Raw genomic sequence first — 223,159 nt, forward strand, 5'->3', positions numbered from 1 at the left:
CTCATTATTCCTGATGAGCTACAACACAAATTTGATGAAATACCTGCTTTAAAAACGGCTTTTACTGCATTGACTCCAGGACGGCAAAGAGCATATATTCTTCATTTTTCTGCGGCCAAACAATCTAAGACTCGAGAATCAAGGGTTGAAAAATGCATTCCAAACATTCTTAATGGAAAAGGATTAAATGATTAGTACATTTTATTTAAAACATGGCGAATATAAGTTGTTAATGTATTTGAGTTAAAAATGAAATAAGGTGAAGTGAACTGACTGATGTTCCATTTGTATAAAAGTAGAGTAGATTAAAAAATTTTTTATTCTAGGAGAAAATGCTATGGAAGTTTTTGCAGAATATTTAGCGCGTATAGATAGCCCTGACCACCGTGACCGAACAGAGGAGGTTTTGGCTTGGGTTGCTAATACTTTCCCGAATTTGGAACCACAAATTAAATGGAATACGCCAATGTTTACTGATCATGGAACACTTATCGTTGGTTTTTCTTCAGCGAAACATCATTTGAGCGTTTCACCTGAAGAAACAGGGATGGCGCACTTTAATCATGACATCGCTCAGGCTGGATACAGTGCTACCAAAGGCCTGTTTCGAATTCTATGGACTGAGCCGGTAAACTATGAATTACTAAAAAAAATAATCGAGTTTAATATGTTAGATAAGAAAGACTGTTCAACTTTTTGGCGTAAATAAAAAGCAGATTATGAACGGAGAAGAAGGAGGGTACAGAACGGTGGACTTTGAAATGGTTATGAAAGAACTTGAAGCGCTTGGTACGGAACGAATTAAAAAGACTTACATAAACAATGGTGCACACGATCCACTTTTTGGAGTGGCAACAGGAAAAATGAAGCCGATTGCAAAGAAAATCAAGAAAAATCAGGCTTTGGCCGAGCAACTTTATGCGTCTAGCAATTATGACGCTATGTATTTTGCTGGTATCATTGCAGACCCAACAGAGATGACTGCGGAGGATTTTGAGCGTTGGATCGATAAAGCGTATTTTTACATGCTATCCGATTATGTAGTTGCAGTCACTTTGTCAGAAACCGATTTTGCGCAAGTTGTTGCTGATAGATGGGTGGCAAGCGATGAAGAATTGAAAATGTCAGCAGGTTGGAGTTGCTACTGCTGGCTTTTGGGTAATCGTCCTGACGATGAATTTAGCATAAGCAAGATTGCCGATATGCTTAATCAAGTGGAAAATACGATTCACGATTCTCCAGATCGAACGAAATCGGCTATGAATAATTTTATCTATACAGTCGGTGTTTCATATTTGCCACTTCATGAAAAGGCCCTTGAAACTGCAAAGACAGTAGGTCCAGTCGAAGTTAAGAAGGATAAGAAAAAAAGTAGTATTCTTCTTGCTTCCGAAAACATTCAAAAGGATATAGATAGAGGACGGATTGGTTTCAAACGCAAACATGTAAGGTGTTAGCATGATTTGTAATGTAGCTACACTATCTGAAACGAGACTAACAAGCATTTAATAATAGTTAGCTTACTATACGCATGATGTTTTGTTTCTCCATAAATCATCCATTGAAGAAGTGGCAGGGGATAAAAGCTAAAAAACTCTTGTGAAAAGGAGAGAATAAAAATGAAAATCCAAAAGGGAAATCTAAGAATCTGTCATAAAGGACACAAATATTATAAAAGCAGTAGCTGTCCGACCTGCCCAACTTGTGAGCAAGAACGCAAACCCGACAACGGATTTCTTTCCATGCTATCAGCACCAGCAAGACGAGTATTGGAAAACAACGGGATAACTTCTTTGCAGCAGCTATCAACATTTAGTGAAAAAGAGATATTACAATTTCATGGTATGGGTCCGGCTTCTTTACCTAAACTTAGAGCAGCTTTGCAGACCAATGGGTTAGCCTTTAAAAATTAAATATTAAGGATAGTTAAAACAAGAAATAGATTGGGATAAAGTGTACACATACGCTGAATTTCTGGATATGCAAGGATGTTAAGAGATAAATAGGGGGAAAAAGAAGGGTTGGAGATTTAAGTGATGAATAACAAACTAGATAAAGCATTAGCGTTACGAAAGAATGGAAATCACAAAGAATCTAACGAATTGCTAGGTGAATTAGTTAAGGAATGTCCAGACAATGCTTTATATAACTATCAATGTGCTTGGAGCTTTGACGTATTAGGAGAAGAAGAAAAGGCAGTGCCCTTTTACGAAAATGCCATAAAGATAGGATTACCTCCTAAAGATATGGAAGGTGCAGTATTAGGATTGGGCAGCACATATAGAGCCTTGGGGGAGTATGAAAAGTCAAAAGAGACATTTTTAAAAGGAATAGAATTATTCCCAGATAATCATGTAATTAAAGTGTTTTATTCCATGACCTTATACAATTTAAAAGAACATAGCAAAGCGATGGAACTGTTACTGAAATGCTTAATAAGTACGACAAATGACAATGAAATACTAAGTTATAAAAAAGCCTTACATTTCTATTCAGATAAACTAGATCAGACTTGGAAGTAGCTTATAAAATTCACTGAAATATACGTTCTTTTCCTGAAACGAGGAGAGGACTTTTTTGTAACAATATTGGCAGGCTTCCTTTGATAAAATGACTTTTAAAATGATAGACTGTGAAGAAATACATTTAAACTATAGGAGGCTTTGTTGGGTAAGAAAGCCCTTACATATTATATATGTCTAATATGTAAGGAGCCCTATACGAATTACATTTGAAATAGGAGATTCCTGCTTTGGATCTTGCGCTTCTTTCTTTGTTGAAGCACTTATGTTTGTACAACCCTATCCTTACTAAACTCTTCTTCAATTAGCTTATCCATGAGAAAATGATAAAAAACGTGATAATTTGTTTTAGTTAGTTTGTCCAGTTCCTGGTGAGTGATGATATTATGTTGGATGAGTAAACCTATAGCAGCTGATATACAATTTACTTTTAAATCTTCTTCCCCTAACATATAAATCACCTTCCCTTATTTACTAAGTAACCCATTCTATATAATAGGCATACTTAAGACACGGACTGATATAAGCTCTTTTCTCAAATTATGGATATCGTGCTGATAGAAAATAATCATAAAATATTCTCAACACTTTTTGATGCATACTGTTATCTTTATATACTTTGCTTTTTTTTCCTGCAAAAAAAACAAAATGATTTCAATTTTCCCTTATTTTGGAATGGTGTATTTGTTTTTAACAGTTAGAGAAGCTTTTGAGCGCTCAGTATGTATCTGAATGTCAACAGCAAGAACTTATGAACACCATCGGAGGAAAGTGGAAAAGGGGATTTTAACCATGCTATATAAACCGCCCTGTAGGTAATTATTAAATTATATAGGGGAATTTACAGCTCAATAAAATACTGTTATTACAAGTTAGTGAGGTAGAAGTATGAAAGAAACCAATAGTAAGAATCTAAAATCAGAAATTATAAAAAAGCATGAGGTATTATTTGCAAAGAGATTGGAACTTGAGAGTGAAGCAAGCCGTTTGATGTTAGAAATTAATTTATTGGACGCACAGAATACTCTTAATAAAGTAAGTCAGTTAAACCAAAAAATAGATGAGATAACCTCTGAAATGGATTATTTGAAACAAGCTCTTGAAGCCATTAATTAAGCTATATATCAAAGTGTAACTAATTCTATAAGTATAAGCACGAGCAAATTTAAAAAACGTGATCAACATGGAAGAGAAAGAAGGTATTTCTATGAAATCTATCTTATTAATTGGACAATCAAATATGGCAGGCAGAGGATTTATTGAGGATGTACCGCCGATTTATAATGAGCATATACATATGTTACGAAACGGTAGATGGCAAACGATGGCAGAACCACTTAATTTTGATCGTCACATATCTGGCGTTGGGCCAGCACCTTCTTTTGCTCAAGCTTGGACAGAGGATCATCCGGGCGAGTCCATTGGGTTAATACCATGTGCCGAGAGAGGAAGCTCAATTGATGAGTGGACAATTGACGGGCTATTAACCAGACACGCGATTTCTGAAGCGAAATTCGCAATGGAAACAAGTGAGTTAGTGGGAATTCTATGGCATCAAGGAGAAAGCGACAGTTACGGAGAACGTTATAAGACGTATGAAGATAAATTGCTTTCATTATTTAAACACTTGAGAGAAGAATTGAATGCACCAGATATCCCGATTGTTATCGGTGAGTTGGGACATTACCTTGGAGAAGTCGGATTTGGAAAAAGCGCTGTAGAATATAAACAAATAAACCAGATATTATCTAAAGTTGCCCATGCTGAAAAAAATTGTTATTTTGTAACATCAAAAGGCTTAACAGCAAATCCAGATGGCATTCATATTGACGCCGTTTCCCAAAGAAAGTTTGGATTAAGATACTATGAGGCTTTTTCAAAACAAAAGCATGTGTTAGATGTTTTGGACAGTGAGCATGAATGGATTGAAAAGGAAGCAAAGCGTGAACTAACTAAAAATGAACGTATATTTGTTGAAAGTATGAAGTTTGCCTTGGGACAATTAAGTTTTGAAGAGTTTTCTATTAATGTCTCTACTATTAATGAAAGTAAGTAAAGCAGAATTAAAAGGTTGAGGCAGATTACAGGATAAACCCAACAGAAAGCTTGCAGTATTGCTAAAGAAGGAGAAAAGTAATGAAAAAAGCTCTCATTTTTTATGCAGCTCTTATACTCCTAGTCGTAGGCGCAGGAATGTACATGAACCATTCTAAAGAAAAACAAATGGAGCAAAAACAAAATGATCAAATGTTCCATAAGGCGGAGCAGGCAGCCGTTACATATTTTAAAGAAAAAAGACATAAAGACTTAGTGGTGGAAAAAGCAGATTTTGCGGACCATGGTTTTGATTATATAGAGGTAACGGGGAAGGTGAAAGAAGATAACTCTAAGCAATACTTAGTAAACGTCAGCTACAATGATAACTACCGCGTTACTTCTATTGTAGATATGGATTAAAAACAGATAGAAAATGCTAAAAAAGCACTCACCAACAGTGAGTGCTTTTCCATTAAATAAACAATCCAACCATAATACCTGTTAAAATCGATCCCATTGTCGCTACTAGCAGCATCTTCAATCCGAACTTTGCAACGCGTGAAGCTTGTTCGCCGTTGATTGCTTGGATCGTACCAAGAACGATACCAATTGAGCTGAAGTTTGCAAATGAGATTAAGTAAGCTGATACGATACCGACCGTTTTTTCAGAAAGGTGAGGCATCATTTTTTGGAAGTCAAGCATGGCAACGAATTCGTTTGCTACTACTTTTGTTCCCATTACGCCGCCGGCTCTCATTAGTTCATCTGCCGGGATACCCATGATAAAGGCAATTGGGTAGAAGATATAGCCTAAAATGTCTTGAACCGTTAATCCAATTACGCCGTTTAATACGTAGTTCACTAATGCTAAAAGACCAACATACGTTACAAGCATTGCTGCTACGATTAACGCAACGCGTCCGCCGTCTAGTGCTCCGTCACCGATTGCTTCAAACAGCGTGCCTTGCTTAGCAGGTGCTTTAATATCGACTTCGTTTTCATCTTCTACTTTTACAGGTGCAACGATAGAAGAAACAATTAAACCAGAGAATACGTTTAGCGGAAGGGCAATTAATACGTATTCCGCCGGAATCATCTGCATGTATGCGCCTAGAATTGAACAAGAAACGGATACTAAAGATGTTGTTGTGACGATAAATAAACGGTTTGGTGTTAAACCTCCGATGTGGTTTTTCACCGCAATTAGCGCCGTTGTATCACCAAAGATCATCGCGTTCACGGCTGTGAAGCTTTCAATTTGGGGAAGTCCGGTAATTTTTGAAACAAGTCCTCCAATATATTTGATCCCAAAGGGTAAAATACGAGAGTAGTTTAAAATGCTTAATAATGCTGAAACGAATACAATCATAACTAACGTTTGGATAAAGAAAATGCCTTTTCCTGCAAGATCTCCAAACACGAACGAAATTCCATCGTTACCAAATGATAAGATCTTTGTAAATACACTTGTGATAAAGTCAAGCACCTTGCGACCAATCGATGTATTCATCATAAAAGCAGAGATAGCAAGCTGGATGACAAGCATAACTGCGATGCCTTTATAGTTGATAAGTTTCCTGTCGTTTGACATGAGGAATGCAACTGCTAAGATAATTACAATCCCGATAATTCCCATTAAAATTGACATTTACTTTTCTCCTTACATGTATCCTATATTTATAAAAGAGGGACGTGCATAGAAATGACTATGCAAATCGGCCTCTATTTTATACAAAAACGGAACTTCTACGCCAATTCTGTTAAAAATGGGCAAAATTTTTTAGGCCATTATAAAAAATGACGTAATTGTAAAATAATATTTACTATGTGCTAATATGTAAAAAAACATGCAGAACTGACATAATAACTTATATTTCGACAGCCTCTACTATCTTAAATCATTTTGAACAAAAGAAAAAGGGGAAATGAAGATATTTTTAATATAATTGTGAAATATTTTTAAAAATTTATGATACTTCCGGTTCTTGGAATTACAGCATGAGAAGTAAAAAAGAGACAAAATCACTTATAATACGTCGTTTGAGAGAAATATTTCCTTTTTAATGGTAGAATATTCATGAAGAATGACAAAGCAAAAGTACAAAGGAGTTAACAATGAATACGATTCAAACCTTTTTTTCAAAGCATCCAAAATGGTCGTACACTGGAAATTTTGTGGTAACACTAGCGTGCGTAGCGGTGTTTCCGTCTGTATTTATGCCGACCGTTTCAGGAGTGCTGCTTGGATTTGTCGCAGCTACCGCTATTAATTATACATTAGGACTTAAGTGGAAGCCGCTGAGAGAGCTAACAAGTAAATAAAATGCTCTATAAGTGTGGTAAACTAGTAAAAATGATAAAAGAGGTGTAAACATAATGACAACACCCGAGAGAAAGCTGATTCATTTAGCGACCGGTATGCCTGAACAAATGGCATACGGCCCTGACAAAGAAATGCGTACAGGCATCTGCAAAAAGCAAGTAGACGAAACGTTTTTAGCAAAAGAAGGGTTTCAAGGCGACGGCGTAGCGGACTTAAGGTATCACGGCGGACCCGATCGTGCGGTGTGCGTGTATCCGTATGAGCACTATAAAAAATGGAACGAAGAGTTTGACACGGAGCTGCCGATGTCTGCGTTTGGAGAAAATCTTGTCTTAGCGGGCATGGTTGAAAAAGACGTATGCATTGGAGACGTTTATCAAGTGGGAGACGCCGTTATTCAAGTGACGCAAGGGCGAAACCCATGTGACACGATTACAAAGAGAACGGGCGTTAAAGGGATTTTAAAACGAATGATTGAGACAAGCTATACCGGCTATCTTTGCCGGGTGCTGAAAGAAGGTACGATTACGAAAGATGCGGAAGTGAAATTAATTCAAGCTCATCCGGACCAAGTATCCGTGTGGTTCACGCTTGATTTATATTTCCATCATTCAAAAGATGTAGAAGGAATGCAGCGGGCTTTAGAAGTGGCTGAGCTTGCGGAAGACTGGAAAAATAAATTTCAAACGCGGATTGAAAAGGCGCTTTCTGTCGCGCAGCGATAAAAAGTAAATGCCCTCCAATCGTTAGAACGTATCTAACGATTGGAGGGCATTTTTTCTTAGAAGCGTCCGTATCCTAAGAAATGATTTTGATAGTAAGAAACATCTAGGTCAGCTACAGCTACACCGTGTGAACCAGCATGAATCATTTGGCCGTTTCCGATGTAGATTCCCATGTGAGATGGGCCGCTTGTGTATGTGTTTTGGAAGAATACTAGATCGCCTGGTTGTGGAGACGAAATTTTTGTCGCCATGTTCCAGTAGTTAGCTACGCTTGTACGTGAAATGCTGTGACCGCTATGGTTGAACACGTATGCGATAAAGCCTGAGCAGTCAAATCCGCTTGGTGTGTTTCCTGCCCATTGGTAAGGTGATCCTACTAAACTACGTGCAACATTTACTGTGCTTCCAGAAGCCGTGCTTGTTGTTGGAGCAGGTGCTGGTGTACTAGTTTCTTTTGCTGCTGATGTAGATGCTGTAGAAGTAGAAGGAGTTGATGTGCTTACACCTTTTACTTGGCTTGCGCTTGGTTTACCTGATGCAATTGTTACGTAGCTTGAGCTTTTTGAAATCCATTTGTTTGGTGCAATTTCAACTAAGCCGTTTGCTTCTTTTAAAATAGCAAACTCTTGGCCTTGTGTTGCAGTTCCAACAACTGGAGATGAAAAGCTAGCTCCTTGACGAATATTTAACGCACTCACGTTTACGATGACTTTTTGATTAGTAGTAGTAGTTGCTTGTTGTTGAGGTACGCTTGGCGTTACCTTTTCTTGTACGGGTGCTGGTGCAGCGCCTCCGTCATTTGCACTTGCTGAAGTTGTGCTAAATGTTAGGGCAGCGGGAACAAGTAATGCTGCTAACCCCATATTCATAACTGTACGATTTGCTTTCTTTAGCATGTTCTTTCTCCCTTTCCATAACTTGTTTTATTCACAACTGTGAGTCTATCAATCCTGACAGGAAAAGTAAACATCTAATTCCAAATTACGACATTTTGTAACATAGTTTTAATATTAAAGGGCGATATAAGTAGAATTGTCACCTTCTCTGTAATAATTCTGATAATTTATCTAGGTAGAAATGTTTAGGAGATTCATAGATTTATTAGAAAATATGTAAGCTAAATGAAAAGGGGGAGCAGAAACCCAGCAGCTGAATGGCTTCAAGGCTTTTAGGATGTATAAAAGCTATAGGTGAAAAGTGATATCCTCACTAGCGATGTGCTTTATTTTTTTCTAAATGAGCCACATAGAGAGGAAAGATACGCTGTCATAAAAGAAACTCAGTTACTATAACTGCTATACATAAATTACATCAAAAGCCTCCAGTTGAAGCGAGTGAAAAAGAAGCGTAGTATACAAGGAGGAATGAACGCGTGAATCATTTACATTCATATATGTAGGAGTGGTTGTTGTATGAAACAGTCATCATCTTTTATTAATGGAATTCTTTTAGCTGCTCTTGTACTGATTTGGGGATTAACGTGGCCGATGTCGAAGCTGGCGCTTGGCTATTCATCGCCTATTTTGTTATCTGGACTGCGGTCATTAAGTGCGGGAATCATCTTATTAGCAGTCGCACTGCCAAGAGCTAAACAGCTTCACTGGAAGCAGAACTGGCGTAAATATATGGTGTCAGGTCTATTTAATTCAATCTTATTCTACGGTCTGCAAACGATTGGACTTATGTTTATGCCAGCAGGGGTCTTCAGCGTGATTGTCTACTTGCAGCCGGTGCTCATCGGCATCATTGCATGGATGTGGATTGGAGAAAGCATGAACGCTGTGAAGATAGGTGGCTTGCTTCTTGGTTTTGTAGGTGTAGCTACCATCAGCACGGGAGAATTATCTGCTAATGCTTCAGCCGTTGGAATTATTCTTGCTGTGCTTACGGCACTGAGTTGGGCGATTGGAACTGTCTATATTAAACGTATTAGTGACAGTGTAGATGGCATTTGGCTTATTACCATTCAAAGTCTTGTCGGCGGAGTGGTTATGACAGCGGCTGGCAGCGGAGTGGAAGGGTGGTCTCATATGGTATGGAATCCATCATCTGTGCTGCTGCTTTTATTTTTAGCACTGTTTTCCGTTGCCATTGCATGGCTTATTTACTTTTATTTAATCAGTAAAGGCGAGGCCAGCAAAGTGGCGTCCTTTAATTTTCTTGTTCCCATTATTTCAATTGTCATTGGCACGCTCTTTTTAGACGAACCGTTTACGTCGTCACTTCTTGTAGGGCTGGTGCTTATTATTATCAGTATTTATTTAGTGAATAAAAAAGCGAAGAATCAAAAGTTAAAGCCCTCTGATGGAGGAGACCAGGCAGCTTGAAATCACCCATAGAAAAACCGTATTCGCAACTCGAATACGGTTTTTCTTCTATTCAGCAACTTCTGTTTCATTTGCTTTTAGCTTTTCATAAAAGACGCCAAGCGAAGTCGTTACGTACGGAACAAGCCATAATAACCCGATACCAAGCGTGATCATACTTAAAATGCCCCAGCCGATAAAGCTTAAAACGAGTAAAAAGTAGGTCCACTTGTAGCCGTTCATTAACCGTCTGCTTTCAGTAATAGACTGGTTCACCGAATAATCTGGGTTATCGCGGAATACGTAGTAAGCCTGTGAATAGGCAAGGCTTTTGATGATGCCGGGAATGATTAGTAAAATACTCCACAGCACGGTATAAATAATCGTTAGCAAGTAAAGTCCGAGTGTTCTAAAGTATAATCCCGCAGATGAAAACGAATCAAACACGTTTCCTACACGTACACTTTCTCCTCGCACCAGACGCAATAGTACCCAGTAGTAAGAAAAAAAGAGCGGTACGAGCAGCAGGGATACAATATTAGCTAAGGTAGACTGTGAGTATTCGGTTTCAGACCCACTTGGAAATCCGTTAACAAGAAAGTCAATAAGTCCTGGAATACCGGCAGCAATTAGATACGTAACGAACGTAAGCAGTACGGCGAATCCCCAGCGGTTTTTCAGCGCTGTGAGTGCACCTTGCTTCACTTCTTTTATTCTCATAACTTGATGTCCCCCTCTAGGTGAGTTTATACAGAGAATTTAACCTGTACATTAGTCAATATATTAGCGATTTTTAAATATATGAATGCTTGCACTAATAAGTTGGATAAAGTTTTTTAGAGACTTGAAATTTATGGAAAGTCCTTTAAAATGGAAGTATAAGGATATTTTAAGTCGGAAGGAGGGACGGAAATGACGCTTGTGTATTTGCTGATTCTGGCAGTCGTTTATATCTTTCTGGATCTTGCCATGCGAAAGAAGCTGAATACAAAGATGAAAAAAAGCTATTGGAGAAGCTTTAAGGGAAGGCGTCCGCTGTTTATCACACTTGAAATGGTGATGCTTGCTGCGTTTTTAGTGCTGATCTTTGTTATACCTCCAGCCTATACCTCCGTTTTTATGTTTCTTTTCTTTTTTTTCCTGTACGTAATTCGAGGATTTGAAGAATGGAAGTTTGAAAGAAAACAAAAAGAGCACTATCATTCGTGGTTTGGTGCAACTTTTTTCTTATTTGGGACGTTTGTATTACTGATGACAGATATGTAAAACAAAATTGTGAAACGACGAAATGAACCGCGGTTGATTTCCGTGCAAGACTGCGCTTTCCGCGGGCGGCCGGTGAGCCTCCTCGTCGCGAACGCTCCTGCGGGGTCTCACTTGTTCCGCTTTTCCCGCAGGAGTCTTCGTCTTGCCCTCCAATCAACCATTAGAAGCACCTACATATATGAAACAAACCTACATGCACCATACCCATAAAAAAATCCGAACGAATTGAATTCTGCATCAAGAATCAAGTTCGTTCGAATTTTTCTTCAATTAAATAAACTACTTATATACAAGCCTCTTTTTTTACGTAAAGCATTGAACAACTGTGCCTTTATTCTTCTCTACGTTAACACGAGCATACGCGCCGTTAATAAGCGTGAGCTGAGGAGGAAGGTGGCCGCAGTCGATGTCATAGATAACTGGAATATGTAAGTCAGAGGCGAGGTCATGATACACGTCTTCAGCCGTGTAGAAATCAACGGGTTCATTAGCTATGCTTCTGCCAAATAAAATACCCGAGCAGTTATCAAACCAGCCCGCTAGCTTAAGCTGAAGAAGCGAACGGCGAAGGTCTACAGTCGTCAGTTCACAGTTGTCAAAGTACCAAATGACCGGTTCTGAAGGAATATGTTTTTCTCGAAAAGCTTTGACGTCTCCAAAAGAAGTGCCGGCTAAGTGTCTGATCACGTCGATACATCCTCCAAGCAAGCGCCCTTCGAGGTGAACGTCACGTGACTCTGTATGTTTCCAAGCCGTTTGCTCGGTTAAATGAAACACGCATGGTGACGGGTTATCGTGCTGCCATTCTGTTTGATAGGAATCAGAAGAAACTTGAGCTACGCTTTCGCCTTCTTTGGTTGTTAATACCTGCTGCCACATCGCAGTCGTTGGATCCCAGTACTCTCCGCGTAAATCCACAAAGTTCGTTCCATGAGCCGTTGCGATTCCCGTATTAAGTGTAATAGCCAGCAGAAGAACGCTGGTGTCAGAGTAACCAAGCACCCATTTTGTTTTCCATTTTGTAAAGTCAAGATGTTCAAGAATTTCAATGAGCAGCTCGCCTCCCCAAGGCGGGATAAGGATATCAATGTTTTCATCAGCAATCATGGCTTGAAGCTCATTTGCACGTTTTTTAGGAGAAGCAGATTTTGCTTTGTGCTGCGTCCATACGGTTGCACCCGGTATAACAGAAAAACCTTTTTCCTTCATTCGTTCACACGATAAAGAAAACATGGAATGAAGAGGCTTCGGTACACCGGAAGACGGTGCGGTTACGCCGATGGTTGGGTTAGATGTAAGAAAAGGATAGGTAATCATAGCGGCCTCCTTCAAAGGTTTTAGCTTATTTTACCAGCGAGAGAAATACGGAACAAGCTTATTTTTTATTTAATTTAGGAAGATTGATAGGTTTTGTAAAAAGAATCCGTATTAATAGATGTAAAAGCAAGGGGAAAGGAGCAATGTCATGGAAGATGACTGGATTGTTGGGTGTATAAGACGGAAAAAAGAAAAAGGATTAGAGCTGTTAATCGATCAGTACGGAGGGTTGATTACGGCCATTGTACGTAAGCATCTAGGCACGCTGAAAGGTTATGAAGAAGAGTGTGTAAACGACGTATTGTTAGCCGTGTGGCATCATATTCACCGCTTTGATTCGGAAAAAAATACGTTTAAAAACTGGGTTGCGGCTGTTGCGAAGTATAAAGCCATTGACTATCAGCGCAAATACATAAAAACGCAGCACGAATCGCTTAGCGAAGCGGAGTTTGGTGAAACACCAGGAGTTCATAACGTTCAAAGGGACGACGTGGAAGAACTTTTAGGTCACTTAAGTGAAGGAGACCGCGAGCTGTTTAAAGCGTATTACTTACAGGAAGTCGAGCTAAAGCAAATTGCTGAAAAGCAGCAGACCACTATCAGCAATTTATACAACCGGCTGTCGCGCGGACGAAAAAAGTTAAAAGCGATTTTTAAATAAGAAATAAGGAGGGGCAGATATGAAAAATCAATATGACTTATTAAACGGATCTTCTGTAGACTTTGATGAATATGAAGAAATCGACCTAACGGCAAGCGAGAAAAAACGAATGAAAAAGCGCTTAAAACGTGAAATAAAGCCGGCGCGGAAAAAAGCGCGTCCGCTGATTGCCGCTGCGGTGCTGCTGCTTGCTGTGACGCCTGTGATGATGCAAAACGAAACGGTATGGGCATCGGCTGTGCGAATCAGTCAGCAAATTGGCCAGCAAATTGAGCTGCTTATGAACAAGCCTGAAGGCAGCTTGAGCAGCTATAAAAAAACGGTAAATGAAACGGCAACGGACCAAGGCATTCAAGTAAAAGTAAATGAGCTGATGCTTGATGACGGCCAGGTGCTGCTTGGGTTAACGATTAGCGCAGATGAGTTTAGAAGAACTGCACTAGGGCTTAACCGAGACGCGCCAATTCGACCGGGAAAGCTGCGCGTGAAAATTGGCAATATGTCGTTTTTTGATTCCGCTTCAAGTATTAGAGAGGAACCAATCAAAAATAAAGACGGAAGCTGGGACTACTTGTATGCTTTAAAATTAACACAAACGGACACGGACGGAGACGGGGAAATTGATGTTGAAGGCTACAGCGTGCTAGATCACATTGATCCAAGCAAAAACTATCAAATCAGCGCGCAGTTCACAAGCCTTGAGTTTGAAAAGAATCCTGCTCAGACGAAAAGCGGTGACCACCGAGATTTTTATGGAGAAATTAAAGGGAATTGGACTGTACACACCAGCGTAAATGGCTCAAAAATTATTGCTGATACTAAAGTGTATCCGTTAAACAAAGAAATTCCGATTAGCGAAAAAGGAATAGAAGGCGTATTGTCTATCAAAGAAGTTCGCGTATCGCCTGTTTCAATTAAAATGCACTATACGTTTACATCATCAAATGGAAGCATCCGAGGCGGAACGGATGTTGGTGTAGACATAAAAGACCAAAACGGAAGAAATCTTTCTGAAAGCGGCAGTGGAGGAGGAACAGACACCGTCATAGAGATGGACGGAGAGTACCGAAATGATAAGGACGTCACTATGCTTCGATTTATTCCGTATGTAAGTGATCACGAAACAGACTGGTCAAAAGACTTAACCTCGGACGCCTTTAATTTGAAGGTAAATGACAACTAACACAAATAAAAACCAGATGCCTGCTTAGCGGGCATCTGGTTTTGTATTAGATATCCATTTTATTTAACAAGCGAAGAAACGTTTGTAATTCTTCATCCGTAAAATGGCTAAGCTTTTCACCGTATTCTTTAGTGAGCACTTTTTCCATTTCTTCTGCAAACGCTTTTCCTTTATCCGTAATCGATAAGTAGACAACGCGGCGGTCTTTTTGACTGCGTACGCGCGTGACAAATTCTCTTTCCATGAGACGGTCGCTGACGCACGTCATGCTGCTGTTTGAGATATGCATATGCTCGGCAATCTCAGAAACGATATGATTGCCTTCTTTATACAGCAGGCGAAGCGCTAAAAATTCATTTAAAGGAATATATGATTTTAAAGTGGGGATAACCGACAGCTGCATTTTTTTCGTTTGGTTTCGCATCGTGGAAACCACATTTTGGATAAGTTGATCTCGTGTATTCATAGAGGTTGTATGCTCCTTTTTCCGTTCAAACAATTCTTTTTCTTTTCTATTGTACCATATTGTACATAAAGAGAAGCGGCAGGTTTTTTAGAGGGAAAAAGAGAAGTAGTAGGTATCTGTTGCGATAGAAAGGGGCTTGAGTGATGGGAAAGGTAATTGAATTTAAAACGACGCTGCTTCCTTTTGATGGAGCAAAAAAGCTTGTGAACGCAAATAATTCGGAAAGTGACTTACTATACAAAGAATATTATGACCTTGGAGACGGCAAGCAGCTGTGCACACTTGTGTTTGAACGCTATTTTTTCCGCACCGGCGGCAGAGGATCACTAACCATTATTCTAGAAAATGTGTCGGGTCCAAACAAAGTTAAGTGTATTCCTTCAGGAAGCGCAGAAGGGGTATTAAATATTGACTGGGGAGCAAGCAAAGATTTTGTACGATGGGTCGAAAACGCACTGTCTGCTTATACGCTAGAAGAACCGCAGAGATAAAGGTAAAGCTGGAGAAGGCAATACGCTTCTTCAGCTTTTTTTGTGAAGCGAAGGACGATTAGAGAAATGAAAAGATGTAAAAGCTACTGTAGAAATAAGAACTTTATGTGGACAATAAGCAATTTTTCTCTTTTTACCGGATAAATGAGTATAATATGAAATTGCAGGAAGACTTCACATTTACATAACAAAGGAGAACAACATAATGAAAAAACTCAGCATCGTATTATTCGTTTTAATGATAGCTATAGTAGGCTGTTCAAAGGCAAATGATTCACGTTCAAAAGAAGTAAAAGGAACGATTGAAGTACCGGAATCAATTCAAGCAAATGAACAAGTTAAGCTTAAAGTCCTTGTGACGCAAGGAGATAAAAAAGTAGAAAACGCAGATGACGTACAGTTCCAAGTTGAAAAAGAAGGCTACATCAATCAAGAAATGACAAAAGCACCGCACGAAGGAAAAGGTGTATACAGCACGGACTATACGTTTAAAGAAGACGGCGAATATATGATTACCGCTCATGTTACGGTAGACGGTGACATGAAAATGTTTACGAAAAAAGTAGAGATAGGTAAGTCTACAGAGTAGTACCTTATATAGCCATTTAAAAAGAGAATGCCTTGTGCATTCTCTTTTTTTTCATAAGAACACTTTAATCTACGTAGTTCGACAGCTCAATCAAATTGTAATCAGGATCTCTTATGTAGACAGAAACGATCGGACCTAAAGCACCTGTTCGTTTGACCGGTCCTTCTTCAATTTCTACATTATGTTTTTGTAAGTGACTAATGACGTTTTCAATTTTTTCCTCCGTAATAAAACATAAATCAGCGGAACCCGGAAGAGGGTGATTTGCTTTAGGCTCAAATTCATGCCCTGCTTGATGTAAGTTTATTTTTTGTTCACCAAAACGAAGTGCTACTCTTCCTTCTCCGAACGTTTCTTTTTGCATGCCTAAGATAACCGTATAAAAGTGAATGGTTTTTTCAACGTCTTTTACTGTTAACACAAAATGGTCTAGTTTTTTAATCATTTCGTTTCCTCCTAACAAGGTACACTTTTTTCCTCTGACGGTAGGGTAAGTACTGGGTGAGATCTGAGAGGATTTTCTATAAATAAGTATATCATTTGTAAAGTGGAGAATAGCCAGAGACAGCTTTATGTTCATTTTTAGTTCAAATGAGCGTTTTATAAATAGCCTGTTTTAAAATATTATGGTTTTACACAATTAAAGGTTTGTGGAATTTTATGTTAATATTGGATGGAGAGTAGCATTTATTTTAGTAACTTATTCCGGAAAGTTTGTTGATTAGATGTGTTAAAAATTTAAATACATATATGAATGGAGATGCTCGTATGTCTATGGGGATACTTTCTTTCATCACTTTTGTTATCTGGTTTGTAGCCATTCAAGAGTTTTTAAAACCTGAAAAGAATCAGAGTAACCGAAAAATAATGATGTTAACATCCGCAGGCTCCTTGCTGACGTTGGCTCTGACCATTTCACTTTTTCAAACGCTATAAAAATACCTTGAAAAGCGGTTTTTCGTCTGCTACAAGAAGCGTAATACATGCGGCCCTGAGTTCTTTCGTGGTTGTATTGTATGATTTGGTTTTCGGAAAATGATGGGGAAGGGGAGAGTAGAGATTGTGAAGAGGAACTACACATTACTGTTTTATTTTCTGTTTGTATTGTCAATGATAGGCGGCCTAGCGTTAAGAGATACGTTTTCCTATTCAATGATGGTTGGAGGCGGAATAGGGCTCACCTTTCTTTTTTGCTCCGCTTATTCTGCAGAAAAAAAAGAAAAAGAAGCATGTGAACTGATGGTTCGCATGCTTCTTTTTTTATGTTTTTTTGTACGACTATCTTATTTATAAATGGTGGACGGAATTTTAAACGTATGAATGCCGTTAGAATACGGGCCGTACTCATACTCACCAAATATAATAGCAATGCCGCTACTTGTATAGTAAAACTGATCGTCTTTTAAATTTACAGACTTAAATTCATTAACCCAGAACTGAGCACCTTTTTTATTACGCGCAATCATTTCATTCCGGATATAGTTATTAACCTTGTTTAACTTAGTGTTGGTGTTAATAATATCTTTTAAGCTAATTTGTCGAGCTTTTAACAAATCGTAATTGTAAGTATCAATCCAAGCGTTGCCGTGAACGCCACCAGCGTACGCATCATTCGTAACAGCAACACTTAAAATATTATCTTGGTTGTAAGGTACAGAGTATGTCATATTACGAGAATAAGGACCTGGCGCCCAGCCGTTTTTGCGGTCTTCCTTCTCTTGTTCTTTTAGCTCGTTATGTTCTTTTTGTGCTTCTTTCGCAATATTTAAGAACTTTCGATTATAGCTAGCCTCAAATGGTTTATTGATAAGACCGGATACCTGAGGGTAACTAATGTTGCTTGCTAAAGATTTCTTCGTAACTGTTACCCCTAAGGCTTGAATTTTGTCACTAGGGGCTTTTTCATACTTAATGCTTGATGACTTTTGAGCATAGGTACCCTTTGATACCCCATAAAGACCACCAAATTTACTAGATTCAGAATACACGCGGAATACTTGCCCTTTTGTCACTTTTCTAGCCGCTGCTAACTTGTTGTTTTTTATGTTGTAAAGATTCGTGTTCTTTAAAACGGTAACGCGTCCTATTTGCCCTTTAACCAGTTCCTGATTCCCCCACACGACTTTTGCTTCTGCAACTGTTTGCGGAGCAAGCGGTGAAAATAACAAAGCAAAACCTAAAACAACTGCGCTAGCCCTTTTGAACCTTTTCATAAAAGCCCCCTAAAATGATTTTTGTAGGTTTTAAAACTAATACATACTTTATTTTCCAAAAAAAGCTCATTCACTAGTATAGCACAACTTTACATTTTTTTACTTTTATTAATTCCTTTTTACGTAATTATTTTTCGACTTACTTTTATTAGAAAAAATAGACCAGCACTTACCACTTTATGCCTTCAGTAGAAAGAAGAAAAAAGTCAGTTATTTACCCTGTACTAAAAAAGTTTCCTGTGGTAAACTTTCGGTATTATTATAAGTGAAAACTAAAATTTTTAAATAATTGATGCAGACAGGTTCACTTTTCTGCTTAAGCAGAATAGCCTATTACAAATCAACGAGTATATTTTTTTACCTTAAAAGTTGGTCTAACGAAAAAAATATAACCTTGTATAAAAAACAAGAAGGGGTGAAAAATAGATGGCTAGTGTAAAAAATTCTCCGCTGTCTACATTTACGACAGGTGAAACGGTGCAGCTAGAGCGAATTGAAATCGAAGGTGCCTTAAAGCGCCGCTTGTTAGATTTAGGGTTTATTCCAGGAGCCATCATCAAAGTGCTTCAAAAAAGCCCGTTAGGAGATCCTGTTGCTTATCAAGTCAGTCATACAACGATTGGTCTCAGAAAAGAAGAAAGCTCAAAAATTTTTGTAAAAAAAGTAGGTGACGACGTTGAGTGAGTATCGCATTGCATTAGCAGGAAATCCGAACACGGGAAAGAGTACGTTATTTAACGGATTAACCGGTCTTAAGCAGCACACGGGAAACTGGACGGGAAAAACTGTAGCCAAAGCAGAAGGGACGTTTGAACATCACGAGCAGCTCTACACAATCGTCGATCTGCCTGGAACGTATTCACTTTATTCAAACTCGGCGGACGAAGAAGTAGCGCGCGATTATATTTTATTTGAAAGACCTGACGTGACGGTTGTTGTGGTCGATGCAACGGCGATGGAACGAAATCTTAATCTAGCTCTGCAGGTAATGGAAATGACGGAAAACGTCGTGATTTGCGTGAACTTAATGGATGAAGCAAAGAAAAAAGGAATTGTGATTAACGAAAAAAAGCTCGCTGAATCGTTAGGGGTACCGGTTGTGCCTATATCAGCTCGCAATAAAAAAGGCATTACGAATTTGCTGGATGCGATTGAAGGAGTCGTGCGCGGGGAAGTAAAGCTTACTCCTTATCAGGTGCAGTACACAAAAGAAATTGAAGCATCGCTAAAAGAGCTAGAACCTCAAGTTGCTTCTATTGTGGGAAATCAATTTCCTCTCCGCTGGATTGCTTTACGAGTTCTTGATGGAGATACGTCGTTTTTAGAGACGATTCAGCAACGTCAACAAAAAGATATCAGCCACACAGAAAGGAGGAACAGCGCATATGGGAAATCCGTTAACTCCTGAAAACTCATTAGCGATGGAACAGCTAACGCGCTATGCGCAGCAGGCAAAAGAAAAAGACCATCGTTCAAATATGGTCGCAAGCATTTATCAGTCGTCACAGCAAATATGTAAAAAAGCCGTTGTATACGAAGACCGCTCAAAGCTTCAGCGCACGGAGAAATTGGATAAAGTCTTCACTTCGCCAATCTGGGGATTTCCGATTATGCTTGGTATTTTATCGGTCATCTTTTATATCACTATAGCAGGGGCAAACGTTCCTTCTGGATTAATTGCAGATGGGTTTAGCTGGGCGGAAGGATATTTAACAGCTTTCTTTCAAGCGATTCATGCACCAGAATGGCTGCACGGAATTCTTGTATTAGGACTGTTTCGCGGTACGGGTTGGGTCATTAGCGTGATGCTGCCTCCGATGGCCATCTTTTTCCCGGTGTTCGCGCTTTTAGAAAACTACGGCTACTTGCCTCGCGTCGCGTTTAACATGGATCGTTTGTTCAAACGAGCAGGGGCACACGGTAAGCAGTCGCTGACGATGGCGATGGGGTTTGGATGTAACGCCGCAGCGATTATGTCAACGCGTATTATTGAATCGCCGCGTGAACGTATGATGGCAATTTTAACAAATAACTTTGTTCCATGTAACGGCAGATGGCCTACGCTGATTTTGTTAGCTTCTTTATTTATGGCAACAGGCTTTACAGGAAGCGCTAAAACATTCGTAACGGCGCTTGTTGTAGTCGGAACGGTGTTATTTGGAATTGTTGTGACGCTGTTCGTATCATGGGCACTGTCTAAAACGGCGCTGCGCGGAGTACCCACACACTATACGCTAGAGCTTCCGCCTTACCGTAAGCCGAAATTTGTAGATACAATTGTGCGCGCGACGCTGGATAAATCGCTGTTCGTGTTAAAACGCGCGATTATTGTTGCAGCACCCGCGGCGGTGTTAACGTGGGTATTGGCTAATATCTATATCGGTGACACAAGTATTTTAATGCACTTCGTTCAGTTTCTTGATCCATTTGCCAAGACGCTAGGGCTAGACGGGTATATATTAGCTGCTTTTATTATTGGCTTGCCCGCTAATGAAATTGTTGTACCGGTTCTACTGATGGCGTATTTATCAACGGGCTCATTAATTGAAATTGAAGATGCAACAAGACTCAAACAAATTTTCCTTGATCACCACTGGACGTGGCTAACGGCTCTTAATATGATGCTGTTTTCGCTTCTGCATTTTCCGTGCGGAACAACGCTTGTGAACATTTATAAAGAAACCAAAAATGTTAAGTGGACGTTTCTTGCTTTTGCGATTCCAACAGTGATTGCGATTGGTGTTACGTTTGCGGTTGCTCAAGTCGTAAAAATGTTTAACCTTATTTAAATATGAAATAAACGTGCAGGGCTTTGCGAAAAGTCCTGTATTTTTTATGAGCTGCTGTTTTAATAGATTTTTAGTTTCCCCACGGATGATTAATTGATATTTTTTAGATGAAATGGTAATTTATATGGTGTGTATTTCTTTTATAATATGCACAGATTTAACTTCTGGGGGAGAACAACTATGGCAAAAAACAAGGCAGCAGAAACCATCTGCTGGCTGGCAATCCTTGCTCTCCTTATTCTCAGTATCGTAAATGTCGTTTATAAAGGTACAAAACAAACGCTTCTATTTACGAGAGATGAGCTGAAGTCTGGAGAAGTAAGCAAAAGCTGGGAATCGTTTCGAAAAGAGCAGCAGCTGTCACAGCACAAAGCAAAAATAGAAAATTTTCGTTTAACGCTAGATAGAGATCAAAACATATCTTCTATGCGGTTTACAGTGATAGATCCTTCTGATCATAACTCCTATAAAATGCTGGGTTACAGCTCTTGTTTTTCATGTGAAGATCAAGGAGAGGATCGGTTAGCGGTTACGAGTGAAAAAGTTGATGGAAAGCCTGCTCAATACGACCGATTAATGACCGCAGATGAGTTCTTTTCGAAGGTAGAAATTCTTAACAACCAGCATTTCTTTACAACTAGTCACTATGCGTACACGCACCTTTATTCTACCGGTGAGTACGAGAATACGAGCTATGACGGTCCTTACTTTGTTCTAGAGGGAACGGAGTTAAAACAGCTACAAACCTCTCATTCTTCGGACAAGGATTATCGTGATTACGGCAGTATACAAGTGATTGGCAGCAACAGTTCGGGAAGCTATGGGACAAGCGAGGGTACGACCAAAATCGTCATCATCAGGTAAAAAGAAGCGGCGGTTTGCATCACGAGAGATTAATAGAAAAAAGCGCCAATGAAATGCTAAAAGGAGGCTGACGGTGGGGATATTTTTTAGTAAAATAGATTCAAACAAGAGGAGTAAGTATCAAACAAGGCTGTATTCTTGCTTCACTGTTCTCATCATAATCAATGTAATTAACAGCTGGTTTCTCGATTGGCTGTGGCTTTATATCACCACAAGTAGCGTTCTTGTTATACTAGTGGTATTCCTGCTCAAAACACCTAAACGTGATTTAGAGAAAGAGTGGAAGCAGCTAGAAATAGACAAAGACGAGGCTTTTGAAAACAGAGTCAATTTGATGATGATGAATGGCCGAAGTGACGTTCAGGCTATTAAATACATACGAAAAGAAAAAAATCTCGGTTTGCTTCATGCGAAGCAGTATCTTGACCGTATTAAAGAATCCAAGGAATAATAAAAACGACTTCTGGCAAGCAGAGGTCGTTTTTTAATAGGCAGTTTACTTTTTCTCGCCAACCGTCACTTTTTTCGTAAACATTTTCATGTCGCCTTTTATCGTCACATGAGCGGTAATCGTATATTCACCGTCTTCTTTAAACGTATAGTCGGTGCTGTATGCACCGTTATCCTGATGTTTTGCATCGATCATTTCTTGATTAATGTAGCCTTCTTTTTCAACTTGAATTTGTACGGCATCTGCATTTTTTATCTTTTTGTCTCCTTGTGTAACGAGCACGTTAATAGCTGTTTTTTCGTTTGCTTTAATGGTTTGAGGCACTTCAATTGTTCCTTTAACTTCCTGTGACTTTTGCTCATTTCCTTTCGAACAGCCGACTACGGCAATGACTAAAATGAGCAGCAGCATACTAAGCTTTTTCATAAATATCTCCTTTTTATCTTACTTTCTACTAGTAAATAAATTTCTCCATAAAACTTTATCACTTAAGTTATAAAATAAAATCATCCCAATGAGTGATTTTTTATGAGTGTGACGGCAAGAAAATTGAACATTTTGTTACAAAAAATAGGTTACTATCGCAACGAGGCTTTACAGCATTGTGTCTTGACCTTAGGATTAAACCTAATAAGCTAGGAAAGGGAGAGAAGGATATGCTTACACTTTATGATGAACTGTACGGCAATTTTGAAGCAGAAGGCGTTCTTTTAGAACTGATTCAAAGTGACCCCGTACAGCGTTTAAAAGGAATTTACCAAGGCGGAGCGAGCCGGTTTGTAAATGAAAAATGGAATACTACTCGATATGATCATTCCGTTGGTGCGATGATGCTTGTACATAGGCTAGGAGGCTCTTTGGAAGAGCAAATAGCGGCTTTATTACATGACGTTTCACATACGGCATTTTCTCATGTGATTGACTATGTTTTGGAACAAAAAGAAGAAAATTATCATGAAATGATTTACGAACAAATTGTGACCGGGTCGTCTATTCCTCATATTTTAACGAGCGCCGGTTTAAACTGGCGAGATATCTTACTTGATGAAAGCCAGTGGACGCTGCTTGAACAGAACGCTCCGCGCTTATGTGCTGATCGCGTGGATTATACGCTGCGGGATTTGTACGTATGCGGCGAGATTACTTTACAAGAAGTGCATGCGTTTTTGGATCAGCTTGTCGGATTTAATGGACAAATGGCGTGCAGGAATTTATCAGCGGCAGAGTGGTTTGTGGATGCTTACTACAAAGAAGTCATTGGCTTTTTTATGAATCCGCTTAATATGTTTGGAAACTATCAGCTGACGGAAATTATCAAGCTTGCTTTGCAGAAAGATATAGTGTCTATGGAAGATTTTTTAAAGCAGGATGACGATGTGATCCGGTTGCTGAAAAACGCTGGAGATAGCAGCATTGAAGGGATGTTGTCTGCTCTTTTTAACAGCAAAGCAGAAACAGGAACGGCGTCTTGTTATGATGTTTACCAAACGACAAAAATGCGCTGGGTTGATCCTCTTGTTATTGGTTCAGATGGGGCGGCTCCTGTATCTCAGTTATCACTTACCGCTAAAAGAGCAATAGAGCAAGCGAAACAAAGGATAGAAAAAGGAGTATATATCATCGTTCAGGCTCCGTTATAAAATGAATCGTTACATAAAGAAGGGGATGCAATAATGTGCATCCCCTTATCTTATAAGAAGTTTTATAGACCTCTAAGAAAGCCTTCTCTTAACGAACTTCATCACGCTTCGCAGTTAATTCTTTAATCGTTTCTCCTTCAACTAACACAGGCTGATAGTAAGTTTCGTTTGGCAAATCTTTTTTGCCCTGCAGCTTTTTAATGATCCAATCAGCCGCATCGCGTCCCATTTGTTCCTGAGGATGGGTTAACGTTGTTAAATTAATCGTCGCATTTTTAGCGATGTACGAATTGTCTTGACCAATAATTGACAACTTGTCCGGAATGGAAATGCCAAGCTGTCTGCATACATTTACGACTTCTAACCCTACTTCATCGTTATAGCAGACAAGAGCGGTCATTTCGTCTTGATTTTCAGTAAGAAACTCTTTTAAATTAGCGTACAAATCGAGCTTTGTTTCGGTGTTAAAAGACAAAATATGCTCAGGCTGAAAGCGGAGTTTTGCATCACCAAGCGCTTTTATGTAGCCTTTCATTCGGTACTTTCCTTGCAAGTCATCCATTTTTGCAATGAGCCCAATTTGTGTATGTCCTTTTGAAATTAATTCATTTGTGGCAAGGTAGCTTGACTGAACGTCATCTAAACAAAAAAACGGAACCTCTAATTCTTCGTAGTAGGCGTTAATCATCGTAAATGGAACGTCTTGTTCTTTGAATGATAAATAATACGAGATGTTTGGATTGTACAAATTACTTTTTGTAGGCTCAACAATTAAGCCGTCTACTCCGTAGGAAAGCATCATTTCCAGCGCTTTTTTTTCTTGTTCCACATCATTATTCGTGCTCGCCAGCAGCAGCGAATAATTATCTTTATTTAATCTGCTTTCAATTCCACGAATGATCGAAGGGAAAATATAGTCGGAAATATACGTGGTAATAACGCCGATCGTTTTGTTGGCAGAAGCCCCGCTCGCTTTGGATTGATACTGATTGCTTACATAGGTGCCAGACCCTTTTTCGCTTCTTAAAAATCCTTCATTCGACAGCTCTAAAATCGCTTTTCGAACCGTATGTCTGCTGACACCATACGTTTCTTGCATGACCGATTCAGTCGGGATTTGCTCGCCAATGCTGTAATCGCCTGAAAGAATTTTGCTTTTTATATCCTCAATAATCACCTGATATTTTGGCTTCATGTTTTCACTTCTTTCGTAGTTGTATACATTCAACTTTTTTTATGTGTAAAATTTGTATGGACATATTTTATCATGAACGTGAATAAATGAAAAGATTTCCTTGATTTTTAATCGAAAGGAGAATGATTTAAGGGAGAGATACCGATTTTTTAAAAGTTTAAGAAGGGAAGAGTAGGATGTTTTGAGTATTTGTGTGCATATATAATTTTATTATTGACAAATGTACGTACAAATAAATATACTTAGGTTGTTAACAAATTCAAACAGCGTTACATAAAACGGAAAGCGCTTCCTTACTGCTATAGGTATCTTTATAGCTATCAGAAAGGAGATTAAACGTGAAAACAACTCAAGAAACCATAAAACAAGCAATTGCTAAAGGAAAAACGTCCCTTGGAATTGAACTTGGATCTACTCGTATTAAAGCGGTGCTGATTGACGAAAATTTTGAAACGATCGCATCAGGCAGTTATGAATGGGAAAATCTCTTGGAAGACGGTTTTTGGACGTACAACTTACTTGATATTATTACAGGTTTGCAAAGTGCTTACCGTGAAATGAAGCAAGAAGTGGAACGAAGCTACGGAATCACCATTCGAACAGTTGGCTCTATCGGCGTTTCAGCTATGATGCACGGATATATGGCGTTTGATAAAACGGGTGAGCTGCTTGTTCCGTTTCGAACGTGGCGTAATGCAACAACAAGCGAAGCAGCAAAAGAATTAACTGAACATTTTAACTTTAATATTCCTGAACGATGGAGCATTGCGCATCTGTATCAGGCCATCATCAATCAAGAAAAACACCTGCCGCGCATCCATTACATAACAACGCTAGCCGGCTATATTCACTGGCTGCTGACAGGCAGTAAGGCGCTTGGCATTGGAGATGCTTCAGGGATGTTTCCAATTGATGAACGCACAAAAAATTACAGTGAAGATATGATGAAGCAGTTTGATGAGCTTATTTCTTACAAAGGATATCCGTGGCAACTAACAGATATTCTGCCTGCAGTTCAGACTTCAGGCGAGCAAGCAGGTACGTTAACAGCGATAGGAGCTAGTATTTTAGATCAATCAAAAAATTTGCAGCCGGGCATTCCGTTTTGTCCTCCAGAAGGAGATGCAGGAACGGGAATGGTGGCGACAAACAGCGTAAGAAAACGCACGGGAAATGTTTCAGTAGGAACGTCCGTTTTTGCGATGATTGTACTAGATAAAAAGCTTTCAAAAGTCTATCCGGAAATTGATTTGGTTACCACGCCAAACGGCAGTCCAGTTGCCATGGTTCATGCGAATAACTGTTCAAGCGACTTGAACGCTTGGCTCGGATTGTTTCGTGAATTTTCGGAGGCGATGGGGCAAAGAGTAGAGTCGGATAAATTATTCCAAGTGATGTTAAATAAAGCGCTAGAAGCTGATCCTGATGGAGGGGGCTTGCTTAGCTACGGCTATTTCTCAGGTGAAAATATTACCGGAGTAGAAAGTGGACGTCCGCTATTTGTCCGGTCAGCAAAAAGTAATTTTAATCTAGCAAACTTTATGCGAACGCATCTTTTTACAGCTTTTGGCGCTCTAAAAATAGGAATGGATCTTTTAGTAAAAGAAGAAAACGTAAAGATTCACAGCATTTTAGCGCACGGAGGATTATTTAAAACGCCGGTAGTCGGTCAAAAAATGATGGCAGCGGCAATTAATACCCCGGTTTCCGTCATGGACACAGCAGGGGAAGGCGGCGCGTGGGGCATGGCTATTCTTTCTTCTTATATGCTCAATAAAAGTGAGAATGAAAGTTTAGAAGATTTCTTGGATGATAAAGTTTTTAAAGAAGTGACCGCACAGGAAATCTACCCTGACGAACTCGATGTAAAAGGGTTTGAAGCATTTATTAAAAGATATAAAAAAGGGCTAGTCATTGAAAAAACAGCTGCCGAGCATCACAGCGAAGAACGGGAGGAGTTACTGTGCTAGATAAATTAAAAGAAGAAGTATTTCAAGCAAACCTCGATTTGCCAAAACACGGACTGGTCAAGTACACGTGGGGAAATGTAAGTGCAGTTGACCGAGACAGCGGTTTGGTTGTGATTAAACCAAGCGGCGTGACGTATGAAAAAATGACAGCCAAAGATATGGTCGTCGTAGACTTAGATGGCCGCGTGGTAGAAGGTGAGCTTAACCCGTCGTCTGATACGCTGACACATGCCGTACTATATAAACACTATCCCGAAATTGGCGGTATTGCTCATACGCATTCAACGTGGGCGACCATTTGGGCTCAAGCAGGGCTCGATGTACAGGCAATGGGAACGACTCATGCCGATACCTTTTATGGTTCCGTACCGTGCGCGCGCTTTTTGACAGAAAAAGAAGTGAATGACGGATATGAAGTGGAAACGGGCAAGGTGATTATTGAAACGTTTGAAAAGCGCGGCTTAGATGTGCTAGCGGTTCCTGGAATTTTACTTCAAGGACACGGGCCGTTTACGTGGGGAAAAGACGCCAAAACGGCGGTAATGAACAGCGTCGTATTAGACGAAGTATCCAAAATGAATTTCTTTACCCAAAAATTAAACGGACTGGCTGAAGAGCTGCCGCAGCGTATATTAGACAAACATTATTTACGAAAACACGGACAAAATGCGTATTACGGGCAAGGACAGTAAAAGACTTACATACAGAAAAGGGGATTATCATGTTAAAAACGACTCAAAAAGAATTTTGGTTTATTGTTGGTTCACAGCATCTTTACGGAAAAGAAGCGCTAGCAGAAGTAAAAGCACACGCTCAAACAATGACTGATGCTTTAAATGAAAGCGGTGTCTTACCTTATCCGCTTGTGCTGCAAGATTTAGCTGTGAACGCTGATACGATTACAAGCATGATGAAAGAAGTGAATTACCGAGATGAAGTTGCCGGTGTAATCACGTGGATGCATACGTTCTCGCCTGCAAAAATGTGGATTCGTGGCACCAAGTTACTGCAAAAACCGCTGCTTCATTTGGCAACACAATTTAACGAAAGCATTCCTTGGGAAACGATTGATATGGATTTTATGAACTTGAATCAGTCCGCTCACGGTGATCGTGAATACGGCTTTATCAACGCGCGTTTGAACAAGCAAAATAAAATTGTAGTAGGCTACTGGGAGCGCCCCGACGTACAGCAGCAAATTGCACAGTGGATGGACGTAGCCGCTGCTTATAACGAAAGCTTCAACATTAAAGTTGCGCGTTTCGGCGACAATATGCGCAACGTGGGAGTGACAGAAGGAGACAAAATTGAAGCGCAAATTCAATTTGGCTGGACGGTTGACTACTTTGGAATTGGCGACCTTGTTCAATATGTCAACGCCGTTACGGAAGAAGAAATCAATGATTTGTTTGCTGAATATGCCGACGCGTATGAGTTTGTCTACGGCGATTATTCTGCAGAAGACTGGGAATCTAGCGTAAAAGTACAGGCAAGCTATGAAATTGCGATTAAACGTTTTCTAGACGAAGGCGGCTACAGCGCTTTTACGACTAACTTTGAAGATTTGTACGGTATGAAACAACTTCCTGGTCTAGCGGTACAGCGCTTGATGGCAAAGGGATACGGATTTGCTGGTGAAGGAGACTGGAAAACAGCCGCGCTTGACCGTTTGCTTAAAGTAATGAGCCATAATCAGTCAACGGGCTTTATGGAAGACTACACGTATGAATTGGCTCCCGGACGTGAGTCAGTACTTCAATCACACATGCTTGAAGTAGACCCAACGCTAGCGGTAAACAAGCCAAAACTAATCGTTTCTCCGCTAGGTATCGGTAACCGCGAAGATCCGGCCCGCTTAGTGTTTGACGGTAAACAAGGAGAAGGCGTAGTCGTTTCTATGGCTGACTTCGGCACGCATTACAAGCTGTTAATTAACGAAGTATCGGCATTTGAGCCGGAAGTTCCAGCTCCAAATCTTCCTGTGGCGCGTGTGCTTTGGAACATTAAGCCGAACTTCCAAGACGGCGTTAAAGCGTGGATTGAAAACGGAGGAGGACATCATACAGTTCTTTCATTAAATTTAACGACGGATCAAATTGTGAGCTATGCAAAGCTTGTGAATTTAGAGTACGTCATTATTAAGTAAGCATCATTACTTCCAAGGGAGCGCTGCTTCCTTGGAAGTGAAAATATAGCGTCAGTAAAAGAACGCCGTTTTTAGAAATAAATGAAAGCGTTTTAAATAAGTGTGGCAGGAAGAAAAACTAAGACAATACAAAGGGGATATAATCATGAGTAAAGTATCAAGTAAGTTTATCTTCTTCTTCGGCTCATTTGCCGGTATTTTATTCGGTTATGATATTGGGATTATTGCTGGTGCAGAAGGTCATATCCGTGAAGCGTTTCATTTAAGTCCGCTCTGGCTGGGGATTGTGGTTTCATCGTTAATGGGCGGAGCCATTATCGGTTCTATTTTAAGCGGATTATTAGGTGATAAGTTTGGACGAAGAAAGTTAATTTTAATTTCGTCTATCATTTTTCTGTTAGGCTCCATAGGTTCAGCGATTGCACCAGAGGAAATTACGTTAACGATTGCGCGCGTCTTTTTAGGTACAGCAGTGGGAACGGCTTCTTCGCTAGTTCCTGCTTATATGTCAGAAATCGCACCTGCTCATATTCGCGGGAAGCTTTCAGGTTTAAATCAGCTAATGATTGTAATTGGGTTATTGTTAAGCTATATCGTAGCCTTTATTTTTGAGCCGGTTCCAAACAGCTGGCGATTAATGCTTGGCAGCGCCGGTATTTTTGCAATTGTCTTATGCATCGGTATGATCAAGCTTCCGGAGTCACCTCGCTACTTAATTAAAAACGGAATGCCAGATAAAGCGCGTGAAGTACTGCGCACGCTTCGTTCCTCAGCAGCTGAAGTCGAAGCGGAAGTATCTGAAATTCAAAGCGTAGCTGTGCATGAACAATCAGGCATTAAACAGCTGTTTCAGAAAAAATTTCGTTTAGCTTTAATTATCGGTGTCGGAATGGCAACTTTTCAGCAAATTCAAGGCTCAAACTCAATTGTTTATTATGCAACAAGCATTGCCCGTCAAGTTGGTTTAGCGCCGCAGGTAGCTGCTGGTTTTACGGTTATTGTTGGGGTAATCTTCGTTGTGACAACACTTATTTTTCTACAGTTTGTTGATAAATTCAACCGCCGTACCATTCTTACGGTTGGCGGAGCGGGAATGGCTCTTTCCTTTTTTACACCGGCTATTCTTGGAGCAGTAGGCGTTAATGAATCCGTCGTGAACTGGGTTACGTTAATTGCACTGTGCTGCTTTATCCTTTGCTATGCGTTTTCTTGGGCGCCGCTTACGTGGATCATTGTAGGAGAAATTTTCCCGCTTTCTGTGCGCGGAATCGGTGCTGGTATTTCATCTGCCTTTAACTGGACAGGATCGCTGGCAGTAGGGCTTGTGTTTCCTATTTTAGCCGATCAGTTTAGCTTAGGCGTGATCTTTTCCACATTTGGGATCATTTGTATTCTCGGATTATTCTTCATACGTTTTGTAGTTGTCGAAACAAAAGGGCGCAGCCTAGAGCAAATTGAAACAGACATGGCAGCTCGTTCTGAAAGAAATTCGTTAAGTCCCGTTGAGCGTAATAAATATGTTTAATTGTCGTAAATGTTTTAAATGTAAGGTGCTGAGATAAAACTATTTTAGCTGAAGTGAAAAACGAACCACTAATCAAACACTTTGATTAGTGGTTCGTTTTTTATGGTGAACGCAGGTTTCAGCTGTTTCATTTCTTCTAGCAGTTGATTGGAGAGCAAGGCGAAGACTCCTGCGGGGAAAGCGGAACAGATGAGACCCCGCAGGCGCACAAGCGACGAGGAGGCTCATCGGCCGCCCGCGGAAAGCGAAGCCTTGCACGGAAATCAACTGCGGGGCAACAAGCGGTTCAGCTCATGTCGGCCTTTGTTCGTTCCCAGCCTCTTTCTTATTAGTAGATACAGAGATTTCAGCTTTTACCCTGTCATATTAGTGCCTAATAAAATGGAAAGATAGGTTAGCTTATCATAGCGTGGACTTTAATAGATATTCATAACTAGCAATTTCTAAAACGAAAGCTAAATGTGCGTTCTGCTTACAAGAAGGTAGTGACCTTCATCAGCAAATTCTCATATAAATAAGTAAGCTTGTTTACTTTTAACTAAATTTATTTAGTAATAGGGGGATTAACTAGTTGATGAATTTGACGCTTCATGAACGTTCTGAAAAGTTATTAAAGCAAAGAATTAAACAATTAAATCCGAGAGAGCCATTCAACTTTGTTTTTATGGGCGACAGCAGAGGTGACGGACCAAACGATAATTGTTTCACAATGAGCGGTGAATTTGAGCTTGTGTTAAAAAAGGCGGTGGAATTGAATCCGCTGTTTATTATTCATGGGGGAGACACCGTCTATACAGGGAAAAAAGAGTATTTGGAGCACTTTGTTAAGGTTGTTGAAAAAATCGCACCAAACATTCCTATGTTTGTATGCGTAGGGAATCATGATGAACTATACCTTGATGAAAGCAATCTTGAAAACTTCAGAGCCACTATCGGAAAAGTACACTGGGTCATTGATATTCCTGTCTTTAACTTCCGGTGCATCGCATTAAATAATATCATCAGTCCCAAGAATAAAATATATGGATTTACAGATAGAGAGCTGAATTATTTAGAGCAGCAGCTAGAGGATGCTCCTCGTAATACCGTTGTAGCCATGCATGCGCAGCCAAATATTGGCCGGTGGTCAGACCTGGGAGGTTTTCCTGTAACGACTCCTCAGAGTCAAGAATTTTTTGATTTAATTCAAGAACATCGCGTGAAAAAAGTGTTAGTCAGCCACGTGCATGCGTATGACGAGCAGTTTATTAGAAAAAACAGAAACGGGTCGTTTACGCTTGGAAGAGGTACTGATTTTGTATTATCAGGAGGCGCGGGTGCTCCCCTTGATTTTGAACCGCCTTTAATTTTAAATAATTATAATTTTACGGAGTTTTTTGTTAGCCGGTACGACATTTTAGGACCTCTTCTTTGGAAGGATTTTGGACGACCTCGAAGAAGTTGTTTGTAAAAACAAGAAAGTAGAAAGCTAGGTTCAAAAAAAGAGGCTGGGAAAAAAGGGTTTTAGGCGAAATGAAAAATGAACCACTAATCAAGCATCTTGATTAGTGGTTCATTTTTTTATTAGGGTAAACGTAGATTTCATGTGTATAGGTCTTTCTAGCAGGTGATTGGAGGACAAGACGAAGACTCCTGCGGGAAAAGCGGAACAGGTGAGACCCCACAGGAGCGTATGCGACGAGGAGGCTCAGCGACCGCCCGCGGAAAGCGAAGTCTTGTACGAAAATCAACTGCGGTGTCACAAGCGATTCAGCTCATGTATCCCATTTGCCTTTAGATTGGATTCACTTCGTTGTGTCTCAGCCTCTTTTAGAAAACCGTACGAAACCTTGTAGCAGAAGGCTAAGCCAAGCGTTATAATAGATAATGAATGATGATATATTCTCTATATTTGTCATATATTTGTATTACATATGTAATTGAAGAAAAACATTCACTTGATATACTGTTTAATGACTTAACTTTATCTTAACATTCACAGTGAAATGCCTGTTTATAGAAACTTAGAACATACACAGCAAATGGAGGAGCTATCATGGCAAACGAAAAGATGCAAGAAGGACTCAATCGTTTTATTAAGGAAGATTTAAATGACCTTTTAGGTAGACTGTTCCCCCTAATGGACCGAGAATGTGCGGAAGAAAAGAGATTGCTTATCGAAACGGCGGTAGAGTACATTTATTCTTCAGGGTATCATCAAGGAGCAAAAGACTTGATCGAAACACATCGAAAAGATGATTACAAATTATTAAGGCAAAAATTAGCGTCAACGCCTCCTGAAAACTAATTTTTTTGAAATTTCTTTTGACAACATAAATGTAAGGTGTTAAGATGACTCTACATTCAAAATATTATAAACAATTAAAACTCTTATTGAGAGAGGCGGAGGGACTGGCCCTGTGAAGCCCGGCAACCATTTAACAATCTTGTTAAAAAGGTGCTACATCCTGCAAAGCGTACAGCTTTGAAAAATAAGAGAGGATTTCATAGATACTATGCCTCTCTATTCATGATAGAGAGGCTTTTTATTTTATGTAAAGGTATTTTGAATGAACAATTTCATAGAAATGCATCAGGTGCTGTGTAACGAATGTACGCAGCTTAAAAGGGAAGACCGGTGAAAAGCCGGCGCGGTCCCGCCACTGTAATGGGGAGTAACTTATTAACCACTGTTTCATGCTGAAATGGGAAGGGATAGGAAGCGATGAACCTAAGTCAGGAGACCTGCCTGTTGTATGCACTTAAGCTCTACGGGATATAGAGAGGAGTGAGGAATACGTGTTGAGAAAAACAGACTATCTCAACTTTAGTTAAGTATGCGTATCATCTCTCTTTTCATTTCGAAAAGAGAGATTTTTTAGTTTAGCGGAAAAAAAGAAATATACAGGGAGTGGAAAAAATGAGCAGTGTAAAAAGTTCAAATGTAGGTTATCCAAGAATTGGTGAAAAACGAGAATGGAAAAAAGCGCTTGAGCAGTTTTGGGCAGGAAAGCTAGAGAAAGATATCTTTCTTCAGGAAATTGAAGCTCTTCGTCTAGGACATCTAAAAAAACAGCGTGACGCAGGAATTGAATTAATTCCAGTCGGCGATTTTAGCTTATACGATCACGTGTTAGATACAGCCGCTATGTTTGGTTTGGTGCCAAAGCGCTTTGAATATAACGGAGGCCCGGTATCCCTTGAAACGTACTTTGACATCGCGCGAGGAACAAAAGGTGCGGTAGCCTCTACGATGACAAAATGGTTTAACACAAATTATCACTATATCGTACCCGAGCTTGAGGAATGTACGCCGGCACTTGTAGAAAATCGCCCGCTTCAATTTTACAAAGAAGCAAAGCAAAAGCTGAATATCAAAGGCAAACCCGTTATTTTAGGTCCAGTAACATTTGTGAAGCTGTCAAAAGGATATAAAAAAAGTGAGTTTAAAAAAGTAGTTGAACAGTTTGTTCCTCTTTATGCAACAATCTTAGCGGAGCTGGAGGCAGAAGGGGTCGAGTGGGTACAAATAGATGAGCCAATTTTAGCTACAACGCTATCGAAAGAAGACCTGGCACTGTATAAAGAAGTCTATGAAGCTTTGAAAAAAGCGGCACCGAATGTAAAAGTCATTTTGCAGACGTACTTTGACAGCGTAGATTACTATAAAGAAGTAGTTGCTCTTCCTGTTCATGGTATTGGCTTAGATTTTGTACATGACCGAGGCGAAAATCTCACGGCGCTTAATAAATATGGTTTTCCAACTGATAAAGTGCTGGCAGCAGGAGTGATTGACGGACGAAACATTTGGCGTGAAAACTTGGACGAACAGCTTTTAACAATCAGTGAAATTGAAGAAGCCGTATCAAAAGACCGTTTGATTCTGCAGCCTTCATCAAGTTTATTACATGTTCCTGTCACGGTGAAAAGCGAAAAAACCATTGAGCCAATTCTAAAAAACGCGCTGTCTTTTGCAGATGAAAAGCTGAAGGAAATCTCGCTGTTAACAAAAGCGGTGCAGCAAGGAAAAGAAGCAATAGAAAAAGAAATAAGTGTAAGCAAACAAGCGATTCAAGCATTAAATGGATCATCTGTTCGAAATCATCAAGACGTGCAAAAAGAGCTGAAGCAGCTGCACAGCTATAAAGCAGAGCGCCAAGCGCCGTTTGACGTACGTCAACGCGTTCAACAAGAAGCGTTTCAACTGCCGCTTCTTCCAACGACAACAATTGGAAGCTTTCCGCAAACAAAAGAAGTGAGAAAAGAGCGTCTAAAGTGGCGTAAAGGAGAATTAAGCGACAAAGCGTATGAAGCGTACATTAACGCTGAAATCAAAAAATGGATTGAAATTCAAGAAGACATCGGCTTAGATGTCCTTGTGCACGGAGAGTTTGAGCGTACGGACATGGTTGAATACTTCGGTGAAAAATTAGGAGGCTTTCAGTTTACGAAGTTTGGCTGGGTGCAATCATACGGTTCTCGCTGCGTCAAGCCGCCGCTTATTTACGGAGATGTCTCGTACGAGCAGGCGATGACGATCAAAGAAACGGTCTACGCACAGTCTCTAACCAATAAGCCTGTTAAAGGAATGCTGACGGGGCCAATTACAATTTTAAACTGGTCGTTTGTGCGTGATGATATCCCGCGCTACGACGTGGCAAATCAAATTGCGCTTGCTCTTAGAAAAGAAGTGGAAGCACTTGAAAGTCAGGGCATCTCAATGATTCAAGTAGATGAACCGGCGCTGCGTGAAGGACTGCCGTTAAAACGAGAAAACTGGGAAAGCTACTTGAACGCCGCGGTGTACGCGTTCAAATTAGCCACGGTATCGGTGCAAAACGAGACGCAAATTCACACGCATATGTGCTATTCGGAATTCGAAGAGATTATTGATGCGATCAAAGCGCTTGATGCCGACGTGATTTCCATTGAAACGTCCAAAAGCCACGGTGAATTAATTTATGCGTTTGAAAAACATACGTATAACCAGGGAATTGGACTTGGCGTATATGATATCCACAGCCCGCGCGTACCGAAGCTTGAAGAGCTGACACGAAACATTGACCGCGCTCTAAAAGTGCTTGATCCTGCATTGTTTTGGATTAATCCCGACTGCGGTCTTAAAACAAGAGGAATCAGCGAGACGGTGGAAGCTTTAAAAGTGATGGTTGAGTCTGCAAAACAAACAAGAAAAAATTTATTACAAAACGCTTAATAACAAGAAAGTCAAGACCAAGCAGTGTAAACGCTACACTGCTTGGTCTTATGGGTTTTTTAAAGGCCAAAAATATCCATTGACACTTCCCGTAGATTTTTGTATCTTTTTAAAGGTGTTTTTAAAATCAGGGAGGTACAACATGAGTAACAACAGCACGCAGCACGTTAAAATTGTAACAGCGGATCCATCAGCGCTAGGCCTATTCGGACTTGCCATGGTGACACTTGTTGCATCGTTTCAAAAGCTTGGGGTAACCGATGGTGTTTCATTGGTATTGCCATGGGCAATTTTTTTAGGCGGAATAGGGCAGCTAATTGCGTCTATGCAAGATTTCAAACATAATAATACCTTCGGCGCAACTGCTTTTGGTGCCTTCGGTTTATTTTGGCTAGGTGTAGCGATGACATGGCTTATTCAGCTTGGCGCATTTGGAGAAGCGCTCGCAAAAGAAGCGGATCCGAAGCAGCTAGCATTTGCTTTTGTCGGCTACTTAATTTTCAGCGTTTTTATGACGGTTGGAGCAATGGGCACTCATAAAGTATTATTTATTATTTTTGTATTAATTGATTTCTTATTTATTGGATTATCGCTAAGTACATTTGGTGTGGCCTATGAATACACGCATTTACTAGCAGCAGTCTCAGAGCTATTAATTGCTCTGTTTTCATTCTATGGATCTGCAGCGGCTGTATTAAATACTCACTACGGTCGAGTTGTGCTTCCGGTGGGCAAGCCATTTGGTGCATTTATTAAATAATCAAGACGTTCATTAAACAGCGAAGTAGGGTTGAATTCTGTATGATGCAGAGGTCAATCCTTTTTTGTTTGTGCGTTTTTATATATAGTAGAAAGAGATAGTTATATATAATAGAAGCTTTTAGAGAAAAAAGAGAAATACATAATGAAAGGAATCGTTTCAATGATTATAAGACAAGTGGATGAAAAAGATTTAAACCAATTAATTACGTTAGAAAACAAAGGGTTTACACCTGAAGAAGCTGCCTCAAAAGATGCGTTTATCACGCGAATTAAAACCATTCCTGATACGTTTATCATCGCCGAAGAAAATGAAGAAATAATCGGATATGTGAACGGACCCGTCATTTCAGCTCCGTTTATTACGGATGATTTGTTTGAAAAAACGATTTCGAACCCTGAGACAGGCGGTTATCAAAGTATTTTGGGTATCGTTGTAAATCTCAAGCATCATCACAAAGGAATTGCCAGTATGCTGCTAAAAGAGTTTGAAAAACAAGCACGGAACAAACAGCGCGTAACGGTGACTTTAACGTGTAAAGAAGAATTGATTCCGTTTTACGAAAAAAACGGATATGTGAATCGAGGAGTTGCGCAGTCCCAGCATGCAGGCGTGCAGTGGTTTAATATGAGTAAGGAGCTTTAATGTTAACAAGGAAATAATGAAATAGAAAAGCACCAGCTTCCTTTAAGGAGCTTGTGCTTTTTTCATTGTAATGGTGAACATGTGCTTAATCTATTTCGTTGCTTCTAGCGGTTGATTGGAGGGCAAGGCGAAGACTCCTGCGGAAAGCGAAGTCTTGCACGGAAAGCAACAGCGGGATTCATCCTCAATCATTTATCCCGTTTGCTCGTCTTTAGATTGAATTAATTTTGTTATATCTCAATCTCTTTTTTAGGTAGGTAAGAGACATTAATTTGTCAAACATATTTGACAGTAACAAGGAAGATAATATAAGATATGGGTGTAAAAAGTTTTTTACATTTTAGAGATGAGTGATGAATGGTGGAAAACCGAATTAAAGAACTGCGTAAAGTCAAGCAGATGTCTCAAGATGAATTGGCGAAAGTATGCGGCGTATCGAGACAAACGATTAATGCAATTGAAAACAATAAGTATGATCCAAGCTTAGCGCTGGCTTTCCAGCTGGCCCAAGAACTGGGAGCAACAGTAGATGAGCTGTTTTTATTTCATAAATCATGAGTTAGTTAAAAAGGAGAAGGTAATGTGAAAGTAAAAAAAGCGGACGAAATGGAAAAGTTTGAAATCAAGCAAGCGGCGCGAAACGGCTTTTTATTTTATACAGTAGCGCTGTTAATTTGGTCTTCCTATGATTTTATTAAAACCGGTGAAAGAGGCTGGGAAGCCACAATCTTACTAGTAGGAATATGCGTATATTTTTGGACACTCGTTTATTATAAACGAAAAGTACATAGCTAACAGGTGAACAGGAAATCGAATTTACCAAGCAACGGTGGTGAAATGAATGAAAAATCGAGCTGCCGGAGTAGTCCTTACAAGTACGGGCATGTTACTGTTGATGATAACGTTAATACTTCCTGTTCCGGGATTAATCTACAGTCTGCTTGTAGGAAGCAGCATTGTACTAAAAGGATGCGGAACAGGAGGAATAAAAAGGTTTATCACCTGAATGCAGCGTGATGTAGAAAAGGAGGTTCCTTTTGAAAAAAAGAACGATTATTATAGCTGCACTTCTATTTATCGTCGTATTTTATTTTACATATACCGGGAAAGCCTATCAGTTAAAAGACGTCATAAAAGTAGAGGAAGCAAACGTTACGCGTATTGAAATAGATACGGACGAAGGAAAACGTGTAGTAGATGACAAAGAAGAGATAAAGCAAATCGTACATTCTTTAGCAAAAGTAGAAGTGAAAAAAAGCAAGGAACTCGATCCAAAGTTTGACCAGTCTTACTGGGTAAAAATCGTTGAAAACGGAAAAGATGCGTACGGATTAACGATTTACGATGACGATTACATAAAAGCGTTTAACTTTGAAGATAAAAAACAGGCGACGTATACGATTGTTAAAGATCAAAAAGTAGATGTTAAAAAGCAGTTTTCAACTAAATAAAAAACCTACTAAAAAAGACAGCCTGAGCTGTCTTTTTTATAAAAATAATAGATTGAAAATTTTGACTATTAAAAGTAGAATTAGTCCTTGCCTATATAATTAATAAATGATTGAATTAGGTCAATATCAGGGTTAACTAACAGTGCTGGAAGAAGGCCAAATGTTAATAATACAAGGACGTTTGATCCAATAAAGATGCGAAGTGCTTTTTTGATTTTCATGATATTTCCTCCCTTTTTTATATTTTCGTATAAAAAGAGAAAAAAATCAATAGAAATGTGACGAAATTGTGAACTTTTTGTCTAATAGTCCCTGATAGATTATAAAAATTCCCTCTCTATACTAGATAAAGAGGGGATATAGTAAGTCATAAAATATGTAGAAAAATTAAAGGTACATGCGCAGATTCCCGATAAATCGGTAGAGAAAATAGCATGAAAAGCCAATTAAGATACATCCAGCTGCAATAGAAACCCATTTGATATAAAGCTGATTCAGCACTTTTCTAGTTCCAGAGACAATTGTCATTAAGCCCAGGTCATGAATTAAAATTCCCGTTAATATTCCGGCAGCAATCACTAGGAAATGAAACGAGTGAGAGGCTTGAAGCGAATTTGTCAGCACCGTTCCAAATACGCTCAGCCAAAAAATGAGATTGCTCGGAGAAATCGCAACAAAGATTCCGTTCACATAAGAAGAGGCAAACGCCTTTTTTACGTGTTCTCCAGGAGCCGTTATATCATGATCCGCGTGTCTAATGCTGTCATAGCCAATATAAAGTAAAAAAAGTGCCCCTACAAGCCACATAACAAGCCGGATAAAAGGAGCAGACAAAAAAGAAGCCAGTCCAGAGTAAAGAAGCACAATTAGCAACAAATCAACCGTCATGCCTCCAAGTCCCACAACCCAGCCGTGAAGAAAACCATTTTTTAAACCTTGCTTCGTCATTTCAATCGTTACCGTACCAACGGGAAGGGCAATCGAAAGACCGAGCAGCACATTTGTTAAAAATAACGTCACCAAAAACAAAACCTCTTTCAATTTCGTATCTACTATCGTTTTCCGTTTAAGTGGTCTTTCATTATATAAAAATATGTAGTGAAATTTGATGTTATGTATAAAAAAACATGTAGTGAATATAAAGGAGGAAAAAAGTAAATGAAATTGATTTGTGAATCGTTGGAAAAAGAAGACTACACGCAAGAACTTCCTGAAGTGAATTTTACACATTCTTTGATTCAACAAAAGGTACGTGAACTCAAAAGCGGTTCTCCTTATTCTCCAATAGCGTACATAAAAAAAGCGTATGAGTTTGTGAGAGATGAAGTTTCTCATTCATGGGATATTCAAAGCAGAATCATCACGAAAACGGCTTCAGAGGCTTTAAAAGAAAAGGAAGGAATTTGTTACAGCAAATCTAATCTACTAGCCGCTTTGCTGCGTGCAGAAGGGATTCCGACAGGCTTTTGTTATCAAAGATTAATCCTTGGGGATACGATAGACACAGGCTACTGTATTCATGCGTTAAATGCTGTCTACATCAAAAGTGAAGAGAAATGGATTCGATTAGACGCGAGAGGAAATAAAGAAGAAGTGCAAGCCGACTTTTCGCTAAAAAAAGAAAAACTGGCTTTTCCAGTAAATCCTACACAGGGTGAAGTAGACTATGCGACTATTTATACAAAACCTCGCAAAGAAACAATGGACGTGTTGTCTCAGCAAGAAGACTGCTTGGATATGTATTTGCACTACTTGCCTACCGAGCTATAAAAAGAGGCTGGGACAAACGTATTTTAGTTGAAGGAAGATCCGAACGATGAATGGAGAACCTTAATAGAGAATGAAATTCGTTCGGATTTTTTATTGATAGTTTCATGTATGTGGCTGCTTCTAGCTGGTGATTGGAGGGCAAGACGAAGACTCCTGCGGGAAAAGCGGAACAGGTGAGACCCCGCAGGAGCGTACGCGACGAGGAGGCTCACCGGCCGCCCGCGGAAAGCGAAGTCTTGCAAGGAAATCAACAGCGGTGTAACAAGCGGTTCAGCTCATCTCTCCATTTTATTCGTCTTTAACTGAAAAATTAGTATGCCATCTCTTTACCATTTTAAACGCTTTCCTGCACGGTGGTTGACGGTCTTTTAAACGCAGCAACAAACCACACAATATTCGTAATCAGTAAGCCTAAGCAAGAAATCATTACACCTATGATGGAAGCTAAGCTTCCTGAGAAATCTTCCAGTCCAAATAAAAACAGAGCCGGCATTAGTAATAGAGTACTAGCAGCGATTAAAAGTCCAATGCTGCAAAAAGCAGCCATCACAAATTTTAAGAAATGCATTCCCAACATATAAAATGCTAAAGGCAACAGATATAAAAATAGAATCATGCCAAGAGATAACCACATCCCAACTGAACCGATCGTGTTAACATTGGGACCAGAATCTGCTAAAGGAGAAAGCGAAGCAAGAACTATGATAGAGCAGAAAAATAGGGCGGAAAGCAAAGTGGTGATCGCCACACTATTTTTTGCTGTAGAATTATGCACTGTTTGTTAACCTCCTTTCCAAATTAAAAGTATATGGATTAATTTTACAATATAAAAGTCTCGAAATCACCCAATTTTTTACAAAAATGTTCGATAGGCTGAATAATAATGAAGAGAAGATGGGTTGAGATAATACACGTGAACATATTTTTTGTGTGGGCCTGGATAGTGGGTTTCGTGCCAGTATTGCGTCAGTATTGTTTGAATAGGGTGCGAATGAGGGGCCTCTCCGTAATGTCCGTAGTAGATGCCGCTTCCTGAATAAGGAGAATACATAAAATCACCTGCCTGCTTAAATGAATGTGTTACACGTTATGTTTTTACGTTGGTTAACGTTCTTCTACAGTGCAAAAAGGGCACAATTAGGTCATTGGCTATATGAATGCTCCATTACAGTAAAAAAGACCTCTAAAAGCACGAGGTCATAAGCTAAGCATCTGTATGTTCTTTACTTGGATTTCTTTGAAAATCCAAAAAACGAGTTCCTTGAAACGTCAGTATTCCTTCGTCTCCTTCTGCAAGCTTGCCGTACTGGCTGCCTGAAACAGTAAATTCAGAGCGGTCGGTGCTTTCAAATTGAAAGGTTACGTAGTAAGTTGTAGACGTGTGAGAGTGGAGATGTTCGTGAGCATGGCTGTTATGGTGATGAACGTTTGTCCGTTTGCCCGTAATTTTTGCTGTTACAGATAGACGGGGAGACTGCTCATTTTTGTTCCACGTGCTGATTCCTTTAAAAATAGAAAATAAGAAAATACCAATAACAATAACAAAAAATAACATAACAAACGTAGGCATTCCGTTAAATAACGCATCATCTGGAAAAAAAGCGCCTCCGCTTAGGTCAGCATCACCTTCAAAAACAATGTCATTTCCGGACGGATCATCTTCAAATATCATTTCATCTTCAAACATTCGTATTCCCCCTTACTATAAATACGATTCCTGAATGGAAAAAGTTTCATCTTTATAGTAGTCTTATGATAGGATAGCTAGTTACTATTCATACATATAAGTGAACAAGGAAAAGGAGAGATCAACATGGGAAAATACAAAGTTGTTATGTCTGGAAAGACGTGGCCAAACGCTTACGAAAAGCTAGCGGAACACTGCGATATTCAAATGTGGGAAGGCGAAGGGAAGATTCCACAAGAAACGTTGCGCGACTGGCTTCGTGATGCTGACGGCTTTTTTAATATCGGCCACATTACAGTAGATGAAGAGCTGTTAGAAGCAGCGCCGAACCTGCGCGTTATTTCTCAATCAGGCGTCGGGTATGACAGTGTAGATGTCGAAGCGTGTACCAAAAAAGGCGTGCCGTTTAGCAATACGCCGGGCGTGTTAGTAGAAGCGACGGCTGATTTAACGTTTGGTCTCTTATTGTCAGCAGCTCGCCGCATTCATGAAGGCTATGAAAAAGTGAAACAAGGAAACTGGGAAACGGTATTTGGCGTTGATTTATTTGGAAAAACGCTTGGTATTGTTGGAATGGGCGATATCGGAAGCGCCGTTGCCAGACGAGCAAAGGCATCGGGGATGAACATCGTGTACCACAACCGAAGCCGCAAGCATGAAGCAGAAAAAGAGCTTGATGCCGTATACCTTTCGTTTGAAGAACTGCTTCACACAGCTGACTGTATCGTATGCTTAGTACCGCTTTCAGATCAAAGCAAAGGCATGTTTGGAGAAGCGGAATTTAAAGCTATGAAAAACAGCGCGTATTTTGTGAACGCAGCGCGCGGGGGATTAGTGGATACGGAAGCACTGTACGAAGCGCTGAAACATGAAGAAATTGCGTATGCCGCACTGGACGTAACAGATCCAGAGCCGCTTCCGGCAGATCACAAGCTGCTGCAGCTTTCAAATGTGCTAGTAACGCCGCATATTGGAAGCGCTACGTACGAAACGCGCAATCGCATGGCAGATCTAGCCGTCCAGAACCTGCTTTTAGGCCTTGAGAAAAAGCCTTTAGTGACGTGCGTGAATGAAGAAGTGAACTACAAGTAAGGAGAGATTTTTTGTTAAAAGCATTACAGCTTATTTTTTCAATTATTACCGTTGGACTGGCTCTTTATATGATGCTCACCCACAATGACCAGTTCCTTTCGCTTTTAAATATACTTCTAGGCTTAACCATGCTAGTTTTAGGAGCAATTGAGTGGCAAAAAAGAAAGAAAACCAGCGCGTGGCTGCTGTTTTTCGTTGCGCTATTCAGCTGGTTTGTCGGTCTTTATCGCATGACCATTTAAAAACGCTTGGCATTTGCCAAGCGTTTTTTTAATGTGCTTTTAGCTGCGTTTCTAACACGTTTTCAATAACGGAAGCTACTCCATTTTCATCGTTTGTTAATGTAACGTCATCAGCTAGTGCTTTAATTTCCGCGTGCGCATTTGCCATAGCGATTCCTTTTCCAGCTCTTTGCAGCATCGATACGTCGTTAAAGCTGTCTCCAATGGCAATGGTATCGTGAAGAGAAGCGCCAAGCTCTTTTACAACGTAGTTTAATGCGTTTCCTTTTGACGCATCTTTGTGTTCGAGTTCAAAGTTATGATCAGCGGAAGAGACAAGCGTCATGTCGTGCTGCTTGCTAAAGTGATCCCAGCCTTTTTTTCGTTTTTCATCATCAAATGAAAAAGCTAATACGTTATAAAGCTCAGCGTTTGTATTTAAAATATCTTCATACGATGCAACAAAGGCAAATCCCGTTTGGCTGTACTGCTTGGCCGCCGCGTGATGAAGTCTTTCTTCGTCCACGTTTTTATTGGCGCTTTTTACTCGGTCAATTTCAATGGCCAGCAGCTCACGGCCTGAGTTTGGTGTATAAATCGCATGTTCAGCAAACACTTCATAATAAAATTCGTTTGCATCCAGCCACTGAAGCGCTTCTTTTACGTGCTGGTCATCAATTGGAACAGAATGTCTGAGCTGTCCGTCCGGGTCATGAATAGTCGCTCCGTTTGCGGCAATCACCCAAAGGTTGGAAAGCTCAGCTTTTTTTAAAATTTCCTGCACGTCGAAATAAGCGCGCCCCGTAGCAACCACGACTTCAACTCCGTGTTTTTGCGCTTTTTTAATTGCTTCTGCATTAATTGTGCTAATTTCACTGCTGCTATTTAAAAGAGTTCCATCTAAGTCTGTAAAAATCATCTTCATAAACTATCTCTCCCTTTGACTATTATTACTTGTTTTTGCATGTTTTATCTTGTTTATCCTACAATAAACGAAAAAACACTGATAATCAAGCGTTTTTACATTGTTTTTACAAAAGAAACAAGTATAATAAAGTAAAAAGCAGAAAGAAAACAGGTGAACAAGCAATGTTAAAACAAGAAAGACGCAAACAAATTATGAATTTGCTTGAAAAAGAAGGGCGCATTGTAGCTACGACGCTTAGCCAAACGCTGAACGTTTCAGAAGATACAATCCGCAGAGATCTGCGGGAAATGGACGCGCTTGGTCTGTTGCAGCGCGTACACGGAGGAGCGCTTCCTCGTTCTACGTCTGCGGTTGATTACAAAGAGCGTAAACGTGAATTGATGGATGTTAAGCATTCACTTGCCGTTGCGGCGCTTCCGTTAATTAAAGACGGGCAAGTGCTTTTGATGGACGGAAGTACAACAAATATTCAGCTCGTCAAAGCTTTTCCAAAGAATTTAAACGTTACGGTTATTACAAACAGTCCGTTAATTACCGTTGCACTAGCGGAACATGACTTTGTAGAAGTTGTTTCTCTTGGAGGAACGTTTCGAAAAGAATCGATGGTCACGGTAGGACAAAGCGTGGTTGATACGCTTAAGCAAATTCGAGCGGATCTTTGTTTTTTAGGCGTATACGCAATCGATCCTAAAATCGGTATGAGCATTCCTTTGCTTGAAGAAATGCACATCAAAAGTCAAATGATAAAAAGCGCGAGTGAAGTAGCGGCTATTGTAACAGCTAAAAAACTCAATACGTCTTCAACGTACACGTTCAGCTCAGCCAACTCACTAGATTGGCTCATTACAGAAGAACATGTGAACGAAACCGTGTTAAATGCTTATCGCGAAATCGGCATTGAAGTGATCACAAATAAATAGTAGTTTTGGTAAGGAAGTATATGGTAATGTAGAGTAAAAAGGAGCTTGAGCGATGAGCGAACAAATAGATGTTACGCAGGAATTAGCGAAGCTTCAGCAAAGAGTCGAACACCTAGAGAAAAGAGTGGAAAAAGCAGAGTCTAAGCAAGGCCCTTTATGGTTTCTATGGGAAGCTATACGATCGATTTTAATTGGACTATTTATTGTAGGACCTGTGGTCGCCATTATTTTTGGCGTGTTAGCGGCACTATCCGGAAAATAAAAGACCCGTTTCTTTATCGAAACGGGTCTTTTATTATTATTTGTTTTCTGAATCAGAACGAAACTTTGTGCTGACAAAAATAATAATAGCTAACAGAATCACAATTGGCAGCCAAATAATTTCAAATTTATAAGCAGGCTCTGCAAGTGCGGCGATAACAGCGCCAAAGCAGTAAAGCACAAGAGACAGCGCGCGAAGAATCGCATCGGTGTTAAACGTTTTGCGGTAGCGAGAGCTGCGAAAACGTGCCGTTACGTCTTCAAAAAAGTTAGCAAGCGTCCCTGTCAATACAGTTGTAGAAATTCCGGCTACGCCAAGCTTTCGAGCAGCCGTTGTTTGAAGACCCATTGCTGAGCTTAATAAGAAAATAAATAAGTAAGTTAAGTGTAAAGAAGGAGAAAACGAAGATAAAAGTGCAAAAACAAGTAAAATCAATCCTTCTATTCCAAGGGCAATCGTTACGGCTTTAGGCCAAAACGTTTTTTCTTTGTTTCCAACTAGGATTGCAGCTCCTACAACTCCTACAATAAAACCTCCTAAAGCTGTGAGGGAATGAAAAACAGTTGTTTCAAGCGAGTTTCCGATTGCTAACCCAAGCAGCACGATGTTTCCCGTCATATTTGCAGTAAAGATATGGCCAAGGCTCAAGTAGCCAATTACATCGACGATACCTGCTGTTACGCAAAGAACGAGCAAAATAATGTTTCGATAAGTAGAATTCGTCACGGTAAGTCATCCTTTCTTTTTATACCAACTAAACAGTTTACCGTGAAGAAAAAAATCTGTCCAGAGAGTTGTCCTACAAATTTTCAAGCGTGTCCCACCCAAAAGCCACTTCAGATAGAGATGTACCACCAATGATAACGTCAGCGCGATCGATTCTTTTTCCGCCAAGCGCTTCATAAAATTGACAGGCGCCGTTTTGTTCAAAAGCCCATGTGAGCATCGTATGTATATGTTGGCTTGTTAACTCTTGCGCTATTTTATGCATAAGCGCTTTGCCAATTCCTTTTCGCTGATGCTCTGTGAGTAAATACATGGCATACAGTTCTCCGGTATAGGAAGGATGCTTGTTGGTTCTTTCTTTACCATAAGAAGCAAAGCCTACGATTTGACCGTTTTCTTCTGCAACGAAAACAGAATTTGATTCCAGCTGCTTTTTCCAGATGGCTTTTCGTTTTTCAGCGTTCAATGAATGTAAAAAAGAATCCGGAACAAGTCCTTTATAAGTCGATTTCCAGCTTTCTACATGTACGTGGGCAATGCCCGCTTCATCACCAATTCTCCCTTGACGTATCATCTGCTCACCTCGTTTTTTTCTATATTTTAACATAAATTTAAAGATGGTATCCCCGTTTTTCCGTTTTCTTTGTATATATATAGTAGCTATTTTACATAACAAAGGAGATGACGTAATGAGTAAATTATTATTAAAAGATCAGCCGTTACTTGTACTGCCGGCGCTTGCAGTCAAAGTAGGAGTGAACGGAGCGCTGTTTCTTCAGCAGCTTCACTACTGGCTTGAAAAAAGCGTAAACGTTCAGGACGGATATACGTGGGTATACAATACCAATCAGCAGTGGCTGCAGCAGTTTCCGTTTTGGTCGCTTTCAACGATTCAACGCATCATTTCAAAGCTTGAAAAAGAAGGGTTAATTATAAAAGGAAAATACAACCGCTCTAAATTTAACAACACGGTTTGGTACCGAATTGATTATGAGCAATTAGAAAAGCTTATGCCAAGCGATGAATTTGAAGAGCTCGAAGATGTCAATTTGACAGAAAGGGCTAGTCAAATTGAAGCAGCGGAGCCGGTCACAGTGACGGCGTCATTAACAGAGACTACAGCAGAAAATACAACTCAAATAAAAAGAGAAGAAGATGCGGATGATGCTTACGTCCAAACGTTAGAAGCTGCTTTTATTGCTAGAAGAAACCGAGGGATGTATCCTTCAGCCAGTGATTTAAAGCATATGTACGAAGTCGCAAAAAGCGAAATACCACTAGAAACGGCGCTATCAGGACTGCATGAAGCATTCGATCACTACGAGCCTAAATACAGCGGTGATACGATTCGAGCGTTTGCCTATATCAAACAGCATCTTTTTCATAAGCATTATGTAACATCACAGCGTACGCTAGCGAGTCAACAGACTGAAAAGCCGATTTCCTACGTCAATAAAAAGCGTGTCGTTCGCAGAGAATTGACGCCGGATTGGCTAAGAGAAAATGAAGAGGCAGCGCCTTTAGCTTCAGCTTTTAAAGACGACGCTCACTTTGAAGAAGAAAAGAAAAAGCTGGCAGAAAGTCTTCGCGAGCTGGAGCAAGAATTAAAAAATAATTGAAAATACCACTGGACTTTTATAAGATAAAAGATAGTAAACCTTTTGAAGACGAAAGGTTTACTTGGTAAAAGAAAAGCGGCTTTTAAAGAAGGTGCGCCATAAACGTGATAAAATTTTTGTTTTTGCTGTTCATGCCTACAATCTTTGTTTTTTTCGGTTTGTGGCTTATCCAAAATGTGTTGGTAACATTTGTTTGCTTTTACGGCTGGATGTTTATGATTTTATATGCGAATAATAAAATTAACTTTAAGGTAGCGCTTACAAAGAAATCTCTGTATGTGGGAACTCTCAGCGGAATTCTATGTGCCGCTGCGATAATTGGAAGCAGCCTGCTTTTTTCTGGTAAAATCTTTCATGTGAAAGATATGCAAGCGGTTTTGCAAATATGGGGATTTAGCGGGTGGAAAGTTGCCGTTTTAGCCGTCGTTTTGATTTTTATTAATCCTGTTTTAGAAGAAATGTATTGGCGGGTGTATATACAAAATAAAGTGAAAAAGCATGTTTCTGTACTTGCTTCAAGCGCTGTCACATCAAGCTTTTATACGCTTTATCACGTATTCATTATCCTTCCTGTTTTTGTATTTCCGTTTAATGTGATCTCGGTAATAGGCGTCTTTTCAGCAGGTATGATGTGGGCGTATATAAGAGAGCGATATGGTATCAAGGGAGCCATCATCAGCCATGCGCTAGCGGATGCGGCGATTATGATTGTATACGGATTATATGTAAGATAGTGGTATTATATCAAAAAACCATGAATCGTTATTCATTTATAACTTGTTTTCATGGTATAATAACAATAATAGTAAAATTTTATCAACACATTTGAATTGAAATAATGTATACTTGTAATACAAAGATTGAAGCGTTTACATAAATCGGAATACACATAGTTAATCTGGGTCCGATGAACACTAAAAAAAAAGAGAGAGATAATTACTTGGAGGAGGAATAGAAGTATGTTTGTACCTATTGAGCGTAAAAAAGTATCTAGTCAAGTGCTTGATCAATTAAAGAAGATGATTAAAGAGAAAACGTTCCCGCCAGAGTCTCGTTTACCGTCGGAACATGAACTGTCAAAAATGTTTGGAGTGAGCCGCGCACCAATTCGTGAAGCGCTAAGCGTTCTTTCTGCCAGTGGATTGATTGAATCAAGACAAGGCGGAGGAAGCTACGTAAAGCGTGTAAACTTAGTGGGCATGCTTGATCCAATGACGTTTGAAATGGTTGAAGCAGATCAGGTTCTTGAATTAATTGAAATGCGTATTATCATTGAGTCGCAGGCAGCAAGCTTAGCCGCGCTGCGCCGCACAGATGAAGAACTGATTGAAATTAAAGAATCGTTAGAAGCATTTAAAAAGACGGTTCATAACAGTGAAGAAATTGGACATGAAGCAGACTATCGTTTTCACCATGATATCGTGAAAGCAGCTCATAATTCATTCCTTCTTCATGCCGTAGAAGATTTAGGGCATTTATATCGAAAAGCGCTTGCTTATTCGTTAAATAAAAGCCAAAAAGAAAATCGCAAGCAAACGGATGCTGACCATGAACGCATTTTTGAAGCGATTAAAAATGGAGAGCCAGAAGAAGCAGCAGAAGCAGTTCGTGATCATTTAGAGCACGTTCGCCAAAAAGTAATGGTATCTCAATAATAAAAAAACGACAGCCCGAGTGGCTGTCGTTTTTTTATTAATCAGACCATTCATGTGAGGAAATAGCACACAATGAAAACGAAAATTTATGCTTAAGCCGGTACAAATGTGCCGGCTTTTTTGTGTGTGAAAGGAGAAAATATCTAATTATACTCTTTAATAATCAGAAAATACAGTATTGTTAATAATTTCACTGCGTGGTATTTTATTAACGAATGTTACTTTTATTTACATATTAATGTTAGTAAATCTAATATTAAGAGGAAGAGGAGGGATAAGATGCTTTCATCAAGCGTCGGGTATTTGATTTTACTGATTTTTGGAGGAGGATTTACAGCCGTCACAATCATGATGCAGCGCCGTCAAGGAAAGGAAATGACGGCTGAGCAGTTTAGTACAGCCGGAAGAAATGTAGGCGTTGGGCTGGCGAGTGCGTCCATTATTGCTGCATGGACATGGGCCGCTACGTTAATGATGTCTTCTTCCACAGGGTATCAGTACGGAATTAGCGGACCGTATTGGTACGCAGCGGGAGCGAGCATTCAAATTTTGCTGTTTGCCATTGTAGCGATTAACCTGAAGAAAAAAGCACCGAACGCTCATACGTTTTTAGAATTTATTGCACAGCGTTTCGACGTGAAAAATCATCGTTTAATGCTTGGCTTTGCTCTTATGACAAATATTATTGTGACCGCCATGGTTATTTTAGGAGGAGCCATTGCTTTAAATTCTCTTACTGGAATGAATATTTTTGTTGCCGCTTTTTTAATTCCTCTTACGTTTACCATCTACACCATGATTGGCGGTTTAAAAGCCTCATTTGTTGCTGATTATTTTAACACTGTTTTTATTTTCGTTATTTTATTTATTTTTGCTGCTGCCGTCTATTATAAGTTCGGCGTAACAAGCGTGTACGAAGGGTTGAAAAATCTGCCTTCGTCACAGCATATGCTTACGATGGCATCGGTGCCGGGCCTTTTGTTTGGGATGATTAATATTATCGGGAACTTCGGTACGGTCTTTGTGGATCAAGCTTACTGGCAGCGTGCCATCGCAAGTAAAAACAGCGCTGCTTCAAAAGCGTATATTTACGGCGGAATTGCCTGGTTTTCGATTCCATTTGCCGTTGCCACTTTCCTTGGCGTAAGCGCGGCTGGTCTTGGAATTGCCGTTGATTCACCAGATTCCATTGCACCCGTTATGGCGTCACACGTGCTTGGAAATCTAGGTTCTATTTTGTTTTTAACGATGCTGTTTATGGCAGTAATGTCGACAGGAGCGGCTGAATTAACGGCGATCACAAATATTATCGTAACGGACATTTACCTGCGTTCTATCAACCCGAAAGCAAGCAGTAAAAAAATCTTAAGCACGTCGCGAAAAGTGACGCTTGGCTTTGGGCTGGCGATGGGCGTGTTTTCCATTTTACTGTTTTACTTAGGAATTAGCCTTGGGTTTGTGTATATGGCCATGGGTATTTTCGTCAGCGGAGCCGTTATTCCTGTCACGCTTGGACTGATGTGGAAAAAAGCGACGAACACAGGTGCATTTTACGGCGCGCTGTTAGGAATGATCGGAGGCGTTATCGCATGGAACACATCTGCTTACGTGATTAATGGTCACATTAATGTGGAAGCCCTTGGCGGACTGTATCCAATGCTTATTGGAAATTCTACCGTTTTTATCATCAGTGGGGTCATATCAATTGGACACGGCTTGCTTGCTAAAAAAGAATTTGACTTTGATGAACTAAAAGACAAATTCAAAAGCTTTGATGAACATGGAGATGAACCATTAAGGGAGGAAGTGGCGTATGGATCCACAACAACAGTTAAATAAAGACGCAAAGCTATGTACGCGCTGGGCGCTGGGACTTACATTCTTATTTGTCCTCTTGTTTCCAGGCGTGATGTTTTTAACGGGCTATCAATATACGCTTTCCTTTTTTAAAGGCTGGACGTATCTGGCGTTTGGCTGGCTGATTATCGCAGGGATTTGTATTATTGTCGGGCCTGTGGTGGAGTTTGTGAGGGAGAAGAAGGATAGAGATACAGTTTAATTTGTCAAAACAATACGAATTTCAAATGTGTTAGTTATAAAAAAGATCACAAATCATATTCTAGTGAATGTGGTTTGTGATTTTTTTGTAAAGATATTTAAAATTAGGTTAATTTTATAAAACTCCACCATGGGTTTAAGTGGAATTTTATCGCTGTATTTGATGATCTTTTGATGTAAATGAAAGGAGGTGAAGTAATTGCATATCGTCTCTTTAGAAAAAGCATGTTATGCAGAACTTCAAGCAGTAGGTTCAAAAGCTTACAATCTTTCAAAAATGATTCAGCACGTTTCTCATATCCCTAAAGGATTTGTTTTAACATCTCACGCATTACTTTCCTTTTTAACATTTAACCAAATAGAAATAAAAGCAGAAGATAGCAGCGTCATAGAAAAGAAGATTCAAAGCGGTACGTTTTCTGCAGCTCTGCAAAAAGAAATTGTTTCTTCGTATACTAACGTTCAAGGTGCTGGTGTAGAAGCCGTAGCCGTAAGATCTTCTTCCGCACTTGAAGATTTGGAAAATGCGTCTTTTGCCGGACAGTATGAAACGATATTAAACGTAAGAAACAGCGAAGAACTTTTGGCAAGTATAAAAAGATGCTGGGCTTCTTACTTTTCATCCGTGGTTCAAGCGTATGCCGGAGATAAGGAAATTTCGCTTTCTAATCCCCAGATGGGTGTCCTTGTACAAGGAATGGTTGAAGCCGATGTATCGGGAGTAATTTTTAGCGTAAATCCTATTACAGAAAGTGAAGATGAAGTGGTCATTAACGTGGCGTACGGCTTAGGAGAAGGAATCGTATCAGGTGGTGTTACGCCGGATTTATTTATTATTCATAAACAGACAAATAATATAATGAAAGAACTAGGATTAAAAGAATATAAGCTAGTGTCAGGTTTTACAGGAATAACAAAAGCGATGACAACGAATAAAGAAAAAAATGAATTTTCTATATCAGATGAAACAGCACTACAGCTGCTTCGTCTAACGAATCAAGTAGAGGAATATTGTCAGTACGCTGTAGACATTGAATTTGCCATAAAAGATGAAGATATTTATCTGCTTCAAGTAAGACCGGTTACTACATAATGAAAAGGAAAGGGGAAATCAAATGAACGTATTATCTGCATTTCAAAACGACCTATTTTTAAGTGAGGAAGAAAAACAAACGGGGTTTTGGGTACAAGACAACTTACATATCGCGCATGCATTAAGTCCTCTATACGCTTCTTTTCAGCTTCCGGCAATGACGTATGGAACAAAGCATGGTTTTGAAACGTTAAAACTGCCAATCTATCAATTTGTAGTGAAATTAGCTGATGGAAAAATGTATCAGCAAAATATCCCGTTTCCCGGTGACGTAAATGATCGCTTAAAGGAGCACCAAGAAGCAGTGAAGCCGCTGTTGCCTCGACTTAAACCTAGATTATACGAGTACGTTAATGAGGTGTTTTTACCTTTTTATACGGAAGTCAAAAGAAATGCAGAACGTCCTTTATCTTTAAAAGAAGCAGGAAAAAAAGTAAAAGAGCTGCATGATTTTTATAAAAAAGCTTGGCAGCTTCACTTTGAAATTGTCATGCCAAGAAGTGATTTAGGAATGATTTTAGAAGAGCTATATGGAAACTTGACCGGAGACGCGAATACCGCCTACGTATATGATCTGCTGGAAGGCGTGATGAACAAGTCACTTGAAAGTGATCAAGCACTGTGGGAACTAACTGACACGGTAAAGCGTTCCGGCCCGTTAAAACAAGCTTTTACGGAACAAAGGTCAGAAGAAATAGAAGCAAATCTATTAGGCACAGCTGAAGGCAGAGAATTTTTAAAGAATCTGCAAAGCTTTTTAAATGAGTATGGCTATCGTTCTGCAAATTCGCACGAGTTTATTGATGAGACGTGGGTAGAAAATCCTTTACATGCGCTATCGATTATTGCTGGCTATGTGCGTAAAGATTACGACTTCAAGAAAAATTATGAAGACGTCGTAAAAAAGAGAGAAGAAAGCTATCGTGATGTACTCGCAAACATGCCGGAGTGCGAAGGAAAAGAGCAGTTTAAGCTGTTTTATGGATGGGCTTTGGACGCATGGGGGTTGGATGAAGATCATCATTTTTATATCGATGCGATGCTGCCTGCTACAGCAAGACTTTTTCTGCTGAATGTAGGAACTCTTTTAGCTGATCACCAAGTGATTCATCAGCCTCAAGATATTTTTCATTTTTATTACGATGAATTGCTGGAAGTATTAAAAAAACCCGTGGCATCTCATGAACTTATCGCCAATAGAAAGCAGGAGTTTAAAGAAAATCGTCATAAAAAAACGCCGCCTGCTTATGGAACGCCTCCTCAAACAGGAGAAGATCCTTTATTGGAGCGGGTATTCGGAAAAATGGGGCCTCCAGAAGTAGATGAAACGCAAAAAATCTTTAAAGGAAGTGCCGCTTCAAGAGGTGTTTATAAGGGAGTGGTAAAAATCATTTCAGATCCAAGTCAATTTTTTAAGCTTAAACAAGGAGATGTTCTTGTGTGTGAAACAACAGCACCTGCTTGGACCACGTTATTTTCGCTTGCTGGCGCGATTGTAACCAATGCAGGAGGAATTTTATCTCATGCAGGAACAGTGGCTCGTGAATATAAACTTCCAGCGGTCCTTGGCACAAAAGTAGCCGTGGATCTACTAAAAGACGGAGATGTTGTTACCGTAGACGGAACTAACGGAGTGGTGACGATTGAACAGCAGTAAGCCGTCTTTGATTATCTTTTCTATTTTAACGGGAACGTTTTTAATTCCCGTTAATTCCACTATGATTGCGGTAGGCTTACCGTCTATTGCCAAAGCGCTTCATCTTTCCATCGTACATGTATCAGTAGTGGTAACTATTTATTTAATTGTGATGGCAGTTGCTCAGCCCATTGCGGGGAAACTTGGGGATTTGTATGGAAATAAAACGATGTTTGTAGCTGGAATGATTATTTTTCTAGTGGGATCTGCCGCCTGTGTGTTTTCATATAACTTACTTTCGCTCACCGTTTTTCGAACGCTGCAAGCATTAGGAGGCGCACTAGCTACTCCTAATGCAACAGCGATTATGAGACACAGTTTACCAAAAGAAAAGCTTGGAAGAACGCTTGGGTTATTTGGATTATCAATGGGGCTAGGAGCAGCTGTAGGGCCTGTATTAGGTGCTTTTTTAATTAAGTATCTTGGATGGACGTCGATTTTTTGGTTTAACGTTCCTTTTGCTGTTCTATCGCTGATTTGTTCATTTATACACGTGCCGTCTAACGTAAAACAAAAAGCGAAAATGCTGGATATAGGGGGCGCTTTATTGCTTGGAGTGAGCATGACGAGCTTTACGCTAATGCTGACGCACCGTGATTTGTTTAATGCTTGGACTATTTTTATATGCATAGCGTCTATCGTTCTTTTCATTGTGCAAGAACGCAAAGTCCAAGAGCCGCTGATTGATTTTAAGCTTTTTAAGGTTCGTCCCTTTTTTTCTTCAAATCTTTCTATTCTATGCAGCAATTTTATGATGTATAGTACTATTTTGTTTGTTCCGCTTTTGCTAGAGAAGCAGTATGATATTCGTTTAATTGGTTTGCTTCTTTTCTTTTTTTCATTAGCCATGTCTATTTCTTCTTGGATAGGAGGATTGTTAGCGGAAAAGGTAGGGAAAGAACATCCGATCCGATTATCGTTTCTTATTTCACTGCTTGCGGCGATGCTTTATTTCCACTTAGCGAATGCATCCATTTCTTATACCATTGTATCTTTATTAGTAGGAGGAGTGGGAGCAGGAATCGGTGTTTCATCTATGCAGGCTATGAATATTCAATCTGTCAAAAAAGAGCAATCAGGGACTGCATCGGGCATTTATTCCACTTTTCGTTATATTGGAGGAATGTTAGCGTCAGCTGCGGTAAGCTTGTTAGTAGGTACTACTGGTCTATTGGTGGTTCTATGTATAGCTGGAATAGCAGGATTTCTTGTGTCGTTAGTTGGAAAAGAAAAGCAAGTTTCCTTGTCCAAAGACGTTTTTAAATAAAAAGGGAATAGCCAGCGGAGAAGCAGACATTCGTTTTATTGCGCGTGCTGAAAATGATGATGTGCTGGTCCAAAGGCTATTCTATTTTTAAGTGATCGCTCTTTTTTCAATTTTACACACCCACTGGTAATACTGCACCACCATCCAAAACAGCAGCGGATTTAGCAGAAGCGAATACCACCACGTCCACCATCCGTAGTGAAAATAACCCCAAGGAGCAGGGAGAAGAGCCACTACTTCATAAAGTAAAACAGCAACCGACCAAAGTAAAATGTAGGCGGCTTTTTTTGTGAGTTTCCCGGCAAAAGGATAGTAGGTAAGAAAAAGCATGTTCACAGGCGGAATGAGAACAGTATAGGCAAAAATACCTTGCCAGTCTGTTTCTTGTGTAAAATACCAGTAGCCGTGAAATTTGAAATTAATAAAGACGTCAAAGATGTGCTGAGCAGCAATGGTGAACATCCAAATGTGTACAATTTGATTTGTTGTGAAGCGCTTGTTTGTTTTAAAAGCAAGAACGTTAAATACTAAAATAGAAAGAATTAATCCAATCATATTGGTTCTCCTTTTGGCTTCTTGACTATATTGTATAATTTTAGGAGATTAAATCCAATAGAGAAATGGACATACTACGAATTTTCTGCGGTCTTTTTCACAGTGACGGACTGTACTTTTTTTCGATTTCTTAAAAAGGCGATCACGAGTAAAAAAGCAGGAATGACAATTTGAAACGGAAGATGTAAAGTGAACGGAATAATTTTTAAACCTTCATAGACATGTTCGAAATAGTTTTGAGCAAGAGACAATGAATAAAACAAAATGACCAAGCCGATTGGAAATACAAGCGGTGACGGGTTTTTAAGCTCAAACACGTGAGAAAGGCCCAGCACGGTGGCGTAGAAAAACAGACCGATTTTAAAGAAGCCGCCAGTGATTAAAGCCACCATAAAAAATACATCAAGCCGCTCTAAAAACCCTGCAAATTGAATGCTTTGAACGGTGCTTAAAAGCGGAAAAGCAGACCTCGATGTTAAGGTAACGCCCAGCACACCTATATTCACAATCATTGTGATCATAAGATTAATACCGTTTAACGTGATTGCGCTGAATACAATCAGAGCGGTCTTTTTCACATTCTTTGTGTATGGAAAGATCATTGCAAATACAATCACTTCACCAAAAGGAAAATAAAGCGTTTGGCTGTAGGCAACGCGAAGCACCGGAGCGATGCCTTTTTCAAGAATCGGCCGCAGGCTTGTAAAATCAATGAGGCCGGAAACAAAAATAAGAATAAAGCCAGCAACGGCGAGTACGTAAATGAAGAAAAACAGCAGTTCCGCCGAACGTGCCATTACTTCAATTCCTTGGCGAACGGTATAGATAATTCCGAGCATCAGTAAAGTGTTCACTATAAAAAGCGGCGTATCGGGATAGACGAACGTAAGAAGCATCGCGCCAAAATCGCGCAGCACCCGCGCGGCTCCATTCGCAAAATATAATATGTAAAGAAAAGCAAGTATGCGTCCCGGCACTTTTCCAATAATTTTTTCGATATACTCCGTCAGGGCTAAATCCGGATAATAGCGGTGCAAGCGATAATACATAAAAATAAGTGCATAGCTGCTGATCATACCAACTAAAATAGCAATCCAAGCATCTTGCTTAGCGTCCATTGCTAAGCCGACTAAAAAGGCGCTGCCAATCTCAAAGAGCGTAATTAACACAAACAGCTGCCATCCGCTAATTCGAGCTTTTTCCACTGCCTATCCGCCTCCTTTTCTACAGCTAGTATGCGCTTTTTAACGTGAAGCATATGCATCATGTAAGTAAAGAGTTGGAAAGGAAATAGGGATATTTTGTTAAAAACTAAGTGCGCTAGCCGAAGATATAAGAGAGAAGTACGTAAAAGGAGAGAGCGTATTGGATTTATTTGAAGTTATATTGAGTATCCATATTGGACTCGGAATGATTTGTTTGCTTTCAGGAGCGGTGTCCATGCTAGCGGCTAAGAAAAAAGGAGGGCATACCAAATGGGGAGAAGTGTACCACGGTGTTTACGCAGCCCTAGCCGCTACAGCTATCATGTTAGCGGTTTGGAAATGGAATGAAATTGCCTATTTATTTTATATTGCGGTGTTTTCATACGGATTAGCGGTATACGGGTACTTAGCACGCAAGCAAAAATGGAAGAGCTGGCTTCAGCATCATATTCGCGGGATGCTGGGGTCTTATATCGGAGCGGTTACCGCGCTGCTTGTGAATATTGGAGACAGTATTCCGCTGTTAAATATGCTTCCGCCTCTTTTTTATTGGTTTTTGCCGACGATTATTGGCAGTCCGCTTATTTACTTAGTCGGAAGACGCTATCGAAAAAAGCCTTCCGTTTCTAAAAAAATATCATACTAACGAAAAAAGCCTTTTCTCTATAAAAGGCTTTTTTCTATGGCGAACATTTGTGCTATGATAGAGAAGCAAGGAGGATACAGCATGAAAGAAAATCATCAGTTTACCATACATACAGATAAAGAAAAGCTTGATATAGATGTTATCTACTCGTACCTTCATCATGAATCGTACTGGGCAAAAGGAATTCCGCTTCACCTTGTTCAAACGTCTATTGAACACTCCGTTTGCTTTGGCGTGTATGATGAATGCGATAAACAAGTAGGGTTTGGACGGATTATTTCCGATTTTGCGACGTTTGCTTATTTGGCGGATGTGTTTATTCTTCCGCACGTGCGAGGCAACGGCCTTGGAAAAGCATTAGTACAAGAAATGATTCGCTATCAGCCGATTCAACACGTACGAAAAATTTTACTAGCGACAAAAGATGCTCACGGTTTGTACAGTCAGTACGGATTCAAAGAAGTCAAAAACAAACAGCTGTTTATGCAAATTTTTAAAAAGGGCATGTACGAGCGGGCGCTTTATTCAAAAGAAAATAAAATACTGCCTGGAAAAGAGGGATAGGTATGGCTGAAGAGTTACGTAAAAGCGTATTTAATGAAGAGTTGATTACGCACTTAAGCGACACTTTTTCACGTGAAATGAGCTCATTTGATCAAAAAGCGTTTCATGAGCTGGTTTTTCAACAGGACTGGGAAGACTTAGCGCTGAAAGAGCGCATGAGAAGAATTACGCTTTCCATGCATGAAGTGCTGCCAGATGATTATGAAGAAGCACTTCATATTCTCTATAAAGGGGCTCCAACGGTAGGAGGGCTTCAAGGCACGGTTTTTCCAGATTACGTTGAACTATACGGATTAAACGATTGGGAAGCTTCCATAAAAGCACTCGCGTTTTTTACGCCGTTTTCCACATCAGAATTTGCGGTGCGTCCATTTTTAATTCGAGATCAAAAACGAATGCTCCAGCAAATGATTGAATGGGCAGAAGATGAAAACCATCATATTCGCAGATTAGCAAGCGAAGGGAGCCGACCTAGACTTCCGTGGGGACAATCAGTACCTGCGTTAAAGCAGGACCCAAAACAAACGCTGCCGATTTTAGAGCAGTTAAAACGCGATGAATCGCTGTATGTCCGCAAAAGCGTAGCCAATCATTTAAACGATATTTCGTACATAGAAAAAGATTGGATGCTTGATGTGATGAAAAGCTGGTACGGAAAAGACGCTAAAACCGACTGGATTGTTAAACACGCGTGCCGTTCACTGCTGAAAAAAGGCGATTCTGAAGCTCTGTCTCTTTTTGGCTATGGAGATGACCCAGGCGTAACTGTCACAGGTCTTGGCTTACATCCACATACGATTACAATAGGTGATAGCATTGACTTTTCATTTGAGCTATCCGTGGAAAAACCCATGCCGCTTCGCATAGAGTATGGAATTCATTACGTAAAAGCAAAAGGAAACCGCACTCAAAAAGTGTTTATGCTAAAAAATGTTCAAGCAAAAGCAGGCCAAACGCTTACCGTCACAAAAAAGCATGGATTTAAAGATTTAAGTACAAGAAAACATTACAGCGGTACGCATACGCTTTCTGTTATTGTAAACGGAGTAGTAAAAGCAGAAGCGGACTTTGTGATCGAGTAGCTCTTTCCTTATGGAGAGAGTTTTTATTGAAGAGTTTAACTATATGAAAAAAGGAAAAGTCGATGTGCACTACGACCTGGGCGCGACTGTTAAAAACAAAGAAATGCCTCTGGCTCCTTCCAATCAGAAATTAAAAGAGCTCCAAGAGGCTGCGAGGCATGGAAAGCTCGTCATCACAAGAAATAACAAAGAAATTGGTCGATATGATTTAGAAACGCTAGAATCTGTAAAGAAATGATCAATAGCTGCATGGAGTATGTGCAGCTAAATTACGGACAGTGTGGGCTCAATGAAGGGCTAAAGTTTATAGCAGTTCATACATAAAAGAGAGGCTGGGCCAAATGTATTTTAGCCGAAGTGAAAAATGAACCATGGATTAACATGTTTGACGAGTGGTTTGTTTTTTGCTTATGGTGAATATAGTTTCGTGTGTTTCGTTTCTTCTAGCAGTTGATTGGAGGGCAAGGCGAAGACTCCTGCGGGAAAAGCGGGACAGGTGAGACCCCGCAGGAGCGCAAGCGACGAGGAGGCTCATCGGCCGCCCGCGGAAAGCGAAGCCTTGCACGGAAATCAACAGCGGTCAAACAAGAGGTCAGAATTGTTAATCCAGATTATTTGTCTTCAGGTTGAATTAATTTTGTTATGTCTCAATCCTTTTTTATATAAATACACTCATTTGATACACCAAATTAGTCAAAAAAGTTCAGCTCCCCTATCTTGAAGTTATTTCCTTAAACGGTATAATTATTTATGTAACATTTTAAATATTTTAAAAATTTAAAATGTCTAATCAAGGGGATGGGGAGGAGTAAATGAATGAAAAAAACTGTAAAACGAACGGCCGTGCCGGCGATTTTGTCAATTGGATTATTGCTGTCGCCGCTTGCGGTACAAGCTGAGGTGCCTTATTACGGAAAAGACTACAGTCAGCCGGAAAAAATTAAAGCGCTTTATCCGGAAATAAAGGTGAATGAAGCAACGCCGGCATTTCTGAAAGGGCAAGACGCATTTACGACTCAAGAAGAAATGATGAGCTATGTTCAAAAGCTTGCTCATAAAAGTCCGTACGTAAAGCTGAAGATTATCGGTAAATCACAGCAAGGACGAGACATTCCGGCTCTGTATTTTTCAAAGGAAAAGAAATTTGCGGATGGAAAAACATCTAAAAAGCCAACGATTTGGCTTCAAAGTCAAATTCACGGAAATGAACCGGCAAGCGGTGAATCCGTACTCGCCGTTGCAACGCGTTTAACAGAAGACTTTGGAAAAGATGTGTTAAATAAAGTGAACATTGTCATTGTACCGCGCATTAATCCAGACGGATCTTATGCATTCAAGCGTCAGCTAGCAAATAATTTAGATGGAAACCGCGACTACATAAAGCTTGAAAGCCCGGAAGTACAGAGCGTACGAGCTGAATTTAACCGTTTTTCACCAGAAGTTGTCATTGATGCTCATGAATATACGCCTTACAGCAGCGGATTTAAAAATATCGGTAAAGAAGGCGTGTGGAAGTATCACGACATTTTACTGCAGTCCGGTCGAAACTTAAATATTCCGCAGAATATTCGAGACGTGTCCGATGAGCTGTTTGTGAACAGTACGCTTACAGCCATTGAAAAGCAAGGGTATTCAGGAGAAGTATACTATACGTCTCAAGTGAATAAACAAGGGCAGCTTGAAGTAGAAGAAGGCTCAGTTGAACCGCGAATCGGCCGAAACTCACTAGGCTTGTATCCATCGTTTTCATTTTTAGTCGAAAGCAGAGGAATCGGCATTGGCCGAGAAGACTTTCCGCGACGAGTGAGTGCACAAATTGCTACGCAAGAAAAGCTGATTACACAAACAGCCGCTCACGCCAAACAAATTAAAGCGCTGATTGCAAAAGAAAAAGCGGCGCTTGTCAAAAAAGGAAAAAATGCAAATGACCATGACCCAATTGTAGTGAACAGCGAAAATAAAAAAATACCGAATTCGACGTTAGAAATGGTGGATGTTGAAAGCGCGTCTGTTAAAGAAATTCCTGTGACATACTACAGTGCAAAGAAAGCAACGCCGACGCTTGTCCGCGAACGTCCGACTGCTTATCTTTTAAAACCAGGACATGAAGAGTTGACAGAAAAACTGCAGGGACAAGGCGTAAAAGGCTTCAAGTTAACGAAAGACACGGCTCTTTCAGTAGAAGCGTATAATGTCAGCAGCCGCATTGAAAATGAAGTCTACGAAAATAAACCAAATGTGGATGTGCAAACAATCGTCAAGTCAAAAATGGTGACGTTCCCAAAAGGAAGCTACGTCTTTTTAACGTCTCAGCCGCAAAACAGTTTATTGTCTCTATCGCTTGAGCCAGAATCTGTGGACAGCTTCACAACGTTTGGTTATTTGCCTTCAGAAGTAGGACAAGAACTTGATGTTTACCGGTTTACGCGTTCCATTGAAAAATCGCCTTTGCAAAAAGAATCCCGTAAATAATGAAAAAGCGTGGAGCCTGACTTCACGCTTTTTATATTGAGATTTTTAAGAAGAAACCCATTCTCCGCCGTTTACATGAAGCGTTTGCCCTGTGACAAACCGTGAGTCATTGCTTGCGAGATACACGTAGGTCGGAGCAAGTTCAAAGGGCTGTCCCTGGCGTTCCATCGGATTGTCTACTTGTGTTACTTGATCAGCTGAAAAGCTTGCTGGAATGAGAGGTGTCCAAATGCGGCCCGGAGCTACTGCGTTTACGCGAATGCCGTCTTTAATCACACTATTGGAAAGCGCCCGAGTGAAACCAACAATGGCTCCTTTGGTTGCCGTGTAGTCAATTAACTGCTCATAGCCTTTATACGTCACAATTGAAGCGGTATTAATAATTGAGCTGCCGGCTTTTAAATGCGGCAGAGCAGCACGCGTCGTGTAAAAGTGCGAGTAAATATTCACTTTAAACGTATGATCAAACTGCTCATCAGTAATATCTAAAAGACTCATCTGCTGAAACTGAACGCCTACGTTATTGCACAAAATATCAAGCTGACCGAACGTTTCTACCGTTTTTTCGACGATGTCTTTACAGTGCTGTTTGTCCCGCACGTCGCCGGGAAGCAGCACACATTTTTGACTAAGTTCTTCAATCCGTTTTTTCGTACGATTCGCGTCTTCATGTTCATCTAAATAAGCAATCGCAACGTCTGCTCCTTCTTTGGCAAAGGCGATGGCAGCGGCAGCTCCGATTCCGCTGTCACCGCCTGTAATGAGAGCAACTTTCCCTTTTAATTTGCCGCTGCCATTGTAATGCGGATTTTCGATAATGGGACGCGGAACCATCAAACTTTCTAACCCGGGCTGGCGAAGCTGCCGCTGTTCAGGCACCGTAATCGGAACGTCTTCATAGCGCGTAATTTTTCCGTAATTCGGCTGCATCGGATACCCTTGCTTGTCCTGATAAAATTCATTGTTTGGACACATAAAACAACCTCCTCAAAAAGCATCACTCTTTCACTCTATGACATAGATTAATCTCTCATGCATACTTATAAAGAGTGTAGAGTGCGAGAAAGAAGGGGAGTTCATGCGATATTACTACAGTGAAGAAGTGAAGCTATTGCTGATGGACGGGTCAAATCAGACGGTGAAAGTAATCTATAACTCGGACCCTCAGCCTCTTATGATGCCGCTTTTAGGACCTCGTCCGCCTTTTTATGTAAACCCGCGCTATGAGAAGTATCTTCCTGTTTTATAGTACAAAGAGCCCTTCTGCATGAAGGGCTTTTACTTTGACATTCTCTTTTATTTTCCGCGCGATTGCTCACCTGATTCATGGCGATTTTTTCTTTTTCTAGAGAGGAAATAAATAAAAAAGCCGATTAATACGAGAAACGTGATAAGCAAAATACTGGTAGGGAAGTAAAGAGAGCCTATGTGAATTCCCAAATAATTTAACATCGTTATAACTTCCTTTCTTGATAAAAAATGGTTTATTTTACTAAATACCCTTATAGCCTATTAGAAAACGTTTCAGCTCTTTTATACTTTAGTAGGGAATCGACTGGCTCTGGGCGCCAATAACCACGATATGTCCTTGTTTCATCTCTTCTTTATACCGGTTTGCTTCTTGATTAGATAAGCCGAGAGAAGCCATTTTTGAAAGCAGCTCATCTTCTCTTGAAAGAAGCATGTTCACCGCTGTTTCAAAAATACCTTGCTCTGCCATTCTATACTTTTTTGTATGTGTGGCCTCCGTTAATTCGTGAGCCCATTCTTTATCGTAGGCCAGCAGATAAATATCTTTGCTTGTAAATCCTTTCTTTAAAAAAGAATGGATGACGCAGGTTGCTTCCTCTTGGTTTTGTGCTACTTGAATGTGTTTCATACACCAACCAAACCTCCTCATAAAAGATATTTCTGAAATACATCTTCTACTTCTCATGTAACCTTTGTTTCCAACTTTAAACTTGTTTTCTATGAATTTTCCAAGATAGTAAAAAAGAATGGAAGCATAATAAATTTTTAAAAAAGATGTTTGAACTTCAAAACAGAAGGCTAAACGTAGACTATACTAAAAAGTTCCATCAAAAATAGGAGGAGATTAAAATGAATTTACAAGAACAACAAACACAAGGTCAGCCCCAACAAACGCAAGACCGCCAGCCGGGTATCGAAAGTGAGATGAATCCTCTCCCTATTTATGAGGATGACAGTTACATTGGTACAGGAAAATTAAAAGGAAAAGTAGCGCTGGTTACCGGAGGAGACAGCGGAATTGGACGAGCTGTATCCATTGCTTATGCGAAAGAAGGAGCAGACGTAGCCATCGTTTACTTAAACGAACATAGCGATGCGGAGGAAACAAAAGCCCGCATTGAAGAAGAAGGTGTAAGATGCCTGCTGATTGCAGGAGACGTAGGAGACGAATCGTTCTGTAATGAAGCGGTAGAAAAAACAGTGAGTGAGCTTGGAAAGCTTGATATCCTTGTGAACAATGCAGGAGAGCAGCACCCAAAAGAAAGCATTAAAGAAATTACGAGTGAACAGCTTGAACGAACGTTCAAAACGAACTTTTATTCATATTTTTATTTTACGAAAAAAGCGCTTGATTATTTAGGAAAAGGCAGTGCGATCATTAATACAACGTCAATTAATCCTTACCGCGGAAATCCTCAGTTGATCGATTATACGGCGACAAAAGGTGCAATCAACGGCTTTACGCGCAGTATGGCGCAAGCGCTTGTCAAAGACGGCATTCGCGTTAACGCTGTCGCGCCAGGACCAATTTGGACACCGCTTATCCCGTCTACTTTCTCAGGTGATAAAGTAGGAGAATTCGGTACAGATACGCCGATGGGCAGACCTGGGCATCCTGTGGAGCACGTAGGCTGCTATGTACTGCTAGCTTCAAATGATTCATCTTATATGACGGGTCAAACGCTTCATGTCAACGGCGGAGATTTCATGAACACATAATTGCTTCACCTATATAAAGGAGGAGAAAAAGATGGGAGAACGCCAGAAAAGATCTATTTCAAATACACCAAAAAAAAGAGATGAAACGGAACAGCGTGTAACAGATCAAGACGAAACGTTATTTGAACGTTTTAAAGAAGAAGAAACGGTTGATCCTATGCCGTTGGAAGACATAAGACTTGAACAAAAAGAAGAGAAAAATAAAACCAAAACGAAAGATGAATCAGGTTCTGAAAACATTCATCATAGAAAATAAAAAACAGCCTTCTCGGGCTGTTTTTTTTGTTTGTATTCCTATATTAATGAGTGCTAGAAGCAATTACAATTTTTGAATCATCTTCTAATGCTTGAGCAAGATTCGATTTAATTCGTATATGGTCAAAAGTTAAACCAAGCTGCATCGCAGTAGTGGCTAATTCAGGACGAATGCCCGATAAAATCGATTTAACGCCGATTAAATCAAGCGCATTTATTAGCTGAAACAGCTCGTGCGCGACCATTGTATCGATCATCACCACTCCTGACAAATCAATATACAAATGAGCGATTTGCTTCTCAGCACACTGTTTTAACGTGCTTTCTAGAATCATTTTGGCTCTTGCCGTATCAATATCGCCGACTAACGGTAAAAGAGCCACGTCTTTTTTAATCACAATAACAGGTGAACTTAATTCATGAATCATTTCCTGCTGAGAGCGGAGGCGGTTTGAGGCATATTCCTGCGCTTCTGTGATGAATTTCAAAATAATAATATCAAATACCCGTACTACTTTTTCATTCCACATATCGATATGCTGCTGAGTGATGTCATCATGAAGTTCTGCAAATCGGCGAATATACTCGCAGTATTGTTTGCGGACGTTCATAAATTCTTTAATAATACTTTGAATGGGGGTTCTGAGATGCTGTTGGTCTTTGGCAACTTTATTTAGCCACGTATTAAAAGATTCAAAAAAGCTTTTTTCATCTTCTATAAAGACGTTGCTAATATATAAGTGAAATTCATAGTTTTGCGCTTTTAAGCGTTGAATGACGTCAGGATCATTAGAGGTATATACGCCTTCAGAAGATTTTTTGTCCAAAGATTCATACCATTCTTCCGTCATAGTTGGTGCACTTTCTAGCAGATAAGAACGTAAAGCGATATCTTTCTTCACTGTTATTCTCCTCTCAAACTGATAAAGCATCGCGCAGGTGCGCAACGTATTTATTATAGCATCTTTTTTATAAAGATGGATATGAAATGTATGTTTATTTTGCGTGTGAGGTTTTAAGTGATTGTATATAGGGAAAAATTTTAATAAAAGGGGAAAGAGGGAAAGTATGAATACCGTGACGAGCGATCAGTGGAAATGGTATCAGTTTGATTTAGAAGAAGCCGATGGAATAGCTGATATAATCAAAGACTATCAGTATCCAAGAGATGAATGGTTTTGCCAGCAGCTTCAAAAGAAAAATTCTAATCATATTCAAGTAGATGTAATAGGAGAAAGTGAGCTCATTTATGGTTCACTGATTTATCATAAGAAGTCGTTTGATCAAAAAAATTACGATTCGTTTCATTTTTATATTACTGAGGAATTTATTATAACGGCAGGAATCGATTTGAAAATCCTTGAGAACACCAATCATGAACGAATGATTGAACGCATGAAGCAGGCTGCTAATACAGCGGAAAGTTTTTTTATTCTTTTAGGCGAAATTATGAAAAAACACTTAAATGGGTTTGATCAGTTTGAAAGTCATTTCAGAGAGCTTCTGTGGGAAGTGCGCCATAATAATAACATCGACGTGTTAGATGATATTCATAAAGCGCGGTATGACCTGCTTATATGGACAAATTTAATCAGTTCTGTTCGAGAAGTTACCATGGGAATCGAAGAAGCGTTTCACAAAAAAATTAACCAAACGGTCGAATATCAGCGGATGTGCAAAAAAATCGAAATCGGCTTAACGCTAATTGAACAATATCAAAAAGAATTTGACGCGTTAATTAAATTAGAAGAAGTTGTGTCGACTCATCGAGGAAATGAGATTATGAAAGCTTTAACGCTGCTGACAGCCATCAGTACGCCTTTAACGGCTTTTGGAGCCCTTTGGGGAATGAACTTTAAAGGAATGCCGGAGCTTGATTTGAAGTTTGGCTATATCTATGCACTCATTTTAATCGTTCTTTCGACCATTGCCATTTATCTCTATTTACGAATGAAAGGTTGGACGGGCGATCTGTTAAAAGGAAGAAAAAAGAACTCATTTTTTAAATAAGCTTTAATAAAAGAGGTTGAGACATAACGAAATGAATCCAATCTAAAGGCGAACAAAGGAGATCAAACTATATTCACCATCACAAAAAACGAACCACTCATCAAACATGTTGATGAGTGGTTCGTTTTTCACTTGGGCTAAACTATTTTTGTCCCAGCCTCTTTGTTGTTTGTTATCCTCGCCTCCACGTCGTAGGCTCACCTGAACGAAGGCACCTTGGGAATAAATCGTTTTCTTTTAGCTTTACTTGATTGCCGTTTTCGTCGGTATAGCGACCGGTTTGCGGAACCAATTCTCCGGTTGAAAAGGCGTCATCTACGGGCTTCCACGTCGTTGATTCACGTGTGTGTGGGCAAGGTGTAAAAAGATCATCTTTTTGAAAGAGTTTAATTTCACCTTCCGCACAAATGTAAGCGCCCGATTCTGGTACAGCTTCACTCGTTCGATAAATGTTCTGTACGGTCTTCACACGCATCCAACCTTTCTTTTTGATTAGTTGTATTTTAATGTTCCTGTCGTGGCGTCCATGTACGTGCGGTCTTCTATAATATCCGAGTCGTCTAGCTTTCTAAAAGGAGCGCAGTAGCAGACAACACCCGTCTCGATTTCAATTTCTTGAAATCCGTATGCACGGCAAAGGTATTCACCGACAGCGCTTGGAGATGGATGCGTATCCAACTCATCTAATGCTTCGTTAAACATCGCTAGAAATTCTTTTTTCGAAAACTGCTTCTCATGATGCAGTGTTACTGGGTCTCCAGAATCTGTTCCTTGTGCTAACGCGTAAAAATACATCATCTTCACTCCTTATATATATAGTCGTGCTTTTTATGAAATATAGAAACAATGATTGTTAGTAAGTAAATTCCCTTAAATAAACGAAATAAACGTATTTGGAAGAAAACGGTTTCTTCTTTGTCGTTATCTTAGAGAGAATCCAGTGCTATCAGCGTTTGATAGCAAGCTGCTACAGGGTGATAATCGGCTTTAGGAGCCGGGCTTTTTTTCGAGCTGTAGCGTTCGTTTTCCTGATTTAACAGCTGATACCAGCCTCCATATGTGTGATCGATAAAGTGTTTCTGACAGTAGGAGAACAGGGCGTCGTATGCTTTCCAATATCCGCTGTCTCCGGTTTTTACCCCGAGCAGTGAAGCCGCAGAAATGGCTTCGGCCATCACCCAGTAGTTTTTGTCCCGGTCAATGACCTCTTCTTGAGGAGACAGCGCAAAGTAAAGACCTCCGTACTTAGCATCCCAGCCTCGGTTCCAGCCCTTATCAAACAAATACTTTGCACGTTCTGTCATCCAGTTTTCCGAACGGTGCCGATCAAGCCATAAAAGCAGCTTGCTCCATTCAAACTGATGTCCTGGTATAAAGCCGTACGGACGAAATTCATCTTTTGTGTTGTTTTTATTGTAGTCCCAATCCGGCTGCCAGTCTGTATCATAATGCTCCCAAATCATGCCGCCAGATCGTTCAGCAAGCTGCTGCGTAACGCCTTTTGCAAGCGTGTACGCTCGGTCTACGTATTTTTTATCTCTTGTTGCTTCAAAGGCAGAAAGCATCGCTTCACACATATGCATGTTTGCATTTTGGCCGCGATAGAAAGAAGAAGCTGACCACGATGCGTCCCATTCGTCTCGGTAAAAGCCGTGCGCATCTTCCCAAAAGTACTTTTCCATCACGTCATATACCTGTTCAATTGTTTCTTTTGCTTCTGAAATGCCGGCTTGGTACGCGATGGAAGAAGCTAAAAGAGCAAAAGCGTGGCCATATGCTTGTTTAGAATCATCTTTTACTTCTCCGTCATCGGCTATTTCAAAAAAATACCCGCCGTTCTCTCTATCATAATGGTTGTTTTGTAGAAAACGAATGCCGTGCTGAGCTGCTTCTTTGCACCAATCCGGTCCGTCTAAAAGAGCCCCTACACTGAAGATATAAATAAAGCGCGCCGTACTTACCAAGTGCTTTGAATGCGTGTTGTTGACGGTGCCGTCGTCGTAGTATTCATGGATATACCCGCCGTTTTTTTGGTCAATACAAGCTGGGTAGTAGAAATGAAGCGTATCAAAAATATGCTGTTTTAATGTGTGAGGTTCTCGAAACGCAGTTGAGGAAAAATCCGTTGCCGTATTCATTTTATCACCATCTCAATCTTTGTTTTTAATTGTTTTTTACCCTAAGCCATTGGGAGTAAACGTAAGGGTTTTTTTGCTGTTTTTGCTCTATTATTCTATTTTTGTTGAAAATGTATCAGTTTGGAAACAAGTTTGAAATATTTTGATATACTTTTGACACGATTATCCGGTATTCTAAAAGTACGTGCTAGCTGGAACGAACAAATGTACAGAGCCTCTAGACGTCAAATGATTTTATTTAGTGTGGCTAGTTTAAGATTGAGCTTAAACATCGGATCCTGTTTTCACTTAATCTATTAAACTGGCAGCATGTATTTCTATTATATTTTGCAAATGAGGTATAAAAAATGACAGAAGTGAACAAACAAAGATTTTACAAAAAATTAGCGGTAACTGGTCTTGCTTTTACACTTGTAGGAGCTGGAACTCTAGGTCTTCATCCCTTACATTTTACGGGTGAGCCAACTGTCGCAAGCGCAGCGGCGGAAACCTATACAACCACGGCGAATTTAAATATTCGAAGCGGTCCATCAACGTCCAACGCGATTATTGCGACAGTTAAACAAGGCACGCAGCTAACGGTAGTTGGACAAGCAGCAAGCGGCTGGCTGAAAGTAAGCTATCAAGGCAAAACGGGTTACGTAAGCAGTGAGTATGTTAAAAAGTCAGCGAGTTCAACGACTAAAACTTATGTAACAACGGCAAATTTAAATATTCGAAGCAATCCATCGACCTCAAGCGCGATTGTGGTAACGGTCAAACAAGGCACGCAGCTAACGTCGGCAGAACAAGCAGCGAACGGCTGGCTAAAAGTGAGCTATCAAGGCAAAACGGGTTACGTGAGCACACAGTACGTGAAAGAATCAACAGGTTCTTCTGAAACAGCTCCGACTCCAGCTCCAGCATCTTCTGTCTATGTGGCAACGGCGAATTTAAATGTTCGAACAGCTGCTTCAACTGCTGGTGCTGTCATGGCAACACTTAAAGCCGGCACACAGCTCGACGTGACGGCTAAAGCAGCAAACGGCTGGCTGAAAATTACGTATCAAGGTAAGGTTGGCTATGTAAGCGGTCAATACGTACGAGCATTAGCTGGCATGAAAGTGGTTTCGAACCCTGAAAGTATACAAGTTGTTGTGAATAAACAAAACAAGCTTCCGGAAAACTACGTTCCGAAAGATTTAGTATATACAACGATTCCATTTACATTCAAAGAACAAACGGAAAAGAAAAAAATGCGCAGTGAAGCAGCCGCTGCTATTGCACAGTTATTTGCGGGTGCGAAAAAACAAGGCGTTACACTTCTTGGCGTATCAGCTTACCGTTCACATGCAACGCAAAGCGCGCTTTTTAGTTCATATGTTCAACGAGACGGTTATGATAAAGCGGCAACTTATAGCGCACTGCCAGGCACGAGTGAACATGAAACGGGTCTTGGAATTGATGTAACAAAAGGAGACGGCACATGTGCTGCTCAAGACTGCTTTGGCGGAACAAAAGAAGCAGCTTGGCTCGATGCCCATGCAGCCGAATATGGATTTATTATTCGCTATCCAAAAGGGAAAGACGCGGTAACCGGCTATAAATATGAGCCGTGGCATTTGCGCTATGTAGGCAAACCAGTGGCGCAGGCGATTAAGAGTAAAGGCATTACGCTTGAAGAATATTACGGAATTAAGTAGGTTTAAAAAAGAGTCTGGAATAAAAGTAGCTTAGTTGACGGAAGATCCGAACGCGTTTGATTTAGAATCAAACGCGTTCGGATCTTTTTATTGTTGTGATAAAGATAGCTTTCATGTATGTAGGTGCTTCTAGTGGTTTGTTATGCCTCAATCTCTTTTATTTTTGCTCACCATGTTTACCCTTCTTGTGAAGGAGGGTAGGTAATGATACAAAAGAACTACTGTTTGTACATTTAAAGTTGTGTTTGTGTGTGAAAAGATCTAGTGTATATTTCATACAGAAGTGTAAAGTACAGGGGGCGTTCATCTGTGAAAAAACGAAGGAGATGCATCCTATCATGTTGAAAGATCATATGTTTGAATTTTATTTTGATCAAATGAATGAGCTGGTTTTTTTGGCGGAAGTAAAGAACCAACATCTTTATTATAAAAAAATGAATAAAGCGGCTGCTAAGCTTGTACGGTGCCAAGGAGAAGCGGGCATGCGGCTAGAAAGCGTACTCTCTGAGCTGGCGTATCACTCCCTTTATCCTTACTATATAAAAGCGATGGAAACAAAAAAGCCAGTTACCTACCATGACATAAATACCGTCTCAGATGCAGCTGAAGCGTTTGAAACAACGCTTACCCCCATTTTTGATGATGCCGACAACAGTACTCACTTATTAGTGATGAGTAAAAATATCCAAGAGTTAAAAAAAGACTTAGCCCAAAGCATGGAGCGGTATAAGTCGCTTTTTATGAACCATGAAAACGCCATATGTATGATGGATCTAAGCGGTAAAATTGTTCAAGCAAATCCTGCCTGTGAGCAAATGTTCGGTTACGATACGCAAGAGATTATCAATAGTTCTTACATGCAGCTTCTAGAAGAACTGAAGATTGATGTTCGTGCTTTGCCTCTGCATCACATCATATACAACCAAAGCTACAGCAAAGAAATCCAAGCGTGGCACAAAGAAAAAGGAATGATTTATTTATATGTTACAAACGTGCCCATCATCGTGGAAAATGAATGGATGGGTATTTACTTGATTGCTCAGGACGTTACAAAGGAAAAGACAGCTGAAATAAAGCTGGAAAACACGGTGAAAGATTTAGCAAACATGAAGTATGCCCTTGATGAGTCCGCAATCGTAAGCGTCCTGGATCCATATGGAACGATTAGATATGTCAATGATATGTTCTGTACGATATTTGGCTATGAAAAAGAAGAGCTAATCGGACAATCATACAAGTTATTTGATGTAAGCTATGACCTTCGGGTTCTTGAAAGTATTGGCCAAGGAAAGGTTTGGAGAGGGCAAGTCAAAAGCATAACAAAAGAAGGCGTTATCGTGTGGAGCCATAAGACCATTGTTCCGCTGACCGATATTCATCACCGAATCTCAAGCTACGCGCTGATTCAAACTGATATTACTGCGCAAAAAAACCTAGAAAATCAGCTGAAGTTTAAGGCGTTTCATGACAGTTTGACGGGGGTGCCGAATCGAATGATGCTGCAAAAACAAGTGCAGGCTGCGATCGAGCAAAAGGAAAGATTTGGCCTGCTGTTTTTAGACTGTGATAATTTTAAAGAAGTGAACGATCAATTTGGTCATGATATCGGCGATGCATTTTTAATTCAGTACGCACATCGCTTAACGTCTTGCATTCGCACATGTGACGAAGCGTATCGCCTCGGAGGGGATGAATTTGTTATTTTGCTTCGGCACATTGAAAGGCGCGAGGAAATCCAGCAGATCATGGAACGAATTCACCGAGAGCTTCAAAAAGAATGGAGTATTGAATCCTGCATCTTTACAGCTACATCGACAATTGGAGCCGCTTATTATCCAGAAAACGGAGAGTCCTTTCAAGACCTGCTAAAACAGGCGGATCAAGCGCTGTACGAAGGAAAACGACAGGGGAAAAATAACGTGAATTTCTATAAAAAAAACCAATCTGTAGCCGATTCTATAGATAAAGAAAGTATTGTCTAATATAGAAAGGGATAAATATGAATAAACATAAGTTAATGGTTGTCTTATCAAGCGGAGCAGTGATACTTTCTCTGCTCATACATATCATTCATCGTATTTGGCCGATGGATATGTCCGGCATGTCAATGGGACATCATTCAACGCCAGGCGAAGTGTTATTGATCTTTTTGATGCTTCCTATTCTTTTTCTTGGCGTGCTGCTTGTGCTGTACGTTAAAAAGCATAAGCTCGTACCTGCGTTCGTAACGCTAACGCTGACGTTTTCAAGTATCAGCACGGTTGTAGGCGGAGGAGGAATGGTCGAGTATCATTTTTCAATTTTTATGGTGATAGCTATTCTTTCCTACTATGAAAATGTAAAGCTGTTATTGTTAATGACGGGTATTTTTGTTATCGAGCATCTAGCGGGATTTTTTGTTTCATTTTTCACGCCGATTATTTTCGGAACGTCTTCTTATTCCTTTTCGATGCTTTGCCTTCACGCGGCTTATTTGCTTTTTACATCAGGGGCAACCGCTTGGCAAATTACTTCAAAGAAAAAATATACAAAACAGCTTCAGCAGCAAAATGAACAAAAGCAGCATATTATTTATGACATGGTGAAAAAACTGCATGAAACGAATGGTCAGGTAAGCCAAACGGTTGCTGACTTAAAAGAAAGCTTAGAAGAATCGCAAGCAGCGAGTCATCATACGACGGCTTCAATGCAAGAGCTAGCGGCAGGAGCGGACCAGCAGGTAATAATGGCTCAAAAAAGCAGTGAGTTTCTAGATGAGATGACGCAAGGCGTAACCAAAATAGCCGAGGCTTCAGCGGCAGTCAGCAAAGCTTCTGATCAAACAGCAAATGAAGCCGTGCAGGGAAAAGAAAAAATTCAAGAAGCCATTCAACAAATTCATACAATCGATTCTTCTGTTCAGCATGCAGCTAGCGTTATTCATCAGTTAAAAGAACGTTCTGCAGAAATCAATGATATTATGAGTGTGATTTCAGGCATTGCTGCACAAACAAATCTACTGGCGCTAAATGCTGCAATTGAAGCAGCGCGCGCAGGCGAACATGGTAAAGGGTTTGTGGTCGTAGCAGCGGAAGTTCGCAAACTTGCAGAACAATCCAATCAGTCAGCCGAACAAGTAGCAAGACTCATTCAGCATATTCAGCAAGAAACGTCTCAAGCCGTAGCATTTATTCAATCAGGAACTGCTGATGTAAAAAACGGTATTTTACTAGCCAACGAAGCGGAAAATGTTTTTAACCGAATCGCCGACGCATCTACGTACGTTCATGAACAAATTCAGCAAACGGCTGCTTCCGCACAGCAAATAGCAGCCGGATCTACGCAGGTGCTCCGTGCCGTCAGCGAGATGACCGCTTTTGCGAACCAATCAGCCGCAAGCAGCAGCAGCATTTCTTCTGCTTCCGTGCGTCAGCTGCAATCGCTGCAGACTATCGACCAGACGGCGGAATTTTTAAGCGGGTTAGTTGAAGAGCTTGGCAGCGTAACGGAAAAGTTAGCGAAGCAAGCGTGAGTGAGGTAGAGCAGAAGATGACGTAGACGTACATAATTTTTAGCCTCTTCATTAGAAATACGATTCGCTTATTTTCCAGTTATATGTGATAAAATGGAAGGATAAGCAATTCATCTTTTATATGGGGGAATGGCATATGGATAGAATGGAAGAACTTACACAGGCCGCAATGAGTGGAAATAATGAAGAAATAAAAGTTTTGATTGGTGAAAACCCTGCACTTATTAATGAATTTAATTCAGACGGATGGACACCGCTTCACTTAGCTTCGTATTTTGGGAAAGAAGAAACTGTAAAACTATTGCTATCATTAGGAGCGAACATGAAAGCTCGGGCGAAAAATAGCAATGAAAATATGCCGCTTCACGCAGCTGTTGCCAATAAACAGACAAAAGTGGTAGAGATTTTATTACAGGGCGGTGCAGACAGCAACGCCAAGCAAAGCAGCGGATGGACAAGCCTTCACGAAGCTGCCCTGCTCGGCGCAGAAGACATCGCCAAACTTTTAGTTGAAAACGGAGCTCAGATTCAGGTGAAAAAAGATGATGATCAAACGCCGCTTGATGTAGCGATAGAGAATGGACAAGAAAATGTAATAAATCTATTAAAAAATTATGTAAATACCAACGCTTAAAAAACTTTCTGCCGTTAGATCACTGAATTTAGTACAAATCCCCTTTTTTGAGATATGAAGCTATCTGCAAAAGGGGATTTATACTTTTCTCTAAAAGCTAATGTTCCATTTGTTTAGTTGTTTGTTGGAGAAGGAAATCTTGCTGCTTCAAAATGTGAGCCATCTTCGGATGTGACGATTGTACCGGCTATGCTACTTTGAACAAAAACTTCAACGCGGTCTCCAGCTTCTAAATTATAAATAGTAGACACAGATACCGCATTAACAAACGGTGTGTTCCCGCCGAAGAAATCGTTATCGATAGCGATAGCGGTTGTCCCATTTACACGTATTTCAATGCGAGTTCTATAATCTAGCATCTGGTCGTTAGGAGAGAATCCAATTGTAGCAATGATGGAATATACGCCATCTTTTTTGGGGCGGAAGGCAGAAGTAATCGGGTTATATTCATTTGCTAAATCAAATTGTTCAGTTGGGAAAACTGCTTTTACAAACGTATTTGCAGGAACGTTTTGAGGCATCGTTAAATTGAGCGCTCTAAATGCTGACTCCCGCGTACTTCCTTTTTTGTCTTTATCTTCTTTACAGTTAGAAGCCCAATCATGTGACTCCTCATACAAATCCTCTGCGCGTCCATAAGTCCAAACTTGTGATTCTTCAGAGCTATCTTCTTCGTGACCATAAGCCCAGCCGCGTGCTTCCTCAGGAGCATCTTCTTGATGCTGCTCTTTCTTATTGTTAAGGGAAGCTTTCTTCTTGTGAGGATAAGATTTTTCTACATAATATTTATCATCTTTATCATTGTAATGGAAATAATACTTTTTTATAATAATCATCCTTTCTTTGCAGTACTCTATACTGTATTCACTCATAGAGGAAATGTTTGGATACTTGTCCGACAACTTTAGAACTGTGTTTTTTAATAGCCACTAGTAACTAATTTTGAATGTAGAATTAGTTGCATTATATAAAAAACACCTCGTTCGAACGAAAGTCGAAGAGGTGTTTTTATTCGAAGAGTATTCGATTCGAGAGTCTACTCATAACCTGTATGTAAATGTCACTCTATTAGTCAACAGGGTGTACTTTTATAGCGCTGGGTCCTTTAGCTCCTTCTTGAATTTCAAACTCTACTTTTTGTCCTTCTGACAGGTTTTTATATTCCTCACGGTCGATTGCATTAGAGTGAACGAACACTTCTTTTGATCCGTCCTCGGGTGTGATAAATCCAGATCCTTTTGGTTCATTGAACGATTTAACGGTTCCTTTATGTTTGCTCATTGAAAAAGCCCCCTTATAAGTATAGAAATAAATTCATAGTAGTTTTTTACCCAAACCCTGAAATTTCAATCCCATTATGGCAGGTATACTGATTAGAAGAATAGGGGTGAAAGTAAATAGGGAGGGCCTAACAATTTTTTTATTTCGGTTATATTTTTATATTGTATGTGATATAACTATTGTTATAAAATGTAATCGTTAATTCTGCTAACTAAAGGAGATAAAGAAAAAAATGAGGGATGAGTTGTTATATATAGGGAAGAAAATTATCGACAATAAGCAGGAATTAGCGATACAATTTTCTGATCTGATGGACTCTGAATACAAGCGGAAGCTGGTTTACCATGAAGAAAGCGAAGTTTTAAAATGGAGAGCAGAACTCATTGAGTATTTAGGCGAGTCGTTATTCGAGGAGCGCTCGGTCGTTTTAAAGAAAATCGTTCAGTGGGGTACAGATATAGGAAAAGTGGCTGTGGAAAACGGACTTTCTTTGAGTCAAACGTTAAAATCACTTGCGCTGTTTCGAACAGTGATATGGGGTGTTTTTACAGAAGAGCTGCAGCAGAAGCAGTTTGCTCCTATTACGATGCTTGATGTAAGTAAAAAAATTGATCCGATGCTTGATCAGCTTAATCATATATTTGTCGAAATCTATGAAGAACATAATACGGAGACCATAAAACGCGCTTATGCAGCGCTAGAAGAATTATCAGTTCCCATCGTTCCTCTTTCTGAAGGAATCGCTGTGATGCCAATCGTTGGACAAATTGATACGCATCGTTCGCAGCTTATTATGGAAACGGCTTTAGAAAAAAGCGCTCAGCTGCAGCTGAGTTATTTAATATTTGATATTTCAGGTGTTCTTATCGTCGATACGATGGTAGCGGACAATATTTTTCAAATTGTAAAAGCTTTACAGCTTATCGGCACTAAAACGATGATTACCGGAATACGTCCGGAAATCGCGCAAACCGTTGTGGATTTAGGCGTGGATTTTGGAACAATCAAAACAAGAGCGACGTTAGAAAAAGGTCTTGAAGAAATAGGCTTTAGTAAACTGCCAGAAAATCCGCAAAGAAAACCAAACAAATGGCCTTTTCAATAAATAAAAAAAGTAAGAGGCTTAGACAAAGTATGTTAGTTGAAGTCAAACCCGAACCATTAATTTGATTGATGGTTCGGGTTTTTTTGTTGTTATGGTGAACGTAGGTTTCATGTATGTAGCTGCTTCTAGCTGGTGATTGGAGGGCAAGACGAAGACTCCTGCGGGAAAAGCGGAACAGGTGAGACCCCGCAGGAGCATAAGCGACGAGGAGGCTCACCGGCCGCCCGCGGAAAGCGAAGTCCTGCACGGAAATCACCAGCGGTGTAAAAAGCATTCCAACTCATTTATCTCATTTGTTCGTCTTTCGATTGGGTTGATTTAATTATGTTTCCACCTCTTTGTTTTCTCGTGTCTCTAAAAAATAAAAGAAAGGCTTATATTGCGGCAAATTTAAGGGGGAAGTCACAGCGTCACATGTTACATTCTTTGTAAAAAGGGGTACTGGTAAAAAGAAGCATTTCAAGTGCTTTTCAATTACAGTAATCGTCTAAAATTAATTAATTGTCAATTTAGAATAACATAAATTATTTAAATACTTAGACAAACAAATGAGGGAAATATATACTTATTAGTGTTGTCACGAAAAGATAAAGGGGAGAAACAAGGATGGATATCAAACGTCAAAACGTTGATTTTGGTAACTCAATTTTTCAAACGCTAGTGGATGGTTATTACTATGAAATTCCTACAAACGTAGTAGAAATCACAAAAGATCAGGCAGAAGGTCATTTTCCTTCAAGTGTAAATGAACCGGAATTACTTCTTCAAAATTTACTGATTTCTACCACAATCGAAGGAGCAGAAAAGTATTATTTAGTAGGAGACGCAGCAGAGAAACACGTGCTAGGCAATATCCATATTAATAAGTTACATAATAAAACCGAATCTTATATTCCTTATGTGATGTTTTTAGCTTCAGTTGCTTATTACAACATACTTAAAGGAAAAGACAAAGAAGATAATCATGTGACGATTAATTATTTCTCGACTATGCTTCCGATTTGGCTGCTTAAGAAAACAAATAAATTCAGTGAAATGCAGCAGAAGATGGCCGAACGTTTTCAAGGAGAGCATACGGTTACAGTGTTGACTCCTGGATTAGAAAAAACGCTCACTGTGAACATTGAAACGAGCAAATGCCGTATTGAAAGCGAAGTGGCTCGCTGGGCGATAAAAAAAGATTTTGAATTACAAGACAGAGAAGAAGCAAATGCATTCAAACATTTTGAAACGCTAATTGTAGACTTGGGCGGAGGCACGGTTGACCTGGCACTGCTTCCTGCAGGACTTCAAGCTCCTAAAAGCAGAAATTCATTGAAGTGTCTTACGGATATTTCATATTTGAAGCATATTGAAAAGCTAAGAAATGAAAAGCTGCTTGAGTATTTTGATGATGTTCGTTCATTAGAAGAATTTATTATTGCCAATATCCATAAAGCAAAAATGGAGCAAAGAGACGGCAACAGCGGGAAAAAAGTAGATCTCACGGAGCCTATTCACGCTTCGCTTAGAGAATACACGCAAATTTTATTAACAAAAGTTGAAAATCTATTTCCATCGCCAAAAGATAAAGTCTATAAATATATTTATATTGGAGGACTGGCTCCTATCCTTCAACAGTTTATTGCAGAGCAGATTGATAACATGTACGGGGAAGAAATCAGAGAAGAAAATCATCTTTTCTTGCCAGAGACACGCAAATTAAATTTATACGGTCTTGAAATTTTAAGCAGACATGAAACAAACGCAGCGGTTCATGCTTAAGAAGGGGGAGCATATATGAGTCATCAAAACACTCGCCTTAAGGAAGCATTAGACGATTGGTACGGTCAGCTAAGCTCCCAGGTGGCTGCGCCATTTTACTTACTATCAAATGCGTTTCTGACAGCTGGTCATCTATCAGCAGATATGATGGGAGCAAGGGAGAAGACCGTAAGTAATAGAGATGAACGTGCGAATTTTACAATCGAAACTGCTGACATTCCGTCAGACGTGTCTTCATTTCTGAAAGAAAAACAGCAGACAAACGAGCTGCAGGACTATATAGTGGGACTGATACAGCAAGACTTGCAAAAAAAGAGCAAAGAAAATGAAGTCGAGACGCTCGTTCATTCACTTCGAAAAGAGCTGTTGGGCGAAATTGACTTGCTAAAACAAGAAATGAATTCACGTTTTGCTGCAAATCGTGAGGAATATGAGGCCAAGCAGGCAAACGAACTTCAAGATTATGTAGCGAAGCTTGTGGAACAAAACGGGCAGAAAGACAGCCGGGAAGAAGAGTTTCAATCATTAGTTCATTCATTGAGAACGGAGCTGTTAGGCGAAATTCATTTGCTTAAAAAAGAGCTTGGCTCAGCGTCAGCTCCTTCCTATAAGCAGCTGAAAGCCGTTAGGAATGAGGAAGAAGAAAAGTTTAAAGAAGGTCAATTAATTAAAAGTGAAAAAGTGACCGGAACCATTCAAGAAGATATCGATGTAGATTTCTAAACAGAAAGTAGAGGCGTGATATGCCTCTACTTTTATTATTTTTCTATTAAAAATGGAGCTGGGGCAAAAGTATTTTTGCTAAAGGAAGACCCGAACGAGTTTGATTCTTGATTGTGAATCCAACTTGTTCGGTTTTTTATTGGTATGCTGAGTGTAGGTTTCATGTGTGTAAAAGCTTTAGCGTATACATCATAAATCTTTTTGGTTTCTTTTTAGCTTTTTTTGAAAATATAAGCAAATATCAAATGTAACGATGGTACAAATACTGCATTTTATCATAAACCAAAATAGAGCTTCGTTTATGCCAAATCCGCCAATCGAAGCTTTTAGTTCATTTAGCTGCCTGAGAATTAAATTTATGTCGTTTTCATAAGCCACAGTAAAAGATTTAATTACAAGCATGGTCATAATGACTGCTTCTACCGATATATATAGAACTTTTCTTGCTAGTTTAAGGGAAGGATTTACGTTTGATTTAGGAATTTTATAAAATAATTTCATCGCCCGTTTGCCTTTCAGTTATTTTAAGCTGTTTAAAAAGGTTCGTTTATTCTATAATTCTTTCTTTGGCTATAAAATCCTTTATGTATAGCAAGTTTAAAAAAAGCCCGCTAGAAAAGGTAGTACACCGATTTTCTAGCGGGCTTATGTTAGTCAATGTTCTTCAGCTAAAGCATTTGCTTTTGTCACATGAACCGTACCGAATGGATGGTTTGGAGGAGCGTAGATGGAATAAAGTTTTAGCGGGGCGGTACCGATATTGGTGACATCATGCCATGTTCCGGCAGGGATAAATATCGCATCATCATCGTAGACTTTTCGTTTAAAGGTTAGGTTGTTTTTACTTTTGCCCATTTGAACAACGCCTTGCCCTTGTTCAATACGCAGGAATTGATCAACGTTAGGGTGGATTTCTAAGCCGATATCTTCACCCGGCTTTAGACTCATTAACGTTACTTGTAAATGTGTTCCCGTCCATAAAGCAGTGCGGTACGTATTATTTTGCTTTGACGCTTCATTAATGTTAATCACAAATGGTCTTTGTCCATAGTCCTTTAATTTACCGTTTCTTTGCTGAAACTGTTCGTTGGTGTGATAGTGGTTCGGCACATAATAACTATATGGCTGCCAGCCGTAGTACACTGGGGTCTGCCACTGATGATAATAAGGTGCATAGTGCATACTCATTCTCCTTTTCTCGTTTCATTTTTCTTTTCATCCTATGCTTTTGTCAAAACGGTTGATACCATTTGCCTTTTTGTCCGCGGTCTTTATCCACTTATTTTTTGCCCAAATCATGTAATTAATGATTTCTCTGAGCTCTTTGATTGTTTTTCGGTGGTGAAAAAATACTTTCATCACTTTAATACGATAATTCAGTAAAAAATATATCGTATGAAAACGTTTTATTTGATATAATTTTAGAAGATGAAAATTATTTTAAAGGGTGACGTTCATTGAAAGAAAAAAAACTTCAAGAATTAACTGAACATCTTAATAATTTATTCAACAATTTAATTCATGGATCTATCACAGAAGGTGAATTTAATGAGCTGTCCGAAGAGCTTTACAGGAAGCAAACGAGGCTGCGCTATGAGATAGAGTGTGAGAAAGGTTCGTATTACCGAGAATATTTTAAAGGCTAAGGCTTTGTATTAGACTGCTTTATAAGAAATAAGAAAAGACCTCCATTTAGGGGGCCTTTTCTTCACTTCTAGTAGTAAGTGGAGTGATACTTTCTATTTCAATAAGTATATTAGTATATTTACTCCATAAAAAATACAGCTGTTGAAGGTCTAAAACTCGCTATTCACCCCCAAAAACCTGTATGATAGGTTTAAGATTGCCGCATATGAGATATATGTATAGTAAAAAGGGGTGATGAGCTGTGAAGTGGTATAAAGGAGTTGTCATGCAAGTCTTAATGACAGAAATCGAAACAGCAAGAGAGCACATGGTTATGTTGGGACTTACAGAAGGTCTTACAAGTCGTAATACAGTTCGAATCAGTCAAACCCTTGATTATTTATTAAATGAACTAAGTAAAGTGATGGCCGCAGATTAATCGTATTTTATATAAAAATGAAAAGAGCTGCTGACTTCACGGCAGCTCTTTATAAGTTGCCTTAACGTTTACTTTTTTGATTATATATATCGTATAGTAGAAACCTAGAAGATGAGTTGAAAGCACCCGTGAAGAGGGAAGCAGAGATACATAAAGCAAACGCCGTACTAAGAATGGCGATGGAGGGTATAGTGGAATGGAATATCATATTAAAGAGGCTGCGGCGAAGGTAGGGCTGCCTACGCATACGCTTCGATACTACGAGCAGCAAGGGCTTTTACCTTTTATAAAAAGAGATGAAAATGGAAATCGTATTTTTAGCGAGTCCGATATCGAGTGGCTGGAATTTATTATTTGCTTACGAAAAACGGATATCGCTCTTTTAGAATTACGTAAAATTGTTGAATTAACACAAGAAGGTGATGATACAATCGGTTTGCGCAAGCAGATATTTGAAAAGCATAGAGAGAAAATGATGGAAAAACAAAGGGAGCTGGACGCAGCTTTTAGAAAAGTGGAAACGAAAATCGACTACTATGATAAATTAGAGCAAAAGTATCAGGAAGAGCTTTCATCTAAAGCCTAATTTACCGTTTGTTTTTTATTTTATAAAGAAATAAAAAGCGGGCAGCTAATCCAATTAGCTGCCCGCTTTTCTCTAAACTTACAGTGTAGAAATGTCAATAACAAATCGATAGCGAACGTCGCTGCGAAGAACGCGCTCGTACGCTTCGTCTACTTGATTTGCATCAATGACTTCAATCATAGGAGCAACGCCGTGTTCAGCCGCAAAATCAAGCATTTCTTGTGTTTCACGAATGCCGCCTACAAGTGAACCCGCAATGCTGCGACGTCCCATGATAAGGGAGAATACGCTGTATTGATCTGGGTTAGCAGGTGCGCCCACGTTAACAAGCGTTCCATCTACGCGAAGTAATGATAAGTATTGATCTACGTTCAGGTTAGCCGATACCGTGTTTAAGATAAGGTCAAAACGACCAGCTAATTCAGTAAATGTCGCTTCATCACTTGTTGCAAAATAATGATCTGCACCAAAGCTTAGTGCTTCTTCTTTTTTATTGTTAGAACGGCTCAATACCGTCACTTCAGCACCCATTGCATGTGCAAATTGAATCGCTACATGTCCAAGGCCGCCCATTCCCACGATCGCCACTTTTTTGCCAGGACCAGCATTCCAGTGCTTTAACGGAGAAAATGTTGTAATCCCTGCACATAGAAGAGGACTTGCTGCATCCATACTTAAATTATCAGGAATACGAACAACGAATCCTTCTTTTACGACGATTTTTTGGCTGTAGCCGCCGTATGTACGGTTTCCGTCGTAATCTAATGAATTATACGTTTGAACAACGCCTTTTGTACAGTATTGCTCGTCACCGTTCACACAGTACTCGCACTCTCCGCACGAGTCAACGAAACATCCAACGCCTACGCGATCGCCAACCTTGTATTTTGTTACGTTTTCGCCAACCGCTTCAACTACTCCCGCGATTTCGTGACCAGGAACCATCGGGAACATCCCGCCGCCCCACTCATCAAATGCACTATGAATATCAGAGTGGCAAATACCGCTAAACTTAATATCAATTAAAACGTCGTCTGCTCGCAGTTCTCTGCGTTCAATTGTCGTGTTCTCGAATTTTGCCTTTGCGTGCGGCGCACTTAAAACACGTGATGTTGTTGTATGTTGATGATTATTACACATAAGTAAAAACACAATCCTTTCGCCATTTGATGTATTTAAAAACTACAATACTAGCTTAAACGTTAAAGTCGACTTTAAAGCAAGACCTTTTTGAAAAAAATTTCTTTCTATGATTTTATGAAAAAAGGAAAGGAAGGAATAGCATGGCAGCTTTCTATCTTTGTTTAGTTAAAAGAAATTCTTCAAGGGTGCAAGCGGCAGCTTGTTCATCAACTCCATTTGTCAGCAGTGTTATTTCATCTCCTTTCTTAACAGCCAAAGCCATTACCTTCATGATGCTTTTTCCACTTACACATTTTCCGTCTTTCGCAAGAAAAATATCACTTTGAAACGAACACGCTTGGCGTACAAACAAAGCTGTATGTCTCGCTAGAAGTCCACCGGAAAGCTGCACCGTCATTCTTTTAATTAGCATAGTGTTTCCCCTTTTTTGTAGTTTAAAAACTATAAAACTAGCTTAAACGTTAAAGTATACTTTAAGGCAAGGGGGGGAGTTGGATGAAAAGAGGAAAGGGAAGAAAAGGTAAGCCTACTGTTATTGCATATACTGATCCTACTGTTAGTATGAGGGAATGTGAACGAAGCATAATGGAGCTTTTAAAGTAAAGTTCTCATAGATCCTTTTGTTGGATGGGCAAAACACGTAAGAAAAGATTCTAAAAAAGAAAGAAAAATGATGAAATACTAAGCAAATGAGAAGATATGCCTCTTTTAACAGATATGTGTACGTTTTCATGCGGAATGTTTCCGTTTCCACTGACTTTGTCAAACAGCAGACAATTGTTGATAATAGAGCTATATAAGAGGCAAAGGGGACGATGAGATGAAAAAATCTATTTCAAAAGTAGAGAAGTTCATAACTGAATTTAAAACGTCAATGACAAGCTACGGAGAAGCAATTATAAAAGTAAAAGGAAACTGATTATAAGAATGTGAAGGTCATTTTTTTATAATCTATTCCATAAATTCATACTAAATAATCATACTATTAAAATAAGAAATATAAATTTGCACAAAAAAGCTTTGTCTATTGTTGAAATAACAGTAGACAAAGCTTTTTTGTGTGGTTATATAACTAGATATGATATCTTTTATAACTAGCATTTTTAGAAGGAATAAGCATTTAGGCAGTTACCGTGTATAAAAAATTCTGAAATTTTATTATTGACTGAAAGCGTTTTTAATATTAATATTAATTCAAACTTAACCAATATTTAACCAACACATAACAAAAGAGTTTTTTTATCTACAAATGAAATCGATTTCATTTTTAGAGTTATAGGATTGGTAAGTTTTATCACTATCTATTGCTAGTGAGGCAGCATTACACAATAAGGGGAAAAGAGGAATCAAAATGGGAAACGAAAATATTCTGTGGGGAATTGCTCCAATCGGCTGGAGAAATGATGATATTCCTGAAATTGGTGCAGAAAACACATTGCAGCATCTGTTAAGCGACATCGTCGTAGCGGGCTTTCAAGGAACGGAAGTTGGGGGTTTTTTTCCTGAACCCAGCATATTAAACAAAGAGCTTGAGCTTCGAAATTTAAGAATTGCAGGTCAATGGTTTAGCAGTTTTATCATTCGTGATGGCATAGAGGAAACGTCAAGTTTATTTCACAAACATTGTCAGTATCTGCAGGATGTTCATGCTGATGTGGCGGTCGTATCTGAGCAAACTTACAGTGTTCAAGGAATTGAAAGAAACGTTTTTGCTGAAAAGCCTTATTTCAGTGATCAAGAATGGGAAGCTTTATGTGCAGGATTAAATGAGCTGGGAAAAATTGTGACAGAATACGGTTTACGTCTTGTCTATCATCATCATATGGGGACAGGCGTACAAACATTAGCTGAAATTGATCGGTTAATGGAAGGAACGGATGCAAATCATGTTCATCTTTTATATGATACGGGACATATTTATGTTTCTGACGGAGACTATATGGAGCTATTACATAAACATATAGATCGTATTAAACACGTTCATTTTAAAGATGCAAGAAGAAACGTGCTGGAGCAGTGCAAAAAAGAAGGAAAGTCATTTTTACAGTCGTTTCTAGCCGGTATGTTTACCGTGCCGGGTGATGGGTGTGTAGATTTTACAAACGTGTATAAAGCGTTAGTTGATTACAATTACAAAGGATGGATTGTAGTGGAGGCGGAACAGGACCCTTCTATTGCACATCCATTGGAATATGCTTTAATGGCCCGAAAGTACATTAACGAAAAGTTAGTTATTCATTCTTAAAATAAGACGGGGGAATTAGCATGGGTAAACAGGGAAATCAACATTCATTTTTACGTACGATCATTTTAGTTTCTACGTTTGGTGGACTGCTTTTTGGATATGATACAGGAGTTATTAACGGGGCCCTGCCTTATATGTCTGAATCTGATCAATTGAATCTCAACTCTTTTACTCAAGGTCTTGTAACGAGCGCTCTGTTATTTGGTGCTGCGTTTGGTGCGGTAGTAGGCGGCAGGCTAGCAGATTATAACGGGCGTCGTAAAACGATTCTGTATCTTGCCATTCTATTTTTTGTTTCCACAATTGGATGTACAATTTCGCCAAACGCAGCCGTTATGATTCTTTGCCGTTTTCTATTAGGACTTGCTGTAGGGGGAGCATCTGTTACCGTACCGACATATTTAGCAGAAATGTCACCAGCTGAAAGCCGGGGGAAAATGGTAACTCAAAATGAACTTATGATTGTTACTGGTCAACTTCTTGCCTTTACGTTTAACGCGATTATAGGAAATATGCTAGGAGAAAACCCTCACGTTTGGCGATATATGCTGCCAATCGCTGCTATTCCAGCTGTCTTTTTATTCTTTGGCATGCTTAGAGTACCAGAAAGTCCGCGCTGGCTTGTGTCAAAAGGGAAAAATAACGAAGCGCTAACGGTTCTTCAAAAGATACGAGAAAGTAAAAGAGCCAAATCAGAGCTGCAGGAGATTGAGAGCGCTTACGAGCAAGAAGCAAAAATGGAAAAAGCAACGTTTAAAGACTTAACAACTCCGTGGGTTCGAAGAGTCGTTTTCCTTGGTATTGGAATTGCTGTCGTACAGCAAATTACCGGCGTAAACTCTATCATGTATTACGGCACTGAAATTTTAAAAGACGCAGGTTTTCAAACAGAAGCTGCTCTTATTGGAAATATCGGAAATGGAGTCATCTCCGTTTTAGCCACGTTTGTAGGGATTTGGCTGCTAGGTAAAGTTGGACGCAGACCAATGCTCATAACGGGATTGGTAGGAACGACTACTGCCCTGCTGCTGATTGGTATATTTTCTCTTGTATTTGAAGGGTCCGCGGCACTTCCATATATCGTATTAGCCCTAACGATCACGTTCCTCGCATTTCAGCAAGGAGCTATATCTCCGGTAACGTGGCTAATGCTTTCAGAAATTTTCCCTTTACGATTAAGAGGCTTAGGGATGGGGGTTACCGTATTTTGTCTGTGGGGAATTAACTTCCTTGTAGGGTTAACGTTTCCCGTTTTACTATCCAGCATTGGCTTATCCACTACGTTTTTTGTTTTTGTTGTACTCGGAATCGGAGCGATTTTATTTGTTAAAAAGTTTTTACCGGAAACAAAAGGGCTCACGCTTGAAGAACTGGAGCAAAGGTTCCGCAGCTATGATAACGAAGACGCTGACGTCATAAATGACAATAAAATTATTTAAGTAAAGAATGGAGAGAATCATTATGAAACTATGTTTTAACGAAGCAACAACATTAGAAAATTCAAATCTTGTAAAGGACCTTGAATATTGCAACAAGCACGGATATGATTATATCGAAATTCGCACAATGGATAAACTCCCTGAGTATTTAGAAAGTCACTCAATGGATGATTTAGCGCAGTTTTTTAATACAAATCATATTAAACCGCTAGCGCTGAACGCTTTAGTTTTCTTTAATAATCGCAGTGAAGAAGAATACCAGGAAGTGATAGAAGAGTTTAAGGGCATGCTGGAAAACGCTCAAAAGATAGGCGCTCAGTATATCGTAGCCGTTCCTTTAGTAACAGAACAAAAAATCGTAAAAGCAGAGATTAAAAATAGCTGCGTACAAGTGCTGAATGAATTATCGGAATTGGCTGAACCTTACGGAGTTAAAATCGCCGTTGAGTTTGTAGGTCATCCTCAGTGTACGGTTAATACGTTTGGTCAAGCTTATGATATTGTTCAAGCTGTAAACCGCGATAACGTAGGCTTAGTACTTGACTGCTTCCACTTCCATGCGATGGGCTCAAAGTTAGAAGACTTAAAACAAGCGGATGTTTCCAAAATATTTATCGTTCATATTGATGACACGGAAGATTTTCCGATTGGCTTCTTAACAGATGAAGACCGAGTATGGCCAGGTCTAGGAGCGATGGATTTAGACGCTATTTTCTCAACATTAAAAGAAAAAGGCTATAATGACGCGGTATCTGTAGAGCTATTCCGGCCTGAATATTATCAATTAAGCGCGGAGGAAGCAATTAAGACGGCTAAAGAGACAACCGTTAAGGCTATCTCGGAATACTACAGCTTTCAAACAACAAAATCATATTCATGATAAGGAGTGTCAGTCGGTGACGTTAGTATCTTCAAAACTAGTATCAATGAAAGATATGCTTCAAGCAGCTAAAAAAGGAAACTATGCGGTTGGTCAGTATAATATTAACAGCCTGCAGTGGGCACAGGCTATTTTACAAGCTGCCGAAGAGGAAAAAGCGCCTGTCATTGCAGCTGTTTCAGACAGGCTTGTGGACTATTTAGGAGGATTTAAAACCATTGTAGGAATGATCGAAGGGTTGTTAGAGAAAATGAACATTACCGTTCCAGTTGCCCTTCACTTAGACCATGGTATGAGCGTAGAAAGATGCAAAAAAGCTATCGACGCTGGATTTAGCTCGGTCATGTTTGACGGTTCTCATTATCCAATTGATAAAAATATTTCCATGACTAAGCAAGTAGTAGACTATGCTGCTGCTCAGTATGTCTCCGTTGAAGCCGAAGTTGGAACAGTCGGAGGGATGGAAGACGGACTTGTTGGCAACATCGTGTACGCTGATCCCGCTGAATGTCTGCGTCTTGTAAAAGAAACGGGAGTCGATGCTTTAGCGGCTGCTTTAGGTTCAGTTCACGGACAGTACCAAGGCGAACCGCAGCTGGGTTTTGATGAAATGAAAGAAATAGCTGATTTAACAGATGTGCCGCTGGTTTTACACGGCGGTTCCGGTATACCAAACTATCAAATTCAAAAAGCAATCGCTCTTGGACACGCGAAAATTAATGTGAACACCGAGTGCCTTCAGGCCTGGACGCGTGCGGTTCGTCAAACGTTGGAAAGGGACAGTGACGTGTATGATCCCCGAACCATTCTTACACCGGGAAAAAAAGCGGTGATGGCGACTGTAAAAGAGAAAATGAGAGAGTTTCATACAAGTCATAAAGCTTAATAAAAAAGAGGCTGGAATAAAAGCATTACAGTTGAAGCAAGATCCGAACGATGAATGGAGATTCTTGATAGAAAATCCAGCTCGTTCGGATTTTTTCTTTGGTAGGGTTTTAATCCATTGAGTTGCTTCTAGCTGATGATTGGAGGGCAAGGCGAAGACTCCTGCGGAATGCGAAGTCTTGCATGGAAATCAACAGCGGTGTAACAAACGATCCCTACTAGCTTATGTATCTAACTTGTTTGCTTTTAGCTGGAATTGATGTAGTCATGTCTCAGTCTCTCTTTGTTTTAACAGTTACACTTCTAGAAAATGCCTTTTGTAAAGGTTATAATAGTAAGTAACAAAAAAGCGAAAAGAAAGGTAAACGGGGGAGGTAGAAATGTTAAAAACGAAGCGAATTCAACAAATTCAAGAGTATGTTTTTGAACATGAATCTGTCTCATTAGATGATTTGGTTTCAGTGTTTGAAGTCTCCAAAAACACGATTCGACGCGACGTTCAAAAGTTAGTGGATGAAGGGCATATAAAAAAAGTATATGGCGGCGTAGCTGTTAACCATGTGAAGCTTGAATCATTTAATGAAAGACAAACAAGAAATCAGTTTCAAAAGCGTTTGATTGCCAAAACGGCAGCTCAGTATGTAGAAGACGGAGACGTGATCTTTATTGATTCAGGAACCACTACGTTAGAAATGATTGAACTTCTAAAAGACAAATCGATCACGATTGTTACCAATAGTTTAGATGTTATAGTAAAAGCCTTGCCTTTTGATGCGTTAAAAGTAATTTCTACAGGCGGCTATCTTGAACGTGAAACTCAATCATTTTCAAGCTTTAACCATGCCAATCCCGTAAAGAATTACAACTTTGATAAAGTATTTATGGCTTCTACGGGTATTTCCATATCAAATGGCGTTACCAATTCATCGCCCGTTGAAAGTGAAATCAAAGAAACGGTCATAAAAAGAAGTACAAAAGTGTTTTTATTAGCAGATCATACGAAATTCGATAAGTATGCAATGATTACGTATTGTCAATTGCATGAAGTGGATTATTTAATTACAGATAAAGTGGACGTCAGCTATCAGCACTATGCAAAAGAAAATGAGATTACACTTATCCTCGCGGAAGAATAAGTGTTTTTGAGTGATTATACATATGCTTAGACTTAGAGCCAGTAGGCATACAAAAGAAGTATGCCTTATCTTTTTTCTTCACATCGCTCTCTAGAGGAGCGCGATGTGAAGAAAAAGATAAACTAACAAAATTTTTAAAAAAGTATTTACAAAGTAAACTGAATATTATAAACTAGGTTCATAGATAAGAAAGCGCTTTTAAAATCAGATGAAATCGATTTCATTAAACGAAGCTACATGTATAATAAAATTGGTTTTACAGGTAAGACAGAGTATGGAAAAATGATAGGAAAGTTAAGGATGGAGCTTGAAAAATATTTTTTTAACACCAAATGAAATCGATTTCATTTAAAAGTGGAATTTATGATGAATTTTCGAGCTTTTCTCCATCTTTAAGCGTTAAAAAGTGCAGGGGATGAAAGTATTTGTCTCATCGCTAAATAGCAGCTGAAACAAAGGAAAGAGCTAGGAAGTAAAAGGATAGAAACTCATTTATTACACCAAATGAAATCGATTTCATTTAAAAATGTGAAAAAAGGGTAGAAAAATCAATCTGATGGTGATTAATTTCAGAAGATAAGGTAGGAAGGTATATGAAAACGATAAGGTTAACAACTAGTCAAGCTTTAGTAAAATTTCTAAATCAGCAATATGTAGAGTTTGATGGGAAAAAAGAGCGTTTCATCAAAGGAGTATTCACCATTTTTGGACATGGAAATGTGGTGGGGATCGGGCAAGCGCTGCAAGAAAACCCAGGCGAGCTTGAAGTGTATCAAGGCAGAAACGAGCAGGGGATGGCTCATGCTGCAGTAGCTTTTGCAAAACAAAAACATCGAAAGCAAATCATGGCCTGCTCTTCTTCCGTTGGCCCAGGTTCAGCGAATATGGTTACATCGGCTGCGACAGCTACTGCAAACAATATTCCGGTGCTGCTTTTGCCAAGCGATGTGTTTGCAACACGCCAGCCGGACCCGGTACTTCAACAAATTGAACAAACGCACGATTTATCTCTTTCTACAAATGATGCTTTCCGGTCCGTCAGCAAGTACTGGGATCGAGTCAGCCGTCCAGAACAGCTGATGTCGGCTATGATCAATGCGATGCGTGTATTAATAGATCCGGCAGATACAGGAGCCGTTACAATCGCGCTGCCGCAGGATGTACAAGGGGAAGCGTGGGATTTTCCAGAAAGCTTCTTCCGCGAGCGTACCCATCTTATTGAACGCCGCGAGCCTTCGCAAGAAAGTATCAGAAATGCAGTGAAGCTGATTAAATCAAAGAAAAAGCCTCTTCTTATTTTTGGCGGCGGCGTTCGTTATTCAGAGGCTGCGGATGCATTTGCTGCATTTGCTGAAAAGTTTCATATTCCATTTAGTGAAACACAAGCTGGAAAAAGCGGGCTTGAAAGCAATCATCCTTTAAATCTAGGAGGAGTTGGCGTAACGGGTAACAGCGCTGCTAATAAAATAGCGCAATCAGCGGATTTAATTATTGGCGTCGGTACACGTTTTACAGATTTTACGACTTCTTCAAAGCTGTTTTACGCTGAGACGGATGTATTAACCATTAACATTTCTGAATTTCACGCATCAAAATTGGAGGCTACTAAAATTGTCGCGGATGCCAAAGTGGGTCTTAAAGCTCTTTCGTCTGCATTAGAAGGCTATAAATCAGGCTATGAAACTGAAATTGAAGAAGCCAAATCAGAGTGGAATCAAGAGCTGACTCGTCTAAAAAATATAGCATACACAGGCGAAGAATTTATTCCAGAAATTAAAGGGCATTTTGATCACAGCCTGTCGGAGTATAAAGATAGCCTAAGCACCGAACTTGTCCAAACGACTGTGCTTGGTAAAGTAAATGAACTAATTGCACCTGATTCTATTATTACATGTGCAGCGGGAAGCCTCCCGGGTGACCTTCAGCGCATGTGGATCTCAAATGAACGTAATACGTATCACCTTGAATACGGATATTCATGTATGGGCTATGAAATTGCATCTGCTTTGGGCGCTAAGATGGCTGAGCCGGATAAAGAAGTGTATGCGATGGTAGGAGACGGAAGCTACTTAATGCTTCATAGTGAGCTGGTAACGAGCATTCAAGAAGGAGTTAAAATAAATATTGTTCTTTTTGATAATTCCGGCTTTGGCTGCATCAACAACTTGCAGATGGATAATGGAATTGAAAGCTTCGGCACAGAGTTCCGCGTTCGTAACCTGCGAACGGGGCAGCTTGATGGAGATATTATGCGCATCAACTTTGCTCAATCTGCAGCTGCGTACGGTGCCAAAACATACGAAGTGTATACAATGGAAGAGCTTGAATATGCCATTGAAGATTCAAAAAAACAAAGTGTTAGTACACTGATTGACATTAAAGTTCTTCCAAAAACAATGACGGACGGCTACGATTCTTGGTGGCATGTAGGAGTAGCAGCCGTATCTGAAAGCTCAGATGTTCAAACGGCGTTTGAAGGCAAAGAAAGCCAGTTGCAAAAAGCAAGAAAATATTAATCTTTTAAAAAGCTAGAATATCCAGTTTGCTTGATTAAAGAGTGTCCCTAGCATAAACCGTTAAAAAACAAGAAATAGAAAGGTGTGGAAAAGAATGGCTGATTTAATCGTACCGACAAGAACAGCTGACAGTGATAGAAACGTACTAAGCATCACCCCACAATCTGCGGGATGGGAGTACATTGGCTTTGAAGTTTACTCATTAAAAAAAGGTCAAACACTTAAAAAGAACACGGAAAATCAAGAGGTTTGTATTGTAATCTTGACCGGTAAGTCCAACGCTTCTACGAAAGAAGAAAAATGGGAAAACATCGGACAGCGAATGAATATCTTTGAAAAAATCCCTCCGTACTCCATATATGTATCGAATGATGATTACTATGAAGTAGAAGCTGTAACCGACTTGGAAATTGCGGTATGCGCAGCGCCTGGAAAAGGTACATACCCTGCTCGTTTAATTGCACCGCAGGATGTGGGCGTAGAGCATCGCGGAGCAGGAAATATCGCGAGACAAGTCCATAACATTCTTCCAGAACAAAAGCCGGCCGATAGTCTGCTGGTAGTGGAAGTGTTTACGCCGGAAGGAAACTGGTCAAGCTATCCTCCTCATAAGCACGATCAAGACAACTTGCCGCATGAATCGTATTTAGAGGAAACGTATTACCATAAAGTCAATCCAGGACATGGATTTGCGATTCAACGAGTATATACGGACGATCAATCTCTAGATGAAACAATGGTCATTAAAGATGGAGATGCAGTCTTAGTTCCTAAAGGCTATCACCCGGTATCTGCGCCTCCAGGTTATGAAGTTTATTATTTAAACGTCATGGCTGGTCCTGTTCGAACATGGAAATTTAATAATAGCAAAGATCATGAATGGATTATGGAAGAAAAATTAGCATTAAAGTAAGGAGACGACGTGAGTATGAGTTATTTAACATTTGATTCACAAAAGCGATTTGACCTTCTTGCAGTAGGAAGGCTTTGCATCGACTTAAATGCAAATGAATTTAATCGCCCGATGGAAGAAACGATGACGTTTACAAAATACGTAGGAGGATCTCCTGCTAATATCGCTATTGGTCTTTCTAGGCTTGGAATGAAGACAGGCTTTATTGGAAAAGTGTCAAACGATCAAATGGGCCGCTTCAGCACTAGATATTTAAACCAAAATAACATTAACACAGAAGGCATTGTAGTTGATCAAACAGGAGCCGTAACGGGGCTGGCCTTTACTGAAATTAAAAGTCCTGAAGAGTGCAGCATCCTGATGTACCGTGATAATGTGGCAGACTTAAAGCTCCATCCAACAGAAGTTTCTGAAGAGTATATTAAGCAATCAAAAGCGCTGCTTATCTCTGGAACTGCTCTTGCTAAAAGTCCTTCAAGAGAAGCCGTGTTTCTTGCTCTTGAATATGCGAGAAAACATAGCGTAGTTGTATTCTTTGATGTCGACTACCGCCCGTATACGTGGGAATCAGAAGCTGAGACTGCCGTCTACTATAATTTAGCCGCAGAAAAATCAGACGTGATTATCGGTACGCGAGAAGAATTCGATATGATGGAAAAGCTTTTAAATTATGAAGAATCAAATGACCAAGTTACAGCTGAACGATGGTTTTCTCATCACGCTAAGATTGTTGTCATCAAGCACGGAGGGGAAGGCTCAATTGCTTATACAAAAGACGGCCAGTCTCATCGAGGAGGCATCTTTAAAACAAAAGTGCTTAAAACATTTGGAGCTGGCGACTCCTACGCATCTGCTTTTATCTACGGGTTAATGCAAGGGTTTACAATTCCTGAAGCGATGAGATTTGGCGGTGCTTCTGCTTCCATCGTTATATCAAAACACAGTTCTTCAGATGCAATGCCAACGGTAGAAAAAATTAAGCAGTTTATGGAAACAGCTGAAGAAGTACTGCAGCAAGCATAATCAAAAATTGAGAGGAGAATGAACATGACACAAACAACAGTAAAAACAGTAAAAAACTATATTGGCGGCGAATGGGTGGATTCATCTACAAGTCTGACAGAACCAGTTTATAATCCTGCAACGGGTGAAGTCATTGCAGAGGTTCCTCTTTCCACAAAAGCAGATGTAGATCAAGCGGTACAAGCTGCGAATGAAGCCTTCAAAGGATGGGCAAAAACTGCGGTGCCAAAACGTGCGCGTATTCTATTTAAATATCAGCAGCTATTAGTAGATAACTGGGACGAGTTAGCGAAACTTGTGACACTTGAAAACGGAAAAAGCTTTAATGAAGCGCGCGGAGAAGTACAGCGCGGAATTGAATGCGTAGAATTCGCAGCCGGTGCTCCTACGTTAATGATGGGTAAACAGCTTCCTGATATTGCAACGGGCATTGAGTCTGGCATGTATCGTTATCCAATTGGTGTTATTGGCGGGATCACGCCGTTCAACTTCCCGATGATGGTTCCTTGCTGGATGTTCCCTCTGGCAATTGCTTGCGGTAATACATTTGTATTAAAGCCGTCTGAGCGCACGCCGCTTTTAGCAGCAAGATTAGTAGAATTATTTGAAGAAGCTGGATTGCCAAAAGGCGTATTAAACATTGTAAACGGCGCGCATGATGTGGTAAATGGCCTTCTTGAACATAAATTAGTGAAAGCAATTTCGTTTGTAGGTTCACAGCCAGTAGCTGAATATGTGTATAAAAAAGGCACAGAAAACTTAAAGCGTGTTCAAGCATTAGCGGGTGCTAAAAACCACTCAATCGTATTAAACGATGCAGATTTAAACGTAGCAACAAAACAAATTATCGGAGCTGCTTTCGGTTCAGCAGGTGAACGCTGTATGGCAGCATCTGTCGTAACGGTGCAAGAAGGAGTGGCAGATGAATTAATTTCACGACTTGTTCAAGAGTCAAACAACATCGTCATTGGAAACGGATTAGAAAAAGATGTTTTCTTAGGGCCAGTGATTCGTGAAAACCATAAAGAACGTACGCTTAGCTATATTGAATCTGGCGTAGAAGAAGGAGCTCGCTTAGTTCGTGACGGCCGTGAAGATCATGCGGTAAAAGAGAACGGCTATTTTGTGGGACCCACTATTTTTGATAACGTTACACAAGAAATGAAAATCTGGCAAGACGAAATCTTTGCACCGGTGCTTTCTATCGTGCGTGTAAAAACGTTAGAAGAAGCCATTGATGTTGCCAATAACTCCCGATTCGCAAACGGAGCTTGCATCTATACAGACAGCGGCGCAAGCGTACGTGAATTCCGTGAAAATATTGAGTCAGGCATGCTAGGAGTGAACGTAGGGGTGCCCGCACCTATGGCGTTCTTCCCATTCTCAGGCTGGAAAGACTCTTTCTACGGCGATCTTCATGCCAACGGCACGGACGGCGTAGAGTTTTACACAAGAAAGAAAATGGTTACGGCACGCTACTAAGAATTCACTTATCGTACTATGGGATACTAGCGACATTTGCTAGTACCCCGTAGTACAATCGTATAAAAAAATAAAAGTCGTTTTTTTCGCAGTAACAAAATGGAAGTGATTAGTTGAGTGCTATAAGTACCGTCAAAGATAAGTATCTTTTTGCAGCCGTTTCATTTATCTTTTGGTTCTCGCAGTTTATTTACGTACCTATTTTGTCTCCTTATATGGAAGGGCTAGGAGGCAAGTATGCCTTTATTGGTTTAGTGTTAAGCAGCTATGGACTCATGCAGCTATTATGTCGCCTTCCGCTCGGGATCTTTTCAGACTTTGTGAAAATGAGAAAACCTTTTGTTATCTTTGGTATGATAGCCAGCATGTCAAGCTGCCTGCTATTTTCGTTGACCGATAGCTTAATAGGGGTGTTTATATCACGCTGCTTGGCTGGGTTGGCAGCGGCAACATGGGTTGCCTTTACGATTTTATATTCAAGCTACTTTGAACGTGAAAAAACGACTCGTGCTATGAATATCATTTCGTTTATAGTAGTTTTGGCTCAGCTTTTGGGTATGAGTTTAAGCGGTTACATTGTAAGTGAGTGGGGATGGCATGCTCCGTTTTGGATAGGAACAATCTTGAGTGTAATAGGCACTATTCTTTCTCTTTTCATTTACGAGCCCAAAGAGAACGTAAAGAGATCGCCTATAAAGCTTAAAGAATTAATGAGCGTAATAAAAGAGCCGTCGCTATTAAAAATTTCGCTGCTGTCTATTCTAGCACACAGCATTATTTTCACGACCATGTTTGGTTTTACTCCTGCGTACGCATTAAGCGCAGGATTTAAAGAGAGCGAGCTGAGTTTGATTGTCTTTTCCTTTATGATCCCTCATGCAGCTGCTCCTCTTATTATGGAAAAGCTATTTGTTTGGCGCTTTGGAAAATGGAGCATCTTGAAGGCCGCCTTTTTTCTGGCTGCATTCTTTACATGTATGATTCCTATGACAGAAAATAAACTGTTGCTTTGTGTCATTCAAAGTTTGAACGGGTTTTCATTAGGATTAGTATTTCCCCTTATGTTAGGAATGTCTATTGAAAAAATAGGTGCAGAAAAAAGAGCTACGGCGATGGGAGGCTACCAAGCGCTGTATGCGTTAGGGATATTCGGAGGTCCTTTTGCTGCAGGAATATTAAATTCTTGGATGGGACTTAAAACATGCTTCTTTTTTGCAGCAGCCTTAGGGTTAACCGCTACTGCTTTTGCAGCGGCATGGGATAAGAAAGAAGCGTCATATAAAGTTTTTAAAGCAAAATAAAACGTATGGAAGCAAGCATCTATTTCTATTTTTAAAGCTCACATATTAAAGGAGGCCATAGATTATGGTGTTAAAAATTGGTGTTATTGGAACAGGAGCAATCGGACAAGATCATATTAGAAGAATTACAAATACGTTATCAGGCGGAAAAATCGTTGCGGTTACGGATGTAAACCAAGAACAAGCAAAAGCTGTGGTAAAAAATCAAAGCTTGGATGCCGTTATTTACGATGATGGACATGAGTTAATTAAATCAGAAGATGTAGATGCAGTTGTTGTTACTTCTTGGGGACCAACGCATGAGGAATTTGTGCTAGCAGCCATTCAAGCCGGAAAACCTGTATTTTGCGAAAAGCCGCTTGCTACAACGGCAGAAGGCTGCAAAAGAATCGTTGACGCTGAAATTACACACGGCAAGCCGTTGGTGCAAGTTGGCTATATGCGCCGCTATGACACAGGGTATCGCGCTTTAAAGAAAGTGATTGAAAGCGGGCAAATTGGTGAAGCATTAATGGTTCACTGCGCACACAGAAATCCTACGGTACCTGATACATATACAGGCGATATGTCAATCGTTGATACGTTCATCCATGAAATTGACGTTTTGCGCTGGTTATTAAATGACGATTATGTATCTGTTCAAATTGTGGCACCGCGAAAAACGAGCAAGGCGCTTGAACATTTGCAAGATCCAATCATGGTGCTACTTGAAACAAAGCAAGGCGTTCGAATTGATGCTGAGGTTTTTGTAAACTGCCAGTACGGCTATGATATTCAATGTCAAGTAGTAGGAGAAACAGGAATCGCTAATTTACCTGAGCCTTCAAGCGTCGTGTTACGCAGTGAAGCAAAAAAATCTACTGAGATTTTAGTAGATTGGAAAGATCGATTCATTGACTCTTACGATACAGAGCTGCAAGACTGGATTGATTCAACGCTTAAAGGCGAAGTAAATGGACCAACTGCTTGGGACGGTTATGTTGCGGCCGTTACTTCAGATGCTTGCTTAGAAGCAAAAAAATTAGGAAATATTGTTCCAATTTCGTTAGGCGAGCGTCCTAATTTCTATCATAAAACGTTAACCGCAGCAGGCAAAATGTAAGCGTAGGAACGTTCTGTTTATGAAACAGCTTACTCATGGATCACATTAAAATACTGGGGGATGGGCACGTCTAGTGTGCATAAAAGAAAGGGGAGCTTTAAATTGCGTTTAGCATATGATCCGTCACATTACCGTGATAATACAAGTTTAAAAGATACGATTGATACAGTTGCAAGATTAGGTTATGAATACGTAGAGTTATCTCCGCGCAAAGATTTTATTTGGTTTTATGAATACCCAAAAGTTGATAAACAGCGTATAAAAGACTTAAAAAGATACTGTGCCGATGCTGGGGTGAAAATTTCTTCTGTACTTCCGGTGCAGCAGTGGTCTTCACCAAATGAGCAGGAGCGCGAAGCGGCAGTAAGGAACTGGAAGCGTACAATTGAAATTACTTCTGAGCTGGAAGTAGATTTAATGAACAGTGAATTCAGCGGCGACAAAAGCCGACCTGTTGAAAGCGAAGCGGCTTTTGTTAAATCGATGGAAGAGCTGATGCCGATTTTTGAAAAAGAAGGAATTAAGCTTAATCTCCAATCGCATCCAAATGATTTTATCGAGTTAAACACAGAAGCTATTGCAATGATTCGTGCGCTGGACAAAGACTGGATTAAATTAGTTTATTCTGTTCCTCACGCTTTCTTTTATGATGATGGCATTGGCGATGTAGCAAAGCATATTGATGAAGCAGGTGATTTGCTTGCACACGTTCTGATTGCCGATACGCTGAACCATAAAGCAGCGTTTGGACTTCGCTATATTGTAAACCCGCCTGATGCAAAGGTAACGATTCACCAGCATTTAAATCCTGGTGAAGGAGAAATCGATTTTGACGCACTGTATCGCAAATTAAGAGAAATTAAATTTGACGGCATCGTAACAAACTCTGTATTTGCCTACCCTGATCGACCAGAATGGTCAAACGAAGTAACGTTAAAGTCAATTACAGAAGGATTAAAGATTAAAGAAGGTCTAAACATTTAACGTGATCTACTGAAGTGATGCGAAGCATAAAAAGATATGTTTTGCATCACTTTTCATGGTTTATGCTTGAAAGAAGATCAGAACTTGTGGGCATAGCTAGTTTAAAATAGCCTTAATTGTTCTATTCGGCCCCCATCATGATGATAAAGAGAGGCTTTATTATGCTAGTAATGTATAATAAAGATAGATGCAAAACGGATAGAACTTTTTATTATAAAATGTTAATTACTACAGATAAAGGTGAGTGAACGTATGTCAGTTAAAATGAGTGATGTGGCCAAACTAGCTAATGTAGCTCCAGCTACTGTCTCGCGAGTTCTTAGTCAGCCCCACCTAGTAAGCAAAGAAACGCAGGAAAAAGTTTTAAAAGCCATTGAAGAATTAAATTATCAGCCCCATATCATCGCAAGACAGTTCAGAAAAAAAGAAACAAAAACCATTTTAGTAGTGGTTCCTGATATTACCCACCCGTTTTTTTCTGAAGTTCTTAAAGGAATTCAGCATACGGCCATCAAAAGCGGCTACCGAGTGATTTTAGGAGATACAGAAAATGACATTGAGCGAGAAGGAGAATTTGTTGATTTATTATTCCAAAAGCAAGCGGATGGCATGATTCTTCTAACAGCCCGCATGGATAAAGACAGAATTGAACAAGTCTCCAGACAGTTCCCTACGGTTCTTGCGTGCGAATATATTGATGGCTTAGATATTTCTACCGTATCTATTGATAATATTAGCGGCGCGCGAAAAATAACGGAGCATTTAATCAGCCTTGGGCATACCAAAATTGCGCATATCACTGGTCCTATGAATGTTATCTTAAGCCGTGATCGATTAAAAGGGTACCGCCAAGCGATGATTAGTCACGATCTACCCGTGGATTCCGCTTTTATTCAAGAAGGGGATTTTAGCTTAGAGTCCGGTTATCATCAAATGATTCGACTATTATCGTTAGAACAACGCCCAACTTCCGTATTTGTCTTTAACGATGAAATGGCGATTGGAGCGATAAAAGCCGCAAAAGACAGTGGCTTAAAAGTGCCTGAAGATATAGCTGTAGTAGGGTTTGATAACTCAAAAATGTCGGATATCATTGAACCTCATATTACAACGATTGAGCAGCCTAAATATGAAATTGGAAAAAAAGCGATGGAATTACTGCTTGGATTAATGAGCGGAAAAACGTTAGAACAAAAAAAGTTTGTATTAAAAGATGAACTAATCGTAAGAGAGTCTTGCGGAAGTAAATCTACGGTGAAAAATTTTATACAACTTGAAGGCCCAGCTAAGAAAATTAACTAGTGCTGTTTAAATGCTATGCTATGAGTTTTTTTGCTGAGAAGTAAACAAGAGAGAGCATCATTTTTGTCTTCTCTTGTTTACAGCAAAGCGGAAGGAATAATCTGATAAAAAAGAGAAGGTGGCTTTAGTGAGAATTACGGGAACGGTATTCAAAAAAAGAATATATCCAAAGCATCACTATAAAAGAATGGATCACCTGTCTTTTTTAGAGGTGAAAGATACCATCTCCTTTGATGGCGATGTGCTGAAAATTCTTCCTGTTCTTAGTCAAAAATCAATGGAATGCTGGAATATCGGAGATGAAATTGATGTGGAAGGTGAAATGAAGTACATTCGCATCATTACTTCATTAGGAAAACTCAGCCTTCTGCCCGTCCCTGTGTTTATCGTAAAAACAATTAAAGAAATAAAACCTTCTCCGATAACTAGTTAAGCTGTCAGACATAAAACGGTTGGTCATCGTCATCAATCATGATCATATTTTAACGGGGTTTAAATTCTGAAATTTCTTATAAATTATAGGTTCCTTCAGATAAGAAGGAGGTGGAGCATGTGGCAGCTAATCTTATCGCGGGGAAAATTTCTTTAAATGAACGTGTCCATCGTACACAAGGAAACGGAATGTCTTTTCATGTTCATTATTGGGGAGTTATGCCCAAGCACTATGATAATGTCCCTCATAAACATTCTTTCTTTGAGGTGTGTTACGTACTTGAAGGACAAGGAACTTATATAGACGACGGGCGTACCTATCCGGTAAAAGAAAATACAATATTCCTTTCAAGGCCCGGGGTATTACACCATATAAAAAGTGACAATGGCCTTTTTCTTTTGTATGTAGGGTTTGAACTGATTGAATCAGAATCAACTGAAAAGTGGATCACACTAATAGAAGAAGCTAAACGATGTTCTGAAGTAGTAATAGATATAAAAGAAGATGGAACTGCTCCGTTCATTTGGAAGTCTCTTTTGAATCATGCCGCAAAAGGAGAAGATGCCTTTTTTGAAGAAATACTGACAAATTTAGCTCATTCTCTTCTTCTTTCGCTTATAAATACGTTTGTTTTGCCTTTAAATTCCCATCATCAGAAAGCTGTTCAAAAGACATCTTCTTTAACCCTTAATCTTGCAAAATTATATATTAAAGATAATCTAGCCAATTCTATTAAACTTACGGATACAGCGACTCATTTACATCTATCTGGCCGTCATCTGTCTCGTCTATTTAAAACTGAATTAGGTGTCAGCTACTCGGAATATGTACAAAATGAAAGAATTCAAAGAGCTGCAATACTGCTCAAAACAACAGATTTATCCATTAGCGATATTGCTCAAGAAACAGGGTTTCCAAACGTTCACTACTTTACCCGTATTTTTACTGCTTCGATGCGCAGCTCACCAGGACGTTTTCGTACTCTATATACAAAATTAAAAACAACTGCATATAAAGATTAGTCAACTCTTCTTTGCTTACATGTGTCCCCAGCAAAGGAGAGTTATTTTTATGGAATAAAATTAATGAGGATTCAAACATGTCCTCAAAAGATAAAAAGCAGTCTTTTTAAAACAAAGACGATTAAGATCCAAGATTATATAATAACAGCTATACTTTATTAAAGTTAAATAAAAGCGTTTACAATCTCTGTTTTTAGCTTGTTGAGATTAAAATCTGTAGACGGTGTTTTAGGAGGAGAAGACAATGAAATTATCTTACGTAACAGACAGTTTAGGACATTTGCCTTTTGAAGAAATGTTAGATGTAATAAAAGAGATGGGGGTTGATACGATCGAAATGACCACAGGGGGTTGGTCGTCAGCACCTCATTTGAGACTAGATGAATTAGTAGAAAGTAATGATAAAAGAAGTGAATTTTTACATGCATTAGAAAAGCGTAACATCAAACTTTGTGCGTTAAACTGTTCTGGAAATCCTTTAGATCCAGGTGAACTGGGAAGAGAACATCGGGAAGTAACGGATAAAACTTTTGAACTGGCAAAATTATTAGGTGTAAAGAAAGTAATCATGATGAGCGGATTACCAGCCGGAAGTCCTGAAGACAAGATTCCAAACTGGATTACGTATACGGTAAGCTGGCCACCAGTGTTAAAAGAGATTTTAGATTATCAATGGAATGAAGTAGCCATCCCCTACTGGAAAGAGCTCGTTAAGAAAGCTGAAGCCTGCGGTATCGAAAAAATCGCTCTTGAAAACTTCAGCTCTCAATTAGTCTATAATCCTGAAACGTTATTTAAACTTCGTAATGCTGTAGGACCTATCGTAGGGTTAAATTTAGATCCAAGCCACTTAATTTGGATGGGAGCGGATCCTATTTTGTCAGCTAGAGAATTAGGAGCAGCCATTCATCATGTTCATGGAAAAGACGTGCGCCTTGAGAGACATCTATCAGGAGTGAACGGAGTAATGGAAACAAAAGAAGTGACGAATGTCGCAAATAGAGCCTGGAATTACGTAGCCGTAGGCTGTGGTCAAGATTTCCAGTGGTGGAAAGAGTTTTTCTCTGTTGTTAAGATGATGGGCTATGATGAAGAAGTTTCTTTAGAAATGGAAGATTTAACAATGTCAGTTGAAGCAGGGGTTCGAACTTCAGTTGAGGCATTAAAACAAACGCTTAGCTTTTAATTTAAAGGAATTTCTACGCTCTAACCAGAAAAACAATATATATCATTTTCTGGAGGAATACGATGAAAGAGCTAAAAAGGTTAGAACCGCTGCAAGCAGCTACACAATTTATTTCTAAGCATTATCCTAATTGTCAGGGGGCATTACTTGCCGGAAGCGTAGTCAGAGGCGAAGCTACACATAGGTCCGACCTTGATCTTGTTATTTTTGATGATAGCTTTACCTCTTCTTTTAGGGAGTCATTCATTGAATGTGGATGGGCCATTGAAGTTTTTGCTCATAATCTGACTTCATACCAAGCCTTTTTTAAAAGCGACTGTAAAAGGGCTAGACCTTCACTGCCAAGAATGGTTTCCGAGGGAATTATTTTAGCGGATAAAGGAGTAGTGCAGTCTATAAAAAAAGAAGCTGCACAATTACTTGAAAAAGGCCCGGAAAAATGGTCGGAAGAGACGATTAAACTAAAAAGGTATTTTATAAGCGATGCCTTGGATGATTTAATTGGTTCTGCAAATACAGGTGAATCACTTTTTATTGCCAATACGCTCGCTTACATAACGCACGAATTTGTGTTAAGAACAAACGGTCATTGGATCGGGGATTCTAAATGGATTGTACGGTCTTTGAATAACTACAACGAAGGCTTTAGTGAAGAGTTTGTGGAGGCATTCGAAATCTTTTATAAAACAGGGAATAAAGATAAAGTAATTCAACTGGTGGATAAAGTGTTAGCACCACATGGAGGCCGGCTGTTTGAAGGGTTTTCACTGGGGAAATAGAGGTTGAATCAGTAGCCTTGTTAGAACCCCACTATTAGTTTTTGCTAGTAGTGGGGTTATTTTTTAGGAATATTCATATATGTTTAAAGAGTTTGCCCGTTATCAATCGTAAACATTTGGCCCGTTACGGACTCTTGCTTTAACTGAAAAAGAATAGCATCTGCGATATCTTCAGGAGAGGAAATGCGCTGAAGAGGTAGATTGCCTGCCAGCTGATACATTTTATCTTCGTTGCCAGCCCACCACCTTGTGTCGACTGCACCCGGAGAGATGCAGTTTACTCGAATATGGGGTGCGAGTGCAATCGCTAACGATTTTGTCATCGTATGAATTGCTGCTTTTGTTGCTGCATAGGGAATGGAAGAGCCGATTCCAGTTGTACCCGCAACACTTCCTACATTAACAATCGCTCCTGACTTTTGTTTTTTCATATGTGGAACGGCTGCTTTTACACAGTGAAACATGCCTTTTACGTTTACATCATATAAAGAGTCCCATACGTCATCCGTTGCAGACTCTAAGTCATGCATCGGGATTTGAGCAGTAATACTAGCGTTATTCACTAATCCATCTAACCGTCCGAATTGTGTAATCGTTTGATGAATCATTTCATTCACTTCATTCTCGTTGGCTACATTCGCTTTAAAAGCAAAAGCCATACTTCCTTTTTCTAAAATTTCTTCCACAGCTTTTTTAGCTTCCTTTTCTGAGTTGCTGTAGTTTATCACAAGTTTTGCGCCCATGTCAGCTAACTTTAAAGCCGTTGCTTTGCCTACACCAGTGCCTCCGCCTGTGATAATAAATACTTTATTTTTAAAATCGTTCATTTCTCTTAACCTTCCTTTCTCTCAACATCTTTTATTATATCTTCGATGGAAAAAAGGATATAATAGGTAATAATAAGAGGGGTATCATTTAAAATGATATCAGCGGAGGAATTGAAATTGGAAAGCCAAGACTTACGAATTTTTAAATGTGTGGCAGAAGAAAAATCACTATCAAAAGCCGCCGAGGTATTAGGATATGTTCAACCGCATATCAGCCAGCGCATAAAAAAATTAGAGGAAGAGTTAGATACTAAATTACTGGCACGCACAAATAGAGGAGTCACGTTAACGGATGAAGGGGAAGCTTTGTTTAACTATGCCCAGCGTATTTTACTGTTAATGGAGGAAGCTAAAGCAGAAGTTAATCCGAATAAGTTTAGAACATCTTTAATCATTGGTGCGTCGCAGACAGTTTCTGCTACTAAAGTTCCTTTTTTGTTCTCGTCTTTTTTGAAAGAACATCGGGATATTGAGGTTAAAATAAAAACAGATAGGAAACACGCCTTACAGGAAATGCTTTCGTACGGGGAAATTGATGGACTTTTTCTTAGCGGTACCTATAACGAGGCTCAGTTTGAAAGAGTTTATCGCTATGCAGAAAAAATGGTGCTTATCTCATCTCTATATGAAGCTAGAGAAGAAAAAGACCAACCAACGCTGCTCATTAATAGTGATGCGAACTGCATCTATAGAAACAGACTATTAGCGTTTTCAAGAGAACATCATATACATAAAGCCAGCATCATGGAGTTTGATTCATTAGAAGCTATTTTACAAGGCGTCCGCGATGGACTAGGTATAAGTGTAGTCCCGGCTAGCGTAGTAAATTCTCGTGGTGATATAAAAAGCATTCAATATCAAGAGCTTCCAGAAGACGTTCAGATTGATTTTGTAGTAAAGAAAGGGAAGCAGCGCTCACAAAGTCTTAAGAAGTTTAGTCATTTTTTAGAAAGCCTATAGATTCTGTCTTTAGGGTATGAGGAGTGCAAACGGAATTTTTGATACATGAATAATTTGCTTTCAGATGCCTACTCTAAAAGCAAACTGTAATAAAAAGGATGATATTATGAATTTTATTTGGCAATCTGTAATCTTGATTTTATCGGGAATATTATTACTAAGAATAGCGGGGAGAAAATCGATTGCTCAAATGACGCTCGCTCAAACAGTCGTTATGCTTTCTCTAGGTACCATCATCGTGCAGCCCATTGTTGAAAAAAGTATGTTAAAAGCGATTGGCGGGGCAGCTATATTTGTTCTTGCTATTTTAGTTTTAGAGTACTTACAATTAAAGTTTAATGGGTTTGAAAAATTTCTGACAGGTAAATCTAAAATCGTTATAAATAATGGTCAATTAGATACTAAGCAGCTTAAAAAATTACGTTTAACCGCTGATCAATTAGAAATGAGATTACGAAATGCAGGCATATCAACTATAAAAGATGTTAAAACTGCAACAATTGAACCAAATGGACAGCTAGGGTACGAACTTCAAGAAGATGCAAAACCGTTGACTGTAGGTGACTTTAAACAGTTAATGAAATTATATATGCCATCTTTTTCTCAGACTAGCGTCCCTGCGCAAGATCTACATAACAAAGTGTCGTCTAACCCTTCTTCAGATATATTTGAAGAAATTGAGCACCATTCTAAACCGAATCCTAAATATCTTCAGTGATACAGTCACTAGAAAAAGTCGTCTTTTTCGTATAATGATTATTAAGTAAATGAGCATAGTTGTTTTAGGTTCAAATCACAGATGATTTGAACCTTTTTTGGGATTAACGTTTATAAATCATTACTAATATGTATGATGTTTTTTATCTTATACATACTTGTAACGATTTACCAAGGACTTTTGTTTTTGAAAAAAGAAATAGTTTATAAAAAAGTAAAAGGAGTGGGTTATATGAAGATTTTTCTTTCCAATTCTATAGAAAACGTTGAGTGGTCGAGGATGAAAGAAATTTACCGCTCGGTAGGATGGACGAACCATAATGAAGAAAGAATTAAAAAAGTGTTTCAATCGAGCAACGTAGTAGCTATCGCTTATGACGAAGACAACATAGCAGGATTTGGCAGAGCTCTTTCAGACGGTGTGTTTAATGCTGCGATTTATGATGTTGTGATTGATAAGGAGTATCAAAACAAAGGAATTGGACAGCAAATTATAGAAAACCTGCTTGCTCAGCTTAATGATATTTCCTGCATTCACCTTGTTTCCACAGCGGGTAATGAAGAGTTTTATAAAAAAGCGGGATTTCGTAAAATGAAAACCGGTATGGCTCGGTATTTAAAACCTGCTTTAGCGGAAGAATATTTAGAATAAGTTATGTGTTAGATTGTAAACCAAAGGACATTTTAGAGTATGTACCAAATGAATAATAAAGAGGACGTAGAAAAATCTAACGTATTCCCTTTTGAAGTGCAAATATTTCAAATCGCATCACACTTTTTGTTACCAATATTAATATAATTCTCAATCGAGTTCTCTAATTAAAAAAATCAATAAAAGCAGAGAAGGGACAGCAATTAAGCTGTCCCTTCATTTTAATTTCAATACCTAATCCTCATGATTGAAGAAATTTATGGTCTTTTATTATTGAGTGTCTTCGTCGCTTTTGTACTCCAAAATATCGCCTGGCTGACAATCTAAAGTCTTACATATCGCTTCTAATGTTGAAAAACGAACCGCTTTTGCTTTTCCATTTTTCAGGATGGAAAGATTCGCCATAGTAATTCCAACCCGCTCTGAAAGCTCGGTCACGCTCATTTTTCGTTTTGCTAACATCACATCAATATTAATAATAATTGCCATATCCTCCACCTCAGACCGTTAAATCATTTTCTGATTTTATGTTAATCGCTTCTTGCAAAAGCCTTTGGAGAACAGCAGCAAAAACTGCGATAACCAACGAAGCAAAAGGAATGACCATTCCAACAAATATGAGACCTGGGGCATCGTCTTTATCTGCCACGAGATAATAGACTGGCAAACCCAAGACATGCAAACTACAGATAGAAAGGGCGCAGTATTTGATTCTCATTAAAATTCGAACAGACAATGCAGAGAAAGCAATGTTCTTGTCAATATAACTCAACAGCTTAAAAGCTTGATAAAGGGCGAAGTAAAAAGGTAATGTTCCTCCATATAAAAGGATGAAAATGATATATTTTATGGAATGAATACCTAAGAAATCCGCTACTGCATCTGCCAGTTCAGGAACCAGAAATATGCACAAAGTGAGAACCAGAATTCCAATGAGAATAACTGCTATCTTCAAAAATAATGTGGTTGCTATCTTCATAAAAAACACCTCTTCTATATTTCTAAATGTTAATTGTTTTTTGGCTGTGAATCCATGACATTCTTTATAGGTTTTTGAAACACGTCCACAATGGCTGCGATGATACTTGTTGCCAAGATGCCCATTAGGCCTAGAGATATTGGGCCTGCTGCATCATCACCAGTAAATTGAGCATGCACCCTTAAATAAACTATTGCTAACAAAACAAAGAAAATGACAGTGAAAGTGCATTTTTTTATTACCTTCAAAGATTGAAGAGATAACTCAGAAAAAGCATTATTCTTTTCGATATAGGTTAAAAGTTTGAAAGTGTGATACAACGCCAAAGAAAATGTGATACATATTCCATATGTACATACCAAAAGTGGATATAACGAATAATCACCAGGACGCTCTACAGCATCTCTTCTGGCTGCTTCAGGCAACAAAAATATACATGCGGCAAGCACTGCAATTCCAATCAGAAAAATGATTACCTTTAAGAAAGTGGTAGAACCTCGTTTAACACTCATAAAAAACACCTCACTTATTTAATAATAATACGAATTTAACACATTATTTATCGTTTTACAATAAAATATTATCGTTTTTTATTATATTATTGTTGTTATTGAAATATCCTTTTAATTTTTAAAAAAATAAAAAGCATTTCTTAATACAAAGAAATGTTCTTACTTTAGAAGGTTAAATTTACAACTTTTTCAACAAAACTTCCAAAATCAACAACGAAAGATATCAGAACCCACTTAAAATAAATAATATCCTTAAAACTCACTAAATAATTCACGGTTAAATTCAAATAATTATTTCCATAGTGGAGAAGTTGTATGCGAATTCCTGCTTGAATTTGAGGGGGAATAGCAAATATAGAAGCAATACCAAGCAAATAAAAAACGTAAATTCATGTGTGACTTTCACGCTAAAAATGCATTGTGAAATTAAATTTTGCACTTCAGAAAAGAACCCGTTAATAAAAATCTATGTCCTTTTTTCTTTTTGATATTGAGACTATGGAATCTGTATATTTCTATTTAATAATATATGGTATTATTTTCTTTAGTTAGGAGGTATTTGAAATGAGTATTCCAAAGAAAAATAAGCCGATTTTACTAACAGTTATTTTGATGGCGGCTGCGTTTGTTGTATTTTTTGCAAATCGGCTTCTTCCCCAAAATTCAATTTTCCCAAGTGAAACGGGTGATTTGACTATTCTGCTGTGGCTGTTTTTTGCGATAGATATTGGCTTTATTGTGGCATTAGTTTTGGGAGTTCGAACGAAGAAGCCGAGCGTTGTGTGGTTTAGCATTATCGCAAACAGCATCTTTTTTGTGTTGCTTTCGGGGTTGATTTTTTTATTAGCGATTGCAAATGGTATTTCTGAACCGTAAGCCTTTGGTTAACTAAAAATTTCATAGATTGCAATAGTAAAAGCTTTCTTAATTAGGAGAGCTTTTTTATTTTTGTGAATAAAAACCACAACTTTTTTTGAAAAATTACGTCTAAGTAACGAATACTAGTTAAAAGGATGGTCAGGACATTGGAAAATACGAAAAAAGAAGAGATTGAGCGTTGGTATGACGAACATAGTGACGCCTTATTAAAATTTATTTTGATTCTTGTAAAAGATTATCAGCAAGCTGAAGATTTGACCCATGAAACATTCGTAAAAGCTTATCTTTCCTATGATTTATTTCAGCAAAACGCTAGTGAAAAGACGTGGTTATTTCGTATTGCCCATAATGTAACGATTGATTGTTTTCGAAAACAAAAGCCTACTAGTCTTTTAAAAGATTCTCTTCTTTCGAAAAAGGATCATGCTCGTTTACCTCAAGAAATGATTGAGCTTAAGGAAACTTCTCTAGAACTGTATCAAGCGTTAGGAAAACTCAAAGATTCACATCGTAAAGTTATTTTACTGCGCAAAGTTCAAGGTTTTTCCGTTAAAGATACAGCCACCATTTTAGGCTGGTCTGAAAGCAAAGTGAAATCAGCGCAGTTCAGAGCAATTCCTGCTTTAAGAAAGCAGTTAGTAAAGGATGGATACGTATATGAAGAAACCGTTTAATTCTTATATAGATGACAATTCTCTAGAAAAATTGAACGAGGAGTTGATTTGGAAACCAACGAGGAAGCAAAAGCATAAACAAAGGCTTTTAGAAACAATTGATCAATTAGAATTTTCACCACCTGTAAAGTCTAAAAGAAATCTATTTTCTATCAAACAAAATCACTTTGTAAGAAATATTGTATATTGTGGTATAGCCCTTTTTCTTTTGAGCGGTGCATTGATTAGTTCAGCATTTGTTTCTCCAGCAATGGCGCAAGTGGCTGCTAAAATCCCTTATTTAGGACAGATTTTTAAGCAAAAGCCTGTAGCCGATGTATTGTATCAAGAGCTTGAGAAAGAGGGATATAAAACGGCTAGTGTCGGACAGATCTATTATGGAGGAAAAAAAGAATTAGTTGTATCGGTAGAAGGGTCGGAGAAGTATTTTAATAAGGTACGAGGAGACATAACTGATATTGCAACCAATATTTTGTCCAAAAGGCAATATGATGCCTATACGTTTAAAATCGAAAGAATGGAGCCGTATGTCTATCCGGAACCGAATGCACAAGAGAAAAAAATTGAAAAGATTCAAACTGATATTTCTACAGAATTGGAGAAGCATCACTATGCTTTTTTTATAGCTAACGTTAGTTTTAGCTCTCCGCCAACAGTAGAGCTGGAAATTCCTAATACAGAAAAGAGAGTGGAAGAGATAAAAACCATTATTCGTTCTGTTCTGGCTGAAAATAAGGCAGAGAATGCTTCCATAAAAATAAAGAAAATAAACCTTAAGAAACGTGACCAAGACAATCGATGGGCAACTATTGTTACGGATGTGGGTGAAGACTTATTAGGAAAAGAGAAATATCATGTAAAGATGGTAGGCTATTCTGTTCATCCCGAACCACAAGTATTTATCTACACTTCATTAAGCGTTTCCGAAGATAATAAGAAATTTGCCGATGAACTTAAAGGAATTATCGATGAATTTCTTGAAACAAAAGAAGTGAAAAATAAAGTGAAAGGTGATTCTTACACAGTTGTGATTTATGGAAAAGGGAATAAAAAACTAAATTAAACACAGCGCTTAAATATTTCTCTATACCTGCTCCTCAATAACAGATATTTTGAAAGGTTGATAGACGATGATGATAGGCGGTCCTTTACTTATTGCGCTGCTGCCAGGTGTACTTGTAATCCTTGTAACTTGGCTGTTCAGAAAGATGAAGTGGAACAAGTTCATTAGAATGATTCCTTCAATGCTAACCGTTATGGCTGCCGCCGTTCTTTTTTACATTGGCTATGTAGAAATAAGAGGCTTTGAAGGTGCGGGCTATTTGTTTTTATCTGTGTTTTTGCTTTTATTCGCGCTTGTATCCTATATTGTAGCTAAAAAGCCTGTACAATAATTTTTATAAACTTTATAAATTCTTTATAAATCCCTCCTATACTACGTGTAGGGGGGATTTAATATGAAAAATATCATTTTAGATGTAAAAAGCGTTTCGAAAAAAGTAAGACGTCGTCACTTAGTAAAAGAAGTATCGTTTCAAATTAACCAAGGGGAAATATGCGGACTGCTAGGGCCAAACGGTGCTGGTAAAACGACCTTAATTCGTTTGTTGACGGGGTTGATTAAATCAACCGGGGGAGAAGTTTTTATTAATAATAAACATATTGTTTCACAAAGAAAAGAAGCGTTGCAAAGCGTTGGCGCAATTGTGGAGTCACCTATCTTTTTTCCGTATATGACGGGAAAGGAAAACCTGACAAATTTAGCTCGACTGCATCCATTTTCGACAAAACAAGAAAGGCAGCAAAAAGTAAAGGAAGTGCTTGATATTGTGGGATTAACCGGCAGAGAAAATGATAAAGTTCGAACGTATTCTCTTGGGATGAAGCAAAGGCTTGGCATTGCTCAAGCGCTTTTAGGCGACCCGGACTTGTTGATACTAGATGAGCCAGCCAACGGCTTAGATCCAATGGGCGTACGTGAACTGCGCGAGCTGCTTTTTACCTTAAAACGGGACTATAACAAAACGATTTTGATTTCTAGTCATTTGCTGGACGAATTACAGCGAGTATGTGATCAAATTGTCGTGATGCGAGAAGGAGAGCTAATATGGGACGGCGCTTTAGACCAGTTAGCATCCGGTAAAAATCTTGAAGATGCGTTTGTAGAGCTGGTGTCGCAATGAAGGATCTCTTAGTAGCGGAGTGGGAAAGACTTTGGAAACGAAAATTGGCGTGGCTGACCTTTTTGTTAGTGCCGGTAGTACTATTAGCTGCTTCATCCTATCTCCAAAAAGAAAACGGAGCACTCACAGTCGATTTACCACAGTATACGTTTGCAGGAAACTTTCCTGTACTGAGCTTAGCTGAAATGTTATTTACCGTTTTTAATGCCATGTTCTTAGTTTTCATTACGCTCGTTGTTACCGGCGAATACCGGTCAGGACAGTTGCGAATGGTCATGATACGATCATATTCGTTTAAAGAAATTATCATAGCAAAGGCCGCAGTGATTCTGCTGTTTAATGCACTGTTTTTTATCACGTATTTTTGCATGAGCTATGTGATAGGCTTTCTGATGTTTGAACATCCGCAAACCTACTTTGTGTTTTATCACAGTCATGCTCTCAGCATAAAAGAAACGCTAGTATATAATCTTTCGTTCTATGGATATGCCTACTTGACGACTATTGCGATATGCTGCGTGCTGTTTTTTATCTCTGTTATCAGCAAAACGACTACTACGGCTGTTGGAATTGGGGTTGCTTTTATACTAATATCATTTTCGTATCCTACTTTATTAAGAGGGTTTAGACAGTGGATGAGTGAAGAGCTCTTTGGACAGCTGTTTTTTACTTCCGTACCGATGATTCAATGGCAGGGCATTACAGTCATGATGGCAGAAAACCCGCAGTTTGTAGGGTGGAATGTCGGCGTTTTAGGTTTTTATATTTTATTTTTTGGCGGTTTAACGTATGTAGCTATTCGAAAAAAAGAATCGTTTCTATAAAAGGAGAGAAGACATGATGACAGGACTTTTTGTCAGTGAATTAGAGCGAACGTTTAAACGGAAAAAGACAGCAGTGGTACTAGGTGTGTACATAGGATTACTTGCTTTTAGTTGGTTCTTTTTCTTTCAAAGGGGAGGCATTTCATTTTTTGATGCGGCTCATGACGTAAAAATTGATTCTTTAAATGCAGCACCACTGCTTCTTCGAGACCTATCGTTTGTGATTACGTTTATTGTTATTCCTATGTTTGTGGCAGATAGTTTTAACGGCGAGTACACGTCGGGAGCGCTGCGCATGGTACTAATTCGACCGCACCATCGCGTGAAGCTGTTTTTTGTAAAGTGGGCAGTTCAATGTTTACTAGTTTTTATTATTCTTTGTATTACGTGGTTGGTGGGGACTTGTCTGGGAAGAATGGTTATGCCTCATGTAAATGAAACCACATTTTTAGGCGGACATACGCTAGGGACTTTAGGGGCGTTACTATATTCGCTGAAATTTTACGGCATTTGTTTTTGCATCTTTATAGCGGTTATTAGTATCGGGAGTATCCTGAGTGTTCTTATGCCTAATTCCATTTTATCTTACGTCGCAACTATTGGTGCTTTAATTGGAAGTGTGTATGTGTCAGATAAACTAAGCTTCTTTTTCTCCGTAACCGATTCTGTTTTTCATGAATTAAGCAGGCCAAACTCTGAATTTTTAGTGAACCTATTATTTCCAATTTTGCTTATTAGCCTTATAATAAACCTATTCGTATGGAAAAAGAAAGAATGGGTAGGGTGAGCTGGAGATGAAGCAAACAATTTTACTAGTAGACGACGAAAAAGACATTATTTCGTTTATGAAAGATGCGCTGCAAGATGAAGGATATGAGGTGGTGTTTGCTTACGAAGGTCAAGAAGCGTTAAAGAAGCTAAAAGTAAATCCAGACTTAATTGTGCTGGATGTGATGATGCCAGGCATGGACGGCTTTGCACTTTGTGAAATGATCCGAAAAAGCATATCATGCCCCATTATCTTTCTAAGTGCCAAGCAAACGGAGCAGGACCGAGTAAAAGGACTATTAGTGGGTGGAGATGATTATTTAGTTAAACCTTTTAGCATGAAAGAACTAAAAGCCCGTATTTATGCCCATCTGCGCCGGGAGCAAAGAATTAATAGTAACTCCTATAACAGGCTTCATTTTGGAGAGTTAACCATTGATTTAAACGGCTATCAAATTTTACATAACAATGAAGTGATTCCGTTTACTTCAAGAGAATTTGAGATTATTCATTTCCTCGCTCTTCATCCAGGTCAGGTGTTTACACGTGAGCAGCTGTATGAAAAAGTTTGGGGGTTCGACGCGGAAGGCGATTCGTCTACGATTACAGAACACGTGAAAAAAATTAGAGCAAAACTATTAAAATATGACGAAACACCTTACATTTCAACGGTTTGGGGAATTGGCTACAAATGGGTAAAATAAAAAAATGGATGAACCGGGCGACGTTAAAAGCGCAGTTTGTTTTATCTTTTCATTTAATTTTGCTGTATAGCCTGCTTGCGACTCTTTTAACGTGGGGAATTGTGATTGCAGTTAACTGGTTTCTTATGCCTGGAGCACTGAATCCAGCAAATTACTATGAAAAACAAATTCCTGATATTCTTCAGTTCGTCAAAGAAAAAGAAGATGCGCTTCTTTCTAAAGATGCTAAAAACCAAGTAGAATCGGTTATTCCGCTAGAAGGAATGGATTATCAAATTATAAATAAAGAAGGACAAATCGTGTATGGATCCATGTCCACTTCATACATAAAAAATAAACGGGATCTTTATTCTCAGGTCAATACGAATATCCGCTCAGGTAAATATATTATAAAAGTCTATCCGCTTTTTAATTCAAAAGACGAAGTAAACGGGGCGATTGCGTTAAGATATCAATTAAATGTGGCTTCGGCTAATCCAAATATTAAATGGATTGTTGCGCTTGTAACGTTTTTATCGTTAGCCAGCCCGTTTCTTTACTTTTATTTGTTTGCTTATTTGTTTGGAAGACGATTTAGCAAAAAAATTGAACGGCCTTTTAATGAGCTGATGACCGCAGCTAAAAATATTCAGCATAATAATTTAGATTTTTCGCTGTCCGTCACTCAAGACGCAAAAGAATTAAGTCAGCTGCTGCATGCCTTTGAAGAAATGCGAAAAGAATTAAAGCAATCGCTATCTAAACAGTGGCAGCTAGAAGAAGACCGCAAAGATATGACGGCTGCGATTGCGCATGATTTACGAACGCCTCTTACGATTATTCATGGACATACGGAAATTTTAGTAGAAGGAAGCAAAAGAGATCCGGAGAGGCTCGATAGATATTTACATACGATTTACACAAATACACAGCGTTCGATTCAGCTATTAAATCAGCTGCAAGAAGTATCTGTGATCGAAAATCCGGGCTTTACCGTAAAGAGAGAGCCAATCGATATAATCTCATTTGTTCATGAGAAAACAGACGAGTTTCAGCTTTTATGTCAAAAAAAAGAGATTGCTTTTTTACCTTCGGTTAGTGAAACAGAAGCATCAAGTCAATTTTACGGAGATCCTCAGCGTATTTCTCAAGTGCTAGATAATATCATTACAAACTGTATTCGCTACACGCCTGAACGAGGGGAGATAGGGTGGAATATCGTCATTCATCATAACGAAGTAATCTTTGAAATACATGATACGGGTCCCGGCTTTGCGTTATCAAACAAAGAGCAGGTGTTTAAAAAGTTTTACAGAGAAGATGCATCAAGAACAAGCGACCACGGAAACTTAGGGCTAGGTCTTTATATTGCTCATTCCATTGTGAAAAACCACGGAGGAAGCATCACGGTCGATAATAAAGAGACGGGAGGGGCATTATTTAAGATTGTTCTTCCGATAAGGAAAGAGTAAATGCGTAAAAAAAGAACCCTCAAAAAAGAGAGTTCCAAAAAGGGTAAGTAAGAAAGAAATGTACATGTTCCTTTGGGGGGACTGCATCTGTACAGTAAAATTTATACCCCGTATGCACTTGTTAAAACGTTGAAAAATAAACCAACCATGTAAAAAATAGATGAAATCAGCTTTTAGCATTTAAAAAAAGACTGCAAAACGGCGGTATACCGTATTCTGCAGTCTTTCTCTCGTTTATTTGCTTAAAAACTCTCTCATAAATTCATTCACTTTTTCTGGCTGCTCATGCTGAGGAGCATGCCCTACACCATCTAAGCGGTGAATCGTTACGTTTGGAACGTACTCTTCAATTCCATCTAAATTACTGTTTTCAAACGCTTCGTCCGCATTTCCCCATACAATTAAAGTCGGAGAGTGAAATACTTTATGCGGCAGTGCTACAGGTTTATGAACGCGCTCTTCAAACGGATAAAGTGAAGACGCACGGTAGTAGTTAAGCATCGATTTCATTGCATTCGGCTGGTTCCATGCCTCTACATACTTAGCCTCTTCTTCTTTAGTTAAATAGCCTTTTTTGATGCCGGGCTCCGTCAGCATGTTTCTTAATTTTTCACTATTATTTGCGAGTAGCTCATCTTGAGAATTTGGCTGTTGGAAAAAGCTCATATAGCTGCTTGCTTCTCGTTGAGCAGGATTTTCAGCAAGCTCTCTTATAAATGTGTAAGGGTGCGGTGCATCAAACATCACTAATTTTTTGACATACTGCGGATATGTATAAGCAAATGCCCATGCTACAGCGCCGCCCCAATCGTGTGCCACTAACACACATTCTTTTTCATCAAACGCTTCAATCAACTGTTTTACATCTTCCATTAGAATGGGCATGCTGTAAGAAGAAATTTCTTCTGGCTTATCTGATAAGTTATAGCCTCGCATATCTACAGCTACCACGCGATAATCTTTGGAAAACTCTTCTAACTGATGGTGCCACGTGTACCAAAAATAAGGGAATCCGTGTAAAAACAGCATAAGCTCGCCTTCACCTTTTGTTACATAATGAAGATTTACATCATTTACTTTTACATAACCGTCTTTAAACATCTTACTCATCCTTTCGCTTTTAACCTTTATTATAGAAAAACTTTACTCTTTATTAGTTGATGTATCAAACAATAAGGTTTCCTTACGCGATAAATGAGCTATAAAGCTCTCTTAAAACCCTTATTTTGGTTATTATTTGTGAAATATAACCTCGATATTCCTAGGGTGTACGCGATGCTTTATCTGGCTCATGAGAAGAAAATATTTATAGAACGCTAGAAATAAAGCAATCGCGTTTGTAATGAATACAGCAAAAAGGCTCTCTAAAAGTACTTTATAGAGAGCTTTTTTTAAAAATCACCGGCCTTGGCAATTCCTAAATTAGATTCAAAGTCAGTAATGTAAACACAGGCATTTGTATATTTATCATAGGAATTATAGCGAAAGTTTCTGCTTATATTATAATTTCCACTTATAGGTTTATAGGATTGAATCGATTTAATTTGATCGTTAAGAGACAAATCAAAATTATGAGTGGCTTTTTTTAATTGTTCGAGCTGGAGCTTGGTGAAACTATCGCGGTGCTTTTGGATTTCGTCTTGCATGAGCTCTATTTTATATTTAGATGCGGTGTTGATATGATCAATCGCAGGCCCTACATCTTTTTTTATTTGTGCTTCAGAAGAATGGAAGTGTTTATCATCAAATGAGTCTAACACGTTGCTGCTTTCTTCCGAAGTTTTTGTTGCATCTATAACGTCATGCATATTGTTCATGAGCGTAACTTCATAGATAGTCTTGCTTGAATTAAATTTTTTATAGGATTTTACATACTCTTTTTCTGTTAAAGTATCTAAGTCTTTTGCTAAGTGGGCTATGCTTTTTTTTAGCTCGCTATCACTTTGTGTTTCTACTTTTGACGTACTATTAATAGACGCAGACAGCAGGTTAAAATCATTTTTGTAGCTTTGAAACGTTTTATCTTCTATCTTTCCGTCATTATTAATTAAGCGTTCGGACTCGTTTTGCAGAAATTTCAGCTCTATGGCCAGCTCTTTTTTTGCCTCGCTTCCATCTATGCTCTCATTGTTTGAAGTTGTGTGACTGCACCCCATTAATCCAAGCGCCAAAGCAATTGTAATGGTTCCCGTTGTTATCTTGCTTATGTTCCTCATGCTGAAACTCCATTTCTATTTGTTTATTACTTACTTATAAAGACTATATCATATAAATGGAATATTTATCTTTATATACTATTAAATGTTACATTTTGTATAGGCAAACTTAAAAAAGTATTATAATGGAATTTATATAAATAGTACTAAAAGAAGATAAAGGTAATAGAAAAATTAATTATGCATTTATACTTTTTTACTACTAATATGACGTCTAAAGGAGGAAATCAATATGAGTGGAATTGCTAAAACCCCCGAACCGCCTTATTATGCCGTTATTTTTGCTTCTGAAAGAACGGAAGGTGAGAAGGGTTATGGAATAATGGCAGATAAAATGGTGGAGCTTGCATCTAAACAAAAAGGCTTTTTAGGAATAGAAAGTGCCAGAGATCAAGATTTAGGCATTACCGTTTCATACTGGGATTCCTTAGAATCAATCAAAATATGGAAAGAACATTCAGCTCACCGCGCAGCCCAGCACAAAGGAAAAACAGAATGGTATCAAACGTTTTCGCTTAGAGTGTGTAAAGTGGAAAGACATAGCTTTTTTGAAATGTAGGGCGCTTCTAACATGAAAAAATGAAGGATACATACACAGCTAGTTTAAAAAAGGAGAACACGATGCTAAGTTACAAAAATAGTACAACGAGCATACAAGAAAGTGGAACAGATACGGTCGTTATTCCTGTAGGTGCAACGGAACAGTTTGTCCCTTATTTGCCTCTTACACTCATTGCTCTAGAAGGAGAAGCGTGCGTAGGGAACGTATTTGAAAATGACTTAAAAGCACAAAAGTTGTACAAACCTTGGATCGCTTCTCTGTACATAAAACCCCAATATCGCAGTAGAGGTGTAGGTCAAACTTTCATACTAGAAGGATTAAAGGTAATTAAGAGCTTTATTTAAAGACTGAAACCGCCTCTGAATATTACCAAAACAGAGGGGGGAAGCTTCTTCATACAATTTCAGGTAATAACGATAAAAAAGTCGATATCTTTAAAATGATTTTATAGCAAAAAGCCACGTTACAAAGTGACTTAAATCAACTCCATTGATAAAATGGAAGTAACAGGAATTTTTTGTGTTTCACCAACTAAAAGTGAGGTGGGTTATTTGGTTCTTCATAAAAAAACAGTGTCTTTTGTTGCTCTTTTCTTGTTGTTATTAGTGATAAGCTCGAATTATATGTTATATCATTCTTCTTTTGGACTTCAGTCGTTGCCTGCTGATTTCAACGGAGTAGTAGTAGGTTCTATTTTAGACTTAAGCCTTGTGGCTCCGCTCTTATTTCTAGCTTGGCAGCGTAAGTTCAGTCTAAAATACTTTATTGTATTAATGGCTACAGGCCTTATTGCTGCGCGTTTTATCATTCCGAGTGAATACTTGGCTTCTTTTCAGTCGGTTATGTGGCTAGGAGTTGGCATAGAAGGACTACTTATTTTGTTTGAACTTTCACTGCTATTTATGCTAGTCAAAAACGTACCGCCTATTTTAAGAAGGATCAAATCGAGCTCTTTACCGCTTTTATTTTCCTTTTCGCGGGCTGTAAACGAAAAGTTTTACAAACAACCGTTTATACACGTACTGTGTTCAGAAATGCTGATGTTTTACTATGCGTTTGGAACGTGGAAGAAGCAGCCGAGTACTGAAGAGAATACGTTTACTCTGTATAAACGCTCAAGTTTTGTCACGTTTCAAATTATGATTATTCACGCGATTGTTATTGAAACATTAGGACTTCACTGGCTGCTGCACAACACGTCTATGACTCTTTCAATCGTTTTACTAATCCTTAATATTTATAGCATTATTTTCTTTATAGGAGATATTCAAGCATTAAGGCTTAACCCTTTACGAGTGGAAGAGGATCGCATATACATTTCGTTTGGTTTAGCTAAGCGTATGGAAATCTCTTTTAAAGATATTGAAGAAATCATAGAAGACGCTCACATCCTCCAACAAAAAGTACCTAACACCACGATTGAATTTATCGCACGCGATTTTGAAACCGTGCATCCTGATCTTTTACTAACATTAAAATCTCCAGTAGAGGCGACGCTTTTTATGGGAATTAAAAAGAAATACCAGCAGGTCGCCATTCGCGTAGATGATCCACATGCGTTTAAGAAAATAGTCAAAGAACGTTTGGAGAAAAATAAACAAAATATGTAATCGGTGGGTTGAATTCGAAATTAACGAATAAAGAGGTCACGCACATTGAAAATCTATAAATTTAGTAAAAAACATGGCAAAAAAGTAGAAAAATATCAGTCGAATTTAGCTACTTACGTAAAAATGATTCAAACAAACGAAGCGGCTACGATTGGCTATATGTATATAGATGGAGAAGGAACGGTAGGATATCACGAAGCGCCTATACCTCAGCTGTTTATCGTAGTCGAAGGTGAAGGATGGGTAACAGGAGGAGATCAAAAACGAGTATCCATTAAACGTGGAGAAGCGGCGATGTGGGAAAAAGGAGAGTGGCATACGTCGGGAAGTGAAGAAGGCATGACGGCCATTGTCATTCAATCCGAGGAGCTACATCCTGAAACATTCATGGAGGGAAAAAAGCACGCTTAGATAAATTATCTAGGCGTACTGCTTTCTTATAAAATGCCAAAATTTTTAAGGGCAAACTCAATTCCGTCTTCACCTGATTTCTTCGTAACAAAATCAGCGGCGTTTTTTAACTTATCAGATCCGTTGCCCATCGCAATTCCAAGGCCGGCTAATTCTATCATATCAATATCATTTTCTCCGTCTCCGAATGCAATAGCCTCGGATTGATGGATGTTAAAATAGTCTAAGACCTTTAGGATAGCTACCGATTTTGTAATTTCTTCTTGAAGAACACTTAAGATAAAAGGGTGCCATCTTTTAAATAGTAAATGAGGAAATCGCTGTGCATACTGCTCGGCGGTTTCCTCATTGGCATACAAGCACATTAAATAAATATCTTCGTCATAAATACGCTCATTAATTTGAGGATAATCACTGAGCGATAGCGTTTCCTTCAGGGCTTTTAAAATATTATCATCTTTAATCCCGTTCATGCTGAGCTCTTTTGTGTAAAATGAAAGGCCGTGATTTTGGGAGGCTGCGTATTCAAAGACTTCGCGCGCAACGTCCTTATCCATGGACAGCTTATGAATAACTTTTTCATCGTGTACAGTAAACGCTCCGTTCGCGGTAATGAGCGTATCTATCCCTAATTCTCTAATTTCTTCACAGAGAGATAAAGGCCTTCCGGTAGCGGCTACGCTTTTTAATCCTTTGTGCTTTAAACTTTCTACAATCTCTCGAGTTTTGGTGGAAATCGTCCCGTTTTCGTGATGAGTAAGAATTCCGTCCACGTCAAAAAATACAATTTTATAGCTCATAGTAATCTCCTTGCTTAAACAGCTCGATCTTTTTTTACATTTACAAGCAGTAGCGAACAGGCAAAAATAGCACCTACATATAAAAACGCCGAAACAACCAGTTTATGTAAAAAAACAGTATGATTGTATGAAGAGTCATACAAGTAAAGAGCGGCTAGAAATAGAAAAGGCAGTAGTTTTTTCATGTTGTCACCTCCTGGTTTTGTTATACATATTTCCCTTGTATTTGTATGTAATCTTAATAAGAGTGATAGAATAATAGTATTTTACATAAGCAAAGAGAAAGAGAAGTGACGAATATGACTGTACATCACTATATAGGATCTCCTTATGAATTGCCTACAGGAAGTTTTGGCATAAAAGAAAAGTTGATTACAATCTATGAAAAAGAAGAAGATGCGTACGGTATTAGTGTTAATCGTTTAACTGACGGGTATAGCGACATCAAGCATGTATTCACCTTGCCTTATGTATACGAATTATCTTGTGATCCACATCCTAAATCAATAAGAGAGCTGTTTACTTATATTGAAGAACAGCTGATAGAGGGCTGTCACATTGAATTATATTCATGCTTAGACGGTGATGAAGCGACAGAAAAAGATTCTAGTTTAGACATGAGTATTAACTTGAAAACCTTGTATTTTGGAAAGCATTATAAATTAGATAGAAAGAAGTACATCGATGAATTAGGGGAAGTCTTTGCATTTGAAGATAAACAATTCATAGTGGTGGTAAAATGACTGGGTAGGCCTATAGTCTTCTAATAAGACTATAGGCTAAGCTGTAGATTTCTATTTACAAAAAAGGTTTAATATACGGAAGACTCAAACCAAAATAAATAACGCACGACATCAGTAAGTAACAGCCAATCACACTTCTTCTAACGGGTGTAGAAGCTTTCTTCAACCAGCCCCAGTGCTTATCTTCGTAGTCAAAAATAAAGTAATCTAAAATGATGGATAGCGTGATAATAACCGCAATTAGTAACAGGCCCATATGTATCCTCGCTTTCAGTTTATGAAATTATTACCATTTATAACAATATACCTTATTATTCCATTCATTACAAAGTAATTTTCTATAAACGTTTTATCTACACTACTAGATTATGGTAAAATTCACAGAGTATAGTAGGATCATTTTTTAAAGAAAGATGGGAAGAAGTTGGATGTCGTAAAAGAAGTGAAGCTATTAAAATATCAAATGAGTCTCATGAAGCACATGATTAACGCAGTGGAACATCCCTTTTTTATGTTTGTGATTGATCATGAATTTGAAGAAAATCAAGTGAAGGCATTCTTGAAGATACTAGGTGTGTTTAGCTGCCGAATAAAAGGTGAAGAAATTTTCGAATGGTATCAAAATGATCAGCTATTCTCTCAATTTAACCTTTCACTAGATAAACTATATGCGTCAGAACAACCTACGTTAGAAGAATTAAAAATGTATGTGACTAAAATTTTTTATCAGGATTTTGAACTAGAATATTTATTGTACAGTTTGAAGAAGCAGTTTATTCAAATGGAAGTGTGTGACTTTTTCTTGCAGCGTTTAAAAAAAGATTTGAAATAAATAATTTAAACTGTTTTAAACAGAGAGATTTCAAATAGAAAGAAGGCTAATTGGAGTGGCACGAATCATTAACTTTTGGTCATTTATTTTGTCGTTACTGTGGGTTGGTTTATTTTTCTTCGCTTTTAATCACCCTTCATTATTAAATATAAATTTTTGTGTAGGGATTATTCTATTTTGTATTGGTATCGCAGGGTTCTTTGGAATAAACAATTGGGTATCGGCTCTGAGAAGTATTTTGACAGTAATAATTAGTGCTGGATTAACTCTAGTGACGGGATTTATTATCTTCATCGGCAATCTTTTTTCATAGCACATACATAAGAGGTACAAGGAAAGGTTCTCGTGTAGAGAATCTTTTTTTATGTACATGCAATTATCTAGAAAATAAAAATGAAAATATAAAAACCTTTTTATAAAACGCTTCGTCTAAGAACAAGAAAGGAGAGGCAGAAGTGAAAGAACTAACCGTAGAATGGATACACGTACAAGACAAAGAACTAGTGATAGATGAAATTATGGATCGATATGGACAGGAAATCTTGCAGCTGGCTTACTCATATGTAAACAGCGTAGCGGTTGCGGAGGATTTGACGCAGGAGATTTTTATTAAATGCTACAAAAATCTTTACAAGTACAGCGGTAGATCCAAGTTTCGGACGTGGTTATGGCAAATCGCAATTAACCACTGTAAAGACTTTTTAAAAAGCTGGTACAACAAAAACATGATACCGGCGACAGACTATTTTCCAAATCATATAAGTGAAAAAGAAAACATAGAGGAAGCTGTTATTCAACACGAAGAAGACCACGAGCTGATGTCAGCTGTTATGAAGCTGCCTACCAAATATAAAGAAGTGATTTACCTCTTTTACTATGAAGAATTGTTAATTAAAGACATTGCGCTCGTAACCAAAACCGGAACGAATACAGTAAAAACAAGGCTGAGGCGTGCAAAATCACTTTTAAAAGAAATGCTGGAGGAATGAGTCATGGATAAACGTCTTAAAAATCTTAGAAAAACGATGAATCGTGAAGTGTTTGCTCAGCTGAAATTTACAGAAAACCATAAGAAAAGCATTCACGAAAAAATAAAGCAAGAGACTCATAGCGACGAAGAAATTCTGATTGCTATGATGCAGCTGCTTGTGCAGGAGAAAACGGGCTATGAGTTAGTCAGCTTACTGCAAAGCCGAGGAATTTTAAACTTTAAAGAAAACGAAGGGGCTTTATATGTCATCCTGCATCGACTAGAGCTAAAAGGTATATTGACGAGCAGTTGGCAAGAAGACGGGGCTAAGTTTTATCAATTAAATAAAAAGGGCTGCAGGCTACTTAAAAAAGTGGAAGAGCAGCCATTATCTAATCAAATGAGTCTTAAAGAAATATTTGAGGGGTGAAGAAGGATATGAGTGAACAAAGAAATTCATTCTTGGAACAAGTGAAGGCACAAATAAAATCAAAAGAAGCCAAGGCATTTGTTTCTGCGGAATTGCATCATCATTTAAACGAAGTAAAAAGCTATTGGCTGCAAAAAGGGATAAGCGAAGACCAAGCAGAAGAAAAGGCCGTTACTCAAATGGGAAATCCCATCAGTATTGGTCAAAACCTTAACCGTATTCATCGACCGAAAGTAGACTGGATGACCTTAATTTTATTTGTAGCTGCTCTTCTTTTAGGGTTTCTGCCACTGCTGTCCCAAGGGTATATGAATCATAATCATTTTTCTATGTATAAGGCTATCTTTGTAGTTTTAGGTGGGGTTTTAGCTCTTAGCATGATGTTTATAGACTATAGAAAGATGGCCAATAAAGGATGGTTGTTCTATTTATTAGGTACTGCACTCTTATTGTTCCTCACAAGGCATTTTAACACCGTCGTAGACGGTCAAGCTGTTTTTAAATTAGGGCCTTTAAAAATGGAAGGTTTAATGGCCATTCCTTTTTTCCTTATGGCATGGGCAGGGTTCTTTCAAAGCGATCGCTTTAAAATGTGGAAATTTATTCTTTTGTTTATTCTGTCATCGTATTTCTTTCTACAATTCAGCCTTACAATGCTCTTTATATATGTAGCCATGACCTTTACGATGATCTGGTGGAGTAAGCTAAATAAAAAGAAAATAGCCATTGTCCTAGGAACTAGCTTTGCGTTAGTCGCTGCTTGGGGCATAATTGGATGGATGACCGTTGCCTATTATCAGAAGTATAGGGTTCTTTCATTTTTAAATCCCTATAATGCTGAATATTTAACATCCAAATTTGGACTCTTAGAAATACATCATCTATTTGTGGGTGCAGGGTGGTTTGGCAAGCATTCATTTGCGGATCAATTTATCCCTGAGGCTCATACTAACTTCGTCTTCTTAAGTTTTACGTATTATTACGGATGGTTATTTGCAGCAATTCTTATTGTGGTTCTTTGTTTAGTTGCTCTGAGAATTATATTTATTGCCCGAAATCTAAACGATACGTACAGCAAGCTTTTACTAGCAGGAGTTGTAATGGTCTATACTGTACAGCTAGTTGGGAACGTAGGAATGATTGCCGGATTCTTTCCTATGACAAATATGTCTTTACCGTTTATTAGCTACGGATTGATGCCGATCTTGTTAAATGCTTTCTTAATTGGAATTGTGTTGAGTATTTATAGACGTAAGGATTTAATGGTTACAAACACCTTACATGGTAATCAGCAATAGAGTATAGATCGTGAGACTTTAAGATCTGTTGCTTTTATGAGCAAATAATTCACTTCATAAAAACAAGTAAAACAAACGCTGACATCCAATTGTCAGCGCTTGTTTTATATATAGAGCGGTTATAGGTTCTTTAATTCTTTGAGGTAGTTTCTCGGTTTTCATATATTTTCTCGATAATTTTATACGTAACACCAGTTAAAACAGACAGAATTAGCACCTTTCCTATAAGGTTAAGACCATAGTTATATTTTAGATAGTCTAATAGTACGGCATATAAGAATACGCAGATGCCTAATATGACATGTTTCATAAAGAACTCCTTTATTGTTGACTGAATACGTCTATACTTTAACGTATAAAAGAGGGCTAAATCGTTAGCCCTCTTCTAGGTAAGCTTGTTCAGTGACCAGCTGTTTTTTAACTCAGTTATTTACATTCAAAAGAATAGTCATTGGTAATTGGATTATGTATTTCTACTATCGCTTTTCCGCCGTTATCATAACATTTTGAAGTGAACGTTTTTATCTCTGTACTATTAAAATAGCTAGAACAGTTAATCAACACAGAGATGACTAGCAGTAAAGTAAGTAGAACAATTATGATTTCTTTTATTCTGGATTCAACGATAGATTTAATTTTTCATTCTCCTTTGCAATTTATATTAAGAGCTATAGGCGTAGTAACAATGAGTCATAAGTGGACGTTTAAATTTCAAGAGCTTGATTTTCGGATAGTCGAAAATCAAGCTTTTATTCTTTCATATAGAAAATTCAATAATCCTATCTAAATCTCGATTTTCTTACATTTTTAATTGACCTGTTTTATTCATAATCAACCGTTGTTCCTCCAAACATAAACGTAATAATTCCTAATATAAAGAGTAGCTGAGAAATCATGCCTACTATACTGCAAATCAGACCGGCAATCGCGAGTCCTTTACCGCTTTGATTCGTAGCAGCTAGTTGATTTGATGCTTTTTTGTAGAAGATGATTCCAATAATCCCTGTAATAAACCCAATGATTGGAATAAAAATAGATACGATACCTAGAGTTAGAGAAACAATAGAGTTGGTGTTTACTTGAGGTTTTGTATTAGTTTCCAATGAATTCACTCCCTATAAATTATATTTTTTGATTATACCATAAAAAGGAATAATATCCTTTTTACTAATAAAAGTAGAAATTTTTAGAATTATATGTGTCCCAGTATATGTTCTATTCATTGTTTCATCAAACGTATGAAGGTATGTGTAAAAGCAACGCAGCTTTTGACTTTCCTATAAGAAAACCAGCTTTGTAGAGTATGTTTACTGAGATAGCAGATTCTGCGTCATAAAATCAATTAACCTAAATTAAGGAAAATATGATACAATAATCCATAAGGGTGTGAAAAAATGGAATTATTTATACCAGATGCTTTTCTGTATGTGTCATTTGCGATTATGACGGCATTCTTTGTACATGCGGCTATTAAACTAGCTACCTTTCAAACGGTACATAAACATGTCTCTCTGCAGCAAAAGGACATGTATCTCATACAAAACGTAAATCTGTTACGCACTCAGAATCTCATATACTGTGTGTATCATAAATTTAAATTTATACATTCTGTTCACAGACAAGAGGCAATAGGTGAACAAGATGATGAAGGTCCGCATTCGCCAGTATTTTTTTCGTTTAACTAAAAAAATACTGGAGGAATATAAATGTTAAAACATAAAAAGAAGCTTTTCTTTATTGCTGTTTCCGTTTTTCTACTTGCCGGCTGTGATTCAGCAAACGTGATTCAAAGTTCGCACACTCACTTTTTGGATCACTATTTTATTTATCCTTTTTCACTACTCATTTTGTTTATAGGAAATACGTGGCTTCATCAAAGCGTTGGTTTTTCCATCATGCTTGTGACCGTTGGTGTACGTATGCTGTTGGCTCCTTTAAACATTCTTCAATATAAAAATCAGCTGAGCAATAAACGTATACAGCCTCAGCTTCAACAGCTAAAAGAGAAGTACAAAAATAAAGATCCTGAGAGTCAGCAGCAATATCAGCGTGAAATGATGGAACTGCTTAAAGAAAATGGAGCCAATCCTCTTATGGGCTGCCTTCCTATACTTGTTCAGCTTCCCATCTTTTCAATTGTGTACTACGCGATTAGACGAATAGATGAAATTAGCGCATCATCTTTTTTGTGGCTTGACTTAGGACATGCAGATCCGTATTTTATCCTTCCAATCGCTGCGGCATTAGCTACGTATTTGCAGACAAGAGTCATGCAAAAGGATGTAGCAGGAATGAATGGATCGCACGCAGTGTTATCTCAAATTCTTTTGCCTATCATGGTGCTTTCATTTGGGATATTTTCACCGTCTGGTCTCGTTTTATACTGGATGACAGGCAGTTTGTTTATGATTTTTCAGTCTCTTGTATTAAAGAAGGTTTTTCAAGAAAAGGCAGTGCTTGAAGCAAAATGAATAAATTAAAAGGTTGCTTTGCTTGAAGCAGCCTTTTAATGAAAGGAGGAGTACGGTGAAAAAATATATTCTTTCATTCGGCGTAACAATTGGCACGATAGCACTTTTATTTTTTATTGGCAATACCTTTCATATTTCGTTGCTTTCAGTTCAGTGGCTTTATGTAAATGAACCGGAAAATTTTCAAATGGAAGCAAAAGGCGGTTTGATACCGGTAGCCGTTGGACTTATTCTTGGTTTTATAACAGACTACGTATTAAGTGAAAAAGAAAAAAAGCAGCGTCATCAATTATAGTGAAGGAAAAGGATCTTTTATGGGAGATCCTTTTTTTATTTGTGATTTGGGTAAAAAGGTAAGGCAAGAATAGTACAGGCAGATGTTGTCATACATATTACGGTCATAAAAAATGAACGAGTTAGAAAAAAAGCTTTATGTCGTCATCGACTTTTTATAGTTTACTAGCTATAATTGGTAGTGAATCGTCATTTTTGTAAAAAAAAGGTGATATTACGAATTATCATAGCGATTAGATTACACTAACTACTAATAGAGAAAGTGAAGTGAGCACATGACAAATCTTTTAGAAGTTAGAAACATGGCAAAATCGTTTGGCCGAAATGAGGTTTTAAAAGATGTTTCATTTCATGTACCTCCTGGATCGATTGTTGGATTTATTGGTGATAACGGAGCAGGGAAATCGACGACGTTTAAAACAGTGTTAGGCCTAATTTCGAGAGATAGCGGTACGGTCGAAATATTTGGTGAAGACAATTTAAATAAAGATGCGACGATTAAAGAAGACATTGGAGTCGTGTTTGATGCGATTAATCTGCCGGTTTCTTTAACAATAAAACAGCTAAACAACGTTTTTAAGAAGCTATTTCATTCTTGGGAAGAAGCTGATTTTCACCGGTTGATTCATTCTTTTTCACTGCCGGAAGATAAAAAAATACATATGTTTTCACGCGGCATGTCGATGAAATTATCTCTAGCGGTAGCGCTGTCTCACGGTGCTAAACTATTGCTGTTAGATGAAGCGACAGGAGGACTTGATCCTTCGTCTAGAGAGGAAATATTAGATGAGTTAAAAGCTTTTGTGAGCGACGGCAACAGCGGAATACTGCTTTCATCTCACATTATGAGCGACGTTGAAAAAATAGCTAGTCACCTTGTTGTGATTAAAAACGGAAAAATTTTATTAAATGAAGAAAAAGAGAAAGTGTTTGAGGAGTACGTAATTGCCGTTATGAATGAAGAGCAGCTAAACGTACTTCCCGAAGAGATAGTAGTAGCAAAAAGAACGTATGATAAATCTGTCCGCGTACTCGTATCAGATAAGCGTCAGCTGCCAGAAGGAACTGTAACTGAACCGATGTCGATGGAAGAACTAAGCGTGCTTTTAACAAGGAGTGAAACGTAAATGAAAGGTCTATTGTTAACGAATTACTACCTCATTCACCGAAGCTTTTTGACGTACACAGCGCTCGCCATAGTTATTTCTGCGGTCATCTTTTATTTTGCGGATCCTTCATTTTACCGTATTATAGCGATGTTAATTATTTTGTTAATGGCAATGCCCGCGCTTGAAGTGATCAAATTAGAAAGTAAGACCGGCTATGACAAATACGTGCTCACTCTTCCAATTAGCCGAAAAAATGTGGTGCAAAGCCACTATGTTTTTTACTTTTTAATTGTCGTCATCGGAACCATCCTGTCCTATGGTGTTTTCTCAATGTATTCGCTTATTTCTAAGAGTGCAGTAGAGAATATAGTAAATATCGTTTCATTTGGTACATTTATCGTCCTTTTTGCCGGTGCACTTGCTTATCCGCTTCTTTATGTATTCGGAGCAGAGAAATCTGACGGAATAGTACTTGGAGGTGGAATGGGAGGTCTTTTCGTTGCGATTGCTTTACAAGGAGTTGTTGGGTATATAGTTGAAATATTAGCAGCATCCAGCTTACCGATCGCTTCTTCTTTGCATGTTCCTATATTATATACTCTTTTTGGGATGGTAATGTATATTGCTTCTTACTTTATTGCGCTGTCTATCTACCAAAAGAGAGAATTTTAGTGTGAATTGATTTTGAAGTAAAGACTACAAAGCGTTCTTTAAGGCTATTTATCAACCAATAGTTCAAATAAAAAAACAGCCACAACGTTTGATAAACCAAGCAAAGAAGATCTCAAAAATATAACCGATATTATTGGTGATAAAGCTTAAGTGATGGGCACTTTTAAAAAAGTTAATTGTGTCCTCTAAGCACATGTATTATAGTAAAAGATGCAGTTTTAAAATGTGAAAGGAGACTATATGGGGAATTTGTTTAAACGGGCTTCAAACGTATCAAAAAACGCTTTTATTGCTACACTGATTTTGTATATCATTATTGTAGCATCTTTTGTTCCGTCAATTGTATTTGCTGGAGCTTTCTTTGCTATAGTAATTAAAGTAGCAGCAGCACTTTTAATCTTAGCAACAATCCTAGGAATGATTTATTCATTCTTCATGAAAGGCGGCCAAAAGTTTCTTTTTTTACTGTTACATGCCGCTTCTTTATTGATTGTTTTGTTTAGTATCTCTGCTTTTATGCTCGCTAAAAGCGCTGAGTTGACATAGTGAAGAGGAATTACATATGCAAAAAGGCAGGAGAAATCCTGCCTTTTTTATTTTTGTATGATTTCAAGAGGACTCGTATGTTCTGGAGAGACGCCGCTGACTATTTGGCTAAACTTGTTTAACAAGAAGAAAAGAAGGAAAAGGAAGAAAAAAGGAGAGGAGATAATTTGGAAATAATCATAGCTGTCACAGCAGGTATGGATTTTCTTTTATCTTTTTATCTTTTTTATTTTACCCTGCTATAAGTGAAAGAAAGGGGAAACCTTTGAGTGAAAGCCAAACCTATATGATAAGAGGGATAGCCGTAATCATTCTTTTAGCCAGCGCTATAGCGGGAAGTCATTTTACCTAAACAGGATTGTGCTATTAATCGGTGCATCTCTTAATTGCTGACAAATAAATCGTATGCTGCCACCATCAAGCTAAGCGGGTTGAAAAAGAGAGGAGGCTAATACAATGAAATGGTACAAGCACGCGCTCATTCCTTTAGCTATAGGCCTTTTAAGCTTTGTGTGTTTTATCATTTATAGTAAGGCAGCGGCAAATCCGAGTCTTCAGCTGAACCAGTCGCTGTTTATTTCGATTGGTATAGGTATTGGAGCAGTTCCAGTATCCTTTTTTGTAGAGTATCAAAAGAACAAAGACAATAAAAAGTTTCATAGCTGAGTTGTTTGCCGAATGTCTCTTAGATCTTTAGTTTGTTGAAATGGATGTGATAATCTGTTTATTCTTGTGAAGATTGGTTTGTTTGCCTTCGTTATTTTACTTCACATTTCCTTTCGAAAACTGGTTTTGTATGCCCATAAAAAACAAAAGAAATCCCCAAAAGAAGGACGAAGGATATTAATAGGAGGAGCTTTGGTTATTTTGATTATCCTGTTATCCATTTTAAACTTTTTAAAGTATTACTACGGTGGTTAAAAAGGGCAGGCATATGTATTTTATATCTGTCTAGTCCTCGTCGATTAACCCATTGGTACCTCAACACTAAACTAGAAAAGTTTTTTAGGTGATCAATTCTGTAATCCATGGGATTCATGTAACCAAGCGTCCCACGGATTCAAATGTAATTAAATTAATGGGCATCGTTATGTAGTTGACTCGTTCATTCTTCTAAACTGTCAAATTGTGTTGGTGAAATTTTACACATCTCTCGGCTAAACCCGATTAAAGAAATAAAAAGCCACTAATTACAATCAGTGGCTTAGAGAAATCTTCATTGTTGATGATTGTTATTGCTGTTCCGATTTAACCAAAATTTTAACTTGGTTTTTTTCTTTAATCAGGCTTTCAAACCCTTCTTCAATTACATCGTCTAGAGCTATCTTTTTCGTTACTAACTTTTCGGCTGAGAAGTAGCCTTTTTGCATAAGAGACAATACTGCTGGGAACACGTTACGATAGCCAATGATTCCTTTAACAGTTCGTTCTTTAATTACAATATCATTCGGTAGAATTTCTGCTCCTTTTTCCCATATGCTAACGATAATCGTTTCTCCGCCAATTCCCGTAGATTGGATGGCTTGACGTAATACAAGAGGTACGCCTGTTACTTCAAATGATACATCTACGCCACCGTCAGTTAATCTAGCAATTTCGGCTACCGTATCTTCAACTTCAGCAGGATTAATGATGATGGCTCCTAATTCTTCTGCTTTCGCTTGTCTTTCTGGAGATAATTCAACTGCATAAATATCAGTTGCGCCTGCTGCTTTCAACGCTTCAATGACAAGAAGTCCAATTGGTCCACATCCAAATACAGCAACTTTGTCTCCTGCTTTCACTTTACTTGAACGTACTGCATAAAGAGCTACTGCCGCTGGTTCTACTAGAGCACCTTGTTCATAAGATAAATCATCTGGAAGTTTGAATAAAAGTTCTTCGCCTACTGCGACATATTCACTAAGACCGCCACCGCCTCCGGCTAAACCTAAGAATCCCATTTGTTCATCTAGGTTATAAGCACCTTGGTGTCCGTGTGTAGCAAAGATTGGCTCAACAACCACACGATCACCAACTTTATAATGGGTTACACCTTCTCCAACCTCTACTACTTCACCTGAGAATTCATGTCCAAGCGTCACTGGAGCAACCTCATTAGTGAGAGGGTGCGGTTTATCAACTGGAATAAAGATGGGACCACCTAAGTATTCATGCAAATCACTACCGCAAATTCCACACCATTTAACTTTCATTTTTACCTGACCAGCCTGTACAACTGGTTCATTTATTTCTTCAAGACGAATATCTTTTTGATTATGCCATCTTAGCGCCTTCATATACTCCATCTCCTTGTGTCATTTCTTTTACTATATCTATCAGTATACAACCAGATATACTTATGGTAAATTTAGTTAATATTAACGATTGTTAAGTAATACTTAACTAAAAGAAAAAGAGGGCATTATGAATATTGAACAATTAAAACATATAGTGGAAATAGATAAAACGGGTTCACTAAAAGAAGCAGCTGGTAACCTGCATATTACGTTACCTGCATTAAGCCAATCTATAAAAAATTTAGAGAAAGAACTAAATATAATGATTTTTCATCGTTCCAGAAGAGGATCTATTCCAACTGAAGAAGGTCATAGGTTAATTGAAAAGGCCAGCGCTGCTTTATTGAAAATTCAAGAATTTATGGATGAAGCAGAAGCGTATACAAATACAATGAATGGTGAAATAAAGATTGCAACCTACCCAGGACCAATGGAGATTCTCGTTCGCTTAATAACAGAAATTAAAAGAGAATATCCGAACATAAAGGCTTCTGTCTATGAAAATAGCACCGAGTATATTATAGATAAAGTTCTAGATGGGGAAGTAGATGTAGGTTTCATTACTTATACAGAAAAAGAAGAAAAAAAGTATCGGAACTTGGTATTTAAAAAGTTATTGGATGGTCATATGGTAGCTGCAGTAAATAAGAAGTCGCCATTAGCCAAACAAACACTCATTACTGAAGAGATGTTAATTAACCAGCCAATTGTTTTATATAACGACAAGTATATTCAGGAATTTATGAAAGGTTTTAGTTCACTGCCATGTGATATCTTGTTTACTACCAATAATGTAGATACAATTCGTCATACATTGGAAAATAATACGGCAATAAATATAGGATTTGACTACGCATTTAAAACAGATGCTGGTTTATCTAGAAGTGATCAATATGTAGTCGTTAACTTTGCTCCTCCGCACTATAAAACTTATTCTTTTGGGTATTTTTATAACGCCAATAATGGGCTTTCTAGAATAATAAGAGAATTCTTAAAGCGGATTCACAGAACTATAGTAAATAATGAATGATAAAGAGTGAAGGTTAAAAAGAATTATTTCAGAGAGAGGGAAATATGTGAAACGTCATTTAACTTTGCTTTTATCGTTATGTAGCAGTTTGTTCATTTTTTTATTGTCCCTGTTTCAGTGGGATTTAGATGATCGTATAGGGAAATACGTAAGTCCATATATATGGTTATTCTTTGTCCTTCCTTTCTTTTTATTACTAACGCTGTGGACATTGATTTATCTCTTTAGTAGTAGAAAGTGGCTACCTTTAGTTATTCAAGTGATAACCTTTGTGCTGTGGTTCTTCATTCCGTTTGAGCAGCTTAATTTAGACATAAACTTTAAACTCCATCAGCAGAAAAGAGAAGAAGTGGCAGCTCACATACAAAGTGGCGTCTTGAAAGCCGATGGAATCGACTATCCATCGCTCATTCCTTTCTCCAATGAACCCGACAACTCATCGCTGATTGATCTACCGAAAGAGTATGCGAGTGTGTCCAGAGGTCGAGATGATGTTGCAGTAGAAACCAAAGGAAAGGCAATCTCCGTACTTTTCTTTACAAGCAGTGGACTATTCGGGCATTTCTCGGGTTTTGTGTATGACCCAAAAAACCGTAAACCTTCATCGGGCGATTTTGGTATGAAGTTTGATGAAATAGAAAAGATACAAAAGAATTGGTATTATATATCTTATTAGTAAAAACAGGGGCTTTGAATTATGATTCAAAGCCTCTGTCTTTTAGTGTTCACGTTTGTAATTAATTGGCCTTATGTAACCGAGCTTCCTATGAATTCGAATATAGTTAAACGAATGGAGGTAGGCGTGTCGTCTACTTAAACTTAAAGATTTTTAAACACAGCCTGTCCACATCCATTCATTCTATCGTTACTATAGGGTCTAGTTCTCTTGCTTTATTTACAACAAAGAACCGCATTTTATCTAAAAAATAACTAAAAGAATAAAAAGTAAGAATTTTTAAGAAAATTTTAATAACTGTCTAAGAAACTTCTAATTTCCTCTTTATTTTTTTGTAAGTTGTTTCCTTTAAGATAGAAGTAATCGAGTAGCCCACCTTATTTTGAGAAAGCTCAATAAGGTTGTATGACGAAAATACGAATGGGTAACCTCACTACTTAAAATGGAGGCTGATGTACACTTATGAATCTAGAGGTTTTTCGAAATTACTCCTTGCAGCATTTGAAGAAAGATATACTATCGGGTATTGTTGTTGGCATTATAGCTATACCTTTAGGGTTAGGATTTGCGATAGCTTCTGGAATATCGCCTGTTACAGGACTTTATACGACGATTGTAGCGGGATTGTTAATTGCTATTTTAGGTGGATGTAGGTTTCAAATCGCTGGACCTACGGGTGCGTTTGTTCCTGTTTTATTAGGAATTGTGTTGCAATATGGCTATGAAAACTTATTAATTGCCGGCTTTATGTCAGGGATTCTCCTCATTATCTTTGCGCTATGCAAAGTAGGAGCTTTAATCAAGTATTTTCCGTCATCTATTATTGTTGGATTTCAGTCAGGGATTGCGCTGATTATCTTCAGCGGACAAATTCCAAACTTCCTTGGGTTACATGCTATTGAAAAATATCAGTATTTTCATTTGAATATAAAAGAGATCTTTGGTAATTTACCCTTCATCAACATCTATAGTATCGCTACAGCAGGATTGTGCTTAGCTACGATTTTAATTGTTCTTTACTTTTCGCCTAAGTCGCTGGGAATGTCCTATTTACTTGGAATTATTGTATCAACGGGATTAGCATCTTTTTTCTTTGCAAATCAGTTTGAAACGATTGGTTCCATTTACGGAGAGATACCTCGTCATTTCCCGGCGCCAGCGTTTCCAGATATAACAGTGGAGAGGGTGGTAACTCTTTTACCTTCTGCATTTGTGATTGCTGTACTTGTAGGGTTACAGTCTTTGCTGACAGCTCGCGTTGCGGATGAAATGACAAAGTCAAAGCACAGCAGCAAAAAAGAACTGATTGGCCAGGGAATCGTAAACATGGTAACGCCGATGTTTTCAGGTATTCCCGCAGCAGGAGAGATTGCAAGAACCGTTACCAATATTAAAAACGGCGCTTCATCTCCAATTGCAGGAATCACGCACGCTATCTTTGTGTTGATTGTGCTGCTAGTGCTTGCTCCGTATGCTTCATACGTGGCGCTTGCCAGTCTCGCACCCGTATTGATGGTCGTAGCGTGGAATATCAGTAAAAAAGAACAGTTTGCAAAGGTGATAAAAGAAAAATCGTTTCATTCAGTGGTTTTACTCACGACATTTTCATTAACGGTGTTTACAAACTTGACGATCGGAATCGCCGTTGGATTATGCCTGTCGGGTGCCCACTTTATGATAAAAAAGAGCCAAGAAAAGCAGAAGTTATTAAGAAAAACAGGTTAACGTAAAGTAGAATAATACGCGGAAAACCCCCACTGTAAGCTTGCACAGTGGGGTTTTTTTATAATATTTTAATTACTTTCCTTCAAACCAGCAGCGGGCGTTATCAAAGAGCATATGCTGAATCTGCTGTTCCGTTACGCCTTTTCTTTTTAACTCAGGCACGACTTCTTCTAATACAAAGCTCATCGACCATTTTGGAAAACGTTCTTCAATCACGCCTTCTGGAAACCAGTCCATTGTACAGCAGTAGTCTTGTGAGAGAAACATGCGATTTGAATAGCCTTGTTTAGCCAATTCAATGACCGTTTCATTTCTATTTTCAGTTGAACATTCTCTTGTCAGGCCGTAGCGGTCCATACCGATAAAGGCACCTTGATTTAATATGTTTGAAATATACTCAAGGTTATCCGTATCTCCCGTATGTCCAATCAGAATTTGATTTGGATTAGCGCCTTCATCGAGTAAGATGTCCAGCTGCTTTAAGCCTGTGCCGCTTGCAGGATGTGAATGAGTCATAATTGGTACGCCCGTTTTTTTATGAGCTCTTGCGACAGCGCGCATTACTTTTTCTACATCAGCCGTTACGCCAGGTGCATCCGTAGCGCATTTTAAAAAGCCTGCTTTAATCGACGTGTTTTGAATGCCGACTTCGATATCTCGAATAAACAGGTCTGCCATATAGTCAATGCTACGAGTTTGAAAGTGGGTAGGGATGTAGTTATACGTATAAATTCCTGTGGCTGCAATGATTTGAGTGTCCGTTTCGCGGGCAATTTTTTCAATAAAACGAATATCGCGCCCTTGTTCCATCACCGTTGGATCACAGATCGTGTTGACTCCGAGCTTCTTTGCACGATTTACTTGTTCGACTGCTTTTGCAACTTCTTGTTTCTCATCATATAAATGAGGAAACTGTGCGTGAACAGATTCAGAACGAACGCGCATATGTTCATGGATTAGTGTTAGCCCTAGTTCTGACGTGCTGACTGGGCCTGTTACAGAATTGATAAATGTCATGTGACGATTCCTTTCATTATATACCTGTAAATCAAACAGCTGGTGATTAGGTACAGTTTTCCTATAATCTGTTTTTATAGATAGACTTCTGTTATAAAAAACACATATTGCATTATACAATATATAGGTTGTCTTACACAACACGCGAGACTTTTACTCAATATGACTAGTCCTTCTTTCCAAACAGGAAGAAGGACTAGTCATATTGATGATTATCCAGCATTTACACTGTAATTATCACCATTTAATTTACGGAATTTTAAATAGCTGCCAACTCTCCAAATGACAATATATATAAAAGCTAATGTCATTGTTAAGACCGCGAAGTCTATGGAATCTAAGCCTTTGAAGTACTGGCTCAAAGCCATTCTTATAAAAATAATGGCGATAATCACATATTTGAAATTTTTGTTTGGCTTTGAATAAATAAAGCCATCTTCTCTTACTTCATAGTCCGTTTGGCTAAGCATAATGAGCCCGAATATCACACCTAATACACCAGCAATCATCATTTCCCAGTAGGGTGGTAAGTGAAAGGACTGGCCCGGTATGTGCATCATCTGACTTAGACTAAGAGAAAATGCAATGACTATAAAGAAAATAGGTGCTAATATACCAAGTCCATTCTTTTTAATGGGCTTATTTTTCTTTTTCATTTTTCTCCAAATAATGAATCCAATAAGAGCGATAACAAATAGATAAATAAGTAGCATTTCCATCGTTATTTTGCCTCCTTTTTTATTTCTACGTTCTTACAATCCACTATTTAGTATAAACACTAAAAGGCTGAAGATAAAAGTGCATTCTTTCATTTTTTACACATGAGAATTCTCACTATTTTTTAGGGGCATCGTTTTATGGTTTATACGTCTCATTACTGTTTCTTTCTTTTTTACCACAATATGTTAGAATTGTAGAAAACGAGAAAACGTAGTGCAAACAAATTTTGTTTACAAGCTGCCACAGTTATAGAGGTGAATGAGTTGAGGTTAGGAAAGCAATTAAAAAAATTAAGAGAAGAACAAAAAATGTCAGAAGAAGAGGTTGCTGAGCAGCTGAGTGTATCGGTACAGCACATACATAAATGGGAAGGTAATCAGAGCTACCCTGACATCCAACAACTTTTAAACTTAAGCGACATCTATGGAACAACTATTAATGAGTTTATTAAAAATGATGTTGCATTACAAAACAGAATAAACATTCAGGAAGAAGAAAAAGAAGATGACGATGAACTGCTTCATCCAGGTTTTTATATCGGAATAGGCCTCATGTTTTTTGGTAATTTTCTGAGTCTCATCATCGACAATCTTATGATTATGATGGTGACAAACATCGTTGGAATGTTAATTATCTGTTTTTATAAAGAAATCTTAAAGCTTTTGAAAGATGTCAAAAAGGATTTTTATGAACAAGGATAAAAGAGCAAGCTGCGTAAGTCATCCGATGAAATAGCACAAAAACGATGAGGTGTACAAGGTGAAAGAGTTAAATTTAAATTTTATGACCATCTCTTTTTTATGTTTAGTCAGCTATTACTTATTTCGAGTGGGAGCATACGCTTTAGCTAGAAAATATGTAGATAAAACGTCTGAGGGAAGTGTTTTGAATTGGGCTGTAAATGTACTTGTGAGAGGCGATAAAAAAATGGGGTTCAGTGATTACGTCACATGGGCAGGGTTTTGTGCATTTTTGTACTTTGTGTAATCACAGTAAAAAAGGAAGGAACGATCTTCTTATTTTAAAAGGAAGAAGCGTTGCCTCACATGATCTTTGAGCTCGAATGATAAAAAGGTGAAAACATATAAAATTTTTAAAACGAATATAGGTTATCAATGAAGCCTAAAGTAGAAAGGTAGTGTAGTGATGATCAAGTCAAAGCTTTTATGGAAAGTTATTGGCCTAGAAATCTTAGTTATCTTTTGGTTTGTGGTAAACGGTGCATACGTGAGCATGACGCATCCTACTGCACATTATCTTCAGTTTTTAGGAGTTGTCCCTTTAGCAATAGGAATAGCTTTTTATCTAACAAAAACAAAAAAGTGGCAGCATTTTTTCTCCTTTCAACAAAACATGTCCTTTAGAACAAGAATCCTCGTTCTTTCTCCGCTTCTTTTGTATTTGCTTATTATCCTCATCGGGAACAAAGGTGTACACGGAAGTTCCATTGCAGATATTGTTCTTATTTTGCTTACCCAAACTCTAGTCATAGCATTTGTAGAGGAGATGGTATTTAGAGGATTTATGCTGAATTTGCTGTTATCAAAAAGCTATAAAGTAGCGGTTCTTCTATCATCGTTCCTATTTGCCTTTACGCACAGTTTGAATATGTTAAGCGGTCAATCGGTAGCAAATACAATTTTTCAAATTCTATTTGCATTTGTTATTGGGTTGGTCTTGGCTTTACTGATCGTTAACGGTCAATCGATTGGAGTGACGATTGTATTTCACGGCTTAAATAATTTTCTCCAGTTTACAAGTCCTGTCAACGCAAATGATTCTTTATTTGTTAATTACGCGTTGCTTCTATTTTTAAGCGGATATGCCTTTTATTTATGGAATCGAAAATCTACTTTATCTGTTTCTCAACATCAGGTTAGTAGCTAATCAAAAGAGGTTGAGACAAAAGTAGTCTAGTTGAAGGTGAATCCGAACAAGGAATGGAGATTCTTGATGGAGAATCAAACTCGTTCGGATTTTTTGTTATTGGGATGAACGTAGATTTCGTTTATGTGGGTACGTGCGTCTAGAAGTTGATTGGAGGGCAAGGCGAAGACTCCTGCGGGAAAAGCGGAATAGGTGAGACCCCGCAGGAGCGTAAGCGACGAGGAGGCTCAGCGGCCGCCCGCGGAAAGCGAAGCCTTGCACGGAAATCAACAGCGGTGTAGCGAGTGACCCAAACTAGCTCATGTATCCGATTTGCTCGTCTTTAGATTGAATTGCTTTAGTTGTGTCTCACTCTCTTTTTAGTGCTTCGAAGCAGGTATTAATCTACCCAAAGCTGAATAACTTCTATGGCTAATGTTACTAAATTTAATTTTTTTGGATCTTATTGAACACAAAAGGGGAGAACTATATGTTTGAAGAAAAAGTAGGGATTATTACGGGTGGAACGTCGGGGATTGGCTTAGCAACAGCGGAATTACTCGCAAAAGAGGGCATGCATCTTGTGATTGCTTCTAGAAATAGTGAAAAAGGAGAAGAAGCTCTTTCTGTATTAAGAAAATGGTCTCCTCACTCTCTTTTTATCAAAACGGATGTAACGAATAGTCAAGATGTTAAAAGCCTTGTGAGCCAAACATACTCTGCATTTGGAAAAATTGATGTGGGCTTTAATAATGCGGCTAACACGGAGGCAGCTTCTAATGCTACCCATGAATTCAAAGAAGAAGACTTTGACCATTTAATAAACGTTACGTTAAAAAGCGTATGGCTTTGTATGAAATACCAGCTGCAGGTAATGACCAAACAAAACAGCGGTGTCATCGTGAATACGTCGTCAATGGACGCTATTTTATGTTCAGCAGGGACAGGCGTATATGCGGCCGGCAAAAGCGGTGTGATTGCTTTAACAAAGTCAGTTGCTCAAGAATATGGCCATCAAAACATAAGAATTAACTCTCTGTGTCCAGGTGCATTTCGGACATCTATGTTAGAAGAAAAATTTTCTGATCTATCTTCAGAGGAAAAAGCAAAGCTCAATGAATCCTATCAAAAATTAAACGCGCTAGGCAGAATTGGTGATCCGCTTGAAGCCGCAAAAGCAGTAAAATGGCTCCTTTCGGATGACGCATCGTTTGTTACGGGTCAAAACATTATTGTAGACGGCGGGATTGGGTTTAGGTTTGAGTAACAATAATGAAATAAAAAGAGATTTGAGGGGATGCGTATGTCTTTCATTCTTACTAATTGTATGACCATTAGTATCATATTTGTGGTAATCCTTTTTGTAAGTATTGTATTTAACAATAGAATAGCCGCGCTGGTTATTTCCTTCTTTACAGTGTTATTCGGTTTATTTCTACTTTTTTACGCTTTTGCGAAAATAAGCGGGCTTGATGCTCTAGACATTCAAATAAAAGGTTTAATCATTATAGGAGAAGGTTTACTCTTACTTGTTGTTACAAGCGTATTCATTTCCGTACAAGAGGCAAAAAAGAAAACGCTGTAAAGTGAAAAATAAATGGTTGCTAAAGGCGGGGATAAAATGGCAATTGGAGTGGCATTACTTGTTTTAGTATTAGGTCTGATGTTTGCAAGCGGACTAAGCCAAGGAAAATCAGCTAAAAGAAAATATATAGTGTGGGGAACAACAACTATATTAATCATAGCTCCGTTCTTTTCATGGGCCGTTTCAATTTTGTTTGCAATTAGCCAGGAAGAAGGTTTTGCAGGAGTTGCCTTAATGATGCTATTATTTCCTTTTTTCTTTTTAGTAGGACTTGTTACGCTTTTAATAGGAGTCTTTAAGAAAGAAAGTGTGAATAAATCTATTTAAGAAAAAAAGAAAGAACAACCAAGAGTTTGATTGATAGTAATATTACTCCAAAATTAAAATCTTTAATTAATAAAAAACGCCAATTCAAGTTAAATTTGGATTGGTGTCTTCAATTTTTAGAACGACTTTTATATAAATAAACCTTAGGTACTCTAATAATCTACATATCAAGAAGAAATAAAAGAGATTCTTCTTTTTAATGGAATAAAAGGTAAAAATTATGTTTTAATAAATATTGAAAGTATCTATTAAAATGAACGGAGATTGTTAGAATGAAGGAAATAAAATTTAATTATTTAACTGAATTATGCTCAAGGTATCAGCAAGACAAATTTTACATTGAAGAAATTCCTGCCTCTATTTTGTCCAAAGCAAATAAAAGATTTGAAATTGGAGAGAATGAGGAAATTATTGCTTTTCTTGACTGTACGATATTAGGATCAGGAAAGGTTGGAGTTTATTTTACTGATAAAGGATTAAGATGGAGAAGTTTAGGTAATGGATTAGGTAATATAGAATGGACTGAATTCCGTAAAGTAAATCGGATTACAATTCAAAATAAAGTTGAAGTTCACTTTGATGAAGTAAAAGCATTTTTAATAGGTGGAGGAAGCAATTACCCATCCCTGTTATTTATAGATCTTTTGACAAACATAAGAGATTTCTTAAAAGAATATTCGTATGAATTACTTTTAAAGCATCAGAACGTATCTTGTTCTGTAACTTATCATGAGCTAAATAGTATAAGTGGGCTATTTGAAAAATATGAGGAAGCATTTGAACCGAATAATGGTCTGTTAGTAGATGAACATATTTCTTTAGACTTAAAAAAGAAAATAATACGGTATTTTAATTTACAAGTTAATAAAAAGATTGTTGCTTTTTTATGTACGTTCCCGTTAAAGAAAACGGACGGAATTATTGTTTGTGAAAATGGAATTTACTTTAGAGAAACCTTTGTTTCTCTCTATTATCCTTGGTATGTGTTCCGAACTTTACCTCTATATGTATTGGAAGACGAGCTGATTATCGGGAAAGATAATATTTTTCATCTTACTCATGCGAAAATGGAAAGTACGGAGATTGTACTTTTTCTAAAAAAACTGCAGGAGTACGCTAATTCTGTGTATGAAAGTGTTCCTAGTATAGTTGATTTCTACGCAGCTAAGCCGCAAAGTTAAAAACGAGCCGTTGAATCCAATCTTTAATGGTAATTCGCTCAGAATGGTCTTTTTTGTCTCCCTAGAATCGAACTAGCAACCTTGCTAAAAAAACGAAATTTGTTTATGATAAAGGTGATATAAACAGGAGATGAGCAGATGAATATACATAATAAACAATCGTTTTCAAAAGTACCGCGTCGAAAGCTAGTGGACGAAGTGCTAGAGCAGCTTCAAACGAAAATTTTTTCAGGTCAGTATCAGGTGGGAGATCGGCTTCCAACGGAGCCTCAGCTAATGGAAGAGCTCGGGGTAGGGCGATCTACCTTGCGAGAAGCGGTTAAAATTCTTGTTCATGCAAATGTACTGGAAGTGAAACAAGGAAAAGGAACGAGAATTAAGTCTCTTAGCTTCACACAGGATTCGTTTGAAACAAGACTTCAAACGGCAGATATAAATCATATTTATGAAGCGCGTGAAATGCTTGATTTGCAAGTGGCGATGTTAGCGGCGCAGCGTCGAACGGATGAAGACTTGTTAAAGATGAAAGGGCATTTAGATAAACGAAAAAAAGAGCTTGAAAAAGGCAATTACGCTGAATATATAGAAGCGGATATTCAGTTTCATCTTTCGATTGCAGAAGCTAGTAAAAATAATGTTTTAATGGATTTATATCAATCGTTTGTGCCTGTGCTGCGACACACACTGAGTCAGCTCATTTTAAAAACGGTTGACTATAAAGATAATTCCACCATTCATGAAAACTTATTTACCGCTATTTTGAATGGAGATACAGAACAAGCAAAAAAATATGCCGGTCAAAATTTGGAGCTTACCTAAGTTCCTTTTTTAAAAAACTAAACATCAGATGATATACTGAATCAACGAGGGAGGAATAACAACATGAAGTCAAAAGAGAGAATATATGTGTATGTGATTGCTTTATTTTTAGTTTCAATTAATTTACGAATCGGTATTACATCCGTATCGCCTATGCTTGAGACCATACGTAATCAGCTGGGATTGAGCAATGTTACAGTTAGTTTTTTAACAGCTATTCCTGTGTTATGTATGGGGTTGTTTGCATTGTTTACAGGAAAACTTGAAGGGCTGTGGGGAGCTGAAAAAGTGATTTCTTTTTGCTTAGTGGTGATTGGAATCGCGACGTGTATGAGAGTGGCCGCACACTCAATATCTGTTCTTTTAAGCAGTGCTTTTCTTTTAGGTGTAGGTATTGCCATCGCTGGACCGCTGTTATCGGGATTTATCAAAAAGAAATTTCCGAATAGAATAGGCCTCATGATCGGAATTTACTCCGTGGGCATGGGAACGGGCGCTTCGTTAAGCGCAGGGCTGACGGTACCTTTGCAGCATGTACTGCACGATTCGTGGAATGTAGCTCTTGCTAGCTGGAGCGTGCTGGCCGTGATTGCTCTCATTGTTTGGTCTCCGATTGCGCGTAAATCTCAGCAAGCGTTTGGCTCCAGAAAAAACAAGCTGCCGTTAAAAAATAAAAAAGCCTGGCTGTTTACGCTTTTCTTTGGGCTGCAAGCCGGCATTTTTTACTCTGTGACCACTTGGCTAGCGCCAGCAGCACACGATTTGGGCATGAGTAATCAAAAAGCGGGTACGCTTATTACCGTTTTTACGTTCGTTCAAATGGCGTTTAGCTTTTTAATTCCAACGCTAGCTGATTATTATAAAAACCAAACCTTTTGGCTTGCGAGCAGTACACTGTTTGCATCAGCGGGTTTAGTTTTCATTCTCTATCCTTTAACCAGTCTTTGGTTTTCTTCGATACTATTAGGAATAGGGCTTGGAGGACTTTTTCCTTTAGCACTTATGCTGCCGTTAAACGAGACAAATTCGCCTCAAGAAGCGAGCTCATGGACAGCTATGATGCAATCAGGGGGATATATTGTAGGAGGGTGCGCTCCGGTTTTATCTGGTTTTGTGCGCGATATCTTTCATACAAATACGCCGTTATTTTTTGTTTTACTTGTTTTAACAATTTGTTTGCTAGTGCTTACTGCATCCATGCACAAGCGTTCAGAGGTGAAAGAATTATCACATGATGAAAAAATCTATTGATTTAAAAAAGGAGAGAGCATATGGCAGATCACTATCAAGTTCAGTCGCTTAACTACGGAAAAATTGAAACACTTACGTATGGAAAACGAACGTTTCAATCAGCTATTAGAAAAACAGCAGCAGATGAACCCGTCTTTTTAAGTAAGTTGGGGCTGGAAGGTGACGAACAGGCGTACAAAGATCATGGAGGAGTGGACAAAGCGCTATGTCTGTATCCTTATGATCATTATGAATATTGGAATAACATCATCCAAAACCCTGTTAAAAGCGCGTTGTTTGGAGAAAACATCACAACCGTTGGATTAACAGAAAGGAACGCGCACGTCGGGGACATATTTGCATTTGGTGAGTCCATTATTCAAGTATCTGAACCTAGAAATCCTTGTTACAAGCTTGCTGCAAAATATGAAGTGCCGGATATCGTTGTGAAAATGAGAGACACGGGCTATACAGGATTTTTATTTCGCGTTTTAAAAGAAGGCATCGTCTCAGTACAAGATGATTTGATCCTTCTTGAGAAAGATCCGAACGAAGTTTCTATCTCAGCAGTTAATGATGTGAAATTTAAAGACCGGTTTAATAAAGAGAAGCTGGATAGAGTTCTGCAAGCAGAGGCCTTGTCAACTAGTTTAAGAGAGAGCTTGCTGAAGCAGCTTCGTTCTGAATAATAATAAAGTTGCTAAAAGATATGAATATAAAAAATGAAGTGATAAAGCTAACCCTACTAAGTTAGCTTTATCACTTCATGGCGTTTTTCAATACGTTTTTCGATTTTCTCGATTGCTTTTTTATCTTTTAGTAATGCTTGTTTATTTTCTTTTACTAGCTCTTCAAATGATTTTTTCTGTTTAAACAAACTAACACTTCTTTCTCACTATCGTGTTTTTTAATGATGAGGGGGGATGGTTATTTATCCTCGGCATTAAAATGAAACGACTTCTCAGACTTTGCGATCACAACAGTAGCTAAAGAGTTTCCTACGACATTTAAGGCTGAACGGCCCATGTCTACAAAGAAATCAACTGCTAATAATAAAGCGACTCCTTCTGCAGGTAAGCCAATTTCTTTAGCTGCAGCTAACAGCACAACGATGACAGCTGAAGGGACGCCTGCTAATCCTTTCGTCATAAGCATTAATAAACCAATAATCACAATAATTTGTTCAAGACTAAGAGGTAGGTTATATACATTGGCAAGAAAGATAATCGCTACACTGATATAGATGCTAGCTCCATCTAGGTTAAAAGAATAGCCCGTTGGTAATACAAAAGAAGTGACAGAACGTGACACTCCGAACTTTTCTAATCGATGAATGAGCAGCGGCATAGAAGCCTCTGAGCTGCGCGTTGTAAACGTTAATAAAATTAAATCTCCGGTTCTTTTTAATAGTTCCTTATAAGGGATACGGAAGATAAGTGCGATAATAGGAAATACAACAAATGCCGTAATGGCAAAAGATAAATACGTAATACCTACAAATTGACCTAAAGAAAGCAAGCTGCCAATCCCGTATTTAGCCACGCTAAAAGAGATAAATCCAAATACGCCAACCGGGGCAAATGATACCGCGTATTCGACTACTTTAAACATCGCTTGTAGCCATGCTTCAAAAAATGTAATAACGGGCTTCGCTTTCTCTTCAAGTGATGTAAGAGCTAACCCTACAAAAATACCAAAGAAGATAATCGGTAACAGCTTTCCTTGAGCCATTGCTTCTACAATATTGCTTGGAATAATACTTAAGAAAAACTCTCCGAAATCGATCCCTTTTGCCAGGTTGCCTAATGAAGAAGTATCCACTGCACTTACATGCATATGTCCACCGACATTTGTTACTTTAGCAATGAGTATTCCTAATATAATCAGCACGGTAGTTACAATTTCAAAATAGAGAAGGGTTTTAAACGCGACTCGTCCTAGCTTTTTTGTATCATGCATCCCTGTTATTCCTAATACGATTAACGGAAAAACAAGAGGAACAATAACCATTTGAATAAGCTGGATAAACGCTTTTCCTACTATTTCTAACTTCAAACCAACTTCTTTGCCAAAGTAGCCAACCATCAATCCAAGAATTAATCCAATAATTACTTTTAATCCTAAATTAAGCTTAAATCTATTTTTTGTAGCCATCTGTCTAATTCTCCTTGTAGTGTAGTATTGTGTATGTTTTAGTAACCTTTGAGAATTAGACAGGTACACATGCTGTTATTATGCTTATTCACTATGGAAAGTGCGTTCACCTTAATTACCTCCTTCAAATATCTTTTTACATACTAAAACAATTATTCCTATAAGTAAAGTATGGATTTTATTTATTTTTCCCGTTTTTATCTAAAATTACTGGGTTTACTTCTAAAAAAAGTAATATAAATAAAGTCAAAAAAAGCATAAAAACCCTAATTTGATAGGGTTTTTATGCTTTTAATAATGAACAATAAGATGATGGAGATATCATACCTTATAATTCTTATAAAAATACTATAAATTATATTTTATATATGGTATTATGTTTACAGAATTTAAAGGAGTGTGTATGATGCCGTTTAGTTATGTTTCTCACTTATATTGTCCTAAATGTAAAAAAGAATATAGTCCAAAAGAAAAACATCAATTATGTGAATGTGGCTCACCGCTATTGGTAGCGTATGATTTAGAGAGATTGAAAGCTAACTTGACTCCAGAAGATGTTCAAAGCAGGGAACCAAATTTATGGAGATATCATGAGCTGCTTCCAGTAGAAGATCCAGAAAACGTTGTTTCCTTAGGTGAAGGGATGACGCCGCTTATAAAAATGCCTAAGCTAGGTAAAGAAATGAACATTCCAAACTTATATATGAAAGATGAAGGCATCATTCCAACGGGATCATTTAAAGCTAGAGGCGCCGCTGTAGGGGTGTCAAAAGCAAAAGAACTTGGCGTTGAACAGTTAGCCATGCCTACAAATGGAAACGCCGGAGCTGCTTGGTCGCTGTATTCGTCGCGCGCTGACATAAAAGCAACCGTTGTGATGCCAAAAGATGCGCCTGTTATTACACGAAATGAGTGTGCTGTCGCTGGAGCTGACCTTTACTTAGTCGATGGACTTATAAGTGATGCGGGTAAAATTGTCGGTGAGGCTATTAAAGCCTGGGGTCTTTATGATGCTTCTACGCTTAAAGAGCCGTACCGAATCGAAGGTAAAAAAACAATGGGCCTAGAAATTGCTGAACAGTTTTCTTGGAATCTTCCTGATGTAATTTTATATCCAACAGGAGGAGGCGTTGGCTTAATTGGAATCTATAAAGCGTTAAATGAATTAAAAGAGCTTGGCTGGATTAAAGGTGATCTTCCTCGTTTAGTTGCGGTACAAGCTGAAAACTGCGCGCCTATTGTAAAAGCATGGAATGAACGAAAACAAGAATCTGAATTTTGGCCGGATTCTTCTACCATCGCCTTTGGTATCAACGTACCAAAAGCAATCGGGGACTTTCTTGTTTTAGAAGCCGTATACAATACAAATGGATGTGCGATTGCGGTCGATGAAGATAAGATTGTGGAAGAACAAAAAAAGGTTGCGCAGCTTGAAGGATCGTTTATTTGTCCGGAAGGTGCGGCTACATTTTTAGCTGCACGCCGTTTGCGAGAAGAAGGCTGGATTAAAGAAAACGAAACGGTTGTTGCTTTAAATACAGGGCTTGGAGTTAAATATCCAAACACGGTAGATATTGAAGTGCCAATTTTAGAGAGAAATGGCAGCCTTACTAAAAAATAAAGCAAGTGAAAAAATAGATCTCTGTCTAAGCAGAGGTCTATTTTTTTATTCTATCGGAGATAAAATGTTTATCTAATGTAAAAAAATGTAATAAGTGTGAATCTTTATATTCAAAACTATACGGGTGTATTTAGGTTTAAAGTTCGTCCTATGGGGTATCTAAAAGAAGAAAGAGAGTAACTTTCTATCTCGAAAAACAGCGTGGTGAGGGAGTGGAGATGGCATGTTAAGAAAATTGAATAATATGACAAAAGTAGCACTGTAAACCAGCTTGCTTTTACAGTAGAAAACTTACTTGAAGCCACGAATGATTATACGTAGAAAGGAGTTGAATTTTTATCCCTCGAATCCCAGCCAACCCTTAAAGTTTTATTCTATGGACCGAATCATCCAGTGCTGCACTTGTTAGAACGAGCTTTATATTTATTTTTGAAGCTACATAATTTTTGTAATAGAAACAGTGTATCTATTACAAAATAAAGCTTATATCTAATGGGTTGAAACAATAATTGTCAGATAACCTGAGTGGAAATTTATACCAAGAACATTGTGAACCAAATGCGCTATCTTTAATGACTAGTTACTATTTCGGCGATTGTAATTCCATCAAAATCGATCCCTATTTTAGGCAAAAACCGTTTTTTTAGTAGCAACGAATTGTACGTTGAAATAAAAAAAGTTTATTTTGGTTTTAATTCATTTATTTATTAGTGTTTCTTCCTCAGCTTTTTTCGGCTTCAAACCCTTTAGCCATAACCTTTTTTAATATTTAACATCACATGAATAGTTTTCGTTTTTTACTTAAAAATAAGAAGTGTTCCAACACATTTACAAGTGAAATACATTAAGTCAAATTTGACTTTACTACTCAGTCTTGTATAATCATATACCGCGGAGGTGACGTGATGAAATGAAGTTTAACAAGAAAAAAATTAACGTCGTAGATATTGACAAAGCTAAAAAAAGCGTCTTTGCTACAGGAGTAGGAAACGCGATGGAATGGTTTGACTTTGGCTTGTATTCATATTTAGCCGTTATTATTAGTCAAAACTTTTTTAGTGCAGTTGAAAATGATCAGCTCAAATTAGTGTTCACATTTGCCACATTTGCGATTGCCTTTTTAATGCGTCCATTGGGCGGTGTTATATTCGGTAAAATTGGAGACAAGTTAGGAAGGAAAGTCGTTTTAACCACCACCATTATTTTAATGGCCTTTTCCACATTACTCATTGGGTTGTTACCTACATATGATCAAATCGGTATATGGGCACCCATCCTTTTATTAATTGCACGAATCATTCAAGGTTTTTCAACGGGTGGTGAATATGCTGGTGCGATGGTGTATATTGCAGAATCGTCTCCAGACAATAAGCGAAATGTGCTTGGAAGTGGACTAGAAATCGGTACACTTGTTGGCTATATTCTTGCTTCACTGCTAGCCAGCTTACTGTTTTTTGTTCTCTCGGATAAACAGATGGCCTCATGGGGCTGGAGAATTCCCTTCTTATTAGGATTGCCTTTAGGACTTATTGGTTTTTATTTACGAAGAAGTTTAGGGGAAACACCTATTTTTGAAAATGAACTTTCCAACGAAGACGAAGTTGAAGAAGAAAGCTTCCTCTCTATTTTAAAAAATCACAAAAAAGACGTGTTTGTTTGTTTCGTAGCCGTGGCTTTCTTTAACATTACAAACTATATGCTATTATCGTACATGCCTTCTTATTTGAATGAAATTATTGGTTTATCAAACACAGTTGGTACGGTATTAATTACGGCAGTTATGATTTTAATGGTGCCGCTTGCTCTTATGTTTGGAAAACTGAGCGACAAAATCGGAAACAAGAAAGTTTTCTTAATCGGTTTAGGCGGATTGAGCTTACTGTCAGCATTTTCGTTCTATTTAATCAACTTAAATGGTTTGGTTTTTATTTCAATCGGTATTCTTATTCTAGGTGTTTTACTTGCTACGTATGAAGGAACAATGCCAGGAACGCTGCCAACGATGTTCTACACAGATATTCGCTACCGAACATTAGCGATTACGTTTAATGTTTCAGTTTCTATCTTTGGTGGAACGACGCCATTAGTTGCGACATGGTTAGTTCACGCAACGGGCAATCACTTAGCTCCAGCGTTCTATTTAACGATTGTGAGCATCATCGGATTTTTCGTAATCTTGTTCCTGTTCGCGAACACGGCAGGAAAATCACTGAAAGGTTCATACCCTACAGTTGCTTCTAAGTCTGAGTACAATGAAGCGGTTGAAAATCCAAAAGATTCATTATGGTGGCACACAGAGCAAACAGAAAAATAAAGTGAATAATACGCAGCTGCTACATTCACTGCTGCGTAAAATAGGAACACTCAAAAAGAGCCTTCTCTTTGTATAGAGCTACAAAGAGAAGGCTCTTTTTATCGTTCGATGATTTATTCCATTTCCTGTATTTGCTATCTGAGGTTCCGTATGTTACGATTAAATTAATTATTTTTGTTCGGTATAGGATTGAGAGAAGAGAAATCTCTTCAATAGAATTTTTTATCTTAAGATAGTATGGTTGGACAAGGGTAGTAATACAACCGTGGAGTATTCCACACCAGGAGGCACTATTATGGAACAAGGTACAGTGAAATGGTTTAATGCAGACAAAGGCTTCGGCTTTATCGAAATTGAAGGCGGAGACGATGTATTCGTACATTTCAGCTCTATTCAAGGTGAAGGCTTTAAGTCGTTAGAAGAAGGTCAAAAAGTAACGTTTGACATTGAACAAGGTCAACGCGGAGCACAAGCTGCTAACGTTCATAAAGTAGCATAATTAATCCAACGTAAAAAGACTCCACATAGGGGTCTTTTTGCTTTGGATTTTAATAATTAAAAAAGAAATGATTTTAAAAAGGTTACTTTAAACATAAGTATAGACATTGGAGACAAAAGCCAGTAAAGAAGAGCTACCTATATCCTGTGTCGTAAATAAATAGAAAAGAATTCCTTATAGCTGTAGAACGATAGGCTTTAGGAGCAGGTATTAAGGTATCAAATATAACTAACCTTCATTGGACTAGCCGTTAGAAAAGTTTGCTGACTATCAGAATGCTGCTAACGTCTCAAATATAAGCTGCACATTATATTTCCCGATAAATAAAGTTAAAAATTTGATTGGTTTTGATACGAGAGAGGATGAAGGATATGAGTATAAGCTTATTTGCTAATGGAGAAACAGTAAGTATAAAAGCATCTAATGAAATAGTGATCATCTTAAAAAGTCATTATGTGAAAAATATGAAAAGATATTCTTATACAGTTGATAAATATCCCAGTACATTTTTCTTTGAAGAAGAGTTAATGAAGCACGAATCATAATTATTCATGAAGAAATATTGATTTATAGTTTGGATTCCGCCAATACTATGCTATACTGAGTTTACCATTTGTATTACCGATTACTATTTTTGTATTAATAAGCCCTATTCCTCAGTGGATAGGGTTTTATTATTCCATTTTCAAAGTAATGAAAAAGACAGACTCCATGGAGTCTGCCTTTTTCTATTTATGATGGATTACGCTTTTTGAACGTTAGTAGCTTGAGGGCCGCGTTGACCTTGTTCTACTTCAAATGTAACTGCTTGACCTTCGTCTAAAGATTTGAAGCCTTCGCTTTGGATTGCTGAGAAATGTACAAATACATCGTCTCCGTTTTCGCGTTCGATGAATCCAAAACCTTTTTCTGCGTTAAACCATTTTACTTTACCTTGTTCCATAATTGTTGCCTCCTAGTGTGACACGCACACATTGTGTTACTATCCTTGCTCAAATCTATAGACGAAAGTTATGTAACTTATCAATCTTTGCCGAACAAAAATAATTCTCCTTAAACTTAACAGAAATGATGACGTATTGCAAGGATAGAGTCTGTACAGCTAGAAGTTCTCCTTTGTCTATTTTGCACTATGTGAGCTAAAAACCGATACGTAAGCCTCCTCAGTTCAAATAAAGAGAATGTTTGTGGTACACTTAAATAGTAAAAAACATTTAAAAGCGAGGAATTATATGAACACAACTAAAAAACACCACAGGCCTAAGCGGCTAAAAATTGCTTTCCGAGCACTAATGGTCATTATCGGAGGGATTATTGCAGCTTACGGCTTAGAAACTGTCTTAATTCCAAACCACGTCTCAGATGGAGGAGTAACAGGCATTAGTATCGTTGCGTCAAACCTATTTGGCTTACCACTAGGAGTTCTCATTGCGGTTATTAATATTCCTTTTGTATGGTTAGGATATCAACAAATCGGGAAAAGTTTTGCTATATTTTCCATCCTCGGAATCGTCTCACTAGCTGTCGGTACAAGCCTCATGCATCATACTCCAGCGATTATTGAAGGAGATACACTACTCGTAACCGTTGTCGGCGGTATTATCCTTGGTTTTGGAATGGGAATTGCACTGCGTAATGGCGGCGCGCTAGATGGCATCGATATGCTAGCTGTACTGCTTTCTCGAAAATTGCCGTTTGGAACAAGTGATCTTATTTTGTTCTTAAATGCGTTTGTCTTTATTTTTGTTTCATTAGTATTTGGTCTGCAAGGCGCGATTCTTTCTGCAATTGCATACTTTATTGCATCCAAAGTTATTCACATCGTAGAAGTAGGTCTAAGCGGATCGAAAACCTTCCAGATTATCACTTCTCAGCCTGCGTTAATGGTAGAGACAATACGTGATCGTTTAGGTCGAAGCGCTACATATAAAGAAGCTTACGGCGGGTACTCTCATGAGAAATTCAAGGAAATCACATGTGTAATCAACCGCTTGGAAGAAAGCAAAATGAAAGAAATTATCAATGAAATTGACCCGACGGCTTTTGTTACGGTATATGACGTAGCCGAAGTTAAAGGCGGTAATTTCCGCAAGAATAATATTCACTAACATCATCAATACATTGTAAGAACACTCTACTACACCCTTTTTTACTTAGGCGTGTAGAGATAAGAAAAAGCAGCGTGATGTTTTACATCCGCTGCTTTTTTATATAGAAGCAATTGTTACTCGGAAAAGCCACATACAACTTCTTCCGCCGTCAAACAGCAGACTCAGATAGCCTACGTGTACCATATGTATTTGTATTCACTTTCCTCTCGGGCTGTATTTAACAAAGCCAACAGAAAAAATCTCTGAACGTAGAAGAACAGAGATTCAACAGAATGATGATTCTTATATCATACAAAGGATGACTTTTCCTGTCTCAGAAAGGTCATCTTTATCGTACCACCACCAAGGACTTGGCGATGTGCGTTTTCTCACAGCGGGGGAAGAAAAAATCTGCTATTGTATAGAGGTCGGAGTAAACTTTCTTAATTATGTGCGCTTCTTTCATATGTATCGAACCTGCTGACTGAGATCAGCAGGTTTTTTTATGCTATGGGCTAGCTGTCCTCTTCAAGCGGGCAAGACCGGTTAATCTTTATAGACAAATAGACTTTATACCATTTTACCCATACGTAAAATAGGTTAAAATAAAGGGGTGAGGCGTGGAGAGAAAAGAGAAGAGATAAATAAAAGGTATTTAACATCATAATCACAAACTTGATGAGTGATTGTACTAAATGGTGAACGTTGAAAGGGGATACATAGTTTTGAACACAAAATATCTAGATTTACTTGCACAAAAGTATGATACGGAAGAAAAAGTGGTAACCGAAATTATTAACCTTGAAGCTATTCTTCATCTGCCAAAGGGGACTGAACATTTTGTCAGTGATTTACACGGCGAGTATCAAGCTTTTCAGCACGTGCTGCGAAATGGTTCAGGGAATGTAAAAGAGAAAATCAAAGATCTTTTTAAAAATGTATTATCTGACCAAGAAATCAATGAATTTGCGACATTAGTGTATTATCCTGAAGAAAAATTGCCGTTGATTAAAGCGCAGTTTCGAAACAAAAAAGAACTGTATGAATGGTATAAAGAAATCATTGACCGTATGCTTAATCTCATCTCGTACGCTTCTTCTAAATACACGCGCTCTAAACTGCGTAAAGCATTGCCTGAGCAATTTGTGTACATCATTGAAGAATTGCTGTACAAAACGGATGAATTTACAAATAAAGAACAGTACTATACAAAAATTGTGCAGCAGATTATTTCTTTAGGGCAAGCCGATAAGCTTATTATAGGGCTTGCTTATACGACGCAAAGATTGGTTGTTGACCATCTGCACGTAGTAGGAGATATTTATGATCGTGGACCTGAACCAGATAAAATTATGGATACGCTCATTAACTATCACTCCGTTGATATTCAGTGGGGAAACCACGATGTGCTATGGCTAGGCGCTTTTGCGGGCTCGAAAGTGTGCCTTGCCAATATTATTCGGATCTGCGCGAGATACGACAATCTAGATATTATTGAAGACGTATATGGCATTAACCTGAGACCGCTGCTTAACTTGGCGGAGAAATATTATGATGATAATCCTGCTTTTAGACCAAAAGTAAGCTCGAGTGACAAACTATCCGATCACGAGCGACTACAAATTACGAAAATTCATCAGGCCATTGCGATGATTCAGTTCAAGCTTGAAAGTCCGATTATAAAAAGACGTCCTTTCTTTAATATGTCAGAAAGGCTGCTGCTTGAAAAAATTGATTATGATAAAAATGAAATTACGATATACGGAAACACGTATCCGCTAGAAAACAGCTGCTTTGCAACGGTGGATCCGGCGCAGCCTGATAAGCTATTAGAAGAGGAAGAGCAGGTAATGGAAAGACTGCTGCTTTCCGTGCAGCATTCGGAAAAGCTGGCGAGACATATGAAGTTTCTTATGAAAAAAGGCAGCCTTTATTTGAAATACAACGGAAACTTATTAATACACGGCTGCATTCCTTTAGATGAAGAAGGAAACATGGAAAAAATGACGATAGAAGATAAAACGTATGCAGGCCGTAACTTACTTGATGTGTTTGAACATTATTTACAGGAGGCTTTTGCTCACCCTGAAGAAACGGATGATTTGGCAACAGATATGGTCTGGTACCTATGGACAGGAGAATATTCATCACTCTTTGGGAAACGCGCCATGACGACGTTTGAACGATATTTTATCAGTGATAAAGCAACGCATAAAGAGAAGAAGAATCCATACTACTATTTACGGGAAAATGAGGAAGTCTGCCAAAACATTCTCGCAGAATTTAATTTGAATCCTGATCACGGTCATATTATTAATGGTCATACGCCTGTCAAAGAAATCGAAGGAGAAAACCCGGTCAAAGCAAATGGAAAGATGATTGTTATTGACGGCGGTTTTTCAAAAGCGTATCAATCCACAACAGGTATCGCTGGATATACATTATTATATAATTCTTACGGCATGCAGCTAGTCGCTCACAAACACTTTAATTCAAAAGAAGAGATTTTATTAGAAGGAACGGACGTTTTATCCGTAAAGCGATTGGTTGATAAAGAACTAGAAAGAAAAATGGTTTTAGAAACAAACGTCGGAGAAGAATTGTTAAAAGAAATTTCGATTTTAAAAGATTTACGAAAATATCGCTATAGTTAAAGATAAAAAAAGAGCAGTATGCCCCGGGGCTTCTGCTCTTTTTTGTGTAGCCACTACACCGTCATTTCCCAGCTCGACATTTCCAGCCAGTGCTCTTGTTCACGATAATCGGGCATGATTTTCCCGACAAGACGCCAAAAGGAACGATCATGATTCATGTGAACCATGTGGCACATTTCATGAACGACTACGTAATCAATGACGTGCTGCGGTGCCATTGCCAGCCGCCAGTTGAAGGTTAGCTGACGCTTAGAATCACACGTGCCCCACGCTTTTTTGCTATCGGAAATCGAAATGGATCGCGGCTTTGTTTTAAAATGTTTTTGATAGGAGGAGATACTTTTGGTTACGAGCGCTTTACATTGTTGATAGTAAAAACGTTTGAGCGCTTGTTTTATTGCTTCATCGTCGTGCTGATTGACATAAATCTGAAGCGTGTTCGCTTCAAACACTACAGAATCCTTTGCAATGGTCGAATCGTGATGAATCTGTATCGGATAGTTTTTTCCTACATACAAAAAGCTTTCTCCGTGTTCATAGACTTTTTTCTTGGGTCCATGCGTTCTATCTTTCATTTCATTTATTTTTTGCTGAATCAATGCCCAGTTGTTCTCTAATAACATACGTACTTGTTCAGTAGAGGTTCCTTTAGGAGCAAGGACTTCGACCGTTCCGTATCCGTCTACTTTAATTGCAAAAGAACTTCGGTTTTTATATCGTATTTCATAATGGATACTCTGATTTGAAAAAGTGTGTATCATGTTATCCTCTATATTGTACGGTTAAGCCTCTTAGGAATTTTCGAGCAAAATTCTCTTTGCACGGTTTGTAATTTTTATGGCCTTTTTTTCGTAATAAAGCACCTAATTCTGCTTTAGATACACGTATTCCACCGTCGTCAAATACTTCTAACATCTCTTCGCTTGTTAGGGATAAAGCGATTTTCACTTTCTTTAATAAGACATTATACATATTTTGATTGCTCTGAACCGGCGCTGGAGGTGCTTGCCCTGGTTTAGGATCTTGTTTTCCTCTTTTAAAGGTAATAAAACCGTTTAAAAAAGAATCTAACATACTGTTCGTGCACGGTATATGATCGTCCGCATGAACTGTATCCTCGTCTTCTTCATCCGGTGTTCTCGTAAGGATTTTTAATACGTCTTCTTTGGTTACATCTTCTCCGCCAAGATTAAAGATCTCTACCATTTCTGTATTTTTTAAATCCAAGGCATATCGTAATCTAATTAAAATATCGTTATTATCCATTCTTGCTCCTCCTATAACTTGCTTGCTGTATGTAAAAATTATGACTGCCACAATCTGAACGGACTTGGTCAATATCAGTACAATTATAGTAACAGGTTCCGCTGGAATTCTAAGTTATTCCATTCATTTCTACAAACATATAACTTCTCATATTTATCAGCCTTCGTCAACTTTTGAAAAAGAACGATTTGCTCATATTATGTCCGAACAGACACTTTACCATAACAAAAATTAGGAGGTGCAGTCTGCTAAAAGAAGCAGAGGCAACTTTATTTTTTAAGAAGAGATAGGACAATTTTTGAAGTTAGCGGATCTCTGTGTGCTGCTAGAATGATATACCCTACTAAATAAATAGTTTTACATATTTATTTAGTATCCAAATAGGAGTATGATAGTAGTAAAAAAAGAAAGAGGTCAACAGATGAATTCAACATACTCACCAAGAGAATCAACCAAAATCAAAGCTTTATCCATGCATGCGCTTTTTATCGCACTGACGTTTGTAGCGACAATGTTTATCAACATAAAGCTTCCCATCATGGGTAACGGAGGCCTCATCCATTTAGGCAACGTTCCTCTTTTTATAGCGGCCTTTATTTACGGTAAAAAAACAGGAGCCATCGCCGGCGCTTTTGGAATGGGGTTATTCGATCTGATCTCCGGCTGGACAGCATGGGCGCCGTTTACGTTTATTATTGTAGGGGCTATGGGCTTTTTAGCAGGTCTTATCTCTGAAAAAGCACCTGGTAAAAGAGCACTTGTTAACACACTGGCAGTTGTTGCTGCGCTGATTGTAAAAATCGTAGGCTACTATTTTGCCGAAGTGATTCTTTACGGTAACTGGATCCTTCCGCTTGGCTCTATACCGGGCAATGTGATGCAAGTTGTGATAGCAGGTATCATCGTCGTTCCGCTTGTAGGGCGCTTAAAGAACAGAGCGGTACAAATTTAATCCGTCAATCGTAAGTCGTTTTACCATTATCCTATCCTTAAATGATATACTTGATAGATATTCATCAAGTGAAAGGAGCGGAAAACACCATGAAATATTTAAAATCACAGATGAAGCAGCTCATTAAAGACAATCAGGAACTGCAAGGTAAGCTAAATGGACTGATGAAAGCGCACAGCCTTGAAAAAAACTTTGCTCTTAAAGCTCTCTACCATGCAGAAGTGGCTGAAGGCGGGAAATATCAGCTTGCCTATCAAGCACTGGACGCACCGAAAAAGTAATGGCCTTGTTGCTCATTCGTATATTTCTTCATTATAAAAAGGCAGCCGAATCGCGTATTTGGCTGCTTTTTTTAGCAAATAGAATGACATAGAATTGTTTTGGCTTTTGCACAACTTCTTTCTAACTGCTTAAATCTTGATAAATAGGGTATTGAAAAATAAATGCTAGCGATCGTTCTAATTATATAAGAAAAGAGGAAAATAGCGATGACCGTATCTGCTTTAGAACAAGCAAAAGTAGAATTACCGAATGGAGAAACAGTCAATTATCGAATGAAAAAAGGCGGAAAAGAGGTGCTTTTGTTAATTCACGGAAACATGAATTCTTCCCTTAACTGGGATGTGTTAATGAACGAACTGCCAGAACATATCACAGCTTATGCCATCGACCTAAGAGGGTTTGGAGACTCCACTTATCATACACCTATCCACACAATCAAAGACTTATCAGATGATGTCAAACTGTTTGCAGATGCTTTAAAGTTGTCTGCTTTTACAATAAGCGGGTGGTCATTAGGAGGAGCAGTTGCTATGCAATATGTAATTGACCATCCGAATGATGCCAAAAATTTAATTCTATTAAGCTCCGTCAACATCAAAGGCTACCCTATTCCAAGAAGAACGTTTCTAGAACTTCCTATTCCTAACAATTTTATACAAACCAAAGAAGAAGTAAAAGAAGCATTTAGAATGGTAGAAAACGCGAAAGAAACAAAAAACACATGGTTTTTAAAAATGATGCTGCGTCAATTTTTATATACAAAAAATAAGCCGTCTGCTGATCAATTTGAAAAATATTTAGAAGGAACGATCAAGCAGCGCAACTTAATTGATATCAATTACGCACTCATGAGATTTAACATTTCAAACGATTTTAACGGGGTTGTTCAAGGAACAGGAGAAGTGGAAAAAATCACGATTCCTACTATGGTTATTCAAGGAGATGAAGATAAGATGGTTTCGACAAGAGATGCATCTGACATCACGAAAGGCATAGGGGAAAATGCAACGTTAAAAATTATGAAAGGTGTAGGCCACTGCCCGTTGTTAGATGATTTAAGCAGTTTAATGGACTTATACAACGCTAAGTTAAGCAGGGCTTAGGAAAAGCGAGATTTTCTTTCCTAACAAAAGTTTTATAGTTGCTAGATGCAGCATGTTCTAAATCCACACAAGCAGAATAGACTGCCTGCAAAAGAGATACTGTGTGATGAAAAAAGCGTGCTATCTTTTGAGGAAGCTGACAGCGATTAAATAAAGCCACTACAAAAAACGTAAGGTCTTTTCAAAGAGGCTTACGTTTTTTTACATGTACTCAATATTCAATTCTGCTTTTCAAAATAAAGAAACAGATTGGTAATCCATTTTGATAGCAGTATTACACCGAGATAAAATACAAATAAATAACCGTAAGTAGCCCATTCATGCAGCTGGAAAAAGCCGATCCCTGTTAATAATGGTTTGAAAATAAAAGCAAAAAATAAACAAAGAATCGTTGCATATAAATAGTAATTTTTATGACGGTTAATTGTCCATTGGTAAAGCAGCATAAAAGAGACAGGAATAAGCGAAGCATCTAGGCTAAAGCTTACGGGTATGATTGTGTTGATTTGGTAAGGATACGTCCACAGCCCGTTATAAACGCCAGCGGTATCACTATAGTGAAACCAAACGTGCACGTTAAATCCATAAAACCCTAGATGAAAGGCTTTTTTTCGATCAATAAAAAAATAGAGAATGACTAAAGGCAAAATAAAAGCGCCCAAGGTCACCCAAAACTGCCAAGAGCTTGGACTCGAGTAGTGATGCCAATATTCAGCCCACGTTTTGGAGAGATCTTCCTGTATGCTATGTATTTTTTCAAGATATTCCTTTTGATTGGTTGTCAACGTGATCCATCCTTTTTAAGTAAGAAAAGTTTTTTATTTTTAAACTGCCCTTTTCTTAAGGTTTGGATACCTTTCCCTGTTGAGTTGTTTGTATTTTTCTGCACGTACATTTTAACTGGCCTTTATGCTAAAATAGGAGGTATAAAAAGGAAAAAGAAGGGAACGTATGGATAGTTCTATTTTAAACATAGTGATAGCGGTTTTTTCTATGATGGCCGGGTTAATCATCCTTTCTTTATCTCGATCATTATCCGATGAATCAATGAAGCGGGTTCGGATTAGAGGGCTTCTTATCCCCATGTACTGGATAGCTAAAGGATGCTTTGGCATATCGTTTGAGAGGTTTGCACGTAAAACGATGTATGTATTCGGTGTAATCTGCATGCTTACGTCGATTTTGCTGCTCGGAAAGGCCGTTTATCAGCTCATCATTTAAAAAGCAGTTACAGCGACTGCTTTTTTCCATTTTTATGAAACTTTTAGCGTAGTTTTTACGTATAAAAGGTATCAATAAAATAGGAGAAAAAGGAGTGGTTTTTTGCCTGAAGAAAAGAAAAAGACAGATTATCTAGGAATGGGATTAGGTCTGGGCATTGCGATGGGGGCTTCTCTTGGGATGATGATGTATAATATTGGGTTTGGTATTGCGATTGGGACCTCATTAGGCGTTGTTTTTGGAACGACGATGAATCAAAGAAACAATAAGGAATAGATTTCTGAAGAAAGGAGTAGAGAATGAAATATTTTGACGAAGCAAAAGAACTATGGGTAAACTATGTCCCGAGAAATGAGCAGTCGGATATTGTAGAAGGAGAGGTTATCCGAGCTATTGAAAAGCTCCGCTGTGAAGCTCAAGGAAACGGAAATGCCAATTGGGACAGCGGGTTTGAGATGCTGGTGTTATATATATTAGACGTATTAAATGACCCGGACGTATTCAGCGCAGCTATGCTAGCCGAAATAAAAGCCGATGTTCACACCTTGCTCACTTCGGCAGAAGATCCGTATTTAGAAGACGACGTATACGATCGCTTGACGGATTGCGTCATTGTGTGGCATATAGCCAAAGGCGGACCTATCAAACGAGAAAAAAATCTTCAATTATATAGATAAGCGAGAAAAAGGAGCTGTTTTAAACGGGCTCTTCTTTTTTTGATCCCCAACGCTTTGCTTAACCAACAACTATCTAATTGCATCATGTGCTAAATAAATACATGTTAAAAATCAGCGGTTTACATCACAGCAGTGTAGCATAAGCTTCTTAAAAAATCGATTCATAAACGATTAAATGTTTGCTGACCTCCATAAAAAGTTTATAACTGACGCTGTTGCAAACACCTCTATTATTATATTCTTTACTAAATAAAAGATAAAGGAGAAGCGCCGATGTATATTCCAAAGTATTTTAAAGTAAATGATGAACAAATCATGTATGATTTTATTGAAGACAATGGATTCGCCACTTTGTTTTCGTATCATAATGAAAAGCCTTATGCTACTCATTTGCCCTTGATGTTAGATCGGAAAGAAAAAGCTTTATACGGGCATTTTGCTCGTCCGAATCAGCAGTGGAAAGATGCTGAAAATCAAGAAATTTTGGTTGTGTTTCAAGGGCCTCACTGCTATATTTCACCGTCTTGGTATGAAACGAATCAAGCTGTACCAACATGGAATTATGAAGCTGTTCACGTGTATGGAACCATGAAAATGATTGAAGAACCAACAGAACTGGTGGAGCTGCTGAGCAAGATGGTAGCGAAATATGAAAGCCCGAGCAGTACATATACACTAAATGACGTTGACCCTGCTTATATGAAGGGTTTAAGCAAAGGAATCGTTGGATTTAAAATTGATATCAGCAAAATGGAAGGCAAACAAAAGATAAGTCAAAATCATTCAGCAGAGAGACAGCAGCTAGTTATAGAAAAATTAGAGCAGACGTCGCGTGAAAATGAAAAGAAAATTGCAGCCCTGATGAAACAAAATGTGCAGCGTGCGCTTAAAAAGTAAGGGCTAGTTGAAAGAATGATTTATTCGTTAGCTTAAATCCAAAAAGAAACTGAATATGTTTTTAGTTTCTTTTTTTATGTCCACAGTACTTTTCTTGTTATTGACAAACAGGCTGTATATCCTTTAAAATTATCTTTAATTAAAGATAATTAAATTAAAGATAATTTTAGTGAAAGTTAAAAAATCTATATATTATGAAAAGAGGCGGAGTAGATGGAATTGTTAGGGTTGCATCATGTATCTATTTTGACGGGGAAAGCTGAGAAAAACTATCAGTTTTTCACTAAAGTTTTAGGCATGCGATTAGTAAAAAAAACGGTGAATCAAGATAACACTCAGTCTTACCACTTATTTTATGCAGATGGAGAAGGGACCCCAGGAACGGAAGTAACGTTTTTTGATATTCCGGGGCTTGCAAGAACACATGAAGGTGCATCTGACATTTCGACTGTGTCGCTTCGCGTTAAAAGTACGGATTCTCTACACTTTTGGAAAGAACGCTTCGAGCAGCACGGAGTGGAATATGAAGAAATAGCTAAACGAGCTAATCGTGATACATTAGCATTTAAAGATTACGAAGGTACACGTTTGCTTCTTGTCGCGGACAACGGTGAAAAAGGGGTAAGAGCAGGCGTGCCCTGGAAGCGCGAAGACATTCCGTTAGAACATGCGATCATCGGCTTAGGACCGGTCACACTAACGGTGGGAACGGCAGAACCAACAGTCGATGTACTAACAAACATTATGGGATTTCGCTATGTAGGTTCTTATCCATCTTTTGCAGAAAATCAAAAGGATATTTTGGTTTATGCAACGGGTGAAGGCGGAAGCGGAGCCGAAGTTCATATTGAAAGGAGACCTGATTTGCCGAAAGTTCGCTTAGGGCGCGGTGGCGTTCATCACGTTGCCTTCCGTGTTCCAAATGAAGAAGAATACAATAAATGGGCAAGTCGATTAGATGAAAACAGTCTGCCGAATTCTGGTAAAGTAGAACGATACTATTTCAAAGCACTTTATTTCAGAGAACCAAACGGCATTTTATTTGAATTATCAACGGACACACCTGGATTTGCGACCGATGAATCGCTTGAAACGATGGGTCAAACACTAGCGCTGCCCCCATTTTTAGAGGCGAAGCGCAAAGAAATTGAAGAGAAGCTGAGACCGCTAGATTTGGACGAAACGCTATAAGGTTTGCAGCGATTAAGATATGAAAAAACTCCAGTATTTATACTGGAGTTTTTTAGGTTAACACTCATCGTGACAGAAATTGAAACCACATGCACCAATAATAATGAGTAAAATAAACAGTACGATGATAATGGCAAAACCATTACCTCTGTGGCAAGGAACGCTATATCCACATTCCATATATCCATAGTCCGGCATTGTGTATCCGCAGTGTGGAATCATATGGTCATAAGCAGGAGCAGTATAGGCGTGGTGAGCCATAGCAGGTGAGAACGGCATATTTTCATTAGAACTAAAAGGTGCGTTTACGTTATTATGCATTTTAATATCTTCCCTTCATTTATAAAACTTTTATAAAGCTTTGATAACTTATTCATATGTTCGAAGGTCCTCATATGAAGCTTATTCACAGCCCAATTATGGTTGATTAACTATATTTTATGGTGAATGGAAATGTAGCAGTGAGTTTTACAATGCTTGTGGTCTTATAAGTTATGTCAGAAGGGAAAGGGGTTACCTGTTCTAAATTGTATAACGCTGTTTCTAGAACAGGTTATGAGGAACGTTTTGATTTTCTTAATTCTATATCGTATACGTACCCAAGCTTTCGATGGTTCATAACGTCTTCAGGGGTTGTATTCCAAGGATACATCGGATCTCTAAAGTTTTGACCAAATGGTCCGTTTTTCATTGGCCGATAGTTTTGATTGCGATGAACAATTTGCCATACAGCCCAAATACGATCCACATTTGCGTGGTGTAAAAAGAAGACAGGATCATTGGGAGCAGTAGGGACAACGCCCATCTGTCCGCCAACCCAACGGTGTACGCGATTGTGAAGCTGCGGCCCGTTAATAAATCCTTCAAGCTGATTACGAAAGCTGTTTTGGCTGGTCATATCCCAAGGCGGCGTATCATATTGAGTTATTTTTAAAGCTTTGAGAACATCATATCGAGTAGGGAGTGTAGGCGCCTCTTTCGTTGCTCCGAAATTACGTTTTAACCCTCCGGAAGGATTTCCTTGTTCATCGATCGTCGTCCAGCGCCCAGCTGCAAATGGCCCGGTATCGACGATAAAATCCTTTTTGGGATTTCCGTTTCCGCCCATAAAATCTGCGCTCCAAATTGGTGATTGTGATGGATCCTGCAGCTGTGCATCCGTTTCCCATTCCCAATATGGAAGGGTTACTTCTGGATTGATCGACTGGAGGTCACGTTCGAATCGCAAAAGGTATTCACGATGCCACGGCAAAAAAGCAGAACTCATATGTGCTGCATTTCGATCGCTGCCCGGAGGAGTATGAAATTTACCCGCTGCACCATGCCAGGCTACATAGCGGTCATATATTCCTTTTTCCTTTAGTATTAGCACGGCACGAATAAAATCTCTTTTTTCCGCGTCTGTAAGATGTAATACGTTTTTTCTGACTTTATACTTGTTACTCATTTTTAAACCTCTTTCTTAAAAAAGAAGCAAAGGACTGTTTCTTTTTTATATTTAGAATATGTCCAAGAGGTAAAAGTGCTACTGTCATATCTCCAAAATTTCACAGTCTAAAGTTGGATTTTTTACATATCAAATAGACTTTAAATCAATTATTAACTTTCTAGAGCTGTAGATAATGAGAAGAGGTATAATGAAAAAAGCAGGCCTAAGCCTGCTTTTTTTATTACATATATTAGGGTTAATGACCTATTGGATACATGGTCGTTACACTGTAGTCGTAGTCTTTGCCTCTGTAGTCGGTATACACAACTCTAACTTCTTGGTTTAAAGAACTAATATATTTTTCTTTAACGTAATTGCCAGATTTATTATTGGTGCCGTCTTCACCTTCGTTAATGACTTCTTCGGCAATAGACATGGCTTGTTTTTCATTTAAATACTTGCTGAATTGGCTTTTACCATGGTAATTGTCCGCTCCTGGTTTTTGCATATGCGCGACAATGTGGCAATATCCGTATTTATCATTTCCTTCTTGTAAGACAAGCTCTTTGCCGGTAAATAACCTGTCGCTTTGAGTCTCTGCAGAGCATTCGTTGCTTGATGTAGTGTCCGATGTACTGCTGGATGTGCTGCTTGAATTTTCATGCTGCTGAATGAGGGAAATAGGCGAATTGTTTGTAAATACAGCGATGAGAGCAATCACAAGTGCTACAATAGTGTATAGTATTTTGCTGTTTTTTAAAAAATCCATTCCTTTATGCGTCTCCTTTTTGAATCAACGTTAAAATCAAATCAACTTTCTTTTCTAGCTGATCGATTAAGTTTTGTTTTACTTGTTCTGATTGTAATAAAGCGCTTCTTAGTTCGTCCATATCTTTTTGCATATACGCACGGTTTTCTTTTTCTTGCTGCAGCTCTTTTTGAAGAGCATGTATCGTGGACAGCAATTCTTTATCTTGGTTCATTTCTGCGTTCACCGCCTCTGTATTGATAAAAAGCAACGTATGCCCACTATATAAAATACCACTATCTCTGCTGTAAATCGACTATTTGGATAGGAAATGAGCCCTCCCGGGTGAGGTTTTAGCAGGATATTGCTAGTTGAGAGGAGAATAGTATGGTTTACCGTGGATAGATAAGCTGTGCAGAAAAGAGGGAAGAAAATGTTTCCGGAATTAGAGACAAAACGGCTGATATTAAGAAAAATTGTAGAAAATGATGCGGGTGAGATTTTAGAATGCTTTTCTGATGAAGACGTGCTGCGCTATTACGGGCAAAAATCTTTAGAATCGATTGACCAAGTGAAAGGGATCATTAAGAATTTTTCCAAAGGCTACGAAGAAAAGCAGTTGATTAAATGGGGGATTCAGCTAAAAGAAAACGAAAAGCTGATTGGCACAATAGGGTTTCAAGAGTGGTCTGCAGAACATAAAAAAGCAAATATAAGCTATGCATTTTTTCCAGAGCACTGGAACAAAGGATACGCAACGGAAGCCGTTCACGAAGCGATTTCTTATGGCTTCCACGAACTTCAATACAATCGCATAGGAGCGATTGTATTTACGCAAAATAGCGGATCTATCGCTTTGTTAAGCAAAGTAGGATTTAAAAAAGAAGGGACATTAAGAGAGTACCTATATCAAAACAATATCCCGTTTGATACATATGTTTATTCGCTGCTGCGCGGGGAAGCAAAGATATAATTGTAAGCACAAAAAAAGGAACATGGGGAGATGTTCCTTTTTTTGTGCTTATATTTGTTATTAGAACGTACGTGCAGCTTCTTTAGCGCGAGCAATACCGTCTTCTTTAATTTCTTGTGCTTTATCTGGCATTGCAGCCTGTCCTTCTACAAATAGGCTTCCGATAGAAGGAACCCCAAAGAAGTTCATCATAATGCGCATATAGCGGTGACCCATTTCTAGTTCACCAGCAGGGCCGCGAGAGTAGATACCGCCGTTTGCTTGAATATGATACGCTTTTTTATCTGTTAATAGACCTACAGAACCTTCTGCTGTATATTTAAATGATTTTCCAGCTACTGCTACAGCATCTAAGTATGCTTTCATCACTGGAGGGAATGAGAAGTTCCACATTGGTGTAACAAATACATATTTGTCCGCTTGAGCAAATTGGTCACTTAACTCGTTTAAGCGAGCAACTTTGCGCTGTTCTTCAGAAGTAAGTGTATCAAATTCTGCGCCGCTTCCAAGTTTGCCCCATCCGCTGAATACATCGCCGTCGATGTGAGGGATATGCTCTTGATATAAGTTAACGTGAACAATCTCATCCGTTGGGTTTACTTCTTTATACTCATTAATAAATGCATCTCCCGCAGCCATACTGAATGATTGCGTAGCATCGTTAGGGTTTGCTGTAATATATAATACTTTTGCCATAATTCTTTTCACCTTTCTGTTTTCAATATATAAATGTTGTTTTATGAATTAAAGATAATATGTTCGAAAACATCTACTACGTTATTAATAGTAACTTACGTAACAAATTTAGTCAAAGGTTTTTTATTGGGTTTTATCATGTTCACAAACATTTTTAAGAGTATTACGCTTTTGGATTTTATGGATGAACCCTTTAAAAATAAGGGTTTTTTCAGGTTGAAGTGTGATTTTAAACGTTATTTATCTAGAGGAACTATCTTTTTTTGAAGGTGGATAATTAAAAAACAAAAAAGAAAAATTATATATTTTTGTTTCATGCGTTATTAATAGTAACAAAAAATAACAACGTTTAACCGTTTGTTTAACATATATCTTTAGCACAAAACGAGACAGAAAGAGAGGAATATTTCAAGGGAAATATAATGTAGGGAAGAGGAAAGAAAAGAAAAAGACCCCGGTCGGCTTCGAGGTCTTTTTGATTCTTATTGAATTTAAAACGTTTTGGCCATTGAATGTGCTTTTTGGAGTGCTTTTTCTTTAATTTGCGGAATTTGATCCGGGAATTTTACTTGCCCTTCAATAATAATGCTTTCAAACGCTTCGATTCCAAAGAAGTCCATCATGATTTCTAAATAGCGGTGGCCCATTTCTCTTGCCATTTCAGGGCCTTCTGAATACACGTCTCCGCGGGACTGAATGTGGATTGCTTTTTTTCCTTTAAGCAATCCTTGGGCGCCTTCTTTTGTATATGTAAAGGTTTTACCTGACACGGTAATCGCATCAATGTATGTTTTCATGATCGCAGGAACAGAAAAATTCCACATTGGCGTGACAAAAATATATTTGTCAGCGAGTACGAACTGTCCGCCTAGTTCGGCTAACCGTCCCACTTTTAATCGTTCATCCGTTGATAAATCCTGGATGGAGGAGTGAGAACGAAGCTTTTTCCATCCGTTAAATACGTCTGCATCTAAGTATGGAATATCTGCTTGATATAAATCTAAATGAACCACATCATCTTCTGGATGGGTTTGCTTATACACGTCAATAAATTCTTTCCCTACAGCCATGCTAAGCGATTCGTCTTCAGCTAAAGGGTGTGCAGTAATATAGAGAACATTTGCCATGATGCTCATCCTTTCTATGGAGTAGTTTTATTAATCTTGGACCCAGCTTTCTGCCCACTGGCTAATCGGTCCTAGTATTTTACCTAACTCTGTTCCTTTTTGAGTCAGCGAATATTCAGAACGAATAGGGCGGTCGGGAATGACATTTCGGACAACGATTCCGTGGTCTTCAAGCTCTTTAATCCGTTCTGTCAACAGCCTTCTGCTTAAAGCTGGTATACTTTCATTTAATTCACTAAAGCGTTTAGGACCGCTCATAAGAACATAGATGATTAATCCTGTCCACTTCTTGCCAATCAGTTCGAAACTTTTTTCTACTTTAGGTTGAATATCTTTTGGTTCGTCCATATTACGTATCCTCCTTCAAACAATATGGATGAAAAATAACTTATGCATTTATTGTAACAGAAAAAGCATAAAAACATGTGGAAACTTTGGGTGAAGCAGGGTGAAATGAATAAATTCACTAATATTTGTACCCTGTCTTTTGTTTTATAAAAACTTTTCACACATAGGCTTGTCACAACATACGATGTACGAATTCATTTTAAGAAAAGGTGGTATGGTCATGGCAGGAGTTATTAACATCTGTAACACAAGAATTAATGGTATGGCAAGAAACGGATCGATGAATTTTGGAGAAGTTCTTCACAACGGACACACAGCGGATGTTAAATCTGTTGGAATCAACTCAACCTATGGAGACATTTCAGCTGCTTGTGCGCGAATGAAAAATACAAATATGGATGCAGATATATTTGATCAAACGGCTGTTGCGAATATTGATGGGGTATATGGAAATCAGCTATAAAAGGAAGCTGCTTATAACATATGAAGTTGTAAGCAGCTTTTTTATACGGAGAAGTAGAACATTTATTTATGATAAGAGAATGTGTTTCTAATTCAATAGAACGATATAGCAAAGTTCCCGAATCTATTATATACGCCTTTTCTAAAAAAATTATATATTGTACAAGCACTTGGTCACTTATTGAATAGTATATAGAGGAAAAACAAAGAAAGGATGATTAAAATAGAATTATATGATTCCTATTACAACCGTTCCGATGGAAAATACTATATTAAAAAGAAAAAAAAGAGTCCAAATTCCTTAAAAGAGACTAAAAATAAAATAAATAAAGCAGACCATTCATTATATAGTATGAGTATAAAAAATAATCATAAACAACCTATTAAAGTGAGTATTATTATGCCTACTTATAATAAATGCCACCAAACCTCTCTTTCGCTTTACGGTTTATCCAAACAAACGTTTTCCCACGCTCAGTATGAAGTCATTCTAGTGGATGACGCTTCTTCTGACAACACACCTAACATTGTAAAAGAAGCTGATGTCCCTTTTAAATTTAAATATATTCGCATGAAAAAAAATAAAGGGCGCTCATCTGTGCGCAATATAGGAATTAACCATGCTGAAGGAGAGGTTTTAATCTTTTTAGACGGAGAGATGCTGGCGCCTCCTGCTTTTGTTGAAAATCACTATAAACATCATATGCATAAATCCAATCTTGTCGTTACCGGAGCTATGCATTATGAAGGAGTCTACACATTTATTATGCCAGACTATAATGAAGATCAAATGGCTCATTTAAAACAACTAGTAAATAACGATGCTGAGTATAGAAGATTGTATGAAAACTATGAACAGACGCAGCAGCATTTAAATGTTCCTTGTCCTCTTGTAACAAAAGAAGATATTGATACAAACCGTTTTCAACGTTTATCTTTTCCTAATCGCTATTTCCTTAACAGCGGGCTAAAACATTTCGGAGAGCGACTTGAAGGATTTACGCTACCTTATATTGCATTTTTAAGTGGAAATGTATCAGTAAGAAAAGGGAACTTAAAAAAATCTGGTCTTTTTGATGAAACGTTTGTTGGCTACGGGGCAGAAGACTGGGAGCTTGGATATCGATTGTATAAAAATGGTGCACAATTTGTTTTAGATCCTTCAACAGTTGCTTATCATCAGGAACATGGGATATCGAAGCGAAAAGTGAAAGAGCAGTGGGGCAATCACTATCGTTTTGTGAAAAAACATCCGAATATAGACGTTCTTATTCTATCTCTCGAATGGAAAGAACTTCCGTTTATGCATATGCATCAAACATTAGTTGAATATAAAGCGCTGGAGCAGCGTTTTCCTGATGAATATAAGGAATTTAAACATGCTTTTCGCGTCATGCTGTATAGAATCATTGAATATTTAAATAGTGGACAGCCCGTGACGAAACTTTACGATCTCCCAGGAGGATCAGAGGAAAGAATAAAAATTATTCAGCAGTTCGAAACACTGCGCCCTCGCGGATTTGAGTACTTGGCGAGTTCTTTTGAACAAATCTATTACCTATAGTGGTTATCACATTCAAAAGCAGCTATAACATCAACTCGTGAAATTGTCCCGCCGTAAAAACCCCTCAGCTTACGCAAAAAAAATTGAGGGGTTTATTTCTATATCTATTTTATATAAGGGGAGAAAACATGAATCAAAATTCACCAAAGTACGTTGCGTTAACGTTTGATGATGGCCCCTCAGCTTACACGGCTGCCATTTTAAAAATTCTAAAAAGATATAATGTACGTGCGACCTTTTTTGTCGTTGGTTCGGAAGTAGAAAGATTTTCAAAGCTGATTCGGCGTATTCATAGAGCAAATCACGTAATTGGAAACCATACGTGGAATCATCCTGATATCACAACGCTCTCTAAGCGTGAACTGTGGAAAGAAATTACTTCGACGAATGCTCAAATAGAAAAAATTATCGGCTATTCTCCAAATCTATTTCGTCCACCTTACAGTTCGATAAATGATACAGCTCTTGCTGCCATTAAGGAATTGGGAATGACGTCTGTTCTATGGAATATAGATAGCCAGGATTGGCGTGAAGAAGATCCACTGGCCATATGCAAACATACGATTAAAAATCTACAAGAAAAGAATCTTATCGTCATGCACGACGGAGATCGATACGGCAGCGGAGCGCGGGACCAAATTGTTGCTTCATTGCCGAAACTCATTAAGTATTTACTAAAGAACGACTATCAATTTGTAACGGTTCCTGAATTTCACCGAGTCGCATACAAGATTGAAGGTTGGTCTTAAGCAGAAAAAGGAATGGTTCTTAGCCATTCCTTTTTTAGATGTATGAAATAAGATAAAATGGATAAGGATTACATGTACTAGGTTATAGAAAGGCTAGATAGAGAAACGTGTTTGAGAAATGAGGAGTTTGCGATGAGAGTAGTATAAAAGTATTTCAACTTATAGAGAGAGTGATCGTTAAAAAATATGGTCATCATAAATAAAATTGGAAAAAAATGAATCTTTTTAGGGTATGATTCGTACTAGTAAATAGATACATAATTTTGATGAAGAAAAGAGGTAATACATTGAGAAACAAAGGTTTGATCGCTACGATTGTTGTGTTAGTGCTTATTGTCATTTACGGAGTAAGCTCTTACAATGGCCTCGTTAGCGCAGAGGAAGATGTAGATAATAAATTTTCCCAAGTGGATAACCAACTAAAAAGACGATCTGATTTAATTCCTAACTTAGTGGAAACGGTAAAAGGCTACGCTAAGCATGAGCAGGAAGCAATTGATTCAGTCACTCAGGCAAGAGCGCAGCTAGCGGGAGCGAAAACGCCTGAAGATAAAGTTGATGCAGATCAGCAATTAAGCGGCGCGTTAAATCGCCTGCTTGTAGTGGTTGAAAAGTATCCGGATTTAAAAGCAAATGAAAACTTCAGAAGCTTGATGGATAGCTTAGAAGGAACGGAAAATCGACTCGCTGTAGCGCGTAAAGACTATAATGATGAAGTTGCAAAATATAATAAATCCGTTAAGGGATTTCCTAAAAACATGTTTGCGCGCACGTTTGGGTTTGATGAAAAATCATATTTTGAAGTAACAAATGAAGAAAAACAAGCGCCGAAAGTTGATTTCGGGAGCGATAAGTGATGAAATTTCTTGCTTCGTTTGCTTTATTATTATCTCTTTTATGTAATACGGTAAGCGTTGCTTTTGCTGCACCTGATATCCCAAATCCGGTAGGCGATATTTACGTTCAAGATTTTGCTCATCTGTTAAATGACCAGGAAAAAGCGGATATCAATCAAATGGGCAGAAAGTTAGATGATGAAACGAAAGCTCAAGTAGCGATTCTTGCGGTGAATTCATTAGGTGATTCGGATGTAGAAGAGTACGCAAATGAAGCGTTTCGAAAGTACAAACTCGGTGATAAAAAGCTGAACAATGGCGTTCTTATTTTGCTTGCTAAAAAGGAGCGGAAAATTCGGATTGAAGTAGGATACGGGCTAGAAGGCGCTATCACCGATATCAAATCTGGAGAAATCATTGACTCTTATGCTATTCCTAACTTAAAAAACGGCAAATACGATACGGCGCTAGAAAGCACATACAAAGCTGTTTATAACCAAGTCGTAAAAGAGTATGATTTAGGAACAGATTTTGAACAAAAAGTGCCAAAAGCAGCTCCTCCTTCTGATAGCGGTGTTCATTTCACACCCCTTCAAACGCTGCTGATTGCAGCTGTTATTGTGGGCTTGCTTATCCTTGACTTTGTCTTTTTTAAAGGAGCCATCACTCAATTTCTGCTAAACTTCCTTGTCATGTTTGGAGGAAGAGGCGGCGGAGGTGGCGGCAGTGGAAGCGGTCCTCGCGGAGGGGGAGGCGGCAGCTCCGGAGGCGGCGGAGCGAGCCGAGGCTGGTAAAAAGATAAGAGTTAAAAGAGGCTGAGATAAAATGAGGTTAGTTGAAAGAAAATCCGAACGTGTTGGATTCTTGATTGAGAATCCAACGCGTTTGGATTTTTTGTTTGTATGGTGAACATAGCTTTCATATATTCATTCAGTTCCTTCTAACAGTTGATTGGAGGGCAAGGAGAAGACTCCTGTGGGGAAAGTGGAACAGGTGAGACCCCGCAGGAGCGCAAGCGAAGAGGAGGCTCAACGGCCGCGTCATGAGCGGTTCAGCTCATGTATTCTATTTGTACTCATTTAGATGAAATAATTAGGGGTATCTCAACCTCTTTTTTGCTTTGTGTGCCTATATCTTAAAAAATAGATTTTTTCCATTGTATAAGCATAATCAAAAAAAATTAGGGAACTAAGAAAAAAGTTAGAGATTTACAAATAAAAAGGAAGGTTTTATATGAATACATTTAGATGGATAGCTGCAAGGAAACAGCTTTCTCCTCGCGCGTTTAAAGATGAGTTAACTAGTCAAATCTGGTTTAGTCCCTTAATTTATGCTTTCTTTTCTGTTCTTTTAGCTGCACTGACGCTGTTTCTTGACTATTATTGCAAAGTAGGAGAGAAGGTCCCTTCATTTTTTTCAATCAACATGGATTTAACGAATACGTTAGTGAGTACGATTATGCCCGGGATTTTATCGATTACCACATTTACCTTTAACTTAATGCTCGTTGTGTTTACATCATTTGCAGCTCAGTTTTCTCCTCGCGTGTTAAAGAACTTTGCTTCTTCTAAGTCTACTCAGCGAATTTTAGGTATTTTTATAGGGAGTTTTTTGTATACACTTTTTGTCTTTCTTTTTTTAAACAGCTCTCAAGTAGAGGGATATTTTGCGATTCCGTTTGTGACGACAGCCCTTTCTGTTTTTAGTGCGGGCACGTTTGTCTACTTCATTAATCATTCTGTTAAGTGGCTGCAAGTAAATCATATGACTCAATCGATGAAAACAGCGTCCATAAAAGCGATTAAGACAACGATTCGCGAGGAACTGGAGATTCATCGAACGCAGTCTAGTCATAGCGAACAATTTTCCTTTCCAGAAGGAGAGAAAAAGCCGGTATGTATTCAAACATCTGGCTATATTCAAACGTTGAACTACAGCCAATTGATTCACTGTGCCAAAGAGCATAATTTAGTGATAAAAATGGAGCGTGAAGTAGGGGATTATGTGCTCAGCGGAACCGTATTGTTCTATTATTGGCATAGAGATTCGACAGAGCACGATGAAATGGATTGCACCGTCTTTCACCAATATATCCATGTAGGGAAATCTCAGACTGATATTCAAGACACGACGTATATTATTACTAAGTTTGTCGAGATGGCAATTAAATCACTAGGAAATGATGACTTCAAAACGGCGGTTAACTCCATTCACCAAATTAGCGATATTCTTCGGGAAATTTGTGCTGCGAGTCAATTTTCTTCTTACTTAGTTGATGATAAAGGCGTGATACGAATGGTGATCCCTGACAAAAAGTTTGAGGACTTTTTATATGATGGATTTGCTAATATCCGGCACTATGCGAGACGGAATATTATCATTACGATGGAGCTGCTCAAAACGCTTGGAAATCTCGCTGAGGCCATTGGGCCAGCTTATTATGACGACATCTGGGAGTTTGCCGTATACATTTCTAAAGGCTTTGAAGAAGAGTATTTATTTGTTCAAGATAAAAAATATTTTTTACATATTCTTTGCGATTTAGCGGTTTCCACAAAAAAAGAAGAGCAGTATGAACAAATCGCCAAACAAATGAAAGAATAAAAAAAGCCGAAGTCAGACGCTGACTTCGGCTTTTTCTTTATTTATTTGAACGTTTTAAGATGCTTTTAGCATGTGAAAATGTATCAAAGCTTGCTTTTCCGTGATACGCACCCATTCCGCTGTCACCAACGCCGCCAAATGGAAGGTAGTGAGATGTCATGTGATTAATTGTATCGTTAATAGAACCGCCGCCAAATGACACGCTGTTTAAGATGTGATCTTGGACTGCTTCATCTTCAGAGAAAAGATAAAGTGCCAATGGTTTTGGACGTTTTACGATTGCTTGGATTACTTCTGAGATTTCATCATATACGATGACTGGAAGAATTGGTCCAAAGATTTCATCTTGCATCACATTGTCTTCCCATGAGATGTTGTCAAGAACAGTTGGTTCAATAAACAGACGAGAACGGTCCGTTTTGCCTCCAAAAACGATATCTCCGTTTGTTAAGAAGCTGTTAAGACGATCAAAATGCTTTTCGCTCACTACGTGAGGGAAGTCTAGATTTTGTGAAACATCTTCGCCGTACGTGTCTGTTACGACTTGTTTTAGGTTAGCTAGCAGCTCGTCTTTTACATTTCGCTGAACAAGAATGTAGTCTGGCGCTACGCACGTTTGGCCAGCATTTGCAAATTTACCGCGCGCAATACGTTTAGCTGCTTCTTCAATATTAGCATCTTCGTGTACAATTGTAGGACTTTTTCCGCCTAGTTCTAGCGTAACAGGCGTTAAATGTTTAGCTGCAGCTTCTGCTACAATTTTGCCGACCATTGTACTTCCTGTAAAGAAGATGTAATCAAAGTTTTCTTTTAGTAAAGCCGTGCTTGTTTCCACTTCACCTTCGACTACAGTCAAGTATTCTTCAGGGAAGTTTTCATTAAACATCTTAGCAAGAAGGCTTGACGTATGAGGTGTTAATTCAGAAGGCTTTAACACCACGCAGTTACCCGCAGCAATCGCGCCTACTACTGGTGATACAGCAAGTTGGAACGGATAGTTCCAAGGTGCAATGACTAGAGCTAAACCGTATGGATCTTGATAAATGTAGCTTTTTGCTCCGGCGTGAGTAGATGGTGTTTCGACTTCTTTTGGCGCTGCCCATTCTGCAAGATTCTCAACTGCAAAGTCGATTTCGCTTAGCACAAGGCCAACTTCTGCACGTTTTGCTTCCATTTCTGGTTTGTTAAGGTCAGCTTTTACTGCTTTTAAAATGTCGTCTTCATGACGCACCACAAGTTCTCTTAATTTTTTTAGCGTTTCGATACGGAACGCAACGTTTTTTGTTTTACCGCTGTTGAAGAATGAAAGCTGTTTTTTTGTAAGTTCTTGATAGTTATTCATCAGAAAGTCTCCTTTTACTTCACATTTTTAGCTCTTTACTTATTAAATAGAACTAGCTGCTTATTTCCAAGTCGTAACCGTATTGACCGGTAGACGGTAAGAAGCATGACCTTCGCTTGCTGCTTTTCCGATTGAGATAAGCATAATTGGAAGATAACGTTCTTTATCTAGACCGAATGCTTCTGCAATTAAGTGTTTTTCGTATCCGCCGATTGGATTTGTATCATACCCGTGAGCACGAGCCACAAGCATAAGCTGCATAGACACAAGACCTGAATCAATCAGCACGATGTCTTTCATATCTGCTTTTGGCATGTTTTCGTAAATCGGCTTAAAGAAATTTAGCTGCTGTTCTTTAATGTCTTGAGGCATATAGCCAAGCTCTACGGCCTTGCCGAAAATCTCATCTGCATATTCAACGTTATTCATATCACCAAACACGGCAATAACAGCTGAAGATGTATGAACTTGTTCACTGTTAAATTTCGCAAGTTCAGCTAGCTTTTCTTTTCCTTCCGGTGTTTCAATTACAACAAAGCGCCACGGCTGCATATTAACAGAAGAAGGAGCGCGCATAGCTTCTGTAAGAATTTCCTCCATTTCCTCACGGCTAATTTTTACTGAAGGATCATATTTTTTAATTGAACGACGTTTTAAAGCAATTTCGTTAAAGTCTTTTGTAGTCATAGTCATTATTCCTTTCTTTTTAGGCGTTAAACTTATTTATTGTCATTTCCATATTTTTGATTGCGGACAATTGTTTGACATATCAATAATTGATACATCAACAATATAATACATTGATTTAAGAATTGCAAGGGAAAAAGTTTAAACTTTTGAAGTGGTGCGAATTGGAAGTGTGAAGACTCATTCTCAAGGGAACAAACAACTATAAAGAGAGTAAGGAAAAAAGAAATGATAAAAATGAACAAACAAAAAGTTTGACTACTTTATCTCTCTTGGTTACGATAAGTAACGAAAAGGGAGCAAAATTGAATTTACTGCTCTTTAAATGAATGACAGTTTGACAAAGAAGAGATAGAAAAATGTTTATTCTCTTTTTAAAACCTAAACTGTATTTGTAATTAATACAGTATAATAAGACATATTAAACAGGAAAAGTAGGAGGACTTCAAGATGTATACAGATTTAAAAGGTAAAGTAGTAGTTGTAACAGGCGGATCAAAAGGATTGGGTCGCGCAATGGCCGTTCGTTTTGGTCAAGAGCAGTCAAAAGTGGTTGTAAACTACCGCAGCAACGAAGACGAAGCGCTAGAAGTAAAAAAAGAAATTGAACAAGCTGGCGGTCAAGCGATTATTGTTCGAGGCGACGTAACAAAAGAAGAAGACGTTGTGAACCTTGTAGAGACAGCTGTTAAAGAATTTGGCACATTAGACGTTATGATTAATAATGCTGGTGTTGAAAACCCGGTTCCTTCTCATGAATTATCATTAGAAAACTGGAATCAAGTAATCGACACAAACTTAACTGGCGCGTTTTTAGGCAGCCGCGAAGCGATTAAATATTTTGTTGAAAATGATATCAAAGGAAACGTTATTAACATGTCTAGCGTTCACGAAATGATTCCTTGGCCATTATTTGTTCACTATGCAGCAAGTAAAGGCGGCATGAAGCTAATGACGGAAACATTGGCTCTTGAATATGCGCCAAAAGGTATCCGTGTGAATAATATTGGACCTGGTGCAATTGATACACCAATTAACGCTGAAAAATTCGCTGATCCAGAACAGCGTGCAGACGTAGAAAGTATGATTCCAATGGGCTACATCGGTAACCCAGAAGAAATCGCGTCAGTTGCCGCGTTCCTAGCTTCATCACAAGCAAGCTATGTAACAGGTATTACATTATTTGCGGATGGCGGTATGACAAAATATCCTTCTTTCCAAGCGGGAAGAGGTTAATAAATAGAACTGAACAAAAAAAGACCTCGGAATATTCCGAGGTCTTTTTTTTGCAATAAATGCGCAGAATATTTACCAAATATTGAAACCTTTGTTGAAGTGTTACGTATATAAGCTAACACCTAATAAAGGACGTGTTGAGATGGTGCCAGAGAATATTCAACAAAAAATAAATCAGTATAGAGATTTTTATATCAGCTTAAAAAATGAGCTCAAATGGAAAGCGGCAGATCACAAGCAGTTTATGGCTATCGCTTCTATGTATGCAGTGAAAGGTAAATCGCTCGAGCTTCAGGATTACCTCGAGTTAAGCGACTATATCAAAAATCAAGTAGGGATGTTTTCTACGTTAAAATCATCACAGCGTTTTACAATAGCAGCTATGCTTGATACTCGCTATGAGAATCCAAAAGAAACGTTTCATGAGTTTCTTGACGTATATAATCAATTGATACAAGGCGGATTTACGAGAGGCGCTTTTACGTACATTGCGGCTTCGGCTATGCTGTCGAATGAGTCAAGCCGAAGTCATAAAGAAATGGTCCGAAGATCCGCAGAAATTTATCAAGGCATGAAAAGAAAGCACCTTTTCCTTACTTCAAGCGGCGATGTACCTCTTGCCGTTTTATTAGCTGAAACGAGCGAGTCTACTGATGATCTCATGCATGAAATTGAACACTTCTATACAACATTGGCGCAGCATGGATTTAAAAAAGGAAATGACCTTCAATTTTTAAGTCATATTCTTTCAATCGATAAAAATTTAGATGCAGATACCCTTATTGAAAGATGCGTATCAGTAAAAGAAGCCTGTGAATCGGCAGGCATGAAAGTAAAGGCAATGCATTACCCGGTCATTGGCTTATTAGCACTGTTTGAAAAACCAGAAACTGAAATTGAACTTATCCATGAAGTGGTGAAGCAGTTAAATGCAGATAAACTTTTTAAATGGCAGAAAGACATCAACGTTATGCTGGCGGTTAATTTGGTTATCAGTGAAAAACTGAAGGATTCTAGAGTGGTCGAAACGGGCATCTATACAACGATTGAAACCATTATTCAAGCTCAGCAAGCAGCTATGCTAGCGGTTATTGCGAGCACTTCAGCAGTTGCTACTACGACTACTACTTGATACGTTAAAGAGCTATAAAAGAGAAAATGAGCCATAACTACATCAATCTAACCTAAAGATGAATCAGTGGGATAAATAACTCGTAGATCGCTTATCGCACCGCGGTTGATTTCCATGCAAGGCTTCGCTTTCCGCGGGCGGCCGCTGAGCCTCCTCGTTGCTTGCGCTCCTGCGGGGTCTCACCTGTTCCGCTGTTCCCGCAGGAGTCTTCGCCTTGCCCTCCAATCAACCGCTGGAAGCAACTAAACATATGAAAGTTACGTTTACTATATCAATGAAAAAATCCGAACGTATTTGATTCTCAACCAAGAATCAAACTCGTTCGGACCTTTCTTCAACTTAAATACTTTTGTCTCATCTTCTCTCTTAAAAAGTATAGACCTCGCCATCATCTGGAACTAAGACACGGGACGCCATGTCTTTTTCGTTAATAAAGCTTTTTAACTCTTCTCTTGATAGCGTCCAGTGATTGACAGCTTCCATATGGACAGAAAGAATCGTAGCATGAGGGGCCGCTTTGTGTACTTCGTAAATATCTTCTTTCCCCATCACAAGAGAACCGCCTTCTAAAAACTGATTATCGCCGCCGTTTACGACAATGACATCCGGTTGATGGGTGGTGATTTCTTCTTCAACAGCGGAATACCATACCGTGTCGCCAGCTACATAAAGCGTTTTTTCGCTCTTGTGTTTAAACACAACGCCGCATACTAAGCCGGTACGCTTTAAAATTTCTCCTCTTCCGTGCTCGCCTTTTGTTTTGATTAATTGAACGTCTTCAAAAACCGTGTTTTGCGTAAGTACTTCTACGTTTTTAAAACCAGCTTCTTTTACTACTGCGGCATCTTCTTTATTTTGAACAAACATTTTGATGTCGTTTGGCAACGCCTGTTTAGCTGCATCGTCAAAATGGTCTAAATGGAGGTGAGTGAGAATGACGGCATCAATACCATCAATAATCTCTTCAACGGATAACGGCAGGCTCACTAAAGGGTTGTTTTGATCTTGTCTGATCGAATTCGGGAAAGGAGGGTACGTTCCTTTTTCCGCTAACATAGGATCAATTAAAAACGTTTTTCCCCCGTATTCAACAAGTAAAGTAGCATTTCGAATATGTGTAATCTCCATCTCTATCTCTCCTTTTTTTGATCTACATCTAGTTTATAGGATGAGCTGTTTTCAAATCCATAAACAAAATCAAGTCTTTTAGCACTTTTACTTGATAAATGAAAGAATATTAGTCAAAAGCAAAAAGAACCGAAACAATGATGTTTAGGTTCTTTTTAGGATTTCTTTTTTCTCTTCATACACAAGTACTTGGTTGCGTCCTTTTTGTTTGGCAGCGTACAGGGCAATATCTGCTTGATTTAAAAGGTCATCCAACGTGTCGATTTCTTGTTTTGCTGCTTGGGCTATTCCAAGGCTTAGCGTAACAGAAATGATTTCTTCATTAATCCGTAAGGGCTGAGTCTCAACGTGCCCGCGAAGCTGATTGGCAAGGACTTCAGCTTCTGATGATGTATAGCCCTTTAGCGTAAGTACAAACTCTTCACCGCCGTACCGAGCAAAAAGGGCTCCTTGCGGCAATATGGATTGACAGGCTTTTACAACATGTACAAGCATTTGATCGCCGGCATAATGACCATACGTGTCGTTCACTTTTTTAAAATAATCAATATCAAGTAAAAGAAGCGTAAAAGAAGCTGCGGACTGTTTTGCTTCTTTGAACGCTTGCTTACTGTGCTGAAAAAATGCCCGACGATTATAAATTTGCGTCAGCTCATCGTAATAAGCTTGATTTTCAAGCTTTAGCTGAAGTCTTTTTAGCTCCGTGATATCTGTAAAAATAAGCAGCAAGCCGTGACTGTTGTTAGCATACTGCAAAGGAGAAGTGCGAACTTGATACGTATACGAAGATTGATCTTCAGAAAAAAGCTCCAGTTCATGACTGCTTTTTGCATTTTCTAATGCAAAAGGAAACGAACGGCCGGACAGCGTCACCCAAATATCAACAAAATGTTTTCCAAGCATCGACTTTTTTAGCTGCGGAAACATGTTTTTAGACGCTAAGTTAAATTCAATTAATCTGTAGCTTTCATCGAGCACGACAACGCCGTCATTGATGCTGTTAAATATCGCGTCTTTCGCAACGGGCATGACTGTAAACATACGCGATGAGTTAATGGACCATAAATATAAAAATGAAGAAACCCATAAAACCATCGGAACTGGATCAATTCCCTGCGGCGTAAAGCCCATTAAATAGATAAAAGCTGTGACGATAGGGACTAATTGACCGACCATTAATGAAATTAACTGCAGGCGGTAAGCTTTGGCTGTTTCTTTCCAGCGGTAAACGGCGAGCAAAAAAGCAACGAACATAGACGAAAAGATGAACATGCCGTGAATTGTGTACCATGGTCCAATTTCTTGATGAACGTAAGGAGCACCTAGAACGGGATCAATTTCAAACACTCGGTAATGAAGGTGATGCCAGTCATTTGTTGCGACCATAATCAAACTAATAAACGGAATGATAAAAAGGGCGAAAATATGTTTTTTTCTTACCTTTATGCCGACATACTGCATAACAAACAGCAGTCCTGCAGGAGGCGAAAAAGGCATGCCCACGTATTGAATAGCGGTCCAAAATTTCATTTCTCCGAGGTTAACGGATAGTAAGCTAAACACCGCACCCATACAATAAATAGAGGTGAAGCCTGTATGAAGAATAAATAAATGGGCAATGTTAGCGTAGTGGTGACGCTTAATAAATACGTAAAAACATAAGTATAGATTAAGAACACCGGACGTACAGATAAGCGTTATATAAGCTGTTAAATCTAAATTCACAATTGTATCCCTCATTAAGAAAGCATTTTTAGTTAAATGTAGCACAGTTGAAATGAAATGTGGATATTTTATGTAGGAATTTAGTAGCAGTGAAGGAAGTAGGTGGATAGTCTATAAGAATTATCTCTATTTCACTAGCAGATTATTAAAAATTCAGTATTTTATATATTGACATCGCTTTCATAGTGGAATATAATTTCAGTAATAACTTAAAACTGGATTGTTACTGATTCGATCAGGCATTACCTGTGTTAAAAATACGTGGTGTGTTCGCGTGTTTTTAAGATAGGATTTTTACGTTTGTTCTGATGTGGGGGAAGCATCTATGAAATTTGTTAAAGTATTTAATAATAACGTAGCTTTGGTCAAAGACTCCTCTAATGTAGAATGGGTCATCATGGGAACAGGCGTCGGTTTCCAAAAGAAAAAAGGTGATCCCGTTGATAAAGCTGTCATTCGACGGAAGTTTGTGGCCGAGTCGTCCAATGTTCGTAGACCGCTGGCTCAAATTTTAGAGAGCATCAAACCAGAAATTCTCGAGGTTTCTGTAGAGTTAATTAAGCAAGCGGAAAAAGAAATAGGTGAGCCTTTTCGCACCAATATTCACTTGACCCTTGCGGATCACTTGAATTTTGCGATTGAACGAAGTCATAGTGGCCTTGAATATGCGCAGCCAAGCCGCTGGGAAGTTAAGAAACTTTATCCGAAAGAGTATAATGCGGCTGTTAACGCGATTCGGCTGGTGTATGACCGGCTTGATGTGCTTCTTCCTAAAAGTGAAGAGACGTTTCTTACCTATCATTTTGTAAACGCACAGAATGTACAAGCAAAAGTGGAAGAAACGATGAAGATGACTGAAGTGATTAATCGAATTATCGATGTTGTTCAATATCATTTTCAGCTAAAACTTGATGAAGAATCCATGAACTATTCTCGTTTTGTCACACATCTACGATTTTTTGTTTTGCGCCAGCTGGATCAGAACCCACATGTTTCGCCTGAAGTTGATGCTACGCTGCTTGATGTCGTAAAAACAAAGTATGAAAAAGCATATAAAGCTGTTGAAAAAGTGGCTAATTTGCTTCATAAACAGCATGGCTGGTCTTTAACTTCAGATGAAAAGCTTTACTTAACGCTACACATTTGGCGCGTAACGAATCTCGTAGAAACTGAATAAGCATTCTTCATTGGAGGATTGTTACTGACTCGATCAGGCATTACCCAAGCAGGCATTTGCATGTTACAACCATGCGGTGATCTGTTTGGGTTTTTTTATTGAAAAAAGGAGGGATATAAATGACTTCATATAAAGAAATAGCGAAACAAGTGGTAGATAAAATCGGTGGAGCACAGAATGTTAACCAAGCTTGGCACTGCGTGACGAGACTTCGCTTTAATCTTCATGATAAGAATAAAGTCCAGGTGGAGGAAATTAAGCAAATAAAAGGAGTGATGGGCGCTCAGTTTTCTGGAGATCAGTTTCAAGTCATTATTGGAAATAGAGTGGCTGAAGTGTTTGAAGAAGTTGAACCTTTGGTAGGAAGCGGAAGCGCGGCTGAGGAGAAAAGCGGCACAAAACAAGGCGTTGTGTCACTTGTGATGGACAGCATTTCGGGGATTTTTACTCCTGTTTTACCAGCGCTTATCGGTGCAGGGATGCTAAAGGCTTTTGTCGCTTTATTTGCTACTCTCGGATGGCTGAGCATAGAAAGTGATACATATGCAGTGCTGAACGCAATCGGAGACGGAGTCTTTTACTTTTTGCCATTTTTCTTAGCTGTTTCAGCAGCTCGCAAGTTTAAAACAAATGAATACTTAGCGCTTGCTTTAGCAGCTGCCATGCTCTATCCAACCTTTGTAGATGCGGCGCGAGGTATTACGAAAATAAAAGAATTCACGTTATTTGGAATCAATTTCATATCTATTCCAGTCGTTAACTATACGTCTAGTGTAATACCGATTATTTTAGGTGTGCTGCTAGTAAAGTATGTATATAAATTTGTTCGCTCATGGATGCCGGCTACTCTTACGGTCATGTTTTCACCGTTGCTTGCACTTCTAATCGCTGCACCTATCACGTTATGGATAATCGGTCCTCTTGGAACATATATGGGAGACGGATTAGCAACTATATTCTCATGGATGTTTGAAACAGCCGGTCCGCTTGCGGGTCTTTTACTAGCAGGTCTTATGCCTCTTATTATTATGACGGGTATGCACTATGCAATAGGTCCAATCGCGATTCAAAATCTAAAAGTGTATGGATTTGACAATGTTTTAATGCCGATGATGTATATCAGCAACCTTGCTCAAGGAGGAGCGGCTTTTGGAGTAGCGTTAAAAACCAAAAATAAAGATTTAAAACAAGTTGCGTTTTCATCAGCCATTTCAGCTGTTATCGGAATTACAGAGCCCGCTATGTACGGGGTAAACATGAAGTTGAAAAAACCTTTTTATTACGCTATGGCGTCTAGTGCACTGCTCGGTGGCTTTGCCGGATGGTATGGGTTTAAAGCTTTTACACTAGGTGGATTAGTCGGAGTATTTGCGATTCCAACGTTTGCAGATCCAAGCGGAGCAGCAGGCAATTTGATTGTCGCTGTGGCTTTAGCGGCAGCGGCCGTTATTTTACCAGCCGTCTTAGTACTCACTCTTGGATTTAAAGATATTGCTTCAAAAGAACCTGAAAAAAATACAATAAAACTTGGAGAACATGCTTGTAAAGAAGAAGCGCTATTACAAAATGTTTCTCTAGCAGTAGAAGAGAAAAAAGGCGGTAAAACGAAAAGCGTCTTCTCTCCGTTGCACGGCGAACTTGTACCGCTGCAGCAAGTGTCAGATCCAACATTTGCTCAAGAAATTATGGGCAAAGGTATTGCGATTAAACCGAGCGAAAACCGCGTAGTCTCGCCTATTGCTGGAACGATTATGGTGCTGCCTGATTCTCAACATGCAATCGGCATTAAAGGTGAGGACGGAGCGGAAATTTTAATTCATATTGGAATTGATACCGTTTCTTTAAAAGGAGAGCATTTTAAGGCCCTGGTGAAAGAAAAAGATCACGTAAATGCAGGGCAGCCGCTAGTTGAATTTGACCGACATGCGATTGCAGAAGCTGGATTTGAAACCGTTACGATGGTTATTATCACAAACACAGCGGAGTATTTAGATGTGCTGCCGGTTAATGAAATAGGTCCAATTTTTGAAGGGGAACAGCTACTTTCTGTAGTCAAATAAATGCTATTTTTACTAAAAATATGAGAAAAGGACGTGGGGACTATGTTAACAAACGATACTGTATTTAAAAAGGGATTTTTATGGGGAGGAGCAACAGCTGCTAACCAAATTGAAGGAGCTTACGACGTTGATGGAAAAGGGCTATCTACTGCAGACATGATCCGATTTGTACCGAAAGACGAACGAACTGGCTACTCAATGGATGTAAAAGCAGATTATATTGAAGATGTGCTCAACAACAAAGTCAACGATCGTTTTCCAAAACGTACGGCTATCGACTTTTATCATCGCTACAAAGAAGATATGGCATTGTTCGCGGAAATGGGATTTAAAACGCTTCGTATTTCAATCAACTGGGCGAGAATTTTTCCAAATGGAGATGATGCGAAGCCAAACGAAGCAGGGTTGCAATTTTATGATAATCTGTTTGACGAAATGTTAAAGTACGGCATTGAGCCGCTAGTGACGCTGTCGCATTATGAAACGCCGCTAGAGCTTACGCGTAAATACAACGGCTGGTATAGCCGAAAGCTAATTGGCTTTTATACACGCTACGCAGAAACGGTATTTACACGCTATAAAAACAAGGTGAAATATTGGCTGACGTTTAACGAAATTAATGTGATTACGCATAGTCCTTATACAGGCGGCGGTATCTTAGTTGAAAATGTTCCAAATCAGTCAGCGGAACAAATTGCGTATCAAGGGGCGCATCATCAGTTTGTTGCGAGTGCACTTGCAACTAAATTAGCTCATGAGATTATTCCTGATGTAAAAGTAGGATGTATGCTTGCGCGTATGACAACGTATCCTGTTACGAATCATCCGGACGATATTTTACTAGCTCAACATAAAAATGATTTGAACTTATTTTTTACAGATGTTCAAGTACGCGGAGAATATCCAAAGGTAATGGAGCGTTACTTTAAAGAAAACAACATTCAAATCGTAAAAGAAGTAGGGGATGATGAGATTATCAAACAATACCCTGTGGACTTTATTTCATTTAGTTACTATATGTCTCTTTCTGTCACAACTCAAAGTGAAGAAGACAATGTCCTAGGAAATATGATTGCAGGAAGTGTAAAAAATCCTCATCTTCAAACGTCCGATTGGGGATGGCAAATCGATCCGAAAGGACTTCGCTATACGTTACAAGATTTTCATAACCGCTACGGCAAACCGCTGTTTATCGTTGAAAATGGTTTAGGAGCTCATGACAAGGTAGAAGAAGACGGCTCAATTCATGATCCGTACCGCGTAGATTACTTAAGACAGCATATTGAACAAATGAAAGAAGCCGTTAAAGATGGTGTGGACTTAATGGGCTATACCGCGTGGGGACCTATTGATTTAATCAGCGTGTCAACAAACGAAATGTCAAAACGCTACGGCTTTATTTACGTAGATCAAGACGATGAAGGAAATGGTACGCTTGAACGATCTAAAAAAGATTCCTTTTACTGGTATAAACAAGTAATTGAAACAAACGGAGAAGATTTATCTTCAGCTACAAAAGTCAAAGTTTCTCAATAAAAAACACATGCCTGAAAACACGAGATGTTCCTTCATCTCCGTGTCTTCAGGCATATTTTTATTGGAGTTCTATTTAAGTTTTATAAAGGTGTCATCTGCATTTTTTTCTGTCTAAAAAAGACCCAATCCGTAAATCCGATTTCTTTAAGACGCTTTTTTACTAGTTCAAAGTCGTCGCCAGTGCGTTCCGGATCATGAGCATCAGAACCAAATGTAATGTGTACCCCGTAGTGCAGGGCTCTTTCTAAAATATCGTCTGCAGGATACCAGCCTCCGCAGTCTTTGGTTTTGCCTGATGTATTCACTTCTATAGCAATGTCATGTGCCGAAATCACTTTTAGCGTCTGATCAATGACAGCTGTCTCGATAGAAGAAAAAGAGGGATAGAATCCTTTCATGGCATCAATATGGCCAAGAATCTGAAACATTCTGCTCCGGGCGGATTCTTCGATTAATTGATAATACGTTTCTTTCGTGCGCTGCTTTTCTTTTTGAGAAAGTCCTTCCCAGCGCGTTTTATGAAAGATGCTAATTTCATCAACTTGATGGACAGAGCCGATTATGTAGTCAAACGGATATTTTTTATAGTAGCTTTGATATATTTCCGCATGCTCGGGAAAGAAATCAGACTCCACCCCTAACAGCACTTCAATTTTCTGTTTATATTCTTCTTTTAGTTTCAAAATCTCAGCTACATATCCGGAGAATGCGCTTTTTCCCATCGCAATATGAGGAAACGGCTGGTCTTCTTTGCTCGCAAAATAAGGAGAATGATCCGAAATCCCAATGATATCAAGGCCTTTATCAATAGACGCTTCTATATAATCGCGAATCGTTCCGCGAGCATGTCCGCATCGGTCGTGATGGGTATGAAAATCAAATTTTAACTCAGCGTTCATGTTTCATCACCTCTGTCATCTTTTTATGTGGTTTATAGAATATTCTACAAAGAAACAAAGTATCCCCCGTAGAAATGGATGAAGAGAATATTTCTTGAATTTGCGGGTGATTCATCTACTAAAAAGAGTGTACAGAAACAAGTTATTTTATTTAATTTGCTGTAAAAATTGAATTGGAATCCGTTCCAAAAGTTACATTTGATTTGGCTTATTAAAACGCATATACTACTCATACACCATCTGAAACAACGTTCAGGTAATCGCTGCATCATTTGATGTAGAGGAAAGTCCATGCTCGCACGGTGCTGAGATGCCCGTAGTGTTCGTGCCTAGTGAAAAAATAAGCTAGGGCAGCTTGGCTTATAGCTTAGCTGACGGCGGGAAAAACCACCTAAGTCCTCGGATATGGTCGAGTATCCCTGAAAGTGCCACAGTGACGAAGCTTTGCTGGAAACAGCAAAGGTGGAACGCGGTAAACCCCACGAGCGAGAAACCCAAACAATGGTAGGGGAACTGTCTTGAAGGAATTTAACGGAGAGACGGACGGTTACATGCGTAATCGTAGATAGATGATTACCGCCTGAGTACGAGATTAAAATCGTTTGCAGTACAAAGGTACAAAACATGGCTTATCGAACGTTGTTGAAACAGAGTCTAACTATAATTATGTAACCAAAACAAACCAATGGGGTTTGTTTTTTTTGTTTGTTATTTTTCAACTCAAAGCCGACTCATTGATAGAGTGCTTGAATTCCCTTACTATATGTAAATACATATTGCCTAAATTGTTGTATAGTTTACTTGTACTTACTAAACATGGGGAAAGGGAGAAGATGAATGATTAAGAAAATGGAACATACAGCAATTATTGTTAGAAATATGGATGAAACGATTCACTACTACGGGGATATGTTTGGCTTTAAAGTTCGCCTTCAAGGCTCTACCGAAAAAAGAGAGATGGCTTTTTTGTATCTTGAAGAACAGCCGGGTATTGAAATTGAGCTCATTCGAGATATTGATCCGATTGGCGAGTATACCAAAAGCGGGATTGTTAACCATCTTGCCTTTACGGTAGAGGATATAAATAAGGCGATTCAACATTATAAGAGCAAAGGAATTGAATTTTTATCATCTGAGCCCCAGCCAACGCTTGAAGGCGGACGGATGATTTTATTTCACGGACCTAATGATGAATTGCTGCAGCTAGTAGAACGGGTTAAACTCTAAAAAAGTTTACTTTAAAGGGGTACATACAAGAAAAAAATGTATTTTACATTCTCAAAAAAGACCTTTTTTTATCATAAAAAAAAAGGTCTTTTTTGATGTGTATTTACTATGAGAGCTAATAACTTTCCTTAACATTCGCAGCGCGTCTTGTCTTTACTGAGCTCTTTAAAAGAAAACCAGAAAGGAGAAAAGCAATCAATAAAAAAACAATAATCATACAAATGAGGCCCCTCCAGCCGAACATCGACCAAAAGACTCCTCCGAGCGTTCCGCCTACGCTTGACCCCGTGTAATATAGAAACAAATAAAGTGAAGAAGCCTGGGCTTTATTTGTTAAAGCGCGCTGACCTACCCAGCTGCTGGCAATCGAATGGCTACCGAAAAACCCAAACGTAAACAAGCCTAAACCGGCTATTTTAGCAAGTAAAGCAGGATTTAACGTTAAAACGACACCGGCTAGCGTAATTAAAAGGTTGATCATGAGTATTTTTTGTTTTCCGTAGCGGTCTACCAGTCTGCCGGTCCACACCGAACTAAACATTCCGATAATAAGAATTAAAAAGACCCAGCTGACAATCGTTTGGCTTAAGGAATAAGGTGGAGCCGTTAGTACATACCCAATATAGTTAAATAAGGCGAGGTTGCTGCCTAACAACAAAAATCCTAAGCCATATAAACAAACTAACCTCGGATCTTTAAGATGATCAAGTAACGATTTCCCTAACTTTCCAACTTCTAATTTACGAGATTGAAAGTGCTGTGAAGGAGGGAGGCTAATCCAAAAGATAACGGTCGCTGCTATACTTATAATACCAATTCCTGCTATTGCACCGTGCCAGCCGAAATTATCACTGAGCGTTCCCGCAATCACTCTTCCCCCAACCGCGCCAATTGCATTGCCGCTTATGTAGAGGCCCATTGCTGAACCAAGGCTTTTAGCTTCGATTTCTTCCCCTAAATAAGCCATTGCCACTGACGGCAGACCGGCTAGCGTAATTCCTACCATTATTCGGAAAAATAGCAGAATATGAAAAGTAGGGCTCCATGCAGTCAACAGGCATAATAAAGAAGCGGCAAGCATGGAATATACCATGACAGGCTTTCTTCCCCAAACTTCCGATAGCGAACCGAAAATAAGCATACTGATAGCCAAAGCTATGGTTGTAACGGAAAGCGATAGGCTAGAAGTTGTTGGAGAAATATGAAATTCTTTTGTGAACGCTAGCATTAAAGGCTGTGCGCAGTATAAAATCGCAAATGTATTAAACCCGGCTGCAAAAAATGCAAAGCTCGTTTTGCGAAAAACGGGCGTTCCTTTTTTTATGTAACTCATAGAGCAACCAGCTTACGCTTTCTCAGATGTACGATATGTTTCATAACAAATCCCTCTTTCTGCTAGAAAATGATGATCATAAAATTTTGTAGGAGCTGTATACAGCAGTCGTTAAAAGAAACTAAAAACATCCTCGAGTATGTTTCCGTTTTTTATCGTAACACCCTTTATTTATAATGTATAATTCATTATAATCATATTTTTCATACATCTATGTAATGGATAGAATGGTTGATAAGGAGATGGTACAAAGTGGAGTGGCAGCAGTTTAAATATTTTCAAACGCTAGCACGTACGCAGCATATGACGCGCGCGGCAGAAGAGCTGTTAATTACGCAGCCTGCGCTCAGTCGTTCAATCGCTCGTTTTGAAGAGGAAGTAGGAGCACCGCTATTTGACCGGCAAGGACGTTCCATTATATTAAATCAATATGGTAAAGTTTTTTTAAAGCGTGTAGATAACATAATGAAAGAATTTGATAAAGGACAAGAGGAAATTCAAGCGCTGCTAGATCCTGAAAAAGGGCAGGTGTCACTTGGATTTTTACATACGCTCAGCACGGATTTGATTCCAGATTTAATCGCTTCGTTTCGCAGCTTATATCCTAAGGTGAATTTTCAGCTGAGGCAAAGCCCTTCGCACGTGCTTCTTGAACAGCTGGAGCTCGGCGAACTCGATCTTTGTTTGATTGCGCCGATGGAAGAGAAATCGTTCATTAAATGGCAGTATCTTTGGAGTGAAGAGCTGTTTGTAATCGTACCGAAAAATCACCGGTATGCTGATCGTGAATGTATTGCACTAGAAGAAATTGCTGAGGAATCATTTATTCACTTAAAAGAAGGCTTTTCTCTTCGTCTTACGTTTGAGCAGTTATTTGAAGAGTCAGGAAGAATGCCTCACATCATGTTTGAAGGAGAGGAAGCTGATACCGTAGCGGGACTAGTAGGAGCCGGCTTAGGAATTTCTATCCTTCCAGATTTACACGGAATCGATCAAAGCAAAATAGTGAAAATCCCATTAGCTAAGGCCAACTGCCACCGAGTCATTGGACTAGCATGGATTGAAGGAAGATATCTATCACCGGCTGTTAAACAGTTTAGAAACTTTGTTTTACATAAATTTAATGATCAGAAATAAAGATGCTTCATGGCCTAGGCTTGTTTACAAACTTAGTCCTTTTTTCGTTGGAATAATCGTTTTAAAATCGATCTCTTTTTACCTACTACGCTGCTTTCTTTTGAAGCTTCTACTAATTCTGAAATGGCCTGCTGTTCACGCAGGCTTTTACGCAAAGATTGAATGAGCTGCTTGTCTTTTTCCTGAAGAATTTGTTTTGTATCAGGCTCTTGTTGGGGTGAAGGCTGCACAGGAAGTTCAGAAGGTGTCGACTGCTGGTCGTCGGCCTCGGGCTGGTCAGCTGCTTCTGCTGTGTTCTCTATGTCCTCTTTGTCTTCGGCTTCTTCTAGAGACACGGCAGCTTGATCCTCGCTTGCAGTCAAAGAGAATTCTTTTTGCAGAGATTCATTAATTTCTTCTGCTTGATAACCCTCATCATAAAGCTGCTTAATTCTCAGTAAAACGGTCGCAGCCGCAGCTTCATATTGTTTTGGTCGATGATCTTCTTTTTGTATAAAGAAATATTGGAATTTATCTATATATCTTCTAATCGTTGAAGTAGGAATATTTGTTTCTTCAGATAACTCTTTTACACTAAGCCATTTTGTCATTTTCTCACCACTTTTTAAATGATTACTTATTCGTCAGCATCAATTTGAAATTGTACTAGTATCTACTGTTTATCTTATCACGTAACGCTTCTAAGTACTTTGCTGTGTTGGTTTCTGTAACGTTTTTATAATCACAGTGTCATAAATGGGGGATAAGCTGGCACTCCCACAAAGATTTGTTAGTTGAAGAATAGGAAATAATCAGCAAACACTTGTCTGAAGTAGATTAAACAATGATGAGTGGACTGCTTATCTATTATCTTATAATGTTGCTGAAGAAAAATCGAGTGATTACTTCACTGTTTATTTAATATGGTAAGGTTGTACTAAAGAAGAAATGAAAGGAGGAGCGACTTGAGTTTTACAGAACGAGCAGTAGCGCTTATTAAACAAATACCACCCGGGAAAGTAATGACATACGGACAAATTGCCCGCCTGGCTGGTAGTCCGCGAGGTGCAAGACAAGTTGTACGAGTACTGCACTCGATGAGCAAAAAACATAAACTGCCTTGGCACCGAGTCATTAATTCCAAAGGAGAAATTGGATTTAAAGATGAAGAAATGCATCTTGTTCAAAAACATTCACTTGAAGCGGAAGGAATACTCGTTTCTTCGGATGGAAGACTTGATCTTAAAGTCTATCTTTATGAGCCTGATGTGTATAAATAACAAAAGAAATTAAGACATAACGAAATCAATTCCATCTAAAGATGAACAAACGAGATAAAGGAGCTGGAACCGCTTGTGACACCGCCATTAATTTCCGTGCAGGGCTTCGCTTTCCGCGGGCGGCCGCTGAGCCTCCTCGTCGCTTGTGCTCCTGCGGGGTCTCACCATTTCCGCTTTTCCCGCAGGAGTCTTCGTCTTGCCCTCCAATTAATGGCTAGAAGCACCTGATTAGACCTACGTTCACTATCACAATAAAAAAATCCGAATGAGTTTGATTCTCCATCAAGAATCAAACTCATTCGGAACTTTCTTCAACTAACATACTTTTGTTATTTATGTTTTTCAAAAGCGAGCTTTAATCCAAACCCGATTAACACGACGCCTGTTGCTTTATCCATAAAGCGCTGAACGCTAGGTGTTGTAAGCCATTTCCGTAAATAGTTAATAAAAAAGACGAATGCGAAAAACCACGTGATAGCAAGGACCGTATACGTTATGCCCATCAGAAGTAATTGAAGCGTTACGTTTTGATCACTTTGAACAAATTGAGGTAAAAAAGTTAAGAAAAACACGGCCACTTTTGGATTCAGAACGTTTGATACAAGACCTTGACGAAAAGCGGATGTTTCTTTTGGCTTCTCCTCTTTTACAGAAGAAGGTATATCGCTCTTTTTAGAAAAGAAAGCAGAGATTCCTAAATACATTAAGTAAAGGGCTCCTGCATATTTTACGATTTCAAATGCCAGAGCTGACTGAAGCATAAGAGCCGATAAGCCAAACGTAGCGGCGAGTGTATGAACTAAAGAGCCGGTGGCTAACCCCAATGCCATTTTATAGCCGCCGGTTTGTCCATCTGCCATCGTTCGTTTGGTAATAAGAGCAGTATCAATACCAGGACTCATAATCACAAATAATGTAAGAACCAAAAAGGTCAAGATGTCATTCATTTTTTTCTTCCTCCTTACTGTGATAGTATTAAATTATAATTTATTTATTAAATATAATTTAACATAAGTAACGCCTTTTCTTAAGTTTAATTTAATAAAATTAAATGTAATTAAACATCTCTTGCGGAGGAATCAGCATGGAAAACATAGATATTGGAAAAAAAGTAGAGAAATTTCGAAAAGAAAAGGGGCTAAGCAGTCGAGAATTAGCAAATTTAGCGGACATCACGCCATCTATGTTAAGTCAAATTGAACGGGGATTAGCTAACCCGTCCATTTCAACGCTTAAACTTTTAGCAAAAAGCCTCGATGTGCCTACCTTCAGTTTTTTGCTCGAAGAAATAAACACATCTCATTTAGTCGTAAGGTCGAATGAGCGTAAAACAATGAAGGTAAAAGAGCTAACGTATTCGCTGTTATCACCCGATTTCACAGGGAATCTAGCTACGGCAATTATGGAGGTACCGCCGATGATGGCTTCATCAGAAACTCCTTTAGCACATAAAGGAGAGGAAGTGGCGTACGTCTTAGAAGGGAAAATTAAAGTGTATTTGGAAGAGGAAGTATATGTGCTAGAAAAAGGAGATAGTGTCAAAATCCCTTCGCATCTGAATCATAAATGGGAGAATACGTTTAAAGAGAAAGCGGTTATTTTATTTTCCGTTACGCCGCCTGTTTTTTAAAGTACTTACGGTTTTTATACTGCTCACCTTCAGTGTGAGACACTTTTATTATATAAATGTGATAAAACTATCATGTTTGTAAGAGTAAACAATTGATAAAATAGCATTGTTGGTAATCTCTACCTAAGAGAATACATACTAAATACTTTTTTGAAAGGTGTTGAAAGGTAATGAAGACATGGAAAAAGATGTTTCGCGCTTCAAAGCTCCAAAAAATGCTGCCTGTATTCGCTCTTTCGTGCGCGGCGGTTGTAGGCTTTTCAAGCAGCGAGGTACATGCTGAAACGGTAAAATGTCAAAGACAAGAAACTAAAAGTGATCGAGAGTTTGCTAAGCTTGAAGACAAATACGATGCGAATCTTGGTGTTTTTGCATTAGATACCGGTACAAATAAAACGGTCACGTATCATCCAGACGAGCGTTTTGCTTATACGTCTACTCATAAGGCTCTCGCTGTCGGTGCACTTTTACAGCAGAAGTCAATCGAAGATCTCAACGAGCGAATCTTTTATACGCGCGATGACCTTGTGAACTACAATCCAATTACAGAAAAACATGTTGATACAGGCATGACTCTTCGAGAACTCGCGGATGCATCGCTTCGCTACAGCGACAATACGGCAGGGAATTTAATTCTGCAGCAGCTGGGCGGACCGGACGGATTTAAAGAAGCTTTAGAAAAAATAGGGGACAATGTAACGCTGCCTGAACGGTTTGAACCGGATTTAAATGAAGTGAATCCAGGAGAAACCCACGATACAAGTACACCAAGAGCACTCGCTACAAGTCTTCAAACGTATGTACTTGGACAGGCACTTCCTGCAGAAAAGCGTGAACTTCTAACGGATTGGATGAAGCGAAATACAACAGGGGATGCCTTGATACGAGCGAGCGTGCCGAAAAGCTGGGAAGTAGCCGATAAGACAGGCGCAGGCTCATACGCAACGCGAAATGATATTGCCATCCTTTGGCCGCCAAACGGAGATCCAATTGTTCTTGCAATCCTTTCCGATCGTACGGAAAAAGATGCGGAGTATAATGATAAACTAATTGCAGAAGCGGCTAAACAAGCGGTCAAGGCTCTTAAAGTTACTCATAAATAAAAAATTGGATAATAGTAGTTTAAATGTAAAAAAAAGATTGAAAAGATTGATAGAACATTCTATTATTAATTAGACAAAATATAGGAAGGAAGTATCTGTTATGAAAAAGATTTTTCCAATTGTTCTATCTTTCGGTTTATTAACAAGCGTATCTTTTAGCACAGCTTCAAACGTAGATGCGGCAGCTAAGTCTTACAAAAACTGCACGGAATTAAACAAAGACTATAAAGGCGGCGTAGCTCGTGCGGCTAATGTAAAAAATAAAGGCGGCAAAACAAAGTACAAGCCGTACGTATCAAAATCACTGTATGATGCCAATACAAAGCTAGATCGAGATAAAGACTACATCGCCTGTGAAAAATAAATACTAGCTGACTCATCCAAGCGCTTACAATAAGCGCTTGGATTTTTTATTATCATCAACTCTTGCACGTTACCGCATCAAGTTTCCATAACAATTAGTCAAATCGCACAAAAAAATATCAGAAAATTCACATAAATAATGATGAACTCGCGGCGGGATTCGTATACACTATGTACATGTTAAGTTAACTCACATTAGATGTTACGTTTGAAAGTGGAAACATCATAAAAAAAGGAGTTGAACGTATAGTGTCTACAAATGCAACAAGTACTATTACAGAAGAGGTGCATGCTCATCAAGATAGGGGTCTTGATTCGTCACTAAAGCCAAAAGCGGAAAGTGATCGAAAGCTAACTCCGATGTCTTATATGTTTATGTGGATTGGAGACGGCGTTAATTTAGGAAATATGACGCTTGGAGCGAGCTTAGTAGTAGCGGGTACAGCGGTATTAAATCTTTTTCAAACGTTTGTGGCAGCTATTATTGCCATTGGCATTATTTCTGCTTTTTTTGTATTAAACGACCGAATTGGCTATAAGACGGGCATACCGTATGTGATGCAGCTTCGAATGTCTTTTGGCATAAAAGGCTCCGTTATATCGTCTCTTTTACGAGGCATTCCAGCAATCATTTGGTATGGTTTCCAAAGCTGGACAGGCGGTACAGCTTTAAACGAAATTGGGAAAATTGTGAGCAAAGGGTCTTTTGACAATCTTGTTCTTTGTTTTATTATCATTCAGCTGCTGCAAATTGTGCTTTCGCTGTACAGCTTCCACGCGGTTAAATGGGTAGAGATGCTTGCTTCAATTATCATATTGCTTGGCCTTGTGTACGTATTTGGCGTTCTTTTAACTTCTCATAGTGAGGTAGTAGGAGAGACGTGGGTACATACAAAAGGTTCATGGGGACTTCCGTTCTTTTCTTTTATTATGATGTTTATGGGAAATTATGCGGCGATTTTTCTAAGTGCAGCCGATTACTCTAGAGAACTGAAGCCAGGAATTAGCGACACAAAGCGCGGATTTTTATACTTTACACCGATTCTAATAGCCTACGGATTTGTTCTTACAATTGGTGCTATGCTTGCTGCTGCTACGGGTATTTCCAATCCTGTCAAAGCGTTCGCGGTTGTAGTGGATAATTCATATATTACTGTCGCTGTATCGGCATTTATTGTAATTGGCGTGATTGCCGTTAATATGGTGGCAAATATTATTCCGCCTACGTATGTGATTACGCTGCTGACAAAAGCAAATTATAAAGTGGCGGTTACGATTACCGGACTGCTTGCTTTTTGTTCATTCCCTTGGGTGCTTGTTCAAGATTCGTCAGCTGCAGGACTTGGACTGTTCATTTTAATTTACTCTGCTTTTTTAGGTCCAATTGTTTCTATTTTACTAGTCGATTATTATATTTTACGGAAACAAAGAGTAAATGTAGAAGAATTGTATCAAGAAAAAGGGCCGTTTTCCGGCTACAATCCGTGCGCCATGCTTGCGATGCTCATCGGTGCAGGTGCTGCGTTTATTGAAGTCGATTTAGGCTGGATTATAGGAGTTGTGGTCGCAGGAGTCGCGTATATTCTTTTGACGAAATTTACTTTTAAACATTCAAAATTTAAAAAAGGAACCATCTTTGAATAACAACCTTCCCTCGATAAAAGCCTTTGCTTGCCGCAAAGGCTTTTTGTTTGTCTTTCAGCACGTCAGATTAAATCTCTTTGTCTAGTTTCCTAAAAAGCGGGTAAAGTAAAGAAGAGTAAAAAGTAACCTCTATTAGGAGTTGCTTTGAACAGGAGCGCATCTAATGTATCGCATCAATCATAGCTTAAAGGAGAGGGCAGAGTATGTATGAATTTAGAGTGTATACTCTTCGAGATGGAAGCGAAAAGGTAATCAAAACGCTGAAACATGAATCGTTTGCGGATGAAATTCAACGAGCGGGAATTAAGCAAACAGAAATTGCGCAAACGCAGCTAGTAGATAAACCGAGATAAGGCATTTGCATTTATTTTTACACGTTTTAAAAAAGCCGGTTTCCTGTGTCTTCACGCAGGAAACCGGCTTTTCTGATTTCTTATAGTTCTTCACCGTTTGTTTTAATCACCTGTTTATACCAGTTAAAGGAATCTTTTTTATAGCGCTCCATCGATCCGTTTCCTTCGTTGTCACGGTCGACATAAATCATGCCGTATCGTTTTTTCATTTCGCCTGTTGTAAAGGAAACAATATCAATAATTCCCCACGGCGTGTAGCCCATTAAATCAACACCATCGTACGTTACAGCTTTTTCTAACGCTTCGATGTGCGATTTTAAATATTCAATTCGCGAGGCGTCATGAATGGAACCGTCTTCTTCAACCGTATCAATCGCGCCAAATCCGTTTTCTACGATGAATAATGGAATTTGATAGCGGTCGTAGAAACGATTTAACGTATAGCGTAAGCCCGTTGGATCGATCGACCAGCCCCAATCACTTGATTTGATATAAGGGTTTGCTACGCCGTTTGGCAATCCGCCGTTTACGATATCGCCCGTGTTGTCAGCTTCAACGTCGCTTTTAACAGTGGTTGACATGTAATAGCTGAAGCCTAAATAGTCCACTTTTCCATTTCGTAAAATTTCTTCATCGCCTTCTTCAAACGGAATGTGATAGCCTTCTCGTTCGAATTCTTTTAATGCATAGCTCGGGTAATAGCCACGAACTTGAACGTCAGGGAAGAAGTAGCGCTGTCTCATTGTTTCTTCTGCTAGCATCACATCTTCAGGGTTTGAAGAATACGGATAAATTGGCACATGTGAAACCATTGCTCCGATTTGGAAATTTGGATTAATTTCTTTTCCTTTTGATACGGCAAGAGCGCTTGCTAGCAGTTCGTGATGTCCCGCTTGATACATCACTTCTTTTGCGTTTTCACCCGGTTTTACAGAAACGCCGGAGTTTGTCCATAGAAAAAGAGGGTTGTTTACATCCATTTTGTTGTTGATTTCATTAAACGTCATCCAGTACGTAACTTTGTCTTTATAGCGGTCGAAACAAACTTCAGCGAACTTCACAAAGCAATCTACCGTTTTTCTGCTTCTAAATCCTCCGTATTCTCGAGCTAAATGCAGGGGCATTTCAAAATGAGACAGCGTAATAACCGGTTCAATTCCGTGCTTTAACAGTTCATCAAATACATCGTCGTAGAATTTTAGTCCTTCTTCGTTTGGCTCAGCTTCATCGCCTTTAGGAAAAATACGGCTCCAGCCAATAGACGTTCGCAAACATTTTAAGCCCATTTCTGCAAAAAGTGCGATATCTTCTTTGTAGCGGTGATAAAAATCAATTGCTTCGTGATTTGGATAAAATTTATCATCTTCCACTGTTTCAGTGATTTGTCGCGCTACACCGTGTGCACCCGCAGTCATAACGTCTACTACGCTTGGTCCTTTTCCGCCTTGGTTCCATCCACCTTCAAATTGATGAGCTGCTAATGCGCCGCCCCATAAAAAATTCTTTGGCATCTTTGTCATTGTTAGTTCCTCCTTATTTCACTACGGTAAATAATGTTTGATTCAGCCCGCTATTTTCAATATCTTCAACGATTACTTCTCGATAAGCGCTTGAATTTGTGATAATAACAGGGGTAATGGTTTGCAATCCTTGTGTTTCAATAAATTCTTTATCAAATTCTATTAGTAAATCGTCTTTTTTAAATTTTACACCGTCTTCTACATGCAGGGTAAACGGCTTGCCGTCTAACGTAACGGTATCTAATCCAATATGAACAAGCAGTTCAACGCCGTATTCTGAACGAAGGCCGATGGCGTGCTTCGTTGGTGCTACCATAACAACCGTTCCGTCAAAAGGTGCATAAAGCTTATTATCTGAAGGATCAATCGCTAATCCTTCTCCCATCGCACCTGAGCTGAATACTTCGTCTGGTACGCTAGAAAGAGGAATGACTTTTCCGCTAAACGGCGCGCTGATCGTTTCTTCATTTTCATTCGGGTTGCTTACAGCCACTTCTTTTAAAGCTGAAGTAGCCGCATCTTTTGCTGCATCTTCTCCGTAACCAAATACTTGAATGAGCACAACGGGAAGAATAATTGCAATGGCACATCCAATCAAAATTCCCCAGATTGACATCGGGTAGTCTTGGCTAATACCGTTTACAATTGTCAACGGTCCGGGCAGGCCTGCGTAAGCAAAGTAGTAAGGGTGAAAGAAGCTTGCTACAACAGCGCCAATAGCGCCTGAAACGCATCCAAAGATAAACGGCTTTTTAAAACGTAAATTTACACCGTAAATAGCTGGCTCTGTAATACCAAATAATCCTGTTATTCCGGCTGATACGCTCACTTTACGTGCTTCTTGGCTTTTTGCTTTTAAAATAACCCCAAGTACCGCTCCGACTTGAGCTACCACGGCAATTGTTTGATACGCTTGAAACGAGTCTCTGCCGTTTAAATCAAAGTTTGCAAGCACCATCGGCGTAATTCCCCAGTGTACCCCAAAGATCACAACAATTTGCCAGAAGCCGCCAATAATTGCTCCAGCTAAGGCAGGTACGTTTTCAGCTAAAAAGTTATAGCCGTGAGCGATTCCGTTAGCTCCCATCGTTGTAACGGGGCCAATGAGTAAAATCGTTATAGGAACCATAATCACCATACATAAAAACGGAACAAACAGCGGTCTAACCACTTCATGAATGCTCTTGTTTAAGAATCTTTCAAGGTAAGACAAAATCCATACTAAAAATAAAGGCGGTAAAACAGAAGAAGTATAGACTGTTTCGGATAAGGGAAGACCTAAAAACGAAATGCTGCTTCCGTCGGCAATTTTGGCCGCCATTTCTGTCCATGTTGGACTCACTAATGCGGCACAGCACGCCACTGCAATGTAGGTGTTAGTTTTAAAATGCTTGGATGCTGTGATGGCAATAAAGATAGGTAGAAAAACAAACGGTGCCCACGATATGAAGCTTAATACTTGATAGGTGCCCGTTTTTGCAAAGCTATCCGAAAACAAATTAATTAAGATTAACGAGCCCTGTAAAATTCCTGCCGCTGCTAGGATGTATACAAATGGTGCAAACACAGCGGACATCGTAGCAATCACACGGTTTAAGATCGTACCTTTGTTTTCAGTTTGCTCTTTTTCTGTATCTAAATTTACTAAACTAGCAAACTCTTCATAAACGTCTCCTACATGCTGTCCAATAACAACTTGAAACTGTCCGCTGTTTTCAACAACCGTAATGACACCAGGCATAGAAGACACCTTGCGTTTGGCTTCTGGCTTCGAGCGTTTTAACACAATTCGCAGCCTCGTAGCGCAGCGTGTAGCGCTTACGATATTTTCTTCGCCGCCTACCGCATCTAAAATGTCTGCTGCAAGCTTGTGATAATCTCTAATTTTCCCTCCCATATGTTCAACCCCCTTGTTGAGTATACGCTTTCAGTATAATTGTATCGATACAATTTATCAATACCTAAATAAAATAATAATAAATGAATAATTTAAGTTTATGGGTTGAAGTTAGATTATGGTATAATCGTGTTATTCTTGAGACAAATTCAGTAAAGAGGTATAGCTATGATTAAATACCAACAAATTGCAATCGAAATTGAAACCTATATTGAAGAACACAAGCTTCAGCAAGGAGATAAGCTGCCGGTATTAGAAACGCTGATGGCGCAATTCAAGGCGAGCAAAAGTACCGTAACAAAGGCCTTAGATCTGCTAGAGAAAAAAGGCGTTGTTTTTCAAGTGAGAGGAAGCGGCATTTTTGTCCGCCGTCATAAGCGAACAGGATATATCGGCTTGCTTTCTAACCAAGGATTTACAAGCGAACTAGAAGATTTTCATTTAACATCGGAAGTGATTGAACTAGCTGTACGAAAGCCTACGAAAGAAGCCTCGTTAAATTTAAACATAGCCGAAGATAGCGACGCGTATTACGTCAAAAGAGTACGGTATATTAACGGCCAGACGCTGTGTCTAGAAGAATCGTTTTATAATAAATCCATCGTTACATACTTAAATAACGAAATTGTGTCAGAGTCTATTTTTCATTACATTAAAGAAGGGCTTGGCTTAAAAATCGGGTTTTCTGATTTATATCTTCACGTCGGCAAGCTGAACGAAGAAGAAGCTACGTACTTAGGTTTAAAAGAAGGGGATCCTAAATTATTTATTGAAACGCTCTTTCACTTAGCGAATGGCCAGCCGTTTGACTTTTCAAAAGTGACGTATAACTACGAACAGTCTCAGTTCTTTTTACAAGCAACGAGTCACGTTTTATAAAAAAGTGCCCGTCTCTCAATTAGGCAGGACGAGAGGCAGGCACTTTTTTTCATTTCTTCGATAAAAATATGAAATAAGATAAAGATTGTAATAAATAGGAAATTCTCATACGATAAAATGGTTACAGGATTTATAGAGATAAGGAAATGAGATGCGAAGTTGAAAAAGATGCTGAGTTATCTTATTCCCATGCTTTTTATGTTTGGTTTGCTTTCTATGAATTTATTTCAGCCGACTAAAGGCGATTTTATCGCTGTAGGTGGAATATCGATTCTTGCAGGTACCGTAATTAGTTTTATAATGAACATAGGTCATGTAGTATTAAAAACAGTCAAAAGTAAGATGGAGTAAACTGATTAGAGGCGGTGGAGGTTTTGAGTGAAAGTATTATTATTCAGCCATATACTAGCAAGTATCAACAGCAGGTAGTGGATTTAATTCTTCATATTCAGCAGCAAGAATACCAAATTCCAATAACGGAAAAAGATCAGCCTGATTTATTTGAAATCGAAAGCTTTTATCAACGGGGAAACGGAAATTTCTGGGTGGCTGTTTGCAACGAAAAAGTAGTAGGAAGCGTAGCTTTAATAGACATTGGCAGCCGTCAAGTAGCGCTGCGGAAAATGTTTGTAGCAAAGTCTTATAGAGGAGCAACCTTCAAAACAGCTCACCGCTTATTGCATACAGCTATCGCTTGGGCAAAAGAGCAAGAAGTGGAAAGAATATACTTAGGAACGACACTACAATATAGGGCTGCGCATCGCTTTTATGAGAAAAATGGGTTTCAAGCTATAGAGAAAGAAAAGCTGCCTGCGAATTTCCCGGTGATGAACGTAGATAAAAAGTTTTATACATATGGGATATAAAGTGAGCCGCTAGGTCAACGAATCTAGCGGCTTTCACTTTGGTAATGTCTCTTGATAATGAACTCTTTTTTTCAATAGTAAATCGTCTAACTGAGCAATTAAAATTCCCGCGATGACAATAACAGAACCAATCAGTTCTTTAAGCGTAAACAGCTCGTGCAAAAAGAGAACGGCAAACAGCGCAGCAAAAATCGGCTCTGTTGCAAAAATAAGACCTGTGTGAGTAGGTGTTGTGTAGCGCTGCGCAATGGCTTGACAAATGAATCCAATCGCGCTGCAAAGAACGCCAAGACCTAAAATCGCAATCCATGATGATAAAGTAGTGGGAATGCTAGGGTGTTCAAATAAAAAGCTGCAAATCAGTGCAAATAATCCAGCAAAACCTAGCTGTAAAATGCCGAGAGCAATTGGGTTTTCATTTTTGGTAAACGTGCCAGTTAACGTAATATGAATGGCATAACACAGTGCCGTTCCAATGCAAAGTACATCACCAGTATTCATATGAAAGGAGTGCTTTAAAGTTAAAACACCTATACCGGTTAGGGTAACGATAACTCCAAGTCCAATCGGCCAAGAAGGAAGCTTCTTTACTAGCAGGCAGTTGAGCAATGGAACAAAAATGACCGTTAAACTGACAAGAAATCCGGCATTTGAAGCAGACGTCATGCTGACGCCAAACGTGACAAATGAAAAAACTGAAAACAGTAAAAAGCCTAAAATAGCTGATGATAAAATCGTTTTGCGCGTGATATGTAGTAACGGCTTATAGAAAAACAGTCCGGCAATCAAAAAAGCAATTAAACATCTAAGTGCAATGATAGTAAATGACCCGAGCGAACTCAGCCCCATTTTCATAAACACGTACGACATGCCCCAAAATACATTTACACCAACCATCATCATATTTGCTCGTGTGCGGTAACTCACGTTCAACCCTCCATTGTTTATGATGTACTCACAGTATACAAAGGAATTTGATATTAATAAAATGAATCTTTATAATGATGAACGTGAATTAAATTCATGTTAAGGCGGGAGAAAATGAGCTTAGTGAAATATGAAATTTTAAACAAAGTAGCGGAAGTGAGAAGCTTTACAAAAGCGGCAGATGCGCTGGCGCTCACGCAGTCAGCGGTCAGTCATGCTATTACAAATCTTGAAACAGAATTTGGATTTCCGCTTGTGAATCGAAACAGATCAGGTATTACCTTAACAACAGAAGGCGAAGCGATGCTTCTTGCTATTCGGAAAGTGCTCCAAGAAAATGAAAAAGTTCATCAAGAAGCAGCCAGTCTCTTAGGTCTTGCAAAAGGAACCATCAAAATCGGTATTTTTAAAAGCGTATCGACCAAGTGGCTCCCCGAAATTATTCAGCTGATGGAAAAAAACTACCCTGAGATTCAAATTCAGCTTAAAGAAGGCGATTACCTTGAAATTGAACAGTGGCTGCTGAGCGGAGAAATAGACTGCGGCTTTATCAACATTACGCATTCAAGTCAATTTCATATTATTTCTTTAAAAAAAGACCGGCTGCTGTGCGTCGTATCAAATCAAAGTGCTTTGTATCATCAAAAAACCGTTTCCTTTAAAGATTTAGAGAAAGAACCGTTTATTATGCCTACGTACGGCGGATATCATGATGTTAAGCAATTGTTTGAAGAACAGGGGATTCAGCCTGAAATTCGCTTTGAATTAATGGATGAAAGTGCTATCCTATCGATGATTACGCATCACTTAGGCATTAGCATTTTACCTGAAATGCTTTTAGATGCTATACCACAAGAGCTGCGTGCCATTCCGTTTCAAGTGGATAGCTACCGTTCAATTGGTCTAGCTACTCGTTATCATCTCTCGCCTGCGGCTGAGAAATTTGCTGAAACAACACAGACATGGCTGCAGAAGTCGGACAAATAAGAGGTCATTTATAGACCAAAATCGGTTAATTCATAAGACTCTTAGGAACTAAGCGCATCTTTGTGCTATAATAAAGCTATACAATTACCTATTAGTCATCATCGATGACTAATTTTTTTTGGAGGATAATATGGAAGATTTATTACAATTAAAGAACAAGAACATTGTGATTATGGGAGTTGCCAACGACAGAAGTATTGCTTGGGGTGTCGCAAAAGCCCTTCATCAAGTAGGAGCAAACTTAATTTTTACATACCGTAAAGAACGTTCACTAGGAAAGTTGAACAAGCTTTTAGAAAAAAATGAAATTCAAGCTAAATTAATTGCAGAATGCGACGTAAACAGCGACGAAAGCATTGAAGCGGCGTTCAAAAAAATCGGAGAAGAAGCGGGCACAGTTCACGGAGTGATTCACTCTGTTGCGTTTGCTCATTCAGAAGATCTAAACGGCGAGTTTATTAATACGTCAAGAAGCGGATATGCATTTGCTCAAGACACAAGCGCTTATTCATTTATCGCTGTAGCGAAAGCAGCAAAACCTCTTATGACAGAAGGCGGTTCTCTTGTAGCAATGAGCTATCTTGGTGCAGAACGTGCAGTTGAAGGCTATAATGTAATGGGCGTAGCGAAAGCAGCGCTTGAGTCTTCAGTAAAATACTTAGCATTAGACTTAGGAAAAGACAACATCCGCGTAAATGCGATTTCAGCAGGCCCAATTCGTACGCTTGCAGCAAAAGGCATTTCTGACTTTAACCAAATTCTTCACAAAGTTGAAGAAAAAGCACCTCTTAAGCGTAATGTAACGCAAGCAGAAGTTGGCGACATGACGGTTGTATTACTGAGCCATCTTTCACGCGGCGTAACAGGAGAAATCGTACACGTAGACGCTGGTTACAATATTGTAGGTTAATTCCAAAACACCTTCTCGAATGAGAAGGTGTTTTTTTCATGAGAAGACAAATGCATCCCAAGACACATAGACCTCTTAAAGAAATATTATTAGCAATAAGGTGAATCATAAGAAATATTCATTCTATATTTCTAGATAAATGTGTGCTTCTACTTATAAAACAAGAGCTCATGTCTATAAGTAAAGACAAGAAATATGTAATTTAGTTCATAATTAATCAAACGCCTATATTTTAAAATAGATAAGCTCTAAATTCTAAAAAGAACATATGATGTGGCAAAGGAAAAGGAGTTGACGAAATATGCATCAAGGACAGCAACATTACATTCCATGGGAACAATGGCATCATCAGCATCCTCAAGGCACGTGGAATCAATGGCATCAGCAACATCCTCATGTACCTTGGGAGCAGTGGCATAAACAGTATCCGCACGGCACATGGAATCAATGGCATCAACAACATCCATACACACCTTGGAATCAATGGCATCAGCAGTATCCGCACGGTTCGTGGAATCAGTGGCATCAGCAAAATCCATATGTGCCATGGAATCAGTGGCACCAGCAGCATCCACACAGTTCGTGGAATCAATGGCATAATATTTATCATCAAAGCTAATCAGCTTTTTCACACAAAAGGTCCAGTTCCCAAGGAGAACTGGACCTTTTGTGCGCAGATGGTGAATGGCGCAGTAAGCTTATTTTTTAGTAATTTATATGAGCCCAGGTGATGCATGAAAACGGAAAAGTCTGTTTGGTCTATAGGGGAGGGGGTACACACAGTAAAGGAGATTAAAGAAAACATTCATGATTCCTAAGGTGTATAAAGTGGATTGATTCGTATGAAAGGATTCATGTAAATAAGTAAAATTAACTATAATTTTCTCGCTTGACAATATACCTATAGGGGTATAATATAAAGCGTGTAAACAACATCAATTCAATAGCAAGGCGGTGATTGTTATGCTCTATATAGCAGTGTTATTGCTTGCTATTTTATTTATTGCATACAGACGTTATTATCCTGTTAAAGGAATACAGTGCTTACGGGAATCTGAAGCAAAAGAACGTGGGCGAACGGTTGTAGATATTCGTCATTATCATGAAGTTCATGATTCAATTAGTATAGTTATTCCGTATGCGTATCTCAAACGCTTTTATTCAGAAATTCCACAGGGAAGCGTTCATCTGATTGCTGGAGATAGAGTGGAATTAAATTTAGGCGTACGGTTCTTACGAAAAAGAGGTTTTCAAGTGCGCAGCTATGAGTTAGCAGCGTGTAAGTGTCAACGTAAAGGAAAGAAAGGGGTATTCGATTATGGAGTATAACCAACAAGTGAAAAATCGGCTGCGCCGAATCGAAGGGCAGTTAAAAGGCGTGCTTAGCATGATGGAACAAGGAAAAGACTGCCGAGACGTCGTGACTCAATTATCTGCTGCAAGAAGTGCCATTGATCGCACAATGGGAGTTATTGTGAGCAGCAATCTTGAACAGTGCGTCAGAGAAAGCCTTCAGCATGGAGAGCCAACGGAAGGGTTAGTGAAAGAAGCTGTACAGCTGTTAGTGAAAAGTCGTTAATCATTGTCACCTTGTTTAAGGTTGACGAATATCATTATTTAGTATAATATACCCTTACAGGTATATGTATATAAAAAGGAGAGATAAATACTATGAAAATTGATCATGTCTTAGATGCAAAAGGATTAGCTTGTCCAATGCCAATCGTAAAAACAAAAAAAGCAATGGATACTTTAACAACAGGCCAAGTATTAGAAGTGCAAACAACAGATAAAGGTGCGAAAAGTGATTTAACAGCGTGGGCAAAATCGACAGGACACGAGCTTATTGATTTTAAAGAAGAAGGCAGTACATTTATCTTTTACATTCAAAAGAGCTAATTTTTTTAAATTCAAATATACCCCATAGGGTAATAGAAGGAGCAACATGACTGAGCAAAAGAAACGAACAACAATTGTATTATTTAGCGGTGATTATGACAAAGCGATGGCAGCTTATATTATTGCTAACGGAGCGGCTGCTTATGACCATGAAGTGACAATATTCCATACGTTTTGGGGATTGAATGCGCTTCGTAAAGAAGAAATGGTGCCGGTGAAAAAAGGATTTTTAGAAAAGATGTTTGGCAAAATGATGCCGCGCGGTGCGGATAAAATGGGCTTATCTAAAATGAACTTTGCAGGTATGGGACCTAAAATGATTAAAAATGTCATGAAAAAGCATAATGCCCTAACGCTGCCGCAGCTTATCGAAATGGCACAAGAACAAGATGTGAAGCTAGTGGCTTGTACGATGACGATGGATCTTCTAGGGTTACAGGAAAAAGAACTGTTAGATAATATTGAATATGCAGGCGTAGCGGCGTATTTAGCCGATGCAGAAGACGGAAACGTGAACTTATTCATCTAAAAGATAGCTCATGAAGCGAGGGTTAATATGATTATCAATGCGCTTATTATCGTTTTTCTGCTGTGGTTTTTGTATCAGCGTTTTGCACCAGTAAAAGGTATTCAGCAGATAGCCACAACGGAATTAAAAGCAAAGTTAAAAAATAAAAATAACCAGTTTATCGACGTGCGAACACCGCATGAATTTCGCACCAAACATATTAAAGGATTTCGAAACATTCCGTTATCAGAACTGCCAGCGCAAACAGGACAGCTTTCAAAAGACAGAGAAGTAGTCGTTATTTGTCAAAGCGGAATGAGAAGTATGAAAGCAAGTAAACTGTTGAAAAAGCAAGGTTTTACATCTATCACCAACGTTAAAGGCGGCATGAATACGTGGAGATAAATCAAAAAGGAGGAGAAGTAGCGTGAAGACAATAGTAGCACAAGAAGTAGAACAATTAGTAAAAAAACAAGAACAAATTCACATTTTAGATGTGCGTGAAGTAGAGGAAGTAAAAATAGGTAAAATTCCAAACGCGTTAAATATCCCGCTTCCTTTGTTGGAATTCCGTATGCATGAGTTAGACAAAGCAAAGAACTACATTGTCGTCTGTCGTTCTGGAGGCAGAAGCGGAATGGCAGCTCGTTTTCTTGAGCAGCAAGGCTACAGTGTAACGAATATGACAGGCGGAATGATGGAGTGGAAAGGGGAAACGGTCTAATTTTTTTGGAGAAAAATATACCCCTACTAGTATTTGAACCAAGGAGGAAAAAGAAATGATGCAAGCAAACTTCGTATTAGATGCAAAAGGGTTAGCATGTCCAATGCCAATTGTGAGAACAAAGAAGAAAATGAATGAATTAGAAGCAGGTCAAGTGCTGGAAATTCAAGCAACGGATAAAGGCTCTACGGCTGACTTACAAGCGTGGGCAAAAAGCACAGGTCATGAGTATTTAGGTACAGAGACAGAAGGTGACGTTCTTCATCACTTTCTTCGTAAAGGCGGAACTGAAGAAAACGTAACGCCAATTCCTGAGATTTCATTAGAAGAATTTACGAAAAAAGTAGAGAGTGATGAACATCTTCATATTTTAGACGTGCGTGAAGTAGAAGAATATGATGAGGCTCATATTCCAGGCGTTGTTCATATTCCGCTTGGCGAAGTAGAAAAACGTTTGAAGGAATTAAATAAAGAGAATGAAATTTATATTATTTGCCACTCTGGAAGACGAAGTGAAATGGCAGGGCAAACGATGAAAAAGCAAGGATTTAAAAACGTAATTAACGTGGTTCCTGGTATGCGTGACTGGACGGGTAAAGTAGAATAATTAGTGAATTATAGTGAATTAAAAAAATTTGATAGTTTATATACCTAAGGAGGTATTTCGATATGACAGTGCATGCTCTTACTGCAAAAGAAGTTACATCTAAAATTATCAATAAAGAACCGCTATTTATCTTGGACGTTCGTAACGAAAATGATTTTAGCGATTGGAAAATTGAAGGTCATCAATTTCAGCATTTAAATGTTCCATACTTCGATCTTTTAGACGGAGTAGAAGAAATCTTAGAAAAAATCCCTTCGGATAAAGAAGTAGTAGTTGTCTGCGCCAAAGAAGGTTCATCAGTGATGGTAGCTGACATGCTTTCAGAAGCGGGTCTTACCGTATCGTACCTAAAAGGAGGTATGAAAGCGTGGAGTGAATATTTAGAGCCTGTTAAAGTCGGCGATTTAAAAGACGGTGGAGAGATTTATCAGTTTGTTCGTATCGGTAAAGGATGCTTATCTTATATGATCGTATCAAACGGTGAAGCGGCTATTATTGATGCGACGCGTATGGCAAATGTGTATATCAACTTCGCCAAAGAGCTTGGTGTCACAGTTAAGCACGTGTTTGATACGCACCTTCATGCAGATCACATTTCAGGAGGAAGAGTCATTGCGGAAGCAACAAATGCAGCGTACTGGCTGCCTCCAAAAGATGCAGAAGAAGTGATTTTTGACTACAAGGCTTTAGAAGAAGGCAGCGATGTCGTGATTGGTAACACAACCATTACGATTCAGCCGCTTTATTCACCGGGTCATACGATTGGATCAACTTCTTTTATCGTAGACGATCAATACTTGCTTTCAGGAGATATTTTGTTCATCGACTCAATTGGGCGTCCTGATTTAGCTGGTATGGCTGAAGACTGGGTAGGCGATCTGCGCGAGACGCTTTATACACGCTATAAAGCATTGTCAGACGAGTTAATCGTATTGCCAGCTCATTTTATGATGATTGATGAGCTAAATGACAACGGCAGCGTAGCTGAAAAGTTAGGTACGTTGTTTGCGGAAAATCACGGATTAAATATTAAAGACGAAGCAGAGTTCAGACACTTAGTAACAGATAATTTACCGCCGCAGCCAAATGCGTATCAAGAAATTCGTGAAACCAATATGGGGAAAGTAAGTCCAGATGAAGAAAAACAGCGTGAAATGGAGATTGGACCAAACCGCTGTGCAATTCGCTAAAACCTAAACAAAGGAGAGAGAGAAATGGAATCAAATAAAGTACTAGATGCAAAAGGGCTGGCATGTCCAATGCCAATTGTTAAAACAAAAAAAGCAATGAATGAACTAGAAGCAGGTCAAGTGTTAGAAATTCACGCAACGGATAAAGGGGCGAAAAATGACCTTGCAGCTTGGGCAAAATCTGGCGGTCACGAGCTTCTTCATACAGAAGAAGGCGACGTTCTTAAATTTTGGATTAAAAAAGGATAAGAAATAATGGACGAAAAGGGTATCTCTTGTAAAAGGTACCCTTTCCTTATATGAAACGGAGCGACTATAGATGGATCTTACCTTTATCATCACGCTTTTTCTTATTGGATTTATGGGGTCGTTTATTTCCGGTATGGTCGGTATTGGCGGGTCTGTTATTAATTATCCGATGCTGTTGTATATTCCTCCATTAGTAGGAGTAGAAGCATTAACGGCTCATCACGTCTCAGGTGCAGGAGCCATTCAAGTATTCTTTGCGACATTAGGCGGCGTATGGGCGTATCGAAAAAGCGGATTTTTAAACAAATCATTAATTTTATACATGGGCAGCAATATTCTAATTGGGAGCATGCTTGGAAGCTACCTCTCACATTATATGAGTGAACAAGGATTAAATGTTGTATATGGAGTTTTAGCTCTTATTGCGGTTATGATGATGTTTATTCCAAAGAAAAAGGTAGATAAGATAAAAGAAGGCGAACTTCAATTCAATAAAGGATTAGCTTCTATTTTATCACTGCTTATTGGAGCCGTAGCAGGCGTGTTAGGAGCAGGAGGAGCCTTTATTTTAGTTCCTGTGATGCTTGTGGTGCTTAAAATTCCAACTCGAATAACCATCGCAACTTCACTAGCCGTTACCTTTATTTCTTCCATTGGTTCAACGGTTGGAAAGCTGGTGACCCATCAAGTCCCATTTATACCGGCACTTATTTTAGTTGCGGCAAGTTTAATTGCCTCTCCAGTCGGTGCAAAAGTTGGTCAGAAAATGAATACAAAAGTGCTTCAGTGGATCCTTGCCGGTTTGATTCTAGCAACGGCAATTAAGATTTGGTGGGGGCTACTATAAAAAGCTATGGATTCCCATAGCTTTTTTTATAGCACTTCATCACTTTCCACATACGTTTCAAGCGCAGGATGAAATTCTTTTTGATAGTGGTTAGACGGACACACTTTCACTATAGTCGCGTGAAGTGCGTTAGATTTTGATGTATTTAACACTTGCTTACATTTTGGGCATCGTTCATTAAACAGAAAATGAAACCATTTCACTTTTCATCACTCCTGTACTAAAACCTTTAAATCTTATCAAGTTAATAAGGATTATAAAGGGTTTTATACGGCAGGTCAATGAAAAGGGAATCTCTTTAGGTGTTACTAAGCTTTTTTAGCTTACGCTGATACGCAAGGTAAGGAAGTCCTGGAAATACTAAAATTACTGTTGAAATCGCTAATAAAATCTCGCTTATTGTACCTACTGCTTCCGGAAGCCAGCCGTATAAGCTCATAACGTCAAAAAGCAGCAGAAACACCATCGCGACAAGAATAGATAGAGCTGCTTTTCCTACAGAACGCTTTTCTCGTTCGTATCTGTCAATGATCGTTTCTACATCGGAATAAATAGGTTTTGTTCCCGGAGATGCGCTGAAAATATGCATAGCATGACCTATTGAACAAACGTGTTGCCATCCGGCTTCTTTAAAAAGCAAAAAATATTCATCATCTGCATGTTCTTGAAAATCTAGTGAATATTGAAGCTCTTGAGCCTTTCCTTTTTTTAATGTATATCCAAAAAGAGCCCAACGGTCTAAAAGCCAGCCTTTTTTTGCATAGTCGCTGAGCTTTTGTAAATCTTCTTGCTCTGTAAAAGCAATACCGCCGCTCAGTATGTATTTTGTCTTTTTCATTTATAAACCTCCTAAAATATCTTCAGCGTGCTTAATCATTTCTTTGCGGCGCTGAATTTCTTTTTTTAAAAACTGAATTCCTTTTTCTGTTGCAACATACGTTTTCTTTTTGTCTTTGCTTTCGCCACAAAGCATGATTAACTCAGCTGCAAGAAGTTTTTTAATTGTAGTGTACATAGATGCAGGTCCAATCGAAAACTGTTGATTGGTCATATCTTCAATGGTTTTCATGATAAGATACCCGTGTTTTGCTTCTATGAGGGACACTAAGATGTAGTAAGACGTGTCGGTAAGTTCCCCCGTCTCTAATGAATCGTTTCGCGGCATATTCAACCTCCTTATATCATTAAACGATATATCGTTAATTAATATATATCATTTAATGATATAAATAGTCAATAGAAAATGTTAAATTTTAGGTTTATAATTGCGCCATGAACTTCTTTGATACATATATAAAAGGAATGATTTTGAAGAATCGTTTACTGAAATAAATATATTTGTATAAAAAATTAAGAATTTGTAGAATTTATTGTTTATTTATTTGAATTTTATGTTATCCTTTTTAACATACATTAAATATAAGGCCACATTTATCGTACGACCTTTGAATTGTATTGCAGATAGGGAATAAGAAAAATATATATTGAAAGGAGAAAGGGAGAGTCAGAGAGGACGCACATGCTAGTTGTCTGTTAAAAAGGCATCTTTCAAGCTGTAAAAGCTGCATAATCTCATGAATAGAAGCATCCGTCTTAATTTTTCTGACTATTCGAATAATTTTTTTGCCATTGAAAGTTTGAGTCACTGCAAAAGTTTAAAATCTAAAAAAGGAATGATCATCAATGAAAGATAAATTTGCCCAACGAGCTAGTCTTGTAAAATCCGCTGAAACGCGCGAAATTTTAAAAGTAACGGAACGACCAGAAGTGATTTCGTTTGCAGGAGGACTTCCAGCGCCGGAGCTATTTCCTGTTGAAGCAATGAACGATGCGTGCCGCGCCGTATTAAATGAAGACGGAGCCGCTTCGCTTCAATACAGTACAACTGAAGGGTATATTCCTTTAAGAGAAGCCATCTCTACACGAATGAAGCATATCGGCATTGAGTCCACTGTTTCAAACATTTTAATCACGTCCGGCTCTCAGCAGGCAATCGATCTTACCGGGAGATTGTTTCTTAATGACGGAGACGTGGTAATCTGTGAAAGTCCAACGTACCTAGCAGCCATCAACGTCTTCAAATCTTATAATGCAACGTTTGTAGAAGTAGATATGGACGAAGACGGAATGATTATGGAAGAGCTGGAGAAAAAACTTCAAGAAAATCCGCATGCTAAATTTATCTATACAATTCCAGATTTTCAAAACCCTACAGGACGCACCTTAACGCGAGAAAGACGTCAGCGAATGATCGAGCTTGCGAATGCATACGACGTGCTGATTGTAGAAGACAATCCGTACGGAGGCGTTCGATTTGCAGGAGAAACGCTGCCGCCGGTTAAGCATTTTGATACAGAAGGCAGAGTTATTTATATCAGCACATTTTCTAAAATTTTTGCGCCAGGTCTTCGAATCGGCTGGGTGTGCGCAGATGAAGCTTTCATTGATAAGTACGTAGCGTTTAAGCAAGTGGCTGACTTGCATACGGACAGCTTTGCTCAGCGTGTAACGGCTAAGTACATGGAGCTTTACGATATCGAAGAGCACATTCAAAAAATTAAAGCTGTGTACAAAGAGCGATGTACGCAAATGTTATCGTGCATTGAAGAATTTTTCCCGGAGAATTTGTCTTACAGTAAGCCAGAAGGCGGATTGTTTATTTGGGTGGAACTGCCCAAAGGAATCGATTCAGCACATATCTTTTCAGAATGTCTAAAAAATAACGTAGCCTGCGTGCCGGGAACTCCTTTCTTTCCAAACGGTACAAGAAACAACGCGCTGCGCTTGAATTATTCTAATATGTCTGCTGAACAAATCGTAGAAGGCATGAAGCGCATGGGAGACGTATTGCACCGTGAACTGGCGAGAGAAACGAATGTTTTATAAAAGAAATGAAAAAATCAAATAAAGCCTTTTTATTAATTCATGAAATATACGGTGTGAACGATCATATGAAGTTTGTAAAACAGGAATTGTCTAAGTTAGGGGCAGATATTATCTGCCCTAACTTATTATCTAGAGACATTCCTTATAGTTATGAAGAAGAAGGAATGGCTTATCAGAACTTTGTTCAAAACATTGGGATTGACGAGGGTTCAAAACAAATTACTAACATGTTAATTCAGCTAAAACAAGAATATGAAGAAGTAGGGATCATGGGATTTAGTGTAGGAGCCACAATATCGTGGCTATGCAGTGAAAACAATTTGTGTGACTTTGTGATTGGCTGTTACGGATCGCGCATTAGAGACTATATAAATAGACGTCCTGTGTGTCCAACTCTTCTTATTTTTCCCGCTGAAGAGCAAACATTTGATGTAGACTGTTTAATAAACTCACTAGAGCAAAAAAGAGAGCCGCTTTTGGAAATCAAAAAGTTTTATGGATTTCATGGGTTTATGAATCCTTTTTCACAAACCTTTAATAAAGAATCAGCCGACGAAGCCTTCCAAACAGTAAGTGACTTTCTCGAAAAGCACTTAGCTGATCACTAGCTATACACGCTGAAAGTGATACCTTGCAATAAGCAGAAACTGACCCTTTTTCAGTACGTATACCTGTATTAACATTTTCTTTAAACGTATCAAAAAGGAGTGAGGTTATGCTAAAGTCAGTTGAACTTGTAGGAACAGCGGTAAAGCTAGTACCGCTTGAAAAAATGCATGAGCAAGGACTTTATGAAGCTGCAAAACCGAAAGAAATTTGGGAGCACCTCCCGGTAAAAGTTCATCATCTAAGTGATATGAAACAGCTGATTGAAAGTGCTTTAACAGCAAAGCAGGCAGGAAGAGAGCTACCTTTTGCTGTATTTGATATAGAGTCACATTCAATTGTAGGAAGCACAAGATTTTTAGATATATCACTTCCTAACAAAAGCGTAGAAATAGGGTGGACGTGGTATCATCCATCCGTGTGGCGAACGCGAGTCAACACGGAGTGTAAGTATTTATTATTAAAATACTGTTTTGAAGAGCTGAAGTTTCACCGCGTTCAGTTCAAAACGGATGCGCGAAACAAGCGGTCTAGAGCGGCTATTAAACGGTTGGGTGCTAAGCAAGAAGGCATTAGCAGAAAACATATGCTTTTACCAGATGGATACGTACGAGATTCGGTCATCTTCAGTATAATCGATGACGAATGGCCGTTTGTCAAAAAGCGATTAGAAAATTTTTTACATGAAGCCAGTGCGGAAAATAAAGAAAACGCCAGCAATTAATGGCATTTAAAGATAAAAAGCACAAGCTGTAGCTTGTGCTTTTTATCTTTAAAGAGCTTCTTTAATAATTTTTTTATAGTAAAGAACAGATAAAATACCAAAAATGGAGTACAGCGCCGTATAGACAATCATGACGATAATAATAGGTGTCCAAAGCTCTGTTCCAAACCAGAACCAGCCGGATTGTACGGCAAAATAGCTGTGAAGCAACCCTACGATTAACGGAATGCCGAAATTAAAAAGCTGCTTTATTTTTATGCCTTTTAGTAAATCATTTTCAGTGAAGCCGAGTTTTCTAAGAATCGTATAGTTCGGCTTTTCATCTTCACTTTCGTCCATTTGCTTGAAGTAAAGAATGCACCCTGACGTGATTAAAAAGGCCAGTCCTAGAAAAGCGACAATGAACATAATTAGACCCATAGTCTGCTTTTGGCTTTTTACCGTTTCGATACGCGAATCATTGAAAGTATGATTGCCCAATTTCATTTCTTTGAAAATCTCATTTGCTTTTGGTAAGTCATTTTTTTGTGATATATCTATCCCTGTGTACACAGAAGATTCTTTTTGCACAGAAGGATTCACGTCTTTTTCAAGTTCATTAAACACAGAATCGTCTACAATCACAGTAGGCATACCGCTTGTAAAATAGGTAGATAAGAGAAATTTTCGATTTAAACCTATATACTTTTGCGGAATGACTTTTTTCTTTCCTATTAGCTCAATTTCTCCGGAAGCTTTAAATGAATTTACTCGTTGAAGCATATCATTATAGCCGGTAAACAAAGTTTCATTTTGAGCTACATTTACACCACTAACAGATTTTTCGCTAACAACTGAAAAAACCATAGCGGACGAGTCTACCATCGGGCCTTCCAAATTATTTTCTAAGATGCTTTTTACGTTTGCTTTTACTTGGATGACGTCGATCTTTTTTTCCGTATATGCTATTTTCTTTTGATCCAGCGAGGCTTTAAATGAAGCAGCGTCTTTTGTATTATTGATTGAAAAATCGTTAGGCACATAATCTTCGGCCGACTTTTCAGCAGAATAATAAGAGATGTAGCTCAAGCACAACAGACCAATAGCAAGAGCCGATACCGTTGTAATAACCGTCAGCAACAGTGCGTTTGATTTCATCCGAAACATAATGGAAGAAAGAGATAATACATCGTTAATCGACAAATAGCCTTTTTTGCTTTTCCGCATGAGATTTAATAAAAATCGAACCGATCCTTTATAAAACAAATAGGTTCCGATGATAACCGAAGCTAAAATAGATACCATTGCGATGGACAAAGCATTCATGCTTGTAAAAGATCCGTCAAACAATTTAGCAGAAATATAGTAGCCGGAAGCAATAAAGATCATGCCAAGAATTCCAATAATAATTTCAAGAATACTGATTTTTTTTGTTTTGCTTTCTGTAGATGACGTAACGCAGAATAGGGCTAAAATGGTCTGTCTTTTAATAAAAAGATAGTTCATCGTCATGATTAACAAATAGATGACGCCGAACACAATCAGCGTTTGAATCAAGGCTTCTTCTGAAAAGTGAAGCTTGGCAATGCCTTTTGTATCGGTGATTTTAAACAAAATCATAATGACCGCTTTTGAAAACGAAAACCCAATTAAAATGCCGACAATCAGTGAGGCAAAATACAGCATAAAATTTTCAACGGTCAAAATACGGAAAATTTTTGTTTTGGTCATGCCGATTAGCTGAAATAAGCCAATTTCTTTACTGCGTCGCTTAATAAAAATCGTATTTGCATATAGTAGAAAGATAGAAACAATGGCTACAAGTAAAACAGAAGCGGCCCGAACCGCCGCGCCTCCTTTAATGGAGCCTTTGGTTGCATCAAGAGCAGGATCGTACTGAAGCGTGACAAAAGCAAAATATAAAGCTGCGCTGAAAACCAGTGCAAAAACGTACAAATAATAGTTTTTTACGTTCTTTTTGAAGTTGCGGAAGACGAGCTGATTAATATTCATCTTGCACTCCGCCTAGTACACCTTGAGTTTTCATAATATCTTCAAAGAAGTCTTTTCGCGTTTGATCCCCTTTATACAGCTGCGTATAAATTTGTCCGTCTTTTATAAAAATGACTTTACTGCAGTAGCTGGCTGCCACTGGGTCATGCGTTACCATCACAATCGTTGCGCTTCTTTTGTCATTAAGCTCGGTCAGTTTGTTTAATAAATCGCTAGCTGCTTTTGAGTCAAGTGCACCGGTTGGTTCGTCAGCAAAAATCATACTTGGCTCATGAATAAAGGCTCTTGCAGCAGAGGTACGCTGCTTTTGTCCGCCTGAAATTTCATTTGGATATTTATCTTTGAGCTCATAGATGCCGAGCTGTTTGGCTAGCGCGTCAAATTTTTTGTGAGCTACTGCTGAAGGAGTTTTTACAACAGAAAGAGGCAAGAGGATATTTTCTTTGACTGTCAGTGTATAGAGCAAGTTATAGTCTTGAAAAATAAAGCCTAAATGTGTTTTTCGGAAGTTTGCTAACTGCTTTTCTTTCATTCTGCTAATTTCATTTCCTTCAATTTTGATGGTTCCGCCGTTGATTTTATCAATCGAGGAGAGCACGTTAAGAAGCGTCGTTTTACCTGAGCCGGAAGCCCCCATAATTCCTACAAATTCTCCTTTCATAATCGTAATATCTACACCTTTTAATACTTCTTGTTTATTAAATTTATTTCCGTAGCTTTTATGAATATTAGTAGCTTCTAATATGTTCATATGTATTCACTCCTTTGATCTGATACGTTTATTATAAAAAAAGAGCCTTGCGTTTTCCTTTGATTCACCGAACAAATGACGAAAGCATGTGACATTTTTGTCACATGCTTTTCATATCAACAAAATCATTTGATTTAGGAAAGGCAAGTGTAAACGTCGTGCCTTCGTTAAGAACGGACTTCACGCCAATGTGAATAGAAAGAGCGTGCGCAGCTTTTTGAGCGAGATACAAACCCATACCTGTGGCACGGCTGTCTTCATGCTGAGTGGTTGATGTAAAACCTTTCTCAAAAATGCGCGGCATATCTTGAGGAGAAATGCCGCGTCCGCTGTCTTTTATCTCGACGTACACTTGACCATGGTGCTTGTAGCTTCTAATCATTACGTCAGATGCTTCACTGTACTTGACTGCGTTTGTTAAGAGCTGTCTCATAATAAACGAAAGCCACTTTGCGTCACACAGTACACGTTCTGCCTGTATGTCCACATCAAACCCAATATTTTTTTGCATACACCAAGCTTGCAGCGTTTTGATTTCAGTAAAAATAAGGGACTCTAAATCCAGATGTTCAATATACATATCATTTTCGATAAAGAAAATGCGCTTTTGATGCAGCTGTTGATCAAGTAAAAAGTGAATACGGAGCCACTCGAACGTCAAGTTTGCTTTAACTTCTCGATTTTCTAAGCGTTCAATTATTAAATGCATTGCAGTTAACGGCGTTTTAATTTCGTGAATCCAAGCTAACATTTCATCTTTTTCCTGCGTCACGTGCAGCTGGGTTTGCACCGCATCTTTTTTCGCCTGTTCTAATTGTTGCATTAGATTTTGCTGAACAATCTTTTCAAAGGGGCGCAGCGGATGAGAAAGAGTAGAAGAATCAAAGAAATCCTCTTCATCTTTTAACCCTTGGTAAAATTTCGTTTCTTTCTGATAGCGGAAGACGCAAAAAATAAGAAAGATAATCGATGATAAAAACACGATATAAAGAATCGAAGACAGAGGAATGGATTCATCAATATAAGCGATAAAAAGCATTAAAAGATGCATCATAAAAAAGAAAAGAATCCAGCTTAGACGCTCGCGAATAAAGAGTTTAATCATAGCGTTCCTCTTCAATCGCTACGTAGCCTTGACCGACTTTTGTTTCAATAAAGCTTCCCAGTCCAATTTCATCTAACTTTTTTCGCAGGCGATTGACGTTTACCGTTAGGGTATTATCACTGATAAACCGTTTATCTTCCCACAAACTATTAATCAGCTCATCTCGGCTTACAATCGTATTCTTTTTATATATTAAGCATTTTAAAATAAAGATTTCATTTTTGGTTAACTCAATAGCTTTAGATTCCGTTGATACTTTATTTTTTTCGTAATCAATCGTTGCGCCTTGCCACGAAAGAAGGCTTACTTGTTCAACGCTGTAATTATACACGCGGCGGAGAAGGGCCTGTATTTTTGCTACAAGCACATCAAAATGAAACGGCTTTTGCACAAAGTCGTCGGCTCCAAACTGCATAGACATGACCATATCAGAAGGATGATCTCGTGAAGATAGGAATATAATAGGGATTTTCGAGTGAGAGCGAATCATTCTGCACCAGTGGAAGCCGTCATACTTCGGCAACTGAATATCCATAATCACTAAATCAGGTTTTACCTCGCTAAACTCCTGCATAACGTTACTGAAATCACGGATGCCATAAACATCATATGACCATTGCTCCAACCGCTCTTTCAGTTCGTTAAACAGCGTTACATCATCTTCAATTAAAAGAAGTTTAAACAATAACACGTACCACGCTTTCTGTTTTTATACTTATTTTATAGCAATATCCTTTTATTTACCATATATGTTAGTAGATTCATAGGGGTTCTTTTTAAAATGTAAAGACACTGGCTGAGCATAGTTTATAAACATACGCTGAACTCTAAGAAAAAAAGGAGAGCTGTTATGAAAGCAATGGTATGTACAAAGTATGGAAAACCAGACGTTTTTCAGCTTAAAGAAGTAGAAAAGCCTACTCCAAAAGAGAATGAAATACTCGTAAAGATTTATGCAACTACAGTGACATCGGGTGACTGCAGAGTGAGGAGCTTTAATAGTCCACTATTATTGTGGCTTCCTATGCGAATAGTTTTGGGGTTACGGAAGCCTAGAAAACCGATACTAGGAGTAGAATTGGCTGGAGAAGTAGAGGAAGTAGGGAAAAACGTAACAAAGTTCAAAAAAGGAGATCAGCTTTTTGCGATGACAGGTATGAAGTTCGGAGGATATGTGGAATATATCTGCTTAACAGAGAAAGGGACAATAGCTATAAAGCCAGAGAATATAACCTATGAAGAAGCGGCTTCTATTTCTTTTGGTGGCACAACGGCTCTGCATTTTTTTAGAAAAGGAAACATTCAAGTCGGACAAAAAGTGCTTATCTACGGTGCTTCAGGTGCGGTAGGAACTGCCGCTGTACAG

Annotated in this window: 265 protein-coding genes, 1 other RNA gene and 2 riboswitches (2 of these 268 only partly in view); of the genes, 189 read left to right on the forward strand and 77 right to left on the reverse strand. The window is 38.7% G+C overall.

Annotated elements, in window-relative coordinates; all coding sequences use genetic code 11:
• The 5 genes from ACH0CI_RS06365 to ACH0CI_RS06385 form a co-directional block, all read left to right on the forward strand.
• Positions 1–195, forward strand: the 3' portion of a protein-coding gene (locus ACH0CI_RS06365) for a YdeI/OmpD-associated family protein (RefSeq protein ID WP_406901059.1). 399 nt of this gene lie to the left of the window's left edge; the window shows 195 of its 594 coding nt (coding positions 400–594); its start codon lies off the left edge, out of view; its stop codon occupies positions 193–195.
• A gap of 142 nt (positions 196–337) precedes the next feature.
• On the forward strand, positions 338–709 hold the full coding sequence (locus ACH0CI_RS06370) for an iron chaperone (RefSeq protein WP_406901060.1): 372 nt from the start codon (positions 338–340) through the stop codon (positions 707–709).
• Positions 710–749: 40 nt separating this feature from the next.
• Positions 750–1,457, forward strand: coding sequence for a DNA alkylation repair protein (locus ACH0CI_RS06375; protein WP_406901062.1), 708 nt, complete (start codon positions 750–752; stop codon positions 1,455–1,457).
• Positions 1,458–1,619: 162 nt separating this feature from the next.
• Positions 1,620–1,913: an RNA polymerase alpha subunit C-terminal domain-containing protein gene (locus ACH0CI_RS06380; RefSeq protein WP_406901063.1), complete on the forward strand. Its 294-nt coding sequence runs from the start codon at positions 1,620–1,622 to the stop codon at positions 1,911–1,913.
• A 123-nt stretch (positions 1,914–2,036) separates the two neighbouring features.
• A complete protein-coding gene (locus tag ACH0CI_RS06385; protein WP_275210945.1) occupies positions 2,037–2,522 on the forward strand; it encodes a tetratricopeptide repeat protein in 486 nt (161 codons plus the stop codon).
• Between the two features lie 263 nt (positions 2,523–2,785).
• Here the strand turns inward: ACH0CI_RS06385 and ACH0CI_RS06390 are convergent, their stop codons facing one another.
• Positions 2,786–2,974 carry a hypothetical protein gene (locus tag ACH0CI_RS06390; RefSeq protein ID WP_014458940.1) on the reverse strand — a complete coding sequence of 63 codons (189 nt, stop codon included), beginning with the start codon at positions 2,972–2,974 and terminating at the stop codon, positions 2,786–2,788.
• 436 nt (positions 2,975–3,410) lie between these two features.
• Between ACH0CI_RS06390 and ACH0CI_RS06395 the strand changes: the two genes are divergently transcribed.
• The 3 genes from ACH0CI_RS06395 (at position 3,411) to ACH0CI_RS06405 (ending at position 4,979) form a co-directional block, all read left to right on the forward strand.
• A complete protein-coding gene (locus ACH0CI_RS06395) occupies positions 3,411–3,638 on the forward strand; it encodes a hypothetical protein (protein WP_335708267.1) in 228 nt (75 codons plus the stop codon).
• A gap of 91 nt (positions 3,639–3,729) precedes the next feature.
• Positions 3,730–4,578, forward strand: a complete 849-nt coding sequence (locus ACH0CI_RS06400) for a sialate O-acetylesterase (RefSeq protein ID WP_406901375.1) — start codon at positions 3,730–3,732, stop codon at positions 4,576–4,578.
• A gap of 80 nt (positions 4,579–4,658) precedes the next feature.
• Positions 4,659–4,979, forward strand: a complete 321-nt coding sequence (locus ACH0CI_RS06405; RefSeq protein WP_335708268.1) for a hypothetical protein — start codon at positions 4,659–4,661, stop codon at positions 4,977–4,979.
• A gap of 52 nt (positions 4,980–5,031) precedes the next feature.
• Here the strand turns inward: ACH0CI_RS06405 and ACH0CI_RS06410 are convergent, their stop codons facing one another.
• Positions 5,032–6,207 carry a NupC/NupG family nucleoside CNT transporter gene (locus tag ACH0CI_RS06410; RefSeq protein ID WP_025750788.1) on the reverse strand — a complete coding sequence of 392 codons (1,176 nt, stop codon included), beginning with the start codon at positions 6,205–6,207 and terminating at the stop codon, positions 5,032–5,034.
• Positions 6,208–6,674: 467 nt separating this feature from the next.
• On the opposite strand from ACH0CI_RS06410, the gene ACH0CI_RS06415 reads away from it, so the two are divergent.
• The gene (locus ACH0CI_RS06415; RefSeq protein ID WP_335707440.1) at positions 6,675–6,881 is read left to right on the forward strand and encodes a hypothetical protein; all 207 of its coding nucleotides are present in this window, start codon (positions 6,675–6,677) and stop codon (positions 6,879–6,881) included.
• 54 nt (positions 6,882–6,935) lie between these two features.
• Positions 6,936–7,607, forward strand: coding sequence for an MOSC domain-containing protein (locus ACH0CI_RS06420; protein ID WP_182030850.1), 672 nt, complete (start codon positions 6,936–6,938; stop codon positions 7,605–7,607).
• 56 nt (positions 7,608–7,663) lie between these two features.
• Here ACH0CI_RS06420 and ACH0CI_RS06425 read toward each other — a convergent pair whose 3' ends face one another.
• Positions 7,664–8,503 (reverse strand): C40 family peptidase, encoded by an 840-nt coding sequence (locus ACH0CI_RS06425; RefSeq protein ID WP_406901065.1) that lies wholly within the window; start codon positions 8,501–8,503, stop codon positions 7,664–7,666.
• Positions 8,504–9,019: 516 nt separating this feature from the next.
• On the opposite strand from ACH0CI_RS06425, the gene ACH0CI_RS06430 reads away from it, so the two are divergent.
• On the forward strand, positions 9,020–9,934 hold the full coding sequence (locus ACH0CI_RS06430) for a DMT family transporter (protein WP_335707438.1): 915 nt from the start codon (positions 9,020–9,022) through the stop codon (positions 9,932–9,934).
• 48 nt (positions 9,935–9,982) lie between these two features.
• On the opposite strand, the gene ACH0CI_RS06435 is transcribed toward ACH0CI_RS06430, so the two are convergent.
• Complete coding sequence (locus tag ACH0CI_RS06435; protein ID WP_048019392.1) at positions 9,983–10,633, reverse strand: DUF975 family protein; 651 nt, start codon at positions 10,631–10,633, stop codon at positions 9,983–9,985.
• A 273-nt stretch (positions 10,634–10,906) separates the two neighbouring features.
• Here ACH0CI_RS06435 and ACH0CI_RS06440 point away from each other — a divergent pair, with 273 nt between their 5' ends.
• On the forward strand, positions 10,907–11,179 hold the full coding sequence (locus tag ACH0CI_RS06440) for a DUF4181 domain-containing protein (protein WP_406901376.1): 273 nt from the start codon (positions 10,907–10,909) through the stop codon (positions 11,177–11,179).
• Positions 11,180–11,482: 303 nt separating this feature from the next.
• Here ACH0CI_RS06440 and ACH0CI_RS06445 read toward each other — a convergent pair whose 3' ends face one another.
• Positions 11,483–12,496, reverse strand: a complete 1,014-nt coding sequence (locus ACH0CI_RS06445; protein ID WP_335707435.1) for a S66 family peptidase — start codon at positions 12,494–12,496, stop codon at positions 11,483–11,485.
• A gap of 148 nt (positions 12,497–12,644) precedes the next feature.
• On the opposite strand from ACH0CI_RS06445, the gene ACH0CI_RS06450 reads away from it, so the two are divergent.
• Both ACH0CI_RS06450 and ACH0CI_RS06455 read left to right on the forward strand, forming a co-directional pair.
• Entirely contained in the window at positions 12,645–13,157 is a 513-nt protein-coding gene (locus ACH0CI_RS06450) for a sigma-70 family RNA polymerase sigma factor (protein ID WP_406901067.1), read from the forward strand.
• A gap of 19 nt (positions 13,158–13,176) precedes the next feature.
• Positions 13,177–14,340 carry a DUF4179 domain-containing protein gene (locus ACH0CI_RS06455; RefSeq protein ID WP_406901068.1) on the forward strand — a complete coding sequence of 388 codons (1,164 nt, stop codon included), beginning with the start codon at positions 13,177–13,179 and terminating at the stop codon, positions 14,338–14,340.
• 46 nt (positions 14,341–14,386) lie between these two features.
• On the opposite strand, the gene ACH0CI_RS06460 is transcribed toward ACH0CI_RS06455, so the two are convergent.
• Positions 14,387–14,806, reverse strand: a complete 420-nt coding sequence (locus ACH0CI_RS06460) for a MarR family winged helix-turn-helix transcriptional regulator (RefSeq protein WP_016765035.1) — start codon at positions 14,804–14,806, stop codon at positions 14,387–14,389.
• 143 nt (positions 14,807–14,949) lie between these two features.
• On the opposite strand from ACH0CI_RS06460, the gene ACH0CI_RS06465 reads away from it, so the two are divergent.
• The gene (locus ACH0CI_RS06465; protein WP_028414741.1) at positions 14,950–15,297 is read left to right on the forward strand and encodes a DUF6054 family protein; all 348 of its coding nucleotides are present in this window, start codon (positions 14,950–14,952) and stop codon (positions 15,295–15,297) included.
• Between the two features lie 205 nt (positions 15,298–15,502).
• A complete protein-coding gene (locus ACH0CI_RS06470) occupies positions 15,503–15,886 on the forward strand; it encodes a FixH family protein (RefSeq protein ID WP_406901069.1) in 384 nt (127 codons plus the stop codon).
• Between the two features lie 64 nt (positions 15,887–15,950).
• On the opposite strand, the gene ACH0CI_RS06475 is transcribed toward ACH0CI_RS06470, so the two are convergent.
• Positions 15,951–16,331: a VOC family protein gene (locus tag ACH0CI_RS06475; protein WP_406901070.1), complete on the reverse strand. Its 381-nt coding sequence runs from the start codon at positions 16,329–16,331 to the stop codon at positions 15,951–15,953.
• 323 nt (positions 16,332–16,654) lie between these two features.
• Here ACH0CI_RS06475 and ACH0CI_RS06480 point away from each other — a divergent pair, with 323 nt between their 5' ends.
• Together ACH0CI_RS06480 and ACH0CI_RS06485 are read left to right on the forward strand one after the other, a co-directional pair.
• Positions 16,655–16,822 (forward strand): hypothetical protein, encoded by a 168-nt coding sequence (locus ACH0CI_RS06480; protein ID WP_196246103.1) that lies wholly within the window; start codon positions 16,655–16,657, stop codon positions 16,820–16,822.
• 126 nt (positions 16,823–16,948) lie between these two features.
• Positions 16,949–17,179, forward strand: a complete 231-nt coding sequence (locus ACH0CI_RS06485) for a hypothetical protein (RefSeq protein WP_406901071.1) — start codon at positions 16,949–16,951, stop codon at positions 17,177–17,179.
• Here ACH0CI_RS06485 and ACH0CI_RS06490 read toward each other — a convergent pair.
• Positions 17,170–18,099, reverse strand: coding sequence for a DUF3298 and DUF4163 domain-containing protein (locus tag ACH0CI_RS06490; protein WP_406901072.1), 930 nt, complete (start codon positions 18,097–18,099; stop codon positions 17,170–17,172). The two genes, ACH0CI_RS06485 and ACH0CI_RS06490, sit on opposite strands and share 10 nt — an antisense overlap.
• A 426-nt stretch (positions 18,100–18,525) precedes the next feature.
• Between ACH0CI_RS06490 and ACH0CI_RS06495 the strand changes: the two genes are divergently transcribed.
• The 5 genes from ACH0CI_RS06495 (at position 18,526) to ACH0CI_RS06515 (ending at position 22,203) form a co-directional block, all read left to right on the forward strand.
• Positions 18,526–18,783 carry a FeoA family protein gene (locus tag ACH0CI_RS06495; protein ID WP_335707429.1) on the forward strand — a complete coding sequence of 86 codons (258 nt, stop codon included), beginning with the start codon at positions 18,526–18,528 and terminating at the stop codon, positions 18,781–18,783.
• Complete coding sequence (locus ACH0CI_RS06500) at positions 18,776–19,507, forward strand: FeoB small GTPase domain-containing protein (protein ID WP_335707428.1); 732 nt, start codon at positions 18,776–18,778, stop codon at positions 19,505–19,507. The genes ACH0CI_RS06495 and ACH0CI_RS06500 overlap by 8 nt, the downstream gene beginning before the upstream one ends.
• Positions 19,508–19,520: 13 nt before the next feature.
• Positions 19,521–20,888 (forward strand): nucleoside recognition domain-containing protein, encoded by a 1,368-nt coding sequence (locus tag ACH0CI_RS06505; RefSeq protein WP_406901377.1) that lies wholly within the window; start codon positions 19,521–19,523, stop codon positions 20,886–20,888.
• Between the two features lie 180 nt (positions 20,889–21,068).
• A complete protein-coding gene (locus ACH0CI_RS06510; protein WP_335707426.1) occupies positions 21,069–21,752 on the forward strand; it encodes a hypothetical protein in 684 nt (227 codons plus the stop codon).
• A gap of 73 nt (positions 21,753–21,825) precedes the next feature.
• Positions 21,826–22,203, forward strand: coding sequence for a hypothetical protein (locus tag ACH0CI_RS06515; protein ID WP_335707425.1), 378 nt, complete (start codon positions 21,826–21,828; stop codon positions 22,201–22,203).
• Positions 22,204–22,248: 45 nt separating this feature from the next.
• Here the strand turns inward: ACH0CI_RS06515 and ACH0CI_RS06520 are convergent, their stop codons facing one another.
• The gene (locus tag ACH0CI_RS06520; RefSeq protein WP_406901075.1) at positions 22,249–22,629 is read right to left on the reverse strand and encodes a FixH family protein; all 381 of its coding nucleotides are present in this window, start codon (positions 22,627–22,629) and stop codon (positions 22,249–22,251) included.
• A gap of 230 nt (positions 22,630–22,859) precedes the next feature.
• On the opposite strand from ACH0CI_RS06520, the gene ACH0CI_RS06525 reads away from it, so the two are divergent.
• Positions 22,860–23,843 carry an HD domain-containing protein gene (locus ACH0CI_RS06525; RefSeq protein ID WP_335707423.1) on the forward strand — a complete coding sequence of 328 codons (984 nt, stop codon included), beginning with the start codon at positions 22,860–22,862 and terminating at the stop codon, positions 23,841–23,843.
• A gap of 88 nt (positions 23,844–23,931) precedes the next feature.
• On the opposite strand, the gene ACH0CI_RS06530 is transcribed toward ACH0CI_RS06525, so the two are convergent.
• Complete coding sequence (locus ACH0CI_RS06530; RefSeq protein WP_047750279.1) at positions 23,932–25,038, reverse strand: GntR family transcriptional regulator; 1,107 nt, start codon at positions 25,036–25,038, stop codon at positions 23,932–23,934.
• Positions 25,039–25,376: 338 nt separating this feature from the next.
• Between ACH0CI_RS06530 and ACH0CI_RS06535 the strand changes: the two genes are divergently transcribed.
• From ACH0CI_RS06535 to ACH0CI_RS06605, 15 genes are all read left to right on the forward strand, one after another.
• Positions 25,377–27,008, forward strand: a complete 1,632-nt coding sequence (locus ACH0CI_RS06535; protein WP_406901078.1) for a xylulokinase — start codon at positions 25,377–25,379, stop codon at positions 27,006–27,008.
• The gene (locus tag ACH0CI_RS06540; protein WP_335707421.1) at positions 27,002–27,700 is read left to right on the forward strand and encodes an L-ribulose-5-phosphate 4-epimerase; all 699 of its coding nucleotides are present in this window, start codon (positions 27,002–27,004) and stop codon (positions 27,698–27,700) included. The genes ACH0CI_RS06535 and ACH0CI_RS06540 overlap by 7 nt, the downstream gene beginning before the upstream one ends.
• A gap of 29 nt (positions 27,701–27,729) precedes the next feature.
• Complete coding sequence (gene araA, locus ACH0CI_RS06545; protein WP_406901079.1) at positions 27,730–29,154, forward strand: L-arabinose isomerase; 1,425 nt, start codon at positions 27,730–27,732, stop codon at positions 29,152–29,154.
• 145 nt (positions 29,155–29,299) lie between these two features.
• Entirely contained in the window at positions 29,300–30,679 is a 1,380-nt protein-coding gene (locus tag ACH0CI_RS06550) for a sugar porter family MFS transporter (RefSeq protein ID WP_335707419.1), read from the forward strand.
• Between the two features lie 143 nt (positions 30,680–30,822).
• Positions 30,823–31,011, forward strand: a complete 189-nt coding sequence (locus ACH0CI_RS06555) for a hypothetical protein (protein WP_406901081.1) — start codon at positions 30,823–30,825, stop codon at positions 31,009–31,011.
• Between the two features lie 242 nt (positions 31,012–31,253).
• Complete coding sequence (locus ACH0CI_RS06560; RefSeq protein WP_335707442.1) at positions 31,254–32,129, forward strand: metallophosphoesterase family protein; 876 nt, start codon at positions 31,254–31,256, stop codon at positions 32,127–32,129.
• A 156-nt stretch (positions 32,130–32,285) separates the two neighbouring features.
• A complete protein-coding gene (locus ACH0CI_RS06565; protein WP_165636346.1) occupies positions 32,286–32,456 on the forward strand; it encodes a hypothetical protein in 171 nt (56 codons plus the stop codon).
• Between the two features lie 258 nt (positions 32,457–32,714).
• Positions 32,715–32,966 (forward strand): hypothetical protein, encoded by a 252-nt coding sequence (locus ACH0CI_RS06570; RefSeq protein WP_406901082.1) that lies wholly within the window; start codon positions 32,715–32,717, stop codon positions 32,964–32,966.
• 80 nt (positions 32,967–33,046) lie between these two features.
• A riboswitch (SAM riboswitch) is annotated at positions 33,047–33,157 on the forward strand.
• 79 nt (positions 33,158–33,236) lie between these two features.
• Positions 33,237–33,425, forward strand: a riboswitch (cobalamin riboswitch).
• A 153-nt stretch (positions 33,426–33,578) separates the two neighbouring features.
• Positions 33,579–35,873, forward strand: coding sequence for a 5-methyltetrahydropteroyltriglutamate--homocysteine S-methyltransferase (gene metE / locus ACH0CI_RS06575; RefSeq protein WP_406901083.1), 2,295 nt, complete (start codon positions 33,579–33,581; stop codon positions 35,871–35,873).
• A gap of 142 nt (positions 35,874–36,015) precedes the next feature.
• On the forward strand, positions 36,016–36,633 hold the full coding sequence (locus tag ACH0CI_RS06580) for an acetate uptake transporter (RefSeq protein ID WP_013058231.1): 618 nt from the start codon (positions 36,016–36,018) through the stop codon (positions 36,631–36,633).
• Positions 36,634–36,777: 144 nt separating this feature from the next.
• Entirely contained in the window at positions 36,778–37,278 is a 501-nt protein-coding gene (locus tag ACH0CI_RS06585) for a GNAT family N-acetyltransferase (protein WP_406901084.1), read from the forward strand.
• Positions 37,279–37,635: 357 nt separating this feature from the next.
• Positions 37,636–37,836, forward strand: a complete 201-nt coding sequence (locus ACH0CI_RS06590) for a helix-turn-helix transcriptional regulator (RefSeq protein WP_335707415.1) — start codon at positions 37,636–37,638, stop codon at positions 37,834–37,836.
• Positions 37,837–37,860: 24 nt separating this feature from the next.
• Complete coding sequence (locus ACH0CI_RS06595; RefSeq protein ID WP_028414716.1) at positions 37,861–38,073, forward strand: hypothetical protein; 213 nt, start codon at positions 37,861–37,863, stop codon at positions 38,071–38,073.
• 46 nt (positions 38,074–38,119) lie between these two features.
• Positions 38,120–38,284, forward strand: a complete 165-nt coding sequence (locus ACH0CI_RS06600) for a hypothetical protein (protein ID WP_335707414.1) — start codon at positions 38,120–38,122, stop codon at positions 38,282–38,284.
• Between the two features lie 31 nt (positions 38,285–38,315).
• Positions 38,316–38,729 carry a DUF5301 domain-containing protein gene (locus tag ACH0CI_RS06605; RefSeq protein ID WP_335707413.1) on the forward strand — a complete coding sequence of 138 codons (414 nt, stop codon included), beginning with the start codon at positions 38,316–38,318 and terminating at the stop codon, positions 38,727–38,729.
• Positions 38,730–38,809: 80 nt separating this feature from the next.
• On the opposite strand, the gene ACH0CI_RS06610 is transcribed toward ACH0CI_RS06605, so the two are convergent.
• Both ACH0CI_RS06610 and ACH0CI_RS06615 read right to left on the reverse strand, forming a co-directional pair.
• On the reverse strand, positions 38,810–38,950 hold the full coding sequence (locus ACH0CI_RS06610) for a hypothetical protein (RefSeq protein WP_013058226.1): 141 nt from the start codon (positions 38,948–38,950) through the stop codon (positions 38,810–38,812).
• A 166-nt stretch (positions 38,951–39,116) separates the two neighbouring features.
• Positions 39,117–39,749: a LysE family translocator gene (locus ACH0CI_RS06615; protein ID WP_335707441.1), complete on the reverse strand. Its 633-nt coding sequence runs from the start codon at positions 39,747–39,749 to the stop codon at positions 39,117–39,119.
• Between the two features lie 138 nt (positions 39,750–39,887).
• Between ACH0CI_RS06615 and ACH0CI_RS06620 the strand changes: the two genes are divergently transcribed.
• Both ACH0CI_RS06620 and ACH0CI_RS06625 read left to right on the forward strand, forming a co-directional pair.
• Positions 39,888–40,499, forward strand: a complete 612-nt coding sequence (locus ACH0CI_RS06620; RefSeq protein WP_406901085.1) for a transglutaminase-like domain-containing protein — start codon at positions 39,888–39,890, stop codon at positions 40,497–40,499.
• Between the two features lie 127 nt (positions 40,500–40,626).
• A complete protein-coding gene (locus ACH0CI_RS06625; RefSeq protein WP_260620952.1) occupies positions 40,627–40,761 on the forward strand; it encodes a hypothetical protein in 135 nt (44 codons plus the stop codon).
• Positions 40,762–40,833: 72 nt separating this feature from the next.
• Here the strand turns inward: ACH0CI_RS06625 and ACH0CI_RS06630 are convergent, their stop codons facing one another.
• From ACH0CI_RS06630 to ACH0CI_RS06640, 3 genes are all read right to left on the reverse strand, one after another.
• Positions 40,834–41,274, reverse strand: coding sequence for a DUF5391 family protein (locus ACH0CI_RS06630; protein ID WP_406901087.1), 441 nt, complete (start codon positions 41,272–41,274; stop codon positions 40,834–40,836).
• 78 nt (positions 41,275–41,352) lie between these two features.
• Entirely contained in the window at positions 41,353–41,550 is a 198-nt protein-coding gene (locus ACH0CI_RS06635) for a hypothetical protein (protein ID WP_165636353.1), read from the reverse strand.
• A 153-nt stretch (positions 41,551–41,703) separates the two neighbouring features.
• A complete protein-coding gene (locus ACH0CI_RS06640) occupies positions 41,704–42,186 on the reverse strand; it encodes a DUF2500 domain-containing protein (protein ID WP_406901090.1) in 483 nt (160 codons plus the stop codon).
• Between the two features lie 126 nt (positions 42,187–42,312).
• Between ACH0CI_RS06640 and ACH0CI_RS06645 the strand changes: the two genes are divergently transcribed.
• Positions 42,313–43,278 (forward strand): 2-hydroxyacid dehydrogenase, encoded by a 966-nt coding sequence (locus ACH0CI_RS06645; RefSeq protein WP_034650132.1) that lies wholly within the window; start codon positions 42,313–42,315, stop codon positions 43,276–43,278.
• Between the two features lie 11 nt (positions 43,279–43,289).
• Positions 43,290–43,520, forward strand: coding sequence for a DUF3953 domain-containing protein (locus ACH0CI_RS06650; RefSeq protein WP_049165787.1), 231 nt, complete (start codon positions 43,290–43,292; stop codon positions 43,518–43,520).
• Positions 43,521–43,548: 28 nt separating this feature from the next.
• Here ACH0CI_RS06650 and ACH0CI_RS06655 read toward each other — a convergent pair whose 3' ends face one another.
• A complete protein-coding gene (locus tag ACH0CI_RS06655; RefSeq protein ID WP_098627647.1) occupies positions 43,549–44,424 on the reverse strand; it encodes a Cof-type HAD-IIB family hydrolase in 876 nt (291 codons plus the stop codon).
• A gap of 164 nt (positions 44,425–44,588) precedes the next feature.
• Here ACH0CI_RS06655 and ACH0CI_RS06660 point away from each other — a divergent pair, with 164 nt between their 5' ends.
• Both ACH0CI_RS06660 and ACH0CI_RS06665 read left to right on the forward strand, forming a co-directional pair.
• A complete protein-coding gene (locus ACH0CI_RS06660; protein WP_014458988.1) occupies positions 44,589–45,347 on the forward strand; it encodes a DeoR/GlpR family DNA-binding transcription regulator in 759 nt (252 codons plus the stop codon).
• Positions 45,348–45,399: 52 nt separating this feature from the next.
• Positions 45,400–45,609 carry a hypothetical protein gene (locus ACH0CI_RS06665; RefSeq protein WP_406901091.1) on the forward strand — a complete coding sequence of 70 codons (210 nt, stop codon included), beginning with the start codon at positions 45,400–45,402 and terminating at the stop codon, positions 45,607–45,609.
• 36 nt (positions 45,610–45,645) lie between these two features.
• Here ACH0CI_RS06665 and ACH0CI_RS06670 read toward each other — a convergent pair whose 3' ends face one another.
• Positions 45,646–46,335, reverse strand: coding sequence for a YoaK family protein (locus ACH0CI_RS06670; RefSeq protein WP_049165781.1), 690 nt, complete (start codon positions 46,333–46,335; stop codon positions 45,646–45,648).
• A gap of 73 nt (positions 46,336–46,408) precedes the next feature.
• Complete coding sequence (locus ACH0CI_RS06675; RefSeq protein WP_335707972.1) at positions 46,409–46,909, reverse strand: GNAT family N-acetyltransferase; 501 nt, start codon at positions 46,907–46,909, stop codon at positions 46,409–46,411.
• Positions 46,910–47,024: 115 nt separating this feature from the next.
• On the opposite strand from ACH0CI_RS06675, the gene ACH0CI_RS06680 reads away from it, so the two are divergent.
• The 8 genes from ACH0CI_RS06680 (at position 47,025) to ACH0CI_RS06715 (ending at position 55,723) form a co-directional block, all read left to right on the forward strand.
• A complete protein-coding gene (locus ACH0CI_RS06680; RefSeq protein WP_406901092.1) occupies positions 47,025–47,954 on the forward strand; it encodes a hypothetical protein in 930 nt (309 codons plus the stop codon).
• Positions 47,955–48,058: 104 nt separating this feature from the next.
• Entirely contained in the window at positions 48,059–48,688 is a 630-nt protein-coding gene (locus ACH0CI_RS06685; RefSeq protein ID WP_328153110.1) for a CPBP family intramembrane glutamic endopeptidase, read from the forward strand.
• Between the two features lie 225 nt (positions 48,689–48,913).
• Positions 48,914–49,609, forward strand: a complete 696-nt coding sequence (locus ACH0CI_RS06690) for a FadR/GntR family transcriptional regulator (protein ID WP_013058211.1) — start codon at positions 48,914–48,916, stop codon at positions 49,607–49,609.
• 279 nt (positions 49,610–49,888) lie between these two features.
• Positions 49,889–51,448, forward strand: a complete 1,560-nt coding sequence (locus ACH0CI_RS06695) for a sodium:solute symporter family protein (RefSeq protein ID WP_243549646.1) — start codon at positions 49,889–49,891, stop codon at positions 51,446–51,448.
• Positions 51,423–51,668 carry a hypothetical protein gene (locus ACH0CI_RS06700; RefSeq protein ID WP_034264415.1) on the forward strand — a complete coding sequence of 82 codons (246 nt, stop codon included), beginning with the start codon at positions 51,423–51,425 and terminating at the stop codon, positions 51,666–51,668. Before ACH0CI_RS06695 ends, ACH0CI_RS06700 begins: the two co-directional genes overlap by 26 nt.
• A 198-nt stretch (positions 51,669–51,866) precedes the next feature.
• Positions 51,867–52,760, forward strand: a complete 894-nt coding sequence (locus ACH0CI_RS06705; protein WP_406901093.1) for a PEP/pyruvate-binding domain-containing protein — start codon at positions 51,867–51,869, stop codon at positions 52,758–52,760.
• Positions 52,761–52,782: 22 nt separating this feature from the next.
• The gene (locus ACH0CI_RS06710; protein WP_406901094.1) at positions 52,783–54,417 is read left to right on the forward strand and encodes a PEP-utilizing enzyme; all 1,635 of its coding nucleotides are present in this window, start codon (positions 52,783–52,785) and stop codon (positions 54,415–54,417) included.
• Positions 54,404–55,723, forward strand: coding sequence for an MFS transporter (locus ACH0CI_RS06715; RefSeq protein WP_406901095.1), 1,320 nt, complete (start codon positions 54,404–54,406; stop codon positions 55,721–55,723). The genes ACH0CI_RS06710 and ACH0CI_RS06715 overlap by 14 nt, the downstream gene beginning before the upstream one ends.
• Positions 55,724–55,810: 87 nt before the next feature.
• On the opposite strand, the gene ACH0CI_RS06720 is transcribed toward ACH0CI_RS06715, so the two are convergent.
• Positions 55,811–56,278: a hypothetical protein gene (locus tag ACH0CI_RS06720; RefSeq protein ID WP_406901096.1), complete on the reverse strand. Its 468-nt coding sequence runs from the start codon at positions 56,276–56,278 to the stop codon at positions 55,811–55,813.
• A 74-nt stretch (positions 56,279–56,352) separates the two neighbouring features.
• A complete protein-coding gene (locus tag ACH0CI_RS06725; protein ID WP_406901097.1) occupies positions 56,353–57,483 on the reverse strand; it encodes a GerAB/ArcD/ProY family transporter in 1,131 nt (376 codons plus the stop codon).
• A 160-nt stretch (positions 57,484–57,643) separates the two neighbouring features.
• On the opposite strand from ACH0CI_RS06725, the gene ACH0CI_RS06730 reads away from it, so the two are divergent.
• The 6 genes from ACH0CI_RS06730 (at position 57,644) to ACH0CI_RS06755 (ending at position 62,247) form a co-directional block, all read left to right on the forward strand.
• Positions 57,644–58,129 carry a DUF2306 domain-containing protein gene (locus ACH0CI_RS06730; protein WP_406901098.1) on the forward strand — a complete coding sequence of 162 codons (486 nt, stop codon included), beginning with the start codon at positions 57,644–57,646 and terminating at the stop codon, positions 58,127–58,129.
• An 81-nt stretch (positions 58,130–58,210) separates the two neighbouring features.
• Positions 58,211–58,693 (forward strand): GNAT family N-acetyltransferase, encoded by a 483-nt coding sequence (locus ACH0CI_RS06735; RefSeq protein ID WP_406901099.1) that lies wholly within the window; start codon positions 58,211–58,213, stop codon positions 58,691–58,693.
• A 2-nt stretch (positions 58,694–58,695) separates the two neighbouring features.
• On the forward strand, positions 58,696–59,775 hold the full coding sequence (locus ACH0CI_RS06740) for a DNA alkylation repair protein (RefSeq protein ID WP_406901100.1): 1,080 nt from the start codon (positions 58,696–58,698) through the stop codon (positions 59,773–59,775).
• Positions 59,776–59,818: 43 nt separating this feature from the next.
• Positions 59,819–60,013, forward strand: coding sequence for a hypothetical protein (locus ACH0CI_RS06745; RefSeq protein ID WP_406901101.1), 195 nt, complete (start codon positions 59,819–59,821; stop codon positions 60,011–60,013).
• Between the two features lie 212 nt (positions 60,014–60,225).
• On the forward strand, positions 60,226–60,405 hold the full coding sequence (locus ACH0CI_RS06750; protein ID WP_335707979.1) for a hypothetical protein: 180 nt from the start codon (positions 60,226–60,228) through the stop codon (positions 60,403–60,405).
• 186 nt (positions 60,406–60,591) lie between these two features.
• Positions 60,592–62,247, forward strand: coding sequence for a M14 family metallopeptidase (locus tag ACH0CI_RS06755; protein WP_406901102.1), 1,656 nt, complete (start codon positions 60,592–60,594; stop codon positions 62,245–62,247).
• 45 nt (positions 62,248–62,292) lie between these two features.
• Here the strand turns inward: ACH0CI_RS06755 and ACH0CI_RS06760 are convergent, their stop codons facing one another.
• Positions 62,293–63,222 carry an SDR family oxidoreductase gene (locus ACH0CI_RS06760; protein WP_406901103.1) on the reverse strand — a complete coding sequence of 310 codons (930 nt, stop codon included), beginning with the start codon at positions 63,220–63,222 and terminating at the stop codon, positions 62,293–62,295.
• Positions 63,223–63,325: 103 nt separating this feature from the next.
• Between ACH0CI_RS06760 and ACH0CI_RS06765 the strand changes: the two genes are divergently transcribed.
• The gene (locus tag ACH0CI_RS06765; RefSeq protein WP_169746655.1) at positions 63,326–63,496 is read left to right on the forward strand and encodes a hypothetical protein; all 171 of its coding nucleotides are present in this window, start codon (positions 63,326–63,328) and stop codon (positions 63,494–63,496) included.
• A 291-nt stretch (positions 63,497–63,787) separates the two neighbouring features.
• Here ACH0CI_RS06765 and ACH0CI_RS06770 read toward each other — a convergent pair whose 3' ends face one another.
• Positions 63,788–64,126, reverse strand: coding sequence for a YflT domain-containing protein (locus ACH0CI_RS06770; protein ID WP_045290948.1), 339 nt, complete (start codon positions 64,124–64,126; stop codon positions 63,788–63,790).
• 221 nt (positions 64,127–64,347) lie between these two features.
• Between ACH0CI_RS06770 and ACH0CI_RS06775 the strand changes: the two genes are divergently transcribed.
• Both ACH0CI_RS06775 and ACH0CI_RS06780 read left to right on the forward strand, forming a co-directional pair.
• Positions 64,348–65,217 carry an SDR family oxidoreductase gene (locus ACH0CI_RS06775; protein WP_221778004.1) on the forward strand — a complete coding sequence of 290 codons (870 nt, stop codon included), beginning with the start codon at positions 64,348–64,350 and terminating at the stop codon, positions 65,215–65,217.
• A gap of 31 nt (positions 65,218–65,248) precedes the next feature.
• The gene (locus ACH0CI_RS06780; protein WP_028409498.1) at positions 65,249–65,473 is read left to right on the forward strand and encodes a hypothetical protein; all 225 of its coding nucleotides are present in this window, start codon (positions 65,249–65,251) and stop codon (positions 65,471–65,473) included.
• A gap of 43 nt (positions 65,474–65,516) precedes the next feature.
• Here the strand turns inward: ACH0CI_RS06780 and ACH0CI_RS06785 are convergent, their stop codons facing one another.
• Positions 65,517–66,374 (reverse strand): STAS domain-containing protein, encoded by an 858-nt coding sequence (locus ACH0CI_RS06785; protein WP_060745161.1) that lies wholly within the window; start codon positions 66,372–66,374, stop codon positions 65,517–65,519.
• A 166-nt stretch (positions 66,375–66,540) separates the two neighbouring features.
• Here ACH0CI_RS06785 and ACH0CI_RS06790 point away from each other — a divergent pair, with 166 nt between their 5' ends.
• The gene (locus tag ACH0CI_RS06790; RefSeq protein WP_335707982.1) at positions 66,541–67,482 is read left to right on the forward strand and encodes a magnesium transporter CorA family protein; all 942 of its coding nucleotides are present in this window, start codon (positions 66,541–66,543) and stop codon (positions 67,480–67,482) included.
• A 172-nt stretch (positions 67,483–67,654) separates the two neighbouring features.
• Here the strand turns inward: ACH0CI_RS06790 and ACH0CI_RS06795 are convergent, their stop codons facing one another.
• The 3 genes from ACH0CI_RS06795 to ACH0CI_RS06805 form a co-directional block, all read right to left on the reverse strand.
• Positions 67,655–67,957, reverse strand: coding sequence for a hypothetical protein (locus ACH0CI_RS06795; RefSeq protein WP_016764991.1), 303 nt, complete (start codon positions 67,955–67,957; stop codon positions 67,655–67,657).
• A gap of 17 nt (positions 67,958–67,974) precedes the next feature.
• A complete protein-coding gene (locus ACH0CI_RS06800; RefSeq protein WP_230624686.1) occupies positions 67,975–68,280 on the reverse strand; it encodes a hypothetical protein in 306 nt (101 codons plus the stop codon).
• 128 nt (positions 68,281–68,408) lie between these two features.
• Positions 68,409–69,620, reverse strand: coding sequence for an AGE family epimerase/isomerase (locus ACH0CI_RS06805; RefSeq protein ID WP_406901104.1), 1,212 nt, complete (start codon positions 69,618–69,620; stop codon positions 68,409–68,411).
• Positions 69,621–69,967: 347 nt separating this feature from the next.
• On the opposite strand from ACH0CI_RS06805, the gene ACH0CI_RS06810 reads away from it, so the two are divergent.
• The 4 genes from ACH0CI_RS06810 to ACH0CI_RS06825 all read left to right on the forward strand — a co-directional run bounded on the left by ACH0CI_RS06810 (position 69,968) and on the right by ACH0CI_RS06825 (position 75,447).
• A complete protein-coding gene (locus ACH0CI_RS06810) occupies positions 69,968–71,302 on the forward strand; it encodes an SH3 domain-containing protein (RefSeq protein ID WP_406901105.1) in 1,335 nt (444 codons plus the stop codon).
• 338 nt (positions 71,303–71,640) lie between these two features.
• Positions 71,641–73,284: a diguanylate cyclase domain-containing protein gene (locus ACH0CI_RS06815; protein WP_335707984.1), complete on the forward strand. Its 1,644-nt coding sequence runs from the start codon at positions 71,641–71,643 to the stop codon at positions 73,282–73,284.
• 17 nt (positions 73,285–73,301) lie between these two features.
• Positions 73,302–74,813: a methyl-accepting chemotaxis protein gene (locus ACH0CI_RS06820; protein WP_406901106.1), complete on the forward strand. Its 1,512-nt coding sequence runs from the start codon at positions 73,302–73,304 to the stop codon at positions 74,811–74,813.
• 136 nt (positions 74,814–74,949) lie between these two features.
• Entirely contained in the window at positions 74,950–75,447 is a 498-nt protein-coding gene (locus tag ACH0CI_RS06825; RefSeq protein ID WP_406901107.1) for an ankyrin repeat domain-containing protein, read from the forward strand.
• A 113-nt stretch (positions 75,448–75,560) separates the two neighbouring features.
• On the opposite strand, the gene ACH0CI_RS06830 is transcribed toward ACH0CI_RS06825, so the two are convergent.
• Together ACH0CI_RS06830 and ACH0CI_RS06835 are read right to left on the reverse strand one after the other, a co-directional pair.
• On the reverse strand, positions 75,561–76,067 hold the full coding sequence (locus ACH0CI_RS06830; RefSeq protein WP_406901378.1) for a hypothetical protein: 507 nt from the start codon (positions 76,065–76,067) through the stop codon (positions 75,561–75,563).
• 448 nt (positions 76,068–76,515) lie between these two features.
• Positions 76,516–76,728, reverse strand: coding sequence for a cold-shock protein (locus ACH0CI_RS06835; RefSeq protein ID WP_049165754.1), 213 nt, complete (start codon positions 76,726–76,728; stop codon positions 76,516–76,518).
• Positions 76,729–76,960: 232 nt separating this feature from the next.
• On the opposite strand from ACH0CI_RS06835, the gene ACH0CI_RS06840 reads away from it, so the two are divergent.
• The 4 genes from ACH0CI_RS06840 to ACH0CI_RS06855 all read left to right on the forward strand — a co-directional run bounded on the left by ACH0CI_RS06840 (position 76,961) and on the right by ACH0CI_RS06855 (position 80,320).
• Positions 76,961–77,833: an STAS domain-containing protein gene (locus ACH0CI_RS06840; RefSeq protein ID WP_335707987.1), complete on the forward strand. Its 873-nt coding sequence runs from the start codon at positions 76,961–76,963 to the stop codon at positions 77,831–77,833.
• Between the two features lie 132 nt (positions 77,834–77,965).
• Positions 77,966–78,100 carry a hypothetical protein gene (locus tag ACH0CI_RS06845; protein WP_255256570.1) on the forward strand — a complete coding sequence of 45 codons (135 nt, stop codon included), beginning with the start codon at positions 77,966–77,968 and terminating at the stop codon, positions 78,098–78,100.
• Between the two features lie 339 nt (positions 78,101–78,439).
• The gene (locus ACH0CI_RS06850) at positions 78,440–79,597 is read left to right on the forward strand and encodes an Alp7A family actin-like protein (protein WP_406901108.1); all 1,158 of its coding nucleotides are present in this window, start codon (positions 78,440–78,442) and stop codon (positions 79,595–79,597) included.
• Positions 79,598–79,612: 15 nt separating this feature from the next.
• The gene (locus ACH0CI_RS06855; protein ID WP_406901109.1) at positions 79,613–80,320 is read left to right on the forward strand and encodes a hypothetical protein; all 708 of its coding nucleotides are present in this window, start codon (positions 79,613–79,615) and stop codon (positions 80,318–80,320) included.
• Positions 80,321–80,509: 189 nt separating this feature from the next.
• Here the strand turns inward: ACH0CI_RS06855 and ACH0CI_RS06860 are convergent, their stop codons facing one another.
• Together ACH0CI_RS06860 and ACH0CI_RS06865 are read right to left on the reverse strand one after the other, a co-directional pair.
• Positions 80,510–80,821 (reverse strand): hypothetical protein, encoded by a 312-nt coding sequence (locus ACH0CI_RS06860; protein ID WP_028414682.1) that lies wholly within the window; start codon positions 80,819–80,821, stop codon positions 80,510–80,512.
• A gap of 153 nt (positions 80,822–80,974) precedes the next feature.
• Positions 80,975–81,502 carry a cupin domain-containing protein gene (locus ACH0CI_RS06865; RefSeq protein ID WP_335707989.1) on the reverse strand — a complete coding sequence of 176 codons (528 nt, stop codon included), beginning with the start codon at positions 81,500–81,502 and terminating at the stop codon, positions 80,975–80,977.
• A 275-nt stretch (positions 81,503–81,777) separates the two neighbouring features.
• On the opposite strand from ACH0CI_RS06865, the gene ACH0CI_RS06870 reads away from it, so the two are divergent.
• From ACH0CI_RS06870 to ACH0CI_RS06880, 3 genes are all read left to right on the forward strand, one after another.
• Positions 81,778–81,966 (forward strand): hypothetical protein, encoded by a 189-nt coding sequence (locus tag ACH0CI_RS06870; RefSeq protein WP_028414680.1) that lies wholly within the window; start codon positions 81,778–81,780, stop codon positions 81,964–81,966.
• Positions 81,967–82,208: 242 nt separating this feature from the next.
• A complete protein-coding gene (locus ACH0CI_RS06875) occupies positions 82,209–82,385 on the forward strand; it encodes an aspartyl-phosphate phosphatase Spo0E family protein (protein ID WP_223260221.1) in 177 nt (58 codons plus the stop codon).
• A gap of 196 nt (positions 82,386–82,581) precedes the next feature.
• Positions 82,582–82,971 (forward strand): MerR family transcriptional regulator, encoded by a 390-nt coding sequence (locus tag ACH0CI_RS06880; RefSeq protein ID WP_025750854.1) that lies wholly within the window; start codon positions 82,582–82,584, stop codon positions 82,969–82,971.
• 78 nt (positions 82,972–83,049) lie between these two features.
• On the opposite strand, the gene ACH0CI_RS06885 is transcribed toward ACH0CI_RS06880, so the two are convergent.
• Positions 83,050–84,111, reverse strand: a complete 1,062-nt coding sequence (locus ACH0CI_RS06885; protein WP_028414678.1) for an NAD(P)-dependent alcohol dehydrogenase — start codon at positions 84,109–84,111, stop codon at positions 83,050–83,052.
• Positions 84,112–84,265: 154 nt separating this feature from the next.
• The gene (locus tag ACH0CI_RS06890) at positions 84,266–84,526 is read right to left on the reverse strand and encodes an HPr family phosphocarrier protein (protein ID WP_310877958.1); all 261 of its coding nucleotides are present in this window, start codon (positions 84,524–84,526) and stop codon (positions 84,266–84,268) included.
• A gap of 939 nt (positions 84,527–85,465) precedes the next feature.
• Here ACH0CI_RS06890 and iolE point away from each other — a divergent pair.
• The 17 genes from iolE to ACH0CI_RS06975 all read left to right on the forward strand — a co-directional run bounded on the left by iolE (position 85,466) and on the right by ACH0CI_RS06975 (position 104,742).
• Positions 85,466–86,359 (forward strand): myo-inosose-2 dehydratase, encoded by an 894-nt coding sequence (iolE, locus tag ACH0CI_RS06895; RefSeq protein WP_406901110.1) that lies wholly within the window; start codon positions 85,466–85,468, stop codon positions 86,357–86,359.
• A gap of 20 nt (positions 86,360–86,379) precedes the next feature.
• Positions 86,380–87,798: a sugar porter family MFS transporter gene (locus ACH0CI_RS06900; RefSeq protein WP_025750858.1), complete on the forward strand. Its 1,419-nt coding sequence runs from the start codon at positions 86,380–86,382 to the stop codon at positions 87,796–87,798.
• A 22-nt stretch (positions 87,799–87,820) separates the two neighbouring features.
• The gene (gene iolI, locus ACH0CI_RS06905; RefSeq protein ID WP_406901111.1) at positions 87,821–88,678 is read left to right on the forward strand and encodes a 2-keto-myo-inositol isomerase; all 858 of its coding nucleotides are present in this window, start codon (positions 87,821–87,823) and stop codon (positions 88,676–88,678) included.
• 46 nt (positions 88,679–88,724) lie between these two features.
• Positions 88,725–89,564: a class II fructose-1,6-bisphosphate aldolase gene (gene fba / locus ACH0CI_RS06910; RefSeq protein ID WP_406901379.1), complete on the forward strand. Its 840-nt coding sequence runs from the start codon at positions 88,725–88,727 to the stop codon at positions 89,562–89,564.
• 379 nt (positions 89,565–89,943) lie between these two features.
• Positions 89,944–90,699, forward strand: a complete 756-nt coding sequence (locus tag ACH0CI_RS06915; RefSeq protein ID WP_146274056.1) for a DeoR/GlpR family DNA-binding transcription regulator — start codon at positions 89,944–89,946, stop codon at positions 90,697–90,699.
• Between the two features lie 593 nt (positions 90,700–91,292).
• Positions 91,293–93,215, forward strand: coding sequence for a 3D-(3,5/4)-trihydroxycyclohexane-1,2-dione acylhydrolase (decyclizing) (gene iolD, locus ACH0CI_RS06920; protein WP_406901112.1), 1,923 nt, complete (start codon positions 91,293–91,295; stop codon positions 93,213–93,215).
• Positions 93,216–93,309: 94 nt separating this feature from the next.
• Positions 93,310–94,128 carry a 5-deoxy-glucuronate isomerase gene (iolB, locus tag ACH0CI_RS06925; RefSeq protein WP_406901113.1) on the forward strand — a complete coding sequence of 273 codons (819 nt, stop codon included), beginning with the start codon at positions 93,310–93,312 and terminating at the stop codon, positions 94,126–94,128.
• A gap of 15 nt (positions 94,129–94,143) precedes the next feature.
• Complete coding sequence (iolC, locus tag ACH0CI_RS06930; protein WP_406901114.1) at positions 94,144–95,151, forward strand: 5-dehydro-2-deoxygluconokinase; 1,008 nt, start codon at positions 94,144–94,146, stop codon at positions 95,149–95,151.
• Positions 95,152–95,175: 24 nt separating this feature from the next.
• A complete protein-coding gene (locus ACH0CI_RS06935; RefSeq protein WP_088567568.1) occupies positions 95,176–96,633 on the forward strand; it encodes a CoA-acylating methylmalonate-semialdehyde dehydrogenase in 1,458 nt (485 codons plus the stop codon).
• 113 nt (positions 96,634–96,746) lie between these two features.
• The gene (locus tag ACH0CI_RS06940; protein WP_406901115.1) at positions 96,747–97,934 is read left to right on the forward strand and encodes an MFS transporter; all 1,188 of its coding nucleotides are present in this window, start codon (positions 96,747–96,749) and stop codon (positions 97,932–97,934) included.
• 64 nt (positions 97,935–97,998) lie between these two features.
• Positions 97,999–99,036 (forward strand): bifunctional inositol 2-dehydrogenase/D-chiro-inositol 1-dehydrogenase, encoded by a 1,038-nt coding sequence (gene iolG, locus ACH0CI_RS06945; RefSeq protein WP_406901116.1) that lies wholly within the window; start codon positions 97,999–98,001, stop codon positions 99,034–99,036.
• Positions 99,037–99,138: 102 nt separating this feature from the next.
• The gene (locus tag ACH0CI_RS06950) at positions 99,139–100,020 is read left to right on the forward strand and encodes a sugar phosphate isomerase/epimerase family protein (protein ID WP_057244191.1); all 882 of its coding nucleotides are present in this window, start codon (positions 99,139–99,141) and stop codon (positions 100,018–100,020) included.
• Between the two features lie 252 nt (positions 100,021–100,272).
• Positions 100,273–101,322, forward strand: a complete 1,050-nt coding sequence (locus ACH0CI_RS06955; RefSeq protein WP_114896154.1) for a LacI family DNA-binding transcriptional regulator — start codon at positions 100,273–100,275, stop codon at positions 101,320–101,322.
• A gap of 127 nt (positions 101,323–101,449) precedes the next feature.
• Positions 101,450–101,755, forward strand: coding sequence for a hypothetical protein (locus ACH0CI_RS06960; protein WP_071272452.1), 306 nt, complete (start codon positions 101,450–101,452; stop codon positions 101,753–101,755).
• Between the two features lie 119 nt (positions 101,756–101,874).
• On the forward strand, positions 101,875–102,777 hold the full coding sequence (locus ACH0CI_RS06965) for an AraC family transcriptional regulator (RefSeq protein ID WP_114896152.1): 903 nt from the start codon (positions 101,875–101,877) through the stop codon (positions 102,775–102,777).
• Positions 102,778–103,021: 244 nt separating this feature from the next.
• Positions 103,022–103,963, forward strand: a complete 942-nt coding sequence (locus ACH0CI_RS06970; RefSeq protein WP_406901117.1) for a sugar phosphate isomerase/epimerase family protein — start codon at positions 103,022–103,024, stop codon at positions 103,961–103,963.
• Between the two features lie 62 nt (positions 103,964–104,025).
• Positions 104,026–104,742, forward strand: a complete 717-nt coding sequence (locus tag ACH0CI_RS06975; RefSeq protein ID WP_406901118.1) for a nucleotidyltransferase domain-containing protein — start codon at positions 104,026–104,028, stop codon at positions 104,740–104,742.
• Positions 104,743–104,825: 83 nt separating this feature from the next.
• Here ACH0CI_RS06975 and ACH0CI_RS06980 read toward each other — a convergent pair whose 3' ends face one another.
• Positions 104,826–105,569 carry an SDR family NAD(P)-dependent oxidoreductase gene (locus ACH0CI_RS06980; protein WP_335707779.1) on the reverse strand — a complete coding sequence of 248 codons (744 nt, stop codon included), beginning with the start codon at positions 105,567–105,569 and terminating at the stop codon, positions 104,826–104,828.
• 117 nt (positions 105,570–105,686) lie between these two features.
• Here ACH0CI_RS06980 and ACH0CI_RS06985 point away from each other — a divergent pair, with 117 nt between their 5' ends.
• The 3 genes from ACH0CI_RS06985 to ACH0CI_RS06995 all read left to right on the forward strand — a co-directional run bounded on the left by ACH0CI_RS06985 (position 105,687) and on the right by ACH0CI_RS06995 (position 107,898).
• The gene (locus ACH0CI_RS06985) at positions 105,687–106,529 is read left to right on the forward strand and encodes a LysR family transcriptional regulator (protein WP_406901119.1); all 843 of its coding nucleotides are present in this window, start codon (positions 105,687–105,689) and stop codon (positions 106,527–106,529) included.
• 106 nt (positions 106,530–106,635) lie between these two features.
• Positions 106,636–107,247: a DUF421 domain-containing protein gene (locus tag ACH0CI_RS06990; protein WP_335707777.1), complete on the forward strand. Its 612-nt coding sequence runs from the start codon at positions 106,636–106,638 to the stop codon at positions 107,245–107,247.
• A 231-nt stretch (positions 107,248–107,478) separates the two neighbouring features.
• Positions 107,479–107,898: a GNAT family N-acetyltransferase gene (locus ACH0CI_RS06995; protein ID WP_335707776.1), complete on the forward strand. Its 420-nt coding sequence runs from the start codon at positions 107,479–107,481 to the stop codon at positions 107,896–107,898.
• Between the two features lie 270 nt (positions 107,899–108,168).
• Here the strand turns inward: ACH0CI_RS06995 and ACH0CI_RS07000 are convergent, their stop codons facing one another.
• The 3 genes from ACH0CI_RS07000 to ACH0CI_RS07010 are packed head-to-tail and all read right to left on the reverse strand — an operon-like array spanning position 108,169 to position 109,389.
• A complete protein-coding gene (locus ACH0CI_RS07000; protein ID WP_004434885.1) occupies positions 108,169–108,387 on the reverse strand; it encodes a helix-turn-helix domain-containing protein in 219 nt (72 codons plus the stop codon).
• Between the two features lie 10 nt (positions 108,388–108,397).
• Positions 108,398–108,877, reverse strand: coding sequence for a DUF2975 domain-containing protein (locus ACH0CI_RS07005; RefSeq protein ID WP_016766552.1), 480 nt, complete (start codon positions 108,875–108,877; stop codon positions 108,398–108,400).
• Positions 108,878–108,906: 29 nt separating this feature from the next.
• On the reverse strand, positions 108,907–109,389 hold the full coding sequence (locus tag ACH0CI_RS07010) for a DUF2975 domain-containing protein (RefSeq protein WP_071272491.1): 483 nt from the start codon (positions 109,387–109,389) through the stop codon (positions 108,907–108,909).
• 564 nt (positions 109,390–109,953) lie between these two features.
• Here ACH0CI_RS07010 and ACH0CI_RS07015 point away from each other — a divergent pair.
• The 9 genes from ACH0CI_RS07015 to ACH0CI_RS07055 all read left to right on the forward strand — a co-directional run bounded on the left by ACH0CI_RS07015 (position 109,954) and on the right by ACH0CI_RS07055 (position 116,872).
• Positions 109,954–110,265, forward strand: coding sequence for a hypothetical protein (locus ACH0CI_RS07015; RefSeq protein ID WP_335706792.1), 312 nt, complete (start codon positions 109,954–109,956; stop codon positions 110,263–110,265).
• A gap of 149 nt (positions 110,266–110,414) precedes the next feature.
• Positions 110,415–110,942: an RNA polymerase sigma factor gene (locus tag ACH0CI_RS07020; protein WP_406901121.1), complete on the forward strand. Its 528-nt coding sequence runs from the start codon at positions 110,415–110,417 to the stop codon at positions 110,940–110,942.
• Positions 110,926–112,005: a DUF4030 domain-containing protein gene (locus ACH0CI_RS07025; RefSeq protein WP_406901123.1), complete on the forward strand. Its 1,080-nt coding sequence runs from the start codon at positions 110,926–110,928 to the stop codon at positions 112,003–112,005. The genes ACH0CI_RS07020 and ACH0CI_RS07025 overlap by 17 nt, the downstream gene beginning before the upstream one ends.
• Positions 112,006–112,072: 67 nt before the next feature.
• Entirely contained in the window at positions 112,073–112,336 is a 264-nt protein-coding gene (locus ACH0CI_RS07030; protein WP_102813530.1) for a YesK family protein, read from the forward strand.
• Between the two features lie 63 nt (positions 112,337–112,399).
• Positions 112,400–113,125, forward strand: a complete 726-nt coding sequence (locus ACH0CI_RS07035; protein ID WP_406901125.1) for an ABC transporter ATP-binding protein — start codon at positions 112,400–112,402, stop codon at positions 113,123–113,125.
• Positions 113,122–113,949, forward strand: coding sequence for an ABC transporter permease (locus ACH0CI_RS07040; protein ID WP_406901127.1), 828 nt, complete (start codon positions 113,122–113,124; stop codon positions 113,947–113,949). Before ACH0CI_RS07035 ends, ACH0CI_RS07040 begins: the two co-directional genes overlap by 4 nt.
• Before the next feature lie 13 nt (positions 113,950–113,962).
• Positions 113,963–114,736, forward strand: a complete 774-nt coding sequence (locus ACH0CI_RS07045; protein WP_406901128.1) for an ABC transporter permease — start codon at positions 113,963–113,965, stop codon at positions 114,734–114,736.
• Positions 114,737–114,743: 7 nt separating this feature from the next.
• Positions 114,744–115,421 (forward strand): response regulator transcription factor, encoded by a 678-nt coding sequence (locus tag ACH0CI_RS07050; RefSeq protein WP_335706797.1) that lies wholly within the window; start codon positions 114,744–114,746, stop codon positions 115,419–115,421.
• On the forward strand, positions 115,409–116,872 hold the full coding sequence (locus tag ACH0CI_RS07055; protein WP_406901129.1) for a sensor histidine kinase: 1,464 nt from the start codon (positions 115,409–115,411) through the stop codon (positions 116,870–116,872). The genes ACH0CI_RS07050 and ACH0CI_RS07055 overlap by 13 nt, the downstream gene beginning before the upstream one ends.
• A 234-nt stretch (positions 116,873–117,106) precedes the next feature.
• Here ACH0CI_RS07055 and ACH0CI_RS07060 read toward each other — a convergent pair whose 3' ends face one another.
• Together ACH0CI_RS07060 and ACH0CI_RS07065 are read right to left on the reverse strand one after the other, a co-directional pair.
• Positions 117,107–117,973, reverse strand: coding sequence for an alpha/beta fold hydrolase (locus tag ACH0CI_RS07060; RefSeq protein ID WP_335706799.1), 867 nt, complete (start codon positions 117,971–117,973; stop codon positions 117,107–117,109).
• A gap of 290 nt (positions 117,974–118,263) precedes the next feature.
• A complete protein-coding gene (locus ACH0CI_RS07065; protein WP_406901131.1) occupies positions 118,264–119,088 on the reverse strand; it encodes a hypothetical protein in 825 nt (274 codons plus the stop codon).
• A 232-nt stretch (positions 119,089–119,320) separates the two neighbouring features.
• Here ACH0CI_RS07065 and ACH0CI_RS07070 point away from each other — a divergent pair, with 232 nt between their 5' ends.
• From ACH0CI_RS07070 to ACH0CI_RS07085, 4 genes are all read left to right on the forward strand, one after another.
• Entirely contained in the window at positions 119,321–119,647 is a 327-nt protein-coding gene (locus tag ACH0CI_RS07070) for an antibiotic biosynthesis monooxygenase family protein (protein WP_034268400.1), read from the forward strand.
• Between the two features lie 62 nt (positions 119,648–119,709).
• Positions 119,710–119,994, forward strand: coding sequence for a hypothetical protein (locus ACH0CI_RS07075; protein ID WP_406901132.1), 285 nt, complete (start codon positions 119,710–119,712; stop codon positions 119,992–119,994).
• Positions 119,995–120,201: 207 nt separating this feature from the next.
• Positions 120,202–121,260 (forward strand): beta-carotene 15,15'-monooxygenase, encoded by a 1,059-nt coding sequence (locus tag ACH0CI_RS07080; protein ID WP_406901134.1) that lies wholly within the window; start codon positions 120,202–120,204, stop codon positions 121,258–121,260.
• A 45-nt stretch (positions 121,261–121,305) separates the two neighbouring features.
• Positions 121,306–121,671, forward strand: a complete 366-nt coding sequence (locus tag ACH0CI_RS07085) for a cupin domain-containing protein (RefSeq protein WP_406901135.1) — start codon at positions 121,306–121,308, stop codon at positions 121,669–121,671.
• Between the two features lie 26 nt (positions 121,672–121,697).
• Here ACH0CI_RS07085 and ACH0CI_RS07090 read toward each other — a convergent pair whose 3' ends face one another.
• Entirely contained in the window at positions 121,698–122,471 is a 774-nt protein-coding gene (locus ACH0CI_RS07090; RefSeq protein WP_406901136.1) for a Cof-type HAD-IIB family hydrolase, read from the reverse strand.
• A gap of 14 nt (positions 122,472–122,485) precedes the next feature.
• On the reverse strand, positions 122,486–122,656 hold the full coding sequence (locus ACH0CI_RS07095) for a hypothetical protein (RefSeq protein WP_406901137.1): 171 nt from the start codon (positions 122,654–122,656) through the stop codon (positions 122,486–122,488).
• 114 nt (positions 122,657–122,770) lie between these two features.
• Between ACH0CI_RS07095 and ACH0CI_RS07100 the strand changes: the two genes are divergently transcribed.
• Complete coding sequence (locus ACH0CI_RS07100; protein WP_208733461.1) at positions 122,771–123,214, forward strand: hypothetical protein; 444 nt, start codon at positions 122,771–122,773, stop codon at positions 123,212–123,214.
• A gap of 55 nt (positions 123,215–123,269) precedes the next feature.
• Here ACH0CI_RS07100 and ACH0CI_RS07105 read toward each other — a convergent pair whose 3' ends face one another.
• Positions 123,270–123,470, reverse strand: a complete 201-nt coding sequence (locus ACH0CI_RS07105; RefSeq protein ID WP_406901138.1) for a hypothetical protein — start codon at positions 123,468–123,470, stop codon at positions 123,270–123,272.
• 168 nt (positions 123,471–123,638) lie between these two features.
• On the opposite strand from ACH0CI_RS07105, the gene ACH0CI_RS07110 reads away from it, so the two are divergent.
• The 4 genes from ACH0CI_RS07110 (at position 123,639) to ACH0CI_RS07125 (ending at position 126,744) form a co-directional block, all read left to right on the forward strand.
• Positions 123,639–124,046, forward strand: coding sequence for a DUF1878 family protein (locus ACH0CI_RS07110; protein ID WP_406901139.1), 408 nt, complete (start codon positions 123,639–123,641; stop codon positions 124,044–124,046).
• 455 nt (positions 124,047–124,501) lie between these two features.
• On the forward strand, positions 124,502–125,035 hold the full coding sequence (locus ACH0CI_RS07115; RefSeq protein WP_406901140.1) for a sigma-70 family RNA polymerase sigma factor: 534 nt from the start codon (positions 124,502–124,504) through the stop codon (positions 125,033–125,035).
• Positions 125,036–125,038: 3 nt separating this feature from the next.
• Positions 125,039–125,446 carry a PadR family transcriptional regulator gene (locus tag ACH0CI_RS07120; protein WP_325078079.1) on the forward strand — a complete coding sequence of 136 codons (408 nt, stop codon included), beginning with the start codon at positions 125,039–125,041 and terminating at the stop codon, positions 125,444–125,446.
• A gap of 8 nt (positions 125,447–125,454) precedes the next feature.
• On the forward strand, positions 125,455–126,744 hold the full coding sequence (locus ACH0CI_RS07125) for an FtsW/RodA/SpoVE family cell cycle protein (RefSeq protein WP_335706810.1): 1,290 nt from the start codon (positions 125,455–125,457) through the stop codon (positions 126,742–126,744).
• A gap of 821 nt (positions 126,745–127,565) precedes the next feature.
• Here ACH0CI_RS07125 and ACH0CI_RS07130 read toward each other — a convergent pair.
• Positions 127,566–127,847, reverse strand: coding sequence for a DUF4190 domain-containing protein (locus ACH0CI_RS07130; RefSeq protein WP_335706811.1), 282 nt, complete (start codon positions 127,845–127,847; stop codon positions 127,566–127,568).
• A 291-nt stretch (positions 127,848–128,138) separates the two neighbouring features.
• On the opposite strand from ACH0CI_RS07130, the gene ACH0CI_RS07135 reads away from it, so the two are divergent.
• From ACH0CI_RS07135 to ACH0CI_RS07165, 7 genes are all read left to right on the forward strand, one after another.
• Positions 128,139–128,429 (forward strand): hypothetical protein, encoded by a 291-nt coding sequence (locus ACH0CI_RS07135; RefSeq protein ID WP_335706812.1) that lies wholly within the window; start codon positions 128,139–128,141, stop codon positions 128,427–128,429.
• Between the two features lie 21 nt (positions 128,430–128,450).
• Complete coding sequence (yidC, locus tag ACH0CI_RS07140; protein WP_335706813.1) at positions 128,451–129,215, forward strand: membrane protein insertase YidC; 765 nt, start codon at positions 128,451–128,453, stop codon at positions 129,213–129,215.
• Positions 129,216–129,270: 55 nt separating this feature from the next.
• Positions 129,271–129,510 (forward strand): hypothetical protein, encoded by a 240-nt coding sequence (locus tag ACH0CI_RS07145; protein ID WP_047750370.1) that lies wholly within the window; start codon positions 129,271–129,273, stop codon positions 129,508–129,510.
• A 274-nt stretch (positions 129,511–129,784) separates the two neighbouring features.
• Positions 129,785–130,636: an ABC transporter ATP-binding protein gene (locus ACH0CI_RS07150; protein ID WP_406901141.1), complete on the forward strand. Its 852-nt coding sequence runs from the start codon at positions 129,785–129,787 to the stop codon at positions 130,634–130,636.
• Positions 130,637–131,290: an ABC-2 transporter permease gene (locus ACH0CI_RS07155; protein WP_335706815.1), complete on the forward strand. Its 654-nt coding sequence runs from the start codon at positions 130,637–130,639 to the stop codon at positions 131,288–131,290.
• A 240-nt stretch (positions 131,291–131,530) separates the two neighbouring features.
• Positions 131,531–131,836, forward strand: a complete 306-nt coding sequence (locus ACH0CI_RS07160; protein WP_335706816.1) for a hypothetical protein — start codon at positions 131,531–131,533, stop codon at positions 131,834–131,836.
• 456 nt (positions 131,837–132,292) lie between these two features.
• Complete coding sequence (locus tag ACH0CI_RS07165) at positions 132,293–132,502, forward strand: hypothetical protein (protein ID WP_406901142.1); 210 nt, start codon at positions 132,293–132,295, stop codon at positions 132,500–132,502.
• A gap of 566 nt (positions 132,503–133,068) precedes the next feature.
• On the opposite strand, the gene ACH0CI_RS07170 is transcribed toward ACH0CI_RS07165, so the two are convergent.
• Positions 133,069–134,115 (reverse strand): 2,3-butanediol dehydrogenase, encoded by a 1,047-nt coding sequence (locus ACH0CI_RS07170; protein WP_335706818.1) that lies wholly within the window; start codon positions 134,113–134,115, stop codon positions 133,069–133,071.
• Between the two features lie 127 nt (positions 134,116–134,242).
• On the opposite strand from ACH0CI_RS07170, the gene ACH0CI_RS07175 reads away from it, so the two are divergent.
• From ACH0CI_RS07175 to ACH0CI_RS07185, 3 genes are all read left to right on the forward strand, one after another.
• Positions 134,243–135,145, forward strand: a complete 903-nt coding sequence (locus tag ACH0CI_RS07175) for a LysR family transcriptional regulator (protein WP_028414635.1) — start codon at positions 134,243–134,245, stop codon at positions 135,143–135,145.
• 46 nt (positions 135,146–135,191) lie between these two features.
• The gene (locus ACH0CI_RS07180) at positions 135,192–135,821 is read left to right on the forward strand and encodes a hypothetical protein (protein WP_406901143.1); all 630 of its coding nucleotides are present in this window, start codon (positions 135,192–135,194) and stop codon (positions 135,819–135,821) included.
• A 462-nt stretch (positions 135,822–136,283) separates the two neighbouring features.
• Positions 136,284–137,546, forward strand: a complete 1,263-nt coding sequence (locus ACH0CI_RS07185) for a SulP family inorganic anion transporter (RefSeq protein WP_335706820.1) — start codon at positions 136,284–136,286, stop codon at positions 137,544–137,546.
• Positions 137,547–137,618: 72 nt separating this feature from the next.
• Here ACH0CI_RS07185 and ACH0CI_RS07190 read toward each other — a convergent pair whose 3' ends face one another.
• Entirely contained in the window at positions 137,619–138,563 is a 945-nt protein-coding gene (locus tag ACH0CI_RS07190; RefSeq protein ID WP_406901145.1) for a phosphotriesterase family protein, read from the reverse strand.
• Between the two features lie 212 nt (positions 138,564–138,775).
• Positions 138,776–139,282, reverse strand: coding sequence for a CcdC protein domain-containing protein (locus ACH0CI_RS07195; RefSeq protein ID WP_034268453.1), 507 nt, complete (start codon positions 139,280–139,282; stop codon positions 138,776–138,778).
• 255 nt (positions 139,283–139,537) lie between these two features.
• On the opposite strand from ACH0CI_RS07195, the gene ACH0CI_RS07200 reads away from it, so the two are divergent.
• From ACH0CI_RS07200 to ACH0CI_RS07250, 11 genes are all read left to right on the forward strand, one after another.
• Complete coding sequence (locus ACH0CI_RS07200) at positions 139,538–139,984, forward strand: helix-turn-helix domain-containing protein (protein ID WP_406901146.1); 447 nt, start codon at positions 139,538–139,540, stop codon at positions 139,982–139,984.
• A 58-nt stretch (positions 139,985–140,042) separates the two neighbouring features.
• On the forward strand, positions 140,043–140,270 hold the full coding sequence (locus tag ACH0CI_RS07205; protein WP_406901147.1) for a hypothetical protein: 228 nt from the start codon (positions 140,043–140,045) through the stop codon (positions 140,268–140,270).
• Between the two features lie 159 nt (positions 140,271–140,429).
• Entirely contained in the window at positions 140,430–141,170 is a 741-nt protein-coding gene (locus ACH0CI_RS07210; protein ID WP_221817630.1) for a CPBP family intramembrane glutamic endopeptidase, read from the forward strand.
• A 146-nt stretch (positions 141,171–141,316) separates the two neighbouring features.
• Complete coding sequence (locus ACH0CI_RS07215; protein ID WP_261763710.1) at positions 141,317–141,451, forward strand: hypothetical protein; 135 nt, start codon at positions 141,317–141,319, stop codon at positions 141,449–141,451.
• 188 nt (positions 141,452–141,639) lie between these two features.
• The gene (locus ACH0CI_RS07220) at positions 141,640–142,416 is read left to right on the forward strand and encodes an SDR family NAD(P)-dependent oxidoreductase (RefSeq protein ID WP_406901149.1); all 777 of its coding nucleotides are present in this window, start codon (positions 141,640–141,642) and stop codon (positions 142,414–142,416) included.
• 36 nt (positions 142,417–142,452) lie between these two features.
• Complete coding sequence (locus ACH0CI_RS07225; RefSeq protein ID WP_406901150.1) at positions 142,453–142,734, forward strand: hypothetical protein; 282 nt, start codon at positions 142,453–142,455, stop codon at positions 142,732–142,734.
• A 36-nt stretch (positions 142,735–142,770) separates the two neighbouring features.
• A complete protein-coding gene (locus ACH0CI_RS07230) occupies positions 142,771–143,061 on the forward strand; it encodes a hypothetical protein (protein WP_221816851.1) in 291 nt (96 codons plus the stop codon).
• 272 nt (positions 143,062–143,333) lie between these two features.
• The gene (locus ACH0CI_RS07235; protein ID WP_406901151.1) at positions 143,334–144,242 is read left to right on the forward strand and encodes a hypothetical protein; all 909 of its coding nucleotides are present in this window, start codon (positions 143,334–143,336) and stop codon (positions 144,240–144,242) included.
• A 138-nt stretch (positions 144,243–144,380) separates the two neighbouring features.
• Positions 144,381–145,061 carry a FadR/GntR family transcriptional regulator gene (locus ACH0CI_RS07240; RefSeq protein WP_406901153.1) on the forward strand — a complete coding sequence of 227 codons (681 nt, stop codon included), beginning with the start codon at positions 144,381–144,383 and terminating at the stop codon, positions 145,059–145,061.
• Positions 145,062–145,124: 63 nt separating this feature from the next.
• Positions 145,125–146,312: an MFS transporter gene (locus ACH0CI_RS07245; RefSeq protein ID WP_406901154.1), complete on the forward strand. Its 1,188-nt coding sequence runs from the start codon at positions 145,125–145,127 to the stop codon at positions 146,310–146,312.
• A 20-nt stretch (positions 146,313–146,332) separates the two neighbouring features.
• Positions 146,333–146,980: an MOSC domain-containing protein gene (locus ACH0CI_RS07250; RefSeq protein ID WP_406901155.1), complete on the forward strand. Its 648-nt coding sequence runs from the start codon at positions 146,333–146,335 to the stop codon at positions 146,978–146,980.
• A gap of 56 nt (positions 146,981–147,036) precedes the next feature.
• Here ACH0CI_RS07250 and ACH0CI_RS07255 read toward each other — a convergent pair whose 3' ends face one another.
• Complete coding sequence (locus tag ACH0CI_RS07255; RefSeq protein WP_080754487.1) at positions 147,037–147,168, reverse strand: FbpB family small basic protein; 132 nt, start codon at positions 147,166–147,168, stop codon at positions 147,037–147,039.
• A 50-nt stretch (positions 147,169–147,218) separates the two neighbouring features.
• Entirely contained in the window at positions 147,219–148,445 is a 1,227-nt protein-coding gene (locus ACH0CI_RS07260; RefSeq protein ID WP_406901157.1) for a dicarboxylate/amino acid:cation symporter, read from the reverse strand.
• Between the two features lie 406 nt (positions 148,446–148,851).
• Here ACH0CI_RS07260 and ACH0CI_RS07265 point away from each other — a divergent pair, with 406 nt between their 5' ends.
• The 4 genes from ACH0CI_RS07265 to ACH0CI_RS07280 all read left to right on the forward strand — a co-directional run bounded on the left by ACH0CI_RS07265 (position 148,852) and on the right by ACH0CI_RS07280 (position 153,424).
• A complete protein-coding gene (locus ACH0CI_RS07265; RefSeq protein ID WP_335707858.1) occupies positions 148,852–150,066 on the forward strand; it encodes a threonine synthase in 1,215 nt (404 codons plus the stop codon).
• Positions 150,067–150,976: 910 nt separating this feature from the next.
• The gene (locus ACH0CI_RS07270; RefSeq protein ID WP_033580232.1) at positions 150,977–152,380 is read left to right on the forward strand and encodes an MFS transporter; all 1,404 of its coding nucleotides are present in this window, start codon (positions 150,977–150,979) and stop codon (positions 152,378–152,380) included.
• A gap of 295 nt (positions 152,381–152,675) precedes the next feature.
• Entirely contained in the window at positions 152,676–152,879 is a 204-nt protein-coding gene (locus ACH0CI_RS07275) for a cold-shock protein (RefSeq protein ID WP_013056405.1), read from the forward strand.
• 371 nt (positions 152,880–153,250) lie between these two features.
• Positions 153,251–153,424 (forward strand): hypothetical protein, encoded by a 174-nt coding sequence (locus tag ACH0CI_RS07280; protein ID WP_014459100.1) that lies wholly within the window; start codon positions 153,251–153,253, stop codon positions 153,422–153,424.
• A gap of 197 nt (positions 153,425–153,621) precedes the next feature.
• Here ACH0CI_RS07280 and ACH0CI_RS07285 read toward each other — a convergent pair whose 3' ends face one another.
• Complete coding sequence (locus ACH0CI_RS07285; RefSeq protein ID WP_025908891.1) at positions 153,622–153,822, reverse strand: cold-shock protein; 201 nt, start codon at positions 153,820–153,822, stop codon at positions 153,622–153,624.
• 289 nt (positions 153,823–154,111) lie between these two features.
• Between ACH0CI_RS07285 and ACH0CI_RS07290 the strand changes: the two genes are divergently transcribed.
• Together ACH0CI_RS07290 and fbp are read left to right on the forward strand one after the other, a co-directional pair.
• Positions 154,112–154,987, forward strand: coding sequence for a YitT family protein (locus ACH0CI_RS07290; protein WP_013058095.1), 876 nt, complete (start codon positions 154,112–154,114; stop codon positions 154,985–154,987).
• A 707-nt stretch (positions 154,988–155,694) separates the two neighbouring features.
• Positions 155,695–157,623: a fructose-1,6-bisphosphatase gene (gene fbp / locus ACH0CI_RS07295; protein WP_328174313.1), complete on the forward strand. Its 1,929-nt coding sequence runs from the start codon at positions 155,695–155,697 to the stop codon at positions 157,621–157,623.
• A gap of 53 nt (positions 157,624–157,676) precedes the next feature.
• Here fbp and ACH0CI_RS07300 read toward each other — a convergent pair whose 3' ends face one another.
• Together ACH0CI_RS07300 and ACH0CI_RS07305 are read right to left on the reverse strand one after the other, a co-directional pair.
• Positions 157,677–158,384: a M48 family metallopeptidase gene (locus tag ACH0CI_RS07300; protein ID WP_335707860.1), complete on the reverse strand. Its 708-nt coding sequence runs from the start codon at positions 158,382–158,384 to the stop codon at positions 157,677–157,679.
• 1 nt (position 158,385) lies between these two features.
• Entirely contained in the window at positions 158,386–158,889 is a 504-nt protein-coding gene (locus tag ACH0CI_RS07305; RefSeq protein ID WP_098627602.1) for a YehS family protein, read from the reverse strand.
• Between the two features lie 421 nt (positions 158,890–159,310).
• Between ACH0CI_RS07305 and ACH0CI_RS07310 the strand changes: the two genes are divergently transcribed.
• The 3 genes from ACH0CI_RS07310 to phaZ all read left to right on the forward strand — a co-directional run bounded on the left by ACH0CI_RS07310 (position 159,311) and on the right by phaZ (position 161,226).
• Positions 159,311–159,841 (forward strand): ECF transporter S component, encoded by a 531-nt coding sequence (locus ACH0CI_RS07310; RefSeq protein ID WP_028414615.1) that lies wholly within the window; start codon positions 159,311–159,313, stop codon positions 159,839–159,841.
• A gap of 89 nt (positions 159,842–159,930) precedes the next feature.
• A complete protein-coding gene (locus tag ACH0CI_RS07315; RefSeq protein WP_335707861.1) occupies positions 159,931–160,122 on the forward strand; it encodes a hypothetical protein in 192 nt (63 codons plus the stop codon).
• A gap of 207 nt (positions 160,123–160,329) precedes the next feature.
• Positions 160,330–161,226: an intracellular short-chain-length polyhydroxyalkanoate depolymerase gene (gene phaZ, locus ACH0CI_RS07320; RefSeq protein WP_406901158.1), complete on the forward strand. Its 897-nt coding sequence runs from the start codon at positions 160,330–160,332 to the stop codon at positions 161,224–161,226.
• Between the two features lie 218 nt (positions 161,227–161,444).
• On the opposite strand, the gene ACH0CI_RS07325 is transcribed toward phaZ, so the two are convergent.
• On the reverse strand, positions 161,445–162,011 hold the full coding sequence (locus ACH0CI_RS07325; RefSeq protein WP_335707863.1) for a CBO0543 family protein: 567 nt from the start codon (positions 162,009–162,011) through the stop codon (positions 161,445–161,447).
• A gap of 166 nt (positions 162,012–162,177) precedes the next feature.
• On the opposite strand from ACH0CI_RS07325, the gene ACH0CI_RS07330 reads away from it, so the two are divergent.
• The 5 genes from ACH0CI_RS07330 (at position 162,178) to ACH0CI_RS07350 (ending at position 165,212) form a co-directional block, all read left to right on the forward strand.
• Positions 162,178–162,447, forward strand: a complete 270-nt coding sequence (locus ACH0CI_RS07330) for a hypothetical protein (protein WP_335707864.1) — start codon at positions 162,178–162,180, stop codon at positions 162,445–162,447.
• Between the two features lie 102 nt (positions 162,448–162,549).
• Positions 162,550–162,723: a glycine zipper domain-containing protein gene (locus ACH0CI_RS07335; RefSeq protein ID WP_406901159.1), complete on the forward strand. Its 174-nt coding sequence runs from the start codon at positions 162,550–162,552 to the stop codon at positions 162,721–162,723.
• Positions 162,724–162,746: 23 nt separating this feature from the next.
• Positions 162,747–163,124, forward strand: coding sequence for a hypothetical protein (locus ACH0CI_RS07340; RefSeq protein WP_406901160.1), 378 nt, complete (start codon positions 162,747–162,749; stop codon positions 163,122–163,124).
• A 273-nt stretch (positions 163,125–163,397) separates the two neighbouring features.
• Positions 163,398–164,021 (forward strand): FMN-binding negative transcriptional regulator, encoded by a 624-nt coding sequence (locus ACH0CI_RS07345; RefSeq protein ID WP_406901161.1) that lies wholly within the window; start codon positions 163,398–163,400, stop codon positions 164,019–164,021.
• A gap of 213 nt (positions 164,022–164,234) precedes the next feature.
• A complete protein-coding gene (locus ACH0CI_RS07350) occupies positions 164,235–165,212 on the forward strand; it encodes a ring-cleaving dioxygenase (RefSeq protein ID WP_406901163.1) in 978 nt (325 codons plus the stop codon).
• Between the two features lie 57 nt (positions 165,213–165,269).
• On the opposite strand, the gene ACH0CI_RS07355 is transcribed toward ACH0CI_RS07350, so the two are convergent.
• From ACH0CI_RS07355 to ACH0CI_RS07370, 4 genes are all read right to left on the reverse strand, one after another.
• The gene (locus ACH0CI_RS07355) at positions 165,270–165,473 is read right to left on the reverse strand and encodes a YjcZ family sporulation protein (RefSeq protein ID WP_371400298.1); all 204 of its coding nucleotides are present in this window, start codon (positions 165,471–165,473) and stop codon (positions 165,270–165,272) included.
• Positions 165,474–165,765: 292 nt separating this feature from the next.
• The gene (locus ACH0CI_RS07360) at positions 165,766–166,659 is read right to left on the reverse strand and encodes a tyrosinase family protein (RefSeq protein WP_406901164.1); all 894 of its coding nucleotides are present in this window, start codon (positions 166,657–166,659) and stop codon (positions 165,766–165,768) included.
• A 238-nt stretch (positions 166,660–166,897) separates the two neighbouring features.
• A complete protein-coding gene (locus tag ACH0CI_RS07365; RefSeq protein ID WP_342836800.1) occupies positions 166,898–167,362 on the reverse strand; it encodes a hypothetical protein in 465 nt (154 codons plus the stop codon).
• A 52-nt stretch (positions 167,363–167,414) separates the two neighbouring features.
• Positions 167,415–167,624, reverse strand: coding sequence for a hypothetical protein (locus tag ACH0CI_RS07370; RefSeq protein ID WP_014459119.1), 210 nt, complete (start codon positions 167,622–167,624; stop codon positions 167,415–167,417).
• 198 nt (positions 167,625–167,822) lie between these two features.
• Between ACH0CI_RS07370 and ACH0CI_RS07375 the strand changes: the two genes are divergently transcribed.
• Entirely contained in the window at positions 167,823–168,362 is a 540-nt protein-coding gene (locus ACH0CI_RS07375) for a GNAT family N-acetyltransferase (RefSeq protein ID WP_335707869.1), read from the forward strand.
• A 60-nt stretch (positions 168,363–168,422) separates the two neighbouring features.
• On the opposite strand, the gene ACH0CI_RS07380 is transcribed toward ACH0CI_RS07375, so the two are convergent.
• The 3 genes from ACH0CI_RS07380 to ACH0CI_RS07390 form a co-directional block, all read right to left on the reverse strand.
• Positions 168,423–169,058, reverse strand: coding sequence for an FMN-dependent NADH-azoreductase (locus ACH0CI_RS07380; protein WP_033580247.1), 636 nt, complete (start codon positions 169,056–169,058; stop codon positions 168,423–168,425).
• 491 nt (positions 169,059–169,549) lie between these two features.
• On the reverse strand, positions 169,550–170,185 hold the full coding sequence (locus ACH0CI_RS07385; protein ID WP_028414603.1) for an FMN-dependent NADH-azoreductase: 636 nt from the start codon (positions 170,183–170,185) through the stop codon (positions 169,550–169,552).
• Positions 170,186–170,215: 30 nt separating this feature from the next.
• Positions 170,216–170,533 carry a winged helix-turn-helix transcriptional regulator gene (locus ACH0CI_RS07390; protein WP_013058076.1) on the reverse strand — a complete coding sequence of 106 codons (318 nt, stop codon included), beginning with the start codon at positions 170,531–170,533 and terminating at the stop codon, positions 170,216–170,218.
• A gap of 220 nt (positions 170,534–170,753) precedes the next feature.
• Here ACH0CI_RS07390 and ACH0CI_RS07395 point away from each other — a divergent pair, with 220 nt between their 5' ends.
• The 6 genes from ACH0CI_RS07395 (at position 170,754) to ACH0CI_RS07420 (ending at position 176,748) form a co-directional block, all read left to right on the forward strand.
• A complete protein-coding gene (locus tag ACH0CI_RS07395; protein WP_013084095.1) occupies positions 170,754–170,996 on the forward strand; it encodes a spore germination protein in 243 nt (80 codons plus the stop codon).
• A gap of 399 nt (positions 170,997–171,395) precedes the next feature.
• Complete coding sequence (locus ACH0CI_RS07400; RefSeq protein ID WP_406901165.1) at positions 171,396–172,559, forward strand: glycosyltransferase family 2 protein; 1,164 nt, start codon at positions 171,396–171,398, stop codon at positions 172,557–172,559.
• 128 nt (positions 172,560–172,687) lie between these two features.
• Positions 172,688–173,308 (forward strand): polysaccharide deacetylase family protein, encoded by a 621-nt coding sequence (locus ACH0CI_RS07405; protein ID WP_406901166.1) that lies wholly within the window; start codon positions 172,688–172,690, stop codon positions 173,306–173,308.
• 287 nt (positions 173,309–173,595) lie between these two features.
• The gene (locus ACH0CI_RS07410) at positions 173,596–174,165 is read left to right on the forward strand and encodes a LemA family protein (RefSeq protein ID WP_406901167.1); all 570 of its coding nucleotides are present in this window, start codon (positions 173,596–173,598) and stop codon (positions 174,163–174,165) included.
• Positions 174,165–174,938, forward strand: a complete 774-nt coding sequence (locus ACH0CI_RS07415; RefSeq protein ID WP_406901169.1) for a TPM domain-containing protein — start codon at positions 174,165–174,167, stop codon at positions 174,936–174,938. The genes ACH0CI_RS07410 and ACH0CI_RS07415 overlap by 1 nt, the downstream gene beginning before the upstream one ends.
• A 439-nt stretch (positions 174,939–175,377) precedes the next feature.
• Entirely contained in the window at positions 175,378–176,748 is a 1,371-nt protein-coding gene (locus ACH0CI_RS07420; protein WP_406901170.1) for a DUF2254 domain-containing protein, read from the forward strand.
• A 37-nt stretch (positions 176,749–176,785) separates the two neighbouring features.
• On the opposite strand, the gene ACH0CI_RS07425 is transcribed toward ACH0CI_RS07420, so the two are convergent.
• The gene (locus ACH0CI_RS07425; protein ID WP_335706662.1) at positions 176,786–178,090 is read right to left on the reverse strand and encodes an aldehyde dehydrogenase; all 1,305 of its coding nucleotides are present in this window, start codon (positions 178,088–178,090) and stop codon (positions 176,786–176,788) included.
• Between the two features lie 60 nt (positions 178,091–178,150).
• A complete protein-coding gene (locus ACH0CI_RS07430; protein ID WP_080754489.1) occupies positions 178,151–178,777 on the reverse strand; it encodes a nitroreductase family protein in 627 nt (208 codons plus the stop codon).
• A gap of 450 nt (positions 178,778–179,227) precedes the next feature.
• Here ACH0CI_RS07430 and gdh point away from each other — a divergent pair, with 450 nt between their 5' ends.
• Together gdh and ACH0CI_RS07440 are read left to right on the forward strand one after the other, a co-directional pair.
• Positions 179,228–180,013, forward strand: a complete 786-nt coding sequence (gdh, locus tag ACH0CI_RS07435; RefSeq protein ID WP_028414595.1) for a glucose 1-dehydrogenase — start codon at positions 179,228–179,230, stop codon at positions 180,011–180,013.
• A 142-nt stretch (positions 180,014–180,155) separates the two neighbouring features.
• Entirely contained in the window at positions 180,156–181,145 is a 990-nt protein-coding gene (locus tag ACH0CI_RS07440; RefSeq protein ID WP_406901171.1) for a DUF4003 family protein, read from the forward strand.
• Between the two features lie 91 nt (positions 181,146–181,236).
• Here the strand turns inward: ACH0CI_RS07440 and ACH0CI_RS07445 are convergent, their stop codons facing one another.
• The 3 genes from ACH0CI_RS07445 to ACH0CI_RS07455 all read right to left on the reverse strand — a co-directional run bounded on the left by ACH0CI_RS07445 (position 181,237) and on the right by ACH0CI_RS07455 (position 183,998).
• Positions 181,237–181,374 carry a hypothetical protein gene (locus ACH0CI_RS07445; protein WP_170836748.1) on the reverse strand — a complete coding sequence of 46 codons (138 nt, stop codon included), beginning with the start codon at positions 181,372–181,374 and terminating at the stop codon, positions 181,237–181,239.
• A 137-nt stretch (positions 181,375–181,511) separates the two neighbouring features.
• Positions 181,512–182,273: an MBL fold metallo-hydrolase gene (locus ACH0CI_RS07450; protein WP_406901173.1), complete on the reverse strand. Its 762-nt coding sequence runs from the start codon at positions 182,271–182,273 to the stop codon at positions 181,512–181,514.
• Positions 182,274–182,417: 144 nt separating this feature from the next.
• The gene (locus ACH0CI_RS07455) at positions 182,418–183,998 is read right to left on the reverse strand and encodes a histidine kinase N-terminal 7TM domain-containing diguanylate cyclase (protein ID WP_406901175.1); all 1,581 of its coding nucleotides are present in this window, start codon (positions 183,996–183,998) and stop codon (positions 182,418–182,420) included.
• Positions 183,999–184,323: 325 nt separating this feature from the next.
• On the opposite strand from ACH0CI_RS07455, the gene ACH0CI_RS07460 reads away from it, so the two are divergent.
• From ACH0CI_RS07460 to ACH0CI_RS07470, 3 genes are all read left to right on the forward strand, one after another.
• Positions 184,324–185,175: a PRD domain-containing protein gene (locus ACH0CI_RS07460; RefSeq protein WP_182029771.1), complete on the forward strand. Its 852-nt coding sequence runs from the start codon at positions 184,324–184,326 to the stop codon at positions 185,173–185,175.
• Positions 185,176–185,294: 119 nt separating this feature from the next.
• Entirely contained in the window at positions 185,295–187,235 is a 1,941-nt protein-coding gene (locus ACH0CI_RS07465) for a beta-glucoside-specific PTS transporter subunit IIABC (protein WP_335706655.1), read from the forward strand.
• Positions 187,236–187,277: 42 nt separating this feature from the next.
• The gene (locus ACH0CI_RS07470; RefSeq protein ID WP_406901176.1) at positions 187,278–188,771 is read left to right on the forward strand and encodes a glycoside hydrolase family 1 protein; all 1,494 of its coding nucleotides are present in this window, start codon (positions 187,278–187,280) and stop codon (positions 188,769–188,771) included.
• An 80-nt stretch (positions 188,772–188,851) separates the two neighbouring features.
• Here the strand turns inward: ACH0CI_RS07470 and ACH0CI_RS07475 are convergent, their stop codons facing one another.
• Complete coding sequence (locus tag ACH0CI_RS07475) at positions 188,852–189,670, reverse strand: histidinol-phosphatase (RefSeq protein ID WP_335706653.1); 819 nt, start codon at positions 189,668–189,670, stop codon at positions 188,852–188,854.
• A gap of 248 nt (positions 189,671–189,918) precedes the next feature.
• Here ACH0CI_RS07475 and rnpB point away from each other — a divergent pair.
• Both rnpB and ACH0CI_RS07485 read left to right on the forward strand, forming a co-directional pair.
• An RNA gene (gene rnpB / locus ACH0CI_RS07480) (RNase P RNA component class B) lies at positions 189,919–190,307 on the forward strand.
• Between the two features lie 200 nt (positions 190,308–190,507).
• On the forward strand, positions 190,508–190,897 hold the full coding sequence (locus ACH0CI_RS07485; RefSeq protein ID WP_335706652.1) for a VOC family protein: 390 nt from the start codon (positions 190,508–190,510) through the stop codon (positions 190,895–190,897).
• A 115-nt stretch (positions 190,898–191,012) separates the two neighbouring features.
• On the opposite strand, the gene ACH0CI_RS07490 is transcribed toward ACH0CI_RS07485, so the two are convergent.
• Positions 191,013–192,230, reverse strand: a complete 1,218-nt coding sequence (locus ACH0CI_RS07490; RefSeq protein WP_406901177.1) for an MFS transporter — start codon at positions 192,228–192,230, stop codon at positions 191,013–191,015.
• A 252-nt stretch (positions 192,231–192,482) separates the two neighbouring features.
• On the opposite strand from ACH0CI_RS07490, the gene ACH0CI_RS07495 reads away from it, so the two are divergent.
• Positions 192,483–193,367, forward strand: coding sequence for a LysR family transcriptional regulator (locus ACH0CI_RS07495; protein ID WP_406901179.1), 885 nt, complete (start codon positions 192,483–192,485; stop codon positions 193,365–193,367).
• Positions 193,368–193,399: 32 nt separating this feature from the next.
• Here the strand turns inward: ACH0CI_RS07495 and ACH0CI_RS07500 are convergent, their stop codons facing one another.
• Positions 193,400–193,957: a MerR family transcriptional regulator gene (locus ACH0CI_RS07500; RefSeq protein ID WP_406901180.1), complete on the reverse strand. Its 558-nt coding sequence runs from the start codon at positions 193,955–193,957 to the stop codon at positions 193,400–193,402.
• Positions 193,958–194,311: 354 nt separating this feature from the next.
• On the opposite strand from ACH0CI_RS07500, the gene ACH0CI_RS07505 reads away from it, so the two are divergent.
• Together ACH0CI_RS07505 and ACH0CI_RS07510 are read left to right on the forward strand one after the other, a co-directional pair.
• The gene (locus ACH0CI_RS07505; protein ID WP_071272688.1) at positions 194,312–194,626 is read left to right on the forward strand and encodes an MGMT family protein; all 315 of its coding nucleotides are present in this window, start codon (positions 194,312–194,314) and stop codon (positions 194,624–194,626) included.
• 41 nt (positions 194,627–194,667) lie between these two features.
• Positions 194,668–194,844 carry a hypothetical protein gene (locus tag ACH0CI_RS07510; protein ID WP_221777943.1) on the forward strand — a complete coding sequence of 59 codons (177 nt, stop codon included), beginning with the start codon at positions 194,668–194,670 and terminating at the stop codon, positions 194,842–194,844.
• 111 nt (positions 194,845–194,955) lie between these two features.
• On the opposite strand, the gene ACH0CI_RS07515 is transcribed toward ACH0CI_RS07510, so the two are convergent.
• Positions 194,956–195,573 (reverse strand): LysE family translocator, encoded by a 618-nt coding sequence (locus ACH0CI_RS07515; RefSeq protein ID WP_406901181.1) that lies wholly within the window; start codon positions 195,571–195,573, stop codon positions 194,956–194,958.
• Between the two features lie 137 nt (positions 195,574–195,710).
• Here ACH0CI_RS07515 and ACH0CI_RS07520 point away from each other — a divergent pair, with 137 nt between their 5' ends.
• The 5 genes from ACH0CI_RS07520 to ACH0CI_RS07540 all read left to right on the forward strand — a co-directional run bounded on the left by ACH0CI_RS07520 (position 195,711) and on the right by ACH0CI_RS07540 (position 199,719).
• Positions 195,711–196,256 carry a cupin domain-containing protein gene (locus tag ACH0CI_RS07520; protein WP_406901182.1) on the forward strand — a complete coding sequence of 182 codons (546 nt, stop codon included), beginning with the start codon at positions 195,711–195,713 and terminating at the stop codon, positions 196,254–196,256.
• A 170-nt stretch (positions 196,257–196,426) separates the two neighbouring features.
• The gene (bla, locus tag ACH0CI_RS07525) at positions 196,427–197,359 is read left to right on the forward strand and encodes a class A beta-lactamase (RefSeq protein WP_406901183.1); all 933 of its coding nucleotides are present in this window, start codon (positions 196,427–196,429) and stop codon (positions 197,357–197,359) included.
• 100 nt (positions 197,360–197,459) lie between these two features.
• Positions 197,460–197,723, forward strand: coding sequence for an excalibur calcium-binding domain-containing protein (locus ACH0CI_RS07530; RefSeq protein WP_013084075.1), 264 nt, complete (start codon positions 197,460–197,462; stop codon positions 197,721–197,723).
• A gap of 248 nt (positions 197,724–197,971) precedes the next feature.
• The gene (locus tag ACH0CI_RS07535) at positions 197,972–199,366 is read left to right on the forward strand and encodes an NCS1 family transporter (protein WP_406901184.1); all 1,395 of its coding nucleotides are present in this window, start codon (positions 197,972–197,974) and stop codon (positions 199,364–199,366) included.
• 203 nt (positions 199,367–199,569) lie between these two features.
• Positions 199,570–199,719 carry a hypothetical protein gene (locus tag ACH0CI_RS07540; RefSeq protein WP_013058052.1) on the forward strand — a complete coding sequence of 50 codons (150 nt, stop codon included), beginning with the start codon at positions 199,570–199,572 and terminating at the stop codon, positions 199,717–199,719.
• Positions 199,720–199,799: 80 nt separating this feature from the next.
• Here the strand turns inward: ACH0CI_RS07540 and bglA are convergent, their stop codons facing one another.
• A complete protein-coding gene (bglA, locus tag ACH0CI_RS07545) occupies positions 199,800–201,239 on the reverse strand; it encodes a 6-phospho-beta-glucosidase BglA (protein WP_406901185.1) in 1,440 nt (479 codons plus the stop codon).
• Positions 201,240–201,252: 13 nt separating this feature from the next.
• Entirely contained in the window at positions 201,253–203,136 is a 1,884-nt protein-coding gene (locus ACH0CI_RS07550) for a beta-glucoside-specific PTS transporter subunit IIABC (protein WP_406901187.1), read from the reverse strand.
• 168 nt (positions 203,137–203,304) lie between these two features.
• On the opposite strand from ACH0CI_RS07550, the gene ACH0CI_RS07555 reads away from it, so the two are divergent.
• The 3 genes from ACH0CI_RS07555 to ACH0CI_RS07565 all read left to right on the forward strand — a co-directional run bounded on the left by ACH0CI_RS07555 (position 203,305) and on the right by ACH0CI_RS07565 (position 204,881).
• Positions 203,305–204,015, forward strand: coding sequence for a GntR family transcriptional regulator (locus tag ACH0CI_RS07555; RefSeq protein ID WP_406901189.1), 711 nt, complete (start codon positions 203,305–203,307; stop codon positions 204,013–204,015).
• 168 nt (positions 204,016–204,183) lie between these two features.
• Positions 204,184–204,366, forward strand: coding sequence for a hypothetical protein (locus tag ACH0CI_RS07560; RefSeq protein WP_406901190.1), 183 nt, complete (start codon positions 204,184–204,186; stop codon positions 204,364–204,366).
• 23 nt (positions 204,367–204,389) lie between these two features.
• Complete coding sequence (locus ACH0CI_RS07565; RefSeq protein ID WP_406901191.1) at positions 204,390–204,881, forward strand: GNAT family N-acetyltransferase; 492 nt, start codon at positions 204,390–204,392, stop codon at positions 204,879–204,881.
• Between the two features lie 33 nt (positions 204,882–204,914).
• On the opposite strand, the gene ACH0CI_RS07570 is transcribed toward ACH0CI_RS07565, so the two are convergent.
• Positions 204,915–205,808, reverse strand: a complete 894-nt coding sequence (locus ACH0CI_RS07570; protein WP_406901192.1) for a DMT family transporter — start codon at positions 205,806–205,808, stop codon at positions 204,915–204,917.
• Between the two features lie 114 nt (positions 205,809–205,922).
• Between ACH0CI_RS07570 and ACH0CI_RS07575 the strand changes: the two genes are divergently transcribed.
• From ACH0CI_RS07575 to ACH0CI_RS07635, 13 genes are all read left to right on the forward strand, one after another.
• Positions 205,923–206,795 (forward strand): LysR family transcriptional regulator, encoded by an 873-nt coding sequence (locus ACH0CI_RS07575; RefSeq protein WP_071272708.1) that lies wholly within the window; start codon positions 205,923–205,925, stop codon positions 206,793–206,795.
• A gap of 130 nt (positions 206,796–206,925) precedes the next feature.
• Complete coding sequence (gene fabI, locus ACH0CI_RS07580; protein WP_071272710.1) at positions 206,926–207,705, forward strand: enoyl-ACP reductase FabI; 780 nt, start codon at positions 206,926–206,928, stop codon at positions 207,703–207,705.
• 301 nt (positions 207,706–208,006) lie between these two features.
• Complete coding sequence (locus tag ACH0CI_RS07585) at positions 208,007–208,324, forward strand: hypothetical protein (protein ID WP_045290693.1); 318 nt, start codon at positions 208,007–208,009, stop codon at positions 208,322–208,324.
• Between the two features lie 344 nt (positions 208,325–208,668).
• On the forward strand, positions 208,669–209,034 hold the full coding sequence (locus tag ACH0CI_RS07590) for a sulfurtransferase (protein ID WP_221777932.1): 366 nt from the start codon (positions 208,669–208,671) through the stop codon (positions 209,032–209,034).
• Positions 209,024–209,284, forward strand: coding sequence for a metal-sensitive transcriptional regulator (locus tag ACH0CI_RS07595; protein WP_071272714.1), 261 nt, complete (start codon positions 209,024–209,026; stop codon positions 209,282–209,284). The genes ACH0CI_RS07590 and ACH0CI_RS07595 overlap by 11 nt, the downstream gene beginning before the upstream one ends.
• 92 nt (positions 209,285–209,376) lie before the next feature.
• Positions 209,377–209,604, forward strand: a complete 228-nt coding sequence (locus ACH0CI_RS07600) for a sulfurtransferase TusA family protein (protein WP_071272716.1) — start codon at positions 209,377–209,379, stop codon at positions 209,602–209,604.
• Positions 209,605–209,650: 46 nt separating this feature from the next.
• Positions 209,651–210,133 (forward strand): DsrE/DsrF/DrsH-like family protein, encoded by a 483-nt coding sequence (locus tag ACH0CI_RS07605; protein WP_013058040.1) that lies wholly within the window; start codon positions 209,651–209,653, stop codon positions 210,131–210,133.
• Positions 210,134–210,160: 27 nt separating this feature from the next.
• Positions 210,161–210,517 carry a rhodanese-like domain-containing protein gene (locus ACH0CI_RS07610; RefSeq protein WP_071272720.1) on the forward strand — a complete coding sequence of 119 codons (357 nt, stop codon included), beginning with the start codon at positions 210,161–210,163 and terminating at the stop codon, positions 210,515–210,517.
• A 22-nt stretch (positions 210,518–210,539) separates the two neighbouring features.
• The gene (locus ACH0CI_RS07615) at positions 210,540–210,836 is read left to right on the forward strand and encodes a rhodanese-like domain-containing protein (RefSeq protein WP_071272722.1); all 297 of its coding nucleotides are present in this window, start codon (positions 210,540–210,542) and stop codon (positions 210,834–210,836) included.
• Positions 210,837–210,891: 55 nt separating this feature from the next.
• Positions 210,892–211,443 carry a sulfurtransferase TusA family protein gene (locus tag ACH0CI_RS07620; protein ID WP_088048716.1) on the forward strand — a complete coding sequence of 184 codons (552 nt, stop codon included), beginning with the start codon at positions 210,892–210,894 and terminating at the stop codon, positions 211,441–211,443.
• 62 nt (positions 211,444–211,505) lie between these two features.
• Entirely contained in the window at positions 211,506–212,633 is a 1,128-nt protein-coding gene (locus ACH0CI_RS07625) for an MBL fold metallo-hydrolase (protein ID WP_406901195.1), read from the forward strand.
• A 24-nt stretch (positions 212,634–212,657) separates the two neighbouring features.
• Positions 212,658–212,882: a sulfurtransferase TusA family protein gene (locus tag ACH0CI_RS07630; protein ID WP_042992027.1), complete on the forward strand. Its 225-nt coding sequence runs from the start codon at positions 212,658–212,660 to the stop codon at positions 212,880–212,882.
• Between the two features lie 70 nt (positions 212,883–212,952).
• Entirely contained in the window at positions 212,953–213,729 is a 777-nt protein-coding gene (locus ACH0CI_RS07635) for a sulfite exporter TauE/SafE family protein (RefSeq protein ID WP_406901196.1), read from the forward strand.
• Between the two features lie 26 nt (positions 213,730–213,755).
• On the opposite strand, the gene ACH0CI_RS07640 is transcribed toward ACH0CI_RS07635, so the two are convergent.
• From ACH0CI_RS07640 to ACH0CI_RS07650, 3 genes are all read right to left on the reverse strand, one after another.
• Complete coding sequence (locus tag ACH0CI_RS07640; RefSeq protein ID WP_221816836.1) at positions 213,756–213,932, reverse strand: hypothetical protein; 177 nt, start codon at positions 213,930–213,932, stop codon at positions 213,756–213,758.
• A 95-nt stretch (positions 213,933–214,027) separates the two neighbouring features.
• On the reverse strand, positions 214,028–214,567 hold the full coding sequence (locus ACH0CI_RS07645; protein WP_406901197.1) for a DUF2812 domain-containing protein: 540 nt from the start codon (positions 214,565–214,567) through the stop codon (positions 214,028–214,030).
• Positions 214,568–214,894, reverse strand: a complete 327-nt coding sequence (locus ACH0CI_RS07650) for a PadR family transcriptional regulator (RefSeq protein ID WP_063247412.1) — start codon at positions 214,892–214,894, stop codon at positions 214,568–214,570.
• Positions 214,895–215,412: 518 nt separating this feature from the next.
• On the opposite strand from ACH0CI_RS07650, the gene ACH0CI_RS07655 reads away from it, so the two are divergent.
• The 3 genes from ACH0CI_RS07655 (at position 215,413) to ACH0CI_RS07665 (ending at position 217,945) form a co-directional block, all read left to right on the forward strand.
• Positions 215,413–216,615 carry an aminotransferase-like domain-containing protein gene (locus ACH0CI_RS07655; RefSeq protein WP_406901199.1) on the forward strand — a complete coding sequence of 401 codons (1,203 nt, stop codon included), beginning with the start codon at positions 215,413–215,415 and terminating at the stop codon, positions 216,613–216,615.
• A gap of 65 nt (positions 216,616–216,680) precedes the next feature.
• Positions 216,681–217,223, forward strand: coding sequence for a dienelactone hydrolase family protein (locus ACH0CI_RS07660; protein WP_372452785.1), 543 nt, complete (start codon positions 216,681–216,683; stop codon positions 217,221–217,223).
• Positions 217,224–217,330: 107 nt separating this feature from the next.
• Entirely contained in the window at positions 217,331–217,945 is a 615-nt protein-coding gene (locus ACH0CI_RS07665; protein WP_406901200.1) for a GNAT family N-acetyltransferase, read from the forward strand.
• Positions 217,946–217,993: 48 nt separating this feature from the next.
• Here the strand turns inward: ACH0CI_RS07665 and ACH0CI_RS07670 are convergent, their stop codons facing one another.
• From ACH0CI_RS07670 to ACH0CI_RS07685, 4 genes are all read right to left on the reverse strand, one after another.
• Complete coding sequence (locus tag ACH0CI_RS07670; protein ID WP_406901202.1) at positions 217,994–219,937, reverse strand: FtsX-like permease family protein; 1,944 nt, start codon at positions 219,935–219,937, stop codon at positions 217,994–217,996.
• Positions 219,927–220,688, reverse strand: a complete 762-nt coding sequence (locus ACH0CI_RS07675) for an ABC transporter ATP-binding protein (RefSeq protein ID WP_406901204.1) — start codon at positions 220,686–220,688, stop codon at positions 219,927–219,929. The genes ACH0CI_RS07670 and ACH0CI_RS07675 overlap by 11 nt, the downstream gene beginning before the upstream one ends.
• A 100-nt stretch (positions 220,689–220,788) precedes the next feature.
• Positions 220,789–221,793: a sensor histidine kinase gene (locus tag ACH0CI_RS07680; protein WP_335706933.1), complete on the reverse strand. Its 1,005-nt coding sequence runs from the start codon at positions 221,791–221,793 to the stop codon at positions 220,789–220,791.
• Positions 221,786–222,478: a response regulator transcription factor gene (locus tag ACH0CI_RS07685; RefSeq protein ID WP_033580356.1), complete on the reverse strand. Its 693-nt coding sequence runs from the start codon at positions 222,476–222,478 to the stop codon at positions 221,786–221,788. Before ACH0CI_RS07685 ends, ACH0CI_RS07680 begins: the two co-directional genes overlap by 8 nt.
• Before the next feature lie 165 nt (positions 222,479–222,643).
• Between ACH0CI_RS07685 and ACH0CI_RS07690 the strand changes: the two genes are divergently transcribed.
• On the forward strand, positions 222,644–223,159 hold the 5' portion of the coding sequence (locus tag ACH0CI_RS07690) for an NAD(P)-dependent alcohol dehydrogenase (protein ID WP_406901206.1). 399 nt of this gene lie beyond the right edge of the window; 516 of the gene's 915 nt are visible here — the first part of the coding sequence; its start codon is at positions 222,644–222,646; its stop codon lies off the right edge, out of view.

The sequence above is a fragment of the Priestia sp. 179-F W1.4 NHS genome (genome assembly GCF_045369295.1).
GTDB lineage: Bacteria > Bacillota > Bacilli > Bacillales > Bacillaceae_H > Priestia > Priestia zanthoxyli.

What these genes read in the sequence shown, in the direction of transcription:
- ACH0CI_RS07290 (WP_013058095.1), top strand. Translation starts at nt 154,112, where the DNA reads ATGAACACAACTAAAAAACACCACAGGCCTAAGCGGCTAAAAATTGCT.
- ACH0CI_RS06610 (WP_013058226.1), bottom strand. Translation starts at nt 38,950, where the DNA reads ATGAAAATCAAAAAAGCACTTCGCATCTTTATTGGATCAAACGTCCTT.
- ACH0CI_RS07170 (WP_335706818.1), bottom strand. Translation starts at nt 134,115, where the DNA reads ATGAAGGCGCTAAGATGGCATAATCAAAAAGATATTCGTCTTGAAGAA.
- ACH0CI_RS06450 (WP_406901067.1), top strand. Translation starts at nt 12,645, where the DNA reads ATGGAAGATGACTGGATTGTTGGGTGTATAAGACGGAAAAAAGAAAAA.
- ACH0CI_RS06900 (WP_025750858.1), top strand. Translation starts at nt 86,380, where the DNA reads ATGGGTAAACAGGGAAATCAACATTCATTTTTACGTACGATCATTTTA.
- ACH0CI_RS07370 (WP_014459119.1), bottom strand. Translation starts at nt 167,624, where the DNA reads ATGAACCAAGATAAAGAATTGCTGTCCACGATACATGCTCTTCAAAAA.
- ACH0CI_RS06410 (WP_025750788.1), bottom strand. Translation starts at nt 6,207, where the DNA reads ATGTCAATTTTAATGGGAATTATCGGGATTGTAATTATCTTAGCAGTT.
- ACH0CI_RS07450 (WP_406901173.1), bottom strand. Translation starts at nt 182,273, where the DNA reads ATGGAGATTACACATATTCGAAATGCTACTTTACTTGTTGAATACGGG.
- ACH0CI_RS07375 (WP_335707869.1), top strand. Translation starts at nt 167,823, where the DNA reads ATGTTTCCGGAATTAGAGACAAAACGGCTGATATTAAGAAAAATTGTA.
- ACH0CI_RS07355 (WP_371400298.1), bottom strand. Translation starts at nt 165,473, where the DNA reads ATGGCTCACCACGCCTATACTGCTCCTGCTTATGACCATATGATTCCA.
- ACH0CI_RS06835 (WP_049165754.1), bottom strand. Translation starts at nt 76,728, where the DNA reads ATGAGCAAACATAAAGGAACCGTTAAATCGTTCAATGAACCAAAAGGA.
- ACH0CI_RS07590 (WP_221777932.1), top strand. Translation starts at nt 208,669, where the DNA reads ATGCTCTATATAGCAGTGTTATTGCTTGCTATTTTATTTATTGCATAC.
- ACH0CI_RS07105 (WP_406901138.1), bottom strand. Translation starts at nt 123,470, where the DNA reads ATGGGCCTGTTACTAATTGCGGTTATTATCACGCTATCCATCATTTTA.
- ACH0CI_RS06580 (WP_013058231.1), top strand. Translation starts at nt 36,016, where the DNA reads ATGAGTAACAACAGCACGCAGCACGTTAAAATTGTAACAGCGGATCCA.
- ACH0CI_RS07135 (WP_335706812.1), top strand. Translation starts at nt 128,139, where the DNA reads ATGGAATTATTTATACCAGATGCTTTTCTGTATGTGTCATTTGCGATT.
- ACH0CI_RS06445 (WP_335707435.1), bottom strand. Translation starts at nt 12,496, where the DNA reads ATGATTACCTATCCTTTTCTTACATCTAACCCAACCATCGGCGTAACC.
- ACH0CI_RS07055 (WP_406901129.1), top strand. Translation starts at nt 115,409, where the DNA reads ATGGGTAAAATAAAAAAATGGATGAACCGGGCGACGTTAAAAGCGCAG.
- ACH0CI_RS07070 (WP_034268400.1), top strand. Translation starts at nt 119,321, where the DNA reads ATGAGTGGAATTGCTAAAACCCCCGAACCGCCTTATTATGCCGTTATT.
- iolI (WP_406901111.1), top strand. Translation starts at nt 87,821, where the DNA reads ATGAAACTATGTTTTAACGAAGCAACAACATTAGAAAATTCAAATCTT.
- ACH0CI_RS07195 (WP_034268453.1), bottom strand. Translation starts at nt 139,282, where the DNA reads ATGGAAATGCTACTTATTTATCTATTTGTTATCGCTCTTATTGGATTC.
- ACH0CI_RS06890 (WP_310877958.1), bottom strand. Translation starts at nt 84,526, where the DNA reads ATGCTAATTAAAAGAATGACGGTGCAGCTTTCCGGTGGACTTCTAGCG.
- ACH0CI_RS07600 (WP_071272716.1), top strand. Translation starts at nt 209,377, where the DNA reads ATGAAAATTGATCATGTCTTAGATGCAAAAGGATTAGCTTGTCCAATG.
- ACH0CI_RS07270 (WP_033580232.1), top strand. Translation starts at nt 150,977, where the DNA reads ATGAAGTTTAACAAGAAAAAAATTAACGTCGTAGATATTGACAAAGCT.
- ACH0CI_RS06620 (WP_406901085.1), top strand. Translation starts at nt 39,888, where the DNA reads ATGAAATTGATTTGTGAATCGTTGGAAAAAGAAGACTACACGCAAGAA.
- ACH0CI_RS06440 (WP_406901376.1), top strand. Translation starts at nt 10,907, where the DNA reads ATGAAAAAAAGCTATTGGAGAAGCTTTAAGGGAAGGCGTCCGCTGTTT.
- ACH0CI_RS07400 (WP_406901165.1), top strand. Translation starts at nt 171,396, where the DNA reads ATGCCTACTTATAATAAATGCCACCAAACCTCTCTTTCGCTTTACGGT.
- ACH0CI_RS06800 (WP_230624686.1), bottom strand. Translation starts at nt 68,280, where the DNA reads ATGATGTATTTTTACGCGTTAGCACAAGGAACAGATTCTGGAGACCCA.
- ACH0CI_RS07315 (WP_335707861.1), top strand. Translation starts at nt 159,931, where the DNA reads ATGAAATATTTAAAATCACAGATGAAGCAGCTCATTAAAGACAATCAG.
- ACH0CI_RS06495 (WP_335707429.1), top strand. Translation starts at nt 18,526, where the DNA reads ATGGCTAGTGTAAAAAATTCTCCGCTGTCTACATTTACGACAGGTGAA.
- ACH0CI_RS07190 (WP_406901145.1), bottom strand. Translation starts at nt 138,563, where the DNA reads ATGACATTTATCAATTCTGTAACAGGCCCAGTCAGCACGTCAGAACTA.
- ACH0CI_RS07285 (WP_025908891.1), bottom strand. Translation starts at nt 153,822, where the DNA reads ATGGAACAAGGTAAAGTAAAATGGTTTAACGCAGAAAAAGGTTTTGGA.
- ACH0CI_RS06530 (WP_047750279.1), bottom strand. Translation starts at nt 25,038, where the DNA reads ATGAAGCCAAAATATCAGGTGATTATTGAGGATATAAAAAGCAAAATT.
- ACH0CI_RS06700 (WP_034264415.1), top strand. Translation starts at nt 51,423, where the DNA reads ATGGATCCACAACAACAGTTAAATAAAGACGCAAAGCTATGTACGCGC.
- ACH0CI_RS06990 (WP_335707777.1), top strand. Translation starts at nt 106,636, where the DNA reads ATGAATTTTATTTGGCAATCTGTAATCTTGATTTTATCGGGAATATTA.
- ACH0CI_RS06695 (WP_243549646.1), top strand. Translation starts at nt 49,889, where the DNA reads ATGCTTTCATCAAGCGTCGGGTATTTGATTTTACTGATTTTTGGAGGA.
- ACH0CI_RS07475 (WP_335706653.1), bottom strand. Translation starts at nt 189,670, where the DNA reads ATGAACGCTGAGTTAAAATTTGATTTTCATACCCATCACGACCGATGC.
- ACH0CI_RS06860 (WP_028414682.1), bottom strand. Translation starts at nt 80,821, where the DNA reads ATGAAATTATTTTATAAAATTCCTAAATCAAACGTAAATCCTTCCCTT.
- ACH0CI_RS06510 (WP_335707426.1), top strand. Translation starts at nt 21,069, where the DNA reads ATGGCAAAAAACAAGGCAGCAGAAACCATCTGCTGGCTGGCAATCCTT.
- ACH0CI_RS06635 (WP_165636353.1), bottom strand. Translation starts at nt 41,550, where the DNA reads ATGTATTCTCCTTATTCAGGAAGCGGCATCTACTACGGACATTACGGA.
- ACH0CI_RS07065 (WP_406901131.1), bottom strand. Translation starts at nt 119,088, where the DNA reads ATGAGGAACATAAGCAAGATAACAACGGGAACCATTACAATTGCTTTG.
- ACH0CI_RS07360 (WP_406901164.1), bottom strand. Translation starts at nt 166,659, where the DNA reads ATGAGTAACAAGTATAAAGTCAGAAAAAACGTATTACATCTTACAGAC.
- ACH0CI_RS07060 (WP_335706799.1), bottom strand. Translation starts at nt 117,973, where the DNA reads ATGTTTAAAGACGGTTATGTAAAAGTAAATGATGTAAATCTTCATTAT.
- ACH0CI_RS07430 (WP_080754489.1), bottom strand. Translation starts at nt 178,777, where the DNA reads ATGACTACAAAAGACTTTAACGAAATTGCTTTAAAACGTCGTTCAATT.
- ACH0CI_RS07635 (WP_406901196.1), top strand. Translation starts at nt 212,953, where the DNA reads ATGGATCTTACCTTTATCATCACGCTTTTTCTTATTGGATTTATGGGG.
- ACH0CI_RS06710 (WP_406901094.1), top strand. Translation starts at nt 52,783, where the DNA reads ATGAACGTATTATCTGCATTTCAAAACGACCTATTTTTAAGTGAGGAA.
- ACH0CI_RS07160 (WP_335706816.1), top strand. Translation starts at nt 131,531, where the DNA reads ATGGGGAATTTGTTTAAACGGGCTTCAAACGTATCAAAAAACGCTTTT.
- ACH0CI_RS06995 (WP_335707776.1), top strand. Translation starts at nt 107,479, where the DNA reads ATGAAGATTTTTCTTTCCAATTCTATAGAAAACGTTGAGTGGTCGAGG.
- ACH0CI_RS07230 (WP_221816851.1), top strand. Translation starts at nt 142,771, where the DNA reads ATGGCAATTGGAGTGGCATTACTTGTTTTAGTATTAGGTCTGATGTTT.
- ACH0CI_RS07345 (WP_406901161.1), top strand. Translation starts at nt 163,398, where the DNA reads ATGTATATTCCAAAGTATTTTAAAGTAAATGATGAACAAATCATGTAT.
- ACH0CI_RS07310 (WP_028414615.1), top strand. Translation starts at nt 159,311, where the DNA reads ATGAATTCAACATACTCACCAAGAGAATCAACCAAAATCAAAGCTTTA.
- fabI (WP_071272710.1), top strand. Translation starts at nt 206,926, where the DNA reads ATGGAAGATTTATTACAATTAAAGAACAAGAACATTGTGATTATGGGA.
- ACH0CI_RS07595 (WP_071272714.1), top strand. Translation starts at nt 209,024, where the DNA reads ATGGAGTATAACCAACAAGTGAAAAATCGGCTGCGCCGAATCGAAGGG.
- ACH0CI_RS06490 (WP_406901072.1), bottom strand. Translation starts at nt 18,099, where the DNA reads ATGAAAAGGTTCAAAAGGGCTAGCGCAGTTGTTTTAGGTTTTGCTTTG.
- ACH0CI_RS07530 (WP_013084075.1), top strand. Translation starts at nt 197,460, where the DNA reads ATGAAAAAGATTTTTCCAATTGTTCTATCTTTCGGTTTATTAACAAGC.
- ACH0CI_RS06640 (WP_406901090.1), bottom strand. Translation starts at nt 42,186, where the DNA reads ATGTTTGAAGATGAAATGATATTTGAAGATGATCCGTCCGGAAATGAC.
- ACH0CI_RS07280 (WP_014459100.1), top strand. Translation starts at nt 153,251, where the DNA reads ATGAGTATAAGCTTATTTGCTAATGGAGAAACAGTAAGTATAAAAGCA.
- ACH0CI_RS06805 (WP_406901104.1), bottom strand. Translation starts at nt 69,620, where the DNA reads ATGAATACGGCAACGGATTTTTCCTCAACTGCGTTTCGAGAACCTCAC.
- ACH0CI_RS07010 (WP_071272491.1), bottom strand. Translation starts at nt 109,389, where the DNA reads ATGAGTGTTAAACGAGGTTCTACCACTTTCTTAAAGGTAATCATTTTT.
- ACH0CI_RS06560 (WP_335707442.1), top strand. Translation starts at nt 31,254, where the DNA reads ATGAATTTGACGCTTCATGAACGTTCTGAAAAGTTATTAAAGCAAAGA.
- ACH0CI_RS07670 (WP_406901202.1), bottom strand. Translation starts at nt 219,937, where the DNA reads ATGAATATTAATCAGCTCGTCTTCCGCAACTTCAAAAAGAACGTAAAA.
- ACH0CI_RS07025 (WP_406901123.1), top strand. Translation starts at nt 110,926, where the DNA reads ATGAAGAAACCGTTTAATTCTTATATAGATGACAATTCTCTAGAAAAA.
- ACH0CI_RS06780 (WP_028409498.1), top strand. Translation starts at nt 65,249, where the DNA reads ATGGGAGAACGCCAGAAAAGATCTATTTCAAATACACCAAAAAAAAGA.
- ACH0CI_RS06425 (WP_406901065.1), bottom strand. Translation starts at nt 8,503, where the DNA reads ATGCTAAAGAAAGCAAATCGTACAGTTATGAATATGGGGTTAGCAGCA.
- ACH0CI_RS07300 (WP_335707860.1), bottom strand. Translation starts at nt 158,384, where the DNA reads ATGATACACACTTTTTCAAATCAGAGTATCCATTATGAAATACGATAT.
- ACH0CI_RS07050 (WP_335706797.1), top strand. Translation starts at nt 114,744, where the DNA reads ATGAAGCAAACAATTTTACTAGTAGACGACGAAAAAGACATTATTTCG.
- ACH0CI_RS07245 (WP_406901154.1), top strand. Translation starts at nt 145,125, where the DNA reads ATGAAGTCAAAAGAGAGAATATATGTGTATGTGATTGCTTTATTTTTA.
- ACH0CI_RS07490 (WP_406901177.1), bottom strand. Translation starts at nt 192,230, where the DNA reads ATGAGTTACATAAAAAAAGGAACGCCCGTTTTTCGCAAAACGAGCTTT.
- ACH0CI_RS06660 (WP_014458988.1), top strand. Translation starts at nt 44,589, where the DNA reads ATGTTAAAACAAGAAAGACGCAAACAAATTATGAATTTGCTTGAAAAA.
- phaZ (WP_406901158.1), top strand. Translation starts at nt 160,330, where the DNA reads ATGACCGTATCTGCTTTAGAACAAGCAAAAGTAGAATTACCGAATGGA.
- ACH0CI_RS06915 (WP_146274056.1), top strand. Translation starts at nt 89,944, where the DNA reads ATGTTAAAAACGAAGCGAATTCAACAAATTCAAGAGTATGTTTTTGAA.
- ACH0CI_RS07660 (WP_372452785.1), top strand. Translation starts at nt 216,681, where the DNA reads ATGAAGTTTGTAAAACAGGAATTGTCTAAGTTAGGGGCAGATATTATC.
- ACH0CI_RS07415 (WP_406901169.1), top strand. Translation starts at nt 174,165, where the DNA reads ATGAAATTTCTTGCTTCGTTTGCTTTATTATTATCTCTTTTATGTAAT.
- ACH0CI_RS07165 (WP_406901142.1), top strand. Translation starts at nt 132,293, where the DNA reads ATGAAATGGTACAAGCACGCGCTCATTCCTTTAGCTATAGGCCTTTTA.
- ACH0CI_RS06390 (WP_014458940.1), bottom strand. Translation starts at nt 2,974, where the DNA reads ATGTTAGGGGAAGAAGATTTAAAAGTAAATTGTATATCAGCTGCTATA.
- ACH0CI_RS06480 (WP_196246103.1), top strand. Translation starts at nt 16,655, where the DNA reads ATGTCTATGGGGATACTTTCTTTCATCACTTTTGTTATCTGGTTTGTA.
- ACH0CI_RS07120 (WP_325078079.1), top strand. Translation starts at nt 125,039, where the DNA reads ATGGATAAACGTCTTAAAAATCTTAGAAAAACGATGAATCGTGAAGTG.
- ACH0CI_RS06405 (WP_335708268.1), top strand. Translation starts at nt 4,659, where the DNA reads ATGAAAAAAGCTCTCATTTTTTATGCAGCTCTTATACTCCTAGTCGTA.
- ACH0CI_RS06790 (WP_335707982.1), top strand. Translation starts at nt 66,541, where the DNA reads ATGAATACCGTGACGAGCGATCAGTGGAAATGGTATCAGTTTGATTTA.
- ACH0CI_RS07460 (WP_182029771.1), top strand. Translation starts at nt 184,324, where the DNA reads ATGAAATTTGTTAAAGTATTTAATAATAACGTAGCTTTGGTCAAAGAC.
- ACH0CI_RS06380 (WP_406901063.1), top strand. Translation starts at nt 1,620, where the DNA reads ATGAAAATCCAAAAGGGAAATCTAAGAATCTGTCATAAAGGACACAAA.
- ACH0CI_RS06740 (WP_406901100.1), top strand. Translation starts at nt 58,696, where the DNA reads ATGGCTGAAGAGTTACGTAAAAGCGTATTTAATGAAGAGTTGATTACG.
- ACH0CI_RS07095 (WP_406901137.1), bottom strand. Translation starts at nt 122,656, where the DNA reads ATGAAAAAACTACTGCCTTTTCTATTTCTAGCCGCTCTTTACTTGTAT.
- ACH0CI_RS07385 (WP_028414603.1), bottom strand. Translation starts at nt 170,185, where the DNA reads ATGGCAAATGTTCTCTATATTACTGCACACCCTTTAGCTGAAGACGAA.
- ACH0CI_RS06760 (WP_406901103.1), bottom strand. Translation starts at nt 63,222, where the DNA reads ATGTGTCCAAACAATGAATTTTATCAGGACAAGCAAGGGTATCCGATG.
- ACH0CI_RS07235 (WP_406901151.1), top strand. Translation starts at nt 143,334, where the DNA reads ATGAAGGAAATAAAATTTAATTATTTAACTGAATTATGCTCAAGGTAT.
- araA (WP_406901079.1), top strand. Translation starts at nt 27,730, where the DNA reads ATGTTAAAAACGACTCAAAAAGAATTTTGGTTTATTGTTGGTTCACAG.
- ACH0CI_RS06690 (WP_013058211.1), top strand. Translation starts at nt 48,914, where the DNA reads ATGTTTGTACCTATTGAGCGTAAAAAAGTATCTAGTCAAGTGCTTGAT.
- ACH0CI_RS06885 (WP_028414678.1), bottom strand. Translation starts at nt 84,111, where the DNA reads ATGTGTAATAATCATCAACATACAACAACATCACGTGTTTTAAGTGCG.
- ACH0CI_RS07330 (WP_335707864.1), top strand. Translation starts at nt 162,178, where the DNA reads ATGGATAGTTCTATTTTAAACATAGTGATAGCGGTTTTTTCTATGATG.
- ACH0CI_RS07175 (WP_028414635.1), top strand. Translation starts at nt 134,243, where the DNA reads ATGAATATTGAACAATTAAAACATATAGTGGAAATAGATAAAACGGGT.
- yidC (WP_335706813.1), top strand. Translation starts at nt 128,451, where the DNA reads ATGTTAAAACATAAAAAGAAGCTTTTCTTTATTGCTGTTTCCGTTTTT.
- ACH0CI_RS07610 (WP_071272720.1), top strand. Translation starts at nt 210,161, where the DNA reads ATGATTATCAATGCGCTTATTATCGTTTTTCTGCTGTGGTTTTTGTAT.
- ACH0CI_RS06840 (WP_335707987.1), top strand. Translation starts at nt 76,961, where the DNA reads ATGAGGGATGAGTTGTTATATATAGGGAAGAAAATTATCGACAATAAG.
- ACH0CI_RS07555 (WP_406901189.1), top strand. Translation starts at nt 203,305, where the DNA reads ATGATTAAATACCAACAAATTGCAATCGAAATTGAAACCTATATTGAA.
- ACH0CI_RS07000 (WP_004434885.1), bottom strand. Translation starts at nt 108,387, where the DNA reads ATGGCAATTATTATTAATATTGATGTGATGTTAGCAAAACGAAAAATG.
- ACH0CI_RS06395 (WP_335708267.1), top strand. Translation starts at nt 3,411, where the DNA reads ATGAAAGAAACCAATAGTAAGAATCTAAAATCAGAAATTATAAAAAAG.
- ACH0CI_RS07185 (WP_335706820.1), top strand. Translation starts at nt 136,284, where the DNA reads ATGAATCTAGAGGTTTTTCGAAATTACTCCTTGCAGCATTTGAAGAAA.
- ACH0CI_RS06550 (WP_335707419.1), top strand. Translation starts at nt 29,300, where the DNA reads ATGAGTAAAGTATCAAGTAAGTTTATCTTCTTCTTCGGCTCATTTGCC.
- ACH0CI_RS06675 (WP_335707972.1), bottom strand. Translation starts at nt 46,909, where the DNA reads ATGATACGTCAAGGGAGAATTGGTGATGAAGCGGGCATTGCCCACGTA.
- ACH0CI_RS07305 (WP_098627602.1), bottom strand. Translation starts at nt 158,889, where the DNA reads ATGGATAATAACGATATTTTAATTAGATTACGATATGCCTTGGATTTA.
- ACH0CI_RS07155 (WP_335706815.1), top strand. Translation starts at nt 130,637, where the DNA reads ATGAAAGGTCTATTGTTAACGAATTACTACCTCATTCACCGAAGCTTT.
- ACH0CI_RS06520 (WP_406901075.1), bottom strand. Translation starts at nt 22,629, where the DNA reads ATGAAAAAGCTTAGTATGCTGCTGCTCATTTTAGTCATTGCCGTAGTC.
- ACH0CI_RS06755 (WP_406901102.1), top strand. Translation starts at nt 60,592, where the DNA reads ATGAAAAAAACTGTAAAACGAACGGCCGTGCCGGCGATTTTGTCAATT.
- ACH0CI_RS06680 (WP_406901092.1), top strand. Translation starts at nt 47,025, where the DNA reads ATGAGTAAATTATTATTAAAAGATCAGCCGTTACTTGTACTGCCGGCG.
- ACH0CI_RS07520 (WP_406901182.1), top strand. Translation starts at nt 195,711, where the DNA reads ATGGAAAACATAGATATTGGAAAAAAAGTAGAGAAATTTCGAAAAGAA.
- ACH0CI_RS06775 (WP_221778004.1), top strand. Translation starts at nt 64,348, where the DNA reads ATGAATTTACAAGAACAACAAACACAAGGTCAGCCCCAACAAACGCAA.
- ACH0CI_RS07470 (WP_406901176.1), top strand. Translation starts at nt 187,278, where the DNA reads ATGTTAACAAACGATACTGTATTTAAAAAGGGATTTTTATGGGGAGGA.
- ACH0CI_RS06765 (WP_169746655.1), top strand. Translation starts at nt 63,326, where the DNA reads ATGCGATATTACTACAGTGAAGAAGTGAAGCTATTGCTGATGGACGGG.
- bla (WP_406901183.1), top strand. Translation starts at nt 196,427, where the DNA reads ATGAAGACATGGAAAAAGATGTTTCGCGCTTCAAAGCTCCAAAAAATG.
- ACH0CI_RS07440 (WP_406901171.1), top strand. Translation starts at nt 180,156, where the DNA reads ATGGTGCCAGAGAATATTCAACAAAAAATAAATCAGTATAGAGATTTT.
- iolB (WP_406901113.1), top strand. Translation starts at nt 93,310, where the DNA reads ATGGCTGATTTAATCGTACCGACAAGAACAGCTGACAGTGATAGAAAC.
- ACH0CI_RS07665 (WP_406901200.1), top strand. Translation starts at nt 217,331, where the DNA reads ATGCTAAAGTCAGTTGAACTTGTAGGAACAGCGGTAAAGCTAGTACCG.
- ACH0CI_RS07515 (WP_406901181.1), bottom strand. Translation starts at nt 195,573, where the DNA reads ATGAATGACATCTTGACCTTTTTGGTTCTTACATTATTTGTGATTATG.
- ACH0CI_RS07045 (WP_406901128.1), top strand. Translation starts at nt 113,963, where the DNA reads ATGATGACAGGACTTTTTGTCAGTGAATTAGAGCGAACGTTTAAACGG.
- ACH0CI_RS07340 (WP_406901160.1), top strand. Translation starts at nt 162,747, where the DNA reads ATGAAATATTTTGACGAAGCAAAAGAACTATGGGTAAACTATGTCCCG.
- ACH0CI_RS06955 (WP_114896154.1), top strand. Translation starts at nt 100,273, where the DNA reads ATGTCAGTTAAAATGAGTGATGTGGCCAAACTAGCTAATGTAGCTCCA.
- ACH0CI_RS06415 (WP_335707440.1), top strand. Translation starts at nt 6,675, where the DNA reads ATGAATACGATTCAAACCTTTTTTTCAAAGCATCCAAAATGGTCGTAC.
- ACH0CI_RS07605 (WP_013058040.1), top strand. Translation starts at nt 209,651, where the DNA reads ATGACTGAGCAAAAGAAACGAACAACAATTGTATTATTTAGCGGTGAT.
- ACH0CI_RS06935 (WP_088567568.1), top strand. Translation starts at nt 95,176, where the DNA reads ATGACACAAACAACAGTAAAAACAGTAAAAAACTATATTGGCGGCGAA.
- ACH0CI_RS06465 (WP_028414741.1), top strand. Translation starts at nt 14,950, where the DNA reads ATGGGAAAGGTAATTGAATTTAAAACGACGCTGCTTCCTTTTGATGGA.
- gdh (WP_028414595.1), top strand. Translation starts at nt 179,228, where the DNA reads ATGTATACAGATTTAAAAGGTAAAGTAGTAGTTGTAACAGGCGGATCA.
- ACH0CI_RS07265 (WP_335707858.1), top strand. Translation starts at nt 148,852, where the DNA reads ATGCCGTTTAGTTATGTTTCTCACTTATATTGTCCTAAATGTAAAAAA.
- ACH0CI_RS06735 (WP_406901099.1), top strand. Translation starts at nt 58,211, where the DNA reads ATGAAAGAAAATCATCAGTTTACCATACATACAGATAAAGAAAAGCTT.
- ACH0CI_RS07390 (WP_013058076.1), bottom strand. Translation starts at nt 170,533, where the DNA reads ATGGACGAACCAAAAGATATTCAACCTAAAGTAGAAAAAAGTTTCGAA.
- ACH0CI_RS07350 (WP_406901163.1), top strand. Translation starts at nt 164,235, where the DNA reads ATGGAATTGTTAGGGTTGCATCATGTATCTATTTTGACGGGGAAAGCT.
- ACH0CI_RS07150 (WP_406901141.1), top strand. Translation starts at nt 129,785, where the DNA reads ATGACAAATCTTTTAGAAGTTAGAAACATGGCAAAATCGTTTGGCCGA.
- ACH0CI_RS07275 (WP_013056405.1), top strand. Translation starts at nt 152,676, where the DNA reads ATGGAACAAGGTACAGTGAAATGGTTTAATGCAGACAAAGGCTTCGGC.
- ACH0CI_RS06825 (WP_406901107.1), top strand. Translation starts at nt 74,950, where the DNA reads ATGGATAGAATGGAAGAACTTACACAGGCCGCAATGAGTGGAAATAAT.
- ACH0CI_RS06665 (WP_406901091.1), top strand. Translation starts at nt 45,400, where the DNA reads ATGAGCGAACAAATAGATGTTACGCAGGAATTAGCGAAGCTTCAGCAA.
- ACH0CI_RS06850 (WP_406901108.1), top strand. Translation starts at nt 78,440, where the DNA reads ATGGATATCAAACGTCAAAACGTTGATTTTGGTAACTCAATTTTTCAA.
- ACH0CI_RS07250 (WP_406901155.1), top strand. Translation starts at nt 146,333, where the DNA reads ATGGCAGATCACTATCAAGTTCAGTCGCTTAACTACGGAAAAATTGAA.
- ACH0CI_RS06385 (WP_275210945.1), top strand. Translation starts at nt 2,037, where the DNA reads ATGAATAACAAACTAGATAAAGCATTAGCGTTACGAAAGAATGGAAAT.
- ACH0CI_RS07680 (WP_335706933.1), bottom strand. Translation starts at nt 221,793, where the DNA reads ATGATTAAACTCTTTATTCGCGAGCGTCTAAGCTGGATTCTTTTCTTT.
- ACH0CI_RS06460 (WP_016765035.1), bottom strand. Translation starts at nt 14,806, where the DNA reads ATGAATACACGAGATCAACTTATCCAAAATGTGGTTTCCACGATGCGA.
- ACH0CI_RS07620 (WP_088048716.1), top strand. Translation starts at nt 210,892, where the DNA reads ATGATGCAAGCAAACTTCGTATTAGATGCAAAAGGGTTAGCATGTCCA.
- ACH0CI_RS06600 (WP_335707414.1), top strand. Translation starts at nt 38,120, where the DNA reads ATGAAAAATCGAGCTGCCGGAGTAGTCCTTACAAGTACGGGCATGTTA.
- ACH0CI_RS07225 (WP_406901150.1), top strand. Translation starts at nt 142,453, where the DNA reads ATGTCTTTCATTCTTACTAATTGTATGACCATTAGTATCATATTTGTG.
- ACH0CI_RS07125 (WP_335706810.1), top strand. Translation starts at nt 125,455, where the DNA reads ATGAGTGAACAAAGAAATTCATTCTTGGAACAAGTGAAGGCACAAATA.
- ACH0CI_RS07210 (WP_221817630.1), top strand. Translation starts at nt 140,430, where the DNA reads ATGATCAAGTCAAAGCTTTTATGGAAAGTTATTGGCCTAGAAATCTTA.
- ACH0CI_RS07465 (WP_335706655.1), top strand. Translation starts at nt 185,295, where the DNA reads ATGACTTCATATAAAGAAATAGCGAAACAAGTGGTAGATAAAATCGGT.
- ACH0CI_RS06645 (WP_034650132.1), top strand. Translation starts at nt 42,313, where the DNA reads ATGGGAAAATACAAAGTTGTTATGTCTGGAAAGACGTGGCCAAACGCT.
- iolG (WP_406901116.1), top strand. Translation starts at nt 97,999, where the DNA reads ATGGTGTTAAAAATTGGTGTTATTGGAACAGGAGCAATCGGACAAGAT.
- ACH0CI_RS07650 (WP_063247412.1), bottom strand. Translation starts at nt 214,894, where the DNA reads ATGCCGCGAAACGATTCATTAGAGACGGGGGAACTTACCGACACGTCT.
- metE (WP_406901083.1), top strand. Translation starts at nt 33,579, where the DNA reads ATGAGCAGTGTAAAAAGTTCAAATGTAGGTTATCCAAGAATTGGTGAA.
- ACH0CI_RS07015 (WP_335706792.1), top strand. Translation starts at nt 109,954, where the DNA reads ATGAGTATTCCAAAGAAAAATAAGCCGATTTTACTAACAGTTATTTTG.
- ACH0CI_RS06400 (WP_406901375.1), top strand. Translation starts at nt 3,730, where the DNA reads ATGAAATCTATCTTATTAATTGGACAATCAAATATGGCAGGCAGAGGA.
- ACH0CI_RS07220 (WP_406901149.1), top strand. Translation starts at nt 141,640, where the DNA reads ATGTTTGAAGAAAAAGTAGGGATTATTACGGGTGGAACGTCGGGGATT.
- ACH0CI_RS06370 (WP_406901060.1), top strand. Translation starts at nt 338, where the DNA reads ATGGAAGTTTTTGCAGAATATTTAGCGCGTATAGATAGCCCTGACCAC.
- ACH0CI_RS07040 (WP_406901127.1), top strand. Translation starts at nt 113,122, where the DNA reads ATGAAGGATCTCTTAGTAGCGGAGTGGGAAAGACTTTGGAAACGAAAA.
- ACH0CI_RS06720 (WP_406901096.1), bottom strand. Translation starts at nt 56,278, where the DNA reads ATGATTGGATTAATTCTTTCTATTTTAGTATTTAACGTTCTTGCTTTT.
- ACH0CI_RS06430 (WP_335707438.1), top strand. Translation starts at nt 9,020, where the DNA reads ATGAAACAGTCATCATCTTTTATTAATGGAATTCTTTTAGCTGCTCTT.
- ACH0CI_RS07645 (WP_406901197.1), bottom strand. Translation starts at nt 214,567, where the DNA reads ATGAAAAAGACAAAATACATACTGAGCGGCGGTATTGCTTTTACAGAG.
- ACH0CI_RS07425 (WP_335706662.1), bottom strand. Translation starts at nt 178,090, where the DNA reads ATGAATAACTATCAAGAACTTACAAAAAAACAGCTTTCATTCTTCAAC.
- ACH0CI_RS06505 (WP_406901377.1), top strand. Translation starts at nt 19,521, where the DNA reads ATGGAACAGCTAACGCGCTATGCGCAGCAGGCAAAAGAAAAAGACCAT.
- ACH0CI_RS07380 (WP_033580247.1), bottom strand. Translation starts at nt 169,058, where the DNA reads ATGGCAAAAGTATTATATATTACAGCAAACCCTAACGATGCTACGCAA.
- ACH0CI_RS06855 (WP_406901109.1), top strand. Translation starts at nt 79,613, where the DNA reads ATGAGTCATCAAAACACTCGCCTTAAGGAAGCATTAGACGATTGGTAC.
- ACH0CI_RS07625 (WP_406901195.1), top strand. Translation starts at nt 211,506, where the DNA reads ATGACAGTGCATGCTCTTACTGCAAAAGAAGTTACATCTAAAATTATC.
- ACH0CI_RS06470 (WP_406901069.1), top strand. Translation starts at nt 15,503, where the DNA reads ATGAAAAAACTCAGCATCGTATTATTCGTTTTAATGATAGCTATAGTA.
- ACH0CI_RS07395 (WP_013084095.1), top strand. Translation starts at nt 170,754, where the DNA reads ATGGCAGGAGTTATTAACATCTGTAACACAAGAATTAATGGTATGGCA.
- iolC (WP_406901114.1), top strand. Translation starts at nt 94,144, where the DNA reads ATGAGTTATTTAACATTTGATTCACAAAAGCGATTTGACCTTCTTGCA.
- ACH0CI_RS07550 (WP_406901187.1), bottom strand. Translation starts at nt 203,136, where the DNA reads ATGGGAGGGAAAATTAGAGATTATCACAAGCTTGCAGCAGACATTTTA.
- ACH0CI_RS06435 (WP_048019392.1), bottom strand. Translation starts at nt 10,633, where the DNA reads ATGAGAATAAAAGAAGTGAAGCAAGGTGCACTCACAGCGCTGAAAAAC.
- ACH0CI_RS06585 (WP_406901084.1), top strand. Translation starts at nt 36,778, where the DNA reads ATGAAAGGAATCGTTTCAATGATTATAAGACAAGTGGATGAAAAAGAT.
- ACH0CI_RS07485 (WP_335706652.1), top strand. Translation starts at nt 190,508, where the DNA reads ATGATTAAGAAAATGGAACATACAGCAATTATTGTTAGAAATATGGAT.
- ACH0CI_RS06570 (WP_406901082.1), top strand. Translation starts at nt 32,715, where the DNA reads ATGGCAAACGAAAAGATGCAAGAAGGACTCAATCGTTTTATTAAGGAA.
- iolE (WP_406901110.1), top strand. Translation starts at nt 85,466, where the DNA reads ATGGGAAACGAAAATATTCTGTGGGGAATTGCTCCAATCGGCTGGAGA.
- ACH0CI_RS06655 (WP_098627647.1), bottom strand. Translation starts at nt 44,424, where the DNA reads ATGAAGATGATTTTTACAGACTTAGATGGAACTCTTTTAAATAGCAGC.
- ACH0CI_RS06590 (WP_335707415.1), top strand. Translation starts at nt 37,636, where the DNA reads ATGGTGGAAAACCGAATTAAAGAACTGCGTAAAGTCAAGCAGATGTCT.
- ACH0CI_RS06420 (WP_182030850.1), top strand. Translation starts at nt 6,936, where the DNA reads ATGACAACACCCGAGAGAAAGCTGATTCATTTAGCGACCGGTATGCCT.
- ACH0CI_RS07420 (WP_406901170.1), top strand. Translation starts at nt 175,378, where the DNA reads ATGAATACATTTAGATGGATAGCTGCAAGGAAACAGCTTTCTCCTCGC.
- ACH0CI_RS07675 (WP_406901204.1), bottom strand. Translation starts at nt 220,688, where the DNA reads ATGAACATATTAGAAGCTACTAATATTCATAAAAGCTACGGAAATAAA.
- ACH0CI_RS06815 (WP_335707984.1), top strand. Translation starts at nt 71,641, where the DNA reads ATGTTGAAAGATCATATGTTTGAATTTTATTTTGATCAAATGAATGAG.
- ACH0CI_RS07075 (WP_406901132.1), top strand. Translation starts at nt 119,710, where the DNA reads ATGCTAAGTTACAAAAATAGTACAACGAGCATACAAGAAAGTGGAACA.
- ACH0CI_RS06880 (WP_025750854.1), top strand. Translation starts at nt 82,582, where the DNA reads ATGGAATATCATATTAAAGAGGCTGCGGCGAAGGTAGGGCTGCCTACG.
- ACH0CI_RS06455 (WP_406901068.1), top strand. Translation starts at nt 13,177, where the DNA reads ATGAAAAATCAATATGACTTATTAAACGGATCTTCTGTAGACTTTGAT.
- ACH0CI_RS07240 (WP_406901153.1), top strand. Translation starts at nt 144,381, where the DNA reads ATGAATATACATAATAAACAATCGTTTTCAAAAGTACCGCGTCGAAAG.
- ACH0CI_RS07405 (WP_406901166.1), top strand. Translation starts at nt 172,688, where the DNA reads ATGAATCAAAATTCACCAAAGTACGTTGCGTTAACGTTTGATGATGGC.
- ACH0CI_RS06970 (WP_406901117.1), top strand. Translation starts at nt 103,022, where the DNA reads ATGAAATTATCTTACGTAACAGACAGTTTAGGACATTTGCCTTTTGAA.
- ACH0CI_RS06820 (WP_406901106.1), top strand. Translation starts at nt 73,302, where the DNA reads ATGAATAAACATAAGTTAATGGTTGTCTTATCAAGCGGAGCAGTGATA.
- ACH0CI_RS07540 (WP_013058052.1), top strand. Translation starts at nt 199,570, where the DNA reads ATGTATGAATTTAGAGTGTATACTCTTCGAGATGGAAGCGAAAAGGTA.
- ACH0CI_RS06795 (WP_016764991.1), bottom strand. Translation starts at nt 67,957, where the DNA reads ATGCGTGTGAAGACCGTACAGAACATTTATCGAACGAGTGAAGCTGTA.
- ACH0CI_RS07035 (WP_406901125.1), top strand. Translation starts at nt 112,400, where the DNA reads ATGAAAAATATCATTTTAGATGTAAAAAGCGTTTCGAAAAAAGTAAGA.
- ACH0CI_RS06475 (WP_406901070.1), bottom strand. Translation starts at nt 16,331, where the DNA reads ATGATTAAAAAACTAGACCATTTTGTGTTAACAGTAAAAGACGTTGAA.
- ACH0CI_RS07100 (WP_208733461.1), top strand. Translation starts at nt 122,771, where the DNA reads ATGACTGTACATCACTATATAGGATCTCCTTATGAATTGCCTACAGGA.
- ACH0CI_RS06975 (WP_406901118.1), top strand. Translation starts at nt 104,026, where the DNA reads ATGAAAGAGCTAAAAAGGTTAGAACCGCTGCAAGCAGCTACACAATTT.
- ACH0CI_RS06865 (WP_335707989.1), bottom strand. Translation starts at nt 81,502, where the DNA reads ATGCACTATGCACCTTATTATCATCAGTGGCAGACCCCAGTGTACTAC.
- ACH0CI_RS07630 (WP_042992027.1), top strand. Translation starts at nt 212,658, where the DNA reads ATGGAATCAAATAAAGTACTAGATGCAAAAGGGCTGGCATGTCCAATG.
- ACH0CI_RS07560 (WP_406901190.1), top strand. Translation starts at nt 204,184, where the DNA reads ATGCTGAGTTATCTTATTCCCATGCTTTTTATGTTTGGTTTGCTTTCT.
- ACH0CI_RS06745 (WP_406901101.1), top strand. Translation starts at nt 59,819, where the DNA reads ATGAAAAAAGGAAAAGTCGATGTGCACTACGACCTGGGCGCGACTGTT.
- fba (WP_406901379.1), top strand. Translation starts at nt 88,725, where the DNA reads ATGAAAGATATGCTTCAAGCAGCTAAAAAAGGAAACTATGCGGTTGGT.
- ACH0CI_RS06810 (WP_406901105.1), top strand. Translation starts at nt 69,968, where the DNA reads ATGACAGAAGTGAACAAACAAAGATTTTACAAAAAATTAGCGGTAACT.
- ACH0CI_RS07030 (WP_102813530.1), top strand. Translation starts at nt 112,073, where the DNA reads ATGATGATAGGCGGTCCTTTACTTATTGCGCTGCTGCCAGGTGTACTT.
- ACH0CI_RS06770 (WP_045290948.1), bottom strand. Translation starts at nt 64,126, where the DNA reads ATGAAACACATTCAAGTAGCACAAAACCAAGAGGAAGCAACCTGCGTC.
- ACH0CI_RS06525 (WP_335707423.1), top strand. Translation starts at nt 22,860, where the DNA reads ATGCTTACACTTTATGATGAACTGTACGGCAATTTTGAAGCAGAAGGC.
- ACH0CI_RS06980 (WP_335707779.1), bottom strand. Translation starts at nt 105,569, where the DNA reads ATGAACGATTTTAAAAATAAAGTATTTATTATCACAGGCGGAGGCACT.
- ACH0CI_RS07575 (WP_071272708.1), top strand. Translation starts at nt 205,923, where the DNA reads ATGAGCTTAGTGAAATATGAAATTTTAAACAAAGTAGCGGAAGTGAGA.
- ACH0CI_RS07005 (WP_016766552.1), bottom strand. Translation starts at nt 108,877, where the DNA reads ATGAAGATAGCAACCACATTATTTTTGAAGATAGCAGTTATTCTCATT.
- ACH0CI_RS07655 (WP_406901199.1), top strand. Translation starts at nt 215,413, where the DNA reads ATGAAAGATAAATTTGCCCAACGAGCTAGTCTTGTAAAATCCGCTGAA.
- ACH0CI_RS07510 (WP_221777943.1), top strand. Translation starts at nt 194,668, where the DNA reads ATGAACAAACGAGATAAAGGAGCTGGAACCGCTTGTGACACCGCCATT.
- bglA (WP_406901185.1), bottom strand. Translation starts at nt 201,239, where the DNA reads ATGACAAAGATGCCAAAGAATTTTTTATGGGGCGGCGCATTAGCAGCT.
- ACH0CI_RS07090 (WP_406901136.1), bottom strand. Translation starts at nt 122,471, where the DNA reads ATGAGCTATAAAATTGTATTTTTTGACGTGGACGGAATTCTTACTCAT.
- ACH0CI_RS07500 (WP_406901180.1), bottom strand. Translation starts at nt 193,957, where the DNA reads ATGACAAAATGGCTTAGTGTAAAAGAGTTATCTGAAGAAACAAATATT.
- iolD (WP_406901112.1), top strand. Translation starts at nt 91,293, where the DNA reads ATGAAAACGATAAGGTTAACAACTAGTCAAGCTTTAGTAAAATTTCTA.
- ACH0CI_RS07260 (WP_406901157.1), bottom strand. Translation starts at nt 148,445, where the DNA reads ATGGCTACAAAAAATAGATTTAAGCTTAATTTAGGATTAAAAGTAATT.
- ACH0CI_RS07585 (WP_045290693.1), top strand. Translation starts at nt 208,007, where the DNA reads ATGCATCAAGGACAGCAACATTACATTCCATGGGAACAATGGCATCAT.